Origin of the sequence: Nonomuraea sp. NPDC050404, assembly GCF_040655495.1 — a bacterium.
Lineage (GTDB): Bacteria > Actinomycetota > Actinomycetes > Streptosporangiales > Streptosporangiaceae > Nonomuraea.
This window is the reverse complement of record NZ_JBFAKB010000025.1, coordinates 1-195,878: the sequence shown is the minus strand read 5'-3', so window position 1 is coordinate 195,878 and position 195,878 is coordinate 1. Positions and strand designations below refer to the sequence as shown.

General features: G+C 70.8%; 157 protein-coding genes. 92 read left to right on the top strand and 65 right to left on the bottom strand.

Annotated elements, in window-relative coordinates; all coding sequences use genetic code 11:
• Nucleotides 1-3 precede the first annotated feature (3 nt).
• The 3 genes from AB0I81_RS48015 (at nucleotide 4) to asnB (ending at nucleotide 13,382) form a co-directional block, all read left to right on the top strand.
• Nucleotides 4-10,647, top strand: a complete 10,644-nt coding sequence (locus AB0I81_RS48015; RefSeq protein WP_360672957.1) for a type I polyketide synthase — start codon at nucleotides 4-6, stop codon at nucleotides 10,645-10,647.
• Between the two features lie 115 nt (nucleotides 10,648-10,762).
• Nucleotides 10,763-11,437, top strand: a complete 675-nt coding sequence (locus tag AB0I81_RS48010) for a 4'-phosphopantetheinyl transferase superfamily protein (RefSeq protein ID WP_360672929.1) — start codon at nucleotides 10,763-10,765, stop codon at nucleotides 11,435-11,437.
• Nucleotides 11,438-11,537: 100 nt separating this feature from the next.
• Entirely contained in the window at nucleotides 11,538-13,382 is a 1,845-nt protein-coding gene (gene asnB, locus AB0I81_RS48005; protein ID WP_360672926.1) for an asparagine synthase (glutamine-hydrolyzing), read from the top strand.
• 24 nt (nucleotides 13,383-13,406) lie between these two features.
• On the opposite strand, the gene AB0I81_RS48000 is transcribed toward asnB, so the two are convergent.
• From AB0I81_RS48000 to AB0I81_RS47965, 8 genes are all read right to left on the bottom strand, one after another.
• Nucleotides 13,407-14,963, bottom strand: a complete 1,557-nt coding sequence (locus tag AB0I81_RS48000; RefSeq protein ID WP_360672924.1) for a phospholipase D family protein — start codon at nucleotides 14,961-14,963, stop codon at nucleotides 13,407-13,409.
• 10 nt (nucleotides 14,964-14,973) lie between these two features.
• A complete protein-coding gene (locus AB0I81_RS47995; RefSeq protein WP_360672921.1) occupies nucleotides 14,974-16,278 on the bottom strand; it encodes a HAMP domain-containing sensor histidine kinase in 1,305 nt (434 codons plus the stop codon).
• Entirely contained in the window at nucleotides 16,275-16,964 is a 690-nt protein-coding gene (locus tag AB0I81_RS47990) for a response regulator transcription factor (RefSeq protein WP_360672919.1), read from the bottom strand. Before AB0I81_RS47990 ends, AB0I81_RS47995 begins: the two co-directional genes overlap by 4 nt.
• A 98-nt stretch (nucleotides 16,965-17,062) precedes the next feature.
• Nucleotides 17,063-18,388: a cation:proton antiporter gene (locus AB0I81_RS47985; protein WP_360672917.1), complete on the bottom strand. Its 1,326-nt coding sequence runs from the start codon at nucleotides 18,386-18,388 to the stop codon at nucleotides 17,063-17,065.
• The gene (locus AB0I81_RS47980; RefSeq protein ID WP_360672914.1) at nucleotides 18,385-19,722 is read right to left on the bottom strand and encodes a cytochrome P450; all 1,338 of its coding nucleotides are present in this window, start codon (nucleotides 19,720-19,722) and stop codon (nucleotides 18,385-18,387) included. The genes AB0I81_RS47985 and AB0I81_RS47980 overlap by 4 nt, the downstream gene beginning before the upstream one ends.
• Complete coding sequence (locus AB0I81_RS47975) at nucleotides 19,719-20,837, bottom strand: alpha-hydroxy acid oxidase (protein ID WP_360672954.1); 1,119 nt, start codon at nucleotides 20,835-20,837, stop codon at nucleotides 19,719-19,721. Before AB0I81_RS47975 ends, AB0I81_RS47980 begins: the two co-directional genes overlap by 4 nt.
• A gap of 2 nt (nucleotides 20,838-20,839) precedes the next feature.
• Nucleotides 20,840-22,396 (bottom strand): NAD(P)-binding domain-containing protein, encoded by a 1,557-nt coding sequence (locus AB0I81_RS47970; RefSeq protein ID WP_360672911.1) that lies wholly within the window; start codon nucleotides 22,394-22,396, stop codon nucleotides 20,840-20,842.
• Between the two features lie 82 nt (nucleotides 22,397-22,478).
• Nucleotides 22,479-24,068: an AMP-binding protein gene (locus AB0I81_RS47965; RefSeq protein ID WP_360672909.1), complete on the bottom strand. Its 1,590-nt coding sequence runs from the start codon at nucleotides 24,066-24,068 to the stop codon at nucleotides 22,479-22,481.
• Nucleotides 24,069-24,213: 145 nt separating this feature from the next.
• On the opposite strand from AB0I81_RS47965, the gene AB0I81_RS47960 reads away from it, so the two are divergent.
• Entirely contained in the window at nucleotides 24,214-24,903 is a 690-nt protein-coding gene (locus AB0I81_RS47960) for a sulfotransferase family protein (RefSeq protein WP_360672907.1), read from the top strand.
• A 6-nt stretch (nucleotides 24,904-24,909) separates the two neighbouring features.
• Here AB0I81_RS47960 and AB0I81_RS47955 read toward each other — a convergent pair whose 3' ends face one another.
• The gene (locus AB0I81_RS47955) at nucleotides 24,910-25,776 is read right to left on the bottom strand and encodes a DUF4352 domain-containing protein (protein WP_360672903.1); all 867 of its coding nucleotides are present in this window, start codon (nucleotides 25,774-25,776) and stop codon (nucleotides 24,910-24,912) included.
• 83 nt (nucleotides 25,777-25,859) lie between these two features.
• Between AB0I81_RS47955 and AB0I81_RS47950 the strand changes: the two genes are divergently transcribed.
• The gene (locus tag AB0I81_RS47950) at nucleotides 25,860-26,606 is read left to right on the top strand and encodes an SDR family oxidoreductase (RefSeq protein WP_360672901.1); all 747 of its coding nucleotides are present in this window, start codon (nucleotides 25,860-25,862) and stop codon (nucleotides 26,604-26,606) included.
• A 285-nt stretch (nucleotides 26,607-26,891) separates the two neighbouring features.
• Complete coding sequence (locus AB0I81_RS47945) at nucleotides 26,892-27,587, top strand: hypothetical protein (protein ID WP_360672898.1); 696 nt, start codon at nucleotides 26,892-26,894, stop codon at nucleotides 27,585-27,587.
• Nucleotides 27,588-27,635: 48 nt separating this feature from the next.
• Here the strand turns inward: AB0I81_RS47945 and AB0I81_RS47940 are convergent, their stop codons facing one another.
• From AB0I81_RS47940 to AB0I81_RS47925, 4 genes are all read right to left on the bottom strand, one after another.
• Nucleotides 27,636-28,400 (bottom strand): DUF4352 domain-containing protein, encoded by a 765-nt coding sequence (locus tag AB0I81_RS47940; protein ID WP_360672895.1) that lies wholly within the window; start codon nucleotides 28,398-28,400, stop codon nucleotides 27,636-27,638.
• Nucleotides 28,401-28,507: 107 nt separating this feature from the next.
• A complete protein-coding gene (locus AB0I81_RS47935) occupies nucleotides 28,508-31,738 on the bottom strand; it encodes an AAA family ATPase (RefSeq protein WP_360672892.1) in 3,231 nt (1,076 codons plus the stop codon).
• A complete protein-coding gene (locus AB0I81_RS47930) occupies nucleotides 31,735-33,021 on the bottom strand; it encodes an oxygenase MpaB family protein (RefSeq protein WP_360672889.1) in 1,287 nt (428 codons plus the stop codon). Before AB0I81_RS47930 ends, AB0I81_RS47935 begins: the two co-directional genes overlap by 4 nt.
• 21 nt (nucleotides 33,022-33,042) lie before the next feature.
• Nucleotides 33,043-33,753 carry a Crp/Fnr family transcriptional regulator gene (locus tag AB0I81_RS47925; RefSeq protein ID WP_360672886.1) on the bottom strand — a complete coding sequence of 237 codons (711 nt, stop codon included), beginning with the start codon at nucleotides 33,751-33,753 and terminating at the stop codon, nucleotides 33,043-33,045.
• A 179-nt stretch (nucleotides 33,754-33,932) separates the two neighbouring features.
• On the opposite strand from AB0I81_RS47925, the gene AB0I81_RS47920 reads away from it, so the two are divergent.
• On the top strand, nucleotides 33,933-34,505 hold the full coding sequence (locus AB0I81_RS47920) for a sigma-70 family RNA polymerase sigma factor (RefSeq protein WP_360672883.1): 573 nt from the start codon (nucleotides 33,933-33,935) through the stop codon (nucleotides 34,503-34,505).
• 15 nt (nucleotides 34,506-34,520) lie between these two features.
• On the opposite strand, the gene AB0I81_RS47915 is transcribed toward AB0I81_RS47920, so the two are convergent.
• The 6 genes from AB0I81_RS47915 to AB0I81_RS47890 all read right to left on the bottom strand — a co-directional run bounded on the left by AB0I81_RS47915 (nucleotide 34,521) and on the right by AB0I81_RS47890 (nucleotide 41,602).
• Nucleotides 34,521-35,522, bottom strand: coding sequence for a hypothetical protein (locus tag AB0I81_RS47915; RefSeq protein ID WP_360672880.1), 1,002 nt, complete (start codon nucleotides 35,520-35,522; stop codon nucleotides 34,521-34,523).
• A 435-nt stretch (nucleotides 35,523-35,957) separates the two neighbouring features.
• On the bottom strand, nucleotides 35,958-36,377 hold the full coding sequence (locus AB0I81_RS47910; protein WP_360672877.1) for a hypothetical protein: 420 nt from the start codon (nucleotides 36,375-36,377) through the stop codon (nucleotides 35,958-35,960).
• A gap of 199 nt (nucleotides 36,378-36,576) precedes the next feature.
• The gene (locus AB0I81_RS47905) at nucleotides 36,577-38,580 is read right to left on the bottom strand and encodes a beta-galactosidase (RefSeq protein WP_360672874.1); all 2,004 of its coding nucleotides are present in this window, start codon (nucleotides 38,578-38,580) and stop codon (nucleotides 36,577-36,579) included.
• Nucleotides 38,581-38,590: 10 nt separating this feature from the next.
• The gene (locus AB0I81_RS47900; RefSeq protein WP_360672871.1) at nucleotides 38,591-39,424 is read right to left on the bottom strand and encodes a carbohydrate ABC transporter permease; all 834 of its coding nucleotides are present in this window, start codon (nucleotides 39,422-39,424) and stop codon (nucleotides 38,591-38,593) included.
• Nucleotides 39,421-40,383, bottom strand: a complete 963-nt coding sequence (locus AB0I81_RS47895; RefSeq protein ID WP_360672868.1) for a sugar ABC transporter permease — start codon at nucleotides 40,381-40,383, stop codon at nucleotides 39,421-39,423. The genes AB0I81_RS47900 and AB0I81_RS47895 overlap by 4 nt, the downstream gene beginning before the upstream one ends.
• Nucleotide 40,384: 1 nt before the next feature.
• Nucleotides 40,385-41,602 carry an ABC transporter substrate-binding protein gene (locus tag AB0I81_RS47890; protein ID WP_360672865.1) on the bottom strand — a complete coding sequence of 406 codons (1,218 nt, stop codon included), beginning with the start codon at nucleotides 41,600-41,602 and terminating at the stop codon, nucleotides 40,385-40,387.
• Between the two features lie 157 nt (nucleotides 41,603-41,759).
• On the opposite strand from AB0I81_RS47890, the gene AB0I81_RS47885 reads away from it, so the two are divergent.
• Both AB0I81_RS47885 and AB0I81_RS47880 read left to right on the top strand, forming a co-directional pair.
• Nucleotides 41,760-42,950, top strand: a complete 1,191-nt coding sequence (locus AB0I81_RS47885; RefSeq protein ID WP_360672862.1) for an ROK family protein — start codon at nucleotides 41,760-41,762, stop codon at nucleotides 42,948-42,950.
• A gap of 97 nt (nucleotides 42,951-43,047) precedes the next feature.
• Nucleotides 43,048-45,210, top strand: coding sequence for a discoidin domain-containing protein (locus tag AB0I81_RS47880; RefSeq protein WP_360672859.1), 2,163 nt, complete (start codon nucleotides 43,048-43,050; stop codon nucleotides 45,208-45,210).
• Here the strand turns inward: AB0I81_RS47880 and AB0I81_RS47875 are convergent.
• Complete coding sequence (locus AB0I81_RS47875) at nucleotides 45,197-46,363, bottom strand: alpha-hydroxy acid oxidase (protein ID WP_360672856.1); 1,167 nt, start codon at nucleotides 46,361-46,363, stop codon at nucleotides 45,197-45,199. The genes AB0I81_RS47880 and AB0I81_RS47875 overlap by 14 nt on opposite strands.
• 98 nt (nucleotides 46,364-46,461) lie before the next feature.
• Between AB0I81_RS47875 and AB0I81_RS47870 the strand changes: the two genes are divergently transcribed.
• Nucleotides 46,462-47,118, top strand: coding sequence for a metal-dependent phosphohydrolase (locus AB0I81_RS47870; RefSeq protein ID WP_360672853.1), 657 nt, complete (start codon nucleotides 46,462-46,464; stop codon nucleotides 47,116-47,118).
• Here the strand turns inward: AB0I81_RS47870 and AB0I81_RS47865 are convergent.
• The 4 genes from AB0I81_RS47865 to AB0I81_RS47850 form a co-directional block, all read right to left on the bottom strand.
• A complete protein-coding gene (locus tag AB0I81_RS47865) occupies nucleotides 47,115-47,390 on the bottom strand; it encodes a DUF4031 domain-containing protein (RefSeq protein WP_360672850.1) in 276 nt (91 codons plus the stop codon). The two genes, AB0I81_RS47870 and AB0I81_RS47865, sit on opposite strands and share 4 nt — an antisense overlap.
• Nucleotides 47,387-48,130 carry an HAD family hydrolase gene (locus tag AB0I81_RS47860; protein ID WP_360672847.1) on the bottom strand — a complete coding sequence of 248 codons (744 nt, stop codon included), beginning with the start codon at nucleotides 48,128-48,130 and terminating at the stop codon, nucleotides 47,387-47,389. Before AB0I81_RS47860 ends, AB0I81_RS47865 begins: the two co-directional genes overlap by 4 nt.
• Before the next feature lie 18 nt (nucleotides 48,131-48,148).
• A complete protein-coding gene (locus AB0I81_RS47855) occupies nucleotides 48,149-49,333 on the bottom strand; it encodes a cytochrome P450 (RefSeq protein WP_360672844.1) in 1,185 nt (394 codons plus the stop codon).
• 209 nt (nucleotides 49,334-49,542) lie between these two features.
• Nucleotides 49,543-49,821 carry a hypothetical protein gene (locus AB0I81_RS47850; RefSeq protein ID WP_360672842.1) on the bottom strand — a complete coding sequence of 93 codons (279 nt, stop codon included), beginning with the start codon at nucleotides 49,819-49,821 and terminating at the stop codon, nucleotides 49,543-49,545.
• Nucleotides 49,822-50,124: 303 nt separating this feature from the next.
• Between AB0I81_RS47850 and AB0I81_RS47845 the strand changes: the two genes are divergently transcribed.
• The 5 genes from AB0I81_RS47845 to AB0I81_RS47825 all read left to right on the top strand — a co-directional run bounded on the left by AB0I81_RS47845 (nucleotide 50,125) and on the right by AB0I81_RS47825 (nucleotide 55,269).
• Nucleotides 50,125-51,363 carry a hypothetical protein gene (locus AB0I81_RS47845; protein ID WP_360672839.1) on the top strand — a complete coding sequence of 413 codons (1,239 nt, stop codon included), beginning with the start codon at nucleotides 50,125-50,127 and terminating at the stop codon, nucleotides 51,361-51,363.
• Between the two features lie 33 nt (nucleotides 51,364-51,396).
• Nucleotides 51,397-52,089: a DUF2786 domain-containing protein gene (locus AB0I81_RS47840; RefSeq protein ID WP_360672837.1), complete on the top strand. Its 693-nt coding sequence runs from the start codon at nucleotides 51,397-51,399 to the stop codon at nucleotides 52,087-52,089.
• Between the two features lie 88 nt (nucleotides 52,090-52,177).
• Nucleotides 52,178-53,218 carry an Ldh family oxidoreductase gene (locus tag AB0I81_RS47835; RefSeq protein ID WP_360672834.1) on the top strand — a complete coding sequence of 347 codons (1,041 nt, stop codon included), beginning with the start codon at nucleotides 52,178-52,180 and terminating at the stop codon, nucleotides 53,216-53,218.
• The gene (locus tag AB0I81_RS47830; RefSeq protein WP_360672831.1) at nucleotides 53,219-54,502 is read left to right on the top strand and encodes an MFS transporter; all 1,284 of its coding nucleotides are present in this window, start codon (nucleotides 53,219-53,221) and stop codon (nucleotides 54,500-54,502) included.
• A 2-nt stretch (nucleotides 54,503-54,504) separates the two neighbouring features.
• Nucleotides 54,505-55,269, top strand: coding sequence for an SDR family oxidoreductase (locus tag AB0I81_RS47825; protein ID WP_360672829.1), 765 nt, complete (start codon nucleotides 54,505-54,507; stop codon nucleotides 55,267-55,269).
• A gap of 142 nt (nucleotides 55,270-55,411) precedes the next feature.
• Here the strand turns inward: AB0I81_RS47825 and pgm are convergent, their stop codons facing one another.
• Nucleotides 55,412-57,043 carry a phosphoglucomutase (alpha-D-glucose-1,6-bisphosphate-dependent) gene (gene pgm / locus AB0I81_RS47820; protein WP_360672826.1) on the bottom strand — a complete coding sequence of 544 codons (1,632 nt, stop codon included), beginning with the start codon at nucleotides 57,041-57,043 and terminating at the stop codon, nucleotides 55,412-55,414.
• Between the two features lie 97 nt (nucleotides 57,044-57,140).
• Between pgm and AB0I81_RS47815 the strand changes: the two genes are divergently transcribed.
• From AB0I81_RS47815 to thrS, 3 genes are read left to right on the top strand one after another with little or no spacing between them, the layout of a single operon-like run.
• Entirely contained in the window at nucleotides 57,141-58,040 is a 900-nt protein-coding gene (locus tag AB0I81_RS47815) for a TIGR03564 family F420-dependent LLM class oxidoreductase (RefSeq protein WP_360672823.1), read from the top strand.
• Nucleotides 58,041-58,070: 30 nt separating this feature from the next.
• Nucleotides 58,071-58,676 carry a GH25 family lysozyme gene (locus AB0I81_RS47810; protein WP_360672820.1) on the top strand — a complete coding sequence of 202 codons (606 nt, stop codon included), beginning with the start codon at nucleotides 58,071-58,073 and terminating at the stop codon, nucleotides 58,674-58,676.
• 39 nt (nucleotides 58,677-58,715) lie between these two features.
• Complete coding sequence (gene thrS / locus AB0I81_RS47805) at nucleotides 58,716-60,707, top strand: threonine--tRNA ligase (RefSeq protein ID WP_360672951.1); 1,992 nt, start codon at nucleotides 58,716-58,718, stop codon at nucleotides 60,705-60,707.
• A gap of 90 nt (nucleotides 60,708-60,797) precedes the next feature.
• Here thrS and AB0I81_RS47800 read toward each other — a convergent pair whose 3' ends face one another.
• On the bottom strand, nucleotides 60,798-61,517 hold the full coding sequence (locus tag AB0I81_RS47800) for a PIG-L deacetylase family protein (protein ID WP_360672817.1): 720 nt from the start codon (nucleotides 61,515-61,517) through the stop codon (nucleotides 60,798-60,800).
• 132 nt (nucleotides 61,518-61,649) lie between these two features.
• Here AB0I81_RS47800 and AB0I81_RS47795 point away from each other — a divergent pair, with 132 nt between their 5' ends.
• Nucleotides 61,650-62,753 (top strand): RNA polymerase subunit sigma-70, encoded by a 1,104-nt coding sequence (locus AB0I81_RS47795; protein WP_360672948.1) that lies wholly within the window; start codon nucleotides 61,650-61,652, stop codon nucleotides 62,751-62,753.
• A gap of 84 nt (nucleotides 62,754-62,837) precedes the next feature.
• Nucleotides 62,838-63,263 (top strand): hypothetical protein, encoded by a 426-nt coding sequence (locus tag AB0I81_RS47790; RefSeq protein ID WP_360672813.1) that lies wholly within the window; start codon nucleotides 62,838-62,840, stop codon nucleotides 63,261-63,263.
• Between the two features lie 159 nt (nucleotides 63,264-63,422).
• Here AB0I81_RS47790 and AB0I81_RS47785 read toward each other — a convergent pair whose 3' ends face one another.
• Complete coding sequence (locus AB0I81_RS47785; protein WP_360672810.1) at nucleotides 63,423-63,923, bottom strand: Asp23/Gls24 family envelope stress response protein; 501 nt, start codon at nucleotides 63,921-63,923, stop codon at nucleotides 63,423-63,425.
• 77 nt (nucleotides 63,924-64,000) lie between these two features.
• Between AB0I81_RS47785 and AB0I81_RS47780 the strand changes: the two genes are divergently transcribed.
• Nucleotides 64,001-64,534 (top strand): HIT domain-containing protein, encoded by a 534-nt coding sequence (locus AB0I81_RS47780; protein ID WP_360672807.1) that lies wholly within the window; start codon nucleotides 64,001-64,003, stop codon nucleotides 64,532-64,534.
• A 117-nt stretch (nucleotides 64,535-64,651) separates the two neighbouring features.
• Here the strand turns inward: AB0I81_RS47780 and AB0I81_RS47775 are convergent, their stop codons facing one another.
• Both AB0I81_RS47775 and AB0I81_RS47770 read right to left on the bottom strand, forming a co-directional pair.
• Nucleotides 64,652-66,775, bottom strand: a complete 2,124-nt coding sequence (locus AB0I81_RS47775) for a hypothetical protein (protein WP_360672804.1) — start codon at nucleotides 66,773-66,775, stop codon at nucleotides 64,652-64,654.
• Between the two features lie 121 nt (nucleotides 66,776-66,896).
• Nucleotides 66,897-67,838 carry a branched-chain amino acid transaminase gene (locus tag AB0I81_RS47770; protein ID WP_360672801.1) on the bottom strand — a complete coding sequence of 314 codons (942 nt, stop codon included), beginning with the start codon at nucleotides 67,836-67,838 and terminating at the stop codon, nucleotides 66,897-66,899.
• A gap of 61 nt (nucleotides 67,839-67,899) precedes the next feature.
• Here AB0I81_RS47770 and AB0I81_RS47765 point away from each other — a divergent pair, with 61 nt between their 5' ends.
• The gene (locus tag AB0I81_RS47765; RefSeq protein WP_360672798.1) at nucleotides 67,900-69,369 is read left to right on the top strand and encodes a PLP-dependent aminotransferase family protein; all 1,470 of its coding nucleotides are present in this window, start codon (nucleotides 67,900-67,902) and stop codon (nucleotides 69,367-69,369) included.
• Nucleotides 69,370-69,467: 98 nt separating this feature from the next.
• Here AB0I81_RS47765 and AB0I81_RS47760 read toward each other — a convergent pair whose 3' ends face one another.
• Nucleotides 69,468-71,024, bottom strand: coding sequence for a family 10 glycosylhydrolase (locus AB0I81_RS47760; RefSeq protein ID WP_360672796.1), 1,557 nt, complete (start codon nucleotides 71,022-71,024; stop codon nucleotides 69,468-69,470).
• 135 nt (nucleotides 71,025-71,159) lie between these two features.
• Nucleotides 71,160-73,298 carry an elongation factor G-like protein EF-G2 gene (locus tag AB0I81_RS47755; RefSeq protein WP_360672793.1) on the bottom strand — a complete coding sequence of 713 codons (2,139 nt, stop codon included), beginning with the start codon at nucleotides 73,296-73,298 and terminating at the stop codon, nucleotides 71,160-71,162.
• A 144-nt stretch (nucleotides 73,299-73,442) separates the two neighbouring features.
• On the opposite strand from AB0I81_RS47755, the gene pgsA reads away from it, so the two are divergent.
• From pgsA to AB0I81_RS47645, 22 genes are all read left to right on the top strand, one after another.
• A complete protein-coding gene (pgsA, locus tag AB0I81_RS47750; RefSeq protein ID WP_360672791.1) occupies nucleotides 73,443-74,066 on the top strand; it encodes a phosphatidylinositol phosphate synthase in 624 nt (207 codons plus the stop codon).
• Nucleotides 74,063-74,977 carry a phosphatidylinositol mannoside acyltransferase gene (locus AB0I81_RS47745; RefSeq protein ID WP_360672788.1) on the top strand — a complete coding sequence of 305 codons (915 nt, stop codon included), beginning with the start codon at nucleotides 74,063-74,065 and terminating at the stop codon, nucleotides 74,975-74,977. Before pgsA ends, AB0I81_RS47745 begins: the two co-directional genes overlap by 4 nt.
• The gene (locus AB0I81_RS47740; RefSeq protein WP_360672785.1) at nucleotides 74,974-76,104 is read left to right on the top strand and encodes a glycosyltransferase family 4 protein; all 1,131 of its coding nucleotides are present in this window, start codon (nucleotides 74,974-74,976) and stop codon (nucleotides 76,102-76,104) included. The genes AB0I81_RS47745 and AB0I81_RS47740 overlap by 4 nt, the downstream gene beginning before the upstream one ends.
• A 139-nt stretch (nucleotides 76,105-76,243) precedes the next feature.
• Nucleotides 76,244-76,786, top strand: a complete 543-nt coding sequence (locus AB0I81_RS47735; protein ID WP_360672782.1) for a hypothetical protein — start codon at nucleotides 76,244-76,246, stop codon at nucleotides 76,784-76,786.
• Nucleotides 76,787-76,848: 62 nt separating this feature from the next.
• Entirely contained in the window at nucleotides 76,849-77,868 is a 1,020-nt protein-coding gene (locus tag AB0I81_RS47730; protein ID WP_360672779.1) for a DUF3048 domain-containing protein, read from the top strand.
• A gap of 114 nt (nucleotides 77,869-77,982) precedes the next feature.
• Entirely contained in the window at nucleotides 77,983-78,897 is a 915-nt protein-coding gene (gene pdxS, locus AB0I81_RS47725; protein ID WP_360672945.1) for a pyridoxal 5'-phosphate synthase lyase subunit PdxS, read from the top strand.
• A gap of 230 nt (nucleotides 78,898-79,127) precedes the next feature.
• Nucleotides 79,128-80,807 (top strand): alkaline phosphatase D family protein, encoded by a 1,680-nt coding sequence (locus AB0I81_RS47720; protein ID WP_360672776.1) that lies wholly within the window; start codon nucleotides 79,128-79,130, stop codon nucleotides 80,805-80,807.
• Between the two features lie 86 nt (nucleotides 80,808-80,893).
• Nucleotides 80,894-81,316: a MarR family transcriptional regulator gene (locus AB0I81_RS47715; RefSeq protein ID WP_360672773.1), complete on the top strand. Its 423-nt coding sequence runs from the start codon at nucleotides 80,894-80,896 to the stop codon at nucleotides 81,314-81,316.
• Nucleotides 81,317-81,329: 13 nt separating this feature from the next.
• A complete protein-coding gene (locus AB0I81_RS47710) occupies nucleotides 81,330-82,532 on the top strand; it encodes an MFS transporter (RefSeq protein WP_360672770.1) in 1,203 nt (400 codons plus the stop codon).
• Between the two features lie 14 nt (nucleotides 82,533-82,546).
• Nucleotides 82,547-83,419, top strand: coding sequence for an endonuclease/exonuclease/phosphatase family protein (locus AB0I81_RS47705; RefSeq protein ID WP_360672767.1), 873 nt, complete (start codon nucleotides 82,547-82,549; stop codon nucleotides 83,417-83,419).
• 66 nt (nucleotides 83,420-83,485) lie between these two features.
• Entirely contained in the window at nucleotides 83,486-84,064 is a 579-nt protein-coding gene (pdxT, locus tag AB0I81_RS47700) for a pyridoxal 5'-phosphate synthase glutaminase subunit PdxT (protein ID WP_360672764.1), read from the top strand.
• A 3-nt stretch (nucleotides 84,065-84,067) separates the two neighbouring features.
• Nucleotides 84,068-84,820: a YebC/PmpR family DNA-binding transcriptional regulator gene (locus AB0I81_RS47695; RefSeq protein ID WP_360672761.1), complete on the top strand. Its 753-nt coding sequence runs from the start codon at nucleotides 84,068-84,070 to the stop codon at nucleotides 84,818-84,820.
• A gap of 157 nt (nucleotides 84,821-84,977) precedes the next feature.
• A complete protein-coding gene (locus tag AB0I81_RS47690; protein WP_360672758.1) occupies nucleotides 84,978-86,681 on the top strand; it encodes a sugar ABC transporter permease in 1,704 nt (567 codons plus the stop codon).
• A 37-nt stretch (nucleotides 86,682-86,718) separates the two neighbouring features.
• A complete protein-coding gene (locus AB0I81_RS47685) occupies nucleotides 86,719-87,861 on the top strand; it encodes a GNAT family N-acetyltransferase (RefSeq protein ID WP_360672755.1) in 1,143 nt (380 codons plus the stop codon).
• Between the two features lie 83 nt (nucleotides 87,862-87,944).
• Entirely contained in the window at nucleotides 87,945-88,478 is a 534-nt protein-coding gene (gene ruvC / locus AB0I81_RS47680; protein ID WP_360672942.1) for a crossover junction endodeoxyribonuclease RuvC, read from the top strand.
• A 460-nt stretch (nucleotides 88,479-88,938) separates the two neighbouring features.
• Nucleotides 88,939-89,559, top strand: coding sequence for a Holliday junction branch migration protein RuvA (gene ruvA / locus AB0I81_RS47675; RefSeq protein WP_360672752.1), 621 nt, complete (start codon nucleotides 88,939-88,941; stop codon nucleotides 89,557-89,559).
• 543 nt (nucleotides 89,560-90,102) lie between these two features.
• Nucleotides 90,103-91,137 carry a Holliday junction branch migration DNA helicase RuvB gene (ruvB, locus tag AB0I81_RS47670; RefSeq protein ID WP_360672749.1) on the top strand — a complete coding sequence of 345 codons (1,035 nt, stop codon included), beginning with the start codon at nucleotides 90,103-90,105 and terminating at the stop codon, nucleotides 91,135-91,137.
• A gap of 217 nt (nucleotides 91,138-91,354) precedes the next feature.
• Complete coding sequence (gene yajC / locus AB0I81_RS47665) at nucleotides 91,355-91,744, top strand: preprotein translocase subunit YajC (protein WP_360672746.1); 390 nt, start codon at nucleotides 91,355-91,357, stop codon at nucleotides 91,742-91,744.
• A gap of 91 nt (nucleotides 91,745-91,835) precedes the next feature.
• A complete protein-coding gene (gene secD / locus AB0I81_RS47660) occupies nucleotides 91,836-93,737 on the top strand; it encodes a protein translocase subunit SecD (RefSeq protein ID WP_360672743.1) in 1,902 nt (633 codons plus the stop codon).
• Nucleotide 93,738: 1 nt separating this feature from the next.
• Nucleotides 93,739-94,737: a protein translocase subunit SecF gene (gene secF, locus AB0I81_RS47655; protein WP_360672740.1), complete on the top strand. Its 999-nt coding sequence runs from the start codon at nucleotides 93,739-93,741 to the stop codon at nucleotides 94,735-94,737.
• 160 nt (nucleotides 94,738-94,897) lie between these two features.
• A complete protein-coding gene (locus AB0I81_RS47650; RefSeq protein ID WP_360672737.1) occupies nucleotides 94,898-95,416 on the top strand; it encodes an adenine phosphoribosyltransferase in 519 nt (172 codons plus the stop codon).
• 207 nt (nucleotides 95,417-95,623) lie between these two features.
• Nucleotides 95,624-97,816: a bifunctional (p)ppGpp synthetase/guanosine-3',5'-bis(diphosphate) 3'-pyrophosphohydrolase gene (locus tag AB0I81_RS47645; RefSeq protein WP_360672735.1), complete on the top strand. Its 2,193-nt coding sequence runs from the start codon at nucleotides 95,624-95,626 to the stop codon at nucleotides 97,814-97,816.
• 98 nt (nucleotides 97,817-97,914) lie between these two features.
• Here AB0I81_RS47645 and AB0I81_RS47640 read toward each other — a convergent pair whose 3' ends face one another.
• The 3 genes from AB0I81_RS47640 to AB0I81_RS47630 form a co-directional block, all read right to left on the bottom strand.
• Entirely contained in the window at nucleotides 97,915-99,006 is a 1,092-nt protein-coding gene (locus AB0I81_RS47640; protein ID WP_360672732.1) for a cupin domain-containing protein, read from the bottom strand.
• 189 nt (nucleotides 99,007-99,195) lie between these two features.
• Nucleotides 99,196-100,425: a DUF349 domain-containing protein gene (locus AB0I81_RS47635; RefSeq protein ID WP_360672729.1), complete on the bottom strand. Its 1,230-nt coding sequence runs from the start codon at nucleotides 100,423-100,425 to the stop codon at nucleotides 99,196-99,198.
• A gap of 62 nt (nucleotides 100,426-100,487) precedes the next feature.
• Complete coding sequence (locus AB0I81_RS47630) at nucleotides 100,488-101,357, bottom strand: peptidylprolyl isomerase (RefSeq protein WP_360672726.1); 870 nt, start codon at nucleotides 101,355-101,357, stop codon at nucleotides 100,488-100,490.
• Between the two features lie 138 nt (nucleotides 101,358-101,495).
• On the opposite strand from AB0I81_RS47630, the gene AB0I81_RS47625 reads away from it, so the two are divergent.
• From AB0I81_RS47625 to aspS, 3 genes are read left to right on the top strand one after another with little or no spacing between them, the layout of a single operon-like run.
• Nucleotides 101,496-102,176 (top strand): MBL fold metallo-hydrolase, encoded by a 681-nt coding sequence (locus tag AB0I81_RS47625; protein ID WP_360672723.1) that lies wholly within the window; start codon nucleotides 101,496-101,498, stop codon nucleotides 102,174-102,176.
• Nucleotides 102,176-103,432 carry a histidine--tRNA ligase gene (hisS, locus tag AB0I81_RS47620; RefSeq protein ID WP_360672721.1) on the top strand — a complete coding sequence of 419 codons (1,257 nt, stop codon included), beginning with the start codon at nucleotides 102,176-102,178 and terminating at the stop codon, nucleotides 103,430-103,432. The genes AB0I81_RS47625 and hisS overlap by 1 nt, the downstream gene beginning before the upstream one ends.
• The gene (gene aspS / locus AB0I81_RS47615) at nucleotides 103,429-105,165 is read left to right on the top strand and encodes an aspartate--tRNA ligase (RefSeq protein WP_360672718.1); all 1,737 of its coding nucleotides are present in this window, start codon (nucleotides 103,429-103,431) and stop codon (nucleotides 105,163-105,165) included. Before hisS ends, aspS begins: the two co-directional genes overlap by 4 nt.
• 78 nt (nucleotides 105,166-105,243) lie before the next feature.
• Here aspS and AB0I81_RS47610 read toward each other — a convergent pair whose 3' ends face one another.
• Complete coding sequence (locus AB0I81_RS47610; protein ID WP_360672715.1) at nucleotides 105,244-106,155, bottom strand: peptidylprolyl isomerase; 912 nt, start codon at nucleotides 106,153-106,155, stop codon at nucleotides 105,244-105,246.
• A 167-nt stretch (nucleotides 106,156-106,322) separates the two neighbouring features.
• Between AB0I81_RS47610 and AB0I81_RS47605 the strand changes: the two genes are divergently transcribed.
• From AB0I81_RS47605 to AB0I81_RS47560, 10 genes are all read left to right on the top strand, one after another.
• The gene (locus AB0I81_RS47605; RefSeq protein ID WP_360672712.1) at nucleotides 106,323-106,802 is read left to right on the top strand and encodes a DUF2231 domain-containing protein; all 480 of its coding nucleotides are present in this window, start codon (nucleotides 106,323-106,325) and stop codon (nucleotides 106,800-106,802) included.
• 63 nt (nucleotides 106,803-106,865) lie between these two features.
• Nucleotides 106,866-108,167 carry a replication-associated recombination protein A gene (locus AB0I81_RS47600; protein WP_360672709.1) on the top strand — a complete coding sequence of 434 codons (1,302 nt, stop codon included), beginning with the start codon at nucleotides 106,866-106,868 and terminating at the stop codon, nucleotides 108,165-108,167.
• A gap of 109 nt (nucleotides 108,168-108,276) precedes the next feature.
• Nucleotides 108,277-109,140, top strand: a complete 864-nt coding sequence (locus AB0I81_RS47595; protein ID WP_360672706.1) for an oxygenase MpaB family protein — start codon at nucleotides 108,277-108,279, stop codon at nucleotides 109,138-109,140.
• Between the two features lie 85 nt (nucleotides 109,141-109,225).
• The gene (locus tag AB0I81_RS47590; RefSeq protein ID WP_360672704.1) at nucleotides 109,226-109,621 is read left to right on the top strand and encodes a DUF948 domain-containing protein; all 396 of its coding nucleotides are present in this window, start codon (nucleotides 109,226-109,228) and stop codon (nucleotides 109,619-109,621) included.
• A complete protein-coding gene (locus AB0I81_RS47585) occupies nucleotides 109,618-109,848 on the top strand; it encodes a hypothetical protein (RefSeq protein WP_360672702.1) in 231 nt (76 codons plus the stop codon). The genes AB0I81_RS47590 and AB0I81_RS47585 overlap by 4 nt, the downstream gene beginning before the upstream one ends.
• Before the next feature lie 100 nt (nucleotides 109,849-109,948).
• The gene (gene alaS / locus AB0I81_RS47580) at nucleotides 109,949-112,621 is read left to right on the top strand and encodes an alanine--tRNA ligase (protein WP_360672698.1); all 2,673 of its coding nucleotides are present in this window, start codon (nucleotides 109,949-109,951) and stop codon (nucleotides 112,619-112,621) included.
• Nucleotide 112,622: 1 nt separating this feature from the next.
• Entirely contained in the window at nucleotides 112,623-113,102 is a 480-nt protein-coding gene (gene ruvX, locus AB0I81_RS47575) for a Holliday junction resolvase RuvX (RefSeq protein WP_360672695.1), read from the top strand.
• A gap of 148 nt (nucleotides 113,103-113,250) precedes the next feature.
• Nucleotides 113,251-114,483, top strand: coding sequence for an endolytic transglycosylase MltG (gene mltG / locus AB0I81_RS47570; RefSeq protein WP_360672692.1), 1,233 nt, complete (start codon nucleotides 113,251-113,253; stop codon nucleotides 114,481-114,483).
• Between the two features lie 211 nt (nucleotides 114,484-114,694).
• Nucleotides 114,695-115,849 carry an endolytic transglycosylase MltG gene (gene mltG, locus AB0I81_RS47565; protein WP_360672690.1) on the top strand — a complete coding sequence of 385 codons (1,155 nt, stop codon included), beginning with the start codon at nucleotides 114,695-114,697 and terminating at the stop codon, nucleotides 115,847-115,849.
• A 108-nt stretch (nucleotides 115,850-115,957) separates the two neighbouring features.
• Nucleotides 115,958-116,833 (top strand): shikimate dehydrogenase, encoded by an 876-nt coding sequence (locus AB0I81_RS47560; RefSeq protein ID WP_360672687.1) that lies wholly within the window; start codon nucleotides 115,958-115,960, stop codon nucleotides 116,831-116,833.
• Here AB0I81_RS47560 and AB0I81_RS47555 read toward each other — a convergent pair.
• Nucleotides 116,805-117,224: a type II toxin-antitoxin system VapC family toxin gene (locus AB0I81_RS47555; protein WP_360672684.1), complete on the bottom strand. Its 420-nt coding sequence runs from the start codon at nucleotides 117,222-117,224 to the stop codon at nucleotides 116,805-116,807. The two genes, AB0I81_RS47560 and AB0I81_RS47555, sit on opposite strands and share 29 nt — an antisense overlap.
• Entirely contained in the window at nucleotides 117,221-117,502 is a 282-nt protein-coding gene (locus AB0I81_RS47550) for a type II toxin-antitoxin system Phd/YefM family antitoxin (protein ID WP_360672681.1), read from the bottom strand. The genes AB0I81_RS47555 and AB0I81_RS47550 overlap by 4 nt, the downstream gene beginning before the upstream one ends.
• A gap of 338 nt (nucleotides 117,503-117,840) precedes the next feature.
• Here AB0I81_RS47550 and infC point away from each other — a divergent pair, with 338 nt between their 5' ends.
• The 7 genes from infC to AB0I81_RS47515 all read left to right on the top strand — a co-directional run bounded on the left by infC (nucleotide 117,841) and on the right by AB0I81_RS47515 (nucleotide 124,940).
• The gene (infC, locus tag AB0I81_RS47545) at nucleotides 117,841-118,431 is read left to right on the top strand and encodes a translation initiation factor IF-3 (RefSeq protein ID WP_360672940.1); all 591 of its coding nucleotides are present in this window, start codon (nucleotides 117,841-117,843) and stop codon (nucleotides 118,429-118,431) included.
• A 122-nt stretch (nucleotides 118,432-118,553) separates the two neighbouring features.
• On the top strand, nucleotides 118,554-118,748 hold the full coding sequence (gene rpmI / locus AB0I81_RS47540) for a 50S ribosomal protein L35 (protein ID WP_090761693.1): 195 nt from the start codon (nucleotides 118,554-118,556) through the stop codon (nucleotides 118,746-118,748).
• Nucleotides 118,749-118,778: 30 nt separating this feature from the next.
• Entirely contained in the window at nucleotides 118,779-119,162 is a 384-nt protein-coding gene (gene rplT / locus AB0I81_RS47535) for a 50S ribosomal protein L20 (protein ID WP_360672677.1), read from the top strand.
• A gap of 96 nt (nucleotides 119,163-119,258) precedes the next feature.
• On the top strand, nucleotides 119,259-120,062 hold the full coding sequence (locus AB0I81_RS47530) for an RNA methyltransferase (RefSeq protein WP_360672675.1): 804 nt from the start codon (nucleotides 119,259-119,261) through the stop codon (nucleotides 120,060-120,062).
• A gap of 50 nt (nucleotides 120,063-120,112) precedes the next feature.
• Nucleotides 120,113-121,204 (top strand): ATP-binding protein, encoded by a 1,092-nt coding sequence (locus AB0I81_RS47525; RefSeq protein WP_360672672.1) that lies wholly within the window; start codon nucleotides 120,113-120,115, stop codon nucleotides 121,202-121,204.
• A 143-nt stretch (nucleotides 121,205-121,347) separates the two neighbouring features.
• Entirely contained in the window at nucleotides 121,348-122,388 is a 1,041-nt protein-coding gene (gene pheS, locus AB0I81_RS47520; protein ID WP_360672937.1) for a phenylalanine--tRNA ligase subunit alpha, read from the top strand.
• The gene (locus tag AB0I81_RS47515; RefSeq protein WP_360672669.1) at nucleotides 122,388-124,940 is read left to right on the top strand and encodes a phenylalanine--tRNA ligase subunit beta; all 2,553 of its coding nucleotides are present in this window, start codon (nucleotides 122,388-122,390) and stop codon (nucleotides 124,938-124,940) included. The genes pheS and AB0I81_RS47515 overlap by 1 nt, the downstream gene beginning before the upstream one ends.
• 42 nt (nucleotides 124,941-124,982) lie before the next feature.
• On the opposite strand, the gene AB0I81_RS47510 is transcribed toward AB0I81_RS47515, so the two are convergent.
• The gene (locus tag AB0I81_RS47510) at nucleotides 124,983-125,630 is read right to left on the bottom strand and encodes a Uma2 family endonuclease (protein ID WP_360672666.1); all 648 of its coding nucleotides are present in this window, start codon (nucleotides 125,628-125,630) and stop codon (nucleotides 124,983-124,985) included.
• A 77-nt stretch (nucleotides 125,631-125,707) separates the two neighbouring features.
• On the opposite strand from AB0I81_RS47510, the gene AB0I81_RS47505 reads away from it, so the two are divergent.
• Both AB0I81_RS47505 and AB0I81_RS47500 read left to right on the top strand, forming a co-directional pair.
• Nucleotides 125,708-125,944, top strand: coding sequence for a hypothetical protein (locus tag AB0I81_RS47505; RefSeq protein ID WP_360672663.1), 237 nt, complete (start codon nucleotides 125,708-125,710; stop codon nucleotides 125,942-125,944).
• Nucleotides 125,945-126,008: 64 nt separating this feature from the next.
• Nucleotides 126,009-126,752 (top strand): metallophosphoesterase family protein, encoded by a 744-nt coding sequence (locus tag AB0I81_RS47500; RefSeq protein WP_360672660.1) that lies wholly within the window; start codon nucleotides 126,009-126,011, stop codon nucleotides 126,750-126,752.
• A gap of 247 nt (nucleotides 126,753-126,999) precedes the next feature.
• Here AB0I81_RS47500 and AB0I81_RS47495 read toward each other — a convergent pair whose 3' ends face one another.
• The 4 genes from AB0I81_RS47495 to AB0I81_RS47480 form a co-directional block, all read right to left on the bottom strand.
• The gene (locus AB0I81_RS47495; RefSeq protein ID WP_360672657.1) at nucleotides 127,000-128,310 is read right to left on the bottom strand and encodes an MFS transporter; all 1,311 of its coding nucleotides are present in this window, start codon (nucleotides 128,308-128,310) and stop codon (nucleotides 127,000-127,002) included.
• Between the two features lie 111 nt (nucleotides 128,311-128,421).
• Nucleotides 128,422-128,772, bottom strand: coding sequence for a nuclear transport factor 2 family protein (locus AB0I81_RS47490; RefSeq protein ID WP_360672654.1), 351 nt, complete (start codon nucleotides 128,770-128,772; stop codon nucleotides 128,422-128,424).
• Nucleotides 128,773-128,827: 55 nt separating this feature from the next.
• Entirely contained in the window at nucleotides 128,828-129,241 is a 414-nt protein-coding gene (locus tag AB0I81_RS47485) for a hypothetical protein (protein WP_360672651.1), read from the bottom strand.
• A gap of 413 nt (nucleotides 129,242-129,654) precedes the next feature.
• Nucleotides 129,655-131,316 (bottom strand): AMP-binding protein, encoded by a 1,662-nt coding sequence (locus tag AB0I81_RS47480; protein ID WP_360672648.1) that lies wholly within the window; start codon nucleotides 131,314-131,316, stop codon nucleotides 129,655-129,657.
• Nucleotides 131,317-131,621: 305 nt separating this feature from the next.
• Between AB0I81_RS47480 and AB0I81_RS47475 the strand changes: the two genes are divergently transcribed.
• Nucleotides 131,622-133,238, top strand: a complete 1,617-nt coding sequence (locus tag AB0I81_RS47475; RefSeq protein ID WP_360672645.1) for an endo-1,4-beta-xylanase — start codon at nucleotides 131,622-131,624, stop codon at nucleotides 133,236-133,238.
• A gap of 176 nt (nucleotides 133,239-133,414) precedes the next feature.
• Complete coding sequence (locus tag AB0I81_RS47470) at nucleotides 133,415-134,230, top strand: maleylpyruvate isomerase family mycothiol-dependent enzyme (protein ID WP_360672642.1); 816 nt, start codon at nucleotides 133,415-133,417, stop codon at nucleotides 134,228-134,230.
• Nucleotides 134,231-134,421: 191 nt separating this feature from the next.
• Here the strand turns inward: AB0I81_RS47470 and AB0I81_RS47465 are convergent, their stop codons facing one another.
• From AB0I81_RS47465 to AB0I81_RS47450, 4 genes are all read right to left on the bottom strand, one after another.
• Nucleotides 134,422-134,781: a hypothetical protein gene (locus tag AB0I81_RS47465; RefSeq protein WP_360672639.1), complete on the bottom strand. Its 360-nt coding sequence runs from the start codon at nucleotides 134,779-134,781 to the stop codon at nucleotides 134,422-134,424.
• Between the two features lie 890 nt (nucleotides 134,782-135,671).
• The gene (locus tag AB0I81_RS47460) at nucleotides 135,672-136,145 is read right to left on the bottom strand and encodes a lamin tail domain-containing protein (RefSeq protein WP_360672637.1); all 474 of its coding nucleotides are present in this window, start codon (nucleotides 136,143-136,145) and stop codon (nucleotides 135,672-135,674) included.
• Nucleotides 136,146-136,238: 93 nt separating this feature from the next.
• Nucleotides 136,239-137,663: an AMP-binding protein gene (locus AB0I81_RS47455; protein WP_360672634.1), complete on the bottom strand. Its 1,425-nt coding sequence runs from the start codon at nucleotides 137,661-137,663 to the stop codon at nucleotides 136,239-136,241.
• Nucleotides 137,660-138,265: a VOC family protein gene (locus tag AB0I81_RS47450; protein WP_360672631.1), complete on the bottom strand. Its 606-nt coding sequence runs from the start codon at nucleotides 138,263-138,265 to the stop codon at nucleotides 137,660-137,662. Before AB0I81_RS47450 ends, AB0I81_RS47455 begins: the two co-directional genes overlap by 4 nt.
• Before the next feature lie 158 nt (nucleotides 138,266-138,423).
• Between AB0I81_RS47450 and AB0I81_RS47445 the strand changes: the two genes are divergently transcribed.
• On the top strand, nucleotides 138,424-141,414 hold the full coding sequence (locus tag AB0I81_RS47445) for a glycoside hydrolase family 38 C-terminal domain-containing protein (RefSeq protein WP_360672629.1): 2,991 nt from the start codon (nucleotides 138,424-138,426) through the stop codon (nucleotides 141,412-141,414).
• Nucleotides 141,415-141,457: 43 nt separating this feature from the next.
• Here AB0I81_RS47445 and AB0I81_RS47440 read toward each other — a convergent pair whose 3' ends face one another.
• On the bottom strand, nucleotides 141,458-142,627 hold the full coding sequence (locus tag AB0I81_RS47440; protein WP_360672626.1) for an ROK family transcriptional regulator: 1,170 nt from the start codon (nucleotides 142,625-142,627) through the stop codon (nucleotides 141,458-141,460).
• Nucleotides 142,628-142,713: 86 nt separating this feature from the next.
• Here AB0I81_RS47440 and AB0I81_RS47435 point away from each other — a divergent pair, with 86 nt between their 5' ends.
• From AB0I81_RS47435 to AB0I81_RS47425, 3 genes are all read left to right on the top strand, one after another.
• A complete protein-coding gene (locus AB0I81_RS47435) occupies nucleotides 142,714-144,075 on the top strand; it encodes an extracellular solute-binding protein (protein ID WP_360672624.1) in 1,362 nt (453 codons plus the stop codon).
• The gene (locus AB0I81_RS47430) at nucleotides 144,072-144,989 is read left to right on the top strand and encodes a sugar ABC transporter permease (RefSeq protein ID WP_360672621.1); all 918 of its coding nucleotides are present in this window, start codon (nucleotides 144,072-144,074) and stop codon (nucleotides 144,987-144,989) included. The genes AB0I81_RS47435 and AB0I81_RS47430 overlap by 4 nt, the downstream gene beginning before the upstream one ends.
• A 64-nt stretch (nucleotides 144,990-145,053) precedes the next feature.
• Nucleotides 145,054-145,875: a carbohydrate ABC transporter permease gene (locus AB0I81_RS47425; RefSeq protein ID WP_360672618.1), complete on the top strand. Its 822-nt coding sequence runs from the start codon at nucleotides 145,054-145,056 to the stop codon at nucleotides 145,873-145,875.
• 11 nt (nucleotides 145,876-145,886) lie between these two features.
• Here AB0I81_RS47425 and AB0I81_RS47420 read toward each other — a convergent pair whose 3' ends face one another.
• Nucleotides 145,887-146,687 carry an alpha/beta hydrolase gene (locus AB0I81_RS47420; protein WP_360672615.1) on the bottom strand — a complete coding sequence of 267 codons (801 nt, stop codon included), beginning with the start codon at nucleotides 146,685-146,687 and terminating at the stop codon, nucleotides 145,887-145,889.
• Between the two features lie 147 nt (nucleotides 146,688-146,834).
• On the opposite strand from AB0I81_RS47420, the gene AB0I81_RS47415 reads away from it, so the two are divergent.
• A complete protein-coding gene (locus AB0I81_RS47415; RefSeq protein ID WP_360672612.1) occupies nucleotides 146,835-150,551 on the top strand; it encodes a S8 family serine peptidase in 3,717 nt (1,238 codons plus the stop codon).
• Nucleotides 150,552-150,606: 55 nt separating this feature from the next.
• On the opposite strand, the gene AB0I81_RS47410 is transcribed toward AB0I81_RS47415, so the two are convergent.
• From AB0I81_RS47410 to AB0I81_RS47370, 9 genes are all read right to left on the bottom strand, one after another.
• The gene (locus tag AB0I81_RS47410; protein WP_360672609.1) at nucleotides 150,607-151,248 is read right to left on the bottom strand and encodes a sensor domain-containing protein; all 642 of its coding nucleotides are present in this window, start codon (nucleotides 151,246-151,248) and stop codon (nucleotides 150,607-150,609) included.
• 71 nt (nucleotides 151,249-151,319) lie between these two features.
• On the bottom strand, nucleotides 151,320-152,051 hold the full coding sequence (locus AB0I81_RS47405; protein ID WP_360672606.1) for a carbon-nitrogen hydrolase family protein: 732 nt from the start codon (nucleotides 152,049-152,051) through the stop codon (nucleotides 151,320-151,322).
• 25 nt (nucleotides 152,052-152,076) lie between these two features.
• Nucleotides 152,077-153,681 (bottom strand): ABC transporter ATP-binding protein, encoded by a 1,605-nt coding sequence (locus AB0I81_RS47400; RefSeq protein ID WP_360672603.1) that lies wholly within the window; start codon nucleotides 153,679-153,681, stop codon nucleotides 152,077-152,079.
• On the bottom strand, nucleotides 153,678-154,778 hold the full coding sequence (locus tag AB0I81_RS47395) for a serine hydrolase domain-containing protein (RefSeq protein WP_360672601.1): 1,101 nt from the start codon (nucleotides 154,776-154,778) through the stop codon (nucleotides 153,678-153,680). Before AB0I81_RS47395 ends, AB0I81_RS47400 begins: the two co-directional genes overlap by 4 nt.
• Nucleotides 154,775-156,031 (bottom strand): anhydro-N-acetylmuramic acid kinase, encoded by a 1,257-nt coding sequence (locus AB0I81_RS47390; protein ID WP_360672598.1) that lies wholly within the window; start codon nucleotides 156,029-156,031, stop codon nucleotides 154,775-154,777. The genes AB0I81_RS47395 and AB0I81_RS47390 overlap by 4 nt, the downstream gene beginning before the upstream one ends.
• Nucleotides 156,028-156,939, bottom strand: coding sequence for an N-acetylmuramic acid 6-phosphate etherase (gene murQ / locus AB0I81_RS47385; protein WP_360672596.1), 912 nt, complete (start codon nucleotides 156,937-156,939; stop codon nucleotides 156,028-156,030). Before murQ ends, AB0I81_RS47390 begins: the two co-directional genes overlap by 4 nt.
• The gene (locus tag AB0I81_RS47380; protein WP_360672593.1) at nucleotides 156,936-157,754 is read right to left on the bottom strand and encodes an ABC transporter permease; all 819 of its coding nucleotides are present in this window, start codon (nucleotides 157,752-157,754) and stop codon (nucleotides 156,936-156,938) included. Before AB0I81_RS47380 ends, murQ begins: the two co-directional genes overlap by 4 nt.
• A complete protein-coding gene (locus AB0I81_RS47375) occupies nucleotides 157,751-158,713 on the bottom strand; it encodes an ABC transporter permease (protein WP_360672590.1) in 963 nt (320 codons plus the stop codon). Before AB0I81_RS47375 ends, AB0I81_RS47380 begins: the two co-directional genes overlap by 4 nt.
• Complete coding sequence (locus AB0I81_RS47370) at nucleotides 158,713-160,266, bottom strand: ABC transporter substrate-binding protein (protein WP_360672587.1); 1,554 nt, start codon at nucleotides 160,264-160,266, stop codon at nucleotides 158,713-158,715. The genes AB0I81_RS47375 and AB0I81_RS47370 overlap by 1 nt, the downstream gene beginning before the upstream one ends.
• Before the next feature lie 87 nt (nucleotides 160,267-160,353).
• Here AB0I81_RS47370 and AB0I81_RS47365 point away from each other — a divergent pair, with 87 nt between their 5' ends.
• The 4 genes from AB0I81_RS47365 (at nucleotide 160,354) to AB0I81_RS47350 (ending at nucleotide 164,710) form a co-directional block, all read left to right on the top strand.
• Nucleotides 160,354-161,235 carry a MurR/RpiR family transcriptional regulator gene (locus AB0I81_RS47365; RefSeq protein WP_360672584.1) on the top strand — a complete coding sequence of 294 codons (882 nt, stop codon included), beginning with the start codon at nucleotides 160,354-160,356 and terminating at the stop codon, nucleotides 161,233-161,235.
• Nucleotides 161,236-161,352: 117 nt separating this feature from the next.
• On the top strand, nucleotides 161,353-162,246 hold the full coding sequence (locus AB0I81_RS47360) for a sulfotransferase (RefSeq protein WP_360672581.1): 894 nt from the start codon (nucleotides 161,353-161,355) through the stop codon (nucleotides 162,244-162,246).
• A gap of 133 nt (nucleotides 162,247-162,379) precedes the next feature.
• Complete coding sequence (locus AB0I81_RS47355; protein ID WP_360672578.1) at nucleotides 162,380-163,981, top strand: arylsulfatase; 1,602 nt, start codon at nucleotides 162,380-162,382, stop codon at nucleotides 163,979-163,981.
• A gap of 210 nt (nucleotides 163,982-164,191) precedes the next feature.
• A complete protein-coding gene (locus tag AB0I81_RS47350; protein WP_360672575.1) occupies nucleotides 164,192-164,710 on the top strand; it encodes a peptidoglycan recognition family protein in 519 nt (172 codons plus the stop codon).
• Nucleotides 164,711-164,720: 10 nt separating this feature from the next.
• Here the strand turns inward: AB0I81_RS47350 and AB0I81_RS47345 are convergent, their stop codons facing one another.
• From AB0I81_RS47345 to AB0I81_RS47320, 6 genes are all read right to left on the bottom strand, one after another.
• Nucleotides 164,721-165,257, bottom strand: coding sequence for an NUDIX hydrolase family protein (locus AB0I81_RS47345; RefSeq protein ID WP_360672572.1), 537 nt, complete (start codon nucleotides 165,255-165,257; stop codon nucleotides 164,721-164,723).
• A 135-nt stretch (nucleotides 165,258-165,392) separates the two neighbouring features.
• Nucleotides 165,393-166,373 (bottom strand): NrfD/PsrC family molybdoenzyme membrane anchor subunit, encoded by a 981-nt coding sequence (nrfD, locus tag AB0I81_RS47340; RefSeq protein ID WP_360672935.1) that lies wholly within the window; start codon nucleotides 166,371-166,373, stop codon nucleotides 165,393-165,395.
• A gap of 32 nt (nucleotides 166,374-166,405) precedes the next feature.
• A complete protein-coding gene (locus AB0I81_RS47335; RefSeq protein WP_360672570.1) occupies nucleotides 166,406-167,230 on the bottom strand; it encodes a 4Fe-4S dicluster domain-containing protein in 825 nt (274 codons plus the stop codon).
• 3 nt (nucleotides 167,231-167,233) lie between these two features.
• Nucleotides 167,234-170,461 carry a formate dehydrogenase gene (gene fdh, locus AB0I81_RS47330; RefSeq protein WP_360672567.1) on the bottom strand — a complete coding sequence of 1,076 codons (3,228 nt, stop codon included), beginning with the start codon at nucleotides 170,459-170,461 and terminating at the stop codon, nucleotides 167,234-167,236.
• A gap of 97 nt (nucleotides 170,462-170,558) precedes the next feature.
• Nucleotides 170,559-171,920, bottom strand: coding sequence for a rhamnulokinase family protein (locus tag AB0I81_RS47325; RefSeq protein WP_360672932.1), 1,362 nt, complete (start codon nucleotides 171,918-171,920; stop codon nucleotides 170,559-170,561).
• A 47-nt stretch (nucleotides 171,921-171,967) separates the two neighbouring features.
• On the bottom strand, nucleotides 171,968-172,969 hold the full coding sequence (locus AB0I81_RS47320; RefSeq protein ID WP_360672564.1) for a substrate-binding domain-containing protein: 1,002 nt from the start codon (nucleotides 172,967-172,969) through the stop codon (nucleotides 171,968-171,970).
• Nucleotides 172,970-173,338: 369 nt separating this feature from the next.
• Between AB0I81_RS47320 and AB0I81_RS47315 the strand changes: the two genes are divergently transcribed.
• The 14 genes from AB0I81_RS47315 (at nucleotide 173,339) to AB0I81_RS47250 (ending at nucleotide 191,466) form a co-directional block, all read left to right on the top strand.
• The gene (locus AB0I81_RS47315; protein ID WP_360672561.1) at nucleotides 173,339-175,264 is read left to right on the top strand and encodes a beta-galactosidase; all 1,926 of its coding nucleotides are present in this window, start codon (nucleotides 173,339-173,341) and stop codon (nucleotides 175,262-175,264) included.
• Nucleotides 175,265-175,531: 267 nt separating this feature from the next.
• Nucleotides 175,532-178,222, top strand: a complete 2,691-nt coding sequence (locus tag AB0I81_RS47310; protein ID WP_360672559.1) for a twin-arginine translocation signal domain-containing protein — start codon at nucleotides 175,532-175,534, stop codon at nucleotides 178,220-178,222.
• A 128-nt stretch (nucleotides 178,223-178,350) separates the two neighbouring features.
• Nucleotides 178,351-178,668, top strand: coding sequence for an L-rhamnose mutarotase (locus AB0I81_RS47305; RefSeq protein WP_360672556.1), 318 nt, complete (start codon nucleotides 178,351-178,353; stop codon nucleotides 178,666-178,668).
• A 10-nt stretch (nucleotides 178,669-178,678) separates the two neighbouring features.
• On the top strand, nucleotides 178,679-179,830 hold the full coding sequence (gene rhaI / locus AB0I81_RS47300; RefSeq protein ID WP_360672553.1) for an L-rhamnose isomerase: 1,152 nt from the start codon (nucleotides 178,679-178,681) through the stop codon (nucleotides 179,828-179,830).
• A 6-nt stretch (nucleotides 179,831-179,836) separates the two neighbouring features.
• Nucleotides 179,837-181,879, top strand: a complete 2,043-nt coding sequence (locus AB0I81_RS47295; protein ID WP_360672550.1) for a bifunctional aldolase/short-chain dehydrogenase — start codon at nucleotides 179,837-179,839, stop codon at nucleotides 181,877-181,879.
• Between the two features lie 254 nt (nucleotides 181,880-182,133).
• Entirely contained in the window at nucleotides 182,134-183,156 is a 1,023-nt protein-coding gene (argC, locus tag AB0I81_RS47290) for an N-acetyl-gamma-glutamyl-phosphate reductase (protein WP_360672548.1), read from the top strand.
• A gap of 49 nt (nucleotides 183,157-183,205) precedes the next feature.
• Nucleotides 183,206-184,357, top strand: coding sequence for a bifunctional glutamate N-acetyltransferase/amino-acid acetyltransferase ArgJ (gene argJ, locus AB0I81_RS47285; RefSeq protein WP_360672545.1), 1,152 nt, complete (start codon nucleotides 183,206-183,208; stop codon nucleotides 184,355-184,357).
• The gene (gene argB / locus AB0I81_RS47280) at nucleotides 184,354-185,229 is read left to right on the top strand and encodes an acetylglutamate kinase (RefSeq protein ID WP_360672543.1); all 876 of its coding nucleotides are present in this window, start codon (nucleotides 184,354-184,356) and stop codon (nucleotides 185,227-185,229) included. The genes argJ and argB overlap by 4 nt, the downstream gene beginning before the upstream one ends.
• Nucleotides 185,226-186,392, top strand: coding sequence for an acetylornithine transaminase (locus tag AB0I81_RS47275; protein WP_360672540.1), 1,167 nt, complete (start codon nucleotides 185,226-185,228; stop codon nucleotides 186,390-186,392). The genes argB and AB0I81_RS47275 overlap by 4 nt, the downstream gene beginning before the upstream one ends.
• Complete coding sequence (argF, locus tag AB0I81_RS47270; RefSeq protein ID WP_360672537.1) at nucleotides 186,389-187,336, top strand: ornithine carbamoyltransferase; 948 nt, start codon at nucleotides 186,389-186,391, stop codon at nucleotides 187,334-187,336. The genes AB0I81_RS47275 and argF overlap by 4 nt, the downstream gene beginning before the upstream one ends.
• Nucleotides 187,333-187,839, top strand: coding sequence for an arginine repressor (locus AB0I81_RS47265; protein ID WP_360672534.1), 507 nt, complete (start codon nucleotides 187,333-187,335; stop codon nucleotides 187,837-187,839). The genes argF and AB0I81_RS47265 overlap by 4 nt, the downstream gene beginning before the upstream one ends.
• 20 nt (nucleotides 187,840-187,859) lie before the next feature.
• Nucleotides 187,860-189,059: an argininosuccinate synthase gene (locus AB0I81_RS47260; RefSeq protein ID WP_360672531.1), complete on the top strand. Its 1,200-nt coding sequence runs from the start codon at nucleotides 187,860-187,862 to the stop codon at nucleotides 189,057-189,059.
• A gap of 32 nt (nucleotides 189,060-189,091) precedes the next feature.
• Entirely contained in the window at nucleotides 189,092-190,513 is a 1,422-nt protein-coding gene (gene argH / locus AB0I81_RS47255) for an argininosuccinate lyase (RefSeq protein ID WP_360672529.1), read from the top strand.
• Nucleotides 190,495-191,466, top strand: a complete 972-nt coding sequence (locus tag AB0I81_RS47250) for a DNA-3-methyladenine glycosylase (protein ID WP_360672526.1) — start codon at nucleotides 190,495-190,497, stop codon at nucleotides 191,464-191,466. The genes argH and AB0I81_RS47250 overlap by 19 nt, the downstream gene beginning before the upstream one ends.
• On the opposite strand, the gene AB0I81_RS47245 is transcribed toward AB0I81_RS47250, so the two are convergent.
• Complete coding sequence (locus tag AB0I81_RS47245) at nucleotides 191,406-191,705, bottom strand: PH domain-containing protein (RefSeq protein ID WP_360672523.1); 300 nt, start codon at nucleotides 191,703-191,705, stop codon at nucleotides 191,406-191,408. The genes AB0I81_RS47250 and AB0I81_RS47245 overlap by 61 nt on opposite strands.
• A 187-nt stretch (nucleotides 191,706-191,892) precedes the next feature.
• On the opposite strand from AB0I81_RS47245, the gene tyrS reads away from it, so the two are divergent.
• Nucleotides 191,893-193,161, top strand: coding sequence for a tyrosine--tRNA ligase (gene tyrS, locus AB0I81_RS47240; protein WP_360672520.1), 1,269 nt, complete (start codon nucleotides 191,893-191,895; stop codon nucleotides 193,159-193,161).
• An 83-nt stretch (nucleotides 193,162-193,244) separates the two neighbouring features.
• Here tyrS and AB0I81_RS47235 read toward each other — a convergent pair whose 3' ends face one another.
• The gene (locus tag AB0I81_RS47235; RefSeq protein WP_360672517.1) at nucleotides 193,245-194,783 is read right to left on the bottom strand and encodes a glycosyltransferase family 39 protein; all 1,539 of its coding nucleotides are present in this window, start codon (nucleotides 194,781-194,783) and stop codon (nucleotides 193,245-193,247) included.
• Nucleotides 194,784-195,878 lie beyond the last annotated feature (1,095 nt).

Below are 195,878 nucleotides of genomic sequence, written 5' to 3'. Positions count from 1 at the left end.
GGGATCGAGCCTGGGTCGTTGCGGGGGAGTCGTACCGGTGTGTTCACCGGGGTGATGTACAACGACTACGGGCTGGCCCTGGGCAACGCCGCCGGTCCCACGAATGAGGTCGTCGAGGGTTACGAAGGTACGGGAACCGCGCCGAGCGTCGCTTCCGGACGCGTGTCGTACACGCTGGGCTTGGAGGGTCCTGCGGTGACGGTGGACACGGCGTGTTCGTCGTCGCTGGTGGCGTTGCACTTGGCGGCGCAGGCGCTGCGCGGTGGTGAGTGTTCGCTGGCGCTGGCCGGTGGTGTGACGGTGATGGCCACGCCGAATACGTTCATCGGGTTCTCCCGGCAGCGTGGTCTGTCGGTGGATGGGCGGTGCAAGGCGTTCTCCGACAGCGCCGACGGGGTGGGCTGGTCGGAGGGTGTGGGCGTGCTGGTCCTGGAACGGCTGTCCGACGCCCGGCGCAACGGCCACCAGGTGCTGGCCGTCGTGCGCGGGTCGGCCGTCAACCAGGACGGCGCCTCCAACGGGCTCACCGCGCCGAACGGTCCGTCGCAGCAGCGGGTGATCGGTCAGGCGCTGGGCAGCGCCGGGTTGACTCCCGCCGATGTTGATGTGGTGGAGGGCCACGGTACGGGGACGACGCTGGGTGACCCGATCGAGGCTCAGGCGCTGCTGGCGACCTACGGTCAGGATCGTGATCGGCCGTTGTTGCTGGGGTCGATCAAGTCGAACATCGGGCATACCCAGGCGGCGGCGGGCGTGGCCGGTGTGATCAAGATGGTGCAGGCGATGCGGCACGGCGTGCTGCCGAAGACACTGCACGTGGATGCGCCGTCCTCGCATGTGGACTGGTCGGCGGGTGCGGTCGAGCTGCTCACGGAGTCGGTGGAGTGGCCGGAAGCAGGTCGGCCGCGCCGAGCTGGTGTGTCTTCGTTCGGGATCAGCGGCACCAACGCCCACGTGATCATTGAGCAAGGTCCGGTGGTGTCCGAGCCTCCGGCTCCTGTGGCGGCTGGCGGGCCGGTGGTGGTTTCGGGCCGGACCGAACAGGCGTTGAGGGAGCAGGCCGGGCGGCTGGCGTCCTACCTGAGCGGTGAGCCCGATCTGGGGTTGGCCGACGTCGCGTTCTCGCTGGCCACGACCCGGTCGGTGTTCGAGCATCGTGCGGTGGTTGTGGCTGGGGATCGTGAAGCTGTGCTGGCCGGGTTGCGGGCTGTTGCCGAGGATCGTCCGGGTGCCGGTGTGCTGCGTGGGGTGGCTGGGTCGGAGCCGAGGCTGGCGGTGTTGTTTGCTGGTCAGGGGAGTCAGCGGGTGGGGATGGGGCGGGAGCTGTATGGGCGGTTCCCGGTGTTTGCCGAGGCTCTGGATGAGGTGATCGCGGGGCTGGATCCGTTGCTGGTGGGGCTTGATCAGCGGGCAGATCGTTCGCTGCGTGAGGTGCTCTTCGCCGAGCCTGGTGCGGCTGAGGCGGAGGTGTTGGATCAGACGGGGTGGGCGCAGCCGGCGCTGTTCGCGCTGGAGACGGCCCTGTTCCGGCTGGTCGAGTCGTGGGGCGTGCGACCTGAGGTGCTGGCCGGTCATTCGATCGGGGAGATCACCGCCGCGCATGTGGCCGGGGTGCTGTCCCTTGAGGACGCATGCGCTCTGGTCGCGGCGCGGGCCCGGTTGATGCAGGCGCTTCCTGAAGGTGGGGCGATGGTGGCGGTCCAGGCCGCCGAGGAGGAAGTCACCGCCCTGCTGGCCGAGGAGGACACCGCCGCTCTGTTGGTCGAAGAGGGTGTCGGCCTGTCGGCTGGGTGCCAGGGTCAGGTGTCGATCGCGGCGGTGAACGGTCCGGCCTCCACCGTGATCTCCGGGGAAGAGCAGGCGGTGCTGAAGCTGGCCGCCGTCCTTGAGCAGCGCGGGGTGAAGACGCGGCGGTTGCGGGTGTCACATGCGTTCCACTCGCCGCTGATGGACCCCATGCTGGAGGACTTCCGAGCCGTAGCCGAGACGCTGACCTTCAACGAGCCGCGCATCCCGATCGTGTCCACGTTGACCGGGGAGACCACCGAGCGGTTGTGCTCGCCGGAGTACTGGGTGGAGCAGGTGCGGGGCACGGTCCGGTTCGCCGACGCCATCCGCACTCTCCAAGATCAGGGCGTGGGGGCGTACCTGGAGCTGGGTCCTGACGGGGTGCTGACCGCCATGGCGGCCGACACCGTGGATGTGGTGCCGGCGTTGCGTAAGGGCCGCGACGAGGAGTCCGCGATCATGTCCGCGCTGGCCGAACTGCATGCGCGGGGAGTGCCGCTCGATTGGGCGGCGGTGTTCCCCGGGGCTCGGCGGGTGGAACTGCCCACGTACGCCTTCCAACGCCGGCGGTACTGGCCGAGGCCGTCGCAGGCTCGCGCGGGGGATGTGACCTTCGCCGGACTCGGAGCGCCGGATCACCCCCTGCTGGGAGCCGCCGTCGAACTCGCGGATGGCGACGAAGTGATCTTCACCGGAAGGCTCTCCACGCGGTCCCATCCGTGGCTGGCTGAGCACGTGGTGTCCGGCCGGGTGGTGGTGCCGGCGACGCTGTTCCTTGAGCTGGTGATCCGGGCCGGCGATGAGGTCGGTTGCGCGCGGCTGGAGGATCTGACCCTGGCCGCGCCGTTGACGCTGCCCGAGGGCGGCGGCGTACAGGTGCAGGTGCGAGTGGGCGGCTCCGACGAAAGGGGACGTCGGCCCGTGAGTGTGCACGCGCGGCCGGACGGGGAGGAGAAGCAGCCCTGGATCCGGCATGCGGATGGTCACTTGGCGGTGGACGAGCCGGCCGCGATGACCGAGGCGTTCGACACGGCGGTGTGGCCGCCGACCGGTGCTGAGCCGGTGTCGCTGGCGGGGTTCTACGAAGGGCGGGCGGCGGACGGTTTTGAGTACGGGCCGGCGTTCCGTGGCGTGACCGCCGTGTGGCGAAGCGGCTCGGACCTGTACGCCGAGATCGGCCTGCCCGAGCAGGACGCGGCTGACGCGGGGGCGTTCGGCATGCATCCGGCGTTGATGGACGCGGTGCTGCACCTGTGCCTCATCCTCGACCAGAGCGAGGAGGCCCGCCACAAGGTGCCCTTCGCATGGGAAGGCGTGTCCTTGCACGCGGCCGGGGCGTCGGCGGTCCGGGTGCGGATGACCTGGGCAGGACCGGACGCGGTGTCGATCGCGATCGCCGGCCGGGGCGGTTCCGTCGCCTCGGTCAGGTCGGTGGCCTTGCGGGTCCTCGCGGAGGAGCAGGCCGGCGGGTCGCGGGCGATCGGCCGGGATTCCCTGTTCCGGCTGGACTGGGTTCCGCTGACCCTCCCGGTGCCCGCTGTGCCGCCCAGCGCGCCGACTGCGGTGGTGGGTCCTGAAGAGTGGGGGCTCGCCGAAGCGCTCGCCGCCGCCATGAGCACCCCCATCACGACAGGTGCCGACCTGCGGTCGCTCGCGGAGGCGTACGAGGGCGATGCTCCCATGCCACGCACGGTGCTGGTCCCGCTAACCGGAGGACCAGGCGGTGAGGTGCCGGCGGTTGCGTACGGTTTGGCGTCGTATGTGGTTGAGCTGGTGCGATTCTGGCTCGCCGACGAGCGGTTCGCCGAGTCGCGGCTGGTGTTCGTCACGCGGGGCGCGGTGGACGGCGGCGACGTGGCGGCGGCGACGTTGTGGGGTCTCGTACGCGCCGCCGAAGCCGAGCACCCGGGCCGATTCATGCTGATCGACCTGGACCACCACACCCACGACCCCGAGACGTCGATCGCCGCGCTGCCGCAGGCTCTGGCCGCCGGCGAGTCCCAGGTGGTGGTCAGGGACGGCGCCGTGCTGGCCGGGCGGCTGGCCAGGGTGTTCCCAAGTACCGGGGAAGAGGGCCTGGCGTGGGATCCCACGGGCACGGTGTTGATCACCGGCGGCACCGGCGGCCTCGGCGGCATGCTGGCCCGCCACCTGGTGGCCGAGCACGGCATCAGGCACCTGATGCTGGCGAGCCGTAGCGGCGACCGGGCCGAGGGCGCCGGCGAGCTGGTGGCGGAGCTGTCCGGGCTCGGCGCTCACGTGACCGTGGTGGCCTGCGACCTGGCGGATCGTGATGCCGTCGCCCGCCTGCTGGCCGCGGTGCCCTCCGAGCATCCGCTGACCGCGCTGGTGCACACGGCCGGTGTCCTGGACGACGGTCTGATCGGCGCGCTGACCCCGCAGAGCCTGGAGAAGGTGTTCCGGCCCAAGGTGGACGCGGCCTGGCACCTGCACGAGCTGACCCGTGACCGGAACCTGTCCGCGTTCGTCCTGTTCTCCTCGGCATCGGGAACGCTGGGCACGGCGGGCCAGGCCGGCTACGCGGCGGCGAACACCTTCCTGGACGCGCTCGCCAGGCACCGCAGGGCCGAAGGGCTGCCGGGACTCTCGCTGGGCTGGGGCCCCTGGATCCAGGCCGGCGGCATGACCAGCGCCCTGAGCCAGGCCGACATGGACAGGATCGCCAGGCGCGGCATGCTCCCGCTGTCTCCCGGCAATGGTCTGGCCCTGTTCGACGCGACGGTCACCGGCGACGAACCGGCGCTGCTGCCCGCGCGCCTGAACCTGGCCGCGTTCCGCGCAAGCCAGGACGTCCCACCCCTGTTCCGAGGGCTGATCCGGCCATACGAGCGGCAGCGGGCGACGGCCGCCGCAGCGTCGGCCACCCTCGCTGATCGCCTCGCGCCGCTCGGGACGGCCGCGCGGAAGGCCGCCACGATGGAACTGGTACGCGACGCCGTCGCCGTGGTCCTGGGCCATCAGGACGGCAACGCGATCGAGCCGCTGAGCAACTTCCAGAGCATGGGCTTCGACTCGCTGACAGCCGTCGAGGTACGCAACCGCCTGTCCGCGGCCACGGGGCTGAGCCTGCCGGTCACCCTGGTGTTCGACTACCCGAACGCCACCGCGCTGGCCGACTTCCTGCTGACGGAGTCGCTGGGCGGCGACACCTCGGAGTCCGCGCGGGCGACGACGCCGGCGATCACGCCGGCCGACGACGATCCCGTGGTGATCGTGTCGATGGCGTGCCGCTACCCGGGCGGCGTGACCTCCCCCGAAGACCTGTGGCGGCTGGTCGTGGCGGGTGGGGACGCGATCTCCGCCTTCCCGTCCTCCCGTGGCTGGGACCTGGAGTCCCTGTACGATCCCGACCGCGAACGAACGGGCACGAGCTACGTACGCCACGGCGGTTTCCTGCACGAGGCAGGCGAGTTCGACCCCGGATTCTTCGGGATCTCGCCGCGTGAGGCCCTGGCGATGGACCCGCAGCAGCGGCTGCTGCTGGAGACGACCTGGGAGGCGGTCGAGCGCGCGGGGATGGACCCGATGTCCCTGCGCGGCAGCCTCACGGGCGTGTTCGCCGGCGTGATGTACCACGACTACGCGACGAGCGCCGAGTTCCCGCCGGACGTGGCCGGCTTCATGGGCACCGGTACGGCCGGCAGCGTCATGTCGGGACGGTTGTCCTACACCCTCGGTCTGGAGGGCCCGGCGGTCACCGTGGACACTGCCTGCTCCTCCTCACTGGTGGCGCTGCACCTGGCGGCCCAGGCGCTGCGCGGCGGCGAGTGCTCGCTGGCCCTGGCCGGCGGGGTGACCGTGATGGCCACGCCGGGCGCGTTCATCGACTTCAGCGCGCAGGGCGGGCTGGCCGGGGACGGCCGCTGCAAGTCCTTCTCCGAGGCCGCAGACGGCGTCGGCTGGTCCGAGGGCGTCGGGATGCTGGTGCTGGAACGCCTGTCCGACGCCCGGCGCAACGGCCACCAGGTGCTGGCCGTCGTACGCGGCTCGGCGGTGAACCAGGACGGCGCCTCCAACGGGCTGACCGCGCCGAACGGGCTGTCGCAGCAGCGAGTGATCCGCCAGGCCCTGGCCGGCGCGGGGCTGGCCCCGGCGGAGGTGGACGCGGTGGAGGGGCACGGGACCGGGACGCGACTGGGCGACCCGATCGAGGCCCAGGCGCTGCTGGCCACCTACGGGCAGGACCGGGACCGTCCGTTGTTGCTGGGCTCGATCAAGTCGAACATCGGCCACACCCAGGCGGCCGCGGGCGTCGCCGGAGTGATCAAGATGGTCATGGCCATGCGCCACGGGGTGGTGCCCGGTACGGTGCACGTGGACGCGCCCTCCTCGCACGTGGACTGGACCCAGGGCGCGGTGGAACTGCTCACCGAACACCGCCGGTGGCCGGAGACCGGACGGCCACGGCGGGCCGCGGTGTCGTCGTTCGGCATCAGCGGAACGAACTCCCACGTGCTCCTGGAGCAGGCACCGCCGACCACGGACGCACCGGCCGAGCACCGCCCGCCGGCCGCCGAACAGCCGCAGTCGGACCGTCTGCTGTTGGACGCGGCGGCGGAGGATCGGTCCTCGGACGTGGGAGCAAGCGGTCGCGCGCCGGGCGCGGTGCCCTTCCTGGTCTCGGGGAAGACGAGTGACGCGCTGCGGGCCCAGGCCGCACGTCTCCTGGCGCGGGACCACGACGACCACTCCCTCGCGGACCTCGGTTTCTCGCTCGCGACGACCCGTTCGGCGTTCGAGCATCGTGCGGTGGTGGTGGCCGGTGAACGGGAAGAGCTGTGGGCGAGCCTGGCGGCCGTGGCGGAGGGGCGTACCGGGCCCGGAGTGGTGCATCGGCGTGGCGCGCGGCCGGGCGGGCTCGCGGTGCTGTTCACCGGGCAGGGCGCGCAACGGGCCGGAATGGGCCGCGGTCTGTACGAGCGGTTCCCCGCATTCGCGCACGCCTTCGACGCCGTGCTCGCCCACCTGGACCCCGAACTGGACCAGCCGCTGCGCGAGGTGATGTTCGGCGACGGCGAACTGCTGGACCGGACCGCCTACACCCAGCCGGCCCTGTTCGCGCTGGAGGTGGCGCTGTTCCGGCTGCTGGAGTCCTGGGGCCTGACCCCGGACTTCCTGTCCGGGCATTCGATCGGCGAGATCACGGCGGCGCACGTCGCCGGGGTGCTGACGCTGCAGGACGCGTGCCGGCTGGTCGCGGCACGTGCCCGCCTGATGCAGGCACTGCCGCCGGGCGGCGCGATGGTCGCCGTGCAGGCCGCGGAGCAGGAGGTGTCGCCCCTTCTCACCGGGTACGAGGACGAGGTCTCCATGGCCGCGGTCAACGGCCCCGCCTCGGTGGTGATCGCGGGCACCGAGGAACGGGTCGCCCTGATCGTTTCCCGGCTGGCGGACGCGGGACGCAGGACGACCCGGCTGAAGGTGGGCCGCGCGTTCCATTCACCGCTGATGGAGCCGATGCTGGCGGAGTTCCGGCGGGTGGCCGAGAGCCTGGTCCTCACGCCGCCGCGGATCCCCGTGGTCTCGAACGTGACCGGTGCGCTCGCGTCGGCCGAGGAGCTCTGCTCGCCGGACTACTGGGTACGGCAGGTACGGCACGCGGTCAGGTTCGCCGACGGCGTGGAGACGCTGCACCGGCAAGGCGTCACCGCGTACCTCGAACTGGGACCCGACGGGGTGCTGACGGCGATGGCCGAGGACGCCCTCCCCGAGGCGGAGCCGGGTCAAGGAAGCCCGGTGCTGGTTGCGGCGCTGCGCAGGGACCGCGACGAACAGGCCGCGATCATGACGGCGGTGGCGACGTTGCACGCGCACGGTGTCGTGGTGGACTGGCCGGCCCTGTTCGGCACCGCGTTCCCGGGTGCGCGCCGGGTGGACCTGCCGACGTACGCGTTCCAGCGTCAGTGGTTCTGGCCGACCGGGCGGCGGGCCGGGGACGTACGGGAAGCCGGACTCGCGGTGGCGGCGCACCCGCTGCTGGGGGCGGCCGTGGAACTGGCGGGGACGGACGGCGTCGTGCTCACCGGCCGGCTCTCGCTGCGGTCGCACCCGTGGCTCGCCGACCACGCCGTCGGCGGGACGGCCGTCTTCCCCGGTACGGGGCTGCTGGAGCTCGCCATCCGGGCCGGGGACCAGGCCGGATGCGGGCGGGTGGAGGAGCTCAGCCTGGAGGCGCCGCTCGTGATCGGCGAGCGGGACGCGACGACCGTACAGGTGACGGTGGGCGCGCCGGACGCGTCGGGTCGCCGCGAGCTCGGCATTTACGCGCGGCCCGACGACGCCGCCCACACCGACGAGCCGTGGACCCGGCACGCGACCGGAGTGCTGTCCGGGGAGGAGGCGTCCGGGCCCGAGGCGTTCGGCACGGAGGTGTGGCCGCCGCAGGAGGCGTCCGCCGTCGAACTGGACGGTCTCTACGATCGGCTCGCCCAAGGCGGGTTCGGGTACGGGCCGGTGTTCCAGGGGCTGCGTGCGGTCTGGCGGCGCGACGACGAGTTGTTCGCGGAGATCGCCCTGCCGGACCAGGCGGGGGACGCCGGCTCCTACGGCGTGCACCCGGCGCTTCTGGACGCCGCCCTGCACGCGCTGCCGTTCCTGGAGGCGGACCGGCCGGAGGCGGGGCGGGTGCCGTTCGCGTGGGGCGGGGTGCGCCTGCACGCCGACGGCGCGACGACGCTGCGGGTGCGCGTGACCAGGACCGGCGCGGACAGCGTGGCACTGACCGCGGTGGACATGGCGGGTGCGCCCGTCCTCACCGCCGAGTCGCTGGTGTCCCGCCCGGCGTCGCCCGGCGGGCCGATCGCCGACTCCGATCGCCGGGCGTCACGGGACGCGCTGTTCCAGCTGGAATGGACACCGCTCCCCGAGCAGCCGACCTCGGCAGCCGACGCGGACGTGGCGGTGCTGACCGGAGACCTCGCCCTGCCGGACGACCCGCTCGCCACCCTGAAGGCCAGTACGGCGGATGCGGTGGCGGTAACCGTAGGCCCGCTCTTCCGCACGCGCCCAGGCGAAGCCACCGGTTCCGCGGACGTCCTCCCAGGTTCGGCGGAGGCCCTCGCGGGCTCTGCGGAGGTCCCCGCGGGTTCTGCGGACGTCCCGGCCGGTTCGGCGGAGGTCCTTGCGGGTTCCGCGGACGTCCTCGCTGGTTCTACCGACGTCCTCGCCATGACGCGCGAGGCCACCGCCTGCGTACTGGACCTCCTGCAGCGCTGGCTCGCGGACGAGCGCACCGCGGGCCTCCCGCTCATCATCGCGACAAGCGGCGCGGTCGCGTCCGGAGAGCACGACCGGGTGCGTGACCTGCCGGGCGCCGCCGTGTGGGGCCTGGTACGTGCCGCGCAGGCGGAGAACCCCGGCCGTTTCGTGCTCGTCGATCTCGATGTGCCGCGCGAGCCGTCCAGGACGCTGCTGTCAGCCGTGCTGGCCAGCGGTGAACCGCAGGTCGCGGTGCGGGGCGGCGAGCTGAGGGCGGCGCGGCTGGCGCCGGTGGCGCCGGACGCGGAGACGATACGGGAGTGGGACCCCGAGGGGACGGTCCTGATCACGGGCGGAACCGGGGGCCTAGGTGCGGAGGTGGCGCGGCATCTGGTGAAGGAGCACGGGGCACGGCACCTGGTGCTGGCAGGTCGCCGGGGTGAGAACGCGCCGGGCGCGCCCGAACTCCGGGCCGAGTTGGCCGGGTACGGCGCCGAGGTCACCATCGCCGCGTGCGACGTGTCCGACCGGACAGCGCTGGAAGCCCTGCTGGCCGCCGTGCCAGCCGAGCATCCGCTGACCGCGGTCGTCCACGCGGCGGGCGTGCTGGACGACGCGACGATCGCCTCCCTGCGGCCCGAACGGCTGGACACCGTCCTGGGACCCAAGGCGGACGCCGCCTGGCACCTGCACGAGCTCACCCAGGGCCTGGATCTGGCCGCGTTCGTGCTCTTCTCGTCGGTCGCGGGCCTGGCCGGCGGCGCGGGGCAGGGCAACTACGCCGCCGCCAACGCCTTCCTCGACGGCCTGGCACAGCACCGGCGGGCCGCCGGGCTGCCCGCGCTGTCCCTGGCGTGGGGGCCGTGGGCGCGCGACACCGGGATGACCGGCGGGCTCGACGACGCCGATCGGCGGCGAATGGCGCGCGCGGGAATCCGCCCGCTGCCGGTGGAGCAAGGGCTGGAGCTGTTCGACCTCGCCCGTGCCGCGGACCGTGCGGTGCTGGCGCCGGTCCGGCTCGACCTGCCGGCGCTGCGTGCCCGCGCGGACGTTCCGCCGCTGCTCCAGGGCCTGGTGCCGGCCAGGCGTCGTACGGCCGCGGGCGGCACGCCGGAGGAACCGGACACCCTGGTACGCAGGCTGACCGCTCTCGGCGCGGCCGAGCGTGCCGAGGCGCTGGCGGACCTCGTACGGACCGAGGTGGCAGGCGTGCTCGGCCACGCCGGCGCCGGCTCCGTCGAATCGCACCTCGCCTTCACCGAGCTGGGCTTCGACTCCCTCACCGCCGTCGAACTGCGCAACCGGCTGAACGGCGCCACCGGCCTGCGCCTGCCGGTCACCCTGGTGTTCGACCATCCCACGCCGCATGCCCTCGCCGCCCACCTGCTCGACCGGCTCGGCCTGAGCGAGCCGACCGGGGCCGCGGCGCTCCTGGCCGAGCTGGCGAAGCTGGAGAGGGCCTGCACCGAGACGACCGTCGGCATCGACGTGCACAGGCAGGTCGCGGCGCGGCTGGACATCCTGCGGGCCAAGTGGGCGGCCGTGGTGCAGGACTCCGGCGGCGACACCGAGTTCGACCTCGACTCGGCCACGGACAACGAGATGTTCGACATCCTCGACAACGAGCTCGGCCTGTCATGAGCCCAGCCCGGGATTCTCGGCGACGAGCTCGGCCTGTCATGAGAACAGTTCGACATCCTCGGCGACGAGCTGGGCCTGTCGTGAGCCCGCCGGCCGAGCACCGCGAACGCACGGCATGATCGAGGAGCTGCTGCCCGGTGGGATCATGTCGTCGGAGGCGTTCGACGACTCGCGGCCGTGCGCCCTGTTCCCCGCCGAAGCGGCGTTGATCAACGGGGCGGTGGAGAAGCGCCGCCGCGAGTTCGCCACGGCGCGCTGGTGCGCCCGCGACGCGCTGATCCGCCTGGGGTACCCGCTGGTGCCCGTGGTGCCGGGGGCGAAGGGCGCGCCGGTCTGGCCGTCGGGGGCCGTCGGCAGCATCACCCACTGCGCCGGATACCGGGCCGCCGCCGTCGCCAGGTCCTGCGACATCACCACCCTCGGGATCGACGCCGAGCCGAACAAGCCGCTGCCCGCCGGAATCCTGGAGGTCATCGCGGTGGAGGAGGAGCTGCGCTGGGTGACGGACTTCCTGCGGCGCGACCCGTCGGTGCGCTGGGACCGGTTGTTGTTCAGCGCCAAGGAGTCGGTCTACAAGGCGTGGTTCCCGCTGGCCCCGCTGCGGCAGCCGCGCCTCGACTTCACGCAGGCGTCGATCACCTGCGATCCGGCCGGGGGCGGCCTGCTGGCGCGGGCGCTGGTCGAGGGTCCACAGCTGCGCGACGGCAGCGAGCTGCGGGAGTTCTCCGGCCGCTGGCTGGTACGCCGGGGGCTTCTCATGACGGCCATCGCGGTCGCCGCCTCCACGTGAACGGCCCCGGAGAACTGGGCGTTTTCCTAGTCCTGCGTCTATAGCCTCGGGTTTCAGCAGGGCGGCGGTCTCCCGTTTCCGCGACTGAGAGGGACCCGTTATGTGTGGGATCGCGGGTTGGGTGTCCTACGACGCCGACCTGACGGAGCAACATGCCACGATCGACGCGATGACCGCCACCATGGCGCTGCGCGGGCCCGACGCCTCAGGAACCTGGGTCGACCGGCACGCCGCGCTGGGCCACAGAAGGCTGGCGGTCATCGACCTGGACGGCGGCGTGCAGCCGATGGAGTTCGTCACGGCGAACGGCCCGGTGGTCCTGGTCTACAGCGGCGAGACCTACAACTTCATCGAACTGCGCGAGGAGCTGACCAGGCGCGGCCACCGGTTCCGTACGTCGAGCGACACCGAGGTCGTGCTGCACGGCTACCTCGAATGGGGCGAAGGCGTCGCCGAGCACCTCAACGGGATGTGCGCGTTCGCCATCTGGGACGCCCGCGAGCAGAAACTCGTCCTGGTCCGCGACCGGCTCGGCGTCAAGCCGCTCTACCACTACCCGACCCCCGACGGCGTGTTGTTCGGGTCGGAGCCCAAGGCCATCCTGGCCAACCCGCTGGCGCGCAAGGCCGTCGACATCGACGGGATCCGCACGGCGGTGTTCAGCGTCGGGCAGGGCCAGGCGATCTGGAAAGGCATGTACGAGGTCGAACCGGGCACGGTCGTCACCGTCACGGCGAGCGGAACGCGTACCAGGACGTACTGGAGCCTGCGCACGGCGCCGCACACCGACGACCAGAGAAGCACCATCGCACGGGTGCGTGAGCTGCTCGACGACACCGTCAACCGGCAGCTCATCTCGGACGTGCCCCAGTGCGTGTTGTTGTCCGGCGGCCTGGACTCCAGCGCGATCACCGGCCTCGCCGCGCGGAAGCTGACCGCGAAGGGGGACCGGCTGCGCACGTTCTCGGTCGACTTCGTGGATCACGTCGATCGTTTCAAGCCCGACGTGTTCAGGACCACCCCGGACGCGCCCTTCGTCAAGGACATGGTCGACCTGGTCGAGCCGGTGCACCAGCAGGTGGTGCTGAGCGCGGAGGACCTCTCCGACCCGGCCGTGCGGCGAGCCGTGATCACCGCTCGCGACACCCCGAACGCGCTCGGCGAATCGGACATCTCGATGTATCTGCTCTTCCGGGCGATACGCGGGGAATCCACGGTCGCCCTCTCCGGCGAGGCCGCGGACGAGAACTTCGGCGGCTACCCCTGGTTCCACAACGAACTGCGCACGCTCCCCATCTTCCCCTGGATGGCGGCGGTGCTCGGCGCGCAGTCCGCCAACCCCGCCGTCATGCCCTTCACGGCCGAGGCGCTGGCGGCCCTGGACCTGGAGAACTACCTGGGGGACCAGTACAAGACGGCCGTGGCGGCGGTCGATCACCTGGACAACGCGACGCGCTTCGAGCGTCAGATGCGCTTCATGTGCCACATGCACCTGACCCGCTTCCTGCGGATGTTGCTCGACCGTAAGGACCGCCTGTCGATGGCGGTCGGCCTGGAGGTGCGGGTCCCGTACTGCGATCACCGGCTCGTCGAGTACGTCTACAACACGCCGTGGAAGCTCAAGTCGTTCGACGGCAGGGAGAAGAGCCTGCTGAGACACGCCGTGAAGGACCTGCTCCCAGCGTCGGTGGTGCAGCGCAGGAAGAGCGGTTATCCGACGATGATGCATGACAACCGCTACTCGGGCACCCTGCTGATCGAGGCCAAGGAGGTGCTGGCGGACACGCACAACCCGCTGTTCGGGCTGTTCAACCGGGAATGGCTGCGGTCGGTGGTCGAGGCCGACCCCGCGAAGATCACGCACGGGGAGAAGCTGCTGCTCGACAAGATCATCGACATGTACTACTGGATCGACGGCTACTCGCCCGAGTTGTCCCTGTCCTGAGCGGTCCAGAGCGTCCTGAGCGGTTCAGAACCCGCGCGAGCGCCGCAACGACGGCGGCCGGCCGTCCGGGTCCACCGCGAAGCGGTACAGCGGCAACGCCAGCAGCTTGCGCACCCCCGACAGCCGAGGAGCCGGATGGGGGCGCAGGCGGCCGGGCGGGCGCGGCCCCGAGCAGCCGCCCGCGTGCCAGGACTCCAGCCGCTCCGCCGAACGCGCGAACGCGTCGAAGGCGGCCACCGGGTCGCACAACTCGTCGTGCCGCCCGGCGGGCAGGTCCAGGTGCTCGCCCATCAGCTCCAGCCGCAGGTCACGGGCGAACCGCAGCGCCCCGCCGGGCGGCCGGGGGTCCTCCCGCTCGTCCAGGACGGCGCAGCTCAGCTCCGAGTCGTACGTCCACGACCGCAGGTTGACGTTGTCCGAGCCCACCTCCGCCCACACGTCGTCCACCACGCACACCTTCGCGTGCACGTACACCGGCGTGCCCCGGTGGTTCTCCAGGTCGTAGATGGCCACCCGGTCGCCGCCGGCGGAAAGCAGGCGGCGCAGGGCGTCCGCGCGGCCGATCAGGCTGGCCGGTCCGGCCAGCCAGCCGTCCTGGTCGGGGTGGCGCGGCACGATGACGATCATGCGCAGCCCCGGCTCGCGCTCCAGCGCGCGGGCGAACGGCTCGATCACGTCCGTGGACCACAGGTACTGGTCCTCCAGGTAGATCAGCGAACGCGCGCGGCCCAGCACCTTGCGATAGGCGTGCGCGATGCTGCGCTCCCCGGCGGGCGCGAACGGGTAGCCGTGACGCCGGGCCGGATAGGTGCGCAGCAGCTGCACGTAATGGTGCCCGGCCCGGGCGGGCGGCGGTCCCGGCTCGGGCAGGGCGGGGGCGTCGTCGAGGCGGCCGAGGTGGTCGCGCAGGCGGCGCAGCGGGTCGCGCGTCTCGGGCGCCGGATCCTCCCAGCGCTCGCAGAACACCTGCTCCACATCCGCCACGGCGGGGCCGCGGATGGCGACCTGGACGTCGTGCCAGGGCGGGCGCGGCCCGTAGACGCCGGGCATCGGGGCGGACTGCGGGTCGCCCTCGTGGGAGTCGTCGTCGCGGCGGCTGTGGCACAGGTCGATGCCGCCGACGAAGGCCACGTCCCGCCCGGGTTCGCGGTCGTGCCGCAGGATGACGAACTTCTGGTGGTGCGAGCCGCCCACCGCGGTACGCGTGTCGAGCAGGGCCTGGCCGCCGGTGTCCTCGATCTCCTGGCCGAGGTGGCGGTTCTCGGCGGAGCTGAAGCGCAGCAGGTCCAGGTGGGAGCGCCAGATGAGGCCGCGTACGAGGGCGCCGCGCCGGGCCGCCTGCGCCATCGCCGCGCCCACGCTGGGCCCGTCCGGCGTCAGCCGCTCGTCGGGGTCGCCCCGCCAGTCGGCGAACAGCAGCAGGTCGTCCTCGCCCAGCCGGTCCAGATGGGCCGCCAGCTCGGCGAAGTAGCGTGCGCCGTGGATCAGCGGGCGCACCTCGTTGCCCTCCGACCAGGGCCGCAGCCTGGTCTCCCGATTGCCGCGCTCCTCCTCGGTGAGGAACCAGTCCTGGATCCGCATCCGCTCAGAACTACCCGGGCAGCGGCGGCTGATACCTCTCCCTGGCAGGTTCGGGGGTGACCGGGGCGGTCAGGCGGTTTCGCGCGGGCTCCGCGGGCAGCCGCACGGTGAACGTCGCACCCGCGCCGGGCACCCCGTCGGCGGTGATCGTGCCGTTGTGGCCGTCCACCACCTCCCGTACGAGGGCCAGCCCCAGCCCGTACCCGGCCCCTTCAAACCGGGTGAACAGCCGCTCGGCGTCCCCCGGATCCAGCCCGACGCCGTCGTCCCTGACGGTGAGCCGCACCGCGCCGGGCTCGCCGGCCAGCGTCACCCAGATGTGCCCGCCCGCCCTCGTGTGACCAAGCGCGTTGTCCAGCAGGGCCGAGATCACCCGCCGCAGCGCGGACTCCACACCGCGTACGACGTGATCGCCGGGCCCGTCGCAGCGCACCTCGATGCTCACCCCCTGGGCACCGGCCCTGGCGTCCTCGGCCACGGCCAGCTCGGCGGCCAGCACGGCCAGATCCACCGGGCCGAAGGGCCTACGGAGCTGCTTGAACTGGGCCGAGCGCAGCAGGTCCTCCACGACCTCGCCGAGCTGCCTGGTGCCGGTGACGAGCTGGTCCACCTCGTCGATGAGCAGGATCGGGTCGGTCCCGCCGCGCATCCGCCGCGACAGGAGCTGGGCGCGGGTGTGCAGCCGGGTCAGCGGCGTGCGCAGCTCGTGGCTGACGTCGGCGGCGAAGCGGCGCTGCCTGGTCAGGGCCTCGCCCAGCGGCGCGATCGCGCGGCGGGAGACGACCTGGCCGACCAGCAGCGCGGCCAGCAGCCCCGCGACCTCCGAACCGAGCAGGGTACGCAGCAGCCGCTGCCGCTCGGCGACCTGGTAACGCAGGTCCATGGCGGCCTGGACGGTCACGCCGCCGCGCCTGCTGGTGTACACGAGGTATTCCCGGCCCGCCACCGTGACCTGCGAGGTCTCCGCCCTGCCGGTGGCGGCCACCAGGCCGAGCGCGGCCCGTACGGGCAGCGCCGCCGGGGCGCCGGGCGAGCCGCGCAGGGTGCCGTCGGCGCGCAGCTCGTACAGCCACACGCAGGGCGGCGGGTAGTCGACGGGGGAGCGCTGCGCGGCGGAGGCCAGGTCGCGCGCCGCCGCGGTGCCCTGGCCGTGCACCATGGAGCACCAGACCAGCACGCCGACCAGCGCGAGCACCACGGAGATCGCACCCGCGACCTGAACGGTGATGCGCCGCCTGGCGCGGCCGAGCAGCCGCCGGTCGGGATCGGGCAGCCGCGGCGGGCGGCCGTCGGACAGGCGGCCCGGCGCGGTCACAACTCACCCAGGCGGTAGCCCACACCTCGCACGGTGCACACGACTCCGGGTCCGAGCTTGTTGCGCAGGTAGTACACGTACGTGTCCACGATGGATTCCTTGTTAGCTCCGTCGAAGACCCGCTGGCGCAGCGACCTGCGGGTGTGCACCTGCCGGGGCCGCGCCGCCAGCGCGCTGAGCAGCCGGCACTCCTGGCCCGACAGCGTCACCTGCTCACCGGTCGGCAGGCGGACGATGTGGGCCTCGGCGTCCAGCCAGCCCGCGCCCAGCGGCAACAGCCGGGCCTGGTCCAGGTTGCGGCGGTGCAGCGCGCGCACCCTGGCCAGCAACTCGTCGATGTCGAAGGGTTTGATGAGGTAGTCCTCCGCGCCCGCGTCCAGCCCGGCGACCCGGTCGGCGACCGAGCCGAAGGCGGTGAGCACGAGCACCGGCACGGTGACCGCCTGCCGGCGCAGCCGCCGTACCAGGTCGATCCCGTCGAGGCTGGGCAGGCCGCGGTCGACGATGAGCACGTCGTACGCGCGGCTCAGCCCCAGGTGCAGCCCCCGCTGCCCTTCAAGCGCCAGGTCGATCGCGTAGCCCTGCTCGGTGAACAGGCCGACCAGCATCGTGCCCAGTTCGCGGTCGTCCTCGACGAGCAACAACCGCCGCGTGGGCAGCCCGGCAGCGCCTGATGTCCCAGCCACGCCCCAACCGTTACACCACTGTCGCGTATTTACCAGGTCCACTCTGTGATTGGCCCTCCCGTTCAGTGACGTACCGGCCGCTACCTGGACGTTCGCCACTAATTGGACCTGACTTCGATCTCTACTGGCCGCTCCTGCGCGGGTTCGGACCTGGTGCCGGCTTCGAGCCGGTCGGGCAGGGCGAGCTTGTACAGGGGCAGGGCGCCGGCGGTGGTGAGCACGGCCACCAGCACCAGCATGGCGAACAGCTCCTGCGTGATCATGCCCTGGGCCAGGCCGATGTTGATGAAGATGAGGATCATCAGGCCGCGCGCGTTCATCAGCCCGCCCACCGCGTACGACTCCCGCCAGCTGAACCCGATCCCCTTCATCGCCAGCGCGCAGCCGAAGTACTTGCCGCAGAACCCGGCCAGCAGGATCAGCCCGAACGCCAGCAGCATGGCGCCGCCCGCGATGCCGCCGAGCTGGGTGTTCAGCCCGGAGAAGGTGAAGAACGTGGGCAGCAGCAGCGTCGAGACGATCTCCATCATGCGGCCGTGCAGCGCCTGGCGGAAGGCCGCGTCGCGGGGCATGGCCAGACCCGCGAGGAAGCCGCCGAAGACGGAGTAGACGCCGATCCAGTCGGTCAGCCAGCCGGCCGTGAGCGGGATGAGGATGACGGCGTACATGGCCCCGGGGCCGAACCGGCCGGTCCGCGCCACGGTCCTGCCCATCGGGCGCAGCAGGGGAGCGACCACCTTCAGCATGATGACGGCGAACCCCAGGGTCAGGCCGATCGTGGGCAGCGCGCCGCCGGCGCCGCTGCCGAGGTGCATGGCCGACAGGATCGCCAGGATGCACCAGGCCAGGGCGTCGTCGATGGAGGCGGCCAGCAGGGTGAGGCGGCCGATCTGGCTCTGCTCCAGGTTCCGCTCGTACAGGATCCTGGCCAGCATGGGGAAGGCGGTCAGCGACAGCGCGCCCCCGACGAACAGGGCGAACTGGAACGGGGACACGTCGGGCAGCGAGAGCAGGTCGTACAGCAGGAAGCCCACGCCCGCGCCGAGCAGCAGGGAGGGCAGGATCCCCGAGGCGGCCAGCGTGGCGGCGTTGCGGATCTCGCCCGGCCGCCCGCCGCCGTGGTCGATGCCCGCCCCGACCAGGAACATGTAGAGGGTCAGGCCGATGGTGCTGAGCACGTAGAGAACGGGTCTGACCTCCGGCGGGAACAGCGCCGCCTGCGCCTCGGGGAACAACCAGCCGAAGAGCGTGGGGCCGAGCAGCACGCCGGCGACCATCTCCCCGAGCACACGCGGCTGCATCACCATCTGGGCCAGCCGCCCGCAGATCTGCGAGGTGATCAGGATCACCACGAGCGCGGGGAACACCTTGAGCATGATGGCGAGGTTCGGATCAGGGGGTACGACGTGGGCCAGGACGGTCATGTCTTCTCTCCGTGAGCTTCAGCGGTGAAATGGCGTTCGCACAGCCGCTGCCTGCGCGCGTCCCACACCATGTACGTGCCGAGGACGAGCTGCACGAGGCTGCGCCAGACGTCCTCCCAGCGGTCGCGCACCCGCAGGTACGCCAGCGCGGGACGCGGCCGGTGCGCAGCGCCGAGCGGGGTGAGCAGGCAGGGCCCGCGGTTCGGCAGGGACCTGGTGTGGGAGACGGAGGAGTCGAGCCGGTAGCGGTCCAGCACCTCACGTGCCACCGCCCGCATCGCGATCGGCGCGATCCGCCAGGCCGGGCACGGCCGGTTGGCCGCGACGCCGAACGGGATGTGGTTGAGGTCCTTCGCGCCCGGCCGGTCGAAGCGGTCAGGGTCGAAGCGGTCCGGGTCGGTGAACCCGGTGCGGTGGAACTGCGGGTAGTTGAAGCAGAGCACCGAGCCGGCGGGGATCGTGGTGCGCTCGTCGAGCGGGATGTCGCCGGTGGTGATGCGGTGGGCGATGCCGAACAGCGGGTAGAGCCGCATCGTCTCGGCGATCACCTGGTCGAGGTAGCGGTCGTCGCCCGTACGCGCCCTTTCCTGGACCTCGGGATGCCGCGCGAGGACCAGCAGCAGGTGCGCCATGGCCTCCGACATCTGCACGACGGCGGTGTTGAAGAAGGCCCCTTGCAGGTAGTACGCCTGCTGCCGCGGCGTCAGGCCGCCGGGCAGCGGCAGGCGCACCCGGGACAGCCTGCCGAGCAGGTAGCGGGTCAGCCGGCGACGGCGTCCCATGTGCCGCAGGCCCGTGCACTTGAGCGAGGTGACGACGTCGCCCGCGTTGCGCGCGATGAGGTCGCGGGCCTCGCGCGGGCAGGGCTCGGCGAAGACGAGCTCGTAGGAGAACTCGGCCCACAGCGGCATCATCAGGTCCCGCAGCCGGACCAGGCCGCGCCGGCCGTCCAGCGCGCGGGCCGCGCAGCGGGCGGCCAGTTCCGCGGCCTCCGCGCGGCGCACGGCCAGCAGGCCGCGGGTGACCCTGGCCACGGCGTCGTAGCGGTCGCCCGCCTCCAGGTGCTCCTGGTGCATCTCGGGGCCCGGCGAGAGCCAGTACCAGAACAGGTCCGACAGCGCCGCGCCCTTGCTGCGGCCGCCGGCGGCCGGGTGGGAGTACACCTCCCTGAAGCGCTCGACGCCGACGAGGTCGCCGGGCACGGGGATGCCGTCCGGGCCGTTGATCCGCTCGAACACGCGGATCCGCAGCGCCACGACCCTGGCCGGCAACCACCACGGCAGGCTCAGGACGACGGCCGCGACCCCGGCCACCAGCAGGATCGGCATCATCATGACCGTCGCACCACACCCGGTTCGTGACGGCGGTCGCCGTACGCCCGCACCATGCCCGGTTCGAGACGGCGGTCGCCGTACACCCGCACCATGTCCGGTTCGAGGTCCTGCACGCAGGCGCACCCGCACAGTGCGAGGGCGTGCTCGACCTCCGCGCGCAGCAGGCCGAGCACGCCGGCCACGCCCCGCTCGCCGTCCGCCGCCAGGCCCCACAACACGGGCCGGCCGACCGCGACGGCGGCCGCGCCCAGCGCCAGCGCCTTGAGCACGTCGGTGCCGCGCCGCACGCCGCCGTCCAGCAGCACCGGCACCGCCCCGCCCACCTCCGCCGCGATGTCCGGCAGCAGGTCGATCGTGGCGGGCACCCCGTCGAGCTGCCGCCCGCCGTGGTTGGACACCATGATCGCCGCGACGCCGTGGTCGAGCGCGAGCCGCGCGTCGGCCGGGTGCGTGACGCCCTTGAGCACGATGGGCAGCGCCGTCATGCGCCGCAGCGCGCCCAGGTGCTCCCACGACAACTCCGGCCACATCACGATCGGCCGGACCCGGCCGCCGTCCCGCAGGTTCTCGCAGGCCAGCTGCGCGGGCAGGTCGTGGAAGCCGTTGCGCAGGTCCCGCTCCCGCACACCCAGCACGGGCGAGTCCACCGTGACCACCAGCGCCTTGCAGCCGGCCGCCTCGGCGCGGCGGACGATCCGCTCGGTGAAGGCGAGGTCCGGCTGCACGTACAGCTGGAACCACAACTCCGCGCCGGGCGCGGCCGCCGCCACCTCCTCGATCGCGACCGTGGCGGCCATGCTCACGATCATGATCGTCTCGGTGGCGGCGGCGGCCCGCGCGGTGGCCCGCTCGCCCTCCGGGTCGGCCAGCCGGTGGAACGCCGTCGGCGCCACCAGCACCGGCATCGCCGCGCGGCTGCCCAGCAGGGTCACGCCGGTCTGCAGCTTCGCGGCGCCACGCAGCACCCGGGGCACCAGCCGCAGCCGCCCGAACGCGGCCTCGTTGTCGCCCACGGTGACCTCGTCCCCGGCCCCGCCGGCGAAGTAGTCGTAGTGCGCGGGGTCGAGGCGTTCACGCGCCGCGATCTCGAACTCACGCAGGCTCCGCGCGTTCATCGTCACGCCGGGATCGAGGCGGTCCGGCGGGCGAAGAAGGCGCGCAGGGGCTCGACGTGGACCTCAGGGGAGTCCCACTCGTTCTCCAGGTTCTCGGTGATGTGGTGGGCGACGACCTCCCCGCCCGGCAGGTGGTGGCGGACGACCGGGTGCAGGTAGTGGCCCTCGTGGGCGCGCGCCGAGTCGCGCTGGCTGATCCGGCCGACCTCGATGTCGAAGGGGTCCACCTGGTCGTGACCGGGCCCGTACTCCAGGGTGATCGCGAAGTGGCCGCGGTCGCCGATCGGGGGACCCTGCAGGTCGTGCGGCAACTCCTCCAGGTAGCGGGCGTCCACGTCGTCGATCACGATCATGTCGGCCAGCAGGCCGAACTGCTGCCACAGCGCCGAGGCGCGGTTGACCCGCTCGATGACCGCCGCCGCCATCGCCATCGGGGTCGCGGCGAGGTGCCTGGCCGGCCAGGCGACGTCGTGGTAGCGCTGCTCCAGGATGCGGTGCAGGGCGCGCACGCCGTACCTGAAGCCGTGGATGAAGCCGCTCGTGCCGCGCTTGAAGTCGCGCGACTGGGTGATCGTTCCGGCGAAGTACAGGTCGGGCACGCTGACCGACTCGTACGCGGGCGTGAGCGCCGGGAACCGGTCGTTGATCACCAGGTCGGGGCGGCACTCGTCGGCGAAGATCGAGGCGTCGAAGCGGAACCCGGTGCAGGCGATCACCCGGTCGTACGGGATGTCCTTGGTGACCTCGTCCACCCGGGCGAACGACACCGTCACCAGGTACGTGCCGTCCGGCCGCCGCTCGATGCGCTTGACGTCGCCGTCCAGCACCGCGTTCTGGGACTTGAGCTGGTAGGAGTCGAGCAGGTTGTTGTTGACCGCCCGCAGGTGGCCGACGAAGTGGGTGCGCCAGGCCATGCGGATCGAGTGGGGCCCCGCCACGTGGATGACCGCGGCCGTCTCGACCAGGTTGTCGGCCGTCTCGAAGGCCGAGTTGCCCTTGCCGATGATGAGCACCCGCTGGTTGAGGTAGTCGGCGGGGTCGGTGGAGGCGGTGCCGTACAGGTCGGCGGTCTCGATGCCCGGGATGGGCGGGATGTTGGGCCGGGACACGCCGGTCGCCATGATGACCCGCTTGGCCTCGTACGTGCGGCCGTCGGCGGTCGTCACGCGGAAGGGCCCCGGCCGCTCCACGCGGGCCACGCGCGAGTCGTAGGCGATGCGCAGCCCGCACGCCTTGGCGAAGTCGCCGAGGTAGCGGACCATGTCGTCGGCGTGCGGGAAGTACCGGTCGCTGTAGTGCGTGAACAGCAGGCCGGGGTCGTCCGACAACAACGAGTTCCAGTCCATCCGCAGGTTGAGCTCCGGGTCGTCCCACCCGGTGTGCTTCTTGTTGATCGAGATCAGCGTGCGATGGCGCGGGAAGGTGTGAAAGAACTGGCTCGGCCCGGGACCCGCCTCCAGGATCAGGTACTTACGGCCCGCCCGGTGCAGGAAGTAGCCGAGCTGAAGGCCCGCGGGCCCGGCGCCGATCACCAGATAGTCCAGGGAATTGTCCGCCACTGAACGCCTCCGTCACAGCGAAGTGATTGAAAGGGCACTGAATGAGCAACGTCAGTGTTGGCGCACAATTCTCAGAGATTGCTCAGAAAACGCCCTCTCCGTGCCGGGCCAGCAGGGCCCGCTTGTCGGGCTTTCCGCTGGTCGCGACCGGTACGCCGGGCACCACCGTGATCGTCTTGGGCACACTGTCCGCGCCCAGCTCGGCCCGTACCAGCGCGGCCAGAGTGGCCTGCTCGGGCACCCTGCCGGGCGCGGGCACCACGAACGCGTGCACGGCCTCCCCGGTGGCCTCGTCTGGCGTGCCCAGCACGTACGCCTCGTCCACGTCGGGGTGGCCGGTCAGCACGCGCTCGATCGGGCCCGCGTACACGACCATCGCGTTGACCATGACGACGTCGCGCGAGCGCCCCTCCAGGTGCAGGAAGCCGGCCGCGTCCACGTGGCCGAGGTCGCGGGTGCGCAACCAGCCGTCCCGCAGCGTGTCTCGGGTCTCCGTCGCGTCACCCCAGTACCCCGCCATGATGTACGGGCTGCGCACGCAGATCTCACCCGTCCGCCCCGGCGGCAGGTCGGCACCTTCCTCGTCCCGCACGCTCAGCTCCACCCCCGGATGCGGCAGCCCGACGGGGGCCACGACGCCCGCGGCGATGTGCGCGGGCGTGAGCATGGCGATGTTGCCCGCCTCGGTCTGCCCGTACCCCTGGTAGAGCACCGGGCCGAGCCGCGCCGCGGCCGCCGCCAGCCGGCGGGGGTTGATCGGCGAGCCCGACACCATCAGCGCCCGCAGGCTCGACACGTCGGCCTCATCCAGCAGCTCCATCATCTGGAACAGCCGGGGCACCGTGATGATCGACCCGGTGATGCGGTGCCGCTCGATCGCGTACGGGAACACCGGCCGCCCGTCGTCCACCGGGATCACCGCCGTGCCCCCGCCCAGCAGGCACGGCGCCAGGAACTCCAGCACCACCATGCTGGCCAGCGTGCCGAACAGCAGGTAACGCTCGAAGCCCCGCGCCAGCTCGGCCGCCACCGGCCCCCACACGCGCGGCTGCCACGCCCAGTGCTCGCTGAGCGCCCCGTAGGTGATCGCGCAGCCCTTGGGCCGGCCGGTGCTGCCGCTGGTGAAGGTCAGCGCGGCCACATCCTCCGGCCGGACGGTCACGGCCGGCATGTCGTACGCGCCCTGACGGGCCGGTAGGTCGTGCGCGCCCGGCGCGGGACCGCCCTGATGGGCCAGCACGTCGTGCGCGCCCGGCACGGGACTGCCCTGATGGGCCAGCACGTCGTGCGCCCCCGGCACGGGGCCGAGCGACAGCGGTGTCCCGGTGGCCCCGAGCAGTTGCGGCGTGGCCGTGGCCGGGTCCACGAGGACGGCGTCGAGGTCCAGGCCGAGCACGTGGGCGAGCTGCCCCGGCGGGTAGCCGGGCCGGATGCCGACGACGCGGCAGCCCAGCGTGTGCGCGGCCATGTGCGCTGCGAACGCCTCCGGGGTGAGCTCCGTGCGCACGGCGATCGCCCGGCCGGGACCGAGGCCCGCCTCACGCAGCGCGCCCGCCAGGCGGCCGATGAGCTCCAGCAGCTCGCCGCGGGAGACGATCCTGTCGCCGTGCTCGAAGGCCGGGCGCGCGGGGGCGGCGCGCAGCTCTTCGAGCAGGGGGTGCGGGAAGAGCATGGTCGGGCTCCTCTGTGCGGACGATATGGGCGGACTACTGGGGCGTATTAGTGGCCATTCCCGAATGCCTGATGCCGTCGTATAACGGGATTTGGTGCGAACGCTAGGCACCGCACATCAGAGCCGGATCAGAGGTGGGCACCAAGTGCAGGTGATCGGCGCGGGCTTCGGCCGCACGGGGACGAGATCCATGAAGGCGGCGCTGGAACTGCTGGGCTTCGGGCCCTGTTACCACATGTCGTCGGTGATCGCGGAGCCGTACCGGGTGCGGCAGTGGCTCGACGTCGGCGAGGGCCGCTCCCGGGACTGGGACGCGCTGTTCGCGGGGTTCCGGTCGGCACTCGACTGGCCCGCGTCGGCGTACTGGCGGGAGCTGGCCGGGCACTATCCCGACGCCAAGGTCATCCTCACCGTCCGCGATCCCGGGCGCTGGTACGACAGCGTCCGGGAGACCATCTTCCGCAGCGCGCTGGAGCAGCGGGGCCGGCCGCCGCTGCGCCGCCGCGTGATCCGGCGGCTGGTGGCGTGGCGGTCGCCCGACTTCGCCCTGTACCCGCGGATGGCCAGGGCGACCTTCATCGACCGCGTCTTCGACGGGCGCATCGACGACCGCGACCATGTCATCGGCGTCTACGAGCGGCACATCGCCGAGGTCAGGGCGGCGATCCCGGCCGGGAGGCTGCTGGTGTTCGAGGCGGGGGACGGATGGGGGCCGCTGTGCTCGTTCCTCGGGGTGCCGGTGCCCGAGGTGCCGTATCCGCAGGTCAACGAGCGGGTGGCGTTCCGGCGCAAGCGTCCGCGCCGGTTGGCCCGGTTGATCCTGCGCGGGCGCTGACGCCCGTCATGAGAGCGTCCACTCGCCCTTCTGATCGGCGAACCCGCCGTCCAGGCCGAACTGGAACTTGGTGAGCCGCGCCGTCTCCGGCACCTCGAACACGATCATGCCTTTGCGCGAGTCGCCCACGTTGATCGTCGCGTTGCCGCCGAAGCCCTGGCCCTCGCTGACCTCTTGATAGGAGGGGCGGTGCTGCTGGAGCTCGCCGTCGATGAGCCAGACGCCGCCCGTCGGGGAGCTGCTGTAGACGGCCTGCCCCGAGTTGGCGAGCGTGACCTCCACGGCCACGAACTTGTTACCGGTCTTCGGCTTGGAGAACTGGTTGGCCGAGGTGGCCGGGTTCACGAGACGGTTCAGGGTCACGGTCATCTTGAGGCCGGGGTCGATGCCCTGGAGGGTGATCGAGCCGCCGACCGTGGCGGTGGTCCCGGTCTGTCCCTGGGGCGGCTGGCTGCTCCCGCCCGCAGCAGGCTGACTCGCCCCGCCTACGACCGCAGGCTGGCTGGCCCCGCCCGCCGGTGGCGGCTGGACCGCCAGGTCGGCCGTCGTGCCCTGGCCCGCCGCGTCCACCGGCGGCTGGATGGCCGGGTCGCCCTGCACCGGCGGGCTCGATAACGGCTCGCTGGACGGCATGACCATGGTCGGCCCGTCGGCCTCGGTGATCACGCTGCTTCTGCCGGTGTCCGTCAGCACCATCACCACGGCGGCGACCCCGCCCAGGAGCAGCAGGGGAACGCCGATCGCGAGCAGCACGACCAGGGCGTCGCGCGACGACTTGGACGGCTGAGGAGGCGGATACCCGACGGGTCCGTACGGGGGCTGCTGCGGGTGTTGCGGGCCGTACGGGTTTTGCGGCGGAGGCGGGTATCCCATGGCGTGGCTCCTGGTAGACGACGGGGATATTGGGACGTTCCAACCATCCGTTAGGTTGTCCCGCATGCCCTAAGGTGCCTTGAATGAGCGGACGCGGGATTCTCATCACCGGAGCATCGAGAGGAATCGGGCGGGCGGTCGCGGCCGCCTTCGCCGAGCAGGGGGACAGGGTCGCGATCCACCATCGCGACTCCGCCAAGGAGGCCGACGACCTGCTCGACGGCCTGCCCGGCCGGGGACACGCCGTCGTACGGGCCGACCTGGCCGACCCCGAGCAGGTCAGGCACATGGCGGACGCGGCGGCTCGGGCGCTGGGCGGCGGCATCGACGTCCTGGTGAACAACGCGGGCGTGTTCTTCCACCACCCCATCACCGAGACCTCCTACGAGGAGTGGCAGGACGCCTGGCGGCGCACGCTCGACGTCAACCTGGTCGGCGCGGCGAACGTGACCTGGTGCGCGCTGCGGCACATGCCCTCCGGCGGCCGGATCGTCAACGTCTCCTCGCGCGGCGCCTTCCGCGGCGAGCCCGACGGCCCGGCCTACGGCGCGAGCAAGGCGGGCATGAACGCCCTGGCCCAGTCGCTGGCCGTGGCCCTGGCCCCGCGCGGCATCGCCGTGGCCACCGTGGCGCCCGGCTTCGTCGAGACGGACATGACGAACGAGCACCTCAAGCCGCCGCGCGGCGACGCGATCCGCGCCCAGAGCCCGTTCGGCCGGGTGGCGCGACCGCAGGAGATCGCCGCGGCCGTGGTGTACCTGGCCTCGCCCGCCGCCGAGTGGGCCAGCGGCACCGTGCTCGACCTCAACGGGGCCTCGTACCTGCGCTGATCACGCGGGTCGCCGATCCCGCCCGACGCAATCCCGTGATCTTCCCGTTTCCGGGGGCTATTGTGAAATCTCAGGACACTTCGGAAACTTCTTGCGAAGGGGGACGGTGTGGCCAAGGGCCGCGGGTACGCGTTGTTATCGGTGGCGATCTGCGCGGTGACGATCCTGATCGCTTTCGTCACGTACGCGGCGGTGGGAATCGACGGCCTGTTATACACCGTCCTGCTCTTCCCGATCGTCCTGGCCGCGCTGGTCGTCGGGCACGACACGCTGAACCGCCGGGCCATGGCCGTCGTGGAGAGGGAGCGCCGGCTCGCCCAGGACCGCGTCCACGTCAGGCGCACCGTGGACTTCGTGGCCGACCCCGACCTGAGCGAGCAGCAGCGCCTGGTCATCGTCGACTCCTTCATCCCGAGGTTGCGCGTCTCGCGCGCCGAGTACCGGGACCGGGTCGTACTTGTGCCGGAACTCTCCCCATCTGCCCGAGCCCTCCTGGAACGCGCCAGAAGTGCGGTTATGTCCGTCTATGCGTCCCAAGCCATGCGCAGGCGCCTGCTGGACGGACTGGCCAACGAGGTGCTGCTGCCCCGGCAGATCTGGGAGATCGCGATGTTGCTGCGGGTCCAGACGCACCTGCAAGAAGAGCAGGAGCGCGCCATGCGCGGCGTCGTCACGCCCGAGCTGATGGCCGTGCTGGAGCCGCAGCAGGAGGCGCTGCGCCGCTCGGTCGCCTCCGTGACGGCCAGGGTGGAGCAACTGGAGCGGTACGCCCGCCGCGTACAGGAGGCCGACGCCGCCCTGCGCGCCCGCGAGGCGATGGACAACAACGAGAAGTACCGGGCACTGCTGGCGCACACCGACGACACCGAGGGGATGCGCGCGCTGGAGGCTCATGGCCAGGCCCTGGAGGAGACGCTGGCCAGGAGCGTGCGCGAGGCCATCGAGGCGGGTCAGACGCTGAAACCGCAACCGGCATCCTGAGCGAGAGCCGGTGTCCCGGGCGCAGGCCGCCCGGCCGGGCGGCGATGGTCAGCCGAGTGTCCATTCGCCGCGCTGCTCGGCGTAGCCGCCGTCCAGGCCGAACTGGAACTTCACCAGCTTGGCCCGCTCGGGCACCTCGAAGACGAGCAGTCCCTTGCGGGTGTCACCGGGACTGATCGAGGTCGTGCCGCCGAACTGCCGGCCCTGCTTCACCTCCGCCACGACCGACGGGTACTCCTGCGACTCGGCGTCGATCACCGCCGCCCCGATCGCCGGGGAGTCGTTGTAGGTGTCGCGGCCCTTGTTCGTCAGCGTGAGCTGCACCGCCATGAACCGGTGGCCGCCCTGCGGTTGCCGGCCGTAGGTCGACTCGGCCCTGTCGAAGACCTGGTTGACCGTCACGGCCATGGTCAGACCGGCCTCCCGGCCCTTCAGCGTCAGAGTCTCGCCGGTCTTGCTCTGCAACGTCCGCGCGCCGTCACCACCGTCGGGCAACACCTGCACCGGCTCCTCGGACGTAGGTCCCGGCGACGGCTGCCCGGAGGAGGACAGGCCCGCGTCACGGACCGGGACGACCAGCACGAGCCAGGCCGTCGCGAAGCCCGCGAACAGCAGCAGCGGGATCCCGACGGCCAGGGCCACGACGAAACCCGTGCGACGGCGCGGCGGCCGGGGATGTGGCGGGGTGGGCGGGCTGTAGACGTACTGGGGACCGGACTCGTACGGCTGTCGCTGCCGGTACAGCTCCGGCGAGTGCGGTTCGAACGCCGGGCGTTCCTGCTGCTGAGGACGGGGGTCCTGTGGGTATCCCATGGCGCGGCTCCACTGGAGAGGAGGACCGTCCAAGGATGCTCCAGGCCGTCTGCCCGTGAAGGGCGCAATGCCCGTTCGGTCTGGCGCTGAACCGCCCCCCAGCCGCGCTAAACAGTGAGCCGCCTGTCCAGCAGCAGCGCCCCGCGCCCGGCCAGCAGCGTCGTGCACCACCCGCGCAGATCCGTCGGCTTGGGCCCCTCGACCTCGCCCCCGTCCAGCAGCCCGGCCCAGTCGAGCAGGGACTCGGCCAGCATGAGCGGCACCCCGCGCCGCTCGTGCACCTCCGCCGCGGCCTCGAAGTGCTCGGCCGCCCGCGTCCGCTCACCCATCGCCATGGACAGGTGCGCCAGGTAGTGGTGCCCGCAGTGGTGGGCCACCGCGCCGTGCCCGAACGTCTCGCCGCCGCCGGCCAGCGAGTCGTACAGCTGCCCGGCCAGCTCCACCCGGTCCAGCCGCGCGGCGGCCACGGCCAGGTTGTCCAGGGCGGGCCGGTGCGCCATGTTGCGCGGCGGCGCGGCTCCCCCGAGCGCCAGGATGCGGTCGAGCAGCGGACCGGCCTCCTCATCCGCCAGCTCGCACAGGTAACGCAGCACCGCGTGCACCGGATCCACCAGGGGCCGCCGGCCGGCGCGGCGCAGTCGTTCGCGCAGCTCCCACAGCCGTCCCTGCAGCCGCCGGATCTCGGCGATCTGCTCGGAGTAGATGGCCACCGCCTCCAGCCGCCGGCCGATCTCCGAGCCCAGCCGCAGCGCCGCCTCCGCCTCCGCCTCGGCCTGCGCCAGGTCGCCCTGCATGAGGGTCTGGCCGGCCCTGGAGTAGCCGAGCAGCCAGTTGAGCTGCGGCTGCCCGAGCCGGCGGGTCAGCTCCTCGGCGTGGTCGAGCAGCACGGCCGCCTTGGCCACGTCGCCCGTGTCGAGCACCGGGGGAGTGCGCTGCATGTAGGCGTGGAACAACACCAGGTCGTCGCCCGTCCTGCGGGCCGCCTCCAGCATCTCGTCGCCGTCGCGGTGCCGCTGGTGCAGCGGGTCGGCCGGGATGATCGTCAGGCTGCGCATGCCCAGCACACTGGCCAGCGTGCGCGCGTCGCCGGACTTGCGGGCCAGGGCGACCGCCTCGTCGCTCAGCGCGAAGCGGCGCTCGCCGTCGGGCGCCCAGATCAGCTCGGAGGCGAGCTGGGCGGCCAGCAGCGCCCTGGTGCTGACGTCGGTGGAGTCGACCACCCTGCGCGCCTCGGTGAGCAGCGCGATGCGCTCCTCGTCGGGCGTGGCCGAGATGCCGGAGCCCCGGTCGCCGCCCAGCGCCGCGGTGACGATCAGGTCGTCGCGCCGGCACTCCCTGGCCAGCTCGGCGGCCTGCGCCAGCGTGCGCCCGGCCTCCGGATGCCCGGCCAGCCACATCGCCCTGCCGCACTCCACCAGCAGCTCGGCGCGCCGCTCCCGGGTTTCGCCGGGGACGTCGCGCAGCAGGTCGAGCACCCGCTGGTACCAGGTGACCGCCTCGCGGTGGGCCAGCCCGGCCAGCGCGTGCTGGGCCGCCAGCGTGGCCGCCTCCGCCGCCGCGCGCACCCTGGCCGGGTCGCGGCCCTGCTCGGCGGCGGCCAGCAGGTGGGTGGCGACCACGTAGGGGCGCGACCGCATCGCCTCGGGGTCGGTCTCGCACAACGCGTCGGCGACCCGCCCGTGCAGCAGCGCGGTACGCGGCGCGGAGAGCGTGGCGTACAACGCGTTCCTGGTCAGCTCGTGGGAGAACTGGCAGGTCCCGTTGTCCAGCATGGTCACCAGGCCGGTGCCCATGGCCTCCTCCATCGCGGCCACGAACCGCGCCTCGTCCAGGCCCAGGCCGCGGCGCAGCACGGCCGAGGCCATCCGCTCGCCCACGGCCAGCAGGCTGACCAGGTCCCTGGCGTCCGGGTGCAGCTGGGCGATGCGGGCCATGACCATCCGGGTGACCGAGTCGGGCACGGCCAGCGCGTCCAGGTCCTTGCCCGCGGCCAGCTCCCTGATCACCTCACTGACCAGGAACGCGTTGCCGCCGGTGATCCGGTGCAGCAACTCGGGGTCGCCGCTCGCGCGCGCCTCGGCCAGGGCCGAGTCGACCTCGTCCGGGCCGAACGCCGGCACCTGCACGACGCGGGCCCCCGCGGTGAGCTTGTGCAGGTCGGGCAGCGAGACAGGCGCCGCGGACTCGACCGGCACGGGCCGCGACGTCGCCAGGACCAGCAGCGGCAACGAGTCGGCCTCCCACATGAGGGCGCTGAGCATCTGCAGCGACTCCAGCGTGGCCCACTGCAGGTCGTCGATGACCAGCAGCACGGGCCGCACGGTCGCCAGGCGCTCGATCAGCGTGCGCGCCGCCGCCATCAGGTGGTAGCGCTCGGACACGGGCTCGGTGGCCGGCGGCACCTCCAGCGACAGCGGCGGCGCGGCCAGCGAGGGCGCCAGCCGTACCAGCTGGCCGCACTGCTGGTCCACCCCGGCCCGCAGCAGCAGCGCGGGCGAGGTGCGGGCCAGCCGCTCCACGGCCCCCGCGATCGGCTCGTACGCCTTGCGCGCCGGATCCGTGCACCGCCCCGCCAGCACCGTGAACTGCCGCTTGAGCGCCCGCCTGGCCACCTCGGAGGCCAGCCGCGTCTTGCCGACGCCCGGCTCGCCCTCCAGGATCACCAGCCCGCTGCCGAACTCGGCCGCAGCCAGCTCCCCGTCCAGCGCCCGCAGCTCCTCCCGCCTGCCGAGGAAGGGCAGCACGCCGCCGTCGTCCAGCCACGGCGCGAGCGCGCCGCTGAGATGGTGGTCGGCGCTCTGCCAGTGCAGCTCGTAGGTGTGCAGCGGCTCCCGCAGCCCCTTGCCGGGCAGCCGCCCCAGGTCCTTGAACTCATGCCTGCTGCGCCCCTGCGCCAGCCGCCTGACCAGGTCGGTGCAGAGCACCTGCCCGCCCTCGGCCACCGCGACCAGCCGGGCCGCCTCCACCGTCGGCAGCCCGCTGACGTCGTCATGCCCCCAGGCCACGTCGCCGGCGGCCAGCGCGGCCCTGATGGAGATCTTCTCCAGGGCCCGCTCGTTCTCGTCGGCCACCGCCTGCTGCACCGCGATGATCGCGTCGAGCCCGGCCGTGGCCGAGTCGAACACGGCCATCAGCCCGTCGCCCAGGCTCTTGGTGAAGGTGGCGCCGCTGGCCGTCACCACCGAGCGCAGCAGCTGGTAGAGGCGGCGGAAGACGACGTTGGCGCGCTCCTCGCCGAGCCTGATCCGCAGCGCGGTGGAGCTCACCACGTCGGTGAACAGGATGGTCGCCGTGGTCAGTGCGCCCGGCTCGTGCCGGGGCTCATGCGGAGCGGTCACCAGTGCGGCCCCTTCCGCCCCTGCGCGGGCACTCGTAGCGTCCTGCGGACGGTGCGGCGGATCTCCCGGGTCTTGACCGCGCCGGTCGACTGCTTGATCCGCCACGCGCGGGCCAACTCCTCGGGGATCCTGAACGGCGCCTGCCCGTCGGAATGGCGGTCGATCAGGGCGACCACGATGTGCCGTCCGGCCTTACGTACCAGCCAGCGAATCACACGGCGCACGGGGCCTGCCAGCGAGTTTCGCCGGTGGGCGGAGCGCGCCATCGCGAAGCACGCCGTGAACCACCAGGCGGGCGCGGGCACGCCGAGCAGGTCGGGCACCCTGTCGGTGCCGTGCGCGCCATCCCGGAAGATCCAGTGCACCAGGCTGCGCGGCATCTTGCGCCAGCCCAGCGGCATGAACGCCTCGACCTCCTTCAGCAGCATGGCCGTCAGGCGGCGGCCCTCCTCGCTGGGCTCCAGCAGGCGGCCCAGGCGCGCGCTGATCGGCTCGACGTCGTCGAGGGTGAGCGGGCCGTCGCGGCAGACCTCGACGCCCATGAGGTGGCCGAAGACGCTCCAGGTGTAGAGGTGGGCGGTGCGCTCCTCGTCGGTCAGCACCACGCCCATGGTCTCCAACGCCTCCCACGTCACCACGGAGAAGTCGAAGAGCGTCGCCAGCAGCAGCTCCTGGTTGACCGGCGGGCCGTAGCGGCCGGTGTCCCAGCGGTCGGCGTACTTCTCGTTGACCAGGGCCCGTACGAACGAGTGCAGGATCCGCAGCCCGATCGCCGTGGTGTGCCCGGGACGGCCCGGCTGCAGGCTGTCGGTGGCCCGCAGCCCCATCACGTCCACCAGCATCTGCCCGGTCTCCGCCACCCGGCGGGTGAGGCTGTGCGTGGCCAGGTTGGACACGCCGGCCAGCACCTTGGCGCTGGACACCTCCACGTACGCCATCGGCAGGCAGGCGAAGAACAGCGCGGCCGACTGGTAGAGCCCGTAGTCGGCGAAAACCGCCTGCCCCCTGGCCAGCAGTTCCCGGTCGTCCCCCCATTCGGGCAGGTCCTTGGCGAAGTCGAGCGCGTCGAAGATCTCCGAGGCGGGAGGCTCGCCCGATGGGGCCCTGGCCTCCCGCTTGGCCGCCCCGAGCTCCGCGGTCACGGCCTTGACCAGTTCGAGCGCGCCCCTGCCCGCGGGTTGAGCCTCCAGGTACTCGGCCACCACCTTGTCGATGTCCGGGTCGGCCTGCTGCCGCAGTTGCCGGAACCTTTCCTCCGGCCAGCGCTCGTCATGCTCGTTCATTACCCCGTACTCCAGATTCGGTCAGAGGCCGCCCCTTTTGCGCAGGGCGGCGACATCCAGCAGCGTGATCGTTCGGCCTTTGACGACGATGAGGTTCCTCGACACCAGCGACTGCAGCGCCCGGTTGACCGCCGGCCGCGACGCGCCGATGAGCGCGGCGAGGTCGGACTGGGTCAGCCCGGGCAGGTCCACCACGCCGTCGTCCTGGCCGTGCTTGTCGGCCAGTTGCAGCAGCAGCTTGGCCAGCCGCCCGCCCAGGTCCAGGAAGGCCAGGTCGGCCGCCTGGTCGGTGAGCCTGCGCACCATGCGGCCGAGCAGCCGCAGGAACTCGTCGGCCAGCCCCGGATGCTCCCGCATCAGCTCCAGCAACCGCGCCCTGGGCAGCGCGAACACCCAGGCGGGCCGCACGGTCACGATCGAGGCCGAGCGCGGTGAGCCGTCCAGCAGCGCCATCTCGCCGAAGGTGTCGCCGCGGCCCAGCATGTTCAGCACGATCTCGTCGCCGCTCTCGGTGGTGAACACCACCTTGACCAGCCCGTCCAGCAGCACGAACAGCGACTCTCCCGGATCCCCCTGATGGAAGATGATCTGTCCGGACCGGTAGCGGCGCGCCACCCCGGCCCGAGCCGTGCTCTGGATGCCACCCTCTCCGAGTACGCGGAACAGCGGGATCCCCGCCAGCACGGTTGCGACCGGCTCGACCTCGGAGGGAGGCCCGCTGCGCGCGTTCATGCAAGAACTCTAAGCCGCATTCCGCGAGCGGACAGCATGTGGTAACCGATCTCCAAAATGTGATGCAGGTCACACTCGCTCTGTTACATCCGGAACAGTCTTTTCGGATCATCGGGCGCACCGTGAGGTAGCCGGCCGGAAAAGGACCCCCTAGTAGCCGGACCGGCAGGGAGAAAGACATGCACGTGGAGACCATCGACCGTCCCGACACCGGCTCCCTGGTGACCGCCGCGCAGGAGGGCGACATCTGGGCGTGGGAACGGCTGGTCGAGGAGTTCAGCCCGATGCTGCGGGCCCGCATCCGCCGCTTCAGGCTCAGCCACGAGGACGCCCAGGACGTACTCCAGACCACCTGGCTGCTGGCCTGGCAGAACCTGGGCAGCGTGGAGGACGGCCAGCGCATGCCGGGCTGGCTGGCCACCATCGCCTTCCGCGAGTGCCTCAAGCTGTCCAAGCGCACCAAGGAGATCTGCACGCCGGATCTCGACTCGCTGGGCAGCACCGACGACGTCGACAGGGAACTTGCCAGGATCTGGCTGGCCGGCACGCTGGCAGAACTGGTGGAGGAGCTGCCGGCAGCGCAGCGGGTCCTGTTCAGAGCGCTCACGGAAACCTCCGAGCCGCACTATGTGGACGTGGCGCGCAGGCTGGGCAGGCCGGTCGGGAGCATCGGGCCCACCCGAGCCCGCTGTTTCGCGAAACTACGCGGGCTGCTTCAGGCCCGTGAGATCACGCGCGACTTCCTGGACTGATCTGTTCGCGGTCTGCTACTTGCTCTCCGGGTCAAGCGGGATCGCCTCCAGGAACGGCTCGAAGTCGAAGTGCGCCATCTCGTGCGCGTCCGGGTCGGTCTCGGACGGATAGGCGTAGAACCTGCGCCCGCGCAGCGATGGCATGGCTCCGATGGCCTCGGGGACGAGCCCGCGCCGCATCTCCTCGGCCAGCCCGTCGGCGATCGGCTGGTCGAAGGGGACGCGGTAGAGGGCGTCCACGTTCTGGTAGACGCGGAAGTAGCTGACGATGAAGCGCATGCGGTCGGGATAGGACACCCAGTTGGCGACCCCCGCCGTGGCGGCCTCCTGGTCCTCGGTGATGAACTCCTCGGCGAGCTTGCGTACCTTCTCGTGCTGGATCGGCGCCCACACCTTGGCCAGGTCCACGCCCGCGGGCGGCGTCAGCGGTTTGCCGACCTTGATGTCGCTGAGCGGCGTGCGCACGGCGAACAGGTGACGGGTGTAGAGCGCGGCCCACAGATCCTCCAGCTTGCGGGTCAGCCACGGCTGGTCCGCGTGCGAGGCGGCGTAGAGGCGGAACCGGGCGAACCGCTTGCGCGTGACCAGGGAGCGCAGCGACCGCCACGACACCCGGGTCAGCCAGCGGACCGGCCGGTAGAGCACGAGTTCCAGCGCCGCCTGGGCGCGCGCCTGCTCGTAGGCCGACAACGCGATGTTGGCCCCGAACATCAGCTCGGCCCGCGCCGCCCGGTCCCCGGTCTTGGCGGCCTCGACCATGAGCTGCGCGGCGTCCTTGAGGTAACGGGCGTCGGCCGGTGACAGCAGGTCCGTCAGGAACTCCGGCGGCTGCGGCGTCAGGTCGGACTCGGGGCTGACCCTGAGGAAGCGGTCGGGTGTGTCGTTCCACAGGTTGACCGCGAGGCTGGCCGTCTCCAGGAAGATGGCGCGGTTGGCCAGCGCGAGCCCCAGCTGGTAGCTGGGGCCGAGCAGCGTCAGCAGGGCGGCCCTGAACAGCCGCCTGAAGCGCCGCGGCACCCTTAAACGGCGGCCGAAGTCGTCGATGAACGGCGAGTCGGGGCCCAGGTCGAGGCTCTCGCCGACCGCCTTGGAGGTCCAGGTGGCGTAGCAGTACCAGTTGTTGGCCTCGCGGCCCAGGCGCGCGGCGAGGTCGGCGGCCACTCGGTGGTAGCTGTAGGCGATGACCATCGCCTCAAGTGCCGCGCTCCGGTCCTTATAGGCCGCGATGCGCAGCACATCGTCCGCGGTCATCGGAGTGTCGGACATGAAGTCTCCCGTTTCAGGTCCCGTCGCCACGAGGAGTGCTCACGGGTTCAGAGCACCTCCAGCGGCTGCAAATACAGTCGGCGGCCGGCTTGCCCCCTCGGTCCGCCAGGCCGCGAGCGTAGAGCGGGCCGCTTGCGACGGGCTTGCAGCGCGCCGCCCCGGGGTCCGGGCCCGGGGCGGCGCGGGTCATTCCTTCACCACGATCTTGCTGATCACGACGAATCCGCACAGCGCCCCCGCGGTGCCCGCGGCCGTCGTCGTGCTGAGGTTGACCACGAGGTCATAGGTGCCGGGGGCGAGCAGGCCGCGCATCGGGATAGAGGCGGTGTAGCGGCCGGAACCCGGCGTGAAGGTCATCTCCACCGGGGGCGAGGGGTGTCTCGTCTCACCACCGCCCAGCAGGTCCGCGATGATCTCCAACTGCCAGCGGCCCGCCAGCCAGTCCACGAGTTCGCCGGTGACCTCCCAGCCCACGTCCACGGTCCAGCCTTCGTATCGATGCACGACGTTCGTGGGCTGGGCCCCGGGGTCGACCACCTGGCTGTGAAGGGTGCCGGCCAACTGGTCGGCCGGCACCTTCATCACCTGGAACTCTCCGGTTGCCATCGGCGATCTCCTCTCGGCGGGACGGACCCCGTGTGAGGAGAAGAGCGACGGCGGAGGCGGTGAAATACCCGTCCTTTGCGTCGATACAAATCCGGTTTTCGCCAGAAAAGTCGGCCTAGAAGGGTCGGCCTAGAAGGGTCGGTCTGGAAGGGTCGGTCTAGATGAGGCGGTCTGGAAGGGTCGGTCTAGATGAGGCGGTCTAGATGAGTCGGCCGTCGACCCTGGCGAGATCGCCGGGGCCCGCGGCTCCGGTCCGCACGCCATTCAGGCGCACGCCCGCCTCCACCGCGCAGTCCAGGTAGGAGTTGAGCCCCCTGATCACCAGGTCGCCGACCTCGCCGCCGGCCAGGCGCAGCACCGCGCCCGCGCCCTGCGCGGCGACGACCTCGACGGTCCCGTACGGAGTGCGCAGGCCGATCGGCCCCTCGTTGCCCGACTGGACGAGCACGATGAGGTAGTGCACGTCCCTGGTGGGGTGGCTGCGCAAGTACGCGTCGGCCTCCCCGTACAGGACGACGCCCTCGCCGGTGACCTCCCCGGCGGACGGGGTGATCAGGGCGCAGGGTGCCAGGCGCTCGTCGAGCGTGGGCACGGGCCCCTCCACCAGCACCCGGCCGCCCTCCCGCGCGTACCCGGCCAGCAGTTCCTGTACGCGCCGGTGCATGAACGGCCCGCCCGGCACCGTGACCGTCCGGTAGGCGGCCAGCTCCCGCGGCGTGGCGCTCTCCAGATCGAGGAGCCCGTAGTCCAGGCCGCGCTCCCGCATCCGCTCGTGGAAGCCCCGCAGCACCCGGCCACACTGCGGCGACGCCTCGGGCCCTGACAACGCCGCGATGCCCGCGTAGGGGAGGTACAGCCCGAACGCGTCGTGCCGTTCCGTGGCGCACTCCAGGAACTCCGGCCCGTGCGCGGCGAAGAACTCCGCCAGCCCCCGCACCACCGGGGCCTTGCCGGTGGCGCCGCCGCCCGCGTCGATCGGCGGGCAGTCGGGGTACGGGCCGCCGTGCGCGGCGTCCAGCTCCGGCGCCCAGCCCGACGTGGCGACCCCGGTGTAGACGTTGAACCCGGTGGCCCCCGCCGCCAGCGCCAGCAGCGACTGATGGAAGCTGGTCGCCCCGTCGATGTAGGCCGGGTCGTACAGCTCGGAGAAGCCCCAGTTCTCCTCCAGGTTCGGCCCCGGGGCGCGTTTGGCCGCGATCACGTAGCGGGCCTGCGCGTCGCGGTCGGCGGACACGACGCCCATCCAGTTGGTGAACCCGTAGGAGATCTCGCCCCACAACTCAGGACGGACCCTGGCCAGCCAGTCGTCCAGCTCGGGCACGGTCGGCGGGTTGAGGTTGACCAGGACCGGCAGGTCGGAGCCCACGGCCTGGGTCCACAGGCGGAACACCTCGGCGAGGTACTCGGCGTGCAGCCGCCCCCAGTCGGCCTTGGCGAGCAGCCCGCCGTTCGCGGCCGGCTCTTGCGGCTCACCGGTCGCGGTCGGGGCCGGTGGGTCGATGTCCGTCCAGTCGGTGTGGGAGGTGCCGTGCACGGCGTTGTACTCGCCGGGCGTGCCGTACCAGGCCCGCAGCCGCTCGCGGTGGAACGCCACCCCGGACGGGCCGTAGTCGTAGGCCGTCAGCGGCAGGGCGCCGTTGGTGTAGATGCCCTCGTTCGCGATCTGCAACGCGATGACCGGCCCCGGCCCCGCCAGCACCTCCTTGCCCACCGCCGCCAGCCACTGGGTGGCCCTGGCCAGAAACGCGGGCGCGAGCGGCGCGGGCAGCGGCCGGCCCGCGGGGGCGGCGGCGTCCGCCCAGCGCGAAGGCTCGCCCCGGGCGTCCAGCAGCGGCTCGAACGACGGGTCGGCGTCCGGGCACACCCAGTCGGGCAGCCCGCCGTAGTTCAGCTCGGCGTGCACGAACGGGCCCGGCTTGGCGATCACCCGCAGCCCCAGCTCGTGGCAGAGGGCCAGGAAGCCGGTGACGTTCCTGGCCGGGTGGGTCAGGCCGGTGAAGTCGGGGGCCGTGCCCGCCTCCGGCTGGTGGTGCCGCCAGGGCAGGTAGCAGGTGATCACCTCGATCCCGAGCTCGTCCCGTACCGCACGCAGCCGGTCGGCCCACACGGCCGGATCGTCGCGATAGTACGGATAGTCGGCGGTGACGAGCACCCGCGGCACGCCGTTGACGACGGCGACCCCGTCGCGGACCTCGATGACCACAAGTTCCTCCCTAACCCTTGAGTCCGGTGAAGGCGATGCCCTGCAGGATGCGGCGCTGGAAGACCAGCAGGACCGCGATCACGGGCAGGACGGCGAGCGTGGCGCCCGCCATGATGTAGTACGCGCGCCCGCCGTCCGGGCTGGCGACGAGTTGTTGCAGGGCGAGCGGCAGCGTGTACAGCTCGGGGTCGTTGGTCACCAGCAGCGGCCACACCAGGTCGTTCCAGTGGAACAGGAAGCTGGTGATGGTCACGACCGCCAGCACGGGTTTCGACAGCGGCAGCACGATCCGCCAGAAGATCTGCATCCGGCCAGCGCCGTCGATCAGCGCCGCCTCCTCCAGTTCGCCCGGCAACGACAGGAAGAACTGCCGCAGCAGGAAGATGTCCAGCACCGAGGCGATGTTCGGCACGATCAGCCCCCACCCGGTGTCGAACATGCCCAGCGACTGGGTGACGTGGATGCGCGGCACCAGCAGCGTGATCGCGGGCACCATCATGCCGCCCAGCATGATCACGAACAGCTTGTCGCGGCCGGGGAACGGGATCCGCGCGAACGCGTACGCCGCCAGCGCGTCGATCAGCAGCTTGGCCGGCACCAGGACCGCGCACACCCAGACGCTGTTGACGAAGGCGCCGCCGAGCCCGCCGACGCCCAGCACGTAGTCGTAGTTGTCCAGCGTGGCCGCCCACTCGCCGGTCCTCTTGTCCAGCGGCAGCAGGCTCGGCACCTTGTTGTAGATGTCCTGCCCGTGCTTGAAGGAGGTGGCCAGCATCCACAGGAACGGCACCACGGACACGGCCGCCAGCAGCGCCAGCGCCACGTAGATGGAGATCTTCCTCATGCCGCCTCCTGCTTGACGAACCTGAACTGCAGCGCGGTCACGATCACGATGAAGACCAGCAGGATGAACGACATCGCGCAGGCCGCGCCCATCGCGTCGTAGCGGAAGGCGAACAGGTACAGGTGCAGCACGTACGTCAGCCCCGACTGCTCGGGGCCGCCGGTGACGCTGCGGCCGTTGCCGGAGAAGATCACGTACACCAGGCCGAAGACCTGCAGCGCCGCGATCACCCCTGTCACCAGCAGGTAGAACGTGGTCGGCCGGAGCATGGGGAAGGTCACCCGCCAGAACCGCTGCCAGGGACCGGCCCCGTCGATGATCGCGGCCTCCTGGATGGCGCCGGGGATGCCCTTCAGCCCCGCCAGATAGATGATCATCGAGATGCCGCACTGCCAGGCCGCGATGAACGCCAGCGCCGGGATGACCAGCTCGGGGGTGTTGAGCCAGTTCTGCCCTGGGATGCCGACCAGGCCCAGCAGCGTGTTGATCAGGCCGTACTGCGGGTCGTAGAGCCAGCGCCAGATCGCGCCGACCGCCGCCTCGGCCGTGACGACCGGCAGGAACAACAGCAGCCTGAACACGTTCGCGCCGCGCCTGATCGCGTTCAGCAGCAGCGCCTGCACCAGCGCCGAGACCAGGGTCAGCGGCACGGCGACGAGCGTGTACTGCAGGGTGACGCCCACCGACTTCCAGAAGTGCGGGTACTTGACGTCGTCGAACAGCAGGTCGGCGTAGTTGGCCAGGCCCACCCAGCTCGCCTCGGTGCGCAGGTTCCAGTCGGTGAAGCTGTAGTAGAGCGCGGACAGGGCCGGATACAGCAGGAAGACCAGGAAGTAGACCAGCGCCGGGGCGACCAGCAGCCAGCCGATCAGATGATCGCGGCGGCGGGCTCCCGGGCGGCGTCTGGCGCGCCGCCCGCCGGGTCCCGCCGCCACCCGCTCCAGTACGGGTGCCGCCACGTCAGCCGTTCCAGCCGAGCAGGGAGCGCGTCTTGGCCGCCGCGTCCGTCAGCGCCTGCTGGGCCGTGGTCTTGCCGGACAGCGCCGACTCGATCGCCGGGGCGATGATCTCGTCGTTGACCTGGATCCACTGCGGCACCGCCGGCCGCGCGTGCGCCACCTTGAGCTGCTCCAGGAAGGCGGCCTGCTCGGGCCCGCCCGCGACCGCCTGCGCCTTGAGGTGCACGGGGAAGCCGCCGAGCGCGTCGGCGACCGCGCCGTTGTTGGCCGCGTTCGACATGAACGCCAGCCACTTCCACGCCAGGTCCTGGTTCTGGCTGGTGGAGAAGACGACGGAGTCCTCGCCGCCGATGTTGCCGGCCGGCTCGCTCTTGTACGGCAGCGGCGCCACGCCGAAGTCCAGGTCGGGGAACTGCTCGCGGATCGTGGGCACGTCCCACGGCCCGGAGATCGTCATGGCGGCCATGCCGTTCTCGAACGGCTTGTCCGAGTCGGTGATCTTGCGGGGCGACGACTTGAGCAGGTCCGCCCAGAGTTGCAGCGCCTCCACCGCCGGCGGCTGGTCGAACAGCACCTTCTTGCCCTCGTCGTCCACCATCTCGCCGCCCGCGCCGTGCACGATGCCGGGGAACATCCACGCGCCGTACCCGTCGCCCTTGGGCACGTTCATGCCGGCCACGTTGGCGTCGGCGGCGTGCACCCGGGCGGCGACCTGCTTCAGCTCGTCCCACGTCTTGGGCGGGGTCGGCACGAGCTTCTTGTTGTAGAAGAGCGCGACCGTCGTCTGGTCCTGGGGCAGGCCGTAGAGCTTGCCGCCGGCGCGGTTGGTGTCGAGCGCGCCCTTGTAGTAGTCGGCCTCGGAGATCAGGCCGGCGGGCACCTCCTTGATCGTGCCGTCGAGTGCGTACTTGGACACCAGGGGCTGGTCGAGTATGCCCGCGTCGGGTGCGCTCTTGCTGGCCACGGCGCTGCCGAGCTTGGTGTTGTAGTCGTCCTTCGGGATCTTGACGAGCTTGACCGTGACACCGGGGTTGGCCTTCTCGAAGTCCTGGCGGACCTTTTCGATGACCTGGCCCGCCTGGGGTGTGCGGTCCTGGTACATCCAGAACGTGAGCTCCTTCGAGTCGCCCTGACCACCACCGCCACCGCCACCGCCGCAAGCGGCCAGTCCGGTCGCGAGCACCGCCACGACGGCGCCACGCACAAGTCCTCGGCTCATTGTCATCTCCTCATCGGGGGGATGGCCAGACCATAATCTAAGGTCCGAAGAAAGTCAGGGCTCGGGTGGAAACGCTTCGGTAACGGGGCTGACGACCCTGTGGTTCGGGCCGTGAACTAACATGGCGGCGGAATTCGCGAGAAGGGCGGGGACGAGGATGGGCGCGTCAGGGCGCAGGACCGTACGGGATCTCCGCCGGGGCAACCGGGCGATGCTGCTGCGCGCGCTCTACTTCGGCGGCCCGGCCAGCCGCAACGAGCTGTCCGCCGAGACGGGACTGAGTGCGGCCACGGTCAGCACGATGACCGGCGACCTGCTGGCCGACCACGTGATCGTCGAGGCGGGCCAGGTCGACTCCGACGGCGGCCGGCCCCGCGTGCTGCTCAAGGTCAACCCGGCCTACGGCTACGCCGTCGGGGTGGACGTGGGGGAGACCCAGGTCAAGGTCGAGCTGTTCGACCTGGAGATGACCGTGCGGGCCAGGGCGCACTACGCGGTCCGCTCGGCCAAGCACGACCCCGAGCTGGTCGCCCGGCACATCCTGGCCGGTGTGGACGCGGTCATCGCCGAGGGCGAGGTGCCGCCGGGACAGGTGCTCGGCGTGGGAGTCGGGGTGCCCGGCATTGTCGAGCCGGGGGCCGAGGCGCTGGTGCGGGCCAAGACGTTCGGCTGGGAGGCGGTGCCGCTCGGCGCGCTGCTGCGGGCCGGCACCTCGCTGCCGCTGTTCGTGGACAACGGCGCCAAGACGATGGGGCAGGCCGAGCTCTGGTTCGGGTCGGGCAAGGGCACCCGCGACGCGATCATCATGCTCGTGGGGTCCGGCGTGGGCGGCACGGTGGTGACCGACGGCCGGATCTACCGGGGGGCGGGCAAGGCGGCGGGTGAGGTCGGCCACCTGAAGATCGTCGCGGGTGGCCGGGTGTGCAGGTGCGGGGCGCGCGGTTGCCTGGAGGCGTACCTGGGGGCCGAGGCCATCCTCGACCGGGCCGGGGTCGTGGCCGACTCCGCCGATGAGGAGGCCGCGCTGGCCAGGCTGCTGGAGGAGGGCTCGCCGGTGATCGGCGAGAGCGTGGAGCTGCTGGGGGTCGGGTTGTCGTCGCTGGCGCACCTGTTCAACCCCGAGCGCATCGTGATCGGGGGATGGGCGGGGCTGATGCTGGGCGGCCGGCTGCTGCCCGAGATCCGCGCCGCCGCCGCCGCGAACACGCAGGCGCAGCCGTTCAATCCGGAGTCCGTGGTGCTCGGCAGGCTCGGGCCCGACGCGGTGGCGCTGGGGGCGGCGACGCTGGTGATCGAGCCCTTCTTCGGGGACGCCGCGTTTCCCGCGTCGGTCACCACTATTGCGTGACAGTTAAATCAAGCATTGACAGAAGTGCCGGGCGCGGGCACGCTCTGCACGATAGAGCGCTCTCTCACCACCCCCCTGCCCGTGAGGAGTCCCAGCAGTGCACCCCCGCCGAAGTATCGCGGCCTTACTGGCCGCGCTGATCCTGCCCTTCCTGGTCACAATCCCCGCAGCCGAGGCGACTTCCGCGGCTGAGGCGGCCCCAGCAGCCGTCGCCGCGTGCGGGACCGCCAACGCGGCGCTCAACCGGCCCGCCACCGCCTCCTCCACCGAGAACGGCGGCACCCCCGCCTCGGCCGCCGTGGACGGCAACGCCGGCACCCGCTGGTCCAGCGCCTTCAGCGACCCGCAGTGGCTTCAGGTGGACCTCGGCTCGTCCCAGGAGATCTGCCAGGTGGTGCTCCAATGGGAGACCGCCTACGCCACCGCCTTCCGGGTCCAGGTCTCCGTCAACGCCACCACCTGGACCGACCTCTACGCCACCACCACGGGCACGGGCGGCACCCAGACCCTGACCGTCGCCGGCACCGGCCGCTACGTCCGCGTGCACGGCACCGCCAGGGCGACCGGCTGGGGCTACTCGTTGTGGGAGCTGAGCGTGCGCACGACCACCACGACCCCGCCCGGCGGCGGCGACCTCGGCCCGAACGTGCACGTCTTCGACCCGTCCATGTCGTCGGCGAGCATCCAGTCCACGCTGGACTCGGTCTTCACCCAGATGGAGTCCAACCAGTTCGGCCTCCAGCGGCACGCCCTGCTGTTCAAGCCCGGCAGCTACAACGTCAACGCCAACATCGGCTTCTACACCTCGATCATGGGCCTGGGCCGCAACCCCGACGACGTCACGATCAACGGGCAGGTCAGGGTGGACGCGGGCTGGTTCGGCGGCAACGCCACGCAGAACTTCTGGCGCTCGGCCGAAAACCTGTCGATCACGCCGAGCGGCGGCACCAACCAGTGGGCCGTCTCGCAGGCCGCGCCGTTCCGCCGGATGCACGTCAGGGGCAACCTCAACCTGGCGCCCACCGGGTACGGCTGGGCCAGCGGCGGCTACATCGCCGACAGCAGGATCGACGGGACCGTGCAGCCGTACTCGCAGCAGCAGTGGTTCACCCGCGACAGCACGATCGGCGGCTGGCTCAACGGCGTGTGGAACATGGTCTTCTCCGGCGTCGCCGGCGCACCCGCCCAGTCCTTCCCCGAGCCGCCGTACACGACGCTCGACACCAGCCCGGTGACCAGGGAGAAGCCCTACCTGTACGTGGACGCGGCCGGCGCCTACCAGGTGTTCGTGCCCGCGCTGCGGCGCAACACGCGCGGCGTGAACTGGCCCGGCGCCGGCACCTCGATCCCGCTCAGCCGCTTCTACGTCGCCAAGCCGTCCGACACCGCGGCCACCATCAACGCCGCCCTCGCCTCGGGGCTGAACCTGCTCTTCACCCCCGGCATCTACCACGTCGGCCAGAGCATCAACGTCACCAGGCCCGACACGGTCGTGCTCGGCCTCGGCTACGCCACGATCATCCCCGACAACGGCGCGGTGCCGATGCGCGTCGCCGACGTGGACGGGGTCAGGGTGGCCGGGCTGCTGTTCGACGCCGGGCCGGTCAACTCGCCCATCCTGATGGAGGTCGGCCCGGCCGGCTCGTCCGCCTCGCACTCCGCCAACCCCATCTCGTTGCAGGACGTGTTCTTCCGCATCGGCGGCGCGCACGCCGGCAAGGCCACGACCAGCCTCGTCGTCAACAGCGACCACACGCTCATCGACCACATCTGGGCCTGGCGCGGCGACCACGGGGCCGGCATCGGCTGGAACGTCAACACCGCCGACACCGGGCTGATCGTCAACGGCGACGACGTCACCGCGTACGGGCTGTTCGTCGAGCACTACCAGAAGTACCAGGTCATCTGGAACGGGCAGCGCGGGCGGACGATCTTCTTCCAGAACGAGATGCCCTACGACCCGCCCAACCAGGCCGCCTGGATGAACGGCTCCACCCGCGGCTACGCCGCCTACAAGGTCGCCGACTCCGTCACCTCGCACGAGGCGTGGGGGCTCGGGGCGTACTGCTACTTCAACGTCGATCCCAGCGTCGTGGCCGAGCGCGGCTTCGAGGCGCCCATCAACCCGAACGTGCGCTTCCACAGCCTGCTGACCGTCTCGCTCGGCGGCAACGGCACGATCAACCGCGTCATCAACAACACCGGGAGCCCCGCCCAGGGCACGGCCACGATCCCGGTGAAGATCGTCACCTATCCCTGAGGCGTACGACGTCGGGGCTCAGGCCCTCGACGCCGCCCACGCCCAGCAACTGCAGGGTCCGTACGAGCTCGGCGTGCAGCAGGTCCAGCACCCGCCGCACGCCCGGCTCGCCACCGGCCATCAGCCCGTACAGGTAGGCGCGGCCGACGAAGCACGCCCTGGCGCCCAGCGCGACCGCGGCGGCGACGTCGGCCCCGCTCCGCACACCCCCGTCCAGGAACACCTCGGTACGATCGCCCACGGCCGCCACCACCTCCGGCAGCAGTTCCAACGGGGTGGCGGCGCGGTCGAGCTGGCGGCCGCCGTGGTTGGACACCACCAGCCCGTCCACGCCCACCGCGGCCAGCTCCTTGGCGTCGTCCACCCGCTGCACGCCCTTGACCAGCAGCCGGCCCGGCCACGCCGACCTGATCCACTCCAGGTCCGCGACCGTCACCGACGGGTCGAACATCAGGTTCGTCAGCCCCGCCATGTCGTCGGGCGCGCCGTCCACGGTCGCGAACCGCAGCGGCTCGCCGGTCAGGAAGTCGAACCACCACGCCGGATGCCGCAGCGCCTCCAGCGCGCCGCGCCAGCGCAGGGAGGGCGGGATCGTCATCCCGTGCCGCACGTCGCGCAGCCGGGCTCCCGCCACCGGCACGTCCACGGTCACCACCAGCACGTCCATGCCGGCGTCCGAGGCCATGGACAGCGTCTCCAGGCTGCGGGCGCGGTCGCGGACCACGTACAACTGGAACCAGTTCCACCCGCCGGGCGCGGCGGCGGCCACGTCGGCGGCCGTCGTGGTGCCCATGGTGGACAGCACATAGGGGACGCCCGCGTGTTCGGCGGCCCTGGCCACCGCGCGCTCGCCCGCGCGGTGCATCATGCGGGTGAACCCGGTCGGCCCGAGCACCACCGGCATCGCGATCCGCCGCCCCAGGATCTCGACCGGGGTGGGGGCCGCCGAGACGTCCCGCAGCACGTGCGGGGCGAACTCCACCCGCTCGAAAGCCTGTACGGCCCTGGCCATCGACCGCTCGCCCTCGGCCGCGCCGTCCACGTAGTCGAACACCATGCGCGGGGCTCGCCTGCTCGCCAGCCGCCGCAGGTCGGCGACGTCGGCGGCGGTGGCGATCCGGCTCGCGCGCGACCATCGGGGCCGCCTGGGCACGACGGCCCGCAACTCCCGCCACCGGGGCAGGCGCCGCGCCTCACCGTCCTTGGTTCCGATGCCAGGACGGTATCACCGCGCGGGCCGCGTACGGTGTGATGGTGATCACTGATTGGACGGCGGTGGCGGGGGAGGGGTCCGCGTCTGTCGCGCTCGGGGCGGAGCTCGTGGCCCGCTGGTCCGAGCCGCACCGCCGCTACCACACCCTCACCCACCTCACCGCCGTCCTGACCGCCATCGACCAGCTCATCGACGGCTCGGACGAGGCAGATGACCCGGTGGCGGTGCGGCTCGCGGCCTGGTTTCACGACGCCGTTTACGACGGCAGGGCCGGCTGGGACGAGGAGCGCAGTGCCCAGCTCGCCCAGTCCCGCCTCCCCGCCTGCGGCGTCCCCGCCGGACGGGTCGCCGAGGTGGCCAGGCTCGTCCGCCTCACCGCCGCCCACGACACCCTCCGGCCGGGCGACCACAACGGCGCCGTCTTGTGCGACGCCGACCTGTCGATCCTCGGCAGCCCTTCCTACGGGGACTACGCGCGGGCCATCCGCCAGGAGTACGCCCACGTCCCGGACGCCGCGTTCGCCGCGGGCCGTGCGGAGGTGCTGCGCCGCCTGCTCGCCACCCCCGCCCTCTACCGCACCCCCAGAGCCCGCGCGCTGTGGGAGGACCGCGCCCGCGCCAACATGACCGCCGAACTGGCCCGGCTCGCGGCACCCGCGCGGGAACTCTCGCCACCCGCGCGGGAACCGGGTTAAGGCCGCACGCCGGGACGCTTGCGGCGGCGCAACCCGGCCGCGATCAGGCGCCGCAGCAGCTCACGCGACCCGACCGCCTCCGCCCCCAGCGACACCGCCCGCCCGTACACCGTCTCGGGCACGTCGTAGTGATCCCGATCGAAGGCCCGCCGCGGCACCCCCAGCAGCACCGCGAAGTCGTGCAACTCCTCAAGCGAGCGGTCGCTGACGAGATGCGACCACATGAGGCCGCGCGGCCCCGGCCAGTTGGGCGGATCGATCAGAACGGTCACGACCTCAAGGGTAGAACCCTGCCACGCACCTCAAGGTCCCCCAGATCGGACAGCACGGCATGCGCGTCGCCGGGGCCGTTACCCTCGCCGCGCACCGCGACCACCAGGCCGAACCCGCCCTTCACCCCCGCCTCGATCCCCGGCAGCGCGGAGACCACCACCGCGACCTTGGGCGCGGGCAAATTCAGCCGGCGCGCCGCCTCCAGGTAGAGCGCGGGGTCGGGCGTGCCGGGCAGGTTCATCAGCGCGGCGTCGTTGCCGTCCACCATCAGGTCGAACAGGTGCATGACACCGGCCGAGCCGACCAGCTTGCGGCCGTGCAGGCTGGCGGAGACGGCCGCCGTACGGGCGCCGCGATGCCGCAACTCGTGCAGCAGCGCCACCGTGGACGGGAACGCGGCCACTCCGTACTTGTCCACCTGCTCCATGAAGGAACGGTCCTTGGCCAGGCCGAGCCCGTGCACGGTCGGCGCGCCCGGCTCGTCGTCGGGCGCGCCCTCCGGCACGGACAGGCCGCGCGCGGTCAGGAACGTACGGACGCCGTCCAGTCGCGGGCGGCCGTCCACATGGCGCAGGTAGTCGTCACGGATGTCGAACGGCGGCGTCGAGCGGCCGCGCAGGAAGGCGTCGAAGGCGTGCTTCCAGGCGGCCGCGTGCCCCCGGGCGGTGTCGGTGACCACGCCGTCGGTGTCGAACACGACGGCGCCGATCGCTGTCAGGTCGATGACGGGCTCGTTCACATAGTGAACGTAACCGCTCTACCAGGCGACGGGTAGCTCTTTGACGCCGTAGACAATAGCGAGTTCCCTGAACGGCACCTCACCGGCGACGTGCAGGCCGGGGAAGCGGCGCAGCAGGGCGGGGAAGGCGATGCGCATCTCCATCTGCGCCAGCGGCGCGCCGATGCAGCGGTGGATGCCGTGCCCGAACGCCATGTGCGAGCCCGCCGTCGCCCGGCCGGGCCGTACCTGGTCCATGTCCTCGCCCAGCGCGCCGTCGCGGTTGGCGCCGGTCAGCGAGCACAGCACCATCTCGCCCTTCTTGATCTGCACGCCGTGCAGTTCGAGGTCGTCGCGGGCGAAGCGCGGGAAGGCGACCTGCACGACCGTCATGTACCGCAGCAGCTCCTCGACCACGTCCACGACGTAGCCGTCCACCTCGCGCACCTTGGCGGCCTGCTCGGGGTTGCGCAGCAGCCACAGAGAGCCGAGCGCGAGCATGCTGGTGCTGGTGTCGTGCCCGCCGGTCAGCAGGCCGTCGGCCATGCTGGCGAGCGTGCGGTCGTCGAGCTCGTCGCCGTGCTCGCGCAGCAACTGCCCGAGCAGGCCCTCGCCCGGGTTCTTGCGCTCCCTGGCCACGAGGTCCGTCAGGTACGCCATCGCGTCGTTGATGGCCTGCAGCGACGCCTCCGGGCCGGCGCTGAGGTCGAAGCGGTCCTTGCTGAAGCGTACGAAGTCGGTGCGCTCGTCGTACGGGACACCGAGCAGCTCGCACACCACCAGCGACGGGATCGGCAGCGCGAACTCCTCGACCAGGTCCACCGGCATGTCCCCGGCCGCGCCCTTGGCCTCGATGCGGTCCAGGTGCTCCTCGACCATGGCCTCGATCCGGGGCTCCAGCCTGCGCAGGCGGCGCATGGTGAACTCGGGCGTCAGGTACTTGCGCAGCCGCGTGTGCTCGGGCGGGTCACGGAAGCCCAGACCACCCGGGTCCTCCTGGTTGGAGCCGAGCCCGATCACGCCCGCGAAGTCGTTGCTGAAGCGCTCGTGGTCGCCGAGCACCGAGCGCACGTCCTCCCAGCGGGTGACGAGGTAGACGGTTTGGCCGCCAGGGATCTCCATCGGGAAGACCGGGTGCTCAGCCCTGATACGCCCGAGCTCGCCCACGGGGTCGAAGCCGTCACGCATGAACTGGACGAGCGGGAACTCTTCTGTCTCTGCCATCGATATCCGTCCTGCTGGGATGCATCACACCATGTCGGGATAAATCCCTGCATAGATGGTCCCACCCGGAACGGTTAATGGAGCCCTCCGAAAGGACGAATTCCATCTCCACCCAGCAGCCCACCCGGCACCAAGAGGAACCGCTCGTCACTCTATGCGCTCGCATGGACACATGCCGCATCTTTCCCGCGACCTGTTCCCCCGGCCGCTCACCGTCCGGCCAGTGTCCCCGTCACTTCGGCGGGCGAGGGCCGCGTGCGATCGCGGGCGTACACGGGCGGCTCGGGCAGCGGCGCCTCGGCCATCAGCGTCGGCGGGGCGGGCTTGGGCCTGCGCGGCTCACGCACCCCGCCCTCGCCCCCTCCCAGAAGGTCGTCGGGCGGGAAGTCGCCGCCTTCTGTCCAGTGCGGCTCGCCGGGGCCATAGCCGGGCGCCCATGCCGGCGCGCCGCTGGTCAGAGCACGGCGTCTGCGCGATCGCTTGCTCACATTCCCCTCCTCGCGTCCCATTGTGCGCCGGGTCCCGGGGTGCGACCAGCCTTTATCGCGGCTGTCACCCTGTCGGCAGGGCATCCGCTTCGGGGGACTGCGTTCGCACACCGCGAACGTCGTTGGCGCGCTCCTGGCCGTCGTCCCGCGCTTGATCTTGTTTCGGCGCCGTCAAGGGTCCTGAACTGCAGTGAAACCTGGGCAAAATGGGGCAGCAGCCGTCGTTTGGCGTACAAGATGGCGACATTCTGCGATGATCTCGTCGCATAGAGCCGGAGTTTGAGCCATCACGGATAGTGACTGATGCCGACATTTGAGGAAATAGCAGCCTTCATCACCGAGAAGCCGCTCCCCACCGCCATCATCGCGGTGCTGAGCCTGGTCGGGCTGGTGCTGGCGTTCCTGGTGCTCAGGATCGCCTGGCGCGTCGTGTCCTGGGTCTTCACCAGGTACGTCGCACCACGTCCCATCGAGGACGTGCTGACCGTCGTGGCCGCCTCCATCGCCACGGGCGTGTCCGCGCAGGGCATGTGGCGCTTCTCCGGGGACGTGCTGGGCCTCGTCGGGCCGCTGCGGTTACTGCTGTTCGCGTTCATCGAGGTGGCGATCATCACCTCCGCCGTACGCGCCCGCCGCAACATGCGCGAGAACTTCTCGGCCGGCATCGACGGCATCGCCGTGTGGGCGCTGACCTGCCTGACCGCCGTGTTGTCCAGCATGGACGCGCGCAGCCTGCCCGAGGCGGTGTTCCGGCTGGCGGCCCCGCTGGTGGCGGCCTGGTTGTGGGAGCGCGGCATGGCCATCGAGCGCCACCGCATCCGCGGCACCGGCCGCATCAACTGGCGCCTGACGCCCGAGCGGCTGATGGTCAGGATGGGCCTGGCCGAGGTCAGCGACCGTACGGCCAGCGAGGTAGACGCCCACCGCAGGCTGACCAGGGTCGCGCTGGCGGCCAAGCGGGCCAAGGCGCTGCGTGAGGGCGGCGCCTCCGAGCGCAAGATGCGTGTCGCGCTGGCCAAGCTCGACAAGGCCATGGACCAGGCCGTCGAGCACACGGGGCTGGCCGTGGACCAGCAGCGTCAGGAGGCGCTGCTGGCCCAGATCGCCGCCCTCTACAACACCTCCGCGCTCATCGACGCGGCCCCCCGCGTGCCGTGGGAGCCCGAGGCCGACCACCACCCCGTCCCGGCGCGCCCGGCGCTGCCGCCCGCGCTGGCCGAACTGGTCGACGACGAGGACGAGGACATCGAGGTGTTCGACACCACCCCGCAGGTGCTCAGCACCGCCGAACGGGCGGCGCGCATGCGGGGGGCCCGCGAGTTCTGGGACCGGCAGATCGCCAAGGGCATCGTGCCGCGTACCGTGGACATCGCCCAGGAGATCGGTATCTCGTTGTCCACGGCCCGCGAGTATCGTGCCCTGTGGAAGCTGGAGCCGCAGGCGCACGCCCTCATCGAGGCGCTGTACCAGCAGCACGGCATCGTGGACACCGGCGCGTTCCCGGCCATCGCCCCCGACGGGCGGGTGCTGACCGGGAACTAGCGACGGCGATGAGGTCGTAGGGGGATCGCAAGGGTGCGGGAGCGTACGCTCGATCGCGTCAGGAAACTGCTGGCCAAGGCCGAGCGCACCGACAACGAGCACGAGCGCGCCACGTTCATGGCCGCCGCGTCGGGCCTGATGGCCAAGCACGGCATCGACTCGTTGCCGCCCGCCGGCACCCGGCAGGTCCCCGGCGACCGCATTGTCACCCTGCCCGCCCCCTGGGCCAGGGAGAAGGCCCGCCTGGTCAGCCTGGTGGCCCAGGCGGTGCGCTGCCGGCCGCTGCTGATCGGGCGGGGCGACGGCGGGCAGCGCGTGCACGTGTTCGGCTTCGCCGCCGATCTGGAGCGCGCCGACCTGCTGGCCACCTCGCTGCTGTTGCAGATGGCAACCGGGCTGGCCAGGGTGGAGCTCCCGCAGGACGTGCCGGCCGTGCGGGCCTACCGCAGGTCGTGGCTGCTGGGGTTCACCGACGAGGTGTACCGGCTGTTGTGCGCGGCCGAGTCCCGAGCCGAGGCCGAGTCCGCCGGTACGGGCTCCGCGCTCGTCCTGGCCGACCGCAGGGCCGAGGTGGCGCGGGTGGTGGCCGCGCACTACCCGGACATCCGCATGAGCGTGCCCAGGACCAGCGGCACCGGCTACCGGGACGGGGTGGACGCGGGCCGCAGGGCCGACCTCGGGCGTACGGGGATGGACCCGGCCACGGCCCGCGAGCTGAGCCGGTAAGCCCTTTCCGGAGATCCGTTTGGCGCGGCGGGAAGCGGGCATAAGCGCGCACACGGAACACAGCCCTGCTTGAGCGAGACAGGTCACCGTGAACGCAACCCCACGTGTCCTCGCCGCCGACCAACTCCGCGATCTCGCCCACCGCCTCCTCACCGCCGCCGGCGTTCCCACCGACCTGGCCGCGGTCGTCGCCGAGTCCCTGGTGGAGGCCGATCTCGCGGGCCACGGCTCGCACGGCGTACGGCGGGTCAAGTGGTACCTCGACCGGATCGGGACCGGCGTGATCGTGCCCGGCGCCCGCCCCGAGGTGATCTCGCGCCGTGGCGCGAGCGCCGTCGTGTCGGGGCGGCGCGGCTTCGGCCAGCCCGCCGCCCGCCTGGCCACCGAAGAGGCGGCCGGACTCGCCGCCGCGCACGGCGTGGGCGTGGTCGCCATCAGGGAGTGCGGCCACATCGGCAGGCTCGGCGAGTACGCGCAGACCCTGGCGGGCCGAGGCCTGATCGCGCAGGTCGTCGGCAACGCCGACCCGACCGTGGCCCCGTACGGCGGGTACCGCAGGATGCTCGGCACCAACCCCATGGCCTGGGCCGTGCCGCGGGCGCACGGCGCGGCGGTGGTCATGGACTGGGCGACCGCCGCCATGGCGGAGGGCAAGCTGGGCCTCCTGCTCGCCGCCGGTCAGCCGGCCCCCGAGGGGGTGCTGGTCGATCCCGCCGGCCGGCACTCCACCGACCCGGCCGACTTCTACCGGGGCGGGGCGCTGCTGCCGTTCGGCGGCCACAAGGGGTACGGCCTGAGCGTCCTCATCGAACTCGTCGGCGGCCTGCTCACGGGCACCGGCGCCGCCGGCTCGCCGGAGTACGACGGCACCTTCGGCACGGTGATCACCGCGCTGGACGTCACCGCCTTCGTCCCGCTGGACGGCTACCTCGCCGGGGTCGAGTCCTTCTGCCGGGCGCTGCGCGCGTCCGGGCCGGACGTGGTGGTGCCCGGCGAGCCCGAGGCCGCGACCCGCGCCGAGCGGCTGGAGAAGGGCGTGCCCGTGCCGGCCGCGGTCTGGGCGGAGCTGGCGGAGCTCGCGGACAGGCTGGGCGTTCCGTGGCCCGACACGCCGCCACCTGGAGGTTAGATGTCCGCCAACCCGACGCATTCCCCTTCCCCCGAGTTAAGACGCGTCGTCCTGGGCGCCCTCGTCGGCACCGCCCTGGAGTGGTACGACTTCTTCATCTACGGCACCGCCGCCGCCCTCGTCTTCAACCGCCTGTTCTTCACCGAGTCCGACCCGGCCACGGGCACGATCGTCGCGTTCGCCACGTTCGGCGTGGGGTTCGTGGTCCGGCCGTTCGGCGGCGTCCTGTTCGGCCATCTGGGGGACAGGATCGGCCGCCGCTCCACCCTGATCATCACGACCGTGATCATGGGCGTCTCGACCGGCCTGATCGGCCTGCTGCCCACCTACCCCGACATCGGCGTCTGGGCGGCGATCCTGCTCACGCTGCTGCGCGTCTGCCAGGGCCTGGGCGCGGGCGCGGAGTTCGGCGGCGCGGCGACGCTGCTGGCCGAGCACGCCCCGGCGGGCCGGCGCGGCTACTACGCCTCCTACGCCCAGACCGGCGTGCAGATCGGCCTCGTCCTCGGCACCTCGGCGTTCCTGCTGGTCCAGCTCCTGCCCGAGCGCGAGTTCCTCGCGTGGGGGTGGCGGCTGCCGTTCCTGGTGAGCTTCGCGCTGATCCTGGTGGCCCTGTACGTGCGGCTGCGGGTGGCCGAGTCGCCGGTGTTCCGCGAGCTGGCCAGGACCAGGGAGATCGTCAGGCTGCCGATCAGGGACGCGCTGGCCCGCTACCCGCGCAACTTCCTCGTCGGGGTCGGCGCGCACATCAACGACACGGCCGTGGTGTACACGCTGTCCACCTTCAGCGTCGCGTACGCGACCGGGCAACTCGGCCTGTCCAGCCGTACGGCGCTGCTGGGAGTGATCCTGTTCGGGCTGACCGTCATCGTGCTGCAGCCGGTCTACGGCCATCTGTCGGACCGGGTCGGGCGGCGGCCGATCAACCTGTTCAGCGTGGTGTTCGTGGCGGTCTACGTCTTTCCGTACTTCCTGCTCGTCAACACCGGCGTGCCCTGGCTGGTGTGGCTGGCCATGATGGTCATGGGCGCCTTCGGCTTCGCGCCGCAGGTGGCCGTGCAGCCGGTGTTCTACGCCGAGTTGTTCGGGGCGGGCGTGCGCTACACCGGGTTCGCCGCCTCGCGGGAGCTGGGGGCGGCGCTGGCGGCCCGGATGGACGGCGCGCCGTGGCTGGTGGCGGCCTTCCTCGCCGGTACGGCCGTGATCTCGTTCGTGGCGTTCTACGCTTCGCGCGAGAGCAAGGACATCGACATCTCGGCCCTCGATCCAGCGCGCAAGGAGTAGCCATGGACATGCACGGCAGGGTCGCCGTGATCACCGGCGGCGGCACCGGCATCGGCGCCGCCGTCGCGGAGAGCCTGGCCAGGAAGGGCGCGGCGGCCGTGGTCGTCAACTACTCGCGCTCGGCCGCCGAGGCGCAGGCCACGGTCGGGCGGCTGGAGGAGCTGGGGTGCAAGGCCGAGGCGGTGGCCGCCGACGTGTCGGACGACGCCGCCGTGCGCAGGATGGCCGAGCGGGTGCTCGCCGACCACGGCCGGGTGGACGCCCTGGTGTGCAACGCGGGCACGACCCGATGGATCCCGTTCCCCGACCTGGACGATCTCACCGAGGACGTGTGGCGGCAGATCATGGGCGTCAACCTCATGGGCGCCTTCTACTGCGCCCGCGCCTTCGCGCCCGCCCTGCGGGCGACCCGCGGCGCCATCGTCAACGTGGCCTCCGTGGCGGGGCTGCTGGCCACGGGCTCCTCCATCGCGTACGGGGTCAGCAAGGCCGCCATGCTCCAGCTCACCAAGGACCTGGCGGTGGCCCTCGGTCCCGAGGTCAGGGTGAACGCGGTCGCGCCCGGCATCGTGGCCACCCGCTGGCACATCGATCGGATGGGGGAGCAGGTGTTCTCCGAGATGGCGGCGAAGGAGGAGATGAAGGCGCCGCTGCGCCGCACGGCCCGGCCGGAGCACATCGCGCAACTCGTCACCGCGCTGCTGGAGTCCGACCTGGCGACCGGGGAGGTCCTGGTCGGCGACGGCGGCCGGCACCTGGGCTACTGAGCACGACCGGCGCCTGGCCTTCTTGGTCAGGCGCCACCCAGCGCTCCGGAGGTCAGCGTTCCGGAGCTCAGCGCTCCGGAGGTCAGCGTTCCGGAGGTCAGCGTTCCGGAGGTCAGCGTTCCGGAGGTCAGCGTTCCGGAGCTCAGCCCTCCAGGGCGGCCGACACCAGGGAGCGGGCCTCCTCCTGCACCTTGGCCAGGTGGTCGGGGCCCTTGAAGGACTCGGCGTAGATCTTGTACACGTCCTCGGTCCCCGACGGCCGGGCCGCGAACCAGGCGCTCCGCGTCGAGACCTTCACCCCGCCCAGCTTGGCCCCGTTGCCGGGCGCCGACGTCCGTACCGAGGTGATCGGCTCGCCGGCCAGCGACGAGGCGGTCACCTGCTCGGCCGACAGCTTGCCGAGCACGGCCTTCTCCTCGCGGGTGGCCGGCGCGTCCACCCGCGCGTAGGCGGGCTCGCCGAAGCGCCCGACCAGGCGGCGGTAGCGGGCGCTCGGCGACTCGCCGGTGACGGCCAGGATCTCCGAGGCCAGCAGGGCCAGGATGAGGCCGTCCTTGTCGGTGGACCACACCGAGCCGTCACGCCGCAGGAACGACGCCCCCGCGCTCTCCTCGCCGCCGAAGCCCAGCGACCCGTCCAGCAGCCCGGGGACGAACCACTTGAAACCCACCGGCACTTCGTACAGCCGCCGCCCGAGCGAGTCGGCGACGCGGTCGATGATCCCGCTGCTGACCATGGTCTTGCCCACTCCGGCGTCCGCCGGCCAGCCGTCGCGGTGCGCGTAGAGGTAGTCGATGGCGACGGCGAGGTAGTGGTTGGGGTTCATCAGGCCGTCGGGCGTGACGATGCCGTGCCGGTCGGCGTCGGCGTCGTTGCCGGTGGCGATGTCGTACTTGTCGCGGTTGGCGATGAGCGAGGCCATCGCGTACGGCGACGAGCAGTCCATCCGGATCTTGCCGTCCCAGTCGAGCGTCATGAACCGCCACGTCGGGTCCACCAGCGGGTTGACCACGGTCAGCTGCAGCCGGTGCCGCTCGGCGATCTCCCCCCAGTACGCCACGCTCGCCCCGCCCAGCGGGTCGGCCCCGATCCGCACCCCGGCCGCCCTGATCGCGTCGAGGTCCACCACGGAAGGCAGATCGTCCACGTACGTGCCCAGGAAGTCGTAACGCCCGGCCCGCGACACCGCCATGGCGTACGGCACCCGGCGCACGCCCTTGAGCTCCTCGCGCAGCAGCAGGTTGGCCCGGTCCTGGATCCACGTGGTGGCGTCGGTGTCGGCGGGACCGCCGTGCGGCGGGTTGTACTTGAAGCCGCCGTCGCCCGGCGGGTTGTGCGACGGCGTGATCACGACGCCGTCGGCCAGGTGGCTCACGCGGTCCCGGTTGTGCCGGAGAATGGCGTGCGAGACGGCCGGCGTGGGCGTGTAGCCGTCACCGGCGTCGATGAGCACATCGACGTCGTTGGCCGCGAACACCTCCAGCGCCGACACCCGCGCGGGCTCCGACAGCGCGTGCGTGTCGATGCCCAGGAACAGCGGCCCGTCGGTGCCCTGCTCGCGCCGGAACTCGCAGATGGCCTGGCTGGTGGCCACGATGTGATCCTCGTTGAACGCCGAGTTCAGCGACGACCCCCGATGCCCCGACGTGCCGAACGCCACCCGCTGCGCCACCTGCCCGGCGTCGGGATGCAGGGCGTAGTAGGACGTCACCAGCCTGGCGACGTCCACGAGGTCGGAGGGCCGGGCGGGCTGTCCCGCGCGTTCGTGCGTCATGTGAGCCACTTTACAAATCAAGCCCGGCCCGGCGGGGAACCGGATGGCGGCGTGGGGAGGTACATTCCCCTCAGCCACCAGAATGGAGTTCTGTTCCATGCGCTACGGATATTTCCTGCCCGAGTCCCAGGGGCCCGACCCGATCGGTGAACTGCGCGACCAGATCGCCCGTGCGGCCGACGACGGCTTCACCTCCGCCTGGCACCCGCAGATCTTCGGCCTCGACGCCCTCACCGCCCTGGCCGCGGCCGGCGCGCAGGCGCCGCCCATCGAGCTCGGCACCTCCGTGGTGCCGACCTACCCCCGCCATCCCGCCGTGCTGGCCCAGCAGGCCATGACCGCCAACGCCGCCCTCGGCGGGCGACTCACGCTGGGCATCGGCCTGTCGCACCAGATCGTCATCGAGCAGATGTACGGCTACAACTTCGAACGGCCCGTCCGGCACATGAAGGAGTACCTCGACGTCCTGCTCCCGGTCTCGCGGGGCGAGCAGGTGGACTACCGGGGCGAGACGGTCAAGGCCAACGTGCGGCTCAGCACGCCGGGCGCCGGCTTCCCCGTGTTGCTGGCCGCGCTCGGCCCGCGCATGCTCAAGCTCGCCGGCACCGTCGCGGACGGCACCGTGCTCTGGATGACCGGCCCGAAGACCGTCGCCGAGCACATCGCGCCCACCATCACCGCCGCCGCGGCCGAGGCCGGCCGCGAGCCGCCCAGGATCGTCTGCGCGCTGCCCACCTGCGTCACCGACGACCGCGAGGCTGCCGTCGCGCGGGTGAACGAGATCCTCGCCGGGTACGGGCAACTCCCGTCCTACCGTGCCATGCTCGACAGGGAAGGCGCGGCCACACCGGGCGACGTGGCGATCATCGGCGACGAGGACGCGGTGCTGGCCAAGCTGGAGGAACTGCGGCAGGCGGGCGTGACCGACTTCGTGGCCTCGGTGATCTCCAAGCGTGAGCGCACCAGGAACCTGCTGATCGGCGCGGCTAAGGGCTGATCCACCGACATCCCAATAAACTCCGGCAAGGTGAAACGCGTGCTACAGGGCATCGATGTGTCGAACTGGCAGGGCACCGTCGACTGGGCCGACCATGCGGAGGCGGGCGTGAGCTTCGCCTTCGCCAAGGCCACCGAGGGCGGCGACTACACCGACAAGTGGTTCGCGCGGAACTGGAACGGCATGCGCGAGAGCTGGCTGGTCTGCGGCGCGTACCACTTCGCCAGGCCCAAGGGCGACCCGATCGCGCAGGCACGCCACTTCCTGGCCGTGATCAGGTCCGCGGGCGGCCTGCGCCGCGGCGACCTGGTGGCGCTCGACATGGAGACCAACGACGGCCTGCGGCCCGAGCAGGTCGCCAGGCACGCGCGCCGCTGGTGCCACTACGTCGAGCGGCACAGCGGCGTACGGCCCTTCATCTACACCTTCCACTCCTTCGCGCGCGGCGGGCACTGCGCCGGGCTGGCCGAATATCCGCTGTGGATCGCCAGCCCGGAGAGCCCGCGCGGGCAACCGCCGGTGCCCGCGCCGTGGCGCGACTGGACCATCCACCAGCACGCCAACAGCCCGATCGACCGCAACGTGTTCCACGGGACCAGGCAGGAGCTGACAAAGCTGGGGTTTCACCCGCGATAGCATCGGGGTTCACCATCGAAACCAGCCTCGGTGCCGGGCATCGAGCGCGATCCACAGGGAGTCACCGTGTCAGCCGAGCTACGCATCACCCTCGCCGGAGCCGAGCGTGTGGTCGCGGCCGGCACGACGGCCGGGGAGGCGCTCGAGGCCGACGGCCGCACCGTCATCGCCGCCGAGGTCAACGGTGAGCCCCGCGACCTGGCGCACGTGCTGGCCGAGGGCGACCTCGTCGAGCCGATCGAGGTCGGCAGCGAGATCGGCCGCTCGATCGTGCGGCACTCCGCCGCCCACGTCATGGCGCAGGCGGTGCAGGAGCTGTTCCCCGAGGCCAAGCTGGGCATCGGGCCGCCCGTGGACAACGGGTTCTACTACGACTTCGACGTCGAGCGGGCCTTCAACCCCGACGATCTCAAGCGCGTCGAGAAGCGCATGCGGGAGATCGTCAAGCAGGGGCAGCTCTTCGCCCGCAGGCCCGTCGGAGATGACGAGGCTCGCGAGGAGCTGGCCGGGGAGCCGTACAAGCTGGAGTTGATCGGGCTCAAGGGCGGCGCGGCGGATGAGGAGAGCGTCGAGGTGGGGGCCGGGCAGCTCACCATCTACGACAACCTCGACCCCAAGACCGGCGAGCTGTGCTGGAAGGACCTGTGCAGGGGGCCGCACGTGCCCTCCACGCGGGCCATCCCGGCTTTCAAGCTCATGCGCTCCGGCGGCGCCTACTGGCGCGGCAGCGAGAACAACCCGCAGCTCCAGCGCATCTACGGCACCGCCTGGGAGTCCCGCGACAAGCAGGACGAATACCTCAAGCTGCTGGAGGAGGCCGAGAAGCGCGACCACCGCAAGCTCGGCGTCGAGCTCGACCTGTTCAGCTTCCCGCCGGAGCTGGGCAGCGGCCTGCCGATCTTCCATCCCAAGGGCGGGATCATCCGCAAGGAGATGGAAGACTACATGCGCAGGCGGCAGGCGGAGGCGGGCTACGAGTTCGTCAACACCCCGCACATCACCAAGTCCTCGCTCTTCGAGACCTCCGGCCACCTGCCGTGGTATGCCGACGACATGTTCCCGGCCTTCGAGCTGGAGGGCGTCGAATACCGCGTCAAGCCGATGAACTGCCCGATGCACAACCTGATCTTCAGGTCGCGCGGGCGCTCCTACCGCGAGCTGCCGCTGCGGTTGTGCGAGTTCGGCTCGGTCTACCGCTACGAGAAGTCCGGCGTGGTGCACGGCCTGACCCGGGTACGCGGCATGACGCAGGACGACGCGCACATCTACACCACCCGCGAGCAGATGGCCGACGAGATCAAGTCGCTGCTGCGGTTCGTGCTCAGCGTGTTGCGCGACTTCGGCCTTGAGGACTTCTACCTGGAGCTGTCCACCCGCGACGACTCCGAGAAGTTCATCGGCGACCCGGCCGAGTGGGAGGAGGCGACCGAGGCGCTGCGCCAGGTCGCCACCGAGTCCGGGCTGACGCTGAAGGACGACCCGGGCGGCGCGGCCTTCTACGGGCCCAAGATCTCCGTGCAGGCCAAGGACGCCATCGGCCGCACCTGGCAGCTGTCCACCATCCAGCTCGACCTCAACCAGCCCAAGCGCTTCGGCCTGGAATACCAGGCGGCCGACGGCTCGCGGCAGACCCCCGTCATGATCCACCGGGCGCTGTTCGGCTCCGTGGAGCGCTTCCTCGGCGTGCTCACCGAGCACTACGCCGGCGCCTTCCCTCCGTGGCTGGCCCCGGTGCAGGTGGTGGGCATCCCGATCGCCGAGGCGCACGCGCCCTACCTGCAGGACGTCGCCAAGAGGCTGCGCGCCAGCGGCATCAGGATCGACGTCGACGCGGCCGACGACCGGATGCAGAAGAAGATCCGCAACGCGCAGAAGGCCAAGGTGCCGTTCATGCTGCTGGCCGGTGACGACGACATCGCCAACGGCGCGGTGTCCTTCCGTTACCGCAGCGGTGAGCAGAAGAACGGGGTGCCGGTGGAGGAGGCGATCGCCGAGATCGTCAGCGCCGTGGAGCGGCGCGTCCAGGTCTGAGCACGATGACGGCTTGATCGACGGCGGAGCGGGCCGCGCCCACGGGGGCACGGCCCGCTTTCCGTTCGGCCGAGGTCCCACCCATGCGTGTCAGCGGGGATACAGGCGGAACGTCACCGCGGGGCGGTCGCCGAACCGCTTGGCCTCCTCCTTCGCGTAACCCTCGATCAGGTTGCGGGCGTAGGACTCGGGGTCCTCGTCGGTGAGGGCCTCGATGTAGGCGCGGTGCTCCAGCAGCGAGCGCACGCCCCGCTCCAGGCCGTCGGTGACGTCCACGGCGTGGGTGGGGGAGTCGACGCCGGAGACGGCGACCCAGCGGACGCCGCCCCACGGCTCACCGGCGTCAGGAAATATCCACCTGTTTCCGGCATCTCCGGCGGCGTCCATCACCGCCCGGCCCACGGCGACGTGGTCGGGAGTGTTCCAGATCGAGCCGCCCCACGTGTCGTCGAAGTTCAGCGTGATCAGGAGTTCGGGCCGGTGCCTGCGGATGGCGGCGGCCAGGTCCCGCCGGAGCGCGACGCCGTACTCGATCACCCCGTCGGAGTGGTCGAGGAACTCCACCTCCCGCACCCCGACGACGGCCGCGCTGGCTCGCTGCTCGCGCTCGCGCACCTGCGCCGACTTGGCCGGTTCGAGCGTGTCGATGCCTGCCTCGCCCCTGGTGGCGAGCACATAGGAGACCTCGCGTCCCGCGTCCGTCCACAGGGCCACCGCCGCCGCACAGCCGTACTCCAGGTCGTCGGGGTGGGCCACGATGGCCAGCGCGCGTTGCCAGTCGTCCGGCATGGGGTCGAGTTGATCGGTCATGGCTATCATCCTGGCAGGCGCGGGCGGGGGCCGGGCGGGCGCGACCAGGCGACTGGACGATCAGGCGGGTACGGAGGCGAAGTGGACGGCGATGGGGTGTGGGCGGGCGCCGGGGACGAGGTTGTTGCGGCGGTGCGGGGCGGAGGGCGGCAGGACTTCGCCGAGCTGACCGAGGCGCATCGGCATGAGCTGCAGGTGCACTGCTACCGGATGCTGGGCTCGTTCGCCGATGCCGAGGACATGGTGCAGGAGACGATGTTGCGGGCCTGGCGGCGGCGGGAGACGTTCGAGGGGCGCGCGACGCTGCGGGCCTGGCTCTACCGCATCGCCACCAACGCCTGCCTGGACCTGCTGTCCGGTCCCGCCCGCTCCCGGGAGATCGCGACCGACGTGCGGGACGGCATGCCGATGGGCACATCGAGGGGCGCGTCAAGGGGCGTGCCGAGGGGCGGCCTGGCGACGGGCGCGTCGGCCGGCGGCGCATCGGCAGCCGCGTCGGAGAACGTGTCGGGGGACGTGTCGGCGGGGTCGCGGTCGGTGTTCGCCGAGGTGCCGTGGTTGCAGCCGTACCCGGATCGGCTGCTCGATCTGGCGGCGCCCACCGACGGGAGGCCGGAGGCGGTGGTGGTCGAGAGGGAGACGATCGAGCTGGCCTACCTGGCCGCCATTCAGCACCTGCCGCCGCGGCAGCGGGCGGTGCTGATCCTGCGCGACGTGGCGGGCTGGCCGGCCGAGGAGACCGCCGGCGCGCTGGAGCTCAGCGTGGCGGCGGTCAAGAGCGCGTTGCAGCGGGCCCGCGCCACGTTGCGCCTGCACCTGCCCGCGCGGCGCTCCCAGTGGGGCCCGGCCACCGCCCCCAGCGAGGAGGAGAAGGCCGTGTTGCGCCGCTACATGGAGGCGTCGGTGGCGGGCGACCTGTCCGCGCTGGCCGCGCTGCTGCGTGAGGACGCGCGGCAGACGATGCCGCCGGCGTCGCTGGTGTACGACGGACGGGCGGCCATCCTGGACATGTGGCAGCCGGTCATGGCCGGACCGCAGGCGTGGGGCGAGTGGAAGGCGCTGGAGACGCGGGCCAACCGGTGCCCGGCCGTGGCCAACTACGTACGCCGTCCGGGCCAGAGCCGCTACACGGCCGTCAACATCGACGTGCTGCTGGTCGAGGACGGCCTGATCGCCGAGATCACCACGTTCGGCCCCGAACTGAACGCCGCCTTCGGCCTGCCCGACGAACTCTGAGTGGAAATTCCGCCGCGGATCGATTCCTTTTCCCGCGCCCTGCCGTCATACGGGGGTACGCCACTTCCGAGAGAGGATTCGATCATGACCGAGCACATCGACCCCCAGCTCAACGCCCTGGACCGGCTCGTCGGCACCTGGAAGATCTCCGGCGGCGCCGCGGGCACCGTGACCTACCGCTGGATGGAGGGCGGCCGTTTCCTCATTCAGGACGTGGACCTCACGCAGGACGGCGGGCGGATCAAGGGCACGGAGATCATCGGCAGGAAGCGGCCGTACGGGGCGGAGGAGCCGAGCGCGGACGTGCACTCCTGGTACTTCGACAGCGACGGCAGCACCCTGGCCTACGTGTACGAGGTCGAGGGCGACACGCTGACGATCTGGGCGCAGAAGAGGGACTCGGGGGCCTACTACCGCGGCACGTTCAGCGCCGACGGGACCAGCGTCACCGGCGCCTGGGTGTACCCGGGAGGCGGCGGCTACGAGTCCCACATGACCAAGGTCGGCTGAGCCCAGAATCAGGGCCGGCTGAGCTCCGGATCAGGGCCAACCGAGCCCAGGACGCCGGCTGAGCCCCGGGCGTCAGGTGGGCTCAGGACGTCAGGCGGGCTCAGGGTGGCTGGGCCCAGGGCGCCGGCTCGCCGGCTGAGCCCACGACGTCGGGTGGGCTCAGGATGGCTCTTCGGCCTCGGCGGGCTCGCGGTGGCGGGCCTCGCCGGGGAGGCGGACGTCGTCCACGGTCACGTTGACCTCCATGACGCGCATGCCGAGCATGCGGCTGACGCTCCTGGCCACGTTCGTCTTGACCTCGGCGGCGACGTCCATGACGACGTGGCCGTACTCGACCACGATCGTCAGGTTCACCGCCACCTGGCGCTCCTGGATCTGCGCGCTGACGCCCTGGTTGCCGCGGCGCGCGCCGATGCCGATCCGGTCGCGTACGGACTCGAAGGCCCGCGCCAGGTCGCCACCCATGTCGGCGACACCGGCCACCTCCAGCGCGGCCAGCGCGGCGACCTTCTCGACGACCTCGTCGGCGACCTTGATCCGGCCTTTCACGACCGCACCCGAGGTGGGCGCCTCGATGTAGGAGGGCGGCGGCGCGCCGGAGGCTTCCGGCGGGGTGGAGTCAGTCGGCGGGGTGGGCTGCTCGGCCAAGGCTTCACTCATGGCGGCCTCCTCGAAGACGGTGCTGGAGATTGTGCCGCAAGAGCAACCCCTTTGTCCGTGGTCCTATGCTGCTAGGTATGCACGATCAGGCAGGGGCCGGGGCCCCCGACAACTTCCAGCGTCTGTGGACCCCGCATCGCATGGCCTACATCAAGGGCGAGAACAAGCCGACCGGCACAGGACCTGGCGATGGGTGCCCGTTCGACGCGATCCCCAAGATGAGCGACGAGGACGGCCTGATCGTGAAGAGGGGCACCGTGGTCTACACCGTGCTCAACCTCTACCCGTACAACTCGGGGCATCTGATGGTCGTGCCCTATCGGCACGTGTCCGACTACGACGAGCTGGACGCGGCGGAGGTGGCCGAGCTGGGGGAGTTCACCCAGAAGTCGCTGCGCGCCCTGCGCAAGGCCAGCGGCGCGCAGGGCTTCAACGTGGGCATGAACCTCGGCCACGTCGCGGGCGCTGGCATCGCCGCCCACCTGCACCAGCACGTGGTGCCCCGGTGGGGCGGCGACACGAACTTCATGCCGGTCGTCGCCCAGACCAAGGTCCTGCCGCAGCTACTTCACGACACCCGCCAGCTGCTCGCCGACGCCTGGGACAACTGACCCCGTGCTACTTCACGACACCCGCCAGTTGCTCGCCGACGCCTGGGACAACTGACCCCGGGCTGCGTCGCGGCACCCGCCAGTTGCCGCTGACCGCCTGGGACAAGTGACCCCGCGCTACTTCGTGGCGCTCGCCAACTGCTCGCCGACGCCCGGGAGCGATCGGCGGCCCTTGCCGAGCGCGCTGATGCCGGTGGCCAGAAGCAGCGGTACGGCCAGCGCCAGCGCCATGGACAACACGGCCGCGCCGGAGTCGTTGACCAGCATGCCGACCACGCCGCTGACGAGCGTGCCGATCAGCCCGGCGCGCAGGGCGGGGGAGTGCTCGAACGCGGCCGGCACCACTCCGCCCGACGCCTGGGCGGGCCGCAGGATCGCGTACACGAGGAACGCCACCGCCGCGATCACGATCGGCATCAGGTTGGGGCTGAGCAGGGTGGACAACATGGCCACCAGCTTGCGCCAGATGACGTCGACCGCCTCGCCGGTCAGCACCTGGCCCACGAACCTGCCCAGATGCGACTGCTCATGGGCGGGCCGCAGGTAGTTGAGCCACGCGAACCCCATCACGATCACCCCGCCCGCCACGCAGAACGCGCCCAGCTTCACCAGCGAGACCCGCTTGCCGGTCAGGATCAGCGCGGTCACCGCGATGCCGGGCACGAACGCGATCACGCCGCCGAAGTCGCTGCCCATCCCCGACCCGCCGAGCACCATCGCGATCGTGCCCAGCCCGACGATCGCGGCCAGGCCCACCTTGCCCGGCCAGCGGTGCGCGATCACCGTGGTGGCCAGCAGCGTGCCGGTGGCCAGCAGCGCGAACGGGATGTTGCCCAGGCCGTAGTAGCGGGCCCCCTGCTCGGCGCTGTACCCCATGAAGCTGTTGAGCTGGAGCGTGGTGCCGGTGAGCAGGTCGCCGACGAGCGTGAGCGCCGTGATGGCGGCGACCACGCCCAGCGGGCCGAGCGTTCTGCGCCGCCACGGCCCGGCCAGCGCCAGCGCGGTGATCGCCACCCACCAGAGCGCCATGCCGCCGAACAACTCGGGGAGCGTGGCCCAGGGCAGCAGGTTGACCAGGAACGAGGTGACCGGCAGGGCCGCCAGGGCGACGGCGGCGGCGCGTACCCACCCCAGCTTCTTGCCGCGGCGCAGCAGCAGGAAGGCCAGGACGTAGAACAGGACCTGCAGCACCGCCAGGGTCGTGAAGTAGGCCGCCTTGCCCGAGCGCATGGTCTGGGCGCTGGCGTCGGCGAGCCGCAGGTGCTCGAACGTCGCGCCCGGCGCGCCCACGTGCAGCGGCACGCCCACCACCGTGCTCGGCACCGGCACGCCCAGCTTGGTGAGCACGGTGGCGGTCAGGTCGGTGAGGATCGAGATGTCCTCGCGTTTGGTGGAGGACGTGCCGAGCAGCCGCCCCTGCGCGCCCGGCTCGCGCAGCGCCGCCACTCGCAGGTGCGGCACGGAGCCGTGGTCGGACAGCCCCGCCAGCAGTACGGTCGTGCCGGTCGGCAGGGCCGACAGCAGCGCGCCCGCCTTGGCGTCGGCCAGTCGCAGCGCCTGGCGGCGCTCGGCCGCGCTCAGCAGGTCGGGCGTCTTGGGCAGCCGGTCGCCGGCCGCCAGGTAGGGCGAGATGAGGTCGTCCACGTCCATGGCGACCATCGGGCACTTGTCCAGGTCTCCGGCGCTGAGCCGGCTCGGGGACTCGTGGTAGTGCGCCACCGCGCCCTGCTGGTCGGCCAACGCCAGCGCCGCGCCGGGACCGATGGCGACCGAGCACCGCCCGGCCGCCTTGAGCGTTTCGCCCAGCGTGCCCGCCGTGCGCTGGCCCGCCACGTCGATGAGGTAGCGGTAGTCGGGGATGACCGCGCCCCCGCCGGTGGCCTCGGGCTTGGGTGGCGCGCCGCAGGCGTAGCCGACGGCCGACCTGGTGCCCGAGGACACGCTCAGCCACCCGTCGTAGGGACAGGTGGTGCTGCCGACCGTACGGACCGACAGGGAGCCGATCGCGCTCGATTCGGCCAGGGACCACAGGTGGGGCGTGTCGGACGGGGACAGATCGTTCCAGTGCAGACCGGGCACGCCGATGAGCGCCACCCGCTCACCGGCCGTCACCGTTTGTTCGGCGACTGTTCGCCCGGTTGTCCCCGCTCCGGTCTCCGCTCCGGCGGGTCCGGTGAACAGGGCCTGTCCGACAAACATCTGACCGATGAGCACAGCCAGCACGACCAGCGCGCGCCTCACCCCGACGACCTCCCGTGACTCTGTGGTTCCGTGGCACGGTAGTGCTTTAGGTCGCGTTCCGGCGCCACCGGACGCGACTACCCTCTCATGCGCGCGGTGTGCGGGGTGCCGTCTTTGATCGTCAGCCGGAGACCGGGGTGAGCCAGTCGCGGTGGCGCTCGTCCCGGCCGTGGACCGCGGCGTCGTAGGCGTCGGCCAGCCTGGCGGTCACCGGGCCAGGACCCTCGCCTCCCTCTCCGCTGAGCTCGCGCCGGTCGATCGAGCTCACGTGCACGACTCCGGCGCCGGTGCCGCACAGGAAGATCTCGTCGGCGGCGTACAGGTCCGAGCGCAGCAGCTCCTGCCTGAGCGTCCGCAGCCCGAGGTCGGCGGCCAGCCGCTCGACCGTGTCCTGGGTGATGCCGTCCAGTGCGCCCGCGTTCGACGGCGGCGTGAGCAGCAGCCCGTCGCGGACGACGAAGATGTTCGCGCCGGTGCACTCGCTGACGTGGCCGGCGGCGTTGAGCAGCACGGCCTCGTCGTAGCCGGCGTCCAGAGCCTCGTGCTTGGCCAGCACGGAGTTCAGGTAGGGGCCGGTGGCCTTGGCCGCGGTGGGCACCACCGTGTGGTCGTTGCGCCGCCATGAGCTGGTCATCAGCCGCACGCCCGCGCCGAGCAGCGGCCCCCAGCTCCAGCTCGCGATGGACAGGGCGGTCGGGCAGCCGCGCGCCGAGATGCCCATCTCGCCGTAGCCGCGGTGCGCGAGGTGGCGGATGTAACAGGACGCCTGGCCGTTGGCGGCGACGGTCTCAAGCGTGGCCGCGCGCAGTTCTTCCTCCGTGTACGGCAGCTTCAGCCCGATCATCCTGGCGCTGCGCCGCAGCCGTCCGAGGTGGTCGTCGAGCCGGAACACGACCGGCCCGTCCGGCGTCTCGAACGCCCTGGTGCCCTCGAAGACGGCGGTGCCGTAGTGCAGGGCGTGCGACAACACGTGTACGCGCGCCTCACCCCACGGCACCAGACCCCCGTCCATCCAGATGAACTTGGCCTCCTCCACCGGGCGCTCCTTTCCCAAGTGGCCCATCAAATTTCTCCTGTATGGGCCAATATGACGATGAGTGGCACATTATCGGGATAATGGTGGCATGGGAAGGGAAGACAGCCTCGTCACACTCGTCCGGGATCGCCTCCGGCTCCACCAGGGCCCGCCCAGCCGCCGCCTGGCCGGCGCGCTGGCCGACCTCGCCCAGACCGGCCTGATCGGCCCCGGCACCCGGCTGCCGTCGGAGCGAGACCTGGCCCAGGCGGTCGGGGTCAGCAGGGGGACGGTGGCGGCGGCGTTCAACGCGCTGTGCGAGGACGGGTTGTGCGAGCGGCGGCACGGCAGCGGCACGTACGTGCTCGGCACGCCCTCGTTCGGCGGGCTGCTCCAGGCGGGCTCGGTGCGGGCGGACCTGTCCACCTCGGTGGTGCCCGACCCGTCCCACCTGGTGCTGCCTCCGCTCGACCCGGCCGACCTGCTGCGGGCGCCCAGCGGGCACGGCTACGACGCGATGGGTGACCCCCGCCTCAGAGCCCTGCTGGCAGCCTCCGACCCGCCGGGAGCCCCGGGTCCGCAGGGGGTCTCGGGCCCGCAGGGAGTTTCGGGTCCGCAGGGGGTCTCGGGTTCGCAGGGGGTCATGGGACCGGCGGAGGCGTTGGACTCGCCGCGGCTTCCGGGTCCGGCGGCGGCTTCGGGGTGGTCGCGGCCGGGGGAGGTGCTGGTCACGGCCGGGGCGCAGCAGGGGATCGACCTGGCCGCGCGCGTGTTGCTGCGGCCCGGTGACCGGGTCCTGGTGGGCGATCCGTCGTACGGGGGAGCGCTCAGCGTGTTCAAGCGGGCGGGGGCGCACGCGGTGGCCCTCGACCTCACCTCGCCGGACGCCGTGCGGGAGGCGCTGGCCCGCCACCGCCCTGCCCTGGTGTACGTGGTCGGCGTGGAGAACCCGACCGGCGCGGTCCCGCCGCTTGAGCACGTCGCCGCACTGGCCGCGGACGCCGACGTGCCGCTGCTGGAGGACCGTACGCTGGCCGCGCTCGTGTACGACGGCACGCCGCCGCCCGCACCCCTGGCCCGGCTGCATCCGTACGGGACGGTGACGGTCGGGTCGCTGTCGAAGGTGTTGTGGGGCGGCCTGCGGGTGGGCTGGCTGACGGCCGCGGAGCCGCTGCTGGCCCGGCTGGTGGAGGCCAAGGTGGACGCCGACCTGGCGACCAGCGCGGTGGCCCAGCGGCTGGCGGCCGACCTGCTGGAACGCAACCCGGTCGGCCCCTGGCTGGCGGAGCTGGATCGGCGCAGGGAGCACTGCCTGCGGGCGCTGGCCGCGTACCTGCCCGGCTGGACCTGGACCCGGCCCGCCGGCGGGATGTCGGTGTGGGCGCGGCTGCCCGGGACGGACACGGACCGGTTCGCGGCGGTGGCCCGCGAGCACGGCGTGGCGGTGGCGCCCGGCTCGTTGTTCTCACCGGACGGCCGCCACCGCGACCGCCTGCGGCTCAGCTTCGCCCTGCCCCCCGACCTGCTGGACCAGGCGATGGCGGGACTCGCCCGGGCCTGGGACGCCTACCGGGAATGACACCCCGCCCGGCGGAAGCGACGCGAGGCCGGTCATCAGGGCCGCCATGGGTGCGGGGCCGGTCGCCCGGACCGGCCCGGTCACCCGTCAGGTCGTCCTCAGCCCGCCTTGACCTTCACGGCCTTGCTCTCGTGGTGCAGCTGGTCCAGCGAGGTGACCAGGTAGTCCCCGGAAGCCTTCGCCGTGTACGACGGCCGGCTCACCACGGCCACCAGGCTGCGCGCGTCGGTGGTGTGGCAGTCCTTGCCGGACTTGGGCACCTGGTACACCGCGTACGCCGCGGCCCCCGGCGAGGCCGTCCACGTGAGCTGGTTGCCGGACGCCTTGACGCCGTCGGGCGCGGGCGGGGCCTCGCCACCGCGCGCCTTCATCAGCGGCAGCAGCGCCGGACGGCTGTAGTAGGTCTTGGCGACGCGGTCCATCGCCTTGAGCGGGTTGGTCTGGAGCTGCTTGGCGCTGAAGTAGACCTCGCCGTCGATCTGCTTGCTCGCGCGGTTGACGCCCACCTGCCCGGCCAGCTCGCCCGCCCTGGTCCAGGCCTTGTCGTCCCTGGTGCCGACCCGGTAGAGGCCCTGGCCGATGTAGAGCTGCACGTCGCTGCCCTTGACCTCGTTGGACCACCAGCGGGCCAGCGTGGTGTAGTCGGCGGCGCTGTGCCCGCGCGGCCAGTAGAGCTGCGGCAGCAGGTAGTCGACGGTGCCGGCCTTGATCCAGGCCCGCGCGTCGGCGTAGATCGAGTCGTAGGCCGACATGCCGTTGGTGGCCGACCCGGTCTGGTCCTGGGCCTTGTTGCGCCAGATGCCGAACGGGCTGATGCCGAACTTCACGTGGTTCTTGGCGTCGTGCACGGCCTTGTCCACCTGCTCCACGAGCGTGTTGACGTTGCCGCGCCGCCAGTCGGCCAGCTTCTGGCCCTTGCCGTACTTGCGGAAGGCCGCCGCGTCGTCGAACTTCGCCCCGGCCACCGGGTAGGGGTAGAAGTAGTCGTCGAAGTGCACGCCGTCGATGTCGTAACGGTCCACCACGTCGTTGATGACCTTGATGACGTGCTCGCGCACGGCCGGCAGGCCGGGATTGTAGTAGAGACGGCCGCCGAACTTGACGGTCCAGTCGGGGTGCTGCCGGGCCGGGTGACTGGCGGGCAGCTTGGCGGTGCTGTCGCCGTAGGAGGCACGGTAGGGGTTGAACCAGGCGTGGAACTCCATGCCGCGCTTGTGGGCCTCGTCGATGAGGAACGGCAGCGGGTCCCAGCCGGGGTCCTTGCCCGGCGTGCCGGTGAGGTACTGGGTCCACGGCTCCAGCGAGGATTTGTAGAGCGCGTCGGAGGCGGGACGCACCTGGACGAAGACCGCGTTGAGGTTGCGCTTGGCGGCGCTGTCCAGGATCTTGGCGTATTCGGCCTTCTGCCGGTCGGGGGTGAGCCCCGCCTTGGAGGGCCAGTCGATGTTCTGCGTCGTGGCGATCCACACGCCGCGCAACTCGCGCTTGGGATAGCGGGCGTCGGCCTTGCAGGGCGCGGCGGCGGGCGTGGCGGCGGCCTTCTTCTTCCCGCTCGCCGCGGGGCTCTCCGCGGCGGCGGGGCCGAAGAGATAGGCGACGGTGGTCGTGGCGACGGCGAGGGCGGCAGCGGCCAGAAGTGGGCGTCCAGTTCGCATAGTGCCACCCAGTCTGGCAGCTGCGCGCTCATGGTCGGTACGGAAAACCGAAATCAAGTCGAGACGCATTTGTTACATATACCCATGGCTGGGCCGGGAGGGACATATCCCCTCCCGGCTCTTCCACAACCCCGGTCAATCCGTGGCCGTCACCTTGCTCGCGAGATTCGGCGGCAGCGGCTCGTACCGCAGGAACGTGCGCTGGAACGTACCTGTGCCATGTGACATGGATCTCAGATCGATGGCGTAGCGCGTGATCTCCAGCTCGGGAACCTCCGCCTTGACCAGGGTGCGGCCCGTGCCGACCGGTTCGGTGCCGAGCACGCGCCCGCGCCGCGACGACAGGTCGGACATCACCGAGCCGACATAGTCGTCGGCCACCAGCACCGACAACATGTCCACCGGCTCCAGCAGCAGCGTCGAGACCTTCGCCGCCGCCTCCTTCAGCGCGAGCTGGCCCGCGATCTGGAAGGCCATGTCGGAGGAGTCGACGGAGTGCGCCTTGCCGTCGTACAGGGTGACGCGCACGTCCACCATGGGGTAGCCGGCCACGACGCCCCGCTCCATCTGGGCGCGCACGCCCTTCTCCACCGACGGGATGAACTGCCGCGGCACCACGCCGCCCACGATCTTGTCCACGAACTCGAAACCCCCGCCGGACGGCAGCGGCTCGACCTGGAGGTGGCAGATCGCGTACTGGCCGTGGCCGCCGGTCTGCTTGACGTTGCGGCCCATCGCCTGGCACTTGCCGCCGAACGTCTCGCGCAGCGGCACCCGCAGGTCGATCCGCTCGACCTCGACGCCGTGCCGCTTGGCCAGGCGGTCGAGCAGCACGTCGGTGTGCGCCTCGCCCATGCACCACAGGACGAGCTGGCGGGTCTCGGCGTTGTTCTCCAGCCGCAGCGTCGGGTCCTCCGCAACCAACCGGCCGAGCGCCTGAGACAACTTGTCCTCATCGGCCTTGGACTTGGCCCTGATCGCCACCGGCAGCAGCGGGTCGGGCATCGCCCAGGACGTCATCAGCAGCGGATGCTCCACCTCCGACAACGTGTCGCCGGTCTCGGCCCGCGACAGCTTGGCCACGGCCACGATGTCGCCCGCCATGCCCTTGGCCGCGCCGCGCTGCTGCTTGCCCAGCGGGCAGGTGAGCGTGCCGATCCGCTCGTCCACGTCATGGTCCTCGTGCCCGCGGTCGGCCAGGCCGTGGCCGGAGACGTGCACGGTCATGTCGGGGCGCAGGGTGCCGGAGAAGACGCGTACCAGGCTGATGCGGCCGACGTACGGGTCGCTGGTGGTCTTGACGACCTCGGCCACGAGCGGCCCCGCGGGGTCGCACGTGATGCCGGAGACCTGCTTGCCCGACAGGTCGGTGATCTCGGGCATGGGGTGTTCGAGCGGTGAGGGGAAGCCCTGCGTCATCAGTTCCAGCAGTTCCTGCGCGCCGACCCCCAGGCCGCTGCACAACACCGGGAAGAAGCTGCCGCGGGCCACGGCCTTCTCCAGGTCGTCCACGAGGACCTTGGTGTCGATGGGCTCGCCTTCGAGGTACCTCTCCATGAGCGACTCGTCCTCGCTCTCCTGGATGATGCCCTCGATCAGGACACCGCGGTACTCCTCGATCTGCGCCTCGTACTCCGCGCCCGGGTCCTTCTCCGTACGGGTGCCCGTGGCGTAGTTGTAGAACTTCTGCGTCAGCAGCCCGATCAGCCCGTTGACGTGGCCATTGGTGATCACGGGGAGATAGAGCGGCGCGACGCCGTCGCCGAAGATGTCCTGGCAGGTGGCCAGCACCTCGTCGAAGTCGGCCCGCTGGTGGTCGATCTTGGTGATCACGACCGCCCGCGGCATGCCCACCTGCGCGCACTCTTCCCAGAGCATCTGCGTGAGCCCGTCCACCCCGTCCGAGGCGGACACCACGAACAGCGCGGCGTCGGCCGCGCGCAGCCCCGCGCGCAGGTCACCGACGAAGTCGGCGTAACCGGGGGTGTCCAGAAGGTTGATCTTGATGCCGTTGTGCACCAGTGGTGCCACGGCCAGGTTGACCGAGCGTTGCTGCCGGACCTCCACCTCGTCGAAGTCGGTGACCGTGTTGCCGTCCTCCACGCGTCCCGGGCGCTGAATGGTGCCCGTCGCGGCCAGCAGCTGCTCGACGAGGGTCGTCTTACCCGCTCCTGAGTGGCCGACCAGCACGACATTGCGTATCGCATCCGCCCGGTCGGCCGCGGGTGCCCTGCCCGCGGCTCCCACGGCGCCTCCCGAGTTTCTTTCCGCCACATCGCCTCCCGCGTCGTCGCTTGTTTGTCGACGCCGCGCCCGCGCGGAGGGTGTTGGAAACCGCATGGACGCGGTGTGTTCACCAAATACCCCTGTGGCGGATATCACAAGGGGGGCGGGGCAAAGAAAGTTGTCAAGCGCGTCATGGCCTACGATCGGACCGCGATGCTCAAAATCCTGCGCCCGGCCATGACCCGGATACTCACCCCGCTGGGCAGGGCTCTCGTCGGTCGCGGGATCGGCCCGAACGCCGTCACGGCGGTCGGCACCCTCGGCACCGTCGTGTCAGCCCTGTTCTTCTTCCCCCGAGGGCAACTTGCCTGGGGTGCTCTCGTGATCACTGTCTTCGTGCTGTTCGACCTGCTCGACGGCGTGGTGGCCCGGCTCGGCGGGAAGGGGGGCAGCACCTGGGGGGCCTTTCTCGACTCCACGCTCGACCGGGTCGCCGACTCCGCCATCTTCGCCGGCCTGATCTTGTATTTCATCTCCAGGGACGACACTCTGATGGCTTCGGTGACGCTGGTGTGCCTGATCGCCGGCGCTCTGGTCTCCTACGCCAAGGCCAGGGCGGAAGGGCTCGGGCTCACGGCCGACGTCGGGCTGGCCGAGCGGCCGGAGCGGCTGGTCGTGGCGCTGGTCGCGGCCTGCTTCTCGGGGCTCGGAGTTCCGTACATTCTTCCTGTGGGCATGTGGCTGCTCGCGGTGGCCAGCGTGATCACCGTGGTGCAGCGGGTGATGGCCGTTTACCAGCAGACGAGGGAGACATGAGCGAGAAGGCTTCGATCGGCGACCATGTCGTGGCGGCCGGGTTCGCGGCGGGGTGGAAGCTGGTGCCGCTGCTGCCGCAGCGCCTGACGGCCGCGGTCTTCCGCTTCATGGCCGACCGGGTCTGGAGCAGGCAGGGCAAGTCCGTGCGCAGGCTGCAGTCCAACCTGTCCAGGGTGACGGGGCTGGGCGCCGGGAGCAGGGAGGTGCGCGAGCTCGGCAGGGCCGGCATGCGCTCCTACTTCCGCTACTTCCACGAGATCTTCCGGCTGCCGTCGATGCCCACCGAGGAGGTCGTGCGCCGCACGCACGTCATCGGGGACGAGCACGTCCACGACAACGTGGCGGCCGGGCGGGGCGTGGTGTTAGCGCTGCCGCACATGGGGAACTGGGACCAGGCGGGAGCCTGGCTGGTGGGCGTGGGCCATCCGTTCACCTCGGTGGCCGAGCGGCTCAAGCCCGAGTCGCTGTACCGGCGTTACACGGCCTTCCGCGCGGCGCTCGGCATGGAGGTGCTGCCGTTGACCGGCGGCGACGGGCACAACTTCGGCACCCTGGCGTCTCGGCTGCGCAAGGGCGGCGTGGTCTGCCTGCCGGCCGAGCGTGACCTGACCAAGAGCGGCGTGGAGGTGAGCTTCTTCGGCGCGGCCACCAAGGTGCCCGCTGGGCCGCCGCTGCTGGCCGTGCAGACGGGCGCGGCGCTGCTGCCCGCCATCGTCTACTTCGTGGGCGACGACTGGGGCATCCACATCCACCCCGAGGTCCCCGTGCCGCAGGAGGGCACCAGGCAGGAGAAGGTCGCGGCCGTCGCGCAGGGCCTGATCGACGTGTTCGAGAAGGGCATCGCCGAGCATCCGGAGGACTGGCACATGATGCAGCGGCTCTGGCTCGATGACCTGGAACCCCGCCCATGAAGGTCGGCATCGTCTGCCCGTACACCTGGGACGTGCCGGGCGGGGTGAAGCAGCACATCGACGACCTGGCCCAGGCGCTCATCGCGCAGGGGCACGACGTGTCGGTGATCGCGCCGGCGGCCGACGACGACGAGCTGCCCGAGTACGTGACGGGGGCGGGCCGGGCGATCCCGGTGCCGTACAACGGGGCGAAGGCCAGGATGGCGTTCGGGTTCCTGTCGGCCGCGCGGGTGCGGCGCTGGGTGCGTACGGGCGAGTTCGAGGTGCTGCACATCCACGAGCCGCTGATCCCGAGCCTGGGCGTGCTGGCCTGCTGGGCGGCCAAGGGGCCGATCGTGGCCACCTTCCACGCCTCGTTCTCGCGCTCGCGGGCGATCGCGGTGGCCGAGCCGCTGCTGCGCAGCGCGCTGGAGAAGCTCAGCGGCCGCATCGCGGTCTCCGACGCGGCCCGTAAGAGCCTGGTCGAGCAGTTCGGCGGCGACACCGTGCTCATCCCGAACGGCGTCACCGTCGCCCGCTACACCGACGCCGAGCCGCTGGACGGCTGGGGCCCCGACGGATCCACCCTCGGCTTCCTTGGCCGCATGGACGAGGAGCGCAAGGGCCTGCCGATCCTGCTCGACGCGTTCGCGGAGCTGGCGGCCGAGCGCCCTGATGTGAAGCTGCTCATCGCCGGCCCCGGTGACGAGAAGGACGTCTACGAGCGGGTGCCGAAGGCGGTGCGCGACCGGGTCACGGTGCTGGGCATGGTGAGCGAGGCCGACAAGATCCGCGCCTACCACTCCGTGGACGTGTTCGTGGCGCCCAACACGCGCGGCGAGAGCTTCGGCATCGTGCTGGCCGAGGCGATGGCGTCGGGCGCGACGGTGCTGGCCAGCGACATCCCGGCGTTCCGCAGGGTGCTGGGCGACGGGCAGGCGGGCGCGCTGTTCGTCAACGGCGACCCGGCCTCGCTGGCGCGCGAGGCGGGCGCGCTGCTCGACGCGCCGGAGCGGCGGGCCAAGCTGGCCGCCGAGGCGCTGGTGGCGGTCAGGAAGTACGACTGGTCCACGGTCGCGCGGGACGTCGTACGCGTCTACGAGACCGTCACCACCAGCGGCGCGGGCCGCGTGGAGGAAGACCTGTGACCGCCTGTTCGGGCTTTGTGGGAGAAGACCTGTGACCGCCTGTTCGGGCTTTGTGGGAGAAGACCTGTGACCGCCTGTTCGGGCTTTGTGAGGGAAGACCTGTGATCGCCGGTAGGGGCGGCCATGTGGAGGAACATCTGTGACATCGACCATGATCGTGCTGATCGTGGGCATCGTCGTCGTGCTCACGGCCGTCTACATCTCCTGGCGCGCGGGCCGGCTGGACCGCCTGCACATCCGCCTGGAGCTGGCCCAGGAGTCGCTGGACGCGGCGCTGATGGGGCGCCGCGCGGTGGTGCTGGAGCTGGCGGGCTCGCGCCTGCTCGACCCCGCCACGTCCCTGGTCCTGGCCGCGGCGGCGCATGAGGCCAGGTCGGCGGGCCCGGAGGAGCGCGAGCACGCCGAGAGCGACCTGTCGCGGACCCTGCGGGCGGTGGTGGACCAGGACCGCTTCAGGGAGAAGTTGTCGGAGTCTCCCGGGGGTCGTGAGCTGCTGGAACAGCTCGACGCCGCGGTGGCCAAGGTGGTCTATTCGCGCCGTTTCCACAACAACGCGGTCGGCGTCACCCGTGCGGCCCAGGACCGCTGGCTGGCCAGAACCCTGCGCCTGGCCGGGCACACCGAGTACCCCAGTTTCTTCGAGATTGATGACAATCCGCCGGCAGCTATGGCAACTGAATGACCTAATTTGGGGAAGCCAGTATGCTTCATCCCGTTTTCGGGCTGAAGCGAGGAGAGTTACAGGTGCGGCTACCCCGGATGATCACGGTCTACCTGGCCGGAGCGGCCGTCCTGCTGCCTCTGGCGGCCTGCTCCTCTGAGGAGCCGTCGGCGGGCCAGGCCCCGCAGCCCTCCGCCGCGTCGGCGCCGCCGAGCGAGGAGCCGGAGGAGGTCAACGCGCATCCGTTCACCGGCAAGCCGTACGGGCAGCTCAAGCCGGTGCTGGCGGTGAAGATCGAGAACACCGCGGCGGGCAAGCCGCAGATGGGTCTCAAGAGCGCCGACATCGTCTACGTCGAGCAGGTCGAGGCCGGGCTGACCCGGCTCATGGCGGTCTTCTCCTCCAAGCTGCCCGCCAAGGTGGGCCCCGTGCGCAGCGCGCGCATCTCCGACCTGCACATCGCGCCGCAGTTCGGCAAGCCGGCCTTCTCCTACTCGGGCGCGCAGACCAAGATGTTGCCGTTCATCGCCGAGGCGTCGTTGTTCGACGTGGGTGACACGCGCAACCCCGGCGCGTACAACCGCGAGCCCGGCCGTTTCGCCCCGTACAACCTGTTCGCCAGCCCCAAGAAGCTCCTGGCCGGGGCGCGCAAGGCGACCAAGGCCAAGGACGTCGGGTTCACCTTCGGCGACGCGCCCGCCGAGGGCGGGGTCGAGCGCAAGTCCTACACCGTCAAGTGGCCCGCCGCGCGCTTCACCTTCGCCTGGTCGGAGGCGAAGAAGCAGTGGCTGATCTGGCAGGACGGCAAGAAGGACATGGCGGCAGAGGGCGGCCAGCTCGGCGCGCCGACGATCGTGGTGCAGTACACCAAGACCGAGCGCTCGGAGTTCCACGACAAGAACGACAGTTACACGCCGCTGGTGCACACCACGGGCAAGGGCTCGGCGGTCGTGCTGCGCGACGGTAAAGCCTTCAAGGCGAAGTGGGAGCGGGAATCGGAGGAGAGTGGCACGACGTTCACCACTGAGAGCGGCGAGCCGATGAACTTCGCACCCGGCCAGGTTTGGGTCGCGCTCGCCAGCCGCAAGCCCGTCATCCCGTAGCCGTCCTGTACAGGTTTGGCGCTAAATCCTGACATATTGGCATGTCGGGGGAGGGGTCCACCAGGACCTACGATGGGCTTGAGAACTTACCGACCCGCCGTGAGAGCCGTGAGGATGACCGTGTCCAGCAGCACGCCAGAAAACACCCCCGTCACCGGAACCGCCCGTGTCAAGCGCGGCATGGCCGAGATGCTCAAGGGCGGCGTCATCATGGACGTCGTCACCGCCGAGCAGGCCAAGATCGCAGAGGACGCCGGCGCGGTGGCCGTCATGGCCCTTGAGCGCGTGCCCGCCGACATTCGCGCGCAGGGTGGCGTGTCCAGGATGAGCGACCCCGACATGATCGACGGCATCATCAACGCCGTGTCGATCCCTGTCATGGCCAAGGCTCGCATCGGCCACTTCGTCGAGGCCAGGGTCCTGCAGGCGCTCGGCGTGGACTATGTGGACGAGTCGGAGGTGCTGACCCCGGCCGACTACGCCAACCACATCGACAAGTGGCAGTTCACCGTGCCGTTCGTGTGCGGGGCCACCAACCTGGGCGAGGCTCTGCGCCGCATCACCGAGGGCGCGGCCATGATCCGCTCCAAGGGCGAGGCCGGCACCGGTGACGTCTCCAACGCCGTCACCCACATGCGCACGATCCGCGCCGAGCTCAAGCGGCTCGGCTCGCTGCCCGAGGACGAGCTCTACGTCGCGGCCAAGGAGCTGCAGGCCCCGTACGAGCTGGTGGCCGAGGTGGCCAAGACCGGCAAGCTGCCGGTCGTGCTGTTCACCGCGGGCGGCATCGCCACCCCCGCCGACGCGGCCATGATGATGCAGCTCGGCGCCGAGGGCGTGTTCGTCGGCTCGGGCATCTTCAAGTCGGGCGACCCGGCCAAGCGCGCCGCGGCCATCGTCAAGGCCACGACGTTCTACGACGACCCCGACGTCATCGCGAAGGTCTCCCGCGGCCTGGGCGAGGCCATGGTCGGCATCAACGTCGACGACATCCCGCAGCCGCACCGCCTGGCCGAGCGCGGCTGGTAAATACGAGGCGCGTCGTTGCAGGTCACAGTCCTGGGCGCGTGAGACGATCACTTCCGGCAGGCTGATTTCGGCCTGGCGGGGGCGCCACAAAGTGACGGCGAAAACTGCCGGAAAGGGCGGCATCCGCGAAGGATGTCGCCTTTTTCGTGTTGTGTGGTGTTCACCCGGTGGTCATGATCCTGAGTCAGGCTACGGGCGTCCCTCACCCTTGATCGACTCGGGAGCCCCACATGTCCAAGCTGAACCGCAGGCACTTTCTCGTCACGGGGTTAGCGGCAGGGGCAGTCGCCGCCATGAACTCCACCGCTGCGCACGCCGAACCCGATCCGGCCGCCGAGACGGCCCAGAGCCTGGCCTCGCGCGGGCTGCGTACCGACCCGTTCACCCTCGGCGTCGCCAGCGGCGACCCCGACCACGACGGCTTCGTGCTGTGGACCAGGCTCGCCCAGCAGCCGATGGCCGAGGACGGGCTCGGCGGCATGCCGCAGCGGCCCTTCCCCGTGTTGTGGCAGGTGTACGCCGACGAGCGCGCCCGCCGCGTCGTCCGCGCGGGCGTCACCGTCGCCGCCCCCGAATGGGGCCACAGCGTCCACGTCGAGCTGAACGGCCTGAGCTCCGACCGCGAGTACTGGTACCGCTTCCGCGTCGGCCCGTACGTCTCGCCGCTCGGCCGCACCCGCACCGCCCCGCACCCCCTGTCGTACGGCAGCGCCCTGGCCATGGCGTTCGTCTCCTGCGCCCAGTACGAGCACGGCTACTTCACCTCCTACCGCCGCCTGGCCGAGGAGAACCCGGACCTGGTCCTGCACCTGGGCGACTACCAGTACGAGTACACCAAGAACTCCTACACGATCCCCGGCGGCAACATCCGCCACCACGAGGGCCCGGAGACCGAGACGCTGGCCAACTACCGCCAGCGGCACGCCCAGTACAAGGCCGACCCCGACCTGCAGGCCGCGCACGCCGCCTCGCCGTGGCTGGTCGTGTGGGACGACCACGAGCTGGACAACAACTGGGCCGACGAGGTGCCGGAGAAGCCCGAGGTGCCCCAGCCGAACTTCCTGACCAGGCGCGAGGCCGCCTTCCGCGCGTACTACGAGAACATGCCGCTGCGCCGCACCTCGATCCCGCGCGGCATCGACATGCAGCTCTACCGGCGCATCCGGTGGGGCAGGATGGCCACCTTCCACATGCTCGACACCCGCCAGTACCGCGACGACCAGGGCTGCGGGGACGGCTACGACGACTGCCCGGCGGCGATCGACCCGGCCCGCTCGATCACCGGTGCGGCGCAGGAGGAGTGGCTGCTGAAGGGCTTCCACCACTCCCGCGCGCAGTGGGACATCCTGGGCCAGCAGGTCTTCTTCGCCCAGCGTGACAACAACGCCGGCCCCGCGAAGGTCACCTCGCAGGACGCCTGGGACGGCTATGTGGCCTCCCGCAGGCGCATCACCGAGGGCTGGATGGACGCCGGGGTCCGCAACCCGGTGGTGCTGACCGGCGACGTGCACGCGCACTGGGCCAGCGACCTCAAGCTCGACTACGACGACCCGACCGGGCCGACGGTGGGCTCGGAGCTGGTGGCCACGTCGATCTCGACGGGCGGCAACGGGGCCGACTCCGACCCCGCGCAGCACCCGTTCCTGACCATCAACCCGCACCTGAAGTTCTACAACAACCAGCGCGGATACGTGCTGACGAAGATCGAGCGCGAGCAGATGACGGCAGACTTCAAGGTCGTGCCCGTGGTGCAGACGCCGGGGTCCGAGGTCTACACCAGGGCCACCTTCGTCATCGAGGACAAGGTTCCCGGAGTTCAGCAGACCTACCTCAGGCCGCTGGACCCGGCGATGCGCACCGCGCCGATGACGGTGGAGGAGACGGTCCGCCTGGAGACCGAGCGCCCGTAGTCCCACCGGAGAGCCCGGCCCCTTACGCGAGGGGCCGGGTTTTTCGTCGCCGGAATATTAGTCAGGCTAACTTAGTTGAGCTAACCATGAGGGACGATCCCACCCACCTGGCCGAGCAGGTCTCCACGGTGCTGCGGCACCTGGTCCTCCTGCTCAGGCGCACCGTCGCCGGTCAGCCCGTCACCAGCCAGCAGTACGGCGTGCTCGGCTCGCTCGAGGCCGGCCCGCGCCGCATGACCGAGCTGGCCGAGGAGCACGCCGTGCAACTGCCCACCATGACCGTCCAGATCAACCGGCTGGAGGACGCCGGGCTGGTGGCCCGCGGCTCCGACCCCGCCGACGCCCGCGTCAGGACGGTCGAGCTCACCGGCGAGGGCCGCGAGCGGCTGCGCGCCGTACGCGAGGTCAGGATCGCCCACCTCACCCGGGAACTGGCCGCGCTCGACGAAGACGAGCGCGCCACACTCGCGGCCGCCCTGCCCGTGCTGGCGAAGCTCGGCCGCTCGTAAGAAAAGGAGCACCATGCAAACCGGCGGCGGAATCCTTCGCCAGCCCATGTCCGTCTGGGCCACCGCGTTCGCCGCGGTCGTGGCCTTCATGGGCATCGGGCTCGTCGACCCCATCCTCCCTTCCATCGCCCAGGGACTGAAGGCCACCCCCAGCCAGGTGTCACTGCTGTTCACCAGCTACTTCCTGGTCACGGCCGTGGCCATGCTGATCACCGGCTGGGTCTCCAGCCGGATCGGCGGCAAGCGCACGCTGCTGGCCGGCCTGGCGCTGGTCATCGTGTTCGCCGCGCTGGCCGGCACCTCGGGCAGCGTCGCCGAACTCGTCGGCTTCCGCGCCGGCTGGGGCCTGGGCAACGCGCTGTTCGTGGCCACCGCGCTGGCCGTCATCGTGGGCGCCGCCAGCGGCGGCGCGGAGGCGGCCATCATCCTGTACGAGGCCGCGCTCGGCCTGGGCATCTCCGCCGGGCCCCTCGTCGGCGCCCTGCTCGGCGACTGGAACTGGCGGGCCCCCTTCTTCGGCACCGCCGCGCTCATGGCGGCCGGCCTCGTGCTGATCGTCACGCTGCTCAAGTCAACGCCCAGACCGGCACAGAAGACCCGGCTGAGCGCCCCCATCAGGGCACTGGCCCACGGCGGCCTGTCCACGACCGCCTTCACCGCGCTGTTCTACAACTTCGCCTTCTTCACCGTGCTGGCCTTCACGCCCTTCATCCTGGGCATGTCCGCGTACGGCATCGGGGCCGTCTTCTTCGGCTGGGGCGTCTGCGTCGCGCTGGCCTCGGTCTTCGGCGCGCCGCCGCTGCAGCGCAGGATCGGCTCGGTGAACGTGCTGCACCTGTCGCTCGCGCTGCTGGCCGTGCTGCAGATCGGCATCGCGCTGTCCGGGCACACGGGGATCATCGTGTTCACCATCCTGTCCGGCATCCCCATCGGCCTCAACAACACCGTCTTCACCGAGTCGGCCATGGAGGTCTCCGACGCGCCCAGGCCGGTCGCCTCGGCGGGCTACAACTTCGTGCGGTGGATGGGCGGCGCGCTGGCCCCGTTCATCGCCACCAAGCTCGGTGAGGAGGTGGGGGTGGCGGTGCCGTACGTGCTGGGCGCGCTGTGCTGCCTCATCGGCATGGCCGTGCTGTACACGCGGCGTCACCACCTGCGTGCCCTGTCCCGCGTGGACGCCGACCACACCGCGCACGACGCCGCTCCCGCCGTGTGATTGGATGTCCCACCATGGTGGGACACGTCCTGCTGCTCGTGGCGAGCCTGCTGCCCCTGCGCGCGGACCTGGCCGTGACGACGCTGCCCCTGCGCGCGGATCTGGCCGTGATGACCTGGAATGTGTGCACGGGCACCAACTCCGCCTGCCGCCTCTACCGCGCCGGCAGCGTCGAACTCGCCGAGCACATCGGCCGGCGGGCGCTCGCCCGCCGCGCCGACGTGATCTTCCTTCAGGAGTTCTGCACGGGCGCGACCGGCGCCCTGGAATCCTGGCTGGAGCAGCGCACCGGCCGCCGCTGGACGGCCGGCTCGTGGGGGCTGAGCACTCGGGACGGCACGCCGTACGCCTGCCACCCCGACCGCCTCGGCCGCCCGCGCGGCGCGCAGAGCATCGCGGTCCTGGTGGCGGGCGAGTCCGTCTCCTACGAGATCCACGCCCTGCCCTCCCCGCCCTGGTTCGTCCGGCGCGCCGCCATCTGCGCCGACCTGCCCGCCAGGAAGGTACGCGCCTGCGGCACCCACCTGTCCTCCGGCGCGCGCAACGACGACCATCAGAGCGGCGCCCCGTACCGCACCCGGCAGCTCGGACGCCTGCTGCAGATCTCCGCCAAGCCCGGATACCGCAGCGTCGTCGGCGGCGACCTCAACGTCTCCCCGCCCGACAGCGGCCAGGGCGGCGCCGCGGGACGGCGGGCCGTCGCGCCGCTCTACCGCGCCTACCAGGAGTGCGACCAGCGGGGCGCGCGGCGCAGCGGCGGCCCGACCAGGGAGAGCAGGAAACTCGACTACCTGTTCGCCCCCAAGGGCGCCGTGCGCGGCTGCCACGTCGAGCGCGCGGTCACCCTGTCCGATCACGATCCCGTACACATCAAGGTGGCCCTGTAGGAAGACGGCAGGCCGTCCTGGTGTTGAATACTCGACGACCCGTGAACCCGGCAGAAAGGATCGACTGTGCCCAAGATCGGTGTTCTCGCCCTCCAGGGGGACGTGCGCGAGCATGTGCGCATGCTTCAGGAGGTGGGCGCGACGGCCTCGGCCGTGCGCCGCCCCGCCGAGCTGGACGCGGTCGACGCCCTGGTCATCCCCGGCGGCGAGTCGACCACGATGTGGAAGCTCGCCGACACCTTCGACCTGCTGCAGCCGCTGCGCCTGCGCGTCAAGGAGGGCATGCCCGCCTACGGCTCCTGCGCCGGCATGATCATGCTGGCCGACCGCATCGAGGACGGCATCGCCGGGCAGCAGACCATCGGCGGCATCGACATGGTGGTCAGGCGCAACGCGTTCGGCCGGCAGGTGGACTCCTTCGAGTCCGACCTCGACTTCGCCGGCACGCCGGTGCACGCGGTGTTCATCCGCGCGCCCTGGGTCGATTCGCTCGGCGCGGACGTCGAAGTGCTGGGCCGGTGCGAGCCTGGGGATAGGATCGTCGCGGTCCGTCAAGGTCCGTTGCTCGCTACGTCGTTCCATCCCGAGCTCACCGGGGACGTCAGCGTGCACCGTTACTTCGTAGACATGGTGAGGGAGCTCTAGGTAATGTCCGGCCACTCCAAATGGGCGACGACGAAGCACAAGAAGGCCGCACTCGACGCCAAGCGCGGCAAGCTGTTCGCCAAGCTCATCAAGAACATCGAAGTGGCGGCACGGACCGGTGGGCCTGACCCGGACGCCAACCCCACCCTGTTCGACGCCATCTTCAAGGCGAAGAAGAGCTCCGTGCCCAACGACAACATCGAGCGGGCGCGCAAGCGCGGCGGCGGCCTGGAGGCCGGCGGCGCCGACTGGCAGCCCATCACGTACGAGGGTTACGCCCCCGGCGGTGTCGCGGTGCTCATCGAGTGCCTCACCGACAACCGCAACCGCGCGGCCTCCGAGGTACGCGTCGCGCTGACCCGCAACGGCGGCTCGCTGGCCGACCCCGGCTCGGTGTCGTACATGTTCAACCGCAAGGGCGTCGTGATCGTGCCCAAGGCGGACGGGCTCGACGAGGACACCGTGCTCATGGCCGTGCTCGACGCGGGCGCCGAGGAGGTCAACGACATCGGCGACTCCTTCGAGGTCGTGTGCGAGGCCGGTGACCTGGTGCCGGTGCGCAAGGCGCTGCAGGACGCCGGGATCGACTACGACTCGGCCGAGTCCAGCTTCCTGCCGACGATGAGCGTGCCGCTCGACGAGGACGGCGCCAAGAAGGTGTTCCGGCTCATCGACGCGCTGGAGGACAGCGACGACGTGCAGAACGTCTACGCCAACTTCGACGTCTCCGACGAGGTGCTGGCCGCGCTCGACTAGCGCCGCCCGGCTTTCACGGGGGCTCGGCCTGCGCCGGGCCCTCCGCCGTGCTTCCGTGCGGGACGTTTCCGCGCAGGCTCCCCGGACACGCCTTGGCGTCTCGGCCTCTGGAGGTCCGCATGCGCGAAGGGGCCGGGGCAGGTTAGGGTCGGGCGACGTGACTTCCCCCAACCCCCCGCGGACGTACTCACCCGCCCTCGGCTGGCTGCTGGCCGTTCCCGCGTTGCTCGGCACCCTCATCACCCTGGTGCTGCCGACCGTACAGACGATCTGGCTCAGCCTGCAGAGCGGCGGCGTCCTGCGGGAGAGCACCTTCACGGGGATGTCCAACTACGGTGAGCTGCTGGGCGGGGACGACTTCTGGCGGGCGCTCGGCTTCACCTTCTCGCTGACCGTGATCCCGCTGCTGGTGGCCGTGGTCGTGGGGCCGCTGCTGGCCCTGGCGCTCGACCGGGCGGGCACGTGGCCGAGGCGGGCGGGGCGGATCGTGCTCTCCCTGGCCGTCGTGTCCTTCTCGCCGGTCGCGGTCGCGGCGGCCTGGCTGCGGGGGCTGATGCCGAACGCGTCCGGCCCCGCCACGCTGGCCGAGGGGCTGCTCGAACCCGCGACCGCGCCGGGGACGCTGCGGCTGATCCTGGCCGCCGGCACCTTCGGCGTCGTGTGCGCGCTGGCCGTGATCGCCTTCCTGCCCGCCCTGCGCGGCGCCGCCCCCGGCCCCGCGACGATCGTCGTCGGGGTGCTCGTCGCGCTCGCCACGGTCGCCGCCGGCCTCCAGACGTTCTCCATCGGCATCGTGCTCACGCAGGGAGGCCCTCAGGGGTCCACAGAGACGCTGGCGGGCCTTCAGTACCACTACGCCTTCAGAATGGCCGATTTCGGCCCTGGTGCGTCCGTCGCGGCCCTCACGGGGGTGATCCTCGGCGTGCTGGGCATCGCCGCCACGGTCGTCGCGGTCGCGTCCCGGTTCCGGATCACGCTGACGCCCGCCGAGAAGACCACGTACGAGGGTGCGGGCGTCTCCTACGGCTCCGGGGACAAGGCCTACGGCTCCGGGGACAATGCCTACGGCTCCGGGGACAAGGCGGTCGCGGGACCGCTTCCCGGTGCCCGGCGGCCGGGGCCCGCGGCGGTGGCGATCGGGGTCGTGGTGCTGATCGTCCTCGTCGCCGTCGCGCTCGTCTTGGCCTGGCCCTGGATCGACGGCGTGCTGGCCTCGCCCGCCACGCCGGCCGGAACCCTGCGCACGCAGGTCCTCACCTGGCCGCCCGCCGTGGCGGGAGCGATCGTGTCGGTCGGCGTGGCGTACCTGGCCGCGCTCGGCATCGGCGGCCTGCGCCCGCTCGGCAGGGGCAGTGAGTGGCTGCTGCTGGCCTTCGCCCCCTGGCTGTTCGTCGGCCCCGGCCCGCTGTCGGCCGCCAACTGGCAGAACATCCGCAACCTCGGCCTGCTCAACTCCCTGCCCGCGCTCCTGCCGCCGCTGCTGGTCAGCGTGCCCGCGCTGTTCGTGCTCACGTTCCTGTGCAAGGGCCTGGCCGAGCGGAACGGCAGGGACTTCTTCGGCGGTGTGCTCCTGCCCTCGCTCCCCATGGCGGGCGTCCTCACCGGCGCCATCACCCTCATGAACGCCCACGACCTGCTCCGGCCGCTCCTGGTGATCCAGGATCCCGAGCTGTTCACCGCGCCGGCCGCCCAGATGCACCAGATCGCCGCCCGCGCCACCACCACCCCCGACGTCGGCGCCGCCACACCGCTGCTCGTCGTCGCCGTCGCGCTGGCCGCGCTGGTGACCGCCCAGCTCCTCTACCTCGACCGGCTCGCCGTGACGACAAAGGATTCGCACGTACGTACCAGGGCTGCGTAGGGTTGGCTGTTTCGCATTGACGTAGATTGGCGGCCCCGTGGACATCCGCGACCTGACATCCGAGCACCTTGACGACGTCCTCGACCTGCGCAGACGCTCGTTCGGCCCGCTGGCCGCCGACAGCCGCGAGAAGTGGCGCAAGGCCGTGCTGCCAACCCTGGCGGAGGGCCGCTACCTGGGTGTGTTCGACGGCTCACGGCTGGCGGCGGCGGCCAGGCTGCGCCAGTTCACGCAGTGGTGGCACGGCAGGCCGCAGCCGATGTCGGGCATCGCGGGCGTCACGGTCAGCCCGGAGGACCGCGGCCGTGGCCTCGGCACCCGTCTCATGCGCGCCGTCATCGAGCGCGGCGCGGAGCTGGGCGACGCGGTCTCCGCGCTCTACCCCGCCACCACGGCGATCTACCGAGGGGTCGGCTACGAGCACGCGGGAGCCCAGCACAACGTGCGGCTGTCCGCCGAGGTGCTGCGCGGGATCCGGCCGTCCGGGCAGGTCAAGCTGCGCAGGATGGGGCCGGGGGACGGCGCGGAGGTCATCTCGGTGCTGCACCGCGTGCACGGGTCGGCCCGGGCCAGCGGCCCGATCTCCTGGGACGAGCGCACCTGGAACCTGTGGCTCGGCGAGGAGGACGACTTCCTCTACCTCGCCGACGACGGTTACGCCGTCTACCGGTGGAAGGGCGGCGACCTGGAGGTCGAGACCATCGCCGCCGCCTCGCCGGAGACCCTGCGGGCGCTGTGGGCGCTGGTGGGCAGCGCGTCCTCGGTCGCCCGTGAGGTCGTCGCCGCCGTGGCGCCCGACGATCCGGTGTTGTGGTTGCTCCGCGAGCGTACGAAGGAGCAGGTCACGCAGGTGCGGTGGATGCTCAGGGTGCTGGACGTGGCCGCGGCCGTCGAACGGCGGGCCTACCCGGTCAGCGCGGCGTGCGAGGCCGTCGTCACCGTGGACGACCCGATCAGGGGCGGGGGCACGTGGCGGCTTGAGATCGCCGGCGGGTCCGGCACGGCCACCCCGGTCCAGGAGAGCGGCGTCACGCTCTCAGCGAACGGATTCTCCGCCCTGTACGCCGGAATCCCCGTCCAGACGCTGCGGCTCAGCGGTCTTATATCGGGAGATGACCGATACGACCAGGCGCTTGAGACCGCCTTCGCGGCCAGGCCGTACATGCTCGACTACTTCTGATGATCGTCACTTGATGCGGGCCCACCCCGGCAGGAGTAAAGTCTCGTGCCGAACAGATGTTCGGCGGCGGGGAGGGCATGCCGGTGCGGGTGATGGGCGTCGATCCAGGGCTGACCCGATGCGGTCTTGGCGCTGTGGAGGGGCGCCCGGGCGCGCCGCTGAGCCTGGTGGCCGTCGGGGTCGTGCGCACGGGGGCCGACGAAGAGCTCGGTGCCCGGCTCGTCGGCATCGAGGCCGGCATCGAGCGGTGGCTCGACGACGTGCGCCCCGACGCGGTGGCGGTCGAGCGCGTCTTCAGCCAGCACAACGTACGGACGGTGATGGGCACCGCGCAGGCGGCCGGGATCGCGGTGTTGTGCGCGGCCCGGCGCGGCCTGCCGGTGGCGCTCCACACGCCTTCCGAGGTCAAGGCCGCCATCACGGGCAGCGGCACCGCCGACAAGAAACAGATCGGCGCCATGGTCACCCGCCTGCTGAGACTCACTGAGATGCCCAAACCGGCCGACGCCGCCGACGCCCTCGCCCTGGCCATCTGCCACATCTGGCGCGGCGGCGCCCAGCACCGCCTGGCCCAAGCCGTGGCCAGAGCCACCGCCACCAAGACCACCCGACGATGACGTCCCCGCCGCGCCGAAGTCCCCGCGCGTTGAGGGGTCTACGCGTGGAGGACCCGCACCCAGAGGGCCGCGCTGGGGGATTTGCGGCCGAGACCTTGCGCCGCAGCCTCTGCGGCGGTGGGAGACTGGCTGCCGGCGCATGGTTCGGGCCAGGCGGCACGAGCTCAGGCGCCGGGCACCCGCACGGGGCCGGTGAGCCAGTGACGAGCGTCCGATCGTCCCCATGGGACACGGGCCCTCGGCGGCGAGATCGGCGGTCGGCGCGTGGCCCGGATCGGGCGGATGCAGCATGTGGCCGCAAGTCGGGCAGGTTGGGCGGGTGTGGCGTGATCCGGCTCATCGGGGCGGGATGCGCTATGACAGAAGCCGGTGAGGTCGATGAGGTCGGTGACGCGGGTGGCGTCGGCGGCGTCGGTGGCGGGAGCGGAATCGTGGTGGGGTCAGTGACAGGAGGTCGGCAGTGATTGCGTCGGTGGCGGGCAAGGTGACGGCGATCGCGCCGGACGGGGCCGTGATCGAGGTCGGTGGCGTCGGTATGCTCACCCACTGCACTCCGGGCACCCTCGCCACGCTGCGCATGGGCGAGGACGCCCGCCTGGCCACGTCCCTGGTGGTGCGCGAGGAGTCACTCACCCTCTACGGTTTCGCCACCGACGACGAGCGGGCCGTTTTCGAGCTCCTGCAGACGGCCAGCGGCGTCGGCCCCAAGCTGGCCCTGGCGATGCTGGCCGTGCACACGCCCAACACGTTGCGGGTCGCCGTCGCCAGTGCCGACCTCAAGGCCCTCACGCAGGTGCCGGGGATCGGCCAGAAGGGGGCCCAGCGCATCGTCCTGGAGCTGAAGGACCGGCTCGGCACCCCCGAGGAGGCCGTCAACGCCGCACTCAACGGAGAGCGGCGGGTGGCGGTGTGGCGGGAGCAGGTCCACTCGGGACTCGTGGGCCTGGGCTACTCCAGCAAGGACGCCGACGAGGCGGTGGCCGCCGTGGAACCGGAAGCCGACGAAGCCGTGGCCGCCGGCCGCCAGCCCCAGGTGGCGACCCTCCTCAAAGCCGCACTCCGATCCCTCAGCATCCGATGACCCCACCCCACGGGCACAGCGCCAAGGTGAGAGCCGAGTGCAACCCGGTGACACCTTCGGACCCCACGGGCACCCTCGGCCCACCCCCAAGCCCCAACCCACCCCCAAGCTGCGGTGCTTGCTCAAGCCCCGGTGCTTGCTCAAGCCTCGACGCCTGCCCAAGCCCCAGCCCGCTGCCCTGCCCAAGCCCGCTGCAAGCGCCTGGCCGGCGCAAGCCTCGGCTCTCGTTCAGGCCACCGTCTGGCGGGCGAGGTCCGGCCCGCGCGCGGGTTCCGGTCGGTGGGGGAGGTCCGGCCCGCGCACGGGTTCCGGTCGGTGGGCGAGGTCCTGCCCCGCGCGGGTTCCGGCTCCGGGCGAGAATCCCGGTTGGTGGGCGAGATCCCGGCCGTGCTCAAGCCCCGGGCGGTGCGAAAGTGACGGTCGGGCGTGATAGCCATGTCGGAGGCGATGCCGATTTCGGTGCTGATTGCGGTACCGCTATTGGGGCCGGATTCGGTGCCGGAGCCGAGATATGGGTGCCGTTCAGGGAGAGGAGGTGTCGGCGTGGGGCTTGAGCGGGAGGAGATTCTCTCGTCCGCCGCCGGAGGCGACGAGCTGCAGATCGAGGCCGCACTCCGGCCCAAGCGACTGGCCGAGTTCATCGGCCAGGGACGCGTGCGTGAGCAGTTGTCGCTGGTGCTGGAGAGCGCGCTGCGCAGGCAGACCCCGCCCGACCACGTGCTCATGAGCGGCTCTCCCGGCCTGGGCAAGACCACCCTGGCCATGATCGTGGCGGCCGAGCTGAACGCCCCGCTCCGGATCACCTCGGGCCCCGCGCTGGAGCGCGCGGGTGACCTCGCGGCCATCCTGTCCACGCTGGCCGAGGGCGAGGTGCTGTTCATCGACGAGATCCACCGGATGGCCAGGCCCGCCGAGGAGATGCTCTACCTCGCCATGGAGGACTTCCGGGTCGACATCGTCGTGGGCAAGGGCCCGGGCGCCACCGCCATCCCGCTCGACATCGCACACTTCACGCTGGTCGGCGCCACCACCCGCGCCGGCCTGCTGCCCGCACCGCTGCGCGACCGGTTCGGCTTCACGGCCCACATGGACTTCTACGAGGCCGCCGAGCTGGAGCAGGTGCTCAACCGCTCGGCCAAGCTGCTCGGCGTCGCCCTGCCCGACGAGGGCGCGCACGAGATCGCCAGGCGCTCGCGCGGCACGCCGCGCATCGCCAACCGGCTGCTGCGCCGCGTGCGCGACTTCGCCGACGTGCGGGCCGACGGCGTGATCGACCGGGAGATCGCCGCGGCGGCGCTCAACCTGTACGAGGTCGACGGCGAAGGGCTCGACCGGCTCGACCGGGCGGTGCTCGGCGTGCTGCTGAAGAAGTTCGGCGGCGGCCCGGTCGGCCTGTCCACACTCGCGGTGGCCGTGGGGGAGGAGCCGGAGACGGTCGAAGTGGTGGCCGAACCGTTCCTCGTACGGCAAGGACTGCTGGCCAGGACGCCGCGCGGCCGGGTGGCCACCGCCGCGGCATGGACCCACCTGGGCATGGCACCGCCACCCGATGCGTTCGGAGCGTCACTTTTCGAGTGATCACAGAACGGTTGCAACCGTTTCAAATTGGGAACTTCCCCGCGCGCCGAAACGCTGCCTCGTTGCCGCGTTTCGCAACAAGCGCCTACACTCCGTGGCTTGGCTGGCTGTGTAGGCTGACGGGCTGAGCGGCGCGGCCCGACGCAACGCACGGAATTTCCGGCGCGAGGCCGGTGTCAACTTCTTGTACGACGATGGAAGGTCGCCCCTTATGGACATGGGACAACTCGGAAGCATCCTGCCGCTGATCCTTCTGGTGGTGGTGTTCTACTTCCTGCTGATCCGCCCTCAGCGCAAGCGCCAGCAGGAAGCGATCAAGATGCAGAACTCCCTGACTCCGGGCACCCGGGTCATGACCACGACGGGCCTGTTCGCCACCGTCGTGGTGGTCGACAATGAGGACGTCATCCTCGAGGTCGCGCCGGGGATCGAAACCCGCTGGGTCAAGGCCGCGATCGGCCGCGTCGTCACCCCCGGCGACGGCCCGGTGGGTGATGACGAGCCGGCCGCTCACCAGGCGGACGGACTCGATGATGAGGGCAAGAAGGAGTCCGAGGCCACCGTGGAGCGCAACGGCGACCAGGACTCCAGCACCAAGCAGTCCTGACTAAGCTCTGCCACAAACCTCTATCCGAAAGAACTGACGACCAGTGGCCCGACCGACCAGCAGCCACAGCCGACCGGGGCGTACGCTCCTCGTGCTTCTGGCGCTCATCCTCGCCCTGGGCGGGACGATGTTCCTGCAGAAGGCGTTCACGCCCAAGCTGGGTCTCGACCTCGCCGGCGGCACCACGGTGACGCTGACTCCCGTGACCCAGAACAACGCCTCCCCGCCTGAGGAGATCCTCGACCGCGCGGTCAACATCATCCGCGACCGGGTCAACGGCACCGGAATCTCCGATGCCGAAGTCGCCAAGTCCGGCGACAACATCATCATCTCCATCCCGGGCGTCGGACAGAGCGAGGCCATCAAGCTGGTCGCGACCACCGCGGAGCTGCGTTTCCGCCAGGTGCTCGCCGCGGAGGCCACGCAGGTCCCGCAGGAGCTGGCCACCAACGCGCCGACGCCGAGCGCCGCGCCCTCGGGCTCCGGCAGCCCGTCCGGGCAGCCCACCACCTCTCCGTCGGGCCAGGCCACGACCGAGTCGTCGGCCAAGCCCTCGACCTCGCAGTCGGCCTCCGCGCCGAGCGCGTCTCCGACGGGCAAGGCGCTGTCATCGGCGCTGACCGAGCAGGCGCTGACCGAGCAGGCGCCCGCATCGTCGGCTTCGGCGCAGGCGCCCGCCGCCGAGCCGTCCGCGCAGCCGTCCGACGCCCAGACCGGCCAGCAGCAGAACAACCGGCAGCAGAACGGCCAGCAGGACAACAACCAGCGTCAGAACGGCCAGCAGGACGGCGAGCAGCAGCAGGGCAAGAAGGGGCAGGAGGCCAAGACCTCTCCGTCGGCCAGCCCCAGCAGCCAGGCCAGCACGCCGCCGCCCGCGCAGGACCCCAACGCCGGCATCGACACCGCGGGCATCGACCCGGCGGTGCTGGCGCAGTTCAACAAGCTCAACTGTGCCGACCCGGCCAACCGCGGCCAGGGTGTTCAGGACGACCCGACGAAGCAGTTCGCGGGTTGCGAGAGCGACGGCAGCTTCAAGTACATCCTCGACGTCGCCAAGGTCGTCGGCACCGACATCGACACCGCCTCGGCGGGCGTCCGCCAGGGCACCACCGAGTGGGTCGTGCAGCTCGACTTCAAGAGCAAGGGCGCCGGTGAGTGGAGCAAGCTCACCACCACCGCGTTCAACTCGCAGGAGCCGCGCAACCAGGTCGCGGTCGTGCTCGACGGCGTCGTCATCACCGCCCCGGTCATCCAGGGCCCGATCCCCGGCGGTCGCGCCGAGATCACCGGCGGCTTCGACCAGGCCAGCGCCACCACGCTGTCGGACCAGCTCAAGTACGGCGCGCTGCCGCTGAAGTTCAACCGCAGCTCCGTCGACACGGTCTCCTCCACGCTGGGCGCCGACCAGCTTCAGGGCGGTCTGGTCGCGGGTCTGATCGGTCTGGGGCTCGTGGTCGTCTACTGCATGCTCTACTACCGCGGCCTGGGCATCGTGGCGGTGCTGAGCCTCGTGGTGGCCACGATCATCACCTACACGTCGGTGGTCGTGCTCGGGCACAACGCCGGCTTCCGGCTCTCGCTGCCGCACATCATCGGCCTGGTGGTCTCGATCGGCATCACCGCCGACTCCTTCATCGTGTATTTCGAACGCATACGTGATGAGATGAAGGAAGGACGGCGGTCGCTACGTGCGGCCGTCGAGGTGGCCTGGGTTCGTGCCCGGCGCACGATCCTGATCGCCGACGCCGTCATGTTCATCGCCGCGATCGTGCTGTACTTCCTGGCGGTGGGCGGTGTGGCCGGGTTCGCGTTCGCGATGGGCCTGACCACGCTGATCGACGTCGTGGTGGTGTTCCTGTTCACCAAGCCGTTCATCGCCCTGCTGGCGAGGATGAAGTTCTTCGCCAAGGGGCACCCGCTGTCGGGCCTCGATTCCGAGCGCATGAGCGACACGTCGGCGGCCGGCCGCAAGACCACTCCGCAGGAGGCCTGAGATGGGACTGGGGCGTCGCCTCTATCGCGGCGAGATCGATGTCGACTTCGTCGGCAAGTGGAGGCTGTGGTACAGCCTGTCGGCGCTGCTGCTGGCCATCTCGGTGGCCGGTCTGGTGTTCAACGGGCTCAACCTGGGCGTGGAGTTCAGGGGCGGCACGATCTTCTCGTTCAAGGCCACTCAGACCTCCGTCGAGGAGGTCCGCGAGGCCGTGCTCGACGAGGGCATCCACCAGGTGATCGTGCAGCAGGCGGGCACCGACGGCTGGCGGGCGACCACCGAGAGCCTGGAGGAGAGCACCAGGGCCGAGGTGCAGAGCAAGATCGCCAAGGAGTTCAGCGTCCCGCTCGACCAGGTCAGCATCCAGGCCATCGGCCCGTCCTGGGGCGGTGAGGTCTCGCAGAAGGCCTGGATCGGCCTGGGCGTGTTCATGCTGGCGATCATCTTGTACCTGTCGATGGCGTTCGAGCCGAAGATGGCGCTGGCCGCCATCGTCGCGCTCATCCACGACCTGGTCATCACGGCCGGCATCTACGCCTGGTCGGGCTTCGAGGTCACGCCCGCGACGCTGCTGGGCTTCCTGACCATCCTCGGTTATTCGCTCTACGACGCGGTCGTGGTGTTCGACATGATCAAGGAGGTCACGGCCAAGCTGGGGCACACGTCCAAGCAGACGTACTCCATGGCGGCCAACAACGCGCTCAACCACACGCTGATCCGCTCGCTGAACACCTCGCTGGTCGCGATCCTGCCGGTGGCGGCGATCCTGTTCATCGGCACCACGCTGCTCGGCGCGGGCACGCTGAAGGACCTGTCGCTGGCCCTGTTCGTCGGCATGATCGTCGGTACGTACTCCTCGTTGTGCGTGGCCACGCCACTGCTGGTGACGCTGAAGGAGCGCGAGCCGAAGTACCAGGCCATCGCCAGGCGGCTGGCCTCCACCGGAGGCGGCGGCAAGGGTGCGAAGGGTTCCAAAAGCGCAGCGGTAGCCAAGAGTTAGCCGCGCGAGTCACGCAGAACCGGCGCCCTCGCCCCTTTCCGGGGCGGGGGCGCCGTCGTATGCCCATTTCCATAAACATCCCGCGGTACGGAGTGGTGCCGGAATGCACCATCATGGAGCGCGGCACACGGCCGGTGGAGAAATGCGAGGGAACGACACCATGACCGAGCTGAGCACGCTGATCCTGGACCGGATCAGGGACGTGCCCGACTATCCCCAGCCGGGCGTCCTGTTCAAGGACATCACCCCGCTCCTGGCCGACCCGGTCGCGATGGCGGCCGTGGTGGACGAACTGGCCGGGTTGCACCAGGTGGACAAGATCGTGGGGATCGAGGCGCGGGGCTTCATCCTGGCCGCGCCGGTGGCCTACCGGGCGTCGGCGGGGTTCGTGCCCGTACGGAAGAAGGGGAAACTGCCTGCCGAGACCCTGGAAGAGTCCTACGATCTGGAGTACGGCTCCGCGACCATCGAGGTCCACCGTGACGCGTTCACGCCCGGCGAGCGGGTGCTCATCGTCGATGACGTACTGGCCACCGGAGGCACCGCGAAGGCTGCCGTGGAGTTGGTGGAGAGGGCCGGAGCCGAGGTCGTCGGCATCGCCGTGCTGATGGAACTGGCCTTCCTCAAGGGCCGCGAACGCCTGCCGGGAGTCAAGTTGCACTCTCTGGTGATCGTCTGAGCGCGGCCCGAGGCGGTCCGGGTTCGCCGCCTGGATACACTGGGGGATCTGGACTCGAAACGTGAGGAGCTTTTTGCGTGAGGAGCCAGTGCGTAGGGAGTCCGTGTGCCCCGTGATGTGGTCGCGCCGGACGTAACCGATGCCGGCAACGCCGCCGAGGCGCCCGGTGTTCCGGCGGTGCGTCGAAGGCGGTTTGGGGGTGGGGCCATGAATCCGGTGCTGGAGCCGTTGTTCCGCACGGTCCGTGCCACCCATCCCAAGGCCGACCTGCGCCTGATCGAGCGGGCCTACGACGTTGCCGCCTATCACCACCGCGATCAGAAGCGGAAGTCCGGCGACCCGTACATCACCCATCCGCTCGCCGTGGCGACGATCCTGGCCGAGCTCGGCACCGACGACGAGACGTTGTGCGCGGCGCTGCTGCACGACACGGTGGAGGACACCGCCTACAGCCTCGACGAGCTGCGCGGTGACTTCGGCGACACGATCGGGTCCCTGGTCGACGGCGTCACCAAGCTCGACAAGGTCAAGTTCGGCGACGCCGCGCAGGCCGAGACCGTACGCAAGATGGTCGTCGCCATGTCGCGCGACATCCGGGTGCTGATCATCAAGCTGGCCGACCGCCTGCACAACATGCGCACCATGCGTTACCTGCCGGAGCACAAGCGCCACCAGAAGTCCCGCGAGACGCTGGAGATCTTCGCCCCGCTGGCCCACCGCCTGGGCATGAACACGATCAAGTGGGAGCTGGAGGATCTCGCGTTCGCCATGCTCTACCCCAAGCGCTACGACGAGATCGCGCGCATGGTGTCGGAGCGGGCGCCGCGCAGGGACCTGTTCCTGCAGGAGGTCATCGAGAAGGTCTCCGGCGACCTGCGCGAGGCGAAGATCCGCGCGGTGGTCAAGGGCCGGCCGAAGCACTACTACTCGGTCTACCAGAAGATGATCGCCCGCGACGTGGCGTTCGACGACATCTACGACCTCGTGGGCATCCGCGTGCTGGTCGACAGCGTGCGTGACTGCTATGCCGCCCTCGGCACCATCCACGCCAGGTGGAACCCGGTGCCGGGCCGGTTCAAAGACTACATAGCGATGCCCAAGTTCAACATGTACCAGTCGCTGCACACCACGGTGATCGGTCCCGAGGGCAAGCCGGTGGAGCTGCAGATCCGCACCCACGCGATGCACCACAGGGCCGAGTACGGCGTGGCCGCGCACTGGAAGTACAAGGAGGAGGTCGGCGCCCCCGGCCCCGCGGGCAAGGTCAAGCCGGGCAGCGACATGGCCTGGCTGCGCCAGCTCCTGGACTGGCAGAAGGAGACCTCCGACCCGGGCGAGTTCCTGGAGTCGCTGCGCTTCGACCTGTCGGTCTCCGAGGTCTACGTGTTCACCCCGAAGGGCTCGGTCATCGCCCTGCCCGAGGGGGCCACGCCGGTCGACTTCGCCTACGCGGTGCACACGGAGGTCGGCCATCGTTGCATCGGCGCCAGGGTCAACGGCCGGCTGGTGCCTCTGGAGTCGCGGCTCGGCAACGGCGACACGGTGGAGATCTTCACCTCCAAGTCGCCGGACGCCGGGCCTTCGCGTGACTGGCTGAAGTTCGTCAAGTCGGGCCGGGCCCGCAACAAGATCCGGCAGTGGTTCTCCAAGGAGCGCCGCGAGACCGCGATCGAGGCGGGCAAGGAGGCCATCGGGCGGGCCATGCGCAAGCAGGGCCTGCCGCTGCAGCGGCTGATGTCCGGCGAGGCGCTGCTGGCGCTGGCCCGCGACCTGCGCTACCCCGACGTGTCCGCGCTGTACGCGGCCGTGGGGGAGGGGCACATCGCGGCCCAGACGGTCGTGCAGAAGCTGGTGAGCTCCATCGGCGGCGTGGACAGCGCCGAGGAGGACATCGCCGAGACCTCGCTGCCGACCAGGCCGCGCGGCCGTCCCCGTGGTGGTGGCGGCGCGGGCGTGGTGGTGGCGGGCGACGCCGACGTGTGGGTACGCCTGTCGAAGTGCTGCACCCCGGTGCCCGGCGACGAGATCGTCGGTTTCGTCACCCGGGGCCACGGCGTGTCGGTGCACCGGGGCGACTGCACCAACGTGCAGTCGCTCAAGTCGCAGCCGGACCGCCTGGTCGAGGTGAGCTGGTCGCCGAGCGACGACAGCGTGTTCCTGGTGGCCATCCAGGTGGAGGCGCTGGACCGGCCGCGTCTGTTGTCCGACGTCACCCGTACGCTGTCCGACCAGCACGTCAACATCCTCAGCGCCTCGGTGACGACCTCACGCGACCGGGTGGCGATCAGCAAGTTCACCTTCGAGATGGGCGACCCCAAGCACCTGGGGCACGTGCTGAAGGCCGTACGCAACATCCAGGGCGTCTTCGACGTCTACCGGGTGAGCGGCGCCGGCGGCTGAGCCATAGAGGGTTCAGCTCCGGCGCAGGTCGGGCAGATTGACCAGGAGCCGTAAAGAGCTCAGCTCCGGCGCAGGTCGGGCAGATTGACGTAAAGAGCTCAGCGCTGGCGCAGGTCGGGCAGGTTGACCACTATGGCCTCCTGCGTGCTGCGTGCGATCACCACGACCGCCTCCTGCGACGGGTCGGGATTCTCCTCGCGATGAGGCACGTACGGCGGCACGAACACGTAGTCGCCGGGCGCCGCGTCGATGCGCCGCTCCCGTCCGTCCTCCAGGAACACGAACGACGGCCTGCCGCTGACCACGTAGATGGCGGTCTCGGAGGCCCCGTGGTGGTGGTCGGACGAGCGGGTGGCGGGGGCGACGTGCGTCTGGCCCATCCACAACCGCGACGAGCCGGTCGTGGCCCCGCTGACGGCGGCCAGCCGCCGCATGCCGCTGCTTTGCGCCGTTTCGCCCGAGAGCGTCCCTGAGGGCACGTGACCCAGCGGCCGGTGGAAAGGGTCCCCTTGGGTCCTGTAACCCTCCCAGAGGCGTCCTCCGGCCCGCGCGAGCACGTCCGAGGCCACCGCGGCCAGCCGGGCCGGGTCATCGCGGGTGGCCAGCAGCTCATCGGCCAGCTTGGCATCGTGCGTGCGCAACTCCCGCAGCAGCCACTTGCCGTTGCCCTGCCACGCGCGCCCCACGCCCAGCGCCATCCTGGCGGTGGCCTGGACGACCTCCCAGGCGATGAACGTGAGCTCGCCCGGGTCCGTCGCGCCCGAGAGGTCGTCCAGCAGGTCGGACAGCACGTACCGGAAACGCTCGGCTTGGTCGGTGGTCAGCCCCGACGGGCCCGCCGCCAGTTGCTCGGCCAGCGTGCTCTGCAGGTCGCTGGCCCGGCCGCCCGTCCTGTCGGCCACCACCGCGCCGTCGGCGCAGATGCGGGCCAGCGTCGGCCGGCGCAGGTCGAAGCCCTTGTCGATGTAGGCGGCCAGGCTGGTCTCGCTGTGCACGAACAGCTCGACCGGCCACTCGTGCCAGCGCAGCGTCTCGTGGTAGGGACGGGGCAGGCCGTCCAGGACCACCACGACATCGAGGTCGGAGGTGCCGGTGCGGCGCTCGGTGAGCACGCTGCCGCCGACGTAGGCGTACAGGGCGCCGGGGAACATCTCTTCGACGAAGGCGCGCGCGGCCGTGACGGGGTCCATGCCCGCCAGCCTAGATCCCGGGCCCCGTCGCGCGCCGCCCGATCCGGCGACGGCGGCCCAGGTCAAAGATGGCGCCGCGGCGGGAAGCCGCACGATGGCGCCGCGGCGGGAAGCCGCACGAGGGCGCAGAGCCGATGGCGGCCCGCGACCAGATCCGGCGTGGGGCCCTGTGACGGCCCCGCGCCGGATCTAGCTGAACTCGGTCAGCGTGCGCTCGGCCTCCGCCAGCCACGAACGGCGGGCGGTCAGGGCCTCCTCGGCCTCCTTGACGTCCTTGGCCCGCCCGGCGGCCTGAGCCTTGGACAGCCGCTTCTCCAGCTGCTCGATCGAGGTGCGCAGCTGGTCCACCGTGCTCTGCGCGCGGGCCCTGGCCTCGGGGTTGGAGCGCTTCCACTCGGCGTCCTCGGCCTTGCGCACGGCCTCGTCCACCTTGCGCAGCCCGCCCTCCAGCCGGTCACGCTGCTCGCGCGGCACGGGTCCCGCGGCCTCCCAGCGCTCCAGGATGTGCCGCAGCGCGCCCCTGGCCGTGCGTACGTCGGTGACCGGCAGGATCTTCTCGGCCTCGGCCAGCAGCTCCTCCTTGACCACCGCGTTGGCGGCCAGCGAGGCGTCGCGCTCGGCGAAGACCGCCGAGCGCGCCTGGAAGAACTGGTCCTGCGCGGCCTTGAAGCGGCCCCACAGCTCGTCCTCGGCCTCGCGGGAGGCCCGGCCCGCGTTCTTCCACTGCTGCATCAGCTCGCGGTAGATCGCCGCCGTGGCGCCCCAGTCGGTCGAGTCCGCGATCGCCTCGGCCTCGGCGACGATGCGCTCCTTGGCCGCGCGTACGCCCTCGCGCTGCTCGTCCAGCCCCGCGAAGTACTGCTTGCGCCGCTTGGCGAACGCGGTGCGCGCGGCCGAGAGCCGCTTCCACAGCGTGGCCTCGGTGACCCGGTCGATGCGGTCGGCGGCCTTCCACTCCTCGACGAGCTGACGCAGCCGCTCGCCACCCGACTTCCAGTGGGTGGTCTCCTCCGCGATGCGCTCGGCCTCGCCGACGATGCGCTCCTTGACCGTCCTGGCCTCGGCCCGCGCGTGCTCGCGGGCCACCTTGACCTCCTCGCGGCGCTGGGCCACGAGCTCGGTCAGGCCGTCCAGCCGCCTCGTCAGCGCGCCCAGGTCCCCGATGGCGTGCGCGTCGGCGACGGCCTCACGCAGCTTGGCGATGTTCGCCTCGGCCTGGGCCGGAGCCAGATCGGTGCCCCTGACGCGCTGTTCGAGCAACTGCACCTGGCCGGCCAGCTCGTCGTACTTGCGATGGAAGTAGGCCAGTGCCTCTTCGGGCTCACCGGCCTGCCAGGAGCCGACGGCCCGTTCTCCCTCAGCCGTACGCACGTAGACGGTGCCGTCGTCGTCTACCCGGCCCCACGGGTCGGTGCTCACCGTGTCCTCCCGCACTATCCATCAGACCCTTCGGGACTACTTCGTCCCTAGTTTGTATTACGTCAGCTCTTGCCGGCGATTGTCACGTCTTTGATTTCAACGGTTTCCTTTGGCGCTCCTGTCCCATCTTGGCCGCCCTGGATGACGCCTGCTTTGTTCACCTTGTCCAGGATGTCCAGCCCCTTGGTGATCGTACCCACAGGCGTGTAATCCGGGGTGAGTCCGATGTCCCCGTAAACCAGGAAGAACTGGCTGCCCGTGGAACCCGGGGCCTGCGTTTTGGCCATCGCCATCACACCGCGCTTGTACTGGGCTCCTTCGAGATTCTCCTCGGCCATCACGTAACCCGGGCCGCCCGAGCCGTCCTGGCTCTTGCCGTCGGCCTTCGCGGTCGGGTCACCGCATTGAAGCATCGGGAACTGCTGGTTGCCCAGCCTGTGGCACTTGCTGCCGTTGTAGTAGTTCTTCTTCGCCAGGAACTCCAGCGAGTTGGTCGTGCACGGAGCCTTGGCGTTGTTCAGCTCCACCACGATGTCGCCCTGGTTCGTCTTGAACGTCATCGTCTTGGTCGCCGGCTCGGTCTTGACCTTCGTCGGCGGCGTGCCGACATCCTTGACCTGACCGCCGGTGCTGTCCTTGGCGTAGTCGCACGTGCCGGTCTTGGCGTCGTACGGCTTGGGCCCCGTGGGCGCCGAGGCCGCCGTGGTGTCGGCGGGTGTCGCCGACGGCGAGGCGGCCGCCTCCGTGCCCGTGTCGTTGCCGCCGAGCAGCGCGACCGCGGCCACGATGCCGCCGACCACGATCACCACGCCCACGGTGGAGCCGATGATTGCTGTGCGCTTGGCCTTCTGCTCGCGCTCGACGCGGCGCTGCTGCTGCCGCTCGTAGTGCTCACGTGCCAGCTGCTTCTGCCGGTCCTTCCCCGTGGACACCGCTTTGCCTCCCATAGTCAATCAACTGAGGTGGGCGAATCGTATCGGCCAACGGGTAATGATTCGCAGCCCGGCGACCCGCACCGGTACCCTTCGGTTACATTCCCATTGGCTTTTCGACGAGATCACCTGAGGCAGATGCTCATCGCCGGCTTCCCCGCAGGGGCCTTCCAGACCAATTGTTACGTCGTCGCGCCCGCCGCGGGCGAGGAGTGCGTGATCGTCGATCCAGGTCAGGACGCGGCCGGAGGCGTCGACGAGCTGCTGCGCGAGCACCGGCTCAAGCCCGTCGCGGTCCTGCTCACCCACGGCCACCTCGACCACGTCTGGTCGGTGGCCCCCGTCTGCGGCGCGCGCGACGTGCCCGCGTGGATCCATCCCGAGGACCGTCATCTGCTCAGCGACCCGGCCGCCGGCTGGTCCGACACCAGCGCCGAGTTGTTCGGCGGGATCACGCTGAGCGAGCCCGACGATGTGCGCGAGCTGTCCGACGGCGCCGTGCTGGAGCTGGCCGGCCTCGAACTCGTGGTGGACCACACGCCCGGCCATACCAGGGGGTCGGTGAGCTTCCGGCTGCCCGGAGACGAGGTCATGTTCTCGGGCGACCTGCTGTTCGCCGGCTCCATAGGCCGTTCAGACCTTCCCGGCGGCGACTATCCGACGATTTTGCGCAGCCTGGCCGCCAAGTGCCTGCCGCTGCCTGACGATACGGTCGTCCTGCCGGGCCACGGACCACAGACCACGATCGGCCGCGAGCGCGCGACCAATCCGTACTTGAAGGAAGCAGCGCCGCACGCCGGTCCCACACGAGGGATCTAATGACTTTCCAAGCACCCAAGGGCGTCAAGGAGTACGTCCCACCGCAGGCGTCGACGTTCTACGCGATCCGCGGGGCGTTCGCCGAGACGGCCAGGCGCGCGGGGTACGCCTACCTGGAGACCGCGGTCTTCGAGGACACGCAGCTGTTCGCGCGGGGCGTCGGTGAGTCCACCGACGTCGTCAGCAAGGAGATGTACACCTTCACCGACCGAGGCGGCAGATCCCTGACGCTGCGCCCGGAGTTCACCGCCGGCGTGCTGCGCGCGGTCCTGGAGTACGGCCTGCACCGCGGCCAGCTCCCGGTCAAGGTGTGGACCGACGGGCCGGTCTTCCGCGCGGAGGCGCCGCAGGAGGGCCGCTACCGGCAGTTCTACCAGCTCGACCTGGAGGCCATCGGCAGCGAGGACCCGGCGGTTGACGCCGAGACCATCGCGCTGGCCTGGCAGTGGTACACCGCGCTCGGCCTCACCCAGGTCAGGCTGCTGCTCAACTCGCTGGGCTGCGCGGAGTGCCGCCCGCTCTACCGGGCGCGGCTGCAGGACTTCCTGCGCGGGCTCGACCTCGACGAGGCCACGCGGGCCCGGATCGACATCAACCCGCTGCGGGTGCTCGACGACCGGCGTCCCGAGGTGCGCGCGCAACTGGAGAACGCGCCGCTCATCGGCGAGCACCTGTGCCCCGACTGCAAGGCCTACCACGACCGGGTCAAGCAGCTCCTGGCCGACCTGGGCATCCCGTGGGAGGACCAGCCCCGGCTGGTGCGCGGCCTCGACTACTACACCCGCACCACGTTCGAGTTCGACCACCCCCTGCTGGGCGCCCAGTCCGGCATCGGCGGCGGCGGCCGCTACGACGGGCTGTCGGAGGCCATCGGCGGGCCGCGCCTGCCCGGCATCGGCTTCGGGCTCGGCCTCGACCGCACCGTCATCGCCATGGAGCGCGAAGGTGTGACTCTCGATGTCCCGGCCCGCTGTGAGGTGTACGGTGTGGCGCTGGGCGACGAGGCGGCGCGGGCGATGTTCAAGCTCGTGAGCGAGCTGCGCGCGGCCGGTGTCGCCGCCGACATGGCCTTCGGTGGCAAGGGGCTCAAGGGTGCGATGAAGGGCGCCGACCGTTCCGGTGCCCGCTTCGCGCTGATCCTGGGCGAGCGTGACCTGGCGGCCGAGGCCGTGCAAGTGAAGGACCTGTCCACCGCTGAACAGACCGAAGTGCCGCTGGCCCAGGTCGTAGATGTCTTGAAGGGGAAAGTGCAGTGATCCGCACGCATACCGCCGGGTCGCTCCGTGAGGAGCACGCCGGGCAGCAGGTGACGCTCGCAGGATGGGTGGCCCGCCGCCGTGACCACGGCGGTGTCGTCTTCATCGACCTGCGTGACGCCTCCGGCTCGGCCCAGGTGGTCTTCCGCGAGGAGGACCACGCCCACGACCTGCGCGCCGAATACTGCGTGCAGGTCGTCGGCCAGGTCAGGGTGCGCCCCGACGGCAATGAGAACCCCGAGCTGCCGACCGGCGCCATCGAGGTGGTGGCCGAGCGGGTCGAGGTGCTGAGCGAGTCCGCGCCGCTGCCGTTCCCGATCGAGGGCAACGTGGGGGTGTCGGAGGAGGCGCGGCTGAAGTACCGCTACCTCGACATCCGCCGCCAGCAGGTGGCCACCGCCATGCGCACCCGCTCCAAGGCCACGTACCTGGCCAACGAGGTGATGCACGACCTCGGCTTCGTCTACGTCGAGACGCCCACGCTGACCCGCTCCACGCCCGAGGGCGCGCGCGACTTCCTGGTGCCGGTACGCCTGCAGCCGGGCAACTGGTACGCCCTGCCGCAGTCGCCGCAGCTGTTCAAGCAGCTCCTTCAGGTGGCCGGCCTGGAGCGCTACTACCAGCTCGCCAAGTGTTACCGCGACGAGGACCTGCGGGCCGACCGGCAGCCGGAGTTCACCCAGATCGACGTCGAGATGTCCTTCGTGGACCAGGAGGACGTCATCGAGGTCGGCGAGAAGCTGATCGGCCGGCTGTGGAAGGAGATCGCCGGGTACGAGCTGCCGCTGCCGCTGCCGCGCATGACGTACGCCGACGCCATGTCCCGCTACGGCTCCGACAAGCCGGACCTGCGCTTCGGCCAGGAGCTGGTCGAGATGACCGGCTACTTCGCCAACACGACGTTCCGCGTCTTCCAGGCGGCCTACGTCGGCGCCGTCGTCATGCCGGGCGGGGCCTCCCAGACCCGCAAGGAGCTCGACGGCTGGCAGGAGTGGGCACGCTCGCGCGGCGCCAAGGGCCTGGCGTACGTGCTCGTGCAGGAGGACGGCACGCTCGGCGGCCCCGTCGCCAAGAACCTGTCGGAGCAGGAGCTGGGCGGGCTGGCGGAGAAGGTCGGCGCCAAGCCGGGCGACGCGATCTTCTTCGCGGCCGGCGCCAAGGGCTCATCCCGTGACCTGCTCGGCGCGGCCCGCCTGGAGATCGGGCGGCGCTGCGGCCTGATCGACGAGTCGCAGTGGTCGTTCCTGTGGGTCGTGGACGCCCCCATGTTCGAGGAGACCGACGACGGCGGCTGGACGGCCGTGCACCACCCGTTCACCGGGCCGAAGCCGGAATGGGCCGACAACTTCCAGGACCACCCCGGCGAGGCGCTGGCCTACGCCTACGACATGGTCTGCAACGGCATGGAGATCGGCGGCGGCTCGATCCGTATCCACCGGGCCGAGATGCAGCAGCGCGTGTTCGACGTGCTGGGCATCTCCAAGGAGGAGGCGGAGAGCAAGTTCGGCTTCCTGCTTGAGGCGTTCAAGTACGGCCCGCCCCCGCACGGCGGCATCGCCTACGGCTGGGACCGGATCTGCATGTTGCTGTCGGGCGGCGACTCGATCCGTGACGTGATCGCGTTCCCGAAGACGGCCTCCGGGTTCGACCCGCTCACGGGCGCGCCCACGCCGATCACGGGGGACCAGCGCAAGGAGGCGGGCGTGGACGCCCGGCCCAAGGCCGAGGTGTAGCCACCGCACGGCACTCTTCACGCGAAAGCGGCGGGCGCCACCGGCATGGTGGCGGCCGCCGCTTTCGTGCGAGGTCCCCTACTTCAGGGTGACCTTCTTGATGACGACCGGGTTCTTCGGCGCGCTGGAGCCGCCGTCGCCCGTGACGTCGTCGGGGTTGGTGATCACACCCTCCTCGGCGACCTTCTCGATGATCTCCAGCCCTGACTTGACCATGCCCAGAACCGAGTAGACCGGGTCGATCTGGGTGTTCTCATCCGACAGCGAGATCGCGAACTGGCTGCTGTTCTGCCCGGCCGCGTCCAGAGGCTGGGTCAGGAACACCACGCCCCTGCCGTAGGGCACCACGCCCACGGCCTCGTCCCCGTAGACGTACCCGGCCGTGCCCTGGCCGTCCGTCGGGTTCTTGCCGTCGGCCTTGGCCAGCGGGTCGCCGCACTGCAGCAGGAACAGGCCGGAGGTCTCGGGCTTGGCCAGGCGGTGGCACTTGTTGCCCTTGTAGAAGTTCTTCTTCGCCAGGAAGGCCATCGAGTTGACCGTGCACGGGGTGGCGTTCGGGTCCACCTCGATGACGATGTCACCGTGGTTGGTGGCCACCGTCATCTCCTTGAGCTTCAGGTTGGGCCTCTTGGGCGGGAGCCCCACGAACTTGTTCGGCACCGAGTCGTCGCGCTTGTAGGTGCAGTTGATGTCCTTCGCCTTGCGCGGCGCGGTGGTGCTCGGCAGCGTCGTCGGGATGGGTGCCTTGGACGAGGCGGAGGCAGAGGGCGTGCTCTGCGCCGCGGCGGTGCCCGCGCTGTCGTTGCCCACCAGGGTGGTCGCGGCGAAGATGCCGCCCGCGACCACGACGACGGCCACGACCGCGCCGATGACGGTGTTCCGCTTTCCCTTGGGGTTCTGCTCGGCCGCCCGCTTCGCCTGCCGTTCCTTGTGCGCCCGCGCCAGCTCTGACTGGCGGTCGTCTTCGTTCTGGCGGTCGTCGCCGCTCACCGCTATCTCCTCGTCTTTGCCATGCCATGACCAAACAACTCCGCGCATGCTACCGGCCTCGGATATGTGACGGACGTAAGTGGCGAAAGCCGTGGGTGAGACGATTGAGGTCGCGAACCATATGGTGCTGACATTCGTAGTTGAAATGAGCACCAAGGGAGCGCCTCATGTTTGACGAGATCCTGGGCCTGCCGGCCCATCCCCTGATCATTCACTTCGCCGTGGTGCTGACCCCGCTGCTGGTCGCCGTCGCCGTGGTCTACGCCCTGCTGCCGCGCTGGCGGGTGAACGTGGCGTGGGCGGTGGTGCTGCTCTCCGTGGCCACGCCGGCGGCCGTGTTCGCGGCCAGGCAGAGCGGTGAGAGCCTCAAGGCGGCCCGGTTCAGCACGGCGGAGGGCGAGATGGCGGCGCGCATCTCCACGCACCAGGGTTTCGCCAACCCGCTGTTGCTGTCGGTGCTGGGGCTGGGCGTGGCCGCCCTGCTGCTCGTGTACGCCACCCGCCCCTCCCGCGACTCCGTGGGACGCGACCGCTTCGGGCGGCCGGTGACGATGATCGTCTCGGCGCTGACGGTCGTGCTGGCGGCGGTGTCCGGCTACTACGTCTTCCAGGCCGGCGACTCGGGGGCCAGGGCCGTGTGGTCCTGAGCCGTGCGGTCCTGAAAGCATTTGTTGGACCTGGGGCCTTTCCGCAACGTGTAATCTCGCGTTGTGGATAGCCTGTTCGATTCGGCGGCTGAGGAGGCCACCCCGCAGCCCCTCGCGGTGCGGATGCGCCCGCGCACGCTCGACGAGGTGCTCGGCCAGCGGCACCTGCTCGGCCCCGGCACCCCGCTGCGGCGCCTGGTCGAGAGCGAGGCTCCCATGTCGTTGTTCCTGTGGGGGCCGCCGGGCACCGGCAAGACCACGCTCGCCTACGTCGTCTCCAACGTCACCAAGCGCCGTTTCGTGGAGATCTCCGCCGTGTCGGCGGGCGTCAAGGACGTACGCGCCGCCATCGAGAACGCGCGCCGCGAGCTGGGCATGACCGGCCGCCAGACCGTGCTGTTCGTGGACGAGGTGCACCGCTTCAACAAGGCCCAGCAGGACGCCCTGCTGCCCGCCGTGGAGAACCGCTGGGTCACCTTCATCGGCGCCACCACGGAGAACCCGTTCTTCTCGGTCATCTCGCCGCTGCTGTCCCGCTCGCTGTTGCTCACGCTGGAGTCGTTGTCCGACGACGACGTCCGCACGGTGTTGTCGCGCGCGGTGTCCGAGCCGCGCGGCCTGGACGGGCGCGCCACGCTCGCCCCCGAGGCCCTGGAGCATCTCGTACGCCTGGCGGGCGGCGACGCGCGCAGGTCGCTGACCTACCTGGAGGCGGCGGCGCTGCTGGCCGACGACATCACGGTCGAGGTGGTGGAGAAGGCCGTCGACAAGGCCGCCGTGCGCTATGACCGGCAGGGCGACCAGCACTACGACGTGATCAGCGCGTTCATCAAGTCCATGCGCGGCTCCGACGCCGACGCCGCGCTGCACTACCTGGCCCGCATGATCGAGGCCGGCGAGGACCCGCGCTTCATCGCCCGCCGCATCGTCATCTTCGCCTCGGAAGACGTGGGCATGGCCGACCCGACGTGCCTGCAGACGGCGGTGGCCGTCGCGCAGGCGGTGCAGCTCATCGGGCTGCCGGAGGGGCAGATCAACCTGGCCCAGGCGGTCATCCACTGCGCGATGGCGCCCAAGTCCAACGCGGTGGTCAAGGCCATCGGGGCGGCGGTCGGCGACGTGCGCAAGGGGCTGATCGGCCAGGTGCCCGGCCACCTGCGCGACGCCCACTACCAGGGGGCGGCCAAGCTCGGCCACGGCGACGGCTACAAGTACCCGCACGACTTCGAGCACGGGCTGGTGCGCCAGGAGTACGCGCCGGAGCAGGTACGCGATCGGCGCTACTACGAGCCGACCCGGCACGGCGCGGAGGGCCCGGTGGCCGAGCGCTGGGCCAAGATCCGCGACTTTCTGCGCAGAACCTGACCTGCCGCTTCCTGCGCAGAACCTGACCTGCCGCGAAAGCGCGCCGCCGTACCGGCGCGAAGTCGTGCGAAGTCGTACTAAGGCGGCGATCGCTGGGAATCACGACCATGTGAAGGCGACAGTCACCCCCGGCGGAGGCCTGTTCGGCCCCCGGTCGATCACCTGGCGAGTGCACACCGAGACGCCCGGCTGGCCGGCCGTCGTACGCGCCTTCCAGCTCCAGGCCCTGCACCCCCGCACCATCCGCGGCATCGCCCAGAACTGCCTGCTCGACGACCCCGAGGTGGCCCGCGCCCGGCTGCGCCGCCAGCTCGACTACCTCGCCGTGCGCACCTTCGGCACCCGCGAGCAGGCCGAGCGCGCCGGCGAGCGGGCCCGCGCCGTGCACGGCCGCCTGATCGGCCTCGACACCGACACCGGCACCCTGTTCCGGGTCGGCGAGGAGGAGAACCTGCGCTGGGTGCACTGCGTGGAGGTCTCCTCCCACCTGGAGGTCGCCGGGCGCGCGGGCGTGCCGCTCACCCGGGCCGAGCGGGACGCGTACGTGGCCGAGCAGCGCCGCAGCGCGCTCCTCGTCGGCCTCGGCGACGTCCCACGCGACGCGGCCGAACTGGCGGACTACCTGGCCGGCATGCGCCCGTACCTGTCGGCCACCGGCGAGGCGCGCGACGCGCTGCGCCGCACCCTCAGCCCCCAGCTCTCGCTCCGCCTGGCCTTCCTCGCGCCGCCGCTCGCGCTCGGCTCGCTGCCCGCCGTCGGCGCGCTGGCGTACGCGACCCTGCCGGGATGGGCCAGGCAGATGTACGGCTGCCGCGGCAACAGGGCGGCCGAATACGCCGCGGGCGCGGCGCTCAAAGCGCTCCGCTCGGCGGCCATGGCGATGCCGGAACGCCTGGTGGCGCCCGAGATCAGGGCGGCGCGCGGGCTCATGCGCGCGGTCATGGAAGTGCCAGGGGCCGACGTGGCGGCCTGATCGAGGTCGGCTTCGCCACTAACGTTGTCACTCGAACGCGATAAGGTCTTGCCGTTCCGGCCCAGCGTACGAGGGAGATGAGCGGATGCTTACCGCTGGAGAGGTCGCCGGGCTGATCGCGGCCACGGGCTGGATAGTCCTGGTCTGCGTCATGGCCATGGTGCTCGTCAAGCTCGCCAGGCTGCTCACGGAGACCACCAAGGCGGTCTCCGACCTGAACAACCGCCTGACGCCGCTGCTCGACGACGTCAGCGTCACGGTCAACGAGACCAACAGGCAACTGGTCGCCGTCGAGGCGATCACCAAGGACGTCAAGCAGGTCAGCGGCCACGCGGCCAAGCTCAGCGCGGTGACGCAGACCATCTTCACCGGCCCGCTGATCAAGGTGTCCTCGCTCGGTTACGGCGTGCGCCGCGCCATCGAGGCCCGCAGGCCCAGGACGACCCGGGTGAGACAACCCGGGCAGGGGCGGCTGCGATGATCAGACGGCTGTTCTACCTGTCGCTCGGTGCGCTGCTCACCTTCTGGGTGATGCGCAGGCTGCAGGCGCTGCACCCGGACCACGTCGCCCGCAGGACCGCCGACGGTGCCGCGGGGATGCTCCGGAGGGTGAGAGAATTTACCTCCGACGCGCTCGGCGAGGCCGCGGAGCGCGAAACGGAGTTGCGGGCGCGGTTCGCGCTCGACAACCCTGAAGACAAACGCTGAAGACAGCAGAGGCTGACACGGCGGGCCGCCGCGGGTGGTGTGCCGCCGAAGACCGCAAGCTGCTGAAGACAACGATCGACTAAAGCAAAGGATGGCCACAATGGAGTCGGCAGAGATCGCGCGCCGCTTCCTGCGCTTCTTCGAGGAGCGTGGGCACAAAGTAGTGCCCTCGGCCAGCCTGATCGCTGAGGACCCGACGCTGCTCCTGGTTCCTGCCGGTATGGTGCCGTTCAAGCCGTACTTCCTGGGGCAGCGCAAGCCTCCGGCGGCCCGGCTGGCTACCGCGCAGAAGTGCGTGCGCACCCCCGACATCGAAGAGGTCGGCAAGACCACCAGGCACGCGACGTTCTTCCAGATGCTCGGCAACTTCTCCATCGGCGACTACTTCAAGTCCGAAGTGATCCCGTTCGCGTGGGAGCTGCTGACCAGGTCCGAGTCGGACGGCGGCTTCGGCTTCCCCGAGGACAAGCTGTGGGCGACGGTCTACCTCGACGACGACGAGGCCTTCGACCTGTGGCGCAACAAGGTCGGCCTGCCCGAGAACCGCATCCAGCGCCGCGGCCTGGAGGACAACTACTGGCACATGGGCGTGCCGGGCCCCGGCGGCCCCTGCTCGGAGATCTACTACGACCGCGGCGCCGAGTACGGCAAGGAGGGCGGCCCGGTCGCCGACGAGGACCGCTACCTCGAGGTGTGGAACCTGGTCTTCATGCAGTACCAGCTCAGCCAGGTCCGCTCCAAGGTCGACTTCGACGTCGCGGGCGAGTTGCCCAGCAAGAACATCGACACCGGCATGGGCCTGGAGCGCATGGCGGCGATCCTGCAGGGCGTCGACAACATCTACGAGATCGACACCACGTACAAGATCCTCGACAGGGCGGCCGAGCTCACCAAGACCCGCTACGGCCGTGACGAGCGCTCCGACGTCAGTCTGCGGGTGATCGCCGACCACGTGCGCACCGGCACCATGCTCGTCGCCGACGGCGTGCTGCCCGGCAACGAGGGCCGCGGCTACGTGCTGCGCCGCATCCTGCGCCGCTCGATCCGCAACCTGCGGCTGCTCGGCTCGGGCGACGAGCGGTACATGCACGAGCTGACCGACGTCGCGATCAACGTCATGGGCGAGCAGTACGAGCAGCTCAAGGCCGACGCGCCGCAGATCCACGGGGTCATCGACGCGGAGGAGGCGTCCTTCCTCGGCACGTTGCGCACCGGCACCGCGATCTTCGACGTGGCCGTCGAGGAGACCAAGCGCAAGTCCGGCAGCACGATCCCGGGCGATCAGGCGTTCAAGCTGCACGACACCTACGGCTTCCCGATCGACCTGACGCTGGAGATGGCCTCCGAGCACGGGCTCAAGGTCGATGAGGAGGGCTTCCGCCGCCTCATGAAGGAGCAGCGCGCGGCGGCCAAGGCCGACGCGGCGGCGAAGAAGACCGGCAACGCCGACATCTCGGTGTTCGGGCAGCTCCTGGAGTCGGCGGGCAAGGTCGAGTTCCTCGGCTACGACGAGACCGAGGCCGACACCAGCGTGGTCGGCATCCTCGTGGACGGCGTGTCCGTCCCGGCGGCCGGCGCCGGTTCGACGGTCGAGATCGTGCTGCAGCGCACCCCGTTCTACGCCGAGGGCGGCGGCCAGCTCGCCGACCAGGGCGTGATCCGCACCAGCGGTGCGGAGGTCGAGATCGTGGACGTGCAGACGCCGGTGCCGGGGCTGGTCGTGCACCGCGGCAAGGTCCGCAGCGGCGAGATCAGGGCCGGCGACGAGGCGCAGGCGCAGATCGACCTGGAGCGCCGCCGCGCGATCTCGCGCAGCCACAGCGCCACCCACCTCGTCCACCGCGGCTTCAAGAACGCGCTCGGCGAGACGGCGGCGCAGGCGGGCTCGGAGAACTCGCCCGGCCGCTTCCGCTTCGACTTCACCGCCGCGGGCGCGGTGCCGCAGAGCGTGCTGCGTGACGTCGAGGACGAGGTCAACGCCGTGCTGATCAACGACCTCAAGGTCAACGCGTTCTACACCTCGCAGGCGGAGGCCAGGGCGATGGGCGCGCTGGCGATGTTCGGCGAGAAGTACGGCGACGAGGTCCGCGTGGTCGAGATCGGCGACTACTCGCGCGAGTTGTGCGGCGGCACCCACGTGCACAGCTCCGGCCAGCTCGGCCTGGTCAAGGTGCTGGGCGAACAGTCGGTCGGCGCGGGCGTGCGCCGCGTCGAGGCGCTGGTCGGCATCGACGCCTTCCGCTTCCTGGCCCGCGAGAGCGTGCTGGTCGCGCAGCTCACCGAGCAGCTCAAGGCGCGCCGCGAGGAGTTGCCCGAGCGCATCGACGGCATCGTCAGCCGGCTGCGCACGGCGGAGAAGGAGCTGGACAGGCTCCGCTCGGCCCAGGTGCTCGCGGCGGCGGGCGAACTGGTGACGCAGGCTCGTGACCTGCGGGGTGTCTCCGTGGTGACACACCGCGCGCCTGATGGCACCAGCCCCGATGACCTGCGTAAGCTCGCGCTTGATGTGCGTGGCAGGTTCCCGGCCGACCGGCCGGCGGTCGTGGTGATCGTCGGCGTCCCCTCCGACCGGCCGGTGGTGGTTGCCGCGGTCAACGAGGCGGGGCGCGAGCGGGGGCTCAAGGCCGGACGACTGGTCGGCGTCGCCGCCAAGGCTCTTGGGGGTGGCGGTGGCGGCAAGGACGATGTCGCGCAGGGCGGTGGCACGCGGCCGGAGGCTATCGATGACGGCCTGCGGCTGGTCGAAGAGGCGATTTCTGGGCAGCTCGACTGACATGAGGTTCGGTTCACGGATCGGCGTGGACGTCGGCTCCGTACGCGTCGGCGTGGCCCGCAGCGACCCCAGCGGTCTGCTGGCCACGCCGGTCGAGACCGTTCGGCGGGGCAAAGGCGATCTCAACCGCATCGCCGCGATCGTCGCCGAGCACGAGGCGATCGAGGTCGTGGTGGGGTTGCCCACCTCGTTGTCGGGGCGCGAGGGGCAGGCCGCCGGGCTGGCGCGGGAGTTCGCCGCCAAGCTCGCGGCCCGGCTGGCGCCCACGCCCGTACGGCTCTTCGACGAACGGCTGACGACGGTGGCGGCGCAGCAGGGGCTGCGGGCCAGCGGCGTACGCGCCAAGAAGCAGCGGGGCGTCGTCGACCAGGCGGCGGCAGTGGTACTGCTGCAGGACGCGCTCGACTCCGAGCGCGCCACGGAAAGACCACCGGGCAGGCCCGTCGAACCGCCACCGGCGGCCGACGGACCTGCCTCATGAGCGGGCGGACGACGGGGGTCCGTCCCGCTGAGCGGACGACGGGGGGTCGTTCGGCTCCGGTGGCCTGTCGCGCTGAGCGGACGACGGGGAGTCGTTCGGCTCCGGTGGTCTGTCACACGCGGTCGGCCGGCGTCGGCGGGGTGGTCGCGTGAACGGGACACCGCAGGACGAGAACGACGGCGGCGACGTGATCCCGTTCCGTTCGGGAGAGGGCGCGTCGCAGCCGTCGCAGCCGTCGCAACCCGCGGCCGGCGAGGAGCGGCAGGAGAGCGGCGAGGAGCGGCAGGCGGCCGGTGAGGCCGCGCAGGACGTTCCCGGTGCGGAGGTCATCCCGCTGCCCGCGACGCGCAGGCGGGCCGTGCGCAAGGCCGGCCTGCTGTCCGCGGGCCTGCTCGCCGGCGCTCTGGCGCTGGGTGGCGGGGCCATCGCGGTGCTCAAGCCGTACCTGAGCCCCGACGACTTCGACGGGCCCGGCAGCGGCGCCGTGACCGTGCGGATCGCGCCCGGCTCCAGCGCATCGGCCATCGGCGCGGCGCTGGCCGAGGCCGGGGTGGTGGCCAGCTCGCAGTCCTTCGTGAACGTGACCGAGGACCGCGCGGTCAGCGACCGGCTGCGGCCGGGACACTACCGGCTGCGCAAGGGCATGGCCGCGGGAGCGGCGCTCGACCTGCTGCTCAGCCCCGCCGCGCGGGTCCTGAGGCGGGTGACCGTGCCCGAGGGCCTGCGGGTGACGGAGGTCCTCGACCGCCTGGCCAAGCTGGCCGGGCTGCCGCTCAAGGAGCTGCGCGACGTGGACAGGGCGCTCGTCGGCCTGCCCGCGTACGCCAAGGGGCTGGAGGGCTTCCTGTTCCCCGCCACGTACGAGATCGAGCCCGGCCACACCGCCGTGGACGTGCTGGCGGCCATGGCCGAGCGCTTCGCCGCCGCGGCCAGGCAGGTGGGCCTGGAGGAGCAGGCGCGGCAGGTGAACCTGAGCCCGCTGCAGGTCGTCACGGTGGCCAGCATGATCCAGGCCGAGGGCGGCACCGACGAGGACTATCCGAAGATCTCCAGGGTGATCTACAACCGGCTGGCCAAGGACATCCCGCTGGAGATCGACAGCACCGTGTTGTACGCCCAGAACAGAAGAACACTAAAAGTAACAGAGCGTGACACAAAGGTGGCTTCTCCCTATAACACCTATCGCCACAAGGGACTGCCGCCCGGCCCCATCGCCAATCCTGGAGAGAAGGCGCTGATGGCAGCCCTGAACCCCGCAGAAGGCGATTGGCGCTGGTTTGTCACGACCGATCCGGCGCATAGAATCACCAAATTCACCAACAAAGAGAGCGAGTTCGTGAGATACCGGGAAGAGTTGAACAAGAATCTCGGGGCGAGCTGATGTTCTACGGGACCCCCTCTGTCCTCTCGCAAGAGTCCCGGAGTGGGGCCTGCGTTCTCTTTGCGTCCCCTAGCATGGCTACCCAGAGTGATCCTCGCCGGGCGTGGCAGCACGCGCGGCGCGTCCCCCAGTTTCGCTCGGTAACCCCAGCCGGTCGGGCAGTTCGGCTTGACGCCTGGCGGGCAGCACCGGGAGATTGGCCAGCGCACCTATGAACGATCTCGATCTCAACACCCTGCTCGGCGCCGAGGATGACGAAGGCTCATCACGGCGCCGTACCCGGGCCTCGAACAAGCGCGGCGGGCGCAGGCGGCGCCGCCGCCGCAACCGGGGCGGATTCATGGCGCCGCTGCTCGCCTTCGTCGTTCTGGCGGGCATCCTCGGCGGCGGCGGTTACTACGGCTACCTGTGGCTCAGCGACGCGCTCGTGCCCGACGACTACACCGGTCAGGGCACCGGCGAGGTCGTCATCGAGATCAAGCAGGGCCAGAGCGCTTCGGAGGTGGCCGCGGAGCTGGAGAAGCAGGGGGTCGTGGCCAGCGCCAAGGCGTTCACCAACGCCATCGCCAACGCCAACAGGAGCGCCTCGCTGCAGCCCGGGGAGTACAAGCTGCGCAAGCAGATGTCGGCGGCCGGCGCGGCCGCGATGCTCGTCCCGGACAACCGGTTGCTCGCCAAGGTGACGCTCAAGGAGGGTCTGCGGCTGTCCCAGACGTTCGCCGAGCTCGCCAAGAAGACCGGCAAACCGGTCAGGGAGTTCACCGCGGCGGCCAAGGACACCGAGGCCCTGGACCTGCCGTCGTACGCGAAGGGCAGGCTGGAGGGGTACACCTTCCCCGCCACGTACGAGTTCCAGCCCAAGACGACGCCGACGGAGATGCTGGCGGCGATGGTCAAGCGGTTCAACCAGACCGCCGACCAGATGGACCTCGAGGGCGGCGCGAAGGAGCTCGGCCACACGCCGCACGAGATCATGGTCATCGCGAGCATCGTGCAGGCCGAGGCGGGCCGTCAGCAGGACATGGGGAAGATCGCCCGGGTCATCTACAACCGGCTCGACCGCGAGCCGCCGATGAAGCTGCAGATGGACAGCACCACGATGTACGCGCTCGGCAAGTTCCGCACCAAGGCCACCTTCGCCGAGACGAAGACCAAGCACGACTACAACACGTACTACGTGGACGGTCTGCCGCCCGGCGCCATCACCAGCCCCGGCGACCACGCCATCGAGGCGGCGCTGAACCCGGAGAAGGGCGACTGGTTGTGGTTCGTCGCCACCGACCCGAAGAGCAACGTCACCAAGTTCGCCACCACGGAGACCCAGTTCCAGCAACTGCTGGCCGAGTACCGGGCGAACGGCGGCTGACCTTGAGCTGACCCGCTGCTGACCTGCGTTTGATGGTGCCCCGCGGCCCGTCCGGATTTCCGGGCGGGCCGCGGGCGGTAAGGTCGTCCTCGTTCGGAAGGAGTGGGGATGCGGGCTGCGGTGATGGGGTCGCCCATCGGTCATTCGCTCTCGCCCTACCTGCACAGGGCCGCCTACCAGGCGATGGGGCTCGGCGGGTGGAGCTATGAGGCGTTCGAGTGCGATGAGGCGCGGCTGCCGCGGCTGCTGGCGGAGCTGACGCCCGTACGCGGCCGCTCCGGGTCCGGTTCCAGCTCCGGCGACGGCGCGGACGCCTGGGCCGGGCTGTCGCTCACGATGCCGCTCAAACGGGCCGTGCTGCCCCTGCTGGACACGGTCTCGGAGCTGGCCGTGGAGGTCGGCGGGGCCAACACGGTGGTGTTCCGCGACGGGCTGCGCCACGGCGACAACACCGACGTCCACGGCATCGTCCAGGCCCTGACCGAGGCCGGCGTGCCCGCACCCCGCTCTGCGACCATCCTGGGCGGCGGCGCCACGGCCGCCTCCGCACTGGCGGCGCTGCGCGACCTGGGCCTGTTCGAGGCCACCCTGCTGGTACGCGATCCGGCGCGGGCGGGGGAGACTGCGGCGGTGGCCGAACGGCTGGGCGTGGCGCTGGCGGTGGAGACGTTCGACAAGCTCGACGCGTTCGCCCGGGCGGACCTGGTGGTCTCCACACTGCCGGGCGGTGCCGCGGACGTCTTCGCGGGCCGGCTGGCGCGGGTGCCGGCCCTCTTCGACGTGGTCTACTCACCCTGGCCGACCGACGCGGCGGCGGCCGTCGTGGCCGCGGGCGGCATCGTGGTCGGGGGCTTCGAGATGCTGCTGCACCAGGCGGTACGGCAGGTCCAGCTGATGACGGGCATCGCGCAGGTTCCCGTGGAGGCCATGCGCGCCGCCGGCGAGGCGGAGATCCTCAGGCGGTCGGCCAGTCGAACGGGTTGATCGTCCGCACGTCAAGGCCGACGAAATCCTTCACGTTGCGGGTCACCAGGGTCCAGTCGTGTGCCCGGGCGGTGGCGGCGATGAGGCCGTCCACGATCGGCAGCGGTCGCATGGCGTGCAACCGCCCCCATTCCTCGGCCACCCATGGGGTGACGGGTAGTACCCGTGTCCGGAATTCATGCTTGAGGCGCTCCAGCCAGGTCTCATAGACACCGGCCTGGCGCGGGTCGCGACGCCGCAGGAGCTCAATGCCCTTGCGGACCTCGCCGAAGGACATGACGCTGAGGTAGAGGTTGGGCCCTGCGATGGTGTCGAGCCACGCCTGCACACTCGTGTCCCTGGTGCGCTTGGTCATCTCCGACACGATGTTGGTGTCGAGGATGTAGCTCATTCGCCGCCCTCGATGCCGACTTCGCGCGTTTCCGTGCTCGTGTCGCGGGAGAGGTCGAGGAGGCTCAGATCGGGTGCCGAGAGCAGGAATTCCTTGAAGTCCGATTGCTTGCCCGTGAGCTGGCGGTATTCCTCCATGTCGAGGATCACCGCCACGTCCTGCCCGTGCCTGGTGACGATCTGCGGCCCTTCGTCGTGAGCCCTTCTGAGGACTTCACTGAAGCGCTGCTTGGCTTCCTGGACTTGCCACGTGGTCGATTCGATCTGTCCTGCGGTCATATAGCCTCATTCTGACTAGTTTCCTGGACAGAAGCCTAGTGCAGCGGTGTCTGGCGTTGGGGAAGATTCGAGCAGGAGTCGGTGTTGTGGTAATGTAGCTCTCTGATCGGTCCGGCATGCCTTGCTGGACGCGCAAGCGGAGGTCTCCTCCCACCTGAGTCACCACACGGTGGCCGGGTCCAGGATCACGCCGGACTACTCCGGGGAGCTCAAGGCCACGAAAGCCAAAGAGCTCAGTGGCCCCGCATGCGCGACGTGCGGGGCTTTTCGCATGTGGGTAAATGCGCAAAGCTTTCCGATACGACGAGCACGTAGGGATCGCAAACCTAGGAGGCCCCATCAGCACTGAGCCCCGCATCAACGAGCGTATCCGAGTTCCCGAGGTTCGCCTCGTGGGCCCGAACGGCGAGCAGGTAGGCATCGTCTCGATTCATGACGCGCTGAAACTCGCCCAGGAGGCCGACCTCGACCTGGTCGAGGTCGCGGCCACGGCTCGACCGCCCGTGTGCAAGCTCATGGACTACGGCAAGTTCAAGTACGAGTCCGCGATGAAGGCGCGCGAGGCGCGCAAGAATCAGGCGCACACGATCATCAAGGAGATCAAGCTCCGGCCGAAGATCGACCCGCACGACTACGAGACCAAGAAGGGTCACGTGGTGCGGTTCCTCAAGGCGGGAGACAAGGTCAAAGTCACGATCATGTTCCGCGGACGCGAGCAGTCCCGGCCGGAGCTCGGCTTCCGGCTGCTGCAGCGGCTGGCGGACGACGTCCAGGAGCTCGGTTTCGTGGAGTCCCACGCCAAGCAGGACGGCCGTAACATGATCATGGTGATCGGTCCGCACAAGAAGAAGGCCGAGGCCAAGGCCGAGAAGGCCGCGGCCAAGGCACAGCGTGGCGGCGACGAGGAGCCTTCCCCACAGGAAGCGTGACCCGCGGTTGGGGTTAGCCTTACAAGCGCCCCAGTAGCCACCGGCAGACGAAAGAAGCCGCGACCGGGTCGGCCAGCACCGGCCCGGCCACCGGCACGACCGAAACGAGGAGAGACGGCGACATGCCGAAGATGAAGACGCACAGCGGTGCGAAGAAGCGGTTCCGGGTCACCGGCACCGGCAAGATCAAGCGTCGCCGTGCGAACCGCGCGCACTACAACGAGTGGAAGTCGTCCACGCTGACGCGCCGTCTCAAGAACGAGGTCGTCCTTTCCGACGCCGATTCCAAGAAGATCAAGAAGCTGCTCGCCAAGTAGCGCGATTCCGATTCCCCGGGGAGAAGAAACATGGCACGCGTGAAGCGGGCGCTCAACGCCAAGAAGAAGCGCAGGGTCGTCCTTGAGAGGGCCAGCGGTTACCGTGGCCAGCGGTCGCGGCTGTACCGCAAGGCCAAGGAGCAGATGCTCCACTCGATGACGTACGCCTACCGGGACCGCAAGGACCGTAAGGGCGCCTTCCGCCGTCTGTGGATTCAGCGCATCAATGCCGCCGCCCGTCAGAACGGCATGACGTACAACCGTCTCATCCAGGGTCTGCGGCTGGCCAACATCGAGGTCGACAGGAAGATCCTGGCCGACATCGCGGTGAACGACAGCCAGACCTTCGCCACGCTCGTCGAGGCCGCCAAGAAGGCGCTTCCGGCGAACGTGAACGCTCCGGCCGCGAGCTGAAGCGATTGAACTGACCGAGGGGCCCACCGATGACGGTGGGCCCTTTGTTGCTGTCTGCACGGTTGCTGCCGGCACCAGCCGACTTGGGGGAAGACGATGGCCGGGTCCGAGCTGACCAACGTGAGGTCGCCGCGCGTGAAGGCCGCCAGGCGGCTGACCAAGCGGGCCTTCCGCGACCAGGACAGAAGGTTCCTGGCCGAGGGGCCGCAGGCGGTGCGCGAGGCGCTCAAGCTGGACGGCGTGACGCTGGAGCTGTTCAGCACGGCCGAGGCGGAGCTGCGCCACCCCGAGTTGCTCACCCGGGCCACGCTCCAGGGCATCCCCGTGCACCGGGCCAGCGGCGAGGTCATGTCGGAGCTGTCGCAGACCGTGACCCCGCAGGGGCTGGTGGCCGTCTGCCGGCTCGTGCACGTGCCGCTGGAGGAGTCGCTGAGCGGTGAGCCGCGGCTGGTGGCGCTGCTGGCGCACGTACGCGACCCGGGCAACGCGGGGACCGTGATGCGGGCGGCCGACGCCGCCGGGGCCGACTCGGTGGTCTTCACCGACGCCTCCGTGGACCCGTACAACGGCAAGTGTGTACGCGCCAGCGCCGGCAGCCTGTTCCACCTGCCGGTCACCATCGGTGCACCGGTCGGCGCCGTCGTGCGTCAACTGAGGGAGCGGGGGCTGCGCGTGCTGGCTGCCGACGGCGCGGGCAAGCACACGCTCGATGACGTGGATCTTTCCGGGCCCACGGCGTGGATCTTCGGGAATGAGGCGTGGGGGCTGCCGGAGGAGATACTCGCCGAGGCGGACGATGTGGTCAGAGTGCCCATCTACGGACAGGCTGAAAGTCTGAACCTGGCCACCGCCGCGGCGGTATGCCTTTACTCCTCGGCCAGGGCTCAGCGAGTGTCCTAGCCGGTTGGAAACCCGCTATTGTCGGCGGTGTAGGCGGAGGAGGCGAGGTCGTGCACGGCGCAGACACCGACGGGCGAGTTGTGGCCGCCGCGTGCACGATAGCCATCGACGATCTTCCAGACGGCCTTATCGTGACTGACCGATATGGATGTGTTCTGGCCGTCAACCGGGCCGCCGCGCGGCTCACCGGGGTCGCGGTGGAGCGCGCCGTCGGCAGGCACATGAACGACGTCTACCCCTTCCGCGACCATGACGGGCGCGACTGGTGGAAGGCGCTCGACCCCGAGGGCGGCCTGCGCAGCAGGATCAGGGTGCCGGAGAAACCGCTGCACCTGCCGGGCGGGCAGGAGCTCTACGTCGCGGCCAGGCTCGTACGCGAGCCCCAGCGGGGCGGCGAGGTCGAGCGCGTGGCGATCACCCTGCGCGACGGCGGCGCCCGCGCCCGGCTGGAGCGCAGCCGCGCCGACCTGGTCTCCACCGTGGCCCATGAGCTGCGCTCGCCGCTGACCAGCGTCAAGGGGTTCACCGCGACGCTGCTGGCCAAGTGGACGCGTTTCACCGACGAGCAGAAGCGCGTCATGCTGGAGACCGTCAACAACGACGCCGACCGCGTCACCCGCCTCATCACCGAACTGCTCGACGTCTCGCGCATCGAGTCCGGGCGGCTGGAGGTCCGGCGCCAGGTCGTCGACCTGCCCGCCAGGGCCCGCAGGCTCATCGCGGGCCGGGTGGCGGCCGGTGAGGCCGAGGACCGTTTCCGCCTGATCGCGGGCGACGACCTGCCGGAGATGTGGCTCGACCAGGACAAGATCGACCAGATCCTGGGTAACCTGGTGGAAAACGCGCTGCGCCACGGGCGCGGCACTGTGACAATTGACATCGAGTCCGTCGAATGGGGAGTTGCCGTGTCGGTGCGGGATGAGGGCGAGGGCATCGAGCCCGAGCTGGCCCCGCGCGTCTTCAGGCAGTTCTGGCGGGGCGGCAACAGCCGCCGCCGCGGCGGCACCGGGCTGGGCCTGTTCATCGTGAAGGGCCTGGTCGAGGCGCACGGCGGCACGATCGCCGTGCAGCGGGCGCCCGAGGGCGGGGCCGAGTTCCGATTTACCATGCCCACCGGCACACCCGATTTCGCCGCCGTCTAGCCACAGCCGCTGGTCGCCGAGTCGGGCCCGGTGGGCGGGGCCCACTAGACTCTTTTCCGCTCAAGCCCTGGATACGGAGCCCACTCTTGTCTGACTACGATCCCGTCGAGGTGACACCGTTGCATGCCGACGAAGTGTCCCGGATGGAGGCCGACGCCATCACGGCGATCAAGGCGGCCGGCGACCTCGACGCACTCAAGCAGGCCAGGCTGGCGCACGCGGGTGACCGCTCGCCCATCGCCCTGGCCAACCGTGAGATCGGCGCCCTGCCGCCGGCCGCCCGCGCCGAGGCCGGCAAGCGCGTCGGCGGCGCCCGCAAGGTGATCAACGACGCGCTGGCCGCCCGCCAGGCCGAGCTGGAGGCCGAGCGCGACGCGCGGGTGCTCGTCGAGGAGACCGTGGACGTCTCCCTGCCCTGGGACCGGCGCCCCCGCGGCGCCCGCCACCCGCTGACCACGCTGCAGGAGCACATCGCCGACGCGTTCGTCGCCATGGGCTACGAAGTGGCCGAGGGGCCCGAGCTCGAAGGCGAATGGTTCAACTTCGACGCGCTCAACATCGCCAAGGACCACCCGGCCCGCTCCGAGCACGACACGTTCTTCGTGGACTCGACCGACTCGGGCATGGTGCTGCGCACCCAGACCTCGCCCGTGCAGGTCCGCGCGCTGCTCCAGCGCGAGCTGCCGGTCTACGTGATCTCGCCGGGCAAGACGTTCCGCACCGACGAGCTCGACGCGACCCACACGCCGGTCTTCCACCAGACCGAGGGCCTGGCCGTGGACGAGGGCCTGACCATGGCCCACCTCAAGGGCACGCTCGACCGGTTCGCGGAGGTGATGTTCGGCAAGGGCATCACGACCCGGTTCCGGCCCAACTACTTCCCCTTCACCGAGCCGTCCGCCGAGATGGACCTGAAGTGCTTCGTCTGCCGGGGCGCCTCGGCGGTGGCGGGAAACCCGCCCTGCCGCACGTGCAAGTCGGAGGGCTGGATCGAGTGGGGCGGCTGCGGCATGGTCAACCCGCGCGTGCTCATCGCGTGCGGTGTGGACCCCGCGCGCTACTCCGGGTTCGCGTTCGGCATGGGCATCGAGCGCACGCTGATGTTCCGGCACAACGCGGAGGACATGCGTGACATGGTCGAGGGAGACGTGCGCTTCACGCTCCCGTTCGGAATGGAGATCTGATGAAGGTCCCGCTCTCCTGGCTGCGGGAGTACGTCGATCTCCCGGCGGTCACCGCGCACGAGGTGGCCGACAGGCTGACCGCGGCCGGGCTCAAGCTTGAATCGATCACCTCCTACGGCCACGACGTCAAGAACGTCGTCGTCGGCGAGGTGCTCGCGATCGAGGAGCTGACCGGTTTCAAGAAGCCGATCAGGCACTGCCGGGTCGAGGTGGGGGAGGCGACGCCGCGCGAGATCGTCTGCGGCGCGACCAACTTCTCCGCCGGTGACCGGGTGCCGGTCGTGCTGCCCGGCGGCGTGCTGCCCGGCGGGTTCGAGGTCGGGGCGCGCAAGACGTACGGGCGCATGTCGGAAGGCATGATCTGCTCCGAGCGCGAGCTCGGGCTCAGCGAGGACCACCACGGCATCATGGTGCTGCCCGCCGACACGCCGATCGGCACCGACGTGGTCGAGCTGCTCGGGCTGCGCGACGACGTGATCGAGTTGGAGATCACGCCCGACATCGGGTACGCGCTGTCGATCCGCGGCGTGGCGCGCGAGGCGGCCACGGCGTTCGGGGTGGCCTTCCGCGACCCCGCCGACGTGGAGCTGCCCGCCGAGACCGAGCCGTCGTGGCCGGCCTCCATCGCCGACCCGACGGCGTGCGACCGGTTCGTGCTGCGCGAGGTACGCGGCTTCGACCCCGGCGCGCAGAGCCCGCTGTGGATGCGGATGCGCCTCATGCGGGCGGGCATGCGCCCGGTGTCCCTGGCCGTGGACGTCACCAACTACCTGATGCTGGAGCTCGGGCAGCCGCTGCACGCGTTCGACCGGGCCAAGCTGCGGGGCGAGATCGTCGTACGCAGGGCCGCGGCCGGCGAGCGGCTGGAAACGCTCGACCACGTCGTACGCGACCTCGACCCCGACGACATCCTCATCACCGACCAGTCCGGGCCGATCTCGATCGCCGGCACGATGGGCGGCCTGGAGACCGAGATCTCCGACGGCTCCACCGACATCGTCATCGAGGCCGCGCACTTCTCCGCGACCGGCACCTCGCGCGGGTCGCGCAGGCACGGGCTGGTGTCGGAGGCGTCCAAGCGGTTCGAGCGCGGCGTGGACCGCGAGCTGCCGCTCATCGCCTCGTGGCGGGCCGCGCGGCTGCTGGCCGAGCTGGGCGGGGCGACCGTACAGCCCGGGGTGACGCACGCCGAGGTCGAGGTGTCGCCCGCGCGCATCGCGATCCCGGCGGACTATCCCGGCAGGGTCGCGGGCGTCGCCTACGCCAGGGACACCGTGGTCGCGCGGCTGGAGCAGGTCGGCTGCGTCGTCACCGACGGCGACGACCCGGCCGTGCGCGAGGGCGGCGTGGCCGCCACCGGCGTCGTGACCGGCGGGGCGCTGGCCGCCAGGCTGGCCGTCACCGGCGACGACATGATCACGGTGACGCCGCCGTCCTGGCGTCCCGACCTCACCGACCCCAACGACCTGGCCGAAGAGGTCATCCGGCTGGAGGGCTACGCCAACCTGCCGTCGGTGCTGCCCTCCGCTCCGGCGGGCGCGGGCCTCACCGCGGGCCAGCGGCTGCACCGGCGGGTCGGCAGGGCGCTGGCCGAGGGCGGCTACGTCGAGGTGCTCAGCTACCCGTTCATCAGCGACGAGGACTTCGACCGGCTGCAGTTGCCCGCCGACGACGCGCGGCGCGCGGCCAAGCGGCTGGCCAACCCGATGTCGGAGGACGAGCCGCTGATGCGCACGACGCTGCTGCCGGGGCTGCTCAAGACCCTGGTACGCAACGCCGGCCGCGGCTTCTCCGACGTGGCGCTGTTCGAGACGGGAGCGGTCTACCGTACCCGCGAGGGGGCGCCCGCCGTGGCGCCCGCGCTCGGTGTCGAACGCCGGCCGACCGCCGAGGAGCTGGCCTCCATCGAGGCCGCGCTGCCCGACCAGCCGCGCCGGGTCGCGGTGGTGCTGAGCGGGGAGTTCGAGCGGTCCGGCTGGTGGGGCGGCGGGCGCGCGGCCTCATGGGCCGACGCGGTGCAGGCCGCCCGGCTGGTGGCGGCCGAGGCGCGGGTGGAGCTGTCCATCAGCGCCGACCAGCACGATCCCTGGCACCCCGGCCGGTGCGCCGCCCTCTACGTGGGGGACACGCTGGTGGGGCACGCCGGGGAGCTGCATCCGCGGGTGATCGAGGCGTACGGGTTGCCGGCGCGTACGGCGGCGATGGAGCTGGAGCTTTCGCGGCTCGAAGCGGCCATGCCCGGACCCGTCCAGACGCCTGCCGTGTCCGCCTATCCGGTGGCCACGCAGGACGTCGCGCTGACCGTGCCCGACTTCACGCCGGTCGCCGACGTCGAGGCGGCTTTGCGGGACGGGGCCGGGGAGCTGCTGGAGTCGATCCGGTTGTTCGATGTTTATGCCGGGGAGCAGGTGGGCGAGGGGAACAAGTCGCTCGCTTATTCGATGCGGTTCCGGGCCGGGGATCGTACGTTGACGGTTGAGGAGACCACGGCGGCTCGGGATGCGGCGGTGGCCATGGCGGCCGATCGCGTGGGGGCTCAGCTGCGCGGGTGAGTGCGTTGTGGGGGCCGGTGCGGCGCAGGCCGTGCCGGCCCTTTATCGGGTGCGTCCCCTGTACAGCGTGGTGAGGTCGATGTCGATGTCGAACGGGAGCGTGAGCTTCAGCTGTTCGAAAAAAGTACCGACGAGAGCGTAGGACTTCGTACCTGGGTCGAGCATGAAGACGAAGACGGCGGGTTTGCCGTTGATTTCCTCAATGCGCCAGAAATGAGGGATGCCCGCCTGGGCGTAGAGTGTGGGCTTGCGCTCTCTGTCGCGGATCTCGGATTCAGGTGAGACCACCTCGACGGCGAGGACGATGTCCGCGGCGTCAAAGTAGGTTACCTCTTGGCCAATAATCGCTTTTGGGCCCACAACGATGAGATCGGGCTCCGGGCGTTGTCGCGGCCCCAGTTTGACGCCCATATGCGTAACCACCTCATGCCCCGGGGGCATGAAGTCTTCGAGCTGCACATGTAGCCGGAAGATGATGGCGTGATGGAAATGTCGCTGGGGGCTCACGAAGACCAAGCTTCCATCAATCAACTCTGTGTGCGCAGGCAAATCCGGAATGTGATCGAGATCTTCTGCGAAGTATCCCTCGGGGGGCGGTATGACCCAGTCGGGGAGAGCGGGGGGAGTCTCTTCGGCCGGGTCGGGGAGCGAGGGAGACGTCATCTTGTCGATCACCGCTTCGGCAGTCATGGCTCAACGCTACCAACCTATTGTGTTCACGCCTTGGAAAACGTCATCACACGGTCACGGAAAGTGGGAATTTGCCAATGACGCAGTTGCTCGTCTTCGGCGAGAGGGATGACGCCGAAGAGGTCGCCGAGACTTTGGGGGAGTGGTTTCCGGAGGCCGGGGTGCCGCGGGTGGTGCGCGAGACGCTGGCCGGGGAGGACGACGCCGAGGACGCGCAGTGGCTGGTCGTGGTCGAGGGGCTGGACGGAGCGGCCCTGGGCAGGGTGGATGAGCTGGTCGGGCGGTATGACGGGTGGCGGGAAGCGGCCGGCTGAGCATTCTTGTTCGTTGGGTGCGAACATGTGTTCCGGTGGAGGGCGGTTGGGGGAGAGTAGCGGTATGCGTGTTGCCGTGCTCTCCGACATCCATGGTGTGCTGCCCGCGCTCGAAGCCGTGCTGGCCGAGCCCGAGGTGGCAGGCGCCGATCTGATCGTGCCGACCGGTGACATGGCCGCGGGGCCGATGCCGGTGCAGACACTCGACCTGCTGGTCTCGCTGGGGGAGCGGGCGTTGTGGGTGAACGGGAACGCCGACCGGGAACTGGTGGAGGTGGTCGCCGGGAAGGCCGGTCACCACGCGTCGTCGGAGTGGGCGGCGCGGCAGTTGAGGGGTGATCAGGTCGAGTTGCTGCGGTCCTTGCCGGCGCGGCAGGTGCTCGATCTGGGGCGGCTGGGGGAGACGCTCTTCGTGCATGCCACCGCGCGTAGCGATGAGGAGGTGATCCTCGTCGACAGTTCCCTGGAGCGGTGGGGTGCGGTGCTGGCTGGACAGAGCGCCGAGACCGTGGTGGTGGGGAACACGCACATGCCGTTCGTGCGGTTGGTGGATCGGGTGCTGGTGGTGAATCCGGGGTCGGTCGGGATGCCGTACGGGAGGTATGGCGCGCACTGGGCGTTGCTCGACGGGGACAGCGGGGCGGTGACCTTACGGTGCACGCCGCTGGATGCGGGGCAGGTGCGGGCGAGGCTGGTGGCCGGGAGCGGGTTCGAGGGGATCGAGGAGTGGGTGGGCGAGTACGTGGGGAGCGTCTACTCCGACGCCGAGGCGTTGGCGGTGTTCGCCAAGGCTGAGGGGAGGGGGTAGGGGGCGCAGGCTCGCGGCCGGTGCTGTCGCCTCGCTGGGCGAGCCTCGTCTGCGGCCGGTGCTGCTGACTCGCTGGGCGGGCCTCTGTCTGCGGCCGGTGCTGTCGACTTGCCGGAGGGCCTCTGTCTGCTGCCGTGCCTGCCTTCAGCTGTTGGCAGGCACGGGAGTCTGCCACCGGCTGTTGGCAGGCATGGGTGTCTGGCCTCGGCTGTTGGCAGGCAGGGTGTCTGGCAGGGCGTCTGGTCGGTCAGGCGGTGGCCTGCGATTCCTCGTCCTTGGCCGCCGCCTCCCTGCGGGCCTTCTCGCGTACGGCGTGTTCGTCGGTTCTGGCGTCGTAGCCGCGGAACTTCGGCAGGGCGGCGGCCAGGGCGAGGACGGCGGCGACGCACAACACGCCGCCCGCTCCGAGGGAGAAGCGGGTGCCGCCGAAGTTGGCCATCAGGCTGGCCCTGGCGTTGCCCAGCATCGGGCCGCTGGCGTAGGAGAGCAGTTCGATGCCGGCCAGGCGGCCACGGAACTCGGGCGGGATCGTCTGGTTCCACATCGTCATGCGGAAGATGCCGCTGATCATGTCGGCGGCGCCCGCGAGCGCGATGCAGACGAAGACCATCCAGAAGTTCGGAGCGAGGCCGGTCAGAGCCACCGCCACGCCCCAGAGTACGGCCGCGACGATCACGCCCAGGCCGTGTCGCTGCACCCGTGCCGTCCAGCGGCCGGTCAGCGAGGCGATCAGGGCGCCGATCGCGGCGGCCGAATAGAGCAGGCCGAGGGCCTCCGGCGCCTTCAGCTCATCGGCCAGGAACGGGAACAGCGCCGTGGCCATGGCGAACACCATCGCCGCGATGTCCACCAGGTACGTGCCCATCAGGTCGGTGCGGCCCACCGCGTACCGCATGCCCTCGACCAGCGACTTCAGCGAGGCGGGCGCGGCGTCCTCGGCGGGCGGGAGCGACCGGACGCGCCAGAGCAGGAGCATCGACAGGACGAAGGTCAGGGTGTCCAGCGCGTAGGCCGAGGCGGTGCTCCACACCACCAGCAGGCCGCCCAGGGCGGGGGCCACGATGGCGCCGAAGTTCCAGCGCAGGCTGGACAGGACCGCGGCGGCGCTCTGCTGGTCGTGCCTGACGACCTGCTGGATCACCGCCTCCAGGCTCGGGCGCTGGAGGGAGGCGATGCCGGTGGACAGGGCGCCCATCACGTACAGGACCCAGATCTGCGGTTCGGGCAGCAGCGCGTTGATCGTGAGGGCCGCGGAGGTGACCAGCAGGCCCAGCTCGCTCAGTACGATGATCTTGCGGCGGTCGAGCGCGTCGGCGATGGCCCCGCCCCACAGGCCGCACACCACCATCGGCACGAACTCCGCCAGGCTCACCAGCCCGACCGCCAGGTAGGAGTCCGTCAGCTCCTTCATCTGGTACGGCACCGCGACCATGGTGATCATCGTGCCGAACATGGTGATGACGCCGGAGGCGAAGAGCAGCCGGTAGTCGCGTGAGTCGCGTAGCGGGCTGAGGTCCAGCGACAGGTGGCGGAAAAGCCGTTTCACTCCGGAGCGCACGAATGGAAATTGTCCGGTGGGTGGGGTGGCCGGGGCAAATCAATATCGGGATGCGCAAAGCGGCCCCCCGGGATCTAGCCGGGGAGCCGCTGCGGGAAGGGGTCGGGTCGGTCAGGACGGGACCTTGTCGAGGAAGCCGTACACCTTGCTGATCCTGCCGTCCGCGGCCAGTTCGACCACGTCGAAGCCGACCGCGACCGGCTCCCCGCCCGCCGGGCCCAGGTGCCAGGTGAAGCGGGCCGTGTGGTGGTGGGCGTCGTACAGTTCGCCGGGGGTGAAGACCAGGCCGGGGAACATGCCCTGCGCGCCCTCGATCACCGTGGCGATCCCGGCGTGGCCGGCGACGTCGGCGAGGGGGTCGGTGTAGGTGCCGTCCTCGGTCCAGAGCTCGGCTACGGCTTTGGCGCGGGCCTCGGGGTCGGTCTCGTTCCAGCAGGCGAGGTAACGGTCGATGAGGTTCATGGATATCTCCGGAGGTGGTGTGCGATTTCGGTTTGGATTTGGATTTCGATGAGGTTCACGGATGCCTGGTGCGGCTCTTGCGCAGGCCGATGATCTGGAGTTCGGCGAATGCGCCGACGACCAGGGCCTGGGCGATGGCCCAGATGGCGCCGATCGTGGTGAAGTCGAGCGCGCCGGTGACGACGGTGGCGACGCTGGCCAGGGTCCAGATGATGTTCAGGGCGATGACGGCCTTGGTGCCGGCGGGGCCGATGTCGCGGCGGGAGGCCAGGAAGCCGACGGCGGCGCCGTACACGAGGAGGAAGATGCCGATCCCGCGCAGGAGGCCGGCGTCGGGGCCGAGCAGGGTGCCGACCGGGCCGGCGAGGGCCAGGTAGACCAGGCCGTTGCCGCCGGTGACGACGGCGTCGGCCGCCAGCGCCAGGCGCAGGAACTTCATCCGGTCGGTGGTGACGGTTACGGCGGTCATATCTGGCTCCTTCAGTGGTCTTTGGTGCGGACAACTGAAAGATGTCAGGCCGGGGGTAGGGGCCGCGATTACGCGCCAGGTAATGCGGGATAGCGATCACGGGCGCCACCAGGGGAAAAGCAGCCGATGTGATGGCCGTCACAGGCTCACGCTCATGCCCGGCTCGTGGCCACGCCCGTGCTCAGCCCCTGGTCATGCCCGTGCCCGTGCCTCGCCCGTGCCGGTGCCCGTGCGAGGGCCCGTGCCGATGCCTCGCCCGTGCGACGGCCGGTCCCCGTGCGACGGCCGGTCCCCGTGCCGTGCCCGTGCGGCTGCCGGTCCCCGTGTCTCGTCCGTGCGGGTGCTGTTGCCTGGCCCGTGTCCGGGAGGGCGGGCGTTGGTCGTGAGGTGGTGGGTGGTGGGTTGGTTGGGGGTTAGGTGCCGAGGATTTCGCGGCGTAGGTGGGTTTTGAGGATTTTGCCGCCGGGGTTGCGGGGGAGTTCGCCGTCGCGGAACCACACGTGCACCGGGATCTTGAACTTGGCGATTCGCTCGGCCAGGAACGTCTGCAGTTCGCCGGCCGTGACCGACCTGCCGGGAGCCAGCCGGACGACCGCCCCGACCTCCTCACCCAGCTCATCGTGCGGCACCCCGATGACAGCCGTGTCGTCCACGGCCGGATGTTCGAACAGCGCCGCCTCCACCTCGGCGCAGTACACGTTCTCGCCGCCCCTGATCACCATGTCCTTGGCCCGGTCCACGATGTACACGAAGCCCTCGGAGTCGATCTTGGCCAGGTCGCCGGTGTGCAGCCAGCCGCCGACGAACGTCTGTGCCGTGGCCTCGGGCTTGTTCCAGTAGCCCAGGATGACGTTCGGGCCGCGTACGCACAGCTCGCCGACCTCGCCCGGCGGCAGTTCGGTGCCGGCCGGGTCCACCACGCGCACGTCCACCACCGCGGAGGGCCGGCCGATGCTGTCGGGTCTGGCCTGGTAGTCGGCGCCGCCGTTGCCGATGGCCAGGGCGGTGGTCTCGGTCATGCCGTAGCCGTTGGAGGGGGCGCGGTTGGGCAGGTTCTCGGTGATGCGCGCCAGGAGTTTGGGCGGGGCGGGGGCGCCGCCGTAGCCGAGGTTGTTCAGCGAGGACAGGTCGTACTTGCCGAAGTCGGGGTGGGACATGAGCTGCCAGGCGTTGGTCGGCACGCCGATCATGGCGGTGACCCGCTCGCGCTCGATGAGGCGCAGGGCCTGCTCGGGATCCCACTTGTACATCAGCACCAGGCCGCCGCCGCTGAACATCGTGGTGGTCATCGCCGAGAAACAGCCGGTGACGTGGAAGAGCGGCACGGTCAGCAGCGTGATCCTGCGGGTCCCGGCCGCCGTCGAGGGGTCCTTGCCCGCCATGGCGAGCGCGCGCATGAGGCCGTAGGCGACCGTCATGGGAGACTGGCCGAGGTTGCGGTGGCTGCCCAGCGCGCCCTTGGGGCTGCCGGTGGTGCCCGAGGTGTAGAAGATCGTGGCCGGGTCGTCGGAGTGCAACTCGACGTCGGGCAGCTTGACGTCCGCCGCCACCTCGCCCATGACCTCGTCGTACGCGCGCGCCCCCGCCGGCACCTCGCCCCTGGCCACGATCAGCGGCACCCCCGTCCCGGCCAGCCTGACCGCGCGTTCCGCGTCGGCGATCAGCACCTTGGCCCCGGAGTCGCGCACGCCGTAGGACAGCTCCGCCTCCGTCCACCAGGCGTTCAGCGGTACGGCGATGGCCCCCGCCGCCAGCGCGGCCGAGAACGCGACCACCCATTCCGGGTAGTTGCGCATGGCCACCGCCACCCGGTCGCCCTTGCCCACGCCGTACTCCTCGACCAGCCGGTTGGCAAGGGTGGCGGCACGGCGGAAGTGCTCCTCGAAGGTGATGTGCTCGTCCTCGTAGACGAGGAAGACCTTCTCACCGTGGAACCTGCTCATCTCCAGCAGCGCGCGGAAGTGGGCCGGAGCATGTTTCCACGTTCGTACGCCGGTGTCGCCGATCTCCTCGATCTCGAAAAGCTGGCCGGGTCCGGTGAGCTGGTCCTGGGCCTGGGCGTGCGAAAGAGACATACGCAGAACTCCCGCAGTGGACGATTATTCCGGTAAATCACAGTACCGACCGGTAGGTACGTAGCGCTAGATGACAGATCAGACCCCGCCAAGCCGTGAAAGTTTCATTGATCTACCGATAGTTTCTGCTTCCCATCTGCTGCTTTAGCGCCGCTCGCAGTAGGTAGTTGACCGTTCACCCGCATGTCAATAGCGTCTGCGATGCGGTCCGATCCGGGCCGAAACTTTCGGAATCGAGTGCCTGCCTCCGGAGGTAGATGTCCGTGCATTCGTCCTCGCTCCTTCGACTCCTCACGTTAGTGGGGATGTTCGCTGCCTTCCTCCTGCCCGCTCTCCCGGCGGAAGCGTCCGGGCCCCTGCGCACGCACGCCGCCGCCAGGGGCAAGTTCATCGGCGCGGCGCTCGCCACCGGCCCGCTGTCCAATGAGACCTCCTACCGCAACATCGCGGCCACCGAGTTCAACCAGGTGACCGCCGAGAACGCGATGAAGTGGGATGCCACCGAGCCCAGCCAGGGCCAGTTCAACTTCTCCGGCGCCGACGCCATCGTCAACTTCGCCACCCAGAACAACCAGCAGGTCCACGGCCACACGCTGGTGTGGCACAGCCAGACGCCCGGCTGGGTGCAGGGACTGGGCGCCACCCAGATGCGTACGGCGATGCAGAACCACATCAGCCAGGTCGTCGGCCGCTACGCCAGCAACGCCACCGTGGTGTCCTGGGACGTGGTGAACGAGATCTTCGACGACAACGGCGGCTGGCGCACCTCGTTCTGGTACAACACGCTGGGCCAGAGCTACGTCGCCGACGCCTTCCGCGCCGCCAGGGCCGCCGACCCCAACGCCCGGCTCTGCATCAACGACTACAACGTCGAGGGCATCAACGCCAAGAGCACCGCGATGTACAACCTGGTCTCCTCGCTGCGCCAGCAGGGCGTGCCGGTGGACTGCGTGGGCTTCCAGGGGCACCTCGCCATCCAGTACGGCTTCCCGAACGACATCCAGCAGAACCTGCAGCGCTTCGCCAACCTCGGCGTCCAGGTCCGGATCACCGAACTGGACGTCCGCATGCAGATGCCCAGGGACGCCACCAAGGACACCACCCAGGCCACCTACTACCGCAACGTGATCAACGCCTGCAACGCGGTCACCGCCTGCGCGGGGGTGACGATCTGGGGCTTCACCGACAAGTACTCCTGGGTGCCCGACACCTTCTCCGGCCAGGGCGCCGCGCTCATCTACAACGAGAACTACCAGCAGAAACCCTCCTACACCGCCGTGCACGACGCGCTGGCGGGCGGCACCAGCACCGACAACACCCCGCCGACCACGCCGGGCACCCCGTCGTCGAGCGGCGTCACCTCCAACTCCGCCGCGCTGACGTGGACCGCCTCGACCGACAGCGGCGGCAGCGGGCTGGCCGGCTACAACGTCTACCGTGAGCAGGGCACGACGGACACGCAGCTCGGGCAGAGCACGACCAACTCGATCAGCCTGACCGGGCTCACGCCGAACACCCAATACCAGGTGTACGTGCGCGCCCGCGACGGCGCGGGGAACCTGTCGGCGAACTCTGCCCTGGCCACGTTCACCACGCAGTCCGGCCCCGGAGGCGGCGGCGGGTGCACGGCCGTGGGCACCGTACAGAACCAGTGGAACAACGGCTATGTCGTCCAGCCCGTCACCGTCACCAACGGCGGCACCTCCGCCATCAGCGGCTGGACCGTCACCTTCACCCTGCCGAGCGGCCACACGTTGTCCGGGTCGTGGAACGCCGCCGTGACCGTCAGCGGGCAGACCGTCACGGCCAGGAACGTGAGCCACAACGGCAACCTGGCGCCTAACGCGAGCACAAGCTTCGGCTTCCAGGTCAGCCGCCCGAGCGGCAACACGCAGACGCCTTCCGGCTACACCTGCGCCTGATCGGGGATCCCCTGGGGTCTGCCCGGCCTGCCCGCCCGGCGTCCGGCCGCCCCAGGGGATTCTCTCCGGCGGGAATATTGACTTTTAAATCGTTCGGGACTGTCGTTCGCCGTAGGTGCGAACTCCGCAACCTGAGGCGACCCGCTGAACGCGGGGCCGCCATGGAGGTGAACGGCATGAACGAATGGGATGCCACCTCGTACGCGGGCAAGGACACCATCCTGCGAGTCGTCAGGGATGAGGCCGAGCGTTTGTTCGCGATGGCCGAACCGGAAGAGGCATGGCAGGCACCGACCGCCTGCACGGGCTGGGCGGCGCGTGACGTGGTCGCGCACATCGTCGACACGACGGAGGGCTACTTCGCCGCCTTCGACGCGGCCCGGGCGGGAGGGGCGCCGGGCACGGCGTACGGGCTGCCCGGGATGGGCGCCCGGGTCAACGATCAGGCCGTGGCGCTGCGCGGGATCCCGCAGAAGGAACTGCTCGACCGGCTCAGGATGGACTTCGAGCGGATGCAGGCGATCCTGCGCGAACTCGGCGAGCGGGAATGGGCCGGGCTGACCGTCCCGCACTTCTACATGGGGCCGCTGCCGGCCTACTTCTTCGCGGCCGGCCAGCTCATGGACTACGCGGTGCACTCCTGGGACATCCGCCAGGGCACCGGGCGCGCGCACGGGCTCTCGGGGGAGGCGGCCGACCTGCTGGTGCCGTTCATGTTCGTGTTGTGGCAGTCCACGGTCCGGCCGGGAGCGGATCTGACGCCGTTCGAGCTCGGGATCCGGGTGGGCGGGGTCAACGGGGGCGACTTCCGGGTCTCGGTGGGCCAGGGCGGGATGACGTACACGAAGGGGCCCATTGACGGGATGCCCGCGGTCATCGAGTTCGACGCCGGGAGCATGGTGCTGGCCACGTTCGGGCGCGGCAACACCGGGACGGTGCGCGGCGACCTGGCGCTCGCCGACCGCTACCTGAACCTCTTCTTCCGGATCTAGCGCTGAACTGCGGCTCTTCGGCCTGCCGACGCGTGTGCCGGGAGGCCGTTGAGCTGCGCAAAGAGTGGTGTGTAGTGATGGGCTGCGTTGGCCTGATTCGGTTGTCCCGCGGCCCACAGGCGGCCCGGGCCGGCTCGCCTCCCGCCAACCTTGTCGGCCCCGCCCGTTGTCCGGGCGGGGCCAGTGGGCTGTCAGTCAGCGCAGATGGCGAAGACGCTGATACCTACGTCGTTGTAACCGATCTGGCGGCCGAGCCCGATCCAGCCGCGGCCGTCGTCGGTCGGGAATGACCCCACCAGGATTGCGCCGTTGCCCCGGGCTTCGGCGCCGCCGCCGAGAACCCGCTTGGAGCCGGGGCAGTAGAGCGTGCGGCGCTGGAAGTTGGGGACGTTGGCGTTGGGCAGCGTGACGATCTGGTAGCCCGGGGGTAGTGCTTGGCGGGTGGCCGCTGCGACGGGTGTGGAGGCTTGGAGGGCTACGACGGTGGCCGCGACGGAGGCCGCTGCAGCGAGGGCGGAGACGGAAAGGAGCAGGGACTTCTTGGACCGCATGGTCTCTCCTTGTCCTGTTCCCTGACAGGCATCATGCCTCCGCAACACGCGGCGGGCCGGCGTATGCGATGGTGCGGGGGCATGTGAGGCCAGGGAAAAGAGTGCTGTCACGAGGAGTATCTGCTCCGTCGCAATCCGTGTCCATGCCTGTCTTATGTTCGAGAGTCGAACGGCGGCTCATCGTTTCGGTTCGGTGGACGGATTGGCCTCGGCGCGGCGCGCTGTGCTGCCGTCCGTCGTAAACGGGCAAGTTCCCTATGCCTCAGGCAAGCCGTCCAAGATCTACGGCCGGCAGGCAAAGCCGTGCTCAATATCGGCGTCAACCGTCTGGACCGGCCGATAAGTCGAAATACGCTGGTAGAACGCGTCGCCGCCATGGCGGCACGCGGTGGCCGGGGCCGCCGACGGAAATCAGAGGCCCACCGCCACGACACTCCAAGGTTCGTCTTCATGAGGATCGGCCCCACCAGGCCATCCACGGTGCCGGTCCCGACGCCCGTCGAGACCCGAAGGCCAACCCCGGCCGACGCCCAATCACGCGGGATGAGCACGCGAGAGCCCCGGTCCGCTTCCCCACGGGCGGGGCTCCCACATGGACCAACGTATCCGCTGTTACGGGTGACGCTGTGCTGGCACTCTGGCACTCCGCCGCCCGGAATGGGCCCGGCCCAGGGCGGCAGCCGGACATTCGCCGGGCGTATCAGAGGGCGGTGGGCGTTGATCGAGCCGATGAGCTGACCCGAGTCTGGTGGTGCTCGACACCCAGAGCGTGCGTGCCGCGGCCGGAGTCCCCGCCACCACGACCGGTCGGGACGCGGCCAAGAAGGTACCGGGTAAGAACATCGAGAACACCCGCGCGCTGCCGGTGTGCGGGCCGGCAGGTCGTCGGGTCAGCAGAGCTTGTAGTCGGCCCGCGAGGAGTTGTACGAGCAGGAGTCGATCAGCTTGCCCGACGGGTTGCGCAGGTAGGCGGTGTCCGAGACCTGGTTCCAGATGTAGGCGAAGGTGCCGCCGCCGCTTCTGCCCCAGTAGCGGGTGGTGGAGGTGTCCCTGCCCACGCCGGTCCGCAAAGTGACCGTCTTGCCGGTGCCGAGGGTGAACGCGCCGAAGGTGTAGATGTGATCAGCCCTGGCCGTCTTGTCGCGCATCGTCCACCCTTTGAGGTTGACGGCCTTCCCGGTGGTGTTCTTGAGCTGCACGTACTCGCCGTTCAGGCTGCCGTTCGCGCCGTTGTCCGGCGAGCCGGGCGAGTTGTAGTAAATCTTGGTGATCTGGACGGCCGGGGCGGCCGCGTTGGCGGGCTGGGAGAGGACCGCCAGGCCGGTGGCGAGCACTGCGGACGCCAATAATGATCCGATACGCACGAGACGCTCCTGGTGTAGGAGGAATGGGCGAAGCGATCCTATTGACGGGGTTCAGGGGGCGATGGAACGGTCCCGTATCGGTTTGATATCCGATCAGCCCGCGCCCAGATCCAGCTCGTCCGGCTGTGGCCCGGACGGCAGCAGGTGCTTGGCCACCCGCGCCGTGGGCGTCCTGGGCAGGGCGTCCAGGCGCTGCCAGAACCGGGGCACCTTGTACGCCGCCAGCCGTCCGGCCGCCCACCTCCGCAGCCCCGCCAGGTCCAGGTCCTGCCCCGGCGCCGCGACCACGAACGCCTTCACCTCCTCCTCCGTCAGCTCCGACGGCACCCCCACCACCGCGCACTCCAGCACCCCGGGATGCGCCTGCAGCGTCTCCTCCACCTCCAGCGGCGACAGGTTCTCCCCCCGCCGCCTGATGACCTCCTTCTTGCGGGCCACGAACGAGTAGGTGCCGTCCGCGTTCGCCGTCACCAGGTCGCCCGTGCGCAGCCAGCCGTCCGGAAGCAGCACCTCGGCGCTCTCCTCCGGCAGGCCCCAGTAGCCGGGCGTCACGGCCGGGTTGCGCAGCAGCAGCTCCCCGTCCTCCGCCACCCGCGCGTGGTTGATCACGCCGAGGGTGGGGTGCTGCCGCGGCACGCCGAGCGTCTCGTACGGACGCGTGCCGCGCGGCCAGATCAGCCCGTACGGGGTCTCCGACAGGGCATAGCCGACGACGATCTCGAAGCCGAACCGGCGCTCGATCTCCAGCTGCCGCTCCCGGGACGGCGCCGGGCCCGTGTAACACAGGCGGATCGGGTTGTCGGCGTCGTCGGGCCGTGGCGGGCGGCGCATGAGGATCTCCAGCATGGCGCCGATCGCGTTGAACTCGGTGGCGCCGTGCCTCCTGGCCTCGTCCAGGAACGTGCTCGCCGAGAAACGCGGCAGCAGCACCAGGCCGGCGCCGCAGGAGAGCGAGCCCATGACGGAGTAGGCCGGGGCGTTGATGTGGAACAGCGGCAGCGAGGTCATCAGGCGGTCCGCCCGGGTCAGGCCCAGCCAGTACGGGAAGCCGGCGCCGGCCAGTGCGTAGGCGCGGTGGGTCTGCATGACGAGCTTGGACCGGCCGGTCGTGCCCGAGGTGGGGATGAGCACGGCCAGGTCGTCCGGCTCGGCCAGGTCGGCCCGCAGTTCGCCGGGGCGCGGCCAGGGTCCCGGCCGGTGGATGACCGTCTTCGGCCGGACCTGGGCGATGAGCGCGGTCAGCTCGGACCGGGTGCCGCGCGGGTTCACCGGCAGCACGATCGCGCCGAGCGTGGTCAGGGCCAGCCAGCACAGGAGGTCGCGCGGGGTGGTCCCGGCCACGAGCATGACGACGTCGCCGCGGCGTACGCCCTGGGCCGCCAGGTCCCGCGCCTCGCCCCCGACCAGGGCGGCGGCCCCGGCGAACGTGATCGCGCCGACGCCGGTGTCGTGCAGCCACGCGTCGCCGGGGGCCCGCTCGGCCGCCGCGGCGAGTAACCGGGGGATGGTGGTGGTCAAGGCTCCAGGGTGATCCCTTCGCGCCGCAGGTCCTCGACGATGCCGTCCACCAGGCGGGTGGCCACCGTGCGACGCAGCCCGCCCTCCTCGCGCAGCTCACGTACGGCGGGCACGGGGTCGGCGTCGGCGAACAGCCGCTCGTCGGAGTAGTCCACCGGCCGGCCCGTCGCGTCGATGGTCCACCAGGACGCCTCCAGCGCGATGCCGTTGGGGTCGCTGAAGTAGATCGAGCGCAGGAAGCCGTGGTCGATGACGTCGGTGACCTCGCAGCCGTGCGCCTTGAGCCGGTCGCGCAGCCGGTTGAGCGCGTCCTCGTCCGGCAGGTGCAGCGCCAGGTGGTCGAACTGGGCGGCCCTGGCGTACGGCACTCCGGCGGGCTTGGCGAAGCTGTCGAGGTCCTGGCCGGTGAACTCGAAGAAGGCCACGGTGTTGCCCGGACCCACCTCGAAGAAGTAGTGCCTGAACGCGGGGACGGCGAGGGTGGTGACCAGGCGGGCGTCGAGCACGCCGTGCCAGAAGCGCACGGTGGCGTCCATGTCCGCGGTGACCAGGGCAAGGTGGTGCACACCGCGCCAGTGCACCGTTTCTGGGTTCGCAGCCATGCGTCAACCGTACGCCTTTCAACTAATCCCGTTAAGGCAGAGTCCAGTGGCGCGTTATACCCGCGAATGGCCGGGGGCGGCCAGCCGTTGTCTCGCGCTGTCAATTCTGCTTAGTGTGACGTGACGGGATGAAACCCTGCCTGCTGAGGAGCCACCTGATGCATGACGACCGTAACCTGGTCGAAGCCCGGCTGAAGCGCGTGCTGAACGAGCGGATCCGCCCCGCGATCTACCCCGTGTCCGTACCGCTGGAGGTGGCCGTCTGGCACGCGCCGGACGAGCCGGTGCCGGTGGCGGAGGGCCTGGCGGCCACGCCCGAGCCGATCACGGCGGGCACGGAGTGGGGCAGGCCGTGGGGGACGAGCTGGTTCACCGTGACCGGCACCGTGCCGCGGGAGTGGAGCGGCCGGATCGTCGAGGCGATCCTGGACCTCGGCTTCGAGGAGGACCGGCCGGGCTTCCAGTGCGAGGGCCTGGTCTACCGGCCCGACGGCACGCCGGTGAAGGGCCTGAACCCGCGCAACCAGTGGGTACGCGTCGCCACGCCCGCCGGGGGCGGCGAGGAGGTACGGCTGCACATCGAGGCCGCCTCCAACCCGATCATCCTGGGCCACAACGAGTTCAGGCCGACGCGGATGGGCGACAAGGAGACCGCGGGCACCGCCCCGCTCTACCGCCTGACCCGCATGGACCTGGCCGTCTTCGACAAGACGGTCTGGGACCTGGTGATGGACCTGGAGGTGCTCGGCGAGCTGATGCTGGAGCTGCCCGTCGACAGCGGCCGCCGCTGGGAGCTGCTGCGCGCGCTGGAACGGGCGCTGGACGCGGTGGACCTGCAGGACGTGAACGCCACGGCGGCCGCAGCCCGGGCCGAGCTGGCCGGCGTGCTGGCCGCGCCGGCGGTCCCGTCGGCGCACCGGATCAGCGCGGTCGGGCACGCGCACATCGACTCCGCGTGGCTCTGGCCGCTGCGCGAGACCGTGCGCAAGGTGGCCCGCACCACCTCGAACATGACCGCGCTGCTGGAGGACGAGCCCGACTTCGTGTTCGCGATGTCGCAGGCCCAGCAGTGGGCGTGGGTCAAGGAGCACCGGCCCGAGGTGTGGGCCAAGGTGGTCAAGGCGGTGGCGGCCGGCCGGTTCGTCCCGGCGGGCGGCATGTGGGTGGAGTCCGACACGAACATGCCCGGCTCGGAGGCCATGGCGCGGCAGTTCGTGCACGGCAAGCGCTTCTTCATCGACGAGTTCGGCGTGGACAACGAGGAGGTGTGGCTGCCGGACACGTTCGGGTTCGCGGCCGGGCTGCCGCAGATCATCAGGGCGGCCGGGTCGAAGCGGCTGCTCACGCAGAAGATCTCGTGGAGCCAGACCAACGTCTTCCCGCACCACACGTTCCTGTGGGAGGGCATCGACGGGACGCGGATCTTCACGCACTTCCCGCCGATCGACACCTACAACGCCTCGATGCGCGGCGGTGAGCTGGCGCACGCGGCCCGCAACTTCAAGGACAAGGGCGTGGCGCGGCACTCCCTGGCCCCGACCGGCTGGGGCGACGGGGGCGGCGGCACCACGCGGGAGATGGTCGCCAAGGCGGCCAGGGTGCGCGACCTGGAGGGCTCGCCCGCCGTCACGTGGGAGACGCCGGCCGACTTCTTCGCCAAGGCCGAGGCCGAGTACGCCCATCCGCCCGTCTGGGTGGGCGAGCTCTACCTGGAGCTGCACCGCGCCACGCTGACCAGCCAGGCCAAGACCAAGCAGGGCAACCGGCGCAGCGAGTCGCTGCTGCGGGAGGCCGAGCTGTGGGCGGCGACGGCGGCGGTGCGCGCGGGGGCGAGCTATCCGTACCGGGCGCTCGACCGGATCTGGAAGACGGTGCTGCTGCACCAGTTCCACGACATCCTGCCCGGCTCGTCGATCGCGTGGGTGCACCGGGAGGCGCGCAGGACGTACGAGGGAGTGGCGGCGGAGCTGAACGAGATCATCGACGCCGCCCAGCGGGCGCTGGCCGGGGACGGCGGCGGGGAGCTGATCTTCAACGGGGCCCCGCACGAGCGCCACGGCGTTCCCGCGGGCGGCGCGGCGCGGGCCGCCGAGGCGGGCGGCACGCCGGCGCGGGAGCGCGACGGCGGCGGGTACGTGCTCCAGGACGAGCGGCTGCGGGTGGAGATCGACGGGCGCGGCCTGGTCGTCTCGGCCCGTGACCTGCTGCGGGACCGCGAGTCGGTCGCGCCGGGGCGGGCGGCCAACCTGCTGCAGCTGCACCCCGACTTCCCGAACAAGTGGGACGCCTGGGACGTGGACGAGTTCTACCGCAACACTGTCACCGACCTCACCGAGGCCGACGAGGTACGGCTGGAGGAGAGCGCGGTCGTGGTCACGCGCTCGTTCGGCTCCTCGACGGTGACCCAGCGGCTCTCGGTCGCCGGCGGACGGCTGGAGATCGACACGGAGGTGGACTGGCACGAGACGGAGAAGTTCCTCAAGCTGGCCTTCCCGCTGGACGTGCGCGCGGACCGGTACGCCTCGGAGAGCCAGTACGGCCACTCCTTCCGCGCCACCCACGTCAACACGAGCTGGGAGGCGGCCAAGTTCGAGGCGTGCAACCACAAGTTCGTGCACGTGGAGGAGCCAGGCTGGGGCGTGGCCCTGGTCAACGACTCGACCTACGGCCACGACGTCACCCGTGAGGTGGACGAGGAGGGCACGACCACGACGTTGCGCGCCTCGCTGCTGCGCGCCCCGCGCTTCCCCGACCCCGAGACCGACCAGGGCACGCACCGGTTCCGGCACGCGCTGGTGCCGGGGGCGGAGATCGGCGACGCGGTCCGCGAGGGTTACGCCATCAACCTGCCCGAGCGGCGCGTGCCCGGCGGCGCGCCGGTCGAGCCGCTGGTCACGGTGGACGACGACGCCGTGGTGGTGACGGCGGTCAAGCTGGCCGACGACGAGAGCGGCGATGTGGTCGTACGGTTCTACGAGTCCAGGGGCGGCCGGGCCCGGGCCACGCTGCGCACCGGCTTTCCCGTGGCCGAGGTCGTCACCACCGACCTGCTGGAGCGGCCCACGGGTGAGCCGCAGCGCGCCGGGGACGGCATCCCCGTGACGCTGCGGCCATTTGAACTGGTCACGCTACGCCTCAAGCGGGCGTGATCATTCCCGTACGCCGCCTTCCGCAACGCGACGAGGCCGAACTCTAACCGCTCAGCAGCGCGCCCAGGCGGGGGGCGTAGGTGGCGTGAAAGACCAGCGACGCCGCGCCGATCGCCGCGGCGTCGGCCGCGATCGGCGAGGTCTCCACCCGCACCGTGTGCAGCCGCCTGGCCAGCGGCCGCTCAGCCACGGCCCGTGCGATCACCTCCCGGTAGATCTCCCCTACCTCCCTCAGCGCGGGCCCGCCGAGCACGAGCAGGTCGATGTCCAGCATGTTCACCACGCTCACGGCGGCGTCGGCCAGCCGCGCCGCCACCCGCTCGATCACCCGCCGCGCCTCGGGCTCCCCGGCCGCGGCGGCGGCGCAGATGGCGGCATGCGATAAGGCGGGCAGCGCCGCCTCGATCGCGCTCGGGCAGCACACGGCCTCCACACACCCCCGGTTGCCGCAGTAACACGCGGGCCCCTCGGGCTCGACCGTGATGTGCCCGAACTCGGCGGCGTTCAGCGAGCCACCCCGGTAGACCTGGTTGTCCAGGAAGAGCCCGCCGCCGATCCCGGTGCCGAGGTAGAGGTAGGCGAAGCCGGGCGCGGAGCGCGCGATCCCCGCCCAGCGCTCGCCGATCGCCGCCGCCGTGGCGTCGTTGTCCACGGTCACCGGGAAGCGGGTGTACTCCCGCAGCAGCGCCTTGATCGGCACCCGGTCCCAGTCGGGCAGCCGGGGCGGCGAGACCATCACGCCCTCCCCGTCCAGCGGCCCCGGGCAGGCCAGGCCCACGCCCAGCACCTTGCCGTCCGGCACCCTGGCCTCGCGCAGGATCCGGCGGGCCGCCCTGGCCATCTGCCTGATCACGGCGTCCGGCCTGGCCCGCGGCCGGACCTTCAGACGCAGCCGGGCGATCGGCCGGCCCGCCAGGTCGGCCAGCACGCAGGAGAGCTCCTGGGGGTCGAAGTGCACGCCCACCGCGTATCCGGCCTGGGCGTCGATGCGCAGGATGGTGCGCGGTTTGCCGCCGTTCGAGGGCGCGGAGCCGTCCTCGATGACCAGCCCTTCCTCCAGCAGCCTGCGTACGATCACGGACACGGTCTGGGCGGTGAGCCCGGTCACGGAGGCGATCTGCACCCGGCTGATCCCATCGGACGCCTGGATCGCCTCCAGCACCACGGCTCGGTTGTAACTGCCGACCTTGGGCAGGTTCGTACCCTGCTGCATGTGAGACATGTCACCACAAAGTGTTGACTTAGTAAATCAAAAAGATTTAGGTTCTCGGCAACACGGAAGAAACTTGGGGAGCCGTCATGAAACGTGCCCTGGCCAGTTCCCTCCTGGTTTTGACAGCGCTGCCACTCGCAGGGTGCGGAGGCGGCGCCGCTCAGGAGACCTCCGGTGCCAAGGAGCTGGAAGTTCTGTACAAGGTCCAGCCGACGTGGCCGCATCTGGAGAAGATGCTCACCAACGCGAAGAAGGAGTACGAGACCGCCCACCCGGACGTCAAGATCAAACTGACTCCGGTGCAGGGCGAGAACGAGGCGTACTACACGAAGCTGGCGCTGCTCAACCGCTCCCCGGACTCGGCGCCGGACCTCTACTACCACGACACGTTCCAGGTCAACGCGGACGTCGCGGCCGGCAAGCTGGCCCCGCTCGACGAGTACCTGACCAAGTGGCCCGACTGGAGCAGCCAGTTCCCCGACTCGGTCAAGCAGGCCGCCAAGGGCGGCGACGGCAAGATCTACGGCGTGCCGATCAGCACCGACACCCGTGGCCTGTGGTACCAGAAGGACGTCTTCGCCAAGGCCGGGCTGCCCGTCCCGTGGGAGCCGAAGACCTGGAACGACGTCCTGACCGCCGCCCGTACGATCAAGCAGAAGGTGCCGGACGCGGTCCCGTTCAGCATGTACTCCGCGAAGATCCACGGCGAGGCGTCGACCATGCAGGGCTTCGAGATGCTCCTGTACGGCACCCCCGGCGGCACCCTGTACGACGAGACGCAGAAGAAGTGGGTGTCCGGCGGCAAGAACTTCACCGACGCCCTGACCTTCATCAACACCATCTACCGCGAGGAGCTGGGCCCGAAGCAGGCCGACGCGCACAACGCCAAGCTCGCCGACAAGGTCAACCTCGAATGGTTCCCGGCCGGCAAGGTGGGCATCTCGCTCGACGGCGCGTGGACGCCGGGCGCCTGGAAGGCGGCCAGCTCCAAGCCGTGGCCGCAGTGGCAGGACAAGGCCGGCTGGACCGCCATGCCCACCCAGAACGGCGAGGACCCCGGCAAGGTGAGCATGTCGGGCGGCTGGGTGATGGCGATGAGCTCCTACACCAAGCTCAAGCAGGAGGCCTTCGACTTCCTCAAGGTGGCCACCAACAAGCAGAACTCGCTGCAGTACGCGATCGACTCCGGCGACCTGGCCCCGCGCACGGACGTCGCGGCCGACCCCAAGTACAGCGAGGGCAACCCGAGCATCAAGTTCTTCACCGACCTGGCCTCGGTCACGCACTACCGGCCCGCCTTCGAGGAGTACCCGAAGGTGTCGGCGCAGATCCAGGAGGCCATGGAGGCGGTCACCACCGGTCAGCGCACGCCTGAGGAGGCCACCGCCGCCTACGTCAAGGCGTTGCCGTCGGCGGTCGGAGGCCCCGACAAGGTCCTGGCCAAATGACGGTCGCCACGGCACCGTCCCCGCCCGTGACCGGCTCGCCGCCCGGCGGCCGGGCACGGCGGCGGCGGGTTCTGCGCTGGCTGCTCCCGCTGGCCCCCTCGCTGGTGCTGCTGGCGCTGTTCATGGTGGGGCCCATCCTGTGGAGCGTCTACATCGCCTTCACCAACGAGACGCTGACCGGGTCGGCCTCGGTGAACTCCGAGTTCGTGGGGCTGGCCAACTTCACGAAGATGTTCGACGACCCGAACTTCATCAACTCGTTCGTGCTGACGTTCGTCTTCGTGATCGGCTCGGCGGTGATCGGCCAGAACACCCTCGGCCTGATCATCGCCCTGCTGCAACGCGGGCGGGCCCGGGTGACGCGCAGCGTGGTCAACGGCGTGGTCATCGCCGCCTGGGTGATGCCCGAGGTCGTGGCGGCGGCCTGCTGGTTCTCCTTCCTGGCCGATGAGGGCACGCTCAACACGGTGCTCGGCATCTCGCAGGAGTGGCTCTACACGGCCCCGATGGTCGCGGTCATCCTGGCCAACGTCTGGCGCGGCACCGCGTTCTCGATGCTGGTCTACTCGGCGGCGCTGTCGGAGGTGCCCGCCGACCTGGTCGAGGCCGCCTCGGTGGACGGCGCGAGCCCGCTGCGCAGGCTGATCCACATCACGCTGCCGCTGATCCGCCGCTCGATCATGGCCAACCTCATGCTGATCACCCTGCAGACGCTGGCCAGCTTCGGCCTCATCTACGCCCTGACCGGCGGCGGCCCGGGAACGGCCAGCCAGACCACGTCGCTCTACATGTACGAGCAGGCCTTCCGCTACTTCGAGATCGGCTACGGCTCGGCCATCGCGCTGGTCATGCTGGTCATCGGCGCGCTGTTCTCGCTCATCTACCTGCGGCTCATCAAGGTGGAGGACGCATGACCGAGCTTGTCGAGGTCATCGATGAACACAGCGCCTCGGTCATGAGGCCGACGAAGGAGGCCTCATGACGAAGCTCGCCGCGAGAGGCGCCGCCTACCTGGCCCTGCTGGTGATCACGCTGGCGTTCGTGGGGCCGTTCGTCTGGGTGGCGATCGCCTCGATCCAGCCGGAGGCCTCGCTGGCCGCCACGCCCACCTGGACCTTCTCCCTGGACAACTTCAAGGCCGTGCTGACCTGGGAGACGATCATCCTCCCGCTGATCAACTCGATCGTCATCTCGGGCGGCACGGCGATCCTGACGGTGCTGGTGGCGGGGCTTGCGGCCTACCCGCTCTCGCGTTACCAGCTCCGCTACCGCCGCTCGTTCATGCTGACCCTGCTGTTCACCACGGGACTGCCGATGACGGCCGTCCTCGTGCCGGTCTACGCGATGTTCTTCCGGTTCAACCTGTACGGCTCGGTGCCGGCGATGATCCTGTTCCTGACGGCCAGTTCGCTGCCGTTCTCGATCTGGATGATGAAGAACTTCATGGACGGCGTGCCGGTGAGCCTGGAGGAGGCCGCCTGGGTGGACGGCGCCGGCTGGGTGCGCTCGTTGCAGTCCATCGTGGGGCCGCTGATGGCGCCCGGCATCGCGGTCGTGGCCATCTTCGTGTTCGTGGGGCAGTGGGGCAACTTCTTCGCGCCGTTCGTGTTGCTGGACGCCCCGGAGAAGCAGCCCGCCGCCGTCACCATCTACACCTTCTTCTCGGAGTACGGGCAGGTGGCGTACGGGCAGCTGGCCGCCTTCTCCATCCTGTACACCGCCCCGGCGGTGATCCTCTACGTGGCGGTCAACAAGTACCTGGCCGGCTCGTTCAACTTCGCGGGCTCCGTCAAGGGCTGAGAAGGGCTCCTTCAAGAGCTGAGAAGTTCGTGCAGCGCCCCGGCGAACTCGGCCGGGGCGCGCAGGTAGCCGACGTGGTCGCCGGGCAGCGTCACCGCCCGCCTGCCGAGCAGGTCGGCCGTGGCCAGCGTGGCGCGGTGCATGAGCCGGCCCTCGCTGTCGGCCCCGTACGCCACCACCAGCGGGGCCTCCCGCAGCGCCGCCTGGTCGGGAACGTAGGCGCTGAACGGCCCCATCTCGTAGCGCAGGCTCGTCTCCAGGTTGCCCCCGATCCTGGCCAGCATCTCGCCGACCCACGGCGGCAGGCCCGGTTGCGGCTCGCCGGGCGGGGCGACGCCGGTCTGCTCGCCGACATGGGCCATCGCCGGCCCGGGGCCCTCGCGGTCGCAGATCTTCACCGCCTCCCGCGCCAGCCGCCGCCAGCGCCCGGCGTCGGGCAGCAGCTCGAAGGCGGGCGGCTCGTGCGCCACCAGCCGCCGCACCCTCTCCGGATGGCGGGCCAGCAGGTCGAGGCCGATCATCGCGCCGGAATGGGAGGCGAACACGTAGGCGGGCTCCGCCTCCAGCAGGCGCAGCGCGTCGTCGGCGTGCGTCTCGATCCGCTGCTCGGCAGCGGGCTCCGGCAGCGGGCTGCGGGACAGGCCGCGCCGGTCGTAGGTGATGACGGTGTAACGGTCGGACAGGACATCGGCCAGCGGGCCGGCCATCGCGGCGTCGGACGCGCCGCCGAGGATCACCAGGAGCACCGGTCCGGCGCCGCGCCGCTCGTGGTAGAGCCTGGCGCCGGGGACGTCGAGCATTCCAGAGTCCATGGTTTCCCCACCTTAGACGGTCGCGTGTGCCGGCTGGCGGATACGCGACAAGTCGGGTTCTGGCCACGCCGATCTCATGGACAGCGCTGATCAGGGTGGTTAGGAATTCGGTAGTCAGTCTTACCGATTCGTTTATGGAGGTCGTTCATGCCGCGTGGCTTAAGCCGGGTGCTGGCCCTGTCTCTGGCAGCCTCGCTGCTGTCGGTCCCCGGCGCGCATGCGTCCACAGATCCGCCCACGACGTTCGTACCCGCCGCGACGGGCGGCGACATCACCCTGATCACCGGTGACCAGGTCCAGGTGCGGGCCGTGGACGGTGAGCACAAGACGGTGTCGGTCACGCCGGCGCCCAGGGCCGACGGTTCCGTGCCGACGTTCCAGGTGCTGGAGTCCGAGCGTGGCGTGACGGTCATTCCCGATGACGTCGCCACCCTCGTACCCGATCGGCTGGACACCGAGTTGTTCAACGTGACGGCGCTGGCCGAGCAGGACTACGGCGACAACATCCCGCTGATCCTCACCTACCCCGGCGCCGTCCCGAAGGCCGCCATTCCCGCCGCCCGGCAGGTGCGCACGCTGGAGAGCATCGGCGGCGCGGGCGTGACGGTGGCCGAGTCCGACGCGGCCCAGTTCGGGGCGGAACTGACGAAGCTGGCCGCGCGGACCCGCGCGGCCGGGCCGCTGGCGGGCGTGTCGAAGATCTGGCTCGACCGCAAGGTACGTCCCGCGCTGGAGGACAGCGTGCCGCAGATCGGCGCGCCCGAGGCGTGGGCCGCCGGATACGACGGCACCGGCACCACCGTGGCCGTGCTCGACACCGGCGTGGACGCCACCCACCCCGACCTCGCGGGCAAGGTCGCCGACCAGCGCGACTTCACCGGCGAGAACGCCACCGGCGACCCGCACGGCCACGGCACCCACGTGGCGGGCACGATCGCCGGAGCGGGCACGGACGGCGGCAAGGGCGTCGCGCCGGGCGCGAAACTGCTGGGCGGCCGGGTGCTGGCGGCCGACGGCTACGGCCAGCTCTCCTGGATCATCGACGGGATGGAGTGGGCGGCCGGCGAGAAGCGCGCCGAGATCGTCAACATGAGCCTGGGCACCCAGGAGCCGGGCGGCCCGCTCACCGAGGCCGTCACCGGGCTCACCAAGCAGTACGGCACGCTGTTCGTGATCGCCGCGGGCAACGACGGCTGCGACTCGTGCGTCGGCTCTCCCGGCGACGCCCCCGAGGCGCTGACCGTCGGCGCGGTGGACAAGCAGGACAAGCTCGCCGACTTCTCCAGCAAGGGCCCGATCCTGGCCGACCAGGCCGTCAAGCCCGACGTCACCGCCCCGGGCGTGAACATCACCGCCGCCAAGCCGGGCGGCGGCGAGGTCGCGATGTCCGGCACCTCCATGGCCACCCCGCACGTCGCGGGCGCGGCGGCGCTGCTGCGCCAGGCCAGGCCGGGACTGTCCGGCGGCGAGCTGAAGTCGCTGCTCATGGCCACCGCCAAGCCCGGCCGGGACATCCCCGTGGACGCGCAGGGCGCGGGCAGGATCGACGTGGCCGCCGCCCTCAAGGACTCGGTGATCGCCTCGGCGGGCTCGCTCAACTTCGGCAGGCTGAAGCCGGGCGAGGAGAAGACCCTCACCATCGGCTACCGCAACCCGGGCCAGACGCCCGCCGAGCTGGAGCTGACCGGCGGCGCGGCGTTCACCGTCGAGCCGGCCAGGCTCACCGTGCCCGCTGGAGGCACCGCCGAGGCCAAGGTCACGATCAAGGCGGCCGAGCCGGGCACGGTACGCCAGGAGCTGACCGCCGCGGGCGTGCGCACGCTGCTGACCGCGAGCGTGGAGGAGAAGCGGGTCGAGCTCCGGGTACGCGGCATCGCCAGGGACGGCCGCCCCGGCCGCGGCGGCTTCACCGTGCTGAACCTGGACGAGGGCACCCTGGTCGGCCGCGTGCTGCCGGGCGACGCGGCCCTGCCCTGCACCGACGCCAAGTACGGCAAGGGCACCTGCCTGCTGGTCAAGCCGGGCACCTACTCCGTGCTCGGCCACATCTTCACCATGCCCGCCACGCAGGACAGCACCGCCACCGGCAAGCCGCTCAACGAGAGCCTCCTCGGCGACCCGGAGATGAAGATCACCGAGGACACCGAGGTCGTCCTGGACGCCCGCAAGGCCGTCGAGGTCAAGGTGAGCACCCCTGACCACGAGACCAAGCGGAACACCGGGGCCGCCGCCGCCCTCATGTGGTACCGGGCCGGCGAGCAGGGCACCGCGCTGCGCGGCGGCACCACGATCTCGCCCGGCGGGCAGGTCGAGGAGCGCCTGTTCGTGCAGCCGACCAGGAAGGTCACCAAGGGCACGTTCGTGGTCGGCACCCGCTGGCGGCTGAAGGCCCCCGACATCGCCTTCTCCACCCTCGGGCTGAAGCTGACCCCCGAGTACGTCGATCCGGTCCAGTTCAGCGACTTCTCCACCGAGTACCCGCGCCTGGACGGCACCCGCCTGCTCCTGGCCGTGGACGCCGGGCGGGGCAGCGCCGCGGAGATCAAGGCCCGCAATCTGCGCGGCAAACTCGCCGTCATCCGCCGCACCGACGGCGTGCCGGTCTCCACGCAGTCGAACGCCGCGGCTGCGGCGGGGGCGGCGATGGTCGCCGTCTACAGCGACCGGCCCGGCTCCGACGTCACCACCGGCGGCAACAAGGTCAAGCTGGCCGTCCCGACCGTGCGGCTGAGCCACGAGGAGGGGCTGAAGCTGGTGGAGCGGCTGCGCCGCCTGCCGGTGCCGATCGTGGCCAAGGGGATCACGGCCAGCCCGTACGTGTACGACCTGTTCCTGCGCGAGAAGGGCCGGGTCCGCGACTCGCTCGACTACGTGGTCCGCGCCAGGTCCCTGGCCAAGATCGAGACCGGCTACCACAGCCAGCTCACCGACGGCGTGACGGTCAACGAGGCCCGTTACGTCTTCGAGCCCTGGGACACCCTGTCGATCTCGACGAACCATCCCATGGCCAAGGCGCCGCGCACCCGTACCGACTATGTCACCCCCGACCCCGACCTGCGCTGGAGTGCCTCGGCGGTGACGCCGGAGCGGGCCTACAACAGCATGTGGCCGCACCCCGACACGCCGCGGGTGTCGGTGTCCGGGCCGGAGTTGCGGCCGTACGAGGCGGGGGAGCGGGTGGACCGCACAGTGTTCAAGCAGCCGCTGCTGCCCGGCGTCAACCCGCGCAACCCGGTCCGCCGGGAGGGCGACGAACTGCTGCTGTCGATGCAGGGCTTCGTGGACAGCCAGGGCAACTACGGCGAGGCCTACACCAGTATGTTCGAGCAGGGGCTGAAGACCGATTTCCGGCTCTACCAGGGGGACACGCTGCTGTGGCAGACGAACTACCGGCCGGCCGGGTCGGGGACGCTGGTGCCGGAGAAGAACGCGTACCGGATCGAGTACGACGTGGCCAACGAGGCGGGCTGGGCGAAGTTGTCCACCCGTACGCGGGGCGTGTGGACGTTCACCTCGGAGCGGGCGGCGGACACGACCGTGATCCCGCTGCTGGTGGCCTCGTTCGACGCGCCCGTGGACCTGAAGAACCAGGCCAGGTCGCGCAAGCTCGGCCTGACGCTGCGGCACCAGGAGGGGGCCGAGCAGAGCGCGATCAAGGACGTGTCGCTGGAGGTGTCCTACGACGACGGCGCCACCTGGCAGCCGGCCCGCCTGCGAGACAAGGGGAACGACAAGGGGAGCAGCGCCTATGAGGCGACGCTCGACCGCTCGCCCTCCGGGTTCGTCTCGCTCCGGCTCAACGCCTCCGACGTCCGGGGCAACACGCTGTCGCAGGAGGTGATCCGCGCCTACGCCACCCGCTGAATTACGCGCTGAATGACCGTGCCGGGCCGGCACGGTCATTCAGCGGCCGCGGGGTTCAGGCCAGGGACGGCTTCCTGTCCGGCTCGGGGGCGCGGGTGAGCATGCTCTGGGCGAGGCTCGCCTTGATCAGGGCCGCGCCGCGCACCACCGGGTACAGCGTCAGCGCGAACAGCACGCCGGCGAAGGTGTTGAAGCCCACGTACATCAGGGCGCTGTCGCCGAGGCCGAGCAGTTCGGGCAGGGTCTGGTTCACGCCCGGGATGGCGGCCAGGATCCAGCCGTACAGGGGGAAGGTCAGACCGGCGATCGCGCCCGCCCACCACACGAGGGTGACCACGGCGGCGGCCAGCGAGAACGGGAAGGCGATGATGCCGTACATCATGTCCATCACGGCCTGCCCGCTGGCCAGCGGGTTCATCATGCGGCGGAACCAGCCCGCGTCGGCGGGGGCGGACCGGTAGACCGGGCGGCCGACCGGGCGGTCGAGCACGTCGGGGAGTGCGACCCGCTCGAAGTCGGCCATGCCCCGCGCCGCGGCCGCGGTTCCGGCCAGGATGGGCAGGCCGATGAACGCCACCGCGCCGCCCACTCCGGCCGAGACCCCGGCCACGACGACCGCGAAGTGCGACAGGGCGATGGGGAAGCCGAGCAGGGTGTACTGCGTGTCGATCCTGAGGCGGTGCCGGAGGGAGGTCATGGGGAAGATGCTACGGAGCGGGGCCATGATGATCGACCCTGCTCACGGTCCCATCGATGGTAGGGCCAGCCCTACCTGAATCCGCGCTCGTTACGGTCGTGGCGGAAGGCGTCCAGCCGGTCGAAGTCCAGCTCGTACGCCGAGACGGGCGCGTCGGGCGGGCCGGTGAAGAATCCGGTGTGCGTCGTCGGGCACGGGTTGGCGAATCCGGTGACCCCGGCGCACGGGTGGCCCTGGTAGGTGCTCTCGTGGTGCCAGTCGCTGACCGCCACGTAGGTCATGAACTCGTACGCCCGCGCCACGCTCATGTGCTGCCACAACTGGCGGGCCGGGGCGGGGCCGTCCCAGCGGGTGACCGACATGGCGGGCACCAGGACCGCGTCGAAGCCGTCGTGCGCGGCCAGGCTGGCGGAATACCACAGGTCGGCGCAGAGCAGCACGTGCAGGCGGCGTCCCGCCAGCTCGAAACCGGCGCTCGGGCTGCCCGGCCGCACGCCGGAACGCAGCTCCATGTCGTACGGGTGCACCTTGTCGTACTCCAGCAGGAGTTCGCCCCGCCGGTCGAACACCGCTCCCCGGTTCACCTGGCCGTCGTAGTGCGAGCCGCCGACGACCGCCAGCCCGCAGCCCTTGGCCAGGTCGCGGACCCTGGCCAGGTAGTCGGGGCGCGGCAGGTGGGAGCCGGCCAGCTCGGGCAGCAGCATGACGTCCCCTGTGGTGGAGCCGATCAGCTTCTCGATGGCGTCGAAGTTGGCATGGCCGTCGGGCGACCAGTGCGGGGGCTGAACCAGGAGGATCTTCACATCTCCACTGTGCCTTGCCGGACCGTCAGGCGGCGCGCCCCGGGATCGCGGCGAGCAGTTCCCGGGTGTAGCCGTCGCGCGGATGGTCGAAGATGTCCTGCGCCGTGCCGCTCTCCACGATCCGGCCGCCGCGCATGACGTGCACCGTGTGGGAGATCATCCGTACCACGGCCAGGTCATGGCTGATGAACAGGTAGCTGAGCCCCAGCTCGCGCTGCAGGTCGGCGAGCAGCTCCAGGATCTGCGCCTGCACCAGCACGTCCAGCGCCGAGACGGCCTCATCCAGCACGACCAGCTCCGGCGAGAGCGCCAGGGCGCGGGCGATGGCCACCCGCTGCCGCTGGCCGCCGGACAGCTCGTGCGGCAGCCGCCCGGCCATCGACGCCGGCAACGACACCTTCTCCAGCAGCTCGGCCGCCGTCCGCCTGCGCTCGGCCGCGGTGCCGACGCCGTGCACGCGCAGCGGCTCGGTGATCGACTTCTCCACCGTGTAGCGGGGGTTCAGCGAGGCGTACGGGTTCTGGAAGACCGGCTGCACCCGCCTGCGGAAGGCGAACAACTCCCGCCTGCCCAGCGCGGTCAGGTCGGTGCCGTCGAAGCGGATGCCGCCCGCGGTGGGCTCCTCCAGGCCGAGCAGCAGGTTCGCGGTGGTCGACTTGCCCGAGCCCGACTCGCCCACGATGGAGACGGTACGGCCGCGCGGGATGGCGAACGAGACCCCGTCCACCGCCGTGAACTCCTCACCCGTGCCCCTGATCGGGAACACCTTGCGCAACTCCTCCACCACGACCAGCTCGGGGGAGTCGCCGGAGTCGCGGGGCGGCTCGCTCACGCGTACCGACGACAGGCTCGGCACCGCGCCGAGCAGCCGCCTGGTGTAGTCGTGGCCGGGCTCGCCCAGGATGTCCGCCGCCGGGCCGGTCTCGACGATCTCGCCCTGGTACATGACGGCCACCACGTCGGCCCGCTCGGCCGCCAGCGCCAGGTCGTGCGTGATCAGGAAGACGGCCGTGCCCATCTCGGCGGTGAGCTGTTCGAGCTGGTCGAGGATGCGCCGCTGCACGGTCACGTCCAGGGCGGAGGTCGGCTCGTCGGCGATGAGCAGCCTGGGCCGGCAGGCCAGCCCCATGGCGATCAGCGCGCGCTGCCGCATGCCGCCGGAGAACTCGTGCGGGTACTGCCCGATCCGCCGCTCCGGCTCCGGGATGCCCACCAGGTCCAGCAGTTCGACCACGCGGGCGCGCGCCGCCCTGCCCGTGGCCACCCCGTGCACCTGCAGCGCCTCGGCGATCTGGTCGCCGATGCGCATGAGCGGGTTGAGGTTCGACATCGGGTCCTGCGGCACCAGACCGATGCCCGCGCCACGGATCGCGGTCATCTCGCGCTCGCTCGCCGTGGCCAGGTCGCGGCCCTCGAACAGGACCTGCCCGCCGGTGATCCGGCCGCCCTCGGGCAGCAGCCGGTTGACCGCCGCCGCCGTGGTCGACTTGCCGGAACCGGACTCGCCGACCACGGCGACCGTCTGGCCGGGCAGGATCTCCATCGAGACGTTCCTGACGACGGTGACCTCCCGCTTGCGGGCGCGGAAGGCGACCGAGAGGTCGCGGATCTGCAGGAGCGGGGTCGTCATGAGGTCCTCGATCCTCGTGCGGTCTCCCGCAGCAGGTCGTTCCAGAGGTCGTCGGTGGCCATCGGCGTGCCCTCCACCACCAGGCGGTTGCTGGCCAGGGCGAACGCCGCGTCGCGGCCCGGCACGAAGCCGACCGCGCAGCCCACGTAGCCGGGGTGGCCGAGCACGGTGACGGTCTCGCCGGGCAGTTCCAGCGCGTACCGGCGGAAACCGAGCGCCTGCTCGGGATCGGGGCCGGGGGTGAGGAACTCCCGGACGACCTCCGGCCGCCACAGGTGGTCGTACTCCTCGTACCTGGACAACGCCTGGCCGTAGCGCAGCAGGTCGGGCACGGTGGAGAACAGGCCCGCGTGCCCCGAGACGCCGCCGAGCGCGTGGTGGGCGTTGCCGTCGGCGACCTGCCCGAGCACCGGCCCGGTCCGCCAGCCGGCGAAGTCGGCGCTGCGGTAGGGCACCGGGTAGGGGCGGCCGGTGTCCAGCATGGTCATCTCGACCCGGTCGTCCAGCGCGCTCATGGCCGCCTCGGAGCCGGCAGGACCCGCGTAGGTGGTCGAGGTGAGCCCGAGCGGGCGGGTGACCAGCTCGGCCAGCGCCCGGTCCAGGCGCAGGCCCGTGACCTCCGCCACGATCCTGCCCAGCAGGATGAAGCCGAGGTCGGAGTAGTGGCGGGCGCGGCCGGGACGGTAGCGCGGCGGCGGCAGCACCGGCTGGATGTACAGCGGCCACCACTCCCACAGGCCGCCGCGGTGCAGCAGCAGGTCCCGCACGGTGATCGCCTCATACGACTTCGGCAGGTACGTGCTCAGCGGCGCGTCCAGGTCCACCAGCCGCTCCGACACCAGGCGGATGAGCATCGTGGTGGTGGCGACGACCTTGGTCACCGAGGCCAGGTCGTGGTAGGTGTCCATGGTCATGGGCGCCACGCCGACCCGCTCGCCCTCCTCCCAGCGCACGACGCGATGGCCGGTGCACTCGGTGAACTCGGCCCACGGGGTGCGCGCCGCCATGATGACGCCCGCCGGTGTCCGCGCGCCGCCCTCCGCGCCGTCGTCGGTCGGCGCGCCCTCGCCGGGCCCTGCCGGTTCCGGGGGCCTCATCGGGTCAGGACCAGGGATCGGGGTGGCACGGCGACCGGTTCCGGCAGCGTCAGCGGTCCGGCGCCAGGGGTCAGGGTGCCGAGGATGCGGGCGCTCGCGGCACCCGTGCCACCGGGGACGGTGCCCGGCAGGCCGTGCGCGGTCAGCCAGCCGATCAGCGCGAACGCGATCGCCTCCTTGTCGTCGGCCGGCGCGCCGAAGTCGTCGGACGGGCCCACCGCCACGCCGGGCAGCGCCGCCCGCAGGCCGTCCATGATGACCGGGTTGCGGCAGCCGCCGCCCGACACGACCAGCGCGCCGACCTCGGCGGCCCGTACGTCGGCGGCGACCGTCCGCACGGTCAGCTCGGTGAGCGTGGCCACGAGGTCGGCGTCCCCGATCAGCTCGGTGAGCGTGGCCACGGGGTCGGCGTTCCCGATCAGCTCCGTGGCCAGGTCGCCGATCGCCTCTACGGTCAGGTCGCCGGTCGTGAGGCGGAGGCCCGCCCTGTCCAGGGCGGAGGTCACGTAGCCGGGGTGGAACAGCTCCTTGCCGGTGCTCTTCGGGGCCGCCAGCCGGTAGTACGGCTCGTCCAGCAGCACCTCCAGCAGCCCGTCGTGCACCCGCCCCGAGGCGGCGATCCGCCCGTCCTCGTCGAAGCCGCGCGCGTTCAGCCCTCTGTCGGCCACCACGGCGTCGATCAGCGCGTTGGCCGGTCCGATGTCGTAGGCGTACAGGGAGTCCCCGCGCACCACCGTCATGTTCGCGATGCCGCCCAGGTTGAGCGCCCCCGCGCCGCCCTCGTGCGCCCCGAGCAGCAGCCCGTCCAGCACCGAGACGAGCGGGGCCCCGTGCCCGCCCGCCGTGATGTCCCTGATCCGCACGTCCGACAACACCGGCGCGCCCGTGGACTCGGCGATCCACGCGGGCTGGCCGATCTGCAGGGTGCCGAGCGCGTGCGCGCCCTCCACCCAGTGGTAGACGGTCTGACCGTGCGAGACGATCAGGTCGACCGGCCCGTCCGCCGCGACCGCCGCCTGAGCGGCGGCGGCGAAGCTCTGGCCGATGAGCGTGTCGAGCACGCACACCTCGGCCAGCGTGGTCCGCGCCGGCGGCAACACCGCGACCAGCCGCTCACGCAGCTCCGGCGGGTAGGGCGTGCTCGCCGTGTGCCGGACCCGCCCTTCGAGCACGCTCCCGACCTGCTCGAAGTCCACCACCGCCACGTCGATGCCGTCGTGCGAGGTGCCGGAGATCATGCCAAGAACCCTCATACCGTCTCTTCCGTGAGTTCTCCGAGCGCCGAACGCAGCCGCCCGCCGGCCTCGGCCAGCCGCGCCGCCGCGTCCTGCGGCGACAGACCGAAGTGCGAGGCCACGACCGCCTGCTTGACGTTGAAGCCGTTGGCGTCCAGCGCGTCCAGCGCCTCCTCGCGCCCGGCCCCGGTGATCGTCCGCACCATGCCCACGGCCCGCTCGCGCAGCTTGCCGTTGCTGGCCTTCACATCGACCATCAGGTTCCCGTAGGTCTTGCCGAGCCGCACCATCACGATCGTGGAGAACATGTTCAGCACGAGCTTCTGCGCCGTGCCCGCCTTGAGCCTGGTCGAGCCGCTGATCACCTCGGGCCCGACGAGCACCTCGACGGCGTGCTCGGCCGCCCCGCTCAGCGGCGCGCCCGCGTTGCACGACAGCCCCACGGTCAGCGCGCCCAGCGAGCGCGCCCGCCGCACCGCGGCCAGCACGTACGGCGTCCGCCCGCTGGAGGCGATGCCCACCACGGTGTCCAGCGGCCCGATCCCGGCACTCTCCATGGCCTCGATCCCGGCCGCCTCGTCGTCCTCGGCCCCCTCGCACGGCGACACGATCGCGCTCTCGCCGCCCGCGATGATCCCGAAGACCTGGCCCGGCGGCGTGGAGAAGGTCGGCGGGCACTCGGAGGCGTCCAGCACGCCCAGCCGGCCGGGGGTGCCCGCGCCCACGTACACGAGCCGGCCGCCGGCCCGCATGCGCGGCACCGCGGCCTCGATCGCCGCGGTGATGCCGGGCAGCGCCGCGGCCACGGCGGCGGGCACGCTCGCGTCCGCCGCGTTCATGGTCGCGGCCAGGTCGCCCACGCTCATCGTGTCGATGCCGGCGAAGCGCGGATCGGCCGACTCGGTCGCCAGTTCTGAGAGATTCACCGCTTCCCCCGATTCTTAGGGTCGAGAACGTCACGCAGCCCGTCGCCGAGCAGGTTCAATCCCACCACCAGCAGCACCACGACCACGCCCGGCGCGATGAGCGTCCACGGCGCGATGAACACGAGGCTGCGCGCCTCGAAGATCATCGAGCCGAGTGACGGCGCGGGCGGCGGGGTGCCCAGGCCGAGGAAGCTCAGCGACGCCTCGGTCAGCACGGCCCACGACAGCGACAGCGCCACCTGGACGACGATGATGGAGGTGATGTTGGGCAGCACGTGCCTGAACATGATCTGCCAGCGGCTCTGGCCGGTGGAGACGGCCGCCTTCACGTACTCGATCTCCCTGAGCGAGAGCACGGGCCCGCGGGTGACGCGGATGAAGATCGGCACGTACACGACGGCGATGGCCACGGCGATCGTGAACCAGTTGCGGTTCAGCACCGAGGCCAGCGAGAGCGCCAGCAGCAGCGGCGGGAAGGCGAACAACACGTTCGTCACGCCGCCGATCGCGCCGTCGGCGAAGCCCCGGTAGAAGCCGGACACCAGCCCGCCCAGCGTGCCCACCACGGTCGCGAACGCCACCGCGACGACCGCGATCAGCGCCGAGTTGCCGACGCCCGCCGCCACCCGGGAGAAGACGTCCCGCCCGAACTGGTCGGTGCCGAACAGGTGCTCGCCCGACGGCCCGAGGAAGCGCGACGGCGGATGTTGCGCGACCGGGTCGTACGGCAGCAGCCCCAGGTACGACAGCACCGCCACCACGGCCAGCAGCACCAGGATCACGATGCCCGCGATCCCGGCCGGACTGCGCCTCATGACGCCCTCACCCTCGGGTCGATCACCCGGTACAGCAGGTCGGTCAGCAGGTTGACCAGCACGAACGCCAGCGCGATGACCAGCACCGTGCTCTGCACGACCGCGTACTCCTTCTGCTGGATGCCCAGCAGCACCTGCCGCCCGATGCCCGGCACGGAGAAGATCTGCTCCACCACGACCGCCCCGCCCAGCAGGTAGCCGAACTGCAGCCCGGTCATGGTCACGATCGGCACGAGCGCGTTGCCCAGCACGTGCCTGATCTGCAGCCGCCGCTCCGGCACGCCCTTGGCGCGGGCGGTGCGCACGAAGTCGTCCGAGCGCACCTCCAGCACCGCCGTACGGGTGGTGCGCAGGATCGGCGCGGCGATGCCGAAGCCGAGCACCAGCGCGGGCAGGAACATCTGCTGCAGGTTGAGCAGCGGGTCCTGCCACAGGGTGGCGAAGCCCTGCCCGTTGGGGTTGAACCCGAACGACGCCGCGAAGATCGACAGCAGCGTCGTGGCCAGCAGGAACGCCGGGATCGACAACCCGGCCAGGCTCACGGCCTGGCCGGCGACGTCGCGGGCGGAGTTCGTCCTGGAGGCCGCCAGCATGCCGAGCGGCACCCCGATCAGCAGGGCCAGCACGATCGAGAACACCGCCAGCTCGAACGTCACCGGCAGCGAGCTCATGGTCAGCTCCAGCACGCTCTGCTGCGAGCGGGCCGAGTAGCCGAAGTTCCCGGTGAACATGTTGCCCAGCCACGAGAAGAACTGCGTGATCAGCGACTGGTCCAGGCCGTAGTACTGCTCAAGGGCCTGCCGCTGGGCGGGGGTGAGCGCGGCGGCCTCGGTGCCGAGGCCCGCCGTGATCTGGTCGCCCGGGATCGCGCGCAGCATGACGAAGACGAACACCGCCACCCCGAACAGGGTGGCGAGCGTCTCGGCGACCCGCCGCAGGATCCGGTTGCGCGCGAACATCAGGAGACGGAGGTGGTACGCAGGTACTGCAGCGAACCGCTGGCCATCGGCACGAACCCGGACACCTGAGCCGTCGTGGCGGTGTAGGTGTAGCCGGCGAACAACCAGATCCAGGCCGCGTTGTCCTCCAGCTCGGCCGCCACCTTGTCGTAGATCGCCTTGCGCTCGGCCTGGTCGGTGGTGGCCTTGCCCTGCGCGAACAAGTCGTCGAGGGCGGGGGAGCTGTAGCCGGCGACCTTGTTCAGGTTGCCCTTGCTGGTGAAGTAGCGGCCGTAGGAGCCGTCGGGGTCGGGCCGCCCGCCGTTCAGCGCCACGGCCGCGTCGAAGTCGGCCGCCACCCAGCGGTCCACGAACGCGCCCGACTCCAGCACCTCCAGCTCCAGGTTGATCTTCGCCTCGGCGAGCTGGGCCTTGAGGTTCTGCGCCTCGTTGACGGAGGTGGCGTACTCGCCCTGCGAGACGATGGTCTTGACCGTCAGGCCGCCGGGCTTGCCCGCCTTGCCGAGGTACTCGGCGGCCTTGGCCAGGTCGCGGCCGGGGCAGGGGCGCTTGTTCGGGTCCGACTTGAAGGCCGGTGCGGTGATCGGGCCGGTCACCTCGCCCTCGCCGAGCGCGGCGGTGTCGAGCACCTGCTTGCGGTCGATCGCGCACTGGATGGCCAGGCGCACGTTGACGTCCTTGAGGTCGCCGTGCTGCGCGTTGAGCTGGAGCGCGTGGTAGTTGAGTTGCGGCGTCTTGGCGACGGTGATCGTGCCGCCGGCCCCGGCGGTCTGCGCGACGAGCGGGTCGTTGAAGACCGCGAGCTGCACGTTGCCCGACTGCATCGCCGAGACGATGGACGACTCGTCGGGGATCACCCGGAACTCGACCGTGGCGGCCTTCGCCTTCTCACCGCCCCAGTACTTGTCGTTCCTGGTCAGCGCGATGGACTGGCTGGGCACCCGCTTGCCGAGCGTGAACGGCCCGGTGCCGTTGGGCGTGGCGTTGAGTTTCTCCTCGGTGTCGCCGGAGGAGAGCATGGCCAGGTTGACCGAGGCCAGGTTGGCCGGCAGCGCGGCGTCCGGGCCGGTCAGCTCCAGCACCAGCGTGTTCGCGTCGGGGGCCTCGACCGACTTGACCGACGCCAGCGACGCCGCGGCCACGGCGGCCGTCTTCTCGTCCCTGAGCTTGTCGAGGGAGTCCTTGGCGTCCTTGGAGTCGAACGCGCTGCCGTCGGCGAAGGTCACGCCCTGCCGGAGCTTGAAGGTGAGCTTCCTGCCGTCGTCGGCGGCCTGCCAGGACTCGGCCAGGCCGGGGACCACGTTCAGGTCCTTGTCGAACTCGGTGAGCGTGCCGTACAGGTTCTGCAGCACGTTGACGGCCGTGAACTGGGTGGCCTTCCAGGGGAAGAGCGTGTCGGGGTCGGAGGTCACGCCGACCACGAGCGTGCCGCCTTGGCCGCCGCCCTGGCCAGCGGGCGCAGAGGAGGCCGGGCCGGAGGAGGACGAACAGGCGGTGAGGGCGATGGACAACGCGGCGGCGAGGCCGGCCGCGGAGAAGGCGCCACGTCGCATGTGGTCTCCTCGGGGCAGTAGGTCATAAAATTACGCAGACCCTACCACTGGGGTACATATTTTCCTTCTTCGGGATGGGTGCGAACGATGCGCGAGGATGCCGAGACGTTGCTGATCCGCCTGCGTGCGGCCATGCCCGCGCTGCGGCCGTCGGAACGGCGGATCGCCGAGGAGTTCGCCGCAGACCCCGCGGGCGCGGCCAATCTGTCCATCGCCGAACTGGCCGCGCGCTGCCGGACCTCGACCACCTCGGTGGTGCGCTTCTACCAGCGCATGGGCTACGCCCACTTCAAGGATTTCCGCATCGACCTGACCAGGGCGGTGGCCAGGGAGGAGCTGGCGACCTCCAGCCTGCCCGAGGTCTCCGGCGACATCGACAGGCACGACAGCCTGGAGGGCATCGTCTCCAAGGTGGCGATGAACGAGACGTTGTCCATCGCCGACACCGCCCGCTCGCTGGACATGCGGGCCCTGGGCGAGGCGGTGGCGCTGCTGCTGGCCGCCCGCAGGATCGACAGCTTCGGCGTGGGGGCCAGCGCCCTGGTGGGCCTGGACCTGCAGCAGAAGTTGTCGCGCATCGGCCGCACCGCGCTCAACTGGCACGACTCGCACGCGGCCTGGACCAGCGCGGCCACGTTCGATTCCGGGTGCGTGGCGGTGGCCGTCTCGCACACCGGGGCCACCGTGGACACCGTCGAGTTCCTCGCCATCGCCCGCAAGTCCGGGGCCGCGACGGTCGCCATCACGAACTTCCGCGACTCGCCGCTGGCCCGCGCGGCCGACGTGACGCTCACGACGGCCGCGCGGGAGACCCGGTTCCGCTCGGGCGCGCTCGGCAGCCGCATCGCCCAGCTGATGGTGGTGGACTGCCTGTTCACCGGGGTCGCGCAGGCCTCCTACGAGGAGTCGATGCAGGCCCTGCGCAACACCTACGCGGTGGTGCACGACCGGCAGGTCAAGCGTGCCTAGCCCGGCGCCCGTACGCACGGCTCCGTGTCTTCCCCGCACGCATGATCTGTACTTCAGGTGACAGTTCACAGGTCTGATTCACCTGCGGTTCACTGGCCACCCCTACCTTGTAGCCCCATGAGCTGGAGGTACCGGGCCAACGCGACACTCGAAGGCCTGACGGGATACACACTGACGCGCAAGCTGGGCAAGCAGCCGCCGAAGCCGCCGCCCCCGCCCAAGGTGCCGCTGGAGTTGCAGCGGCTGCCGGACGACGCGGTCAGGCCGCCCATCGATCCCGCGCACGACCGGTTGTTGCGCGAGCCCGTCTTCCTGCTGTCGTCGGTACGGTCCGGCTCCACGCTGCTGCGCGTGATGCTCAACAGCCACTCCCAGATCCACTCGCCGATCGAGACGCACTTCAGGCGGGTGAGCGTGGGTCTGGGCACCGACCCCGTACGCCAGGCCATGGGCCTGCTCGGCCACACCCACAGCGACATCGAGCACCTCGTCTGGGACCGTCTGCTGCACCGCGAGCTGATCCGCAGCGGCAAGCCGATCATGGCCGAGAAGACGCCCAGCAACGTCTTCGCCTGGCGGCGCCTGGCGACCTGCTGGCCGGACGCGCGCTTCATCTTCCTGCTGCGCCACCCCATGTCGATCGTGCAGTCCTGGCACGAGGCCGACCCGGTCAAGCGGCCCATGACCGAGGCCGTGCCCCGCACGCTGGCCTACATGACCTACCTGGAGGAGGCCCGCACCCACCTGGAGGGCCTGACGCTGCGCTACGAGGAACTCGTCGCCGACCCCGAGGCCCAGTTGCGCAGGCTCTGCCTGTTCCTGGGCGTCGAGTTCGAGCCCGTGATGCTGGAGTACGGCAAGAAGGACCACGGCGGCTTCGTCAAGGGCATCGGCGACTGGCGGGACAAGATCCGCACCGGCACGGTCGTCGCCGGCCGCCCGCTGCCCTCACCCGAGCAGATCCCCACCGAGCTGCACGAGATCTGCAGGACATGGGACTATCTCCAGTGACACGGTTGCGGGGCTGTGACAGAGTTCGCTTTCGATTTGCCCGCCATTCGCCCGCGTCTCCGATATGTTGCCCTTCGTGATCAACGGGCCCTCGCGCCGTGCTCTATTTGCCGGTACCCTCGCCGGCCTCGCCATGCCTACGGCAGTGTCCGCGACACTGCCCGCGCGTGCCGGGGCCACCGTCCGCCGTGGCAGCCTGCCCACGCGGCCGAACATCCTGCTCATCCTGGCCGACGACCTGGGATGGGGGGAGATCGGCAGCAACGGGCAGCGCCTGATCAGCACTCCGAACCTGGACCGGCTGGCGGCCGAGGGCGTGCAGTTCAAGACCGCGTACTCGGGGGCGCCGCTCTGCGCGCCCGCGCGCTGCGCGCTGCTCACCGGCCTGCACGCCGGGCACGGCACCGTGCGCGACAACCCGGAGGGCGGGCCGCAACTCGCGCTCACCGAGGCGGACGTGACCTTCGCCGAGGTCCTGCAGCTGTCCGGCTACCGGACCGCCTGCATCGGCAAGTGGGGCTTCGGCCCCGAGGTCGCCGACAACGTCTCGCACCCGAACGCGCGCGGCTTCGACGAGTTCTTCGGCTATATCGGCCACCGGCACGCCCACCAGTACTTTCCCAAGTACCTGTGGCACAACGGGCAGAAGGTGCAGCTCGACGGCAGCTCGTACGCGCCGCACCTGTTCAGGGAGCGGGCGGTCGAGTTCATCAACGCCGACAGCGACAAGCCGTTCCTGCTGTACTACGCCAGCATCCTGCCGCACTCTCCCAGCGTCGTCCCCGGCAACGACGCGGGCAAGTACGAGGACAAGCCCTGGAGCGGTCCGAACCGCCGCCACGCCGCCCAGGTGGCCAGGCTCGACACCGACGTCGCCGCGCTCATCAGGGCGCTGCGCGACGCGGACGTGGACAAGGACACCCTCGTGCTGTTCACCAGCGACAACGGGCCGCACAGGGAGAAGGGCGTGACGCCCTGGCTGTTCGACTCCAACGGGCCCTTGCGGGCCGACAAGCGCGACGTCTACGAGGGCGGCATCCGCGTCCCGATGATCGCCTGGTCGCCCGGCCTGCGGCCCAGGGTGGAGCGGCAGCCGGTGGCGTTCTGGGACATCCTGCCGACGTTCGCGGACCTGGCGGAGGTGCCGGTGCCGGCCAACCTCGACGGCCTGTCCTTCCGCGGCCTGCTCACCGGTGACGGCGCGCCCAAGCACAAGCACCTGGTGTGGAACCGGCCACGCAAGGCCCAGGCCATTCGCCGCGGCCGGTGGAAGGTCGTCAGGTTCTCGCCGAACATCGAAGGGGCGGGGCCCGAGGGCCGGGTCGAGCTGTACGACCTGACCGACGACCCCGGTGAGAGCCGCGATGAGGCGGCCAAGAGGCCCGAGCTGGCCCAGGAGTTGCTGGACCTGCTCGACAGCTCGATCGGGCCCGACCCGCGCAACCCGTACGGGCTGCGGACCGAGCTGACCGGGGACCAGATCGTGGTGAGCCTGCACAACGGCTCCTCCGTGCCCTGGCGTCAGGTCCGGCTCGGCCTTGACGGCCGGCGGCGGGCGCGGGCGGCCACGGTGCCGCGCGTGGACCCGGGCATGGCCGTCTCGGTCGGCTTCCCGGTGCCGTCGTCCGGCGGGGTCACGGCGCGGGCCGAGTTCAAGGCGGACGGCAGGTCGCACGTCTTCCGCCGGGCGCATCGCGGGAGCACCGCGATCTCGCGGGAGGCGCTGAGCAACTGACCGGTCCGCACGCCGCCTGGTTGCCCCCGGGAACCAGGCGGCGTGCTCGCGTCTCCAGCCTCACCAGACCCTGTTTCACCCGCGTTAACACCAGTCCTCAGGGAAGCGTCACTTGGACGGGACTACACCCTGATGACAAACTGTGATGACATAGCTACGGAAAGTTGGCAGTCTGGTAGACGGGACTTTCCGGTGAAGAGGGGGAAACAGATGGATCTGGTGACCCGTGCCGAGTGGCACGCCAAGAAGCCGACCGCCGCGTACGTCAAGCTCTCGTCCACCAAGGGCGTGAAGATCCACTACACGGGCGGGAAGGTGCCCGCGGACCTCGCCGAGGACGGCAACCACGACCGCTGCGTCGACCTGGTCCGGGACATCCAGCGCATGCACATGTCAGGGGGCCGCGGCGAGCGGTACATCGACCTCGGCTACAGCATGGTGTGCTGCCCCCACGGCAACACGTTCATGGGCCGCGGCCCGAACCACCTGCCGGCCGCCAACGGCGCGGGCCTCAACTCCGGCCACTACGCGGTCCTCGCCCTGGTCGGCAGCTCGGGCCTGACCGAGCCCAACGACAAGATGCTCAACGCCCTGGTCGACGCCATCGAATACCTGCGCGAGCACGGCGACGCGGGCCGCGAGGTCAAAGGACACCGCGACGGCTACGACACCTCGTGCCCCGGCGACCCGCTCTACCGCTGGGTCAAGGCCGGGGCCGAGCGTCCCTAGCCCGGGGTCCTCAGGCGAGGCGGCCGACGTGCGCCAGGGCCTGCTTCAGCAGCACGCCCTGGCCGCCCGCCATCTCCTGCTGCACCAGCGGCGAGGACGCCTCCTCCGGGGTGAACCACACCAGGTCCAGCGCGTCCTGCCGGGGCCGGCAGTCACCGGCGACCGGCACGATGTAGGCCAGCGAGACCGCGTGCTGGCGCGGGTCGTGGTAGGGCGTGACACCGGGCGTGGGGAAGTACTCGGCGACGGTGAACGGCTGCGGGGAGACGGGGATGCGGGGGAGCGCCACCGCGCCGAGGTCCTTCTCCAGGTGGCGCATGAGCGCGTCGCGGATCCGCTCGTGGTGCAGCACCCGTCCCGAGACCAGCGCCCTGCTGACCGCGCCGTCAGGCGAGATGCGCAGCAACAGCCCGACGTGGGTGACCACGCCGGTCTCATCGACGCGCACCGGCACCGCGTCGATGTAGAGGATCGGCATGCGGCCCCGCACCGATTCCAGTTCTTCCGGTGCGAGCCAAGCAGGCGTGGTTTCGGTCTTTTCGGTCATGCTGCTGATCGTACGGCCCAGGGGCTCACGGGCGTACCTGAGTCCGGTCAACCGGGTTTCGCCCCGCCACCCAGGCCGCCGTGCAGATGAACAGCACGATGGCGAGGAAGGGCAGATAGTCGATGATCTTCGGCTTCATGTCAGGTCACGCTCCGCTCTCTCTTTCGCCAGCCGCCTGCGTTGCGGCTGCACGGTGTACCGGGGATCGTTCGCCGACTCCATGCCGGCCTGGAAGATCCCGAACCTGGTGCACGCCGACCCGGCCAGCAGGGCCGCGCCCGCCGCCATGGCCGCGATCCTGCTGCGCCGGCCGGCGGTGATCCCCGCCACCGCGCCGGCCAGGGCCAGCACCTCGCCGAAGCGCAGCAGCTTGTTGCGCTTGAGCGGCTCGGCCAGCGCGCCCAGCCGGCGCTCCATCCGGGCGGCGGCCGCGCACTCCACGGCCGCGCCCAGCAGCGCGGCCCGCCGGGCCGGCGCCGCCTCCGACAGCGGCGCGGCCAGCATGCCGAGCCCGCCCGCCGCTGCCGCCGACGAACCGGCGAACAGGAACGGCATCTCGCGGAAGCCCTCGTGCCAGGCCGGCACGGCGGTGTCGCAGATCAGCGCTGCCGTGTACGTCGCCACCGCAGTCCCGCTCACCCCGGCCCCCACGGTCGCGGCCCGGCCAAGCCCCGGGAACAGCCCGCTGACGTCGGTGGCCGCGGCGGCGCCGGCCTGCGGCCCGTACGCGCTCAGGATCCACGTGCCGACGCTCATCGGCGAGGTGACCTTGAACACCCGCAACATGTTGAGGAACCGGGACGGGCGGCCCAGGTCGTGGATCAGCGCGTACAACGAGCCGCCCAGCGCGCACATCGCGCCGACCTTGCTCACCCGGGCCAGGCGGGGCCTGCCGGTCAGCTCGGCGGCGGCGGCCAGCGTGGACGACGCGCCCGCCAGGCCGCCCAGGAACAGGTAACCGGCGATGTCGTGCGCCTGCCACGGCGGCTCGTTGAGCACCGGGCGCCCGTAGTAGGAGTCGAAGTCCGCCTTGGGCACCATCAGCCGTTCGCGCCTGCGGCCCGCCGAGCCCGGCGTGGCCTCCCGCTCGCCGCGCAACCCGGCCGAGCCGTCCATGCGCACATCGGTCTGACTCGCCGGTTCAGTGATCATTTGCGTCCCCCGTACCACGCGGTGGCGGCCACTCCGGCGAGCAGGGCGAGGGCCGCGACCCCCACGTGCCGCCACATCGACGGCAGGTCCCTGGTGGTCACCACCGGATCGGGCGGCAGGCCGTACACCTCGGGCTCGTCCAGCAGCAGGAACATCGCGCCGGTCCCGCCCACGCCGTCGTTCGGGTCGTGGCCGTACAGGCGGGCGGAGGTCGTCCCGGCCGCGTGCACCTGATCGAGGCGGCGCTCGGCCCGCTCCCGCAACTCATCCAGGTCGCCGAACTGGATGGAGTCCGTCGGGCACGTCTTGGCGCAGGCCGGCTCCTCCCCGGCGCCCAGCCGGTCGTAACACATCGTGCACTTGGCCGCCAGGCCGCTCTCCTCCCGCTTGCCGATCACCCCGAACGGGCAGGCGGGCACGCAGTAGCCGCAACCGTTGCAGATGTCCTCCTGCACCACGACCGTGCCGAACTCGGTGCGGAACAACGACCCCGTCGGGCACACGTCCAGGCAGGCCGCGTGCGTGCAGTGCTTGCACACGTCGGAGGCCATCAGCCAGCGGAAGTCCATGTCGCCGACGCCGGACTCCTGGTGCCCGAGGGGCTTGCGCTGCTCGACGAACGCCACGTGCCGCCAGGTGTCGGCGCTGAGCCCTACGGTGTTGTCGTAGGACCAGCCGGTGAAGTCCAGGCCGTCGTCGGGGACGTGGTTCCACTCCTTGCACGCCACCTCGCACGCCTTGCAGCCGATGCAGATGCTGGTGTCGGTGAAGAAGCCCACCCTGCGGCTCTGGTCGAGCTGTTCCTCCAGGTCGAAGGCCACGGCTCACGCCTCCATTCCGGTGCTCGCGTCCACTCCGGCACGCTGCTGGTAGGACCTGACCAGCTCGGGCAGCGCGGGCCCGCGTGGCCGCCGCCCCGGGCGGATGTCCGCCGACAGGGCCTTGACCTCCTGGATGTGGGAGTTGGGGTCCAGCGAGATCGCCGACAACTCGTTGGCCGCGTCGCCCTTGGCCAGCCCGTTCGGGCCGAAGTGGAAGGGCAGCCCGATCTGGTGCAGCACTCGGCCGTCCAGGTGCAGCGACGGCATCCGGTCGGTGACCAGCACCCTGGCCTCGATCGCGTTGCGCGCCGTGACGATCGTGGCCCAGTCGCCGTGCACGAGGCCCCGCTCGGCCGCCAGCGCGGGCGAGACCTCGCAGAACATCTCCGGCTGCAACTCCGCCAGATACGGCGTGAACCGGCTCATCCCGCCCGCCGTGAAATGCTCGGTCAGCCGGTACGTCGTCACCACGTACGGGTACACCGAGGCCCCCGGCTCGTTCCCGCTGGGCTGGTAGCGGTTGTCCGCATGCTCGTAGACCTTGCGCACCGGGTTGCGCTGCTGCCCGTACAGCGGGTTGGCCACCGGCGAGTCCTGCGGCTCGTAGTGCGTGGGCAGCGGCCCGTCCACCACCCCCGCCGGGGCGAACAACCAGCCCTTGCCGTCGGCCTGCATGATGAACGGGTCGATGCCCGACAACGCGTCCACCCCGGCGGCGTCGGGGGCGGGCCGGTAGCCGGGGCTCTTGCCGGCCTCGAAGTCGGGCACGTCGTGGCCCGTCCACTCGCCGGCCCCGGCGTCCCACCAGACCAGCCGCTTGCGTTCGCTCCACGGGCTGCCGTCCGGCCTGGCCGAGGCCCGGTTGTACAACACGCGCCGGTTCGCGGGCCAGGCCCACGCCCATTCGGCGGCGATCCAGTCCTGCTCGGTCCCGGGTTTGCGGCGGGCGGCCTGGTTGACGCCGTCGGCGTACACGCCGCAGTAGATCCAGCAGCCGCAGGCGGTGGAGCCGTCGTCCTTCAGCTCGCCGTAGCCGGACAGGGGCCGACCCTGCGCGTCCCAGCCGTTGATCTCGGCCAGCACCGCCTCCGCCGACGGCTCGGCCGTCTCGCCGTGCACCGGATAGTCCCAGGTCAGGTTGAGCACGGGAGCGTCGGCCGGGTCCTGCGAGCCGGCCAGCTTCTCCCGGATGATGCGGCCCAGGTGGTACATGAACCACAGGTCGCTGCGGGCGTCCCCCTGCGGCTCGACGGCCTGGTGGTGCCACTGCAGCAGCCGGTTGGTGTTGGTGAAGCTGCCGTTCTTCTCGGTGTGGCAGGCAGCGGGCAGGAAGAACACCTCGGTGCCGATGTCGGCGGTGCGCAGCTCGCCGGACTCGATCTCCGGGCCGTCCTGCCACCAGGTGGCGCTCTCGATCAGGTTGAAGTCGCGCACCACCAGCCATTCGAGGTTGGCCATGCCCAGGCGCTGCATCCTGGCGTTGGCCGAGCCGACCGCCGGGTTCTCTCCGAGCAGGAAGTAGCCCTTGACGGTGCCCTCCAGCTGCGCGATCACGGTGTCGTACGTGCTGTGCGAGCCCGTCAGCCGCGGCAACCAGCCGAACCGGTAGTCGTTGTCCTCCCGCGCGGCCTCGCCCCACCACGCCTTGAGCAGGCTGGTCAGGTAGGCGGGCATGTTGGCCCAGAAGCCCTGCTGCGGCGCGTCGCCCCGCAGGAAGTCGCACAGCCGCTCGTGCTCGTGCGCGTACGGCATCGGGATGTAGCCGGGCAGCAGGTTGAACAGGGTCGGTATGTCGCTGGAGCCCTGGATGCTGGCGTGCCCGCGCAGCGCCTGGATGCCGCCGCCGGGCCGGCCGATGTTGCCCAGCAGCAGTTGCAGGATGCTCGCCGCCCGGATGAACTGCGAGCCGTCGCTGTGCTGCGTCCAGCCGACCGCGTAGACGAACTCGGCGGTCCGCTCCGGCCCCGAGTTCTCGGTCAGGTGGCGGCACACCTCCTCGAACAGGTGCCGCGGCACCCCGCACACCCGCTCGACCATCTCCGGCGTGTAGCGGGCGTAGTGGCGGCGCAGCACCTGCAGCACGCAGCGGGGATGGCGCAGCGTCTCGTCCCGCTCCGGCCGGCCCTCCAGCGGCACCCCGGTGCCGCCCTGCACCTCGGTGCGGCCGGGCGGGGCGCCGCCACCCCGCTGCCCGTACTGCTGGTCACGCGCGCCGGATGCGGGGGCCGCCGTCATGCCCTCGTACTGCCAGGAGCCCACGTCGTAGGCGCGGGACCCGGGGTCGAAGCCGGAGAACAGCCCGTCCAGGTCCTCGGCGCCCCGGTAGTCCTCGCGCAGGATCGTGGCCGCGTTGGTGTAGTTGACGACGTACTCGCGGAAGTACAGCTCGTTCTCCAGCACGTGGTTGACGATCGCGCCGAGGAAGGCCACGTCGGAGCCGGCCCGGATGGGCACGTGCAGGTCGGCCAGCGCACTGGTACGGGTGAAGCGCGGATCCACGTGGATGACCACCGCGCCGCGCGCCTTGGCCTCCATCACCCACTGGAAGCCCACCGGATGCGCCTCGGCGAAGTTCGAGCCCTGGATGAGCACGCAGTCGGAGTGCTGCAGGTCCTGCAGGAACGTGGTCGCCCCGCCCCGCCCGAACGACGTGCCCAGCCCCACCACGGTGGAGCTGTGACAGACGCGGGCCTGGTTCTCGATCTGCACCACGCCCAGCGCCGTCAGCATCTTCTTGATGAGGTAGTTCTCCTCGTTGTCCAGCGTCGCGCCGCCCAGGCTGGCGATGCCCATGGTGCGGGCGGTGCGCATGCCGTCGCGCTCCTGCTCCCACGTCTCGCGCCGGGTCGCGATGACCCGGTCGGCGATCATGTCCATGGCCGTGTCCAGGTCGAGCGGCTGCCAGTCCGCCCCGCCCGGCGGCCGGTAGAGCACCTCCTGCCGGCGGCCCGCGTCGGTGGTGAGCTGGAGGCTGGCCGCGCCCTTCGGGCACAACCTGCCGCGGCTGATGGGAGAGTCGGGGTCGCCCTCGATCTGGACGACCCGCTCGTCGCGTACGTACACGTTCTGCGCGCAGCCCACCGCGCAGTACGGGCACACCGACTTCACCACCCGGTCGGCCGTGCTGGTGCGCGCCCGCAACGCCTCGGTCCTGGCCGACTTCGCCGCCGGGCCCCGCCCCGTACGGTCCCCGCCGGTGAGCTGCCGCAGCAGCGGCCACCGCAAATCCATGACACCCCCCGATGCCCCCGGCCCGAGTCCTGCCCGGCTCAAGCTGGGGGAAACCGGCAGGTCAGAGGGGGTCGGAAGATGTCCGCAGACAGTGCGGTCAGAACACCCGGGAGGCCGCCTCGTCCCAGGCGGCGCGGTCACCCGCGGGCTCGTAGCGGCGCAGCGGCTGCGAGGAGGCGACCAGCGCCCGCATCTCCGCCAGGTCGGAGACCAGCCCGGCCGCCCGCGCCTGCACCAGCACGTTGCCGAACGTCGTCGCCTCGCCGGGACCCGCCACCACCGGCAGCCCGCAGGCGTCGGCGGTGAACTGGCACAGCAGCTCGTTGCGCGACCCGCCGCCCACCAGATGGACCACCTCGACCTCGCGCCCCGACAACTCCATCGCCTGCCGCACGGCCAGCCGGTGCCCGAGCGCCAGGCTCTCCAGCACGCACCGCACGAACGCGGCGGGGGAGGAGGGCGGGAGCTGCCCGGTGCGGCGGCACTCGGCGGCGATCCTGGCCGGCATGTCGCCCGGCGGCAGGAACAGCGGCTCGTCGGGGTTCACCACGGCGGCGAAGGGCCGCTCGCCGGCCGCCGCCTTCAGCAGGTCGCCCAGGTCCGAGCCGGGCCAGGCGCGCAGGCACTCCTGCAGCAGCCACAGGCCCATGACGTTGCGCAGGTAGCGGACGGTGCCGTCGATGCCGGCCTCGTTGGTGAAGTTCGCCGCGCGGCTCTCCGGCGTGAGCACCGGGCCCGGCAGCTCCACCCCGGCCAGCGACCACGTGCCGCACGAGACGTAGGCGAAGGCGGAGCCCGTGGCGGGCACCGCGGCCACCGCCGAGGCCGTGTCGTGCGAGCCCACCGCCCGCACGGGCGCCGACCAGCCGATCTCCGCGGCGACGTCCCTGCGCAGGCCGCCGACCGCGTCGCCGGGCTGGCGCAGCTCGGGGAAGATCCCGGCGGGCAGCCCGAGCTGCTTGATCAGCGGCAGCGCCCACGACCGGGTACGCACGTCGAGCAGGCCCGTCGTGGAGGCGTTGGTCACCTCGGCGCCCCGCTCGCCGGTCAGCCAGTAGCCGATCAGGTCGGGGATCAGCAACATCGCCGCCGCCCCGTCGAGCCGGTCGGCCAGCAACTGGTAGACGGTGTTGAACGGCAGCACCTGCAGCCCGGACACGTCGTACAGGGTCTCCGCGCCGACCGTGGCGGCCACCCGCGCGGCCACACCGCTCGTACGGTCGTCGCGGTAGTGCACCGGATTGCCCAGCATCGCGCCCGACTCGTCCAGCAGCGCGTAGTCCACCGCCCAGGAGTCGACGCCGATGGAGGAGACGGGGCCCGCGGCGCGCAGTCCCGTCAGGATCTCCCGGTAGAGGCCGAGTATGTCCCAGTAGAGGCGGTCGGCCACGCGTACCGGGCCGTTGGGGAAGCGGTGCGCCTCGGTCAGGGTCAGGCCGTCGCTCAGATCGGCCAGCATCACGCGCCCGCTGGAGGCGCCCAAATCGACGGCGGCGAAACGGCGGCTCACTGGGTTGACTCCCTGGCGACGAGTTCCGGCTGGAACATGATGTGCTGGTGGGCATGCGTGTCGGGGTTGTCGCACTCGTCCAGCAGCAGCTCGGTGGCGATCCGGCCGAGCTGGTAGGTGGGCTGCCGCATCGAGCTGAGCGACACGGTCGAGGCGGCGGCGAAGTCGATGTCGTCGTAACCCATCAGCGCCACCTCCTCCGGCACCCGCACCCCCGAGCGCAACAGGGCGCGCAGCACGCCGAGCGCGAGCAGGTCGTTGGCGCAGAAGACGGCCTCGGGCAGGCCGCCCGCGATCAGGTCGGCCGCCGCCTTCTCACCGGCGCGGGCCGTCATCGTCGCTGCCTCTGCCACCCGCAGGTCCTCGGGGTCGAGGCCCGCCCCCCGCATCGCGGCCTTGGCGCCCTCCCGGCGCTCCACGCACTGCCTGATGGTCAGCGGGCCCGTCACGTACGCGACGCTGCGCGCGCCGCCGGCCAGCAGGTGCGCCACGGCGGCCCGGCCGCCCGCCACGTCGTCCACGGCGACCGCGCACTGGTCGGGCCGGTGCGCCGGATGGTCGACCAGCACCACGCTGATGCCGTGCTCGCGCAGCCGGTCCAGCCTGGCGGGGTCCTCGCCCGACGGCGTGATCAGCACGCCGCGCACCCGGTGCTCGGCCAGCACCCGCAGGTTGCGGTCCTCCTTGTCCTGCGAGCCGGCCGAGTTGCCCAGGATCACGGCGTAGCCGAGCTCGCTGGCCACGTCCTCGACCCCGGCGGCGACCTCGGTGAAGAACGGGTTGCCGATGTCGATCACGCTCAGGCCGATCGTCCTGCTGTACCCGGCGCGCAGCGTCGAGGCCGAGCCATGGCGGACGAACCCCAACTCGTTGATGGCCGCCTCCACACGCTCCCGCGTGGAGGGGGCGACTTTGCCGGGCCGGTTCAGTACGTTGGAGACCGTGCCTGGGGAGACGCCGGCGTGCGCGGCGACGTCCTTGATGCTGACCATGGCCATGAAGACAAATTAAAACGTACTAACGGACACTGCGCCAGTCGCGGGGCCGGTGGGTGTGCGGTTTCGCCTCGATGCCGCCGTGGAGGGGTTCCTGGCGTCCGCGCCTGACGTAAAACGTTCTATTCGGACATGCGCTCATGATCAGGGCTTCCGGCGTAGGGTTCGCCGTGCACGTGCACATCTGCGCCTGGCGAGGGGGACCCCGGTTCTCTCCTGCGTGAGGAGCGGCAATCCCGGGCTGAGCAGCGCAAAGGCCGTACCGGGCGGAGAAAGGTCTTGTGCGTCCGTGGGGAGGAACGTTTTAATCCCCGGGTAAACGCAGGCGTAACAGGCTGTGAGCGCTAACAGGAATCTTGAAAGGCAGGCTTCATGCCGGATGTCATCGCGTACGGCGGGGACTGGAATCCCGAGCAGTGGCCCGAGGAGACGTGGGAACAGGACGTCGCGCTGATGCGCGAGGCCGGCGTCAACCGGGTCAGCGTCGGGATCTTCTCCTGGTCGCTGCTCGAACCCGTCGAGGGCGTCTTCGACTTCGGCTGGTTCGACCGGGTGATGGACCTGCTGGCCGCGAACGGGATCGGCGCCAACCTGGCCACCCCCACCGCCTCCCCGCCGCCGTGGTTTGCCGACTCCTACCCCGAGGCGCTGCCGGTGGACGCCGACGGCCGGCTCCTGCACCACGGCAGCAGGCAGGGCTTCTGCCCCAGCTCGCCGATCTACCGCGAGAAGGCGCTGCGCATCGCCGAGCAGGTCGCCCTGCGCTACCGGGAGCACCCGGCGCTGGTCATGTGGCATGTGCACAACGAGTACGGCTGCCACAACGCGCGTTGCTACTGCGACACCTCGGCGGCGGCCTTCCGCGCCTGGCTGCGCACCCACTACTCCTCCCTGGACGCGCTCAACGACGCGTGGGGCACCGCGTTCTGGTCCCAGCGCTACAGCGACTGGGCGCAGATCCTGCCGCCGCGCGCCACGCCCAGCTTCCCCAACCCGGGCCAGCAACTCGACTACCGCAGGTTCAGCTCCGACGCGCTGGTCGAGCTGTACGTCGCCGAGCGCGACCTGCTCAGGCAGATCACCCCGGACGTGCCCGCCACCACCAACCTGATGGCCGGCGCCCACTGGGACATGGACAACTGGGCCTTCGCCGCCGAACTGGACGTGGTCTCCACCGATCACTACCTGGTCGGCGCCCGCCCCGAGAAGCACATCGACCTGGCCTTCGCCGCCGACTACGCCCGCTCGCTGAACGGCGGCCGGCCCTGGCTGCTCATGGAGCACTCCAGCAGCGCGGTCAACTGGCAGCCGCGCAACCTCGCCAAGACCCCCGGCGAGCTGCGCCGCAACTCCCTGTCCCACCTGGCCAGGGGCGCCGACGGGATCATGTTCTTCCAGTGGCGGCAGTCCAGGGCCGGCGCCGAGAAGTGGCACTCGGCGATGGTGCCGCACGCCGGCACCGACACCAAGATCTGGCGCGAGGTCGTCGCGCTCGGCGCGGAGCTGGCCGGGCTCGCCGACGTGGCGGGCAGCCGGGTCACCGCCGACGTCGCGCTGCTCATCGACCACTCCAGCGTGTGGGCGCAGGACCACCCCGCCCAGCCCACCGCCGAGCTGGACCCGGTGGAGGAGGCCAAGCGCTGGCACGCCGCGCTCTGGCGGGCCGGCGTCACCTGCGACGTCGTCCATCCCGAACTGGACCTGACCGGTTACCGCCTGGTCGTGGTGCCCCAGCTGTACCTGGTGAGCGACGCCGGGGCGGCCAACCTGGAGGAGTTCGCCCGGCAGGGCGGGGTCGTGGTGGTGGGTCCGTACAGCGGGATCGTGGACGAGCACGATCGGGTGCGGCTGGGCGGGTATCCCGGGGCCTGGCGGGACCTGCTCGGGGTGACCGTCGAGGAGTTCTTCCCGCTGGAGGGGGCGATCCGGCTGGCCTCGGGCGCTTCTGCGGGCGTCTGGAGCGAGGCGGCGCGGGCCACGACGGCGAAGGTGCTGGACACGTACCAGAGTGGCGAGCCCGCCTGGACGCGCAACGAGTTCGGTGACGGCATCGCGCACTACCTGACCACCAGGCTCGACGACGCCGCGCTCGCCGAGGTGCTGGCCACGGCGTGCCGGGAGGCGGAGGTGGAGCCGCCGGCCCGCAGCGTGCCGGGGGTTGAGGTGGTGCGCCGCTCCCACCCGGGCCGCTCCTTCCTGTTCGCGATCAACCACCTGTCCGAGCCTGCCGGCGTCACTCTCCGCACGGGCGAAACCGTCCCAGTGCCGGCCGGCGACGTGATCATCATCCCCGAATAGCTCCATTACGGCTCCGCGCGGGAGAGTCCTTCCGCCGCACGGGGCCGGGCTCTGTCCAGGGAGACGCTCCTCCGGTGGAGGTGGCGGGCCGCCGAGACGCGCGCCCTGTGGGCCGTGCTCGTGGTTCACTCCCATCGGGAAAGCGCTTCCCAAAGCTCCCCCGGGACCGGTCACCGGTCCCGTCGCCCGCCCGCCGGGGCACATCCCGGCGGTCCACCCCCCACGGGCGTCCTGGTGGGCGCCCGCCCCCGCACGGAGGTGCGTCCCATGACCGAGATCACCCGACGAGACGCCTTAAAGGGCATGGCCGTCACCGGCGCGGCACTGCCGCTCGCCTCGATGATCGGCTCACCCGCCGCAGCCGCCCCGGACGTTCCCGATGTCGCCCTGCGCTGGCTGGAGGACAAGCCGGCCGAGGCCCCCGGCACCACCTGGGGAGTGCCGTGGCCGAAGGGCGCGGTGGGCAAGGAGCAGGCGTTCGCGCTCACGGCCGAGGGCGGCGCGGCGGTGCCGGTGCAGACGTGGCCGCTGGCGTACTGGCCGGACGGGTCGCTGAAGTGGACGGCGCACGCGATCGGCCCCGACACGCCGATCGCGGAGGCGTACACGCTGCGGGCCGGCACGGCGGCCGCCCCCGCCAAGCCGGTGACGGTCAAGGAGGACAAGCAGCATGTGGACATCGACACCGGCGTGATCCGGGTCCGGGTCCGCAGGAAGGGCAGCGACCTGATCGGGCAGATCTGGCGCGGCGAGACCGAGATCGCCCGTAAAGGGCAACTCGTCAGCCTCCGCCAGGGCAGGATCGACGACGATGACGACCGCACCGCCGAGGTGGGCTCCTATCTCAGCGACATCACGAAGGTCGAGGTCGAGCAGCGCGGCCCGGTGCGCGCGGTGGTCCGCGTGGAGGGCCGCCACACCTCCAGGAAGGGCCGGTCGTGGCTGCCGTTCACGGTCAGGCTCTACTTCTACGCGGGGGCGGAGAGCGTGCGCATGACGCACACGTTCGTGTTCGACCGCGACGGCCAGGACGATTTCATCGCGGGGCTCGGCGTGCGCATGCGGGTCCCGATGCGGGATGAGGCGTACAACCGGCACGTCAGGTTCGTCGGCGACGGCGACGGCATGCTCGCCGAGGCCGTCAAGGGCATCACCGGGCTGCGCCGCGACCCCGGCCCGGCCGTGCGCCAGGCCCAGGTGGCGGGCGAGAAACTGCCCGACATCGCCACCTGGGACACCCGCGTCAGCAGCCGCGTCCACCTCATCCCCGACTGGGGCGACCACACCCTGTCCCAGCTCTCCTCCGAGGGCTTCACCCTCAAGAAGCGCACCAAGAAGGGCTACGGCTGGGTCGCCGTGGACCAGGGCAAACGCGCCTCCGGGTGCGGATACGTCGGCGGCGTCAGCGGCGGCCTGGCCTTCGGCATGCGCGACTTCTGGCAGCGCCACCCCACGCAACTCGACATCAGGAAAGCGCACACCGACGAGGCCGAGGTGACCGTGTGGCTCTGGTCGCCGGAGGCCGGGCCGATGGACACCCGCTTCTACCACGACGGCCTGGGCATGGACACCTACCCGGAGCAGATCGAGGGCCTCAACATCACCTACGAGGACTACGAGCCGGAGTTCGGCACGCCGCTGGGCATCGCCCGTACGACGGAGCTGACGTTCTGGGCCCTGGCCGCGACCCCCGGCGCGGCCAGGCTGGCCGCCATGGCCGACGCCGTGCGCACGCCGCCGCTGATCGTCGCGCCACCTGCCCACCTGGCCGCCGCCAAGGTGTTCGGCGGCCTGTTCAGCCCGGTCGACCGCGCCACGCCGGAGAAGAAGACGATCGAGGACCGGCTCGACTTCCTCTTCGACTTCTACGCAAAGCAGGTCGAACAGCGTCACTGGTACGGCTTCTGGGACTACGGCGACATCATGCACACCTTCGACGAGGACCGCCACGTGTGGCGCTACGACGTCGGCGGCTACGCGTGGGACAACTCCGAACTCTCGCCCGACCTGTGGCTCTGGTACGCCTACCTGCGCTCGGGCCGCTCCGACATCTTCCGCTTCGCCGAGGCCATGACCAGGCACACCGGTGAGGTGGACGTCTACCACCTGGGCCCGTGGGCCGGGCTCGGCACCCGGCACAACGTGCAGCACTGGGGGTGCAGCGCCAAGCAGCAGCGCATCTCGACGGCCGTCTACCGGCGGATCTTCTATTACCTGACCGCCGACGAGCGCACCGGGGACCTGATGCGGGCGCTGGTGGACTCGGACAAGACGTTCCTGGCCATCGATCCGCTGCGGAAGATCCGTACGGAGCCGTACACGCCGGATCCGGCGGCCCTGGCCATCGGCCTGGGCACCGACTGGAGCGGCCTGGCCGCCGCCTGGCTGACCGAGTGGGAGCGCGGCGGCGACCCGGTCGCCGAGAAGAAGCTCAAGGCCACGATGCGCACGATCGCCGCCATGCCGAACGGCTTCGTCACCGGCGAGGGCCTGTACAACCTCAGCACCGGCGAGTTCGCCGCCGCCGAGAAGAAGGTCTCGGTCTCGCACCTGTCGGCCATGTTCGGCCAGGTCGAGATCTGCGCCGAGCTGATCGACCTGGTCGACATGCCGGAGTTCGAGCGGGCGTGGCTGCAGTACTGCCGGCTGTTCAACGCCACCAGGGCCGAGCAGCAGGCCGAGACCGGGGCCCACTTCGGCAACCTCATCCTCAAGCAGGGGCACTCCAGGCTGACGGCGTACGCGGCGGTGCGGCTGGGCCGCGACGACCTGGCGGCCAGGGCCTGGACGGAGTTCGCCACCGGCGACGGCTACGCGCCCGGCCTGCCGTGGAAGTCGGAGAAGGTCACCACCACGCTCAACCCCACGGACGAGGCGATCTGGATCTCCACCAACACCACGGCCCTGTACGGCCTGGCCGCCATCCAGAACCTGGCCCTGGTCGGCGACCGGCTCTAGGGATTAAAACGTGTCATCCACCCGATCCGGCACGAGAGCCGGATCGGGGGCGGGTGGTGCATTGACAGCGAGCACCAGGAATCATAGTTTCCTGCACGAAGGATTAAAACGTTTTGAAAGGAGCGTCGGTGCAACGCGTCTGCTTCCTGCTGAAAGTCCGCCAAGAGCGGCTGGCGGAGTACCGCGAACGCCACCGGGACGTCTGGGCGGAGATGCGAGCGGCGCTGTCGCGCACCGGCTGGCACAACTACTCGCTCTTCCTCCGAGACGACGGCCTGCTCGTCGGGTATCTGGAGACCGACGACTTCGAGGCCGCGCAGAAGGCCATGGCCGAGACCGAGGTCAACGCCCGCTGGCAGGCCGAGATGGCGCCGTTCTTCGAGAACCTCGACGGCCGCCCCGACGAGGGCATGGTTCCGCTGACCGAAGTGTTCCACCTGGATTGATCGGGGAGTAATGACTGACATCAAGGCCGCGCTGCGGGCGCAGCGCATCGAGACGCCGTCCTGGGCCTATGGCAACAGCGGCACGCGGTTCAAGGTGTTCGCCCAGCAGGGTGTCCCGCGCGACCCGTACGAGAAGCTGGCCGACGCAGCCCAGGTGCACGCGCACACCGGCATCGCCCCCACGGTCGCCCTGCACATCCCGTGGGACAAGGTGGACGACTACGCCGACCTGGCCAGGCACGCCCGCGAGGCGGGCGTCGGCATCGGCGCGATCAACTCCAACGTCTTCCAGGACGACGACTACAAGCTGGGCAGCGTCACCAACCCGGACCCGCGGGTGCGCCGCAAGGCCACCGACCACCTGCTCGAGTGCGTGGACATCATGGACGCCACCGGCTCCGACACGCTGAAGTTGTGGTTCTCCGACGGCATCAACTACCCGGGCCAGGACGACATTCGCGCCCGCCAGGACCGCCTGGCCGAGGCGCTGGCCGAGGTCTACGGCCGCCTGGGCGAGGGCCAGCGTTTCCTGCTGGAGTACAAGCTCTTCGAGCCCGCCTTCTACGCCACCGACGTGCCCGACTGGGGCACCGCCTACGCCCACTGCGTCAAGCTCGGCCCCAAGGCGCAGGTCGTCGTGGACACCGGTCACCACGCGCCGGGCACCAACATCGAGTTCATCGTGGCGTTCCTGCTGCGTGAGGGTAAGCTCGGCGGCTTCGACTTCAACTCCCGCTTCTACGCCGACGACGACCTCATGGTCGGCGCGGCGGACCCGTTCCAGCTCTTCCGCATCATGTACGAGGTCATCAGGGGCGGCGGCCTCACCGACGAGGTCGCCTTCATGCTCGACCAGTGCCACAACATCGAGCCCAAGATCCCTGGCCAGATCCGCTCGGTCATGAACGTTCAGGAGGCCACCGCCAAGGCGCTGCTCGTGGACCGCGAAGCGCTGGCCGCGGCCCAGAACGACGGCGACGTGCTCGGCTCCAACGCCGTGCTCATGGACGCCTACAACACCGACGTGCGGCCGCTGCTCGCCGAGCTGCGCGAGGAGCAGGGCCTGGCGCCCGACCCGATGGCCGCCTACGCCAAGTCCGGATATTTCGAGAAAATCGCCGCCGAGCGCGTCGGCGGCAACCAGGCCGGCTGGGGGGCCTGAACCATCATGTCCAACGTCATCAACGAACTCCTCGAACGCTCCCACCGCCTGGGCGCCGACCCGCGCAACACCAACTTCGCCGGCGGCAACACCTCGGCCAAGGGCGCGGAACCCGACCCCGTCACGGGGGAGCAGGTCGAGCTGCTCTGGGTCAAGGGCTCCGGCGGCGACCTCGGCACGCTGAAGCCGGCCGGCCTCGCCGTGCTCCGCCTCGACCGGCTGCGCGCGCTCAAGGGCGTCTACCCGGGCGTGGAGCGCGAGGATGAGATGGTCGCGGCCTTCGACTACTGCCTGCACGGCAAGGGCGGGGCCGCGCCGTCGATCGACACCGCCATGCACGGCCTGGTCGAGGCCGCGCACGTGGACCACCTGCACCCCGACGCCGGCATCGCGATCGCCACGGCCGCCGACGGCGAGGAGCTGACCGGCCGCGTCTTCGGCGACCGCGTCGTGTGGGTGCCGTGGCGGCGGCCCGGCTTCCAGCTCGGCCTGGACATCGCCGCCATCAAGGAGGCCAACCCGCAGGCCATCGGCTGCGTCCTGGGCGGCCACGGCATCACCGCGTGGGGCGACACCTCCGAGGAGTGCGAGGCGCGCTCGCTGGAGATCATCCGCACCGCCGAGGCGTACCTGGCCGAGCACGGCCGCCCCGACCCGTTCGGCGCGGTCATCCACGACGCCCTTGCCGAGGCCGAGCGGCACGCGCGGGCCGCCGCGCTGTTCCCGCTGATCCGCGGCCTGGCCTCGACCGACGTCCGCGTGGTCGGCCACTACACCGACACCCCCGAGGTGCTCGACTTCGTCTCCCGCGCCGAGCACCCGAGGCTCGCCGCGCTGGGCACCTCCTGCCCCGACCACTTCCTGCGCACCAAGGTCGCCCCGCTGGTGCTGGACCTGCCGCCGGACGCCCCGCTGGAGCAGGTCGCCGAGCGGCTGCGCGAGCTGCACGCCGCCTACCGTGCGGACTACACCGCCTACTACGACCGGCACGCCACCCCCGACTCCCCGGCCATCCGCGGCGCGGACCCGGCGATCGTGCTGGTGCCCGGCGTCGGCATGTTCTCCTTCGGCAAGGACAAGCAGACCGCCAGGGTGGCCGGCGAGTTCTACGTCAACGCCATCAACGTCATGCGCGGCGCGGAGTCCGTCTCCAGTTACGCCCCCATCCCCGAGTCGGAGAAGTTCCGCATCGAGTACTGGGAACTGGAGGAGGCCAAGCTCCGCCGCATGCCCAAGCCCAAGGCCCTGGCCACCAGGGTCGCGCTGGTGACGGGCGGCGGCTCGGGCATCGGCGCGGCCACCGCCCGCCGGCTGGCCGCCGAGGGCGCGTGCGTGATCGTGGCCGACCGTGACCTGGGCGCGGCGGAGAAGGTGGCCGCCGAACTCGGCGCGAACGCCTACCGGCCCACGGACGTCGCCGTCGCGGTCGGCGTGGACGTCACCTCCGAGGAGCAGATCGCCGCGGCGGTACGCGCGGGCGTGCTCGCGTTCGGCGGCGTGGACCTGGTCGTCAACAACGCCGGCCTGTCGTTGTCGCGCGCGCTCCTGGAGACCACCCTGGCCGACTGGGACCTGCAGCACGACGTCATGGCGCGCGGCTCGTTCCTGGTCTCCCGCGAGACGGCCAAGGTCATGATCGACCAGGCCATGGGCGGCGACATCGTCTACATCTCCTCCAAGAACTCCGTCTTCGCCGGCCCGAACAACGTCGCCTACGGCGCCGCCAAGGCCGACCAGGCCCACCAGGTACGCCTGCTGGCGGCCGAGCTGGGCGGCCACGGCATCCGCGTCAACGGCGTCAACCCCGACGGCGTCGTACGCGGCTCCGGCATCTTCGCCTCCGGCTGGGGCGCCAACCGCGCCGCCGTGTACGGGGTGGAGGAGGAGAAGCTCGGCGAGTTCTACGCCCAGCGGACCCTGCTCAAGCGCGAGGTGCTGCCCGAGCACGTGGCCAACGCGGTCTTCGCCCTCACCGGCAGCGAGCTCAGCCACACCACGGGCCTGCACGTACCGGTGGACGCGGGCGTCGCCGCCGCCTTCCTCCGCTAGGAACCTCGGGCCGCATGAAGGCCGTCGTGACCACCGTCACGGCGGCCTTTTCCGTCGCGCCCGGCGTGTACCGCCCGGTATTTGGGACATGAAAACGGTCATGGCCTCCACCCCGAGCCCTCCCGCCGGTGACGTATCTCACGATCCTGGCTACGGAACCCTCCTGGCTTGCATGTTCATCCTCTAGAGTGCATTATTTTCACGAAGCAAGGTCATGAGTTATGATGCATAACCATGCATCCAGGAGGAGATGAATGAGAGCAGCAGTCGCGGGAGCCAGTGGCTACGCGGGAGGGGAACTGCTCCGCCTCCTGCTCGGGCATCCCGAATTCGAGATCGGCGCGCTCACCGCCGCCTCCAGCGCCGGCACCCGCCTCGGCGCCCACCAGCCCCACCTTCCCCAGCTCGCCGACCGGGTCATCGACGACACCACCGCCGAGACGCTCGCCGGGCACGACGTGGTCTTCCTGGCCCTGCCGCACGGCCACTCCGCCGCCGTCGCCGCGCGACTCGGCGAGGACACGATCGTGGTCGACTGCGGCGCCGACCACCGGCTCGCCGACCCGGCCGCCTGGCAGGAGTTCTACGGCGGCGAGCACGCCGGCACCTGGCCCTACGGCCTGCCCGAGCTGCCGGGACAGCGCGAGGTGCTCAAGAGCGCCAGGCGCATCGCGGTCCCCGGCTGCTACCCGACCTCCGTGCTGCTCGCGATGACCCCCGCGTTCGCCGCCGGGCTGGCCGGGCCCGACGTGGTCGTGGTGGCCGCCAGCGGCACCAGCGGCGCCGGCAAGTCGCTCAAGCCCAACCTGCTCGGCAGCGAGGTCATGGGCTCGGTCAGCGCGTACGGCGTGGGCGGCGTGCACCGCCACACCCCCGAGATGGAGCAGGGCTTGTCGGCCGTCGCGGGCACGCCGGTCCGGGTGTCGTTCACCCCGACGCTGGCGCCCATGAGCCGCGGCATCCTGGCCACCTGCTCCGCCCCCGCCGCGCCGGGGCTGACCAAGGAGGCGCTGCGCACGGCGTACGAGGTGGCGTTGAAGGACGAGCCCTTCGTCCGGCTGCTGCCCGAGGGCTCCTGGCCCGCCACCGCCATGACCTACGGCGCCAACAGCGCCGCCCTGCAGGTGACGCTCGACGAGCGCGCGGGCCGCGTGGTCGCCGTCATCGCCATCGACAACCTCACCAAGGGCACCGCCGGGGGCGCGCTGCAGAGCGTGAACCTCGCCCTCGGCCTGCCGGAAGAGCTCGGCCTCCCCATGACAGGAGTCGCACCGTGAGTAGCGAAAAATCCGACAAGCCTCTTATGTCTTCTATGGGGGCGGGCGCATGAGCGTCACCGCCCCTCTGGGCTTCCGGGCCGCGGGAGTCGCCGCAGGGATCAAGACCGGCGGCGCCCGCGACCTGGCCCTCGTCGTCAACGACGGACCCAGCAGGGCCGCCGCGGGCGTCTTCACCGCCAACCGGGTCAAGGCCGCGCCCGTGTTGTGGTCGCAGCAGGTCCTGACGGGCGGGCGGCTGCGCGCGGTCGTGCTCAACTCCGGCGGCGCCAACGCCTGCACGGGACCCGAAGGCTTCCAGGACACCCACGCCACCGCCGAGAAGGTGGCCGAGACGCTGCAGGACTCCGCAGGCGAGATCGCGGTCTGCTCCACCGGCCTGATCGGCGAGCGCCTGCCCATGGACGAGCTGCTGTCGGGCGTCGAGACGGCCGCGGGCCAGCTCTCCCGCGACGGCGGCCTGGCCGCCGCCGACGCCATCCGCACCACCGACACCGTCTCGAAGATCTCCTTCAAGCGCGGCGGCGGCTACATGGTCGGCGGCATGGCCAAGGGCGCGGGCATGCTCGCGCCCGCGCTGGCCACCATGCTCTGCGTGATCACCACCGACGCCGACCTGACCAGCGAGGAGCTCGACGCCGCGCTGCGCACGGCCACGTCCCAGACCTTCGACCGGCTCGACGCCGACGGCTGCATGTCCACCAACGACACCGTGCTGCTGCTGGCCAGCGGCGCCACCGGGGTCAAGCCGGACCTGGCCGAGTTCACCGAGCGGGTCACCGAGGTCTGCGCCGACCTGACCAGGCAACTCCTGGTGGACGCCGAGGGCGCCTCCAAGGCCATCGCCATCGAGGTGGTCGGCGCGGCCACCGAGGACGACGCGGTCAAGGTCGGCCGCACGGTCTCGCGTTCCAACCTGCTCAAGTGCGCCATCCACGGCGAGGACCCCAACTGGGGCCGCGTCCTGGCCGCAGTCGGCACCACCGACGCCGAGTTCGAGCCCGACCGGCTCAACGTGGCCATCAACGGCATCTGGATCTGCCGCGGCGGCGCCGTGGGCGACGACCGCGCCAAGGTGGACATGCGCCCCCGCGACGTGACGATCACCATCGACCTGTCGGCGGGCACGCACACCGCGACCATCCACACCACCGACCTCACGGCCGACTACGTCCACGAGAACTCGGCGTACTCCTCATGAGACGGACCACGGCACACACCAAGGCCGAGACGCTCATCGAGGCGCTGCCCTGGCTGACCCGCTTCAACGGCGCGACCGTCGTCATCAAGTACGGCGGCAACGCCATGATCGACGCCAAGCTCCAGGAGGGCTTCGCCGAGGACGTCGTCTTCCTCAAGCACGCGGGCCTGCACCCGGTCGTCGTGCACGGCGGCGGCCCGCAGATCAGCGACGCCCTGGCGAAACTCGGCATCGAGTCCACGTTCACCGCCGGGCTCCGGGTCACCACACCCGAGGCCATGCAGGTCGTCAGGATGGTCCTGACCGGCCAGGTCAACCGCGACATCGTGGGCCTGATCAACCGGCACGGCCCGTTCGCCGTCGGCCTGTCCGGCGAGGACGCCCACCTGTTCACGGCCGTGCGCAAGCACGCCATCGTGGACGGCGAGCCGGTGGACATCGGCCAGGTCGGCGAGATCATCAAGGTCGACCCCGGCGCCGTGCACGCCCTGCTCGCCGACGGCCGCATCCCGGTCGTCTCCAGCGTGGCCAGGAGCGACGACGGCGACATCTACAACGTCAACGCCGACACCGCCGCGGCCGCGCTGGCCGTCGCGCTGCAGGCGCAGAAACTGATCGTGCTGACCGACGTCGAGGGCTTGTACGCCAACTGGCCCGACGACAGCGACGTGATCGACGAGCTGACCGCGGGCGAGCTCGAGACGCTGATGCCCACGCTGTCCAGCGGCATGGTGCCGAAGATGGAGGCGTGCCTGACGGCCGTGCAGGGCGGGATCCCGCGGGCCCACGTCCTGGACGGCCGGGTGCCGCACTCCATGCTGCTGGAGATCTTCACCAATGAAGGAATCGGAACGATGGTGATGCCCTCATGAACCTGCGAGAAAGGTTCGACAAGGCCTTCATGCCCAACTACGGCGTCCCGCCGATCGCACTGGCGCGGGGCGAGGGCACCCGCGTGTGGGACGTGGACGGCAAGGAGTACCTCGACTTCATCGCCGGCATCGCGACCAGCTCGCTCGGCCACGCCCACCCCGCGCTGGTCGAGGCCGTCTCCAAGCAGGTGGCCACGCTGGCGCACACCAGCAACCTGTTCCTGCACGAGCCCGAGGTCAGCCTCGCCGACAAGCTCCTGGGACTGCTGAACGCCCCCGCCAGGATCTTCTTCGCCAACTCCGGCACCGAGGCGAACGAGGCCGCCTACAAGCTCGCGCTCAAGTACGGCAGGCGCGAGGGCCGCTCCTACTTCGTGGCCGCCGAGAACGGTTTCCACGGCCGCACGATCGGCGCCCTGTCCCTGACGGGCAAGAAGTCCATCCGCGACCAGTTCGGGCCGTTCCCGGTCCCCGTCCGCTTCGTCCCTTACGGCGACGCCGACGCGCTCAAGGAGACCGTCACCGGCGACTGCATCGCGGTCTTCCTGGAGCCCACCCAGGGCGAGGCCGGCGTGGTCCCGCCGCCGGACGGCTACTTCGAGGCCGCCCGCGAGATCTGCGACTCCACCGGCGCCCTGCTGGTGGCCGACGAGATCCAGTCGGCCATCGGCCGCGGCGGCCACTGGTTCGCCCACCAGGCCGAGGGCGTCACCCCCGACATCCTCACCCTGGCCAAGGGCCTCGGCGGCGGGCTGCCGATCGGCGCCTGCGTCGGGTTCGGCGAGGTCGGCAAGCTGTTCGAGAAGGGCGACCACGGCTCGACGTTCGGCGGCAACCCGGTCTCGTGCGCCGCGGCGCTGGCCGTGCTCGACACCATCGACCTCGACCACGTGCGCTCGGTCGGCGCGCGGCTGCGCACCGGCCTGGAATCCGCCGGCTCCCCGCTGCTCAAGGGCGTGCGCGGACGCGGCCTGTGGCTGGCCGCCGTGCTGGCCGAGCCCCGCTCCGCCGAGGTCCAGCAGGCCGCCGCGGACGCCGGCTTCCTGGTCAACGCCCTGCAACCGGACGCCGTACGCATCGCGCCGCCGCTGGTCGTCACGGCCGCCGAGGTGGACGCGTTCGTGGCCGCATTCCCCGCGATCCTGGCGGAGGCGGCGAAATGACCCGGCACAGCGCGGACTCGGCGCAAATCAGACACTTCCTGCGTGACGACGATCTTTCGCCGGCCGAGCAGACGCAGGTACTCGACCTCGCCGCCGCCATGAAGAAGGACCGCTTCGGCTACCGCCCCTTCGAGGGCCCGCAGAGCGTCGCCGTCCTGTTCGACAAGCCGTCGGCCAGGACCCGCGTCTCCTTCCACACCGGCATCGGCGAGCTCGGCGGCCTGCCGATGATCGTGGACAACGTCACCACGCTCATGGGCCGCGGCGAGCCGCCCGCCGACCTCGCCAGGGTCCTCGACCGCCAGGTGGCCGCCATCGTCTGGCGCACCAACGGCCAGGAACGCATCGACGAGATGGCCGCCCACTCCCGGGTGCCGGTCGTCAACGCGCTCACCGACGAGTTCCACCCCTGCCAGATCCTCGCCGACCTGCAGACCGTCAGGGAGCGGCTGGGCAGGACCGCCGGGCTCACGTTCACCTACCTCGGCGACGGCGCCAACAACATGGCCCACTCCTACCTGCTCGGCGGCGCCACCGCCGGCATGCACGTGCGCATCGCCGCCCCGGCCGGCTACCAGCCCGACGCGGTCATCCTCGACCGGGCCGCCGCCATCGCCGCCAAGACGGGCGGCTCGGTGGTCGCGCTGACCGACCCCGCGGCCGCCGCCGAGGGCGCCCACGTGATCGCCACCGACACCTGGGTGTCGATGGGCCAGGACGGCAAGGAGGAACGGGTGGCCGCGCTCCTGCCGTACCAGGTGAACGACGAACTGCTCGCGCACGCCGCGTCCGACGCGATCGTGCTGCACTGCCTGCCCGCCTACCGCGGCTACGAGATCACCGCCGAGGTGCTCGACGGGCCGCGGAGCGTGGTGTGGGACCAGGCGGAGAACCGGCTGCACGCCCAGAAGGCGCTGCTGCACTGGCTGGTCTCCGCGACATGACGATCCCGATGACCAAGGCGGCGCGGCAGGCGAAGATCACCGACCTGCTGGAGCGCCAGGCCGTGCGCTCCCAGCCGGAGCTGGCCAAGCTGCTCGCCGAGAGCGGCGTCGAGGTCACCCAGGCCACGCTCTCGCGTGACCTCGACGAGCTCGGCGCGCTCAAGCTGCGCGCCGACGACGGCTCCCTCGTGTACGCGCTGCCCGGCGAGGGCGGCGGCAGGATCCCGCTGACCAGGCTGGGCAGCGGCGAGAGCCCGGCCGCCCGCCTGCACCGCATCGCGGAGGAACTGCTGGTCGGCGCCGAGGCGTCGGCCAACTTGGTCATCGTCAGAACACCGCCGGGCGCGGCCCAGTTCCTCGCCTCCGCCATCGACCACGCCGACTGGGAGTCCATCCTCGGCACGGTCGCGGGCGACGACACCATACTCGTCATCAGCCGTGACCCGACGGGCGGGCAGGCCGTCGCGGACGCGCTGCTCAAGGTCGCCGACCGGCGAAGCTAGAAGCGTTTGGAGAATGTGAAATGCCCGACAGAGTAGTCCTCGCCTATTCCGGCGGCCTGGACACCTCGGTGGCCATCCCGTACCTCGCCGAGAAGATGAACGCCGAGGTCATCGCCGTCGCCCTGGACCTCGGCCAGGGCGGCGAGGAGATGGAGGTCATCCAGAAGCGGGCCATGGACTGCGGCGCGGTCGAGTCGGTCGTCGTGGACGCCAGGCAGGAGTTCGCCGCGGACTTCTGCGTGCCCGCCATGCAGGCCAACTCCCTCTACATGGACCGCTACCCGCTTGTGTCCGCGCTCTCCCGCCCGCTCATCGTCAAGCACCTGGTGACGGCGGCCAAGCAGTTCGGCGGCACGGTCGTCTCACACGGCTGCACCGGCAAGGGCAACGACCAGGTCCGCTTCGAGGCCGGCCTGGCCGCGCTGGCGCCCGACCTGGAGGTCATCGCCCCCGCCAGGGACTTCGCCTGGACGCGGGACAAGGCCATCGAGTACGCCGAGGCCAAGGGCCTGCCCATCGAGACCTCCAAGAAGAACCCGTTCTCTATCGACCAGAACCTCTGGGGCCGCGCCGTCGAGACCGGCTTCCTGGAGGACATCTGGAACGGCCCCACCGAAGAGGTCTACTCCTACACCGCCGACCCGACCAGGCAGCGCGAGCCCGACGAGGTCGTGATCGCGTTCGAGGCGGGCGTGCCGGTCAGCGTCGACGGGCGGTCGCTGACGCCGTACGAGATCATCGACGAGCTGAACAGGCGCGCGGGAGCCCAGGGCGTGGGCCGCATCGACATGGTCGAGGACCGCCTGGTGGGCATCAAGTCGCGGGAGGTGTACGAGGCGCCGGGCGCCATCGCGCTCATCACCGCGCACATGGAGCTGGAGAACGTCACCGTCGAGCGCGACCTGGCCCGCTTCAAGCGCGGCGTCGACCAGCGCTGGAGCGAGCTCGTCTACGACGGCCTGTGGTTCTCGCCGCTGCGCACCGCGCTCGACGCGCTCATCGCCGAGGCCCAGAAACACGTCAACGGCGAGATCAGGATGACCCTGCACGGCGGCGGCGCGACCGTGACCGGCCGGCGCTCCGACGACTCCCTGTACGACTTCTCGCTGGCCACCTACGACACCGGCGACACATTCGACCAATCCCTGGCCAAGGGCTTCGTCCAGCTGTTCTCGCTGCCCGCTAAGATCGCCGCGGCGCGGGACACGAGAAAGGGCTGAGTTGCACTATGGTCTCGGGGGACACGAAGGAGATGACGGTGAGTGAAGGCAAGCCGATGCGGCTGTGGGGCGGGCGCTTCGAGAGTGGTCCGTCCGACGCGCTGGCCCGGCTGTCGGTGAGTGTGCACTTCGACTGGCGGCTGGTGCCGTACGACCTGGCGGCGTCCAGGGCGCACGCCCGCGTGCTGCACAGAGCGGGGCTGCTGAGCGACGAGGAGCTCGAGCGCATGATCGGCGCGCTCGACGACCTGGAGCGCGCCTGCAAGGAGGGCGAGTTCCGGCCGACGATCGCCGACGAGGACGTGCACACCGCGCTGGAACGCGGCCTGCTGGAGCGGCTCGGCTCGCTCGGCGGCAAGCTCCGCGCCGGCCGCTCGCGCAACGACCAGATCGCCACCGACCTGCGCCTGTACCTCCGCGACCACGCCCGCTCCGTCGTCTCGCGGCTGGTGGAGCTGGAGACGGCGCTGATGGCCCAGGCCGAACAGCACGCCGAGACGGCCGCACCCGGCATGACGCACCTGCAACACGCGCAGCCGGTCTCCTTCGGCCACCAGCTCCTGGCGCACGTGCACGCCTTCGCCCGCGACATCGACCGGATCACCGACTGGGACAAGCGCGCCGCGATCTCCCCGCTCGGCGCCGGCGCGCTGGCGGGCTCCTCGCTGCCGCTCGACCCGCAGGCCGTGGCCGAGGAGCTCGGCTTCGCCGCCGCCGCGCCCAACTCGATGGACGCCGTGGCCGACCGCGACTTCGCGGCCGAGTTCCTGTTCGACGCGGCCATGATCGGCGTGCATCTGTCGCGGCTGGGCGAGGAGATCGTCCTGTGGGCCTCGCAGGAGTTCCGCTGGATCGAGATGGACGACGCCTACTCCACCGGCTCCTCGATCATGCCGCAGAAGAAGAACCCCGACGTGGCCGAGCTGGCCCGCGGCAAGTCTGGGCGCCTGATCGGCAACCTGATGGCGCTGCTGACCACGCTCAAGGGCCTGCCGCTGACCTACAACCGCGACCTTCAGGAGGACAAGGAGCCGGTGTTCGACGCGGTCGACACGCTGCTGCTCGTCCTGCCCGCGATGGCCGGGCTGGTCGCCACCATGCGGGTCAACACCGCGCGCATGGAGGCCTCCGCCCCCGACGGCTACGCGCTGGCCACCGACCTGGCCGAGCTGCTCGTCCGGCGCGGGGTGCCCTTCCGCGACGCGCACGAGGCCGTCGGCCATCTGGTGGTGTGGTGCCAGGTCAACGACAAGGACCTCGGCGAGCTGACCGACGACGAACTGGCCAAGGTCTCCTCGCACCTGACGCCCGACGTCCGCGACGTGCTCAGCGTGCCCGGGGCGCTGGCCGCCCGCAAGGCCCACGGCGGCACGGCGCCCGACCGCGTACGCGACCAGCTCGTCGCGCTCCGGGAGTCGGTCGACGCGCAGGCGGCATGGGCGGCGGGCAGCTGAGCTCCGGTAGCGGCGGCGGGCTCAATCCCACCGCGCTGCCTCGCGGCTTCTTCGACCGGCCCTCGCACGAGGTGGCGCCCGACCTGCTCGGGCGCGTGCTCGTGCACGGGACCGTCGCCGTGCGCCTGACCGAGGTCGAGGCGTACGGCGGTCCCGGCGAGGACCCCGCGGCCCACACGTACCGGGGCAGGACGCCACGCAACGCCGTCATGTTCGGCCCGCCTGGTCACCTGTACGTGTACTTCACCTACGGCATGCACTTCTGCGCCAACCTCGTCTGCCTGCCCGACGGCCACGGCTCGGCCGTGCTGCTGCGGGCGGGCGAGGTGGTCGCGGGCATACCCGAGGCCCGCGACCGTCGCACCGGCGGCAAGACGGGAACCCCTCAGGACCCCGCCGGGCGCCCTATCGACAATGCGGACACTTCCGCTCGGCGCACCATCGACAATGCGGACACCTCAGCTCGGCGCATCGGAGATCAGGCGGACCCTTCCGCCCGGCATATCCGAGATCAGGCGGACCCTTCCGCCCCGCACATCCGAGATCAGGCGGGCACCGACGACCCTGACCTGGCCCGGCCCCGGCGTGCGTCCGCCAAACCGATCGCCGACCGTGACCTCGCCCGCGGGCCCGCCAGGCTGGCCGTGGCCCTGGGCTTGATGCGCGAACACAACGGCCTGGACACCATCCTCGCAGCCTCCTCCGCGAGCCAACACGACCTCAACACTTTCCTCGGAACCGGGCGGCCGCACAACGCGCTCATCATGCTCGAAGGCCGGCCGGCCGACCCGTCCGCGATCAAGTCAGGTCCGCGCACCGGCGTCTCGACGGCCAGGCAGACCCCGTGGCGGTTCTGGATCGACGGCGATCCGACCGTCTCCCCGTACCGTGCTCACGCGCCCCGCCGCCGCAGCGCCGCGGCCACTTCCGTGGGGGAGGCGCCCAACTCGTGAGGGCTGAAGATGTGCAGGTTGTCGCCGGTGTCGATCTCCAGCATCTCGCTGCGCAACCCCCAGCGCCTGCGTACGTCCACCTTGACGTCCCAGATCGACTCCCACGGCACGTGCCGCTTGCCCGCGAACCCGTGCACGACGGTGATGCCGCTCTCGTCGGCCGCCAGCCGTACCGGGACGAGGAGGTCACGCAGTCCCATCCCGCCTACGAGTACGGCCGCGGGGACGGCCAGGATCACACCCCGAAAATCCCCCTCGAACCACCAGTAAACGGCGAGCCCGGCACACACCAGAGCCCCTAAGATCTTGAAAACAGCCAGCTCGCGACGGACCCTCCACATGGACACCCACCGTATCCAAGTGGCGCGCATCCGCAGCGATCGGGCAGGCTAAAGGCATTCACATCCGAACAGGAAAGCCATCACCGTGACCGACATCCTTGACGACCTCGCGTGGCGAGGCCTGATCGCCCAGTCCACCGACCTCGACGCCCTGCGCGCGTCCATGGCCAAGGCGCCGATCACGGTCTATTGCGGCTTCGACCCCACCGCGGCGTCCCTGCACGTCGGCCACTTCGTGCCGCTGCTGACGCTGCGCCGCTTCCAGCTCGCGGGACACAACCCGATCGGCCTGGTCGGCGGCGCCACCGGCCTGATCGGCGACCCGAGCGGCCGCAACACCGAGCGCTCGCTCAACTCCACCGAGGTCGTCGCCGACTGGGTGGACCGCCTGCGCGGCCAGGTCGGCAGGTTCCTCGACTTCGAGGAGTCCACCCCGAACGCGGCCCGCCTGGTCAGCAACCTCGACTGGACCGGCGAGATGACCGCCATCGCGTTCCTGCGCGACATCGGCAAGCACTTCCCGGTCAACCGCATGCTGGCCAGGGAGTCGGTCTCCGCGCGCCTGGCGGGGGAGGGGCTGAGCTACACCGAGTTCAGCTACCAGATCCTGCAGTCCAACGACTACCTGGAGCTGTACCGCCGCTACAACTGCACGCTGCAGGTGGGCGGCAGCGACCAGTGGGGCAACATCACCGCGGGCGCCGACCTGATCCGCCGCGTCGAGGGTGCCCACGTGCACGCGTTCACGCTGCCGCTGATCACCAAGGCCGATGGCACCAAGTTCGGCAAGTCGGCGGGCGGCGCGCTCTGGCTCGACCCTGCGATGACCTCGCCGTACGCCTTCTACCAGTACTTCCTCAACGCCGACGACCGCGACGTGATCTCCTACCTCAAGGTGTTCACGTTCCGCGGCCGCGAGGAGATCGAGGCCCTGGAGAAGGCCGTCGCCGAACGCCCCTTCGCCCGTGAGGCCCAGCGCACCCTGGCCGAGGAGCTCACGGAGATGCTGCACGGCAGGCAGGAGCTGGACGCGGTGCTGGCCGCCTCCAAGGCCCTGTTCGGCCAGGGCGCGCTGGAGGAACTGCCCTCCGCGACCCTGGCGGCCGCGCTGGCGGAGGTGCCCAAGGCCGCCGTGCCCGCGCTCGGCGCGTCGTTCGTGGACCTGCTGGCCGACAGCGGCCTGGTCGAGTCCAAGTCGGCAGCCCGGCGGGCGGTGAAGGAGGGCGGGGCGTACCTCAACAACCGCAAGATCACCGACGAGTCGTACGTGCCGGTCGCCGATGACCTGCTGGGCGGGCGGTTCATGGTGTTGCGCCGTGGCAAGAAGTCGATCGGCGGCGTCGAGGTCGGCTGACCTCGCCACTTGGGCGGGCCTTCTCTCCGGAGATGGCCCGCTTTGGCGTGTGCCACATTGGACGGGAGCTGAACCGGGGACGTTCAGCGACGGGTGAACAGCGCCACCGTCAATCCCGGCAGATCACCCGAATGCTTGGCCACACTGAGTTCGTACCCGGCCTCCTCCACCTCCCCGACCCGGGCGATGGAGTCACCCTCCAGACCTGACTTCTTCGTCCCCCGCCACACGACCCAAACCCGCTCCCGCCCTGCCAGCGAGGCCGAGACATCCGACCGCTCCGGATAGCCGAACCCATCGGGATCGGGCGCATCACCCGATCGCAGCACATCGACCGGCATGCGCGAATCCGCGTAGTAGTCGAACCCGCCACGTAGCTGACTCTGCCCGTAGACGATCCCGTCGTCGGGCTCGGCCTTGATCACGCGCAGCGCCCACGGGATGTTCTCGAATCGCCCGTTCTCTTCCCGCAGCTCCACATGCTCGGCGAAGGCCAGCCCGCATCCGAGCGCCACGACCAGGACTCCTGCCACCGCGTGGAAACGTGGCAGGCAGGCCACCGCGATTCCGGCCAGGAGTGCCAGCGCGGGCGCGGTCACGAAGAGATACCGATCCACGTACGCCGGCGTCACGAGCCACGACACCAGGAGCAACAACACCGGCGGCAACACCAGCCAGCCCACCAGCACCGACGCCCAAACCCCGCCCTCTGTCCCAGCAGTGCCCTCTGCCCAAGGCGCGTCATCTGCCCCAGCCCTGCCGTCTCCTCGAACACCGTCCCGCGCCCGCGCCCGGCCATCTCTCCGAACGCCGTCCTCTGCCTGGACCTTGCCCTCCGCCGCCTGAACGCCGACATTTGTCCTGATGCCGCCATCGCGCCGGGCCCGCCACAGCAGCACCGCCCCGGCCAGGGCCATCGCGAACAGCACAACCCCGAGCACGGTCGCCCCCGACGCCATCTTCGGGAACTTCAGCCACACCTCGGGCCCCCGCTCAGGGATCCAGCTGATGGCGTGGCGCTCCCCGTACCCGATGAGTCCCAGCACGGCGGCGGGCACACAACCGACCGCCATCGCGGCCAGCATGCGCACCGTTTCGGCCCGCCGCAACAGCAGAAGTTGCGCGGGCAGAACGAGCACCGCGAACAGGTGCGTTGAGCACAGGAGCGCCACCGCGACGCCGTACAGCACCCACCGGCGCGGCGCGGGCCGCTCGATCGCCCGGTGCAAGGCCCAGAACGAGAACACGACCGCTGCCGCCGCGAATGCGTACGACCTGGCGAAAGCTCCGTAGTACGACACCGACGGCAGGATCGCGAAGACCCCGGCCGCGATCACGCCGGCCCGGGTGCTGTGCAGTCGCCGCCCCAGGTCGGCCAGGAACCAGGCCGCCACCCCGATCACCACCGCCGACGGCAGCCGCAACCACAGCTCCGCCGTGCCCGCCATCGCCCAGAAGTGCATGAACAGGTAGTACGGCAGGAAATGCCCGTCGATGTGCTGTGCCAGCTCGATCATCCCGGGCAGTGAGCGGGAGGCGGCGCTGATCGTGGCGAGCTCGTCGCCGTTCAGGGTCGCGGAGCCCGTACCGGAGAATGCGGCAAGCCCTGCTACCAAGGCCATCCACCATGGGGCTGAGGTGCGATGACGTTGGGCTGGGCGAGCTGGGGGAGCTAGCGTGGCGGCAGTGATCACTGGGGCAGGATATGTGCCTTAGGGCGGCGTTCATGCCGAAATGTGATAGTTTGCGGCCTTTGTCTTGACAGGGAAGCGGCCCCATCGCCCGGCATCATAAGACCTCCGACCTCCGACTGCCGAGTTTCGGACACCGGTACGAGCGCATCCGCGTGACGGAACCTCGCGCAATCGAATGACGAGAGCCTGCGTGACACCGCCCCGCATGCCCTGATCCCACACCACCTCCGTTCGCATGGTCCGCGACCATCCCCATGTGGCTCCACCGGCGCTGTCCGCACATGGCCTCACTCGGCAGGGTCCGCGACGCCTCACTCGGTAGGATCCGCGACCCGCATGCCCTCACCAGCGTGGTCGGCCACCCGCATGGACCTCATCCGCGTCGGCAGGGCGGGCCTCGGCCTTAGCCGGCATGGCTTGCTTTCATCCGCACCTGCGACGGACCCACCTGCAGGGATCCACCCGCATAGGCTTCCGCCCGCATGCGCCTCCCACCCGCACAGCGGCATCGTGAAGACAGCGCACATCCACCAGGCATGACCCGCCCGTCCCGGACGCGATTTGACGTGTCGCGGATCGCGACCTAATCTTTCACTTCGCCCCGGGAGTGAGCCGGACGCCGGTCAGGCGGACGGGCCCCAGGGCAAGCCCCTTGAAACAAACCGAGCCATCCGGCAGAGCCGCTTCGGCGTATTGCTGCATGGGTTGCTTCTGGGCGCGCCGACGACACCGAATAATCGGTTGATTCGACACAGCCCGAGTGCCACGGTAAGTTACGAGGGTTGCCTCGAAGCTGAGGCACACAATCTTGGAAGATCAGATCGCTTCGGAGCAAGTCACTGAACTTGACAGGCGGCGAGACGGTCTGATAAGATTGAGGAGAACGAGATAGCGCCTTCGGGTCAAGTACCACAACGGGATACTCGACCGGGTGTACGCGTCCGTTTCTTGAGAACTCAACAGTGTGTTAAAAGCCAGTGCATGATGCACAACCCCGTCATTGATTTGACGGATTCCTTTGGT

What these genes read in the sequence shown, in the direction of transcription:
- AB0I81_RS48010 (WP_360672929.1), top strand. Translation starts at nt 10,763, where the DNA reads ATGATCGAGGAGCTGCTGCCCGGTGGGATCATGTCGTCGGAGGCGTTC.
- asnB (WP_360672926.1), top strand. Translation starts at nt 11,538, where the DNA reads ATGTGTGGGATCGCGGGTTGGGTGTCCTACGACGCCGACCTGACGGAG.
- AB0I81_RS48000 (WP_360672924.1), bottom strand. Translation starts at nt 14,963, where the DNA reads ATGCGGATCCAGGACTGGTTCCTCACCGAGGAGGAGCGCGGCAATCGG.
- AB0I81_RS47985 (WP_360672917.1), bottom strand. Translation starts at nt 18,388, where the DNA reads ATGACCGTCCTGGCCCACGTCGTACCCCCTGATCCGAACCTCGCCATC.
- AB0I81_RS47980 (WP_360672914.1), bottom strand. Translation starts at nt 19,722, where the DNA reads ATGATGATGCCGATCCTGCTGGTGGCCGGGGTCGCGGCCGTCGTCCTG.
- AB0I81_RS47975 (WP_360672954.1), bottom strand. Translation starts at nt 20,837, where the DNA reads ATGAACGCGCGGAGCCTGCGTGAGTTCGAGATCGCGGCGCGTGAACGC.
- AB0I81_RS47965 (WP_360672909.1), bottom strand. Translation starts at nt 24,068, where the DNA reads ATGCTCTTCCCGCACCCCCTGCTCGAAGAGCTGCGCGCCGCCCCCGCG.
- AB0I81_RS47955 (WP_360672903.1), bottom strand. Translation starts at nt 25,776, where the DNA reads ATGGGATACCCGCCTCCGCCGCAAAACCCGTACGGCCCGCAACACCCG.
- AB0I81_RS47950 (WP_360672901.1), top strand. Translation starts at nt 25,860, where the DNA reads ATGAGCGGACGCGGGATTCTCATCACCGGAGCATCGAGAGGAATCGGG.
- AB0I81_RS47945 (WP_360672898.1), top strand. Translation starts at nt 26,892, where the DNA reads ATGGCCGTCGTGGAGAGGGAGCGCCGGCTCGCCCAGGACCGCGTCCAC.
- AB0I81_RS47940 (WP_360672895.1), bottom strand. Translation starts at nt 28,400, where the DNA reads ATGGGATACCCACAGGACCCCCGTCCTCAGCAGCAGGAACGCCCGGCG.
- AB0I81_RS47930 (WP_360672889.1), bottom strand. Translation starts at nt 33,021, where the DNA reads ATGAACGAGCATGACGAGCGCTGGCCGGAGGAAAGGTTCCGGCAACTG.
- AB0I81_RS47925 (WP_360672886.1), bottom strand. Translation starts at nt 33,753, where the DNA reads ATGAACGCGCGCAGCGGGCCTCCCTCCGAGGTCGAGCCGGTCGCAACC.
- AB0I81_RS47920 (WP_360672883.1), top strand. Translation starts at nt 33,933, where the DNA reads ATGCACGTGGAGACCATCGACCGTCCCGACACCGGCTCCCTGGTGACC.
- AB0I81_RS47910 (WP_360672877.1), bottom strand. Translation starts at nt 36,377, where the DNA reads ATGGCAACCGGAGAGTTCCAGGTGATGAAGGTGCCGGCCGACCAGTTG.
- AB0I81_RS47900 (WP_360672871.1), bottom strand. Translation starts at nt 39,424, where the DNA reads ATGAGGAAGATCTCCATCTACGTGGCGCTGGCGCTGCTGGCGGCCGTG.
- AB0I81_RS47890 (WP_360672865.1), bottom strand. Translation starts at nt 41,602, where the DNA reads ATGAGCCGAGGACTTGTGCGTGGCGCCGTCGTGGCGGTGCTCGCGACC.
- AB0I81_RS47885 (WP_360672862.1), top strand. Translation starts at nt 41,760, where the DNA reads ATGGGCGCGTCAGGGCGCAGGACCGTACGGGATCTCCGCCGGGGCAAC.
- AB0I81_RS47870 (WP_360672853.1), top strand. Translation starts at nt 46,462, where the DNA reads ATGGTGATCACTGATTGGACGGCGGTGGCGGGGGAGGGGTCCGCGTCT.
- AB0I81_RS47855 (WP_360672844.1), bottom strand. Translation starts at nt 49,333, where the DNA reads ATGGCAGAGACAGAAGAGTTCCCGCTCGTCCAGTTCATGCGTGACGGC.
- AB0I81_RS47845 (WP_360672839.1), top strand. Translation starts at nt 50,125, where the DNA reads ATGCCGACATTTGAGGAAATAGCAGCCTTCATCACCGAGAAGCCGCTC.
- AB0I81_RS47830 (WP_360672831.1), top strand. Translation starts at nt 53,219, where the DNA reads ATGTCCGCCAACCCGACGCATTCCCCTTCCCCCGAGTTAAGACGCGTC.
- AB0I81_RS47825 (WP_360672829.1), top strand. Translation starts at nt 54,505, where the DNA reads ATGGACATGCACGGCAGGGTCGCCGTGATCACCGGCGGCGGCACCGGC.
- pgm (WP_360672826.1), bottom strand. Translation starts at nt 57,043, where the DNA reads ATGACGCACGAACGCGCGGGACAGCCCGCCCGGCCCTCCGACCTCGTG.
- AB0I81_RS47815 (WP_360672823.1), top strand. Translation starts at nt 57,141, where the DNA reads ATGCGCTACGGATATTTCCTGCCCGAGTCCCAGGGGCCCGACCCGATC.
- AB0I81_RS47800 (WP_360672817.1), bottom strand. Translation starts at nt 61,517, where the DNA reads ATGACCGATCAACTCGACCCCATGCCGGACGACTGGCAACGCGCGCTG.
- AB0I81_RS47790 (WP_360672813.1), top strand. Translation starts at nt 62,838, where the DNA reads ATGACCGAGCACATCGACCCCCAGCTCAACGCCCTGGACCGGCTCGTC.
- AB0I81_RS47785 (WP_360672810.1), bottom strand. Translation starts at nt 63,923, where the DNA reads ATGAGTGAAGCCTTGGCCGAGCAGCCCACCCCGCCGACTGACTCCACC.
- AB0I81_RS47780 (WP_360672807.1), top strand. Translation starts at nt 64,001, where the DNA reads ATGCACGATCAGGCAGGGGCCGGGGCCCCCGACAACTTCCAGCGTCTG.
- AB0I81_RS47770 (WP_360672801.1), bottom strand. Translation starts at nt 67,838, where the DNA reads ATGGGCCACTTGGGAAAGGAGCGCCCGGTGGAGGAGGCCAAGTTCATC.
- AB0I81_RS47765 (WP_360672798.1), top strand. Translation starts at nt 67,900, where the DNA reads ATGGGAAGGGAAGACAGCCTCGTCACACTCGTCCGGGATCGCCTCCGG.
- AB0I81_RS47760 (WP_360672796.1), bottom strand. Translation starts at nt 71,024, where the DNA reads ATGCGAACTGGACGCCCACTTCTGGCCGCTGCCGCCCTCGCCGTCGCC.
- pgsA (WP_360672791.1), top strand. Translation starts at nt 73,443, where the DNA reads ATGGCCTACGATCGGACCGCGATGCTCAAAATCCTGCGCCCGGCCATG.
- AB0I81_RS47745 (WP_360672788.1), top strand. Translation starts at nt 74,063, where the DNA reads ATGAGCGAGAAGGCTTCGATCGGCGACCATGTCGTGGCGGCCGGGTTC.
- AB0I81_RS47740 (WP_360672785.1), top strand. Translation starts at nt 74,974, where the DNA reads ATGAAGGTCGGCATCGTCTGCCCGTACACCTGGGACGTGCCGGGCGGG.
- pdxS (WP_360672945.1), top strand. Translation starts at nt 77,983, where the DNA reads ATGACCGTGTCCAGCAGCACGCCAGAAAACACCCCCGTCACCGGAACC.
- AB0I81_RS47720 (WP_360672776.1), top strand. Translation starts at nt 79,128, where the DNA reads ATGTCCAAGCTGAACCGCAGGCACTTTCTCGTCACGGGGTTAGCGGCA.
- AB0I81_RS47715 (WP_360672773.1), top strand. Translation starts at nt 80,894, where the DNA reads ATGAGGGACGATCCCACCCACCTGGCCGAGCAGGTCTCCACGGTGCTG.
- AB0I81_RS47710 (WP_360672770.1), top strand. Translation starts at nt 81,330, where the DNA reads ATGCAAACCGGCGGCGGAATCCTTCGCCAGCCCATGTCCGTCTGGGCC.
- AB0I81_RS47705 (WP_360672767.1), top strand. Translation starts at nt 82,547, where the DNA reads ATGGTGGGACACGTCCTGCTGCTCGTGGCGAGCCTGCTGCCCCTGCGC.
- AB0I81_RS47695 (WP_360672761.1), top strand. Translation starts at nt 84,068, where the DNA reads ATGTCCGGCCACTCCAAATGGGCGACGACGAAGCACAAGAAGGCCGCA.
- yajC (WP_360672746.1), top strand. Translation starts at nt 91,355, where the DNA reads ATGGGACAACTCGGAAGCATCCTGCCGCTGATCCTTCTGGTGGTGGTG.
- secF (WP_360672740.1), top strand. Translation starts at nt 93,739, where the DNA reads ATGGGACTGGGGCGTCGCCTCTATCGCGGCGAGATCGATGTCGACTTC.
- AB0I81_RS47650 (WP_360672737.1), top strand. Translation starts at nt 94,898, where the DNA reads ATGACCGAGCTGAGCACGCTGATCCTGGACCGGATCAGGGACGTGCCC.
- AB0I81_RS47645 (WP_360672735.1), top strand. Translation starts at nt 95,624, where the DNA reads ATGAATCCGGTGCTGGAGCCGTTGTTCCGCACGGTCCGTGCCACCCAT.
- AB0I81_RS47640 (WP_360672732.1), bottom strand. Translation starts at nt 99,006, where the DNA reads ATGGACCCCGTCACGGCCGCGCGCGCCTTCGTCGAAGAGATGTTCCCC.
- AB0I81_RS47625 (WP_360672723.1), top strand. Translation starts at nt 101,496, where the DNA reads ATGCTCATCGCCGGCTTCCCCGCAGGGGCCTTCCAGACCAATTGTTAC.
- hisS (WP_360672721.1), top strand. Translation starts at nt 102,176, where the DNA reads ATGACTTTCCAAGCACCCAAGGGCGTCAAGGAGTACGTCCCACCGCAG.
- AB0I81_RS47605 (WP_360672712.1), top strand. Translation starts at nt 106,323, where the DNA reads ATGTTTGACGAGATCCTGGGCCTGCCGGCCCATCCCCTGATCATTCAC.
- AB0I81_RS47590 (WP_360672704.1), top strand. Translation starts at nt 109,226, where the DNA reads ATGCTTACCGCTGGAGAGGTCGCCGGGCTGATCGCGGCCACGGGCTGG.
- AB0I81_RS47585 (WP_360672702.1), top strand. Translation starts at nt 109,618, where the DNA reads ATGATCAGACGGCTGTTCTACCTGTCGCTCGGTGCGCTGCTCACCTTC.
- alaS (WP_360672698.1), top strand. Translation starts at nt 109,949, where the DNA reads ATGGAGTCGGCAGAGATCGCGCGCCGCTTCCTGCGCTTCTTCGAGGAG.
- ruvX (WP_360672695.1), top strand. Translation starts at nt 112,623, where the DNA reads ATGAGGTTCGGTTCACGGATCGGCGTGGACGTCGGCTCCGTACGCGTC.
- mltG (WP_360672690.1), top strand. Translation starts at nt 114,695, where the DNA reads ATGAACGATCTCGATCTCAACACCCTGCTCGGCGCCGAGGATGACGAA.
- AB0I81_RS47560 (WP_360672687.1), top strand. Translation starts at nt 115,958, where the DNA reads ATGCGGGCTGCGGTGATGGGGTCGCCCATCGGTCATTCGCTCTCGCCC.
- AB0I81_RS47555 (WP_360672684.1), bottom strand. Translation starts at nt 117,224, where the DNA reads ATGAGCTACATCCTCGACACCAACATCGTGTCGGAGATGACCAAGCGC.
- AB0I81_RS47550 (WP_360672681.1), bottom strand. Translation starts at nt 117,502, where the DNA reads ATGACCGCAGGACAGATCGAATCGACCACGTGGCAAGTCCAGGAAGCC.
- rpmI (WP_090761693.1), top strand. Translation starts at nt 118,554, where the DNA reads ATGCCGAAGATGAAGACGCACAGCGGTGCGAAGAAGCGGTTCCGGGTC.
- rplT (WP_360672677.1), top strand. Translation starts at nt 118,779, where the DNA reads ATGGCACGCGTGAAGCGGGCGCTCAACGCCAAGAAGAAGCGCAGGGTC.
- AB0I81_RS47530 (WP_360672675.1), top strand. Translation starts at nt 119,259, where the DNA reads ATGGCCGGGTCCGAGCTGACCAACGTGAGGTCGCCGCGCGTGAAGGCC.
- pheS (WP_360672937.1), top strand. Translation starts at nt 121,348, where the DNA reads ATGGAGGCCGACGCCATCACGGCGATCAAGGCGGCCGGCGACCTCGAC.
- AB0I81_RS47515 (WP_360672669.1), top strand. Translation starts at nt 122,388, where the DNA reads ATGAAGGTCCCGCTCTCCTGGCTGCGGGAGTACGTCGATCTCCCGGCG.
- AB0I81_RS47510 (WP_360672666.1), bottom strand. Translation starts at nt 125,630, where the DNA reads ATGACTGCCGAAGCGGTGATCGACAAGATGACGTCTCCCTCGCTCCCC.
- AB0I81_RS47505 (WP_360672663.1), top strand. Translation starts at nt 125,708, where the DNA reads ATGACGCAGTTGCTCGTCTTCGGCGAGAGGGATGACGCCGAAGAGGTC.
- AB0I81_RS47500 (WP_360672660.1), top strand. Translation starts at nt 126,009, where the DNA reads ATGCGTGTTGCCGTGCTCTCCGACATCCATGGTGTGCTGCCCGCGCTC.
- AB0I81_RS47490 (WP_360672654.1), bottom strand. Translation starts at nt 128,772, where the DNA reads ATGAACCTCATCGACCGTTACCTCGCCTGCTGGAACGAGACCGACCCC.
- AB0I81_RS47485 (WP_360672651.1), bottom strand. Translation starts at nt 129,241, where the DNA reads ATGACCGCCGTAACCGTCACCACCGACCGGATGAAGTTCCTGCGCCTG.
- AB0I81_RS47480 (WP_360672648.1), bottom strand. Translation starts at nt 131,316, where the DNA reads ATGTCTCTTTCGCACGCCCAGGCCCAGGACCAGCTCACCGGACCCGGC.
- AB0I81_RS47475 (WP_360672645.1), top strand. Translation starts at nt 131,622, where the DNA reads ATGTTCGCTGCCTTCCTCCTGCCCGCTCTCCCGGCGGAAGCGTCCGGG.
- AB0I81_RS47470 (WP_360672642.1), top strand. Translation starts at nt 133,415, where the DNA reads ATGAACGAATGGGATGCCACCTCGTACGCGGGCAAGGACACCATCCTG.
- AB0I81_RS47465 (WP_360672639.1), bottom strand. Translation starts at nt 134,781, where the DNA reads ATGCGGTCCAAGAAGTCCCTGCTCCTTTCCGTCTCCGCCCTCGCTGCA.
- AB0I81_RS47450 (WP_360672631.1), bottom strand. Translation starts at nt 138,265, where the DNA reads ATGGCTGCGAACCCAGAAACGGTGCACTGGCGCGGTGTGCACCACCTT.
- AB0I81_RS47445 (WP_360672629.1), top strand. Translation starts at nt 138,424, where the DNA reads ATGCATGACGACCGTAACCTGGTCGAAGCCCGGCTGAAGCGCGTGCTG.
- AB0I81_RS47440 (WP_360672626.1), bottom strand. Translation starts at nt 142,627, where the DNA reads ATGCAGCAGGGTACGAACCTGCCCAAGGTCGGCAGTTACAACCGAGCC.
- AB0I81_RS47435 (WP_360672624.1), top strand. Translation starts at nt 142,714, where the DNA reads ATGAAACGTGCCCTGGCCAGTTCCCTCCTGGTTTTGACAGCGCTGCCA.
- AB0I81_RS47430 (WP_360672621.1), top strand. Translation starts at nt 144,072, where the DNA reads ATGACGGTCGCCACGGCACCGTCCCCGCCCGTGACCGGCTCGCCGCCC.
- AB0I81_RS47425 (WP_360672618.1), top strand. Translation starts at nt 145,054, where the DNA reads ATGACGAAGCTCGCCGCGAGAGGCGCCGCCTACCTGGCCCTGCTGGTG.
- AB0I81_RS47420 (WP_360672615.1), bottom strand. Translation starts at nt 146,687, where the DNA reads ATGGACTCTGGAATGCTCGACGTCCCCGGCGCCAGGCTCTACCACGAG.
- AB0I81_RS47415 (WP_360672612.1), top strand. Translation starts at nt 146,835, where the DNA reads ATGCCGCGTGGCTTAAGCCGGGTGCTGGCCCTGTCTCTGGCAGCCTCG.
- AB0I81_RS47410 (WP_360672609.1), bottom strand. Translation starts at nt 151,248, where the DNA reads ATGACCTCCCTCCGGCACCGCCTCAGGATCGACACGCAGTACACCCTG.
- AB0I81_RS47400 (WP_360672603.1), bottom strand. Translation starts at nt 153,681, where the DNA reads ATGACGACCCCGCTCCTGCAGATCCGCGACCTCTCGGTCGCCTTCCGC.
- AB0I81_RS47395 (WP_360672601.1), bottom strand. Translation starts at nt 154,778, where the DNA reads ATGAGGCCCCCGGAACCGGCAGGGCCCGGCGAGGGCGCGCCGACCGAC.
- AB0I81_RS47390 (WP_360672598.1), bottom strand. Translation starts at nt 156,031, where the DNA reads ATGAGGGTTCTTGGCATGATCTCCGGCACCTCGCACGACGGCATCGAC.
- AB0I81_RS47380 (WP_360672593.1), bottom strand. Translation starts at nt 157,754, where the DNA reads ATGAGGCGCAGTCCGGCCGGGATCGCGGGCATCGTGATCCTGGTGCTG.
- AB0I81_RS47375 (WP_360672590.1), bottom strand. Translation starts at nt 158,713, where the DNA reads ATGTTCGCGCGCAACCGGATCCTGCGGCGGGTCGCCGAGACGCTCGCC.
- AB0I81_RS47370 (WP_360672587.1), bottom strand. Translation starts at nt 160,266, where the DNA reads ATGCGACGTGGCGCCTTCTCCGCGGCCGGCCTCGCCGCCGCGTTGTCC.
- AB0I81_RS47365 (WP_360672584.1), top strand. Translation starts at nt 160,354, where the DNA reads ATGCGCGAGGATGCCGAGACGTTGCTGATCCGCCTGCGTGCGGCCATG.
- AB0I81_RS47360 (WP_360672581.1), top strand. Translation starts at nt 161,353, where the DNA reads ATGAGCTGGAGGTACCGGGCCAACGCGACACTCGAAGGCCTGACGGGA.
- AB0I81_RS47355 (WP_360672578.1), top strand. Translation starts at nt 162,380, where the DNA reads ATGCCTACGGCAGTGTCCGCGACACTGCCCGCGCGTGCCGGGGCCACC.
- AB0I81_RS47350 (WP_360672575.1), top strand. Translation starts at nt 164,192, where the DNA reads ATGGATCTGGTGACCCGTGCCGAGTGGCACGCCAAGAAGCCGACCGCC.
- AB0I81_RS47345 (WP_360672572.1), bottom strand. Translation starts at nt 165,257, where the DNA reads ATGACCGAAAAGACCGAAACCACGCCTGCTTGGCTCGCACCGGAAGAA.
- nrfD (WP_360672935.1), bottom strand. Translation starts at nt 166,373, where the DNA reads ATGGACGGCTCGGCCGGGTTGCGCGGCGAGCGGGAGGCCACGCCGGGC.
- fdh (WP_360672567.1), bottom strand. Translation starts at nt 170,461, where the DNA reads ATGGATTTGCGGTGGCCGCTGCTGCGGCAGCTCACCGGCGGGGACCGT.
- AB0I81_RS47325 (WP_360672932.1), bottom strand. Translation starts at nt 171,920, where the DNA reads ATGCTGGCCGATCTGAGCGACGGCCTGACCCTGACCGAGGCGCACCGC.
- AB0I81_RS47320 (WP_360672564.1), bottom strand. Translation starts at nt 172,969, where the DNA reads ATGGCCATGGTCAGCATCAAGGACGTCGCCGCGCACGCCGGCGTCTCC.
- AB0I81_RS47315 (WP_360672561.1), top strand. Translation starts at nt 173,339, where the DNA reads ATGCCGGATGTCATCGCGTACGGCGGGGACTGGAATCCCGAGCAGTGG.
- AB0I81_RS47310 (WP_360672559.1), top strand. Translation starts at nt 175,532, where the DNA reads ATGACCGAGATCACCCGACGAGACGCCTTAAAGGGCATGGCCGTCACC.
- rhaI (WP_360672553.1), top strand. Translation starts at nt 178,679, where the DNA reads ATGACTGACATCAAGGCCGCGCTGCGGGCGCAGCGCATCGAGACGCCG.
- AB0I81_RS47295 (WP_360672550.1), top strand. Translation starts at nt 179,837, where the DNA reads ATGTCCAACGTCATCAACGAACTCCTCGAACGCTCCCACCGCCTGGGC.
- argC (WP_360672548.1), top strand. Translation starts at nt 182,134, where the DNA reads ATGAGAGCAGCAGTCGCGGGAGCCAGTGGCTACGCGGGAGGGGAACTG.
- argJ (WP_360672545.1), top strand. Translation starts at nt 183,206, where the DNA reads ATGAGCGTCACCGCCCCTCTGGGCTTCCGGGCCGCGGGAGTCGCCGCA.
- argB (WP_360672543.1), top strand. Translation starts at nt 184,354, where the DNA reads ATGAGACGGACCACGGCACACACCAAGGCCGAGACGCTCATCGAGGCG.
- AB0I81_RS47275 (WP_360672540.1), top strand. Translation starts at nt 185,226, where the DNA reads ATGAACCTGCGAGAAAGGTTCGACAAGGCCTTCATGCCCAACTACGGC.
- argF (WP_360672537.1), top strand. Translation starts at nt 186,389, where the DNA reads ATGACCCGGCACAGCGCGGACTCGGCGCAAATCAGACACTTCCTGCGT.
- AB0I81_RS47265 (WP_360672534.1), top strand. Translation starts at nt 187,333, where the DNA reads ATGACGATCCCGATGACCAAGGCGGCGCGGCAGGCGAAGATCACCGAC.
- AB0I81_RS47260 (WP_360672531.1), top strand. Translation starts at nt 187,860, where the DNA reads ATGCCCGACAGAGTAGTCCTCGCCTATTCCGGCGGCCTGGACACCTCG.
- argH (WP_360672529.1), top strand. Translation starts at nt 189,092, where the DNA reads ATGACGGTGAGTGAAGGCAAGCCGATGCGGCTGTGGGGCGGGCGCTTC.
- AB0I81_RS47250 (WP_360672526.1), top strand. Translation starts at nt 190,495, where the DNA reads ATGGGCGGCGGGCAGCTGAGCTCCGGTAGCGGCGGCGGGCTCAATCCC.
- AB0I81_RS47235 (WP_360672517.1), bottom strand. Translation starts at nt 194,783, where the DNA reads ATGGCCTTGGTAGCAGGGCTTGCCGCATTCTCCGGTACGGGCTCCGCG.